Genomic DNA, 230686 nt, shown 5'->3' with positions numbered 1-230686 from the left:
TGTCGGACAGATTGTTCTCTCCTATTGATAAACCATTGAGCATAATATCTTCCTCTAAATTGGGCGCGTTCTGCGGGAGTATCTCCAGCTTTCCAAAAATCACCGTTTAACAGAAGACTCACTCTCCGGCTATCTCCCGGTTCGACAAATTCCCGCATTTCTTTGAATTCGTCAGGTTGAGCATCGTACCATTTTTTTGCCAGTTCAGAAGTGGTTTTTAATTCTTCCTCCTCAAATAAAATCTGCATCTCAATCTTTGGCGATCCCCACCTAAAATGGCGACCGGGAAGGAAACCGATCCAGTTAAAATCTGCTACATCTCGAATCCGACCAGTTGCTAAGGCTAAAGGAAGGGCGATCGCCTGTAAGAGGGTCGTTTTACCTGTTCCGTTATCGCCGAGGATCAGATAGCGATCGCTCACCTCGTCCAGAATATTATTCTTGAATGAAATTTCTAGGTCCTGAAATCGTTTGAAGTTTTCGATTTTAATCGATTCTACTTTCATATAATTAAATTTTTTCTGTGCGTGCATCCTAGATCGGTATCTCGGAGATGGCTACCCCCTTCTCCCGTCACCAATTTTAACCGGAACAGATCGCCTATGTGGATCTCCCAAATTTGAGGCGGCGATCGCTTATACTGGCGCGATCAATATCAAACCTGATTTTATCCCCGCTTTGACCGCTAAAGCCCAAGCCCTATTTCACCTGGGAGACTATGCAGAGGCGATCGCATATCTGCGACTCAACCGCGACCAAGAGGCTAAAGATGCAGCCCAAAGGGCATTAGAAATTAATCCTGGCGACCTAGAAATTCAACAATTTCTACAAACACTCCCCTAAAAATCAGTAGGGGCAGCTTTCCGCCGCCCCTAAGACCAAACTACATTGATGTACCTACACTTTCGCGATCGCCATCCTCATTCGTGCCTTCATAACCACTTTGAACAACTAGACCCTCGTGATTGTTGAAGCTCTTCCAGGCAGGTGAATTAGGCGAGGAGGTCGCAGCTACATCAGAAACCAAAGCAAAGCCTCCACCCGTCGAAGCCACTAGCCCGAGTAACACAATTATTCTCTTCATTTTTTGATGCACCCTGATTCTCTACTTACCCAGTGCGACTTGGCTGGGCAGCCCAAAGTGGGTTATAGCTATCTCCCACCCGACAGCAAAATTAATCAACTCATAACCCCGGACAGAGGCAGTCCTCTCACCAGAGATTTGTTAACTAATTACTGCTTCGATCCTAGGTTTATATTGTCTTACAAACCTATAGGTTTGGGTAGTGGGCAGTAACCCATCAGGGGGATAACCACTGATAATCTCAATTCTCAATTTCTGGAAACTTATACCTAGTTAGCACCGGGGTCGGGGAGAGTTACTCTCAAAATTGGCAGTTTTTCTGAAGAGGCAAAAAACTTGATGGGAGCCAATTCTACTGACTCCCCGGACCTGCTAAATGTTTCTGTTTAACTGTAAATATTAGAAACCGATTTTTCAAACTCCATGCGCTGTTTAGCTTTGTTGAGAAAATATCCATTCATCATCGCAGAAGCTAGAAGGCGACCAAGATTTTCACGGCTAGTAGTAATTGTGACATCAAAATGCTCAGAAGGCAATCCACCAAGCATTTGCAGTAGATTATGTTCCATCAATTGGGCTACATCGGGATCAGGTTGGGAGAGTTGGGCTATTGTTTCCGGGGGCATTGATTTCACATATTGCCACAATCCATTACTGCCGGAAAGGCGATCGCCACAAAACTCAGGAACTCCATTTGACTTGTTATTCATTTGCCAGATCCTGTAATAATCTATCTTTAACTATACTATAGCCATATCACTAGCACCATCGACAGTGATTAAAACCGAACCTCAGCAGACGGCTACCGTAACTAATTTCCCGCCTGATAACGTTCCACTAGGATAATTGCCACGATATCATCAATGGGTCTAGGGGGAACCCGCATCCCCTGGGGTAACAGACGAGAAAGACCCTGGGGGGGATACATTTCCCAATAGCGATCGCGTGCTTCCAAAGAACTATAACGCTCATCAACTTCGGCTATCTGAATAGACTGGGGAAGAACCGCACGCATTTGTTGTTTCCAGGTCCGGGAAGTGGTTTGATTTCCCATCACCACCAGTTGCACCGAAAACTGACTACAGAGTGATTTGACCCTAGCGATCGCATCATTCGCCGCCACTACCTGATGATAATAAACTTGTTGATTGTCCCCTACCACCGCCACCCCGCATTTATCCCGACCCGGATCAAAACCCAAAATCACCACCGCCAAACCTCCACCCAATCAATATCATCCAGTTTTCGGGTCGGTTGACGAGTGCTAATCAACACCTCCCCATTATGACGCGCCAACAAATCCAGGCGCAGGGGACCTATAGTATAAGTATCCTCCGCGGCCACCGCTTGTAGTTCCAGGTTTTGATCATACTCTTCCAGCCGCTGAATAAAAGAAATCAGAGTATCTATGCGATCGTCACTCATTTCTATAGAACCATTTACCACCCCCACAAAACGAGCCCTAAAACTCGAAGCATCTAAAAGCTGTTGTAATTGCTGTTGCAGTCTTTCCGAACTCATCGTAGCCGGATTTAAAGAAGTTCCCGCCACAATTTGACCACTGCTAAATAACAATCGATTCGGTTCCGCCCTAGTATAAACCGCTACCCGTTTTTCACCCACCAAATAATTAGCAGCCGCGATGATTTGCACCACATACTCTCCACCATTATTAATTTCCTCAATCAGTTCTTCCACCTCCGCTTTAGTAATCATCACCACCATATCTTGGTTAGCACTTTGATTCCCCATTTGCACAAATTTTAGGGCATTGCTGTTCGCTTCCTGTAGCAGTCTATTTACCGTGTCTATAGAACTATTTTTATCGCTCATTCTCACCAATCCACTCGCCAAAATCTCACCCCTTTTTAGAGCCACACTACCCTCTCGCAGCATTTGAAAACCCCGTTGAGCATTAGCTTTTTGTTCTTCCAATTGCTGTTGAGCTATTTCCAATTCCGCTAGGCGTTCTTCCCGTTCAGCAATCACCAGATCTTGGTCAGCAATTTGGCGATCGCGCTCTTCTATCTGAGCCGACACCGTCTCCCGCTGCTCGATTAAATCTTGACGTTCTACTTGCAGTTGATCTATTTCAGTTTCTAGATCTTGTTTTTGCTGAGATACTTGACTTAATTGATATTCTATGCTATCAAGTTCCTCCTCAATCTCTGTTTTAGCCACTTCCATTTGACTGAGTTGATTTTGAAGTTGATGCAATTCACTCTCAGTATTTTGCAGGCGACTTTGAGCCCTTTTCAATTCTTGCTCACGTTCCGAGACTTCTACCTTAGCATTATTGAGAGAAGAATTAATTGTGTTTAAGTAATCAACCGCTGCTTGTAGTTCATTTTGAGCCTCTATTAACTCCGATTCTACCCGATGTTTTTCCACCTGAGCCTGGGTCAAATCCTTCCGAGCTTGGTTAAGTCTATCCTGAATTTGGTCAATCGTAAACACACCCCGGCGCAGAGGTTTACTGCTGGCGAATAAAATCACTAGAGTCAAGGCGGAAAGCATAGTTCCCGTAGCCATAGTCACCACCGCCGCCGTTTTTTTGGGGCGCATTTTAAATAAACTCAGGCGAGCCTTACCAACCTTAGTCCCGAGGCGATCGCTCACCACCGCGATCACCCCTCCGAGAGTTAGAATAGCAATAACAAAAATAACAGCAGCGGTCATATCAGTTTCAAGGCGACTAGATCAATGATCGTTCACGAGTCCCCACTTGATGGCGGGAAGTGGTAGTATCTTAATTACAAGGATTTATCCTAGGCTGGTAGCCCCATAGTCGCGCCACAGCCAGAACCTTTGCTGGAGTTAGTCCCATGTCGTTTCCGCTATGGGGTCTGTTAACGAAGACAAGCTTTCACCTAGAGTCCGACGGATGTCAACCCACTGCGGAGGATTTTACAGGTTTTTATTTGAGGTTGAGAGGTTGTAGCCGAATGTAGGGAGGAATTTTTGTCCATCCCCTGCCATACCGATCAACCTAAGCGAATTTTAGCACAAAAATCAGGTTTCCCTACCGAATATTGGCTAAATTTGACCCCTACCTCCGGGAGCAAAAAACCAGGAAGCCTGGGGACTACCGAATCGAGATTATCCCCAAAACCTCCCGGTATGCGATTGTTTTTGAGTTCAAGGCGGGAGCAACTGCTGGTCACTCTGTGACCGCCAGACTCAGGCTCGGAATTTTTCAAGTAAATTGTTGGCTGAGGGTAACAGGATTATGAACAGTAATTTTCTTTTTATAAATCGAGATCATATTTTTCTGTCGTAAGTCTCCCAAAAGTCGAGTTACAGTCACTCGCGTGGAGCCAATAGCTTCAGCGATCGCCTGATGGGACAATTTGAGATCAATACGAATCCCATCTCGACCGGGAACCCCAAAATCTCGACACAAAATCAATAAAAAACTGACCAATCGCGATCCCATATCCCGATGCGCCAAAGTTTCGATCATCATCTCCGTTTGCAGAATGCGAGACGACAGACCTCGCAACATCACCATAGACAATTCGGGATCACTTTTCAGAGCCTTTTCCACCTGTTCAATGGGAACAGAAAGCAATTCCACCTGGGTAAAAGCCACCGCATGGTAAAACCGATCAGACTTATGACCCGTAATCAGCGAGAGGACACCAAAGACACTATTTTCCCTAAGTAGAGCCACAGTGATTTCCTCTCCCGCCTCATAAACCCGAGACAGCTTCACGGCTCCCTTAATTAAGACATAAACCCGCTCGGCTGGATCACCGGGGAAAAATATAGTTTTACCACGGTCAAAACTCTCCACCACAGGGGGAAACGCTCCGCCACCAATTTGACGGAACACTGATGCTAACGGTCTATCATACGTCACTGACCCGATTCCTTCCACTTAACCACTGCGCTAGTTTGACTCTGACTTTATCCGACTTTAAATGTTCACGTAAAACTCCTGGGAGGGTTGGAAGCTCCGTGATTGATCACGGAGAGGAAAACCGACTCAAGCGGCTTTAGCCGCCAGCACCCCCTTGCGGGGTGGAGGGGTATGGTTGCCCCTCCATGGAGCTATGGTTGGCTCCGACTCCCTTGCGGGGTAATGTTTGCGCTTGCGCTAACGCGCACGCTGCGCGAACGCCAATGTTCAGAGTCGGTACTATCCAAATCGCACGTCCTTAACCCCTTAGAGATGTTTAACGATTCGGTTCTAGGGCCTGGAACTAGCACGCATTCCAGGGTAGGAACTTTAACTCTTGCTCTGAACGGAGCCAGTTAAGGCTATAGCTGGTCAGCTACCTGAAAGGGGGGCACGAAGCCCCCGTGCTTCAGCCGGGGGTGCTGACCGACTCCATCCTCTCAAATCTGGCGACCAAAAGGCTCATGCAGATTCAACTCTATTGACATCCTCCCTCGTTAAGCGAAAGATTATAACGGGAGATCCCCTAACACTCACCTAGAGTGATTCCCTGGCACAAAGGTTTTTACCCTGACCTGGAATCAAAATTGTGAGTATCTCAGGAAGTCCATTTATACAGGTCATTGGTTTCATGTCTACCCAGAGTATATCTAAGCCAACGGAGTTTGTGTCGAAAAAACGACTAAATTGCCATATTTTGGCGATGGGAAAGATTTTGACCTGAAATTAGCAACCTGCGATCGTGAACTGGGTGCATACTATGCCCGCCTGCTCCTGAGTCATCTAGGCACGCCAAAGGGATTTTATCACCCAATGTCTTTTTTTCAACCCCCAATTGTGGGAGTTTGCTCGTCCCCTTTTCAAATACAATAATCTACTATGTTGGATTTAAACGGAAAAAACGCACTGGTCACTGGCATTGCTAACGAGCGATCCATCGCTTGGGGTATTGCCCAACAACTCCACTCCTGCGGTGCTAACCTAGGAGTCACCTATCTACCCGATGACAAGGGACGGTTTGAAAAAAAGGTTCGCAGTCTAGTTGAACCACTTAATCCCAGTATCATCATGCCCTGTAATGTTCAGGATGATGCACTGGTAACATCCCTATTTGATACCATCCGAGACCAATGGGGGAAACTCGATATCCTCATCCACTGTCTGGCTTTTGCTGGTAAGGAGGAACTATCGGGAGACTTTAGCACCGTTTCCCGTGAGGGTTTTACTCGCGCCTTGGATATTAGTTCCTACTCCCTGGTACAGTTGAGTGGGGCTGCTAAACCCTTGATGACCTCTGGTGGTAGTATTGTCACTCTCACCTATTTAGGGGGAGTCAGGGTGGTTCCCAATTATAATGTCATGGGAATTGCTAAAGCTGCCCTAGAAATGAATGTCCGTTATTTGGCTGCTGAATTGGGCCCCTTGGGGATTAGGGTTAATGGTATCTCCTCTGGACCGATTCGGACTTTGGCTTCCTCAGCGGTTGGTGGCATTTTAGATATGATTCATCATGTGGAGGAAATTGCCCCCCTCAAGCGGACTGTAACTCAGACTGAAGTGGGAAATACGGCTGCTTTCCTATGCAGTGATCTCTCTAGTGGGATTACTGGCCAGATAATTTATGTCGATTCTGGTTACTGCATCATGGGAATGTAACCACAAATATATCGACAGCCCACAATATCTATCATGGGACTCGGGGAGCGGTGAAATTAACTGTTCCCTGTTCCCTGTTCCCTGTTAAGAGCATGATTTAATCTCAAATCTAGGTTAACATTTTACGGCAATACGGTATAATACCAAGTATGGTGCGAGACCTTCGGGTATGAAATAGAGCTGAAATGGGCGAAATAACTACCCGGTGAGGACTTCAACCTCTTGGTTGATTGGGTCGCATCCCCGACCATCCCATAACACAGCCTGATTTTTTTGCCCCCCTTCGAGACTTCCAATATGGTTGCCAAGGTGAAGCGTCTAATCAGGTCTAAGACTGCCCGCGCCATGCTGACATGGGCGCATTATCGATTCAAACTAACCCTGAGACATAAGCGCGGAAATAACTGAACAGTTGTAGATGTGACCGAAGAATACACCAGCAAAACCTGTACTCACTGTGGTCATGTCCATTCCCAGCTAGGTGGCTCAAAAGTGTTCCGATGTCCTGAGTGCGGGTTCACTCTACCACGGGACTGGAACGGTGCTTTTGGAATCTTTCTAAAAGCTTTGCGGGATACCGCCTCTGTTACCTTAACGGGTAATAGTGCTATCGTCGCATTGTCCGGGAACAACCGGAAAAATGTCGCGTAAATGTATCAGTTCCCTAATTATTGACTATGCAAACTCGCGATCGCACTTCAACTTCCACCACCGCAACTAACCCTAATATCACCGATAACCGCATTGCTACTGTCAAGCGTACTACCGGGGAAACTGATGTTTCTGTGACGGTGAATTTGGACGGTACAGGTAGCTGTGATGTGGCTACCGGAGTGCCTTTTTTAGACCATATGTTGCACCAAATTGCCTCCCACGGTTTATTAGATTTGGAGATTAAAGCCGTCGGAGATACTCATATTGATGATCATCATACTAATGAGGATGTGGGGATTACTTTGGGTCAGGCTTTGGCTAAGGCTACAGGCGATCGCAAAGGAATTGTCCGGTTTGGTCATTTTGTCGCCCCCCTTGATGAAGCCTTAGTCCAAGTATCCCTAGATTTTTCCGGTCGTCCTCACCTCAGTTATGGCTTGGAAATCCCCACTCTCCGGGTAGGAAACTATGATACCCAGTTAGTGCGCGAATTTTTTGTGGCTGTGGCTAATAACAGTTTGATGACCCTTCATATTCGCCAGTTGGACGGGATTAATTCTCACCATATTATTGAAGCCGCATTTAAAGCCTTTGCGCGATCACTCAGAATGGCCCTAGAAATCGATCCACGTCGTGCGGGTACTATTCCCAGTTCCAAAGGCGTTTTATAACTCATCGAAAACTTGGGGTGGGAAGGCGACCCACCCTACACCGGGGAGAGACGGCTATCAAAAAAGAAGGTGCGTCCCCAGTCTACTTATCTCTTTTTCCGTTAGTTATGGGAAGGTGACGCACTCTACACCAGGGAGAGACAGAAGGTCTACATTTGATACCTCAATAAATCAACGGCTTCTTGATATTGGGGGTCGGCTTCTGTTGCTAATTGCGATCGCATTAAATTAGGGCTTTTTACAATGCGATCGGGCTTAATTCCCTGTTTGTTAATATCAGTATGGTTAGGGGTTTCATAATGGGCGACTGTCACCGCTAACCCCGAACCATCAGACAAATCAAATAGGGATTGAATTAAGCCTTTCCCGAACGTTTTTTCACCCACTAATAAAGCGCGGTGGTTGTCCTGAAGCGCACCCGCTAGAATTTCGCTGGCGCTGGCTGTACCACCATTAACTAATACCACCAACGGCGCATCAGTTAAAGCCGATTTCGTAGAATCAAAACCTCCTAAAGACCCTCGCCTATCTACAGTATACACGATCGCACCTTGATTTAACCACAACCGAGCAATTTCTACCCCCGACTGTAGCAGTCCGCCCGGGTTATTTCGCAAATCCAAAATAAAACCCTTCGCCCCAGCATTGATCAGGTTATTAATCCCATTAGTCACCTCACTGGTCGCATTCGCGCTAAACTGTCGCAGGCGCAGATAACCAAAAGCCAGATTATCCTCAGTTTTTCTCAGTTCGTAAAAAACCGGATTTAGTGTAATGTAATCTCTTAGTAAGGTGAAATCCTTAGTTAACTGATTTTCGGCGGATTTTACAGTTAAAATTACCTCGGTTCCGGGGTTGCCTCGCATCTTCGCCGCCGCCTCATCCAAGGTCATATTATCAGTAGATAAACCATCAATTTTCAGAATGCGATCGCGCGGCTTAATCCCCGCATCATCAGCCGGAGAACCATCAAGGGGAGTCACCACCACCAGCGCCCCCGTCTCAGCCTCCTTAGCAATTTGTAACCCCACTCCCGTCAATTCTCCAGAGGTACTAACTCGGAGACTGCGATATTGTTCCGGTCTCAATAATCGTGTAAACGGATCATCAAGACTCGCCAACATTTCCTCAATAGCCAGATAAGTTTCCTCCCGATTTCTGAGAGGTTTCTTAATTTGTTTTTCCCGCAATAACCACCAATTTTGATGATTAAAACTCTCATCAACATAGGCGCGGTTCACAATACCCCAACTCTCGCTCAGGAGCTTCTGTTCATCCGTCAGCGCCCAGGCGGGTCGCACAACTACTCCCCAAACTAGGATAATCGGTAGGAAGGCGGCGAGGACACAAGAAACCAGTCGTCTCGGCATAATAGCAAATTTTATGTTCTTTTCCAACATTGATGATGAGATGTTATCAATTTGATCAAATATAAATGATCCGAAACTCCGCCATATATGGCTATAATTGTTTCAGGCTGGGTAAGCTCACCCCCCCATGGAGGAACTGAAATTGACTGTAACTTCTCTTGAAAATCAAAACAAGTCCCCGTTCCAGTTTACCTTTCGATGGGCGGGGAGGAAGCCCTGGATATCATTATTGCTCCTGGGGGGATACTTAACCTTAATACCCCTACCCGTCCTAGCACAACAACAACGCTACGGGGTCTATGTGTCAGGGGATAACCCCTTACTCCTGGAAATAGTCCAACAGGTACAACCAGGAGCCATAATTAAAAGATATGGCGATCGCATTGTAATTGATGCTGGCATTTATTTCAATCAGACCCAAGCCCAACAACTGGTATCCAGTCTCAGACAATGGGGAATTCAAGCCCAAATTACCGATTTCCGAAATACTCCCGAATTTCAGAACTCCATAAATGTCAGCCCCCTGGTAGTCCCCCCCCACCGACGGTTAACCGCACCCATTCAAACCAATATTAGACCAAATCTTATTCGCCCCACCACTGACCTAGGACTTTATCAAGTTTACGTCAGACCTGGGGCAGCATCCCTAGACCAAGTGCGACAGGTATCCCCCAATGCACAAATTGTTCAATATCAGGGTGTCCCCGTAATTCAAGCAGGTAGTTTTGTCAACCTGTCCAACGCTGAACAACTGCTGAGTCAACTAATTCTCAGACGCATTCGAGGAGAAGTCATAGCCTCTCGCACACAATTGGAAATGTTACTCGGTTTACCTATTCAGACCCCTACTCCTCTTCCTGCAGCGTCAGGTATTAACCTGGGACTAAGTGATACTGATGGCTATTTTGTATTAATTCCCACACCCGCCGCCGAACTGTCTAGGACTGCTGAAAATGCCATAGCTTTAGGTGTACCTCAAAATAGCATTATCATTCGCGACCACTTCGCTGACCCCTTAGTAGCCGTTGGACCTTTTGCTGATTTGGGACTCGCCCAAGAATGGGAAAATTATCTCACAGATTCGGGAATTGGCTCGGCTCAAATATATTTTGGCAGATAGTCCCTAAACCCTTAGCATGATTAATAATGGCAGGCACTCCTAATCGTTTCCAACTTATTCAACAGTTTGCTGTGACCGCTGCCCAAATGCAAGCCATAGAAACTCGCATTTTTGACGCGGGAATGCCTGTGGCAGCTTTAATGGAAAAGGTCGCCCTCAATATTACTCGCCGCCTATTGTCGATTTTACACTCTGAGTATACCAGCACACCAGTAAACTTAATTGGGGTTTTGGTGGGACCGGGGCATAATGGGGGTGATGCGTTGGTGGTGGCGCGGGAATTATACTATCGCGGTTATCGCGTCCTGTTATATTCCCCCTTTAGCAAACACAAGCCACTCACCGCAGACCATTTTCGATATGCTGCTAGTTTGGGTATTGAAACTGTAGAGGCGATCGCACAATTAGCAGATTGTGATCTAATTATTGATGGGATGTTTGGCTTTGGCTTAGAACGTCCCATTCATGGAGACATAGCACAAATAGTCGAAACTGTCAATAGCTGGTGGAATAAGCCCGTTTTTAGCATTGATATCCCATCAGGTATCCATACTGACACAGGATTAGTCCTGGGAACAGCTATTAGAGCAACCAAAACTTTCTGTTTGGGGTTATGGAAATTAGCCTTTTTGCGGGAAGAAGCCTTACCATGGTTGGGAACTTCCGAGTTAATTGATTTTGATATCCCTGTAACTGATATTCATGCTGTCCTGGGGGTGTCTCCCGACCTAAGGCGACTAACTCCGGAATTGGCGATATCTCATTTACCTATCCCCCTCCCTCAGAATACCCATAAGTATAAACAGGGGCATTTATTAATTATTGCCGGATCGCGTCGTTATACCGGGGCGGCGCTATTATCAGGTCTGGGGGCGCGGGCTAGTGGAGTGGGAATGCTATCAATAGCTGTCCCAGAGTCGATCAAACCCTTATTGAGTTTTCCACTACCGGAAGCCTTGATTATTGGTTGTCCAGAAACAGATCACGGTGCGATCGCCTCTATTGCTGATCATATAAACTTGGATAGTTATGATGCGATCGCCTGTGGTCCCGGTTTAACCGCTGACAATGTATCCGTCATTCAGACAGTATTAAATAGCCATAGACCCCTAGTATTAGACGCTGATGGCCTGAACCTGTTAGCCAAACTAGACCCCGTGACTACCCTATCTAACCGTCAGGCTGCAACCATTCTCACCCCCCACCGTCGAGAGTTTAAACGCCTGTTTCCCCAGTTAAATGATGAATCACATACCTCTATCGAGGGGAGTAGGGAAGCAGCCCGTTTAACTGGCGCTGTCATCATTTTAAAGGGCGCGAGAACCTGTATTGCTACCGCTGAGTCAGTAATCATTAACCCAGAAAGTACCCCAGCCCTAGCTCGTGGGGGCAGTGGCGACGTTCTCACTGGTTTGTTAGGGGGGATACTCGCTATCCAGTCTCGACGGTCACAGCCCCCAGAATTAAGCGCTCAAGTCGCTGTTTGGTGGCACTCACTCGCTGGTATAGTGGCAGCAAGCGATCGCACAGAATTGGGAGTTGATGCTTTTACCTTAACTCAGTATCTCAATTTAAAGCAGTTGTTAAGCCATTTCCCCCAGTTTACTCCTAATACAAATAAACCCGTATAAAACCACTAACAGATGAACCGATAATCAGGAGTTTGGGGGAAATTGATAATCTGGGTAATTATAAATTGCGTAAATCATCCCTATTCTACCATTAATCGCGACGGCTATATAATGAATTAATTAATTGGCACAACCCACAAAATAAAAGACAGGATAACTAACTAATCATGAAAATTATCATCCAACAGAACACCGTCTTAAAACAGAAACCCGTGCAAGCCCATGAACTAACTTCCGCCGATAAAATCTCTATCTATTCGGGCAACCAATACGAAATTACCGACTATAAAGCAGCCGGATACGGACACTTAGAAATTAAATTTAGACCTCCCCATCCTGGACAACGGGAAACCTGGTATATATTCGCCCCTCACGTTCAAATTATAGATGATAAAATAGGCAGCATTAATCAGTCTGTAAACATTAATACTCCCGCAGATATTAACAGCCCAGCCAGCAGTCCCAAACCAGCATCTACTGTTTCCAGTAGTTGGAAATGGCCGATGCGCGGCACTAGCATGGGACCCAGAACTGAGTTTGGTTATGCGAGGGGAAGACTTCATGCTGGGGTTGATATTGGCGGATATACTCCTGATGAATGTTATGCTGCTAGTAATGGGGTGGTGGAGTATGTTAAAAATAATACCAGCGGCGCAGATGGTCGGTCTGTTCATATTCGCCGCCCTGATGGTTGGGAACACCGATATTTGCATTTGCGGTCAATTAGAGTCAGGGTAAATGATCACGTTTCCCAAGGACAATTAATCGGTATTAGAGGGGGTTCTGGTTTTGGCTACGAAGGACGAGAAATTGATGGCGGTGGCTATTCTATCCATCTCCATTTTGAAATTCGCCGACCTGACGGAACTCCGGTAGACCCCCGCCTATTTCTTCCTAATGATGGTAGTGTCCCTATTGTCGGATGATTGACAAGTGGCGGCGGGCGATCGCCATATTTCCTGTGGAAATTGGCCATTGACACCGTGCTTAGGCCTGAAGAAAATCTAGTAAAATTAGGCGGTGGGGTTCGCCGATCGCTTTCAACATTCCCGCTTGCTTAGAATAGGCTTGTCCGGCTATAATATCCGCACGGGTTACCAGTTCCATATCCCACCCCTCCCCTAAAATCAGTTGCTCAATACCTACTTCTAAGGGTCCGTGAAATACATGGCGCACTACCTCTTCTGTCGCATAAGTGCCAAACTCATATAGGGAGGTCGGGACATAGCCAATTTCTTCGAGTAATTCCCTTTTCATGGTTTCTAGGGGGGTTTCCATTGGTTCTATATGACCGCCAAACATCCCCCAAACCCCAGGATAAACTATGGTGGGGATATCGTCCCTTAGCTGTAGGAGAATTTTGTCGGACTGGTACAAAATGGCGATCGCTACTTCTCGAGTAGATTTGTTCATAATCCGGCCCCCATGGCTTCTATGGTGTTTGGAGATTTTAGCCACTAAGCGGTCAAAGTACCAGTTAAGTCCCGGTGATACCAAGCTGTGAAGGCGGTTCAGTAGCGTCATTTCCATTCCCGGAGTGATTGCAAACTCCCCCTTTTCCAGACCTCGCACAATAGCCTCAGCGACATCTTCTGGTTTCCAAATTCCAGCCGTCGCAGTTATCTGTTGCGTTTCTGGCGGTTTAGTCAAGTTTTCTGTCCTCAGTTGTGGCGTATCTGTGTCGGGTGGGTATACTACCGCTATCTTTATCCCCAATGGCTTTAATTCGCCCCGTAAAGCCTCGGCTAACCCCCGTAAGGCAAATTTACTAGGAGAGTAGGCGGCATAGCCATACAGCCCGATTAAACCCGCCCCGGAGGAGATCAGAACTACTGTCCCTTTCCCCCGTTTCACCATCAGCGGAACTATTGCCTTTACTGAGTATAGCGCCCCAAAATAGTTCACTGACATTGTTTGTTCAAAGACTGTTATCGGTATTTCTAGGAAATAACCAGGATAAGCTATGCCCGCTGATGTCACCAATATATCCGGTGTACCTAGCCGATCGCATGAGTTCATCATAGCAGCTTCTATCTCCAGGCGATCGCTCACGTCCGCCGCCAAGGTTAACACCTCTCGCTCAGGACACAACTTCTCTAGTTCCCTCGCCGCCTTTTCTAATTTTTCACCATCACGCGCAATTAGGGTAATATTCGCCCCTGTCTGAATCAGCAGTTTCGCTATCTCTAAGCCTATCCCACTAGAACCACCCGTGATTATCCCATGTTCTGCTTTCATCTTGAATCTATCCACAGAGGCGATCGCCAATTGACAACTCTCGGCAACTCATGGTAATATATAAGTATAAAGTTTATAATTGAAATTTATGCTGTTTTGAAATTATAGTCAATATCTCCATTATCATATAGACTATCACGGGCGCGACCGAAAAGCAACCCCTCCCCCCAAAAAAAGGGATTTTTTTGACAAAACTTAACAAAACTTAACACAATGAGATTGATGGAAGGTGCGTCAGTCAGTCAGTGGCTGGGTGTTGATGTGGTGGTGTCCGAATGACACACCCTACCCTCTGGTTGGGGAATTTTTGGGGTTATAGGCGATCGCCTGACACACCCTACCCTCTGAAGCATTGAAGGTGCGTCAGTCAGTCAGTGGCTGGGTGTTGATGTGGTGGTGTCCGAATGACACACCCTACCCTCTGGTTGGGGAATTTTTGGGGTTATAGGCGATCGCCTGACACACCCTACCCTCTGAAGCATTGAAGGTGCGTCAGTCAGTCAGTGGCTGGGTGTTGATGTGGTGGTGTCCGAATGACACACCCTACCCTCTGGTTGGGGAATTTTTGGGGTTATAGGCGATCGCCAATTGACAAGTCTCGGCAACTCATGGTAATATATAAGTATAAAGTTTATAATTGGAATTTATGCTTTTTTGAAATTATAGTCAATATCTCGATTATGATATAGACTATCACGGACGCGACCGAAAAGCAACCCCTCCCCCCAAAAAAAGGGATTTTTTTGACAAAACTTAACAAAACTTAACACAATGAGATTGATGGAAGGTGCGTCAGTCAGTGGCTGGGTGTTGATGTGGTGGTGTCCGAATGACACACCCTACCCTCTGGTTGGGGAATTTTTGGGGTTATAGGCGATCGCCTGACACACCCTACCCTCTGAAGCATTGAAGGTGCGTCAGTCAGTCAGTGGCTGGGTGTTGATGTGGTGGTGTCCGAATGACACACCCTACCCTCTGGTTGGGGAATTTTTGGGGTTATAGGCGATCGCCTGACACACCCTACCCTCTGAAGCATTGAAGGTGCGTCAGTCAGTCAGTGGCTGGGTGTTGATGTGGTGGTGTCCGAATGACACACCCTACCCTCTGGTTGGGGAATTTTTGGGGTTATAGGCGATCGCCTGACACACCCTACCCTCTGAAGCATTGAAGGTGCGTCAGTCAGTCAGTGGCTGGGTGTTGATGTGGTGGTGTCCGAATGACACACCCTACCCTCTGGTTGGGGAATTTTTGGGGTTATAGGCGATCGCCAATTGACAACTCTCGGCAACTCATGGTAATATATAAGTATAAAGTTTATAATTGAAATTCATGCTTTTTTGAAATTATAGTCAATATCTCCATTATGATATAGACTATCACGGACGCGACCGAAAAGCAACCCCTCCCCCCAAAAAAAGGGATTTTTTTGACAAAACTTAACAAAACTTAACATTTTGGCGAAATAAGTGGGAGTGTTGCGGGTGATAAAGGCTAGACCTGGCGGTAGGGTTAGCACCCAATGCGGGAGTTATGAGATAGAGTGTGGTGCGTGTCAAATTTTCTTGTTGAGTAACTTCAGCCATTTGATGTAGGGGAACTACCCTAATTTTCTCATCAGGCCATCCCAGACGATAACAAATAGCGACCTGTGTTTGGGGGGGATAATGTGCGATTAACTTATCTTGGGCGGTAGCGACATGACGCGCACTGAGATAGAGACATAAACTAGCTTGATGGGCTGCTAAACTCGCCAACTCTTCTGAGGGAGGAACACCCGTAGCACGTCCACTGACGCGGGTTAAAATGATAGTCTGGACTAACTCAGGAATAGTTAACTCCAGCTTGAGTTTAGCGGCGGCATCTTGAAAAGCACTAATACCGGGGACTATTTCCAAATCAATACCCATCTCTAAGAGTTGGCGTATCTGTTCATAAATAGCCCCATATAGGCTAGGGTCTCCCGAATGTAGACGGACAACCGATCGCCCTTTTTGGACTCTATCTATCATAACAGGTAGGATATCCTCAAGGGTCAGATTAGCCGTGGGGATAATTTCTGCATCCTGACGCACACCGACTAACATTTGCGGGGGTATCAAGGAATCAGCAAACAGAATCACATCAGCTTGAGTCAAAAGTTTTTGGGCTTTAACTGTGAGCAATTCTGGGTCGCCTGGTCCTGCCCCTACAATGTACACCATTGGTGGCAATGATTCTCGGGTTGTGCCATTCATAGCAAAAATTTTTGCCATCCCAGTAATTTCATTCCGGATTATATCAGAGTTAGATGGTAACTAGGTATGGTAGATGCACCCTGGTTGATGCCCTGGAGAAAAACAAACTCCGGGGTCTTTTTTTCTTTTATCATTCTGGGAGGCTGTTGTCAACCAATGGCAACCAATGGCAACCAATGGCAACCTAGGGGACTTTGGTTGGGGTGGGTTGATGGCTAGAAATCAGATTTGACGACATCAGGTAAATGGCGTTGGAAAACATATAGCCATAGTAGACCTGCCATTCCCAATAGGATACCGCCGAAGCTAATCAATTGGGCTATTCTAAAGGGTCCTAACATAAGGCTATCAGTTCGGAGTGCTTCAATCCAAATTCGTCCAGAACTGTAGGCGATCGCATAAACTAAAAAAATGCTGCCTAACTTGAGGGGAGGCTTTTGTTGGAGGTCTCGGAAAAACAGGGTTAGCAGTAAGCCAAAGACGAGGAAATTCCAGATTGACTCATAGAGGAAAGTGGGATGAAAATACTGATAGTCCTGATAACCGAGAGGTCGGTAGGGGGGAGATATGTATAACTTCCAGGGTAAGTCTGTCGGACCGCCAAAGGCTTCGGAGTTAAAGAAATTTCCCCAGCGTCCGATAGCTTGACCTAAAATCAAGGCAGGTGCGACCAAATCAGCTAACAGCCAAAAGGAGACCTGATTAATTTTGGCAAAAATGACCGCCGCGAGGATACCCCCGATAATTGCGCCATGAATAGCGATGCCACCTTTCCAAATGGCAATAATACTAGCGGGGTCGTTAGCATAATTCTGCCATTGAAAGGCAACATAGTAAAGTCGGGCGGCGGGAATTGCACCAATTATCAACCAAATCACCAAATCCCCCATTAACTCTGGGTTGACATGGCGGCGACTGGCGAGATATTGACAGAGGGTGACACCAATTAACACCGCCGAAGCAATTAGTAAACCATACCAGCGAATTGATATGGGACCGACTTCTAAGATGGTCGGTCCGGGAGAGGTAAATTGAAACCCGACAGGGAGATATTGAATGAGCATGGATTATTCGGGCAGTTCTGTAGCATCAGTTTCCACAGCCTCGGTTTCTGTGGTAGCTTCGGGGGAAGTTTCCATAGTTGGGGAAGTGGGTGTCATTCCTGCCTGTAGTTTAATTTGATCTCTAAAGCCGGCGGGGGCTAAGTCTATGGCTTCCGCAAATAGTAACTCGGCATCTTCAGGATTGCCCTGTTGTCTGAGTATGATAGCTTTAGCTAGGACGGGGCGGAAGTCTGACTCGCTATTTTTGATGGCTTCATCATAAACGGCGATCGCTTCTTGGTAACGTTGCTGTTCGGCGTAAACCTGCCCTAAGATTAGTTGGATGGAGATTTCGTCAATACTTCCGGCTTGGGCTTGATTAATCTGTGGTGCTGATTTGAGGGTGTCTTCCAATAAGCCAATGGCGGCTTCGGGGCGGTTTTGGGAAATCAGGAGGCTAACGAGTCCCTGTAGGGCTTGAACTTCTCCGGGTCGCTGTTCTAAAATTTTTCGATAACTTTGAGCCGCACCTTCCGGATTGCCTGTATACTCTTGAGCTTGAGCTAATAGAATCCCATATTCTGGAGTTTCCGGGTGTAATTGCGCGAGTCGCTGTAAAGGTTCAACAACATCTGCGACCTGTCCTTGACCTTGACTGATTAACTCAAATTTAGCTTGCAGAAATCCCCGTAAGGCTGTCTCGTTATCGGGTTCTCTTTGTAAGACCAATTGATAGCCCCTGGCTTGGTCTTGGAGGTCTTGGAGTTGAGTGCCGCTAATATTGGAAACGGCGGTTTGATTGGCTACAGACTCGGATGAATCGTTTCTGAACAGTCCTCCCAGCAAGGGGGCCATGGAAAATCCCACAAATGCGATTAGGGATAGCACTAAAATTACCCCAACCACGCCACGACGTTTATCTACCATAACTTCTAAATTCCTGCTTTCTCCCAGCTAATACCACTGCTAATCACATGGTAGCAGAATGGATCACCGGAATGGGTTACGGATTTCGCTTTTGTCCAATGGGATTTAGTACAATAAGGATATCGGCGTAATTGCTGTTAAATAGGCGATCGCCATAGTTCTACCTGATGAGCTGTAACCTACCCTAGCCACCGATAGGTCTAGTTTTGTGGATGTCGAGTCGGTTGATCGGGGTATTATCCACCCTAATATCTGACTTGATTAACGCGGACGAGGTTCTGATGGTAGTGTATCACCTAGAAAATCATGCCGTTTTCGGCATGGTATGTTTCTTCCACTCTGAGGTTTTATGAGTCCTTCTCCGAATAAATTTACCCAAGTCCCCGCTTCCCCCCCTATCCCACCTCAACCAGGTGTTGAGCAACCAGAGGTGGAAAGTTCTCAAGTTCAACAGATAGATGATGCCACAGCGCCTAAGTTGTCTGAAAATACGCCGTTACCTACCCCCGATAATGATGTTAAACAGCTATCAGATGATAGCGATCGCTTAGTTCACCCTATACCTCCCCCTAGTGAGCCTCGCCAATATAGGGCGATCGGTTTGGTGCGCGGGTGTTATCATGCTTCGGGTGAACAGTTTACCCAAGGTGTTCTTCGCACTGTCGAGGGGGCGGAAATTGATGCGGTTCTGTTGGGACGGGTCATGAGTTTAGTTAAAAAACATATTGACCTGGAGGCTGAACATCTTTGGGTGGTTTATCCTCGCACTCGCCAGAAGCAAGATGATCTGCACGTGCAAATTATGGGAGTTTGGGAGCCTCAAACTTTGACTCAATCTGATGATGACTCTACGGAGATAGATAACATATCCCTCGATATTTCCCCGCAGTCTCAGGCTTTACCGGATATCGAACATGGTTATTTCTCCATTCGAGGTGAGATTGTTTATCAGTCTCAGGATGAACCTCAATATGCGATCGTCAAAATCCGACAATCCTCTCGCCATGAAAACGAAAAACCCAAGTTCTTTAAATTAAAATTACTGGGGATGGTCGGTCTCCGACCTGTCGGACATTTTATAGACCTTCATGCCCGTCTGATGGGTAATGATTTAGTGGTTGAGGAAAGCCACGATATCGGGGCTTTACCTATTAAGGGTAAAAGACCTTTTAAACCCGGTAAACCCAGGGACAGTTTCCCGCGATCGCCTCGTCCTGATACTAAGCCCCGCCGCACTCCCACGCCAAAACCTATTCCCCGAAAACCTCCCAAAACTCAAGATTAGTTAGACCCCTTAACCCCTTAGCTCTCACAGCTAACAGTCCTCTCGGTCTGTCTAACATACTCAGGGACAATTCCTTGATTGTCCCTGATGCACATTTTGGTAATTTTGTCAACCCCCACTCAAAACGCCGAAAAAAAACTCGTGCATCGCCAGCAAATTCACGAATCAGAGTGAGGGTTATGGGTGGGGTAGGTGAAGCGAGAAAATGCAGGTTTGAGGCGATCGCTTTCTACCGGAAATCCGCTACAGAGTCCCTATAGATACAACAAAGGTATTTTCACATATAACCTCATGTTATCAGAAGCCCAAAACGGTGTCAAGTGCCGATTCTCTCGTCGCGAAAATGATGACTATTTACCCGGAAATTTGTGGTGACTGATTCAATGTTTAAAATTGTCTCCCGAAATAAATAAGTCACGGCTATGGCAACTGGCAGATATGCACATTTTGGCAATTTTGTCAATCCCCCCTCAAAACGCCGAAAAAAAACTCGTGCATCGCCAGCAAATTCACGAATCAGAGTGAGGGTTATGGGTGGGGTAGGTGAAGCGAGAAAATGCAGGTTTGAGGCGATCGCTTTCTACCGGAAATCCGCTACAGAGTCCCTATAGATACAACAAAGGTATTTTCACATATAACCTCATGTTATCAGAAGCCCAAAACGGTGTCAAGTGCCGATTCTCTCGTGACGCAAATGATGACTATTTACCCGGAAATTTGTGGTGACTGATTCAATGTTTAAAATTGTCTCCCGAAATAAATAAGTCACGGCTATGGCAACTGGCAGATATGCACATTTTGGCAATTTTGTCAATCCCCCCTCAAAACGCCGAAAAAAAACTCGTGCATCGCCAGCAAATTCACGAATCAGAGTGAGGGTTATGGGTGGGGTAGGTGAAGCGAGAAAATGCAGGTTTGAGGCGATCGCTTTCTACCGGAAATCCGCTACAGAGTCCCTATAGATACAACAAAGGTATTTTCACATATAACCTCATGTTATCAGAAGCCCAAAACGGTGTCAAGTGCCGATTCTCTCGTGACGCAAATGATGACTATTTACCCGGAAATTTGTGGTGACTGATTCAATGTTTAAAATTGTCTCCCGAAATAAATAAGTCACGGCTATGGCAACTGGCAGATATGCACATTTTGGCAATTTTGTCAATCCCCCCTCAAAACGCCGAAAAAAAACTCGTGCATCGCCAGCAAATTCACGAATCAGAGTGAGGGTTATGGGTGGGGTAGGTGAAGCGAGAAAATGCAGGTTTGAGGCGATCGCTTTCTACCGGAAATCGGCTACAGAGTCCCTATAGATACAACAAAGGTATTTTCACATATAACCTCATGTTATCAGAAGCCCAAAACGGTGTCAAGTGCCGATTCTCTCGTGACGCAAATGATGACTATTTCCCCGGCAATTTGTGGTGACTGATTCAATGTTTAAAATTGTCTGCCTAAATTGATAAGTCATGGCTATGGCAACTGGCGGTTATTCACATTTGAGCAATTTTGTCAATCCCCCCTCAAAACGCCCAAAAAAAACTCGTGCATCGCCAGCAAATTCACGAATCAGAGTGAGGGTTATGGGTGGGGTAGGTGAAGCGAGAAAATGCAGGTTTGAGGCGATCGCTTTCTACCGGAAATCCGCTACAGAGTCCCTATAGATACAACAAAGGTATTTTCACATATAACCTCATGTTATCAGAAGCCCAAAACGGTGTCAAGTGCCGATTCTCTCGTGACGCAAATGATGACTATTTACCCGGAAATTTGTGGTGACTGATTCAATGTTTAAAATTGTCTCCCGAAATAAATAAGTCACGGCTATGGCAACTGGCGGATATGCACATTTTGGTAATTTTGTCAACCCCCCCCTCAAAACGCCGAAAAAAAACTCGTGCATCGCCAGCAAATTCACGAATCAGAGTGAGGGTTATGGGTGGGGTAGGTGAAGCGAGAAAATGCAGGTTTGAGGCGATCGCTTTCTACCGTAAATCGGCTACAGAGTCCCTATAGATACAACAAAGGTATTTTCACATATAACCTCATGTTATCAGAAGCCCAAAACGGTGTCAAGTGCCGATTCTCTCGTGACGCAAATGATGACTATTTACCCGGAAATTTGTGGTGACTGATTCAATGTTTAAAATTGTCTCCCTAAATTGATAAGTCATGGCTATTGTCGGAGTAGGGGATAAAATCAATCTAAACGTATTTGAGAACCCCAAATATCTTGGGGGATAAAAGACCTGTCCATAGGGATAGGAGCGACAGGTTCAGTGAGGGTAAAATTGCCAGACTCTATCCATTCCTTGAGTTCCTCCGCGACCTGTCGAGAGCGGGAAATACTGGCGAGGGGGGCGGTGCGGACGGTTTTACCCTCAATTTGGATACGACCGCTTTTGAGTTGAGCGTATGTTACCAAACCGAAGGTCGGGCGAACCCGGCGGGGGATAGCAAAATCGACGACTGGCGCAACAATATCCTCATCAGCAATAGCAGCGCGCAAAACCACTTCTTCATTAAGCACAGGTAAAGGAATGCCAATGCCTAACATGAGAGAGGGTCCGTGTTGTTTAAAATAGCAGCCTCGCACCCAATAGGGGTTCATTTTTTTAGCATCACCGATAACGGCTAGGGTGGCGGCGGGTCCTATGGGGGTGCGGTTAGGTAATCTTTTTTGGATGGGGAAATGTTGGGTTCCTTCCCAGGTGATATAACCAATTCCTCCCCCTAAAAAAATGCGAGTTCCTATGCCGATTAATTGTAGGTCGGGGTCATTGAATAGGGGAGATATCGCGCCAGAGTTGGAGTAAACTGCATTACCTAAAAATGGTTGTAGGGGTCCGAGGTAGGTAAATAAAGGCCGATCGCCACCATTAACGCCAATGATAAAATTCTGGTATAAATTGCGGGGATTAAATAGATAAAACTGGTTAATTGTATCTTTGTTAATGGAGGTTTCTAGGGAACTACGGGGGTAGCAGTCGGAGGGAGTCCCAACAGCTTGAAGATGGACGGTTTTTCCAGCGATTAAATCTTCGATAACATGACCGCCACCGCGATCGCTTGGTTCATCTCCTTCTTTCACCATTTGGGTAGCGCCAATATATATATCTACTGCGCCAAAACCACTGTAGGCGGGTACACCGTTAAGCCAGCAGGTGCGAATATTGATGGGGGGGTCTGTATGTCCGAGGTTGATAATTGCCCCGGAAGATTCCATGGGTTCAAAGGTTCCGGTGGTGATGACATCGACTTCTTCGGCGACTTGGCTGATGCTGGTTTCTTTGACTCTGGCTTTGAGTTCTTCGATGGTGCAGACAATGGCTTGCTGCTGATTGATTTTGTGGTTGATTTCGGCTATGGTTTTCACTGGTGATTATTCCTGGGATTATGCTCTGGGAGGGTTTCACTGGTTAAAAGTGAGGGTTGGTCGGCCACGGGTTTAAGGGGAGGGGGATTATCCCAAATATCTAGGATATCTCGGATCAGGATTTCTTTGATCAAAACTTGACCGACTACCGCGAGGGGAAAGGCTAACACGAGTCCGCCAAATCCGAAGAAGGTTAGGAAAAATCCTTGGGCGAGAAGGGTGATGGCTGGTAGTAGGGAGACTTGGTAAGCCATTAAGGAGGGCATGATTACGGCGGTTTCGATTTGCTGGATGATGATATATAACATCACTACTAATGTGGCTTTCCAGGGAGAGTCTAAAAGGGCGATCGCCATTGGGGGAATGACGCTAACAGCAGGACCTATATTGGGAATTAGGTTCAGCAGTCCGGCGAGAATGGCATTGGCGAAAATTAAGGGGACTCTCAGTATCCACAAGCCGATTACTGTTAGCAGGGTGACACAAATCATGTTGAGTAGCGCACCGATTAGCCAACGACCTAGGGCTATTTCGCAAGTGTCTAGTATGTGGTTCATTCGCCTTCGGTAAAAGGCGGGAATTAGTTGTAAGCTACTGCGACGGTAGGCTTGGGGGTCGGCTAAAAGCATCATGGTCAGGACGAGGATTAATAATATGCTGACTAATCCTTCTACTGTGGTTCCCACCACGACACCAAAACCGCCGATTAGTTGATTACTCAGGGCTTGGGCTTGTTGGATAATTTGTTCGATGCGGATCTGTCTCAGGTCGCGACTGACTTCTGATAGATATTCCCGCAGGGGTCCGTTGAGGTCGGTGCGTAAATAGTCAATTAACAGGTTCAGCAGCTTTAGACCTTGTTCGAGACCAGCGGGGACCTGTTTGGCTAGTTGTTCTAATTGGTTGATTAGGGGGGGGACGACCAATAAAAAGCCGATGATAATCCCTAAGAAGAATAGACTAATCGACAGAAAAACGGCAAGCGATCGCGGTAGTTTCAGACGCTGGAATTGGCGGGTGAGACGGTTTAAGGCGGTGGCTAGGACGACGGCGGCGAAAATCATCAGCAGGGCTTGTTTAATCCGCCACAGGATATATATAGCGATTAAGAAAGCTGTGAAGCCTATCCATGTACCTAGGGTCATTGCGACTGTTCAGGGTGAGAGAATTTGCTTTTCTACAGGCGATCGCCTGTACGATTTCTCAGTTTACCTTTTATTTTCTGCTGATTGTAGCCACATTCGCCACGAAAACAGAACCGCCAGCAGGGAAGAGGGGAAGAGAACCGCGAAAAGAGCGATCGCATTGGTTTCGGGAATCGCTAAATTTGGCCCGACATATTTGATCAGTAAGGATAGCCCTAGGGATAGGATCAGGATTTTGGTCACAAATAACAGTTTGTTGTCCATTTATATATAGAATGCCATGGGATGCGATCGCCTATATTTTACCAATTGGTGGCCGCCTTACACCCGAAGGCCATAGAGTCTGACACCCAGCCACCCTAACCGCCTTAGTCGGTATTCCCCACTGGGAGGGCGATACACGATTTTCCGGAAGAAATTAAAAAAAATTTTGCGGCAGGTGATATGATTTGCGATCGAGGTGGGTAAGTTAGAACTACAGAAAACAAATAACCTCTTTCACCCCGAGGAGAACGAATTATGAAGACTGAACTTAAAGCCAAATTCCTGCAACATATCTCTCAGAAAAAAAGAGACGGTGGTTTCACCTTAATCGAACTGTTAGTTGTAATCATCATTATCGGTATTTTGTCGGCGATCGCTCTGCCTTCCTTCTTAAACCAAGCTAACAAAGCCAGGGAGTCCGAAGCCAGAACATACGTTGGTTCCATCAACCGGGCTCAACAAGCACGTTTGATGGAAGCTGGCGAGTTTACTACCGATTTAACTCAATTGGGTTTGGGTATCAGCAGCGCTACAGCAAACTACACTTATAATCTACTTGCTAATGCTACTGTTGGTGCGGTGGTTAATGCCAACGGTGCTGCTAATCTCAGGGACTTTGGTGGTCTGGTCTGGGTAGGTGACACAGTAGGAGGAGAAAGTACCACTTTGGCTCAACTGTGCGAAGCGCCCGATGCAGGCACCGCAGCAAGCTTTGCTGCGGGTGATGATGACTGTGGTGGTTTTAGAGCAGTTAAATAGATAGTCTAGCAGTTTAGGTTTAAGATGGAGTCAGCTAGGGTGTTTAACCCCATCGTCAACTATAGCATTTAGGGATGGCATACGGTCGGACTGTTGAAGCAATAACTGTATTGCCCTTGTTGATGATGAAACAAGACAACTGATACCAGTTGAAGTTATGGAAAATAGGTAGTACATTAGTGCTACCTATTTTGTTTTATAATAGTTCATTGAGTTTATGGCTAGGACTATGGTTGATAATCAGATATCGGAAAAGCATAAGAGTTTATCAGCAGAAGCTGATATTTGCTTGCATAAAAGGGATTATCAACAAGCAGCTACTTTATACGAACAAGCCATCAATCTCAATCCCGACTATAAACATAATTACTGGAAACTGGGGCTAACCCTACTGCTACAGGAGCGGGAGGAAGAAGCCCAGACCACCTGGCTGGTGGCGATGAGTGATGGAGACCCAGAACAGATTGACCAGTGGACGATGGATTTAGTAGAGGTTCTCTCATCAGAAGCAGACGCACGAACCGTCGCCGAAGACTATTCCGTGGCTTGGGGGATTCGCCAACACATTTTAGAAATAAATCCCCATGATATTGATAATATATTAAAGTTAATTGATTTGTCAATTACCCTGAAAACCTATACCGGAAATGAGATCGCAGAATATGGACTTGTTCCCTTACTGCAACAGGGGTCTATCAATGTCAATCCAGATTTACTCCTGCACCTGTGGAAAAAACTCTTAGTTGTAGATGCAATTAATCCCCTATCTCTGGAATTGGGAGAGGCGGTGATTAACCATATTGGTGAGCAACCGGAGTTTGTCACTAGCCTAATCCCCCTATTATATGATATTGCCTATTCCTTTGGTGAAACAGGTATAGCCAAGGGCTATGGAGAGTTATTGTTGAACCTGGCACCGAATCATCAAGAGTTGCTGAGGGCTTTGGCTCAGTTTTGTATTCAATTAACCGAGTATGACCATGGCATTGAATATGCCAGACGTTCCTATGATCTCACTGAATCCCCAGATCAGCAAGCCCTGGATAGCAATTTTATGATCAGTGGTCTGATGTCTCAGGGGGGATGCACAAAGCAAGTGCGAGAGGTGGTAAAACATCAGGAATCATTGCTGGATGCTATGCTGAAAGACCCGCCCCTAAACTTGGGGACTGGGGTTATGCAATTATATAATACCAACTTTTTCTTTCCTTATGTGAGAGACTGCCCTGATTTTAACTCACAGAGAAAAGCCCAAGTTGCTAAAATTTGCCAAGCCAACTTAGAAACTGCTCTGGCAAAAAATATCGCCACATATCAAGCCCGGAATTTACAGAAACGCCATCAAGGAGCCACCAATAAAACCCTAAAGATTGGTTATATATCTTATTGTTTCCGGCGGCATTCTGTGGGTTGGATATCTCGCTGGTTATTTAAACATCACGATCGCGATAAATTTGAAATTTATGCCTATATGATTGGGGCGGAAAATAGACAAGATGCTCTGCAAAACTGGTATATAGAACAAGCCACCAAGTCTTATCAATATGGAATGGTAAGCACAGAAGTTGCCGAGCAAATTTCTGAAGACCAGATTGATATTCTCATTGATTTAGATAGCCTGACATTGACGAATACCTGCGCCATTATGGCACTTAAACCCGCACCAGTACAAGTCACCTGGTTAGGATGGGATGCCTCTGCTATACCCACCGTTGACTATTTTATTGCCGACCCCTATGTTTTACCAGAAAATGCCCAGGATTATTACTCAGAAACCATCTGGCGACTACCTCAAACCTATGTAGCCGTGGATGGCTTCGAGGTCGGCATTCCCAGTTTGCGAAGACAGGATATCAATATTCCCGAAAATGCCATTGTTTATTTTACCGCCCAAAGGGGGCCGAAATACAACCCAGAACTAGCCCAACTGCAAATGCAAATTCTGAAACAAGTACCCAACAGCTATCTGATAATTAAGGGATTCGATAAAGAGCAATCCATCGCCGGTCTGTTTTTTGAGTTAGCAGAAGAACAGGGAGTTAGTCGAGAACAGTTGCGACTGACAGGTTCAGTATTGCTGGAGCAAACCCATCGCGCTGATTTAGCCATTGCAGATGTGGTGCTGGATAGCTACCCCTACAACGGTGCAACCACCACCATGGAAACCCTGTGGATGGGTATTCCTCTAGTGACTAGGGTGGGGGAACAGTTTGCAGCCCGCAATAGCTACACCATGATGATGAATGCTGGCATCACCGAGGGTATTGCTTGGACTGATGAGGAATATGTGGAGTGGGGGGTTCGTCTGGGAACCGATGAAAGCCTGCGCCAGGATATCTCCTGGAAACTACACAAGTCCAAGCGGACTGCTCCTTTGTGGAATGGCAAGCAGTTTACCCGCGATATGGAAAAAGCCTATCAGGAAATGTGGCAGCGGTATATTGACCGTGGCAGTTGTTAGCATATACGCTATTATAGCCCTCAGTTAAATTATATGGAGATTCAACCTCAATGTCAACCATAAATGAATCAGACCTACAACGAAAAATTCGCGAGCAGTTCGACTTTAACCAGTATCCTAAAGTCCCTGTAGAGGAATCCCCCAAGACTGATTATCAACACCTTTATATTCATAACTTGCTGACTCCCTATTATCTAAGAAACCAACAGGTTATTCAAACCGAAGGTAAAGTTATTTTAGATGCTGGCTGTGGTAGTGGATATAAGGCGTTGGCATTAGCATTAGCTAATCCCGGTGCGAAAATCGTGGGTATTGACATCTCCGAAAAGTCCGTAGAAGCCTCCCGCGATAGATTGAAATATCATGGCATAGAAAATGCCGAATTTCATGCCATGTATATTGAGGAACTACCCAGCTTAGGTTTAGAGTTTGACTATATCAATAACGATGAAGTTCTCTACTTACTACCGGATATCGTAGAAGGGTTGCAAGCCATGAAATCGGTGCTGAAACCCGATGGTATTATTAGAACCAATCTACACAGTGCTTTCCAACGCCAAAACTATTTTAAATCCCAGGAATTTTTTAAAATGATTGGGTTAATGGATGAACAACCCGGAGAAATGCAGATGGAAATGGCGCGAGAAACCATGAAATCTCTGAAAGACCAGGTATTGCTTAAACGGCAAACCTGGGATACAAAAAATGCTGAATCAGAACAGTATATTTTAAGTAATCATCTATTGCTGGGTGATAAAGGTTTCACTATCCCGGATGTTTTTGCGGCTTTGAAAGCTGCTGATTTAGAGTTTATCAGTATGTTAAATTGGCGACATTGGGAAATTATGGATTTGTTTAAGGATGAAGATGATTTACCTGTTTTTATCGGGTTGGGTTTAGCGGAAATGTCTACCGAAGACAGGTTACATTTATTTGAACTCCTGCAACCCATGCACCGTTTATTAGATTTTTGGTGTGGTCATCCTCACCAGGGTAAAGATTTTATCCCGGTGTCGGAATGGAGTGATTCGGACTGGGAAACCGCCAGAGTCAGCCTACATCCTCAGTTAGCTAACCCCCAGTCCCGGGAAGATTTAATTAATTGCATTACCAACCACAAACCCTTTGAAATTAGCAAGTATATCAGGTTACCTGTTTTTCTACCAATTCATCTGGATAGTGGCATAGCAGCTTGTTTATTGCCACTGTGGGAGAGGGTTTGCACTGTTGAGGAGTTAGTGCAGCGGTGGCAGCAAATTCGACCCATAGACCCCATTACCCTAGAACCTGTTAGCCAGGAAAAAGCCAGGGATGAAATTAAGGAGTTATTAGACACCCTAGACCCATTTTTATATGTGCTGTTAGAACGTTGTGGCTAAACTCTTACAAACCGTAGTTGTGGCTAAACTCTTACAAACCGTAGGTTGGGTGAAACGCAGTGAAACCCAACATCATATCAACTGGTGAAGAAACCGGGTTTCTCAGCCGAAACGGTGGGGCGGGTTTATGAATATAGTCGTGGGGAATTGATAATTGACAGCAGAACCCGCCCCTACAATTAATTATTAATTATTACACATATCGTAGACGCACCGCTGCCATATCCTGTTCAAGAAACCAGCTTTCTCCCCCAGAGGTCAAGAAACCCGGTTTCTCAAAGAAAGGGTAGGGCGGGTTTATTAATATGGTCGTGGGGAAGAAGTAATTAACAGCGGAACCCGCCCCTACAATTAATTATTAATTATTAATTATTAATTATTAATTATTAATTATTATCCGGTTCAACTACCGGAATAATATCAGCCTTTAGGTTATTAATTACTTCCTGATTTTCATGGTCTAATTTAATCCGACCCTGTAACTTAGACATTAAAGCCGACCACTGCATGGGACTCAACTCGCCAATTAACACAATTTCCGGCCCGCCATCAAATTCTATTTCCTCCTCCATTAACAAGTTCATAGCCACACTAGATAACACTAAATCAGCCTCTTCTGGGGTAATGTTGCTGTTATCTATCAATAGGGTCATCTCGGCTTTATCGGGATGATTAACCAGGGTTTTAATCACGGCTTGTAATTCCAATCCGACAGTTTCTTCTGGTTGTGACCAGTCGGGGAAAATGATAAAATTCAGATTACTAAGTTTGAAGAGTTCCCAAGTACCATTCTCTAGCTCAACTGCTTGACAATGTTTAATATAATCAATTTGGAACTCTTGGATACCTTCTAGTGAAACTTGTTGAGTTATTTCTTTATTCTCAGACTCCAGCGTGATTTTAGCATCCAAACAATTTATCAAAGATACCCACTGCGTTTTAGTTAACTTTCCTAACAATTGAATCTCTGGTCCCCCTTCAACCTGTAAATCTTCCTCCATAAGAAGACCCATAATTATGCTAGATAGGGCTATATCTGCCTGCTCATCGGAAATGTTGCTATTGTCTATCAAAAGACACATCTGACTTTTATCTGGATGAGTGGCGATCGCCTTAATGACTTGAGCCAAATCTTCCGCCACAGAATCTTCTGGTTGATTCCAATCTGGAAAGACAATTAAGTTAATATCTTTAAGATTGAGGTGATCAAGTGCCTGAGATTGCTCTGATATAGCAGCTTCTATGCCTTGCAGCATTTGTTGGGCAGGTGCAAAATCGGGTGCAAAATTTAAGACATCAAATAAAGCGCGTTGGGCTAAATCCAGAGCGTCTATTGTGGCTGCTACCTGTGCTAAATACCAAAACACACGCCAATGATTGCATCCGTTCTCAATAGCTGCCGCAAATTCTGAAATTGCCTGTTGATTGAGACTAAGAGCGTGCATAACTAATCCGCGCCATAATCTTAAATAACCATCTTCTGGGTAATGATCTGCATATTGATAAAAACTCCCCTCACCTCTGGAAAGCAATGTTGAAGATTGGGCAATATTTTTTTCTGCCTTAAATAGCCTTTGAATGTTTTGTGATGTCATACTGATGCTAAAATCAGTAACTATTTCATCAATAGATTCGACAAATAACTGGGATCCTAAAAACTTCTGGTCAACTCCCACTACATCTAAAATAGAAACAGGTTTATCCAGCAAACTATATTCTCTGGGAAACCCCCACTGCCTAGTTTGCTTAGGTAATTCCATTAGTTTTTCGTAAATGGGATTGAGTTGCTTGGCAGCATTTTCAGCACCAAAAATTTGCTTGGCATACTCTCTGGCGTTATCTCCCAATCTAGATCGTTCTTCTGGATGATGATATAAATATTCAAGTGCTTGGCTATATTCTAATTCGCTATCAACCACTAAACCTGTATAATTATTCATGACCAAACTTCTGATGCCACCATGAGGAAATACTACAGGTGGCACTCCCCCATACATGACTTCCTGCAAATTTAATTCAGCCGCTGCATAAGTATCTTCGCAAAGAGGATACCCATAAACATCAAACTTTTCTATTTCTGATTTGATATCTTCAACAAAGCCACGGAAATTAAATTTTTCCGAAGCACCGAGTTGCTCCGCTTCTTGTTTCAAGAAGTTGTGAATACCTCCGCCACATACTACAAACTTCACATGAGGAATGTTAGCAGCCGCACTCATTGAGACATAATTGCGGTGCATTTTGCTAAAACTGACACTACCTATGTAGCCAACATTAAAGGTATCGTGTGGTTTGGGCTGCACGTCAGCAACTCTAGCAAAATCGGCAGCATCATAAACCATACCCACTTTTTTTAATTTCACTTCGGGGGGTAAGTTCTCGAATACTGGCAGTTTGCGCGAGTAGGGATTGCAAGGTATGGCAAAATCTGCATAATCTACTAAATCCCTAGTAATAACTTGCGGTGGGTGTTCTCCGGCAATATGAAACCAAATTAATAAGCGCGTTGCGGGCAATTCCGAGCGCAGAAACTCGCACATTTGGGGATTATTCCAATAATGAATATGTACGATATCTGCTTTTTCCATTTCCGAACAAATTTCTTCTCGCTTGGTTGTATTGACCACACTCAGCCCTTCTTTTATAGCCATGTCAGCCATAAATGGATCGGCTTCAGTTAGAGAAGCTACACTGTGTTGAAAATTAGCTAGTTTCAAGGAATATTTAGCCGTTGCAATAGTGGCGCGAGAAGCACCACCATTGCATAGCCAGGGAATGATATGAAGGACTTTAATAGGTTCCATACTTTGAAAATTTAATTATAAGGTTTGCGATAGACTTTGACTGTCGAAAATACTCGTGGAATAATCGGCAAATAAGCTTGACTTTGGGTTGGGTCTGTCGGATATAATAATGGAATTTCAATCTTTTCGCAACCATATTCATCTTCCATTAATTCCTGACAGGCTTGCCTGATGCCCGGTTCCTTGCCGCCATGATGAAACAAGATAGCCTCACGATTTTCCTCATTAAGAGGGGGTAAATAGTCGTGAAAAACCATGATTCCACCTGGTGCTAGGATGGTAAAGTAATTGGCAATATCTTGTCGTACTCCTTCATAAGTATGATCGCCATCTACAAAGATAAAAGGCGGAAAATTACCATCTATCTCGCACAGTTGTCTCAGTTGATCTACAGCTTGGTGAGAAAACATCCGTAGGTGAGTAACTTCATTTTGCAACTGTTGGAGAACTTGTTGCAACTGTGGATGTAGTCCCGGCTCGATCGCAAAACCTTGTATTTCAGTATGAGACCGCTTCAATGCCCTGTAATTTAAAAATAAGGAACTGCCAGCAAAAGACCCAATTTCAATAAACCGTAAAGGAGATGACGTTTCTGGCAGCAGTTGGCGTAGGGAATAGTACAGTTGAAAGCGCTCGTTGCGCGACATTTGACTTTGAATTCCATATACCACCGGATCGTCTTCCTTAAACTCTTCCACCAACAAAGGTTGAAATACTGGATTGACCGGGTACTTGTTGGGACACTGGAACCAAACCCCTGTACCATCAATTGGGTTAATGTTAAACTTAAGTTGGCGATCGCTTTCAAATTCATGGAATGCCTGGCGGCAACCTTCCCAGTGACCGTAGTCATCTACTTGGATGAACCCATTATCAGAAACGCGATCGTATAAGTTGTGGAGAATTGCTTTTGTCGATTCGTACCAATCACCATCCATGTGCAAAAGAGCAAGCATACCGACTCTGTTTCGCATAATGGGCAGAGTATCTTGGAAATACCCTTTCACAGTTTGTACAAGATTTCCCACCCCCAGTTTAGAACAAATTTCTCGCGTACTAGCTTCTGGAGCCGCACAAGTTCCTGTTCCCCAACCCGTTAACTCAGCAGACACGCCACAAGACTTATCTTCTGCTGTGGGGCTAGGCATCCCTTCAAAAGAATCAAAAGCATATAACCAACGGGGTTGTTTGGTATATCGTTTGATAACTGCAGCCATTAATGCAGTGGAACCTCCAGCCGCCACGCCACATTCGGCAAAGTTACCCGGAATGTTTTCTAAGCATACACGCTTTGTTAAACAGAACAAAGAATATAAGCGTGCTTCGCTTAACATAGTGTAGGGACGGATTAATCCCAATAATTCCTGAAATTCTGTATCTCCTACCCGGCTTGAAAGGATTTGCGGGTATTGTTCCTGAATTTGGTTGCGAAGATTTTGAGCTTCAGTATTATTTGGGAAATATCGTAGTTCTTCATATAAAGATTGCCACGCTGCTGCTGGTTGATTCATTTTGATGAAGCAGGTAGCCCGTAAATAATCTAGTCCTACTGTTGGTTGCTTTAATGATTTTGCTTGGTTCAATAAATTAAAAGCTAGAACCACTTCATCATTATTGATCGCCTGAACCGCTTGTTGCATTAAATCTCCCACTTTTCCAGGTCTAATTTCTTGCAGTAACAATTTAGCTTTTCTGTGGTCAGGTATGACAGCTAACAAACGTTCCAGGATGCCGACGGCTTGATTGGGTTGTCCTAGTTTAGCTAGAGCAACTGCTTTCCCATAGTTAATATACAACCTGTCTGGAAAACTAACGATCGCTTCTTCAAACAACATCAAAGCCTGTTGATTGTTGTTAGCATTTAATTCTTTAACAGCTTCTTCTATTAAAATTTCTTTAGATTCTTGCGGTTTTTGCTGAGAAGCTTTACCACCGAAAATAGTTTTTTCGGTAAAATTATCTGCTTTAGTATTGCGGATTATAAATGGAGGATGTTTGAGAGGAAAATTCATGGCTTCTGTGGGCATATTCGCCAATTTACTTCCTACGTCTCTGGTATGGGAAGCATCAGAAGTAAAGCCAATATTAGAAACTAAGTTAGCATTTGGAATAATGCTTAGACCATTATTAACTAAGCAAGTAAATTGCCAAACATAAGCCCAAGAGTTACATTCTTCGTAAACCTGTTGAAAAATATTAGACCAAAATCTTTGGGCATCATTATCTTGTAAAATGTTAGAAAGCAAATCAGCATTTTTTACCTGTGGCCACAAGCTCATTTCACTATCATACTTCTGCCACGCCCGTCGCCAACTTGCCCAACCCCAACAATGGGCATAGTAAGAAAAATAGTAACTATATTCAGTTTGATTTTGTCCAAACTGAAAATTGTCACCCGAAATAAACATTACTCGCTCGTCGTCGCGATATCGTTCTAACAATTCCTGACAAAAGCGAAAGAATGTGGGGTGGGGTAAACAATCATCTTCTAAAACAATGGCTTCCTCTACATTGTTAAATAGCCATGTCAAACCGCTCGATATTCGTTTCCTTACCCCTAAATTCACCGTAGAATAGTTAGTGAAAACTTCGCAATCCCAGTCAACGCGATTAATGATAGCCCTCGCTGCCGCACATTTCTCAGCTTCCCCAGTTTTTTCTGGACGCGGGCCATCGGCAATAACAAATAACTTAGGAGGTTTAACCTCCCGTATTGCTTCAAAGACTTTCTCTGTGGTCTCCGGTCTATTGAATAGGATTAAGCACACTGGTCTATTTAACTGCCATTTCTTATCCATACTTGTATAATTATTTTTAGGTCTAGGATGAGTCACTTGAAAACAGGCAGGTCCCAAACAAGACTCCTTCTCGCTCGGTAATTCTCCTCTCTCTAATAACTGAGTATCTTTAAAAAATACTGAAGTACAGTTTTTGTCAGTGTAGCCCGCGATGGTGCCGTAGAAATCTATTCTTTTATATCCATTAAATGCCAAGAACTCGATTCCTCGATCGTAGCTGTAATCATCAGTATTGTCAAAAATAATAAACCCCGTATCTTTCAGCTTGCTTAAGCTTAATTCTACACATTTATTTCTATTCTTACCATCTATAATAATTACGTCAAAGTAGTTATTTGAATATCTACTGATTTCGGCTGCGTATTCTTCTTCTTGAGCGCTGAGACTTAATTCTACATTTTTAGGCATTTTTTCTTGAATATAAGAAAACCAATTGCGATCGCTTTCAACCGAAATTACCTTTAATACTCTTTCAGCCCACCACAATGTTGATTGCCCGCTGCCGTATTCAAAAACTTTAAAATCTGATGAAATCTTGTTTTCTATAAACTCTATCGCCGGATAGGTGTACCAAGGAATAGGTTGCGAATCAAAATTGATAGGAACGCCAGTCGCTAAAGACTTGAGCCAGCCTGATGATTCTAAATAATTTATACCTGAAGGTAAGTTTTTTGAAACTTCAGACCAATCTACAGACAAAATAATACTATGGGCTAGGTTAATACCCATTCCACTCTTGAGTAAATCAGAGTGATTAGTAATTAATTCTTTATATAATTGCGCTGCTTCTTTAAATTTGCCTTGCTTAAATAATTCTTGGGCTTTTTCTAATTCACCTAATACTCGATTATAATTATTTTTAGGTCTAGTATCAGTCACTTTAGAATAATTCATAATTTTTTGTTCCTGTTTACTTTGATGTTGCTGTTTAGTTTGATATGGTTTCAGGGGCTGATTTTCCAACTTAATCTTTGGTCTTTCAAGAATTAGCAATAATCCATTGTTGGTGAATTGACTATGTTTTGGGTATAAATTTTTTAAGGATAATTCAGTTTCTTTATCAATGGGTATTTTAAATATTAATTGTATTTGCTTACTTTGGAATTTACTGGCTTTAACAAATTCTAAATAATCTTCTGTAAAATAACGATTAATATGAGGTGAATTATAAACATAATAAACCATTAAGTCTGCTGTTTCTTTGTCCGTATGTTGATATAAGTAACGACATAATTCAGGAGGTCTCATCAATAAGTGTCCCCAAGGTGGGATAGGTGAATTACCAAAGTTAAAAACTTTACCTGCTTGGTCAGTTATTTTGGGCAAATGATGGCCGTCATAAGCTGACCAGATAGGTGAAAACATGGAAAATAACTGCCCACCTGGTTTCAAGGACAGAAACATTTTATCCAAAGCAGCAGGTAATTTATGAATATGCTCGAAAGTTGCAATAGAAAAAATTAGATCGTACTTTCCATAGTATTCCTGGGGAAGATTTTCTATATTTTCCAAGAAAAAGTTATATTTGTCTACTCTTCTATTCTGAAAGCCTAAATTAGAAGTATCTCTAAGATGAGGAATAATTGTTCCTTTATGAGATAGTCCTCCAGCTTCCTTTAGGGACTTTTCGTAATCTGGAGTTTCTATGGCTGACCAAGATTTAACACCTAGATAATTAAACACAAACTCTTCTGGTAAGCTCCCTCCCACTTCCAGAACATCTTTACCTTCAAAACCAACTAGATTTTGGCATATGTGAGCAAAAGAAACGTGATAACTAAGATTAAACTTAGCTTGACATTCAGCAATGTTAGATTCAGTTAATTTGTGGATCATTTGTTACATTTTATGATTCTACATAAACTGGTTATAGTCTTTCTTGATTATATAGCTAGTCAGAATAGCTGTTACAAATTATACCACGAAAATTATTCCTCCTTAACTATGACTGCTTTCACTACCTTGAGTAGCTAAAATCACATACCTGGCTATTCTACCACACCATGGCAAAAAAGCGATCGCCTTCCCGCCACTGAAACAACACTTAACATTCCTCCAACTCCTGTAACTCACTGGGACTAACCTGCCTCATAAACACATTCCCCTGTTTGCAATACTCGATCGCGAAAATGTGGTTCTAAATCCTCAAAAGGTTTCAAATCCACCCATCGCCGCGTTAAGTCATTCGCCTCCGCCACCGCCAAAAAATAATCTTTTTTTCTCAACCCTTCCACCGCCAAATCAATATCAGAAGTTTCCCTAAACCTCCCCCTAACTAACGACCCGAATAGGATAACCCGCCTCACTCCAAACTGACTCACCAGCATTTCTACAATTGTATCCACATCCGATCGCGCCTGGTTGACTAATTTTTGATTTTGCGCCGCCTGCTGCGTCATTCGTTGTTTCCAATAAGCTAGGCGATCGCTATTCACAAATTCCTGATTCATCATCTTTCCCCCACAATTCTACCCTAATATCCTTGATTTACGGAAACCAATTTTCATCTAATACCTGGTCTAAGTTGGCGATCGCCTTTTCCGGGAAAGTCTCTAGGGGAAGTTGCGATCGCATTGAGGCAATTTCCCGACCATCTTGATAACACTGCTCAAATATTTGTTGTAAATAAGGTTTCAGACTCGGACTATCTTCTAATTCATCTTTAATCTGCTTGCGAAAATTAGTAACTTCTCCCCGCCAATGTCCGTAATTATTAGACCTTTCCGCCTCCCAATATTTTAATTTTAGCAAATGTTCAATCAGGTTTCTTAGCAAGCTCTTTAATTTCTTTTTGTCCCGCCGTCCCAAGTCCGTTATCTCCTCAATTAAGTTGTCTAAATCAAGGCAATCAAACGCTTGGTTTTCTAGGTGTTTAACCGTTTCCAGAACCCAGAGATTATAATCCGTATCATATAGACTTTTCAGTGATTCGCTTAACTGTTGCATGGTTAAGTTATGCCTCCATTATATCAGCCTTTAATCACTACTTACTCACCCGAGGAAACCAATTTTCATCTAATACCTCGTCTAAGTTGGCGATCGCACTTTCGGGGAAGGTGTTAAGGGGGAGTTGAGAATGTCTACCCGCCAATTTACAACCATCTTGATAACATTGGCTGAGTTGATCATCTAGGTAATTTCTCAGGCTAGGACTATCTTCTAACAGTCTGAGGATCTGCAATCTAAAATTAGTTATTTCTCTTTCCCAATGTCCTCGATTTCTTTCCGTTTCCGCCTCCCCGTATTGCCACATTAGCAAATGCTCAAATGACAGCCTTAAAAGATTCCTTAACTCTCTTTTCTCCATCGCAGCCCAGCCTAGAATTTCCGCGATTAAGTTCTCCAAATCCAGAGCCTCGAAATCGCTTGTTTCTAGATGTTTAACCGTTTCCAGAACCCAGAGATGATAATCCCTATCATATAAGCTGGCTTCGTCGCTGAGTTGATTCATGAGTAGCCAGATATTAACTAATCTTCAACCGCTGTCTGTGTATCAGCTTTTAACTGTTTCAAGAGATTTTGATAATCCTCAATATCGGGATATAAACTCACCAACTTTTCCAAAGGTGCGATCGCCTCTTCCAGTTTATTTTGTTGTAAGCGAACCATCACCAACCCTTCCAAAGCTGTTTGATTTTCCGGTTCCCGTTGCAAAACCGACTGATAACCCTGTTCTTGGCGTTCTAACTGTGATACAATTGTGGCAACCTCCTCCGCTTGGTTTACCTCCGAGGATTGGGAATTACTGCGAAACATTGCACCCAAACCCGAAGACATCATCCCCAGAAAAGCTGCCGTCGAAATGAACATTATAACCTTCTGTAGTTTTTTGCGACGTTCCATGCGGCGAGCGATCGCCTCTCCGTAGTGTTTTCTCAGAGAATCGGAATTTTCGACAGTTCCCATTTGATCAATACCTCCCTAAACCAGGTCACATCAACCCATATAACTATTTTACCCAACTTGACCGCTATTGCGATCAGGTCGGTGTAATTTAGCGATCGCAATTGAACTCAATCTCTGCTAAGGTAGAATAGGACGCTTTACCTGGCGTTGAGGGAGTATCTCGTTCTACTAATACCCCCGCTATTCCCGCTGATTTTGCTCCCTCATAGTCCGCTGTAAAACTGTCCCCAATATGCAAAACTTCTCCTGGCTGAAAATCGTATTTTTCTAGTGCGACCGCAAAAATTTTCGGGTCAGGTTTAGCCGCACCCACTTCTGTGGAAATCGTCACCGTCGAGAAAAATCCCCCTAAATCCAAAACTTCTAACACTGGATATAACCGGGAATCAAAGTTAGATAAAACTCCTAATTCTATACCACAATTTCGCCACTTTGTCAACGTGGGAATTACATCAGGATAAACCACCCAAGGTTCAGCCGTCGCAAATTCTTGGTAAAGGTGATCAAAAAACTTGGGGAAGTCCGAAAACTCCTGAAAAACCCCGACAGCCTTAAAACTTTCGGCGGCAATATCGCGCCACCAGGCTAGTTCTAATTGGGGAATTTCCGCCATATCTGCGCCGGGAAAAGCCATGGGTGTAGCCGCGCTAAAACTATGATAAAATGCCTGATTTAGGGTTTTAGGACAGACATTAACTCCCCATTTTTGGGCGATTTTGCTGTAAATATCGCCCACACTTTCTCGGACACCAAAGAGGGTTCCCACCGCATCTAGTAAGATTAATTTAGGCGGCAGAATGTTATCATTTATCATCATGGGCATTTATTTATTGATCATCAACTCTTGAATGGGGCGACTTATCCAGTTAAATGCTACCCGCATTTGATGTTCTAAGGTGGGTAAACGATACAGATAAATGAGGCGGCGGGCGACATGGGCTAACTGTCCATCGAGTTTAATTCCTAAACCTGTGAGAGTCGCGTTATCTTTCCCTAAAGTCATCATTTCTCCTAGGGCTTGATAATGGAAAGATAGCAGGGGTCTCCCGGTTAAAGATGCCCACAGATTCCAGCCCGCATAATCGGCTTGTTGAAAGGCAGCTTGGGCGGTTTTGGGAACTTTTTTGCCTTCCGCATCATGACAGTCGGCGAGGTCTCCCAGGGCGAATATTTCCGGGTGTTCAATGACTTGTAATTGGGGATTAATGATGATTTGATGTTCGGTGTTTTGTTTCAGGGGAAGCGATCGCACTAAATCCGGGGTCTGGGTTCCCACCGTCCACATAACAATATCAACCGGTAAAGTATCTACCTGGTCGCGATATTCGAGGGTAATACTTTCGGCATCTAGGGATTGAACAGTAGTTTCTAAATCCAGCCAAACCTGTCGTTCTGATAGGGCTTTTTGGGCAGCTTCCCGGTTAAAGTCGGGGGCAGATTTGAGGATTTTTTCCCCTCTTTCCACTAGGCGCAAACGACCGCGTTTTCCGAGTCTTTCCGCTAATTTACAGGCTAATTCTACCCCACTATAACCGCCGCCAATGATGGCTACTCTAATTTTTTCCGCGTCCGAGGCTTCCAGGATACGCAAACGTTCTTGTAAACGATAAGCATCCTCCACCCGACGAAAAGGTATGGCGTATTGTTGGGAACCTGGTACTATATCAAGGGGGGTTTCTCCTCCCATGGCTAAAACTAGGCGATCGTAATCGAGAAATTGACCATCTTGTAATTGCACCTGTTGGGCGGTAATATCAATATCGGCAACAGTTCCCTGAATAAACCGGATGGGTGTTTCTTCCAGGAGTTGTTCAAACGGTGGCGCAATTTCCCAGGCTTGTAGTTCTCCGGTCACCAGTTCATAAAGTAGGGGCGCAAATACAAAGCGGTCTCTGGAGTCAACTATAGTAATTTCCGGGGTTTGTGTGGGTAGCCACGGTAACTGGGTTAAACGTAGGGCGGTATATAGCCCCCCGAAACCACCACCGAGAATACAAATGCGAGTTGGTTGTTCTGTCATAGGTTTGGGAGCATGATTTAATCTCAAATTAGGTTAACATTTTACGGCAATACGGTATAATACCAAGTATGGTGCGAGACCTTCGGGTATGAAATAGAGCTGAAATGGGCGAAATAACTACCCGGTGAGGAGTTCAACCCCTTGGTTGATTGGGTAGCATCCCTGGCCATCCCATCATAACACAGCCTGATTTTTTTGCCCACCTTCGAGACTTCCAATATGGCCAGTCAGGTGAAGCGTCTAATCAGGTCTAAGACTGCCCGCGTCACGCTGAAATGGGCGCATTATCGATATATTCAACCAAGGGGTTGAATTCCCCACCAGGCGGTTATTTCGGGCATTTCAGCCTTATTTCATGCCTGAACGTCTCGCACTATCAATTATTAAGATAGCAAGGCGATCGCTATTTCGGCAGTGGCTGGGACAATGGCTGCTGATAATCTCCTGATTTTCCCCCCGTTTTACTCAACAGACGAATTGACCCAATTTCCATGGATTTATCTAGGGCTTTAGCCATGTCATAGAGGGTTAAGGCGGCGATGGAAACAGCGGTTAGGGCTTCCATTTCTACCCCCGTTTCCGCGATGGTTATGGCTTCCGCGCGGATCTGATAACCTGGGAGTTGGGGGTCGGCGGTGAATGTAACATCTATTTTAGCCAGGGGGAGTGGATGACACAGGGGGATTAATTGGGCCGTTTGTTTGGCGGCCATAATTCCGGCAATTTTGGCGGTTCCCAGAACATCTCCTTTGGGTGCGTTTCCCAATGCGATCGCTTTTAGGGTTTCCGGAAGCATTTTCACCGATCCCATGGCGATCGCCACCCGCCGAGTTTTGGGCTTCTCTGACACATCCACCATCTGCGCTTCTCCCTTAGAATCAAGGTGGGTTAAAGATTGGGGAGAATTTTCTAAATAATTGCTTGTCATTTTCGGAAAGTGTGTTATTATCTTAAATGGCGGTGAAACAAGTCTAAGTTTAACGCCAACGGGGGCTTGTAGCTCAGTGGACTAGAGCACGTGGCTACGGACCACGGTGTCGGGGGTTCGAATCCCTCCTAGCCCGTTTTGTATAAACTCTGATTAGAACGGCGATTATCGGGAAACACTCAACCCGATAGTCGCACTGTCAATCCCTAGGACTATCTTAATAAACCCGCCCCACCCCCGATAATTAATGTGGTGCGTCAGAGCCATAAAATTGGCCGTTGACCCGATAGGTTATCCCTGTGACGCACCCTACTTCCTTAGAAACCCGGTTTCTTTGAGAAACCGGGTTTCTTGACCTCGGCGATAATTGTAGGGGCGGGTTCTGGTGTCAATTTTCCATCCCTACGACTATCTTAATAAACCCGCCCCCCGTCTGCGGCTGTCAATTTTCCATCCCTAGGACTATCTTAATAAACCCGCCCCCTCCCGATAATTAATGTGGTGCGTCAGAGCCATAAAATTAGCCGTTGACCCGATAGGTTATCCCTGTGACGCACCCTACTTCCTTAGAAACCCGGTTTCTTTGAGAAACCGGGTTTCTTGACCTCGGCGATAATTGTAGGGGCGGGTTCTGGTGTCAATTTTCCATCCCTACAACCATATTAATAAACCCGCCCCACCCCCGATAATTAATGTGGTGCGTCAGAGCCATAAAATTAGCCGTTGACCCGATAGGTTATCCCTGTGACGCACCCTACTTCCTTAGAAACCCGCCCCACCCCCGATAATTAATGTGGTGCGTCAGAACCATAAAATTGGCTGTTGACCCGATAGGTTATCCCTGTGACGCACCCTACGAGGGTGATAATTATTAATTATTAATTATTAATTATTAATTATTAATTGGAATTGTCCAAAATCTCGATCGTTCCCCGGTAGCCGTCTACCCGGACCCGTTGACCGGTCTTGAGGCGGGACATGGCTTGGGAGACATTCATCACCGCCGGAATGCCATATTCGCGGGCGACGATCGCCCCATGGGATAACTGACCCCCCACCTCAGAAATAATCGCCGCCGCCCCCATGAGTAAAGGAGCCCAACCCGCATCAGTATAGGGGACTACCACAATGGGCTTTTCGATGCCATTTTCCAAGCCTTCCGCCAAATTCCGACAAACCTGTACATAGCCTTCCACGGAGCCGACACTGGCGGGAATTCCCTGTAAAGCGCCTTCGAGGGGTTCTGGTTTAGGTTCGGGTAGCAAATTCCCATAAACTACGGGAGGGACGGTGCGATCGCGATCGCATTCATACTGTTGTCGCCGCCGTTTGACCACTTCCCGCCATTGCGGATCAATTCCCGACTCTATCCAACTGCGAATTTCGGATAATTTCAAAAAGAAAATATCCCCCGGTTGCGTGAGAATTTCCGACTCTAAGGCGACGGCTTCAATTGCCAAAAAAGTCCAGCGCAAATGAGCCAATAATTTACCATAAACCTCGGCAATTTCACCCTTAATTATAGCTCGTTGATAACACCGATTGAGCCGCCATTTTTGCCATAAACTAAATCCGCCCAAATTGCGATTTGTGCCACTGGCGGGATTTTCCGCCATAGTGAATAACATCTGCCGAAATGTCTGGGGTTGTTCCCACCAAGTCGCGACGGAAATATCGGTTCCCACTTCACTTAAATATCCATACTCGCGCAACCATTGTTTAAACTGTTGTTGCCACTCAGGATTTTGAGAAAACTGGTCTGCTAATACCTGTAAATTTTCCCCTTCCGGGAGGCGATCGGCAATTTTCTGTAACTCGCGCATGGAAGCGACTTCGGGGGAATTAGCCACGGGTAGCCATTCCTCTGGGACTTGAAAAAGCGATCGCCGAATTGCCAAGCCAATGGGTCCCAAAATATTGTAATAAGTGGCTAATTTCAGGATTTCTTGAATCCGGTCAACCCGTTGGATCAACTGTGGTAAAGATAGGGAACTTGGTAGGCGAGTTTCATAATAACTATCAGCTTCTAGTCGTTGTAAACCTGGCTCGAAAATCTTGTCGCGATCGCGTTCAAATTCATGGACTAGCGCCAACTCTCTCTGTACCAATAACCATAAACCTGGCACAGAAGCCAACATGGTTTTTAGGGGTGGTTTACCCATATTTTCCCCCCGCAACAGAAACTCTAAACCCTGTTCTGGTAATCCCATCATCCTAAAAATTTCCCCCAACAGGGTGGCATTAAAATAGGCGTGGGAACCTAAGAGAGTGGCGGTTTCTTTAAAGTCTAGTTTACTGGCTTTTTTCCCTAAAACCAGGCTAAAAATTTCCCCCCATACTCCACAGGTCAAAGGCCGATTAATTGACCAAGTGAGGGGAGGAATTACCCCCGGAATTACCTCGGCGGCAATTTTCCGAGTCCAAATAGGTCGCAGGTTGGTAATGGGTCGAGTTTGCAATATCCAAATCTGTTCGCCATCCCAAACCCATTCTATATCTTGGGGTAAACCATGATAAAATGCTTCGATCGCCTGTGCTTCCGCTACTAAATCCCCTAGTAGCGATCGCGATAATAAACCATCATCTCCCAGTTGATTTAAACTCTCATAGGTAGCCGTCTCTGTGGCGGTTTCTATTTCTAAATGTACGGGGGTATTTTGCCCAGAAACTACCACATCTCCTTCCCCGGCTAAGGCTTCTATGACCACCTGGGAACCTCCATCTAAGGGATTCCGGGTAAACATGACCCCAGATATCTGGGCGCTAATATAGGGTTGAATTAAAACGGCAATTCCGGTGTCAGATAAATTTCTTTGGTGGCGATAGGCTTTGGCTTCCGCACTCCAGTAAGAGTCTCGACAACGGGCGATCGCCGACCGCAATTCTGCCTCAGATGTAATCGGACCAACGGTGGTATATTGTCCGGCGGCGGAACTGCTATCTCCATCTTCTCCCAAGGCGGAAGAACGCACAATCAAAGGATAACTATAACTCGGTGTTGGCAGTTGAAAATAGTCGATTTCGTCTTGATGTTGGGATTTGGTATCTCGGGCAATTTCTTGATGGCCCATAGTGGGCAAAACCCAGCCGGAAGGCACTTTAAATCCGGCTTGTTTGAGTTGACTAAGCCGGGTGGCTTTTTCGCCACAGCTATCAATATCTAGGGGGTCATTTAAGGATAATAATTGCTGTTTCATAAACAAGCCAAAATCATCACCTTGGCGCAGGTTAATTATAATCAACACCAAAGCTAAAGCGATCGCTGCTAGGAGTTCTCCTAATGATAAATCACGATGGTCAGGGAGACTATGCCAAGCAGCCAACCAGAGGGGACTACTTAAACAGGCGAAACGCATAGCCCGGAGTCGGGCGCGGGTAGGTTGACTCGGCCAAATAGTCAGGGCTAACCGCCACAGTAATAGGCCGCTAATCCCTGCGGAGATAGCCACTGGGGGAGAATAAACTAAAACCCCCCAAGTGGCATTGGTGACACCGCCGCCTCTGGCAATCAGATATCGACCGACTACCAGGAAAACTAGGGAAATTAGGGCTAAGGGTTCCCATTCACTAGGAAATAGCGATCGGGCGACAATTACTGGGATAATACCTCGGAGCGCTTCAGCTACAGCCGCGAAAATACCCGCGACCCTCCCGGCTTGGGTAAAAGCTGCCGCAACCCCGACGTTACCGCTACCCTGCTTGGCTAAGTCAATGCGAGTTAACCCTTTGACAATCCAACTGGTTAGGGGAAGTCCCCCTAACACAAAGCTACCGACCATCATCAATAATCCAAAAACCCAAGGTGGCATTGGGAATTTTTCCTCTACAGCGCGCAATGTATGTATTGCAGTGTAACCCCAAATGGAAGTGAAAAACTCCTAGGCTGCTCTATCAGGTAGGATAATCGTTAATACATTGGTGAAGTGAAAGGAAATATCTATCATGGAAAATACCCTTTGGATTCCGGTAGCTGTCTTGGTTGTGGGTTTTATTGCTGCTGTGAGTATTGGCTCGATCGCTTGGTACAATTCTAAACGACCCCCCGGTTGGGAGGGTAAGGATCGCCCCGATTTTATCCCTAAAGTTGGTAAGGATGATCCTAAATCCTAACCCACCTATCCGGTGGTAGTTGACTGCCTAGGGCTTAGACAATAGGCCCTAGGCTTGGGTTGCTGACCATCAACCCACGATTAACCCCTTTTTCCCTTGGGAAATTGGTTGATTTGCGCTGAACCGTAGAAAATTAGGGACTCATTCTGAATCCGCATCCGATCAACCCGCAGTTGTGTACCTTCTAGGGCAAACTTATCGAGATCAAGTAAATTGTTGACGTGATCAATCATGGCTTTGCCTAGGTTGACAGCCTCTTGGTCTCCGTTATATTGGACGTTGACAAATTGGATATGCCGACGTTTTTGTACTTCGACCTGGGCGCAAAAATCTACACAGGTTAAACTCCGAGAGTCGCCAATCCTGATCTGAGACTGAAACCCTAGGGTATTATCTGGGTTGACCTGCATTTGGGTTTTCTGAAACTTTAGGGGTTCGCCCTGATACTGGAGACGTTGTAACTTCTCTACAATGAAGGGGGTATTAAAGGATTCTGTCAGATCCTCTTGGGTCAAAACTACTCGCATCACTGCCATTGTCGGTTGTCGCAGTTGGACTTGACCAGAAAAAATGGCGCTAAAGTCGATCGCCACTGCTTCTAGGTAGAGTTCCATCACTGCGATCCGCAGACCATTGTACATCAGCATTCCTTTGCCAATGAAGTCAAATCCATCTACGCTTCCCTGTAACAGCTTGGCCACGGGTTCGGCACGGACGTTAGCTTCTATGTGATCAGAACGTTTGAATAATGAGGCGATCGCCGCCCCGACAACTTTACTGACCAGGCGATCGCCACTTGGGGCCTGAATCGGACTGCTTCCAAACAAAGCCTGTACCATTCCCTTTGCTCGCTTGCTATCGCCCGCTATTATAACGGAATCTTAAGATATGTTAAATACTTTGTGGCGATCGTCTCCATATATAACCCTTATATCCCACATAAGACAGGGTTTTTCAGCTTTGCACTTGACAAAATCACACTGTACAGTCTATCCTAATACTCTAGTAGCACTCAAATAGCACTCAAACGGTAAAATCTAGCAAGTATCAGGGATTTATGGATATATTATCACTAGCGCTGCTACTGGGGGCTATTGTGGCTTCCGATGAAATTTTAAACCGCAACTGGCAACTATCGCGCCGTCTACTGGAATGGATCGATAACTTAGGGAAACAGTCCCGTCAGCCAGACAAAAACCCGCCTCGTTAAGGCGGCGATTTTCCCGGAGTCTGTAGAAACCATGAATAACCTGGCTAAATTGTCGATTTACTCGGGCGCTTTACTCAGCCTAGTCCTACCATTTTATGATTTTGACTGCCATTGTTTTTTTCCGGTTGAACCGTCTGATTTGGCTAGAAATAAACAAGGTCAGGAGTTTATTAATACCATTAGTTTAACCCAACGGTCTTATTTTGCCGAACATGAAAGATTTGCTAGGGAACTGGATGATTTAGGGTTAGGAATAGCCACAGAAACTGAAAGATACAGATATCGTATTTTACAGCCCATGATACCCGTTCAATCCCCTGGTTATCATACCACCAAACCTAAACTTACAAGCGATCCCGTTTTTATCATGGCTCAGTCCAATGTCCCTAATCTCCCAGATTATTTAGCGGCAGTTTTTGCCATTACTGATGATAATAATCAAATTAATACAAAACATCAAATTTGTCAAATTAATTTTGGCAACTATTCATTATCAGCATTACCTCGAATGGTCAACAATCAAATAATTTGTCCACAGGGAACAATTGCTGTGGTCCGGTAATCCCTAATCAACCGCAACTGTCAGATTTTGTGTAGCGGTAAGTTGACTATCTACAAACAGCTTAAATGTCCAAACTCCGTCTATAATTTCATCTTGGTTAGCCCGAAAATTGGCAAAACAAAATACTGTAGACTGAGAGGGAGATATAGACAAAACTGATTCTCCCATGGCTACTAATTGACCTTTACCATTCCAGATTTGACAATGGGTTATATATTGATTATTCGGTAGTTCCGACAAATCTGTGGCAAAATATACCCGCGCCCAACTTCTTTTAGACAGGGTTAGTTTATTGTTGTTAAAACTTAGATAATTTCCCTCGGCTTCTAGGTTAACAGAGTTGACAAGGGCTGGTGTAGTTTCTGGGGGTTTGGGGGTACTGTGTTGGAGGGTTTTAGCAGTCCAAAATCCCACCGCAGCGATTAATAAAATAGTGATTGATGAAAAAGCGATCGCATAATTATTTTTTACTATTTTTCGTGGGCTTAATACCGGAATAGATATCAACTCTTCTAGGGATGCTTGGGCGTTAGGATAGCGATTATTACAGTTGGGTTCCACCATTTTTTTTAGCCAACTGATGAAAGCTGGACTTAAATCAGATACCCGATTTTCAAAGTTAATCTTTCCCCCTTCATCAATTAATAATCCCACTTCCGTAGCCGGAACACCCGTTAATAAACAAATGAGAGTCACACCCAAACTGTAGAGGTCTGATGCTTGGTTTAATTGACGATTAAACATCTGTTCTGGTGGCATAAATCCGAGGGTTCCTTTGACCACACTACTGACGGCTACTTCTCCACCCCCTAACCGCGCAAAACCAAAATCAACTAAACTTACATCTAAGCGATCGCTAACTAATATATTATCAGGTTTTAAGTCTCGGTGAATAACTGGGGGGATGCAATTTTGTAAATATTTAAGAATCTCTAAAACTGATATAGCAATGTGTTTAACCTCCTGGGGAGTCCATGGTTTTGATTTGGTTAAAGAGGGCGCGTTTTTATATTCCTGAACCATACAGAAACCATCCACAGTGGGGAAGGAGTCCAGATAATTAGGAATCTGGGGATGGTCTAACTCCCGTAATATCTCAATTTCCTGTTGATAGGCTTTATAGTCTGACCAACTAGCATCAATTCTGGCAAACTGAAACTGTTTGATCACCACCGGAGTTTGGCTATTTATTTCTAAGGCTAAATAAGTCACACGACCCCCGGCGCGGTTATGTCCTAGTTCCTTGGTGATTTGATAGCCATAATTAGAAAAATCAGGATATTTATTCATGGTTTAATTAAAGTGGCTTCCAGGTTACGGTATTGTTTAATAGTCTGAAGTGGTTGGAAAACAATAGATTTTAGTAATGGGATTAGGGTAGCAAATATAGATATGGTTATTATAGTTAATAGTCCTATAATCTCCAGGGTTCCTATACTACTAAAATGCTGTAAAATCTGTTGGGAAAACCGTAAAATTGCCCCCAGGCTGATGCTAAACAATAGAGAATTTATAGCTATAAAAATAGGAGGATTTTTTGATGTTAAATTATTGGTATTTTTAGATATAAACATAAAAGCGATCGCCATATTGATCATCACCGAAAAAGTGCGAACCAAAGCCGAAAAAATCAACCAAATTATAGGAAGACCAATTATTAAAAATAATAAACTTAATGATGTTATTCCTGTGGGTGCTAGCATCGAAGAAAAGATATAAACCAATATTATTAAACCCAAACATCCAAAAGAAAATTCGACAGGTATTTGTAATGACAATATAATTCTGTTAGCAATTAATATTCCAAAAATCAAACCCAGCCTGGCATATATAGCTGATGAATCAAACCCTAATGTTTTCAAAAATAAATATAAAAAACCGTATCCAATTAACCCTCCTAAAAGTCCACTAAGTAGCAAATTGAGTTTTTCCGTTATTTGCGTATGTAAATAACTATCGCCGTCATTTTTGATTAACCTTTTTTCATTATAAAAGAAACCCCAAAACAACAGAAAAACAAATATAATAAATACAGCAAACAAACTAAAATTTTTGCCCACCATAGTTGACATAAATATATTTTTAACTATGGTAGAAATATGAAAACCAAAATATATAAATCCTAGTATCACTAAAACTCTGAACCCTGACAGAGATAATAAATAATGCTTAAATTGCTTGACTGGCGCAGTCTGTATTTGAACTTGGACTAGATAGGTTTCTGGGTTGGAATTAGTAGTTAGAACCACCTCACGATGATAATTTTGTTCTACTAACAGTTTACTGGTATCAATGGTAATACTACAGTTGACTTGATTAGAGTAAAATTTCTGAGGACTAAAGGCAATATAAGGATGTTCATAGGGGGTATGGGGTGGGTCAGAAGGGTGAGGATTCACCGACCACTGACCAGATAAAACCGTATCAGGGACAGGGTTAGTAATCTCAATGATGTGGCTAAGTTGTTCCCCCCATTGTTCAGCTTGAAGTTTAATTGTTTTCTTCCTTGGTAAGCGCACCCTAGGGAGGCGAGAGACATTTAAATTTTTGAGAACTTCCAAGGCTTCCGCTGCATTACTAAACCGATTTTGTACCTTCGGTTCTGTCATTTTTTCTAACCAGTTAATCCAGCCTCTTTCTTGAGGAGGTATTAAATGGCGAAAATGTATCTGATATTCTTCATCAATTAAGTTACCAATATCACCGGAATTGATACCTGTTAATAAACAAATTAGGGTCATCCCTAAAGCATATAAATATGAAGCATTAGTTAGGTGACGATTAAATAGTTGTTCTGGGGGCATAAATCCCATGGTTCCCTTAACCACACTGCTGGCGGCTATGTCACCGCCACCGAGTCTAGCAAAACCAAAGTCAACTAAATAAACTTTTAAGTTATCGTCAATGAGGATGTTTTCTGGTTTAATATCTCTATGAATAATCGAAGGGTATAAAGATTGTAAATAGACCAGAATTTCTAGGGCTGACAGGGCCACTGATTTAATTTGTTCAGGAGTCCAACGGCGACGAGTATCTGCAGAAGCAGCGTTAATATACTCCTGAACCATACAGAATCCGTTGGCGGTTTCAAAGGAATCTAAATAGCGGGGAATACCTGGATGATTGAGGCTTTTTAGGACTTTTATTTCCTGTTGGTAGCTATCATATTCAGACCAAGTTGAAGCGCCTGTTAAAAACTGAAATTGCTTAATTACGACTTTTTGTTGGGTCTGGGAATTTTGGGCGAGGTAAGTAACGCGACCACCGAGGTTATTGCGGTTGAGTGTTTGGATGATTTGATAGTCAAAGCCTAACGGATTATTCATTGGGGAGGATACTCCTAACCACCTTTACTATAAGTTTGGCTTAAATCTTAGGATTAGTCAAGTTTTGGATTTGTTGAATGACCAATTGGCGGTTAATTTTACCTCGGTCATTGCGGGGTAATGTATCAACTGCTATCCAGTTTTTGGGATGTTTATAACGACTGAGACGATCGCCTAAAGAATTGGCTAATATTTGAATAGATACCGGAGGGTCATGGGGAACATAAACCGCCGTGACCACTTCTCCCCAGTGGCGATCGCCAATTCCCACCACACAAACATCAGCCACCATTCCCGTGGCTAAAATAGCGGCTTCTACTTCCACCGGAAAAACATTTTCACCCCCAGTAATAATTTTATCTCCCTGTCTTCCCACCAGGGTTAAATATCCACATTCATCAAAATATCCCAAATCATCAGTAATCAACTGGGTGAGTCTGGGTTGATTTATCTGTGTGTCATGACCCCAACTGAGAGAATTAGCCTGAATTTTAATCAACCCAATTTCGGGAGATTTTACCGGTTGACCCTGTGGATCTACAATCATGACCTTAGCATGGGGAAGGACGCGACCGCTGCTATTGTTTCCGGCTAAAAAATCATCAGGTTTGAGGGTGACAACCCCGGAAGCTGTTTCGGTCATTCCATAGGTGGGAGAAAGTCTAATTTGGTGTCGTCTGGCTTGGTTGAGTAACTCTAACCAAGGGGGACTTCCCCCCAATAAAACGGTGGTAAATTTGGATAACCAATTAGCGGTTTGGGGATGGTGTAAAAGGCGGTGTAGTTGGGTGGGAACTAGGGAAATAAAAAAATCGGAAATATCTAGTTGAGGATAGTCACGGTTTTCTAAATTTTTGCCAGACCAAATTACCAACTGTCCCCCAGTAATTAGCGATCGCACAAATTGCATTAACCCACTCACATGAAATAGGGGTAAAATACAGAAACTATTTATCTGGGATTGGTCAAAATACTGTTGAAATCCTATGGCGGAAGCGGTGAGGGTTTCCCAGGTGTGAACGGCAAATTTTATGGTTCCTGATGTACCACCTGTGGGAATTAATATCGACCCATCTAGAAAAGGCGATCGCCTCATATTTACGGGATTATTGACATGATCAATATTGGCAATCTTGGGAATCTTCCCAAATTGTAAATCCGTTTGACCTATGCGATTAAACACCTGTTCCCATTCCCCAATACTCCAATTTGGATTAGCTAAAATCACGGAACAGTTAGCCATAATACCCGCCCAAAAGGTGGCTAAAAATATGACCGGATCAGGTTCCGCCATTAAAATAGTCGCTGTTTTCCCATATTCTTGATGATAATTAATCAATTCGCCCAGAGTTTGCTGCACAATATCTAGAAATAAATCGCCGTTTTCAGCAATTAAAAAATTGTGAGGCTTAGGGATATTAAAATTCTGTGATTTAGGAGATATTTGATAATCCATAGATTACAGCAAGCCAGACATTTCATAAAGTCTTCGGACTAAAGCCACAATGCGATCGCCATATTGAGGGTCATCAGACCATCTTCCTCCCAAAGAAAACACAGAGGGAGCGACCCCCCTAGTGATATAATCAAAACGAGGGTCTACAATTTCCTGAACAATAGGTTCATGGGTAGCGTAGGCTTTCAGATGTTGAATATGCGCCCTCACCCCTTCTTCAGTAGTAGCAAATGCAGCAATTTCCGAGGAACCCCCAACAGTTCCCAAACCCGCAAAATTATAGTCTGAAGGTTTGACAATTCCGCCAAATTTGAGGAAATCCGTCTCCAAACACATCTGACAAAAAGCCACATCATAATTAACCCCTTCGACCATAGCTTCACGGCGATATAATTTAGCAATTTCGGGAAACTGATTAGGCGCATCAGGATTTTCTGACTTCAGAAATACAATCATTTGTACTTCCGTGGTATATCCTCCCCCCATAATGCGATCAATTTGGTCGTTATAGAGTCGAGAAATCGACCTTAAAACCACCGTCCGATTAGGATTATCCCAACTGACAGCAATACCAAAATTCCGCAAGTCGATCGCCTTAATATAAACAATATTATTATATCGAATCCGAATCACCCTAGCCAATTGGGTTAAGTCAATTCCTAGGCGGTCTACCAAATCGATAGGTATATAAGAGTTACCATTAACCAAAAGTCCCCTTTCCCCATAAACCTGACCGTTAATTCTAATCCCAATTGAACCATAAACCCGATTTCCTGGGGGTAAAGGAGGGGTGGGATTAATATGTTCACTTTTCACCCAAGCCACCAGACCATCAGCCAGACCGGTAGCGATATCTGCGCGGCGGCTTTGTAAAATATTCCGGTCATTAGGATTAGTCAAATAACCGATTTCTATATATAAGGAAGGAATAGCAATCCAACGGCAAAAAATTAGATGTCCGAGTCCAGTTTCCGTGTCCGGTTTAGCGCCACGGCTGGGAAACTGAGGAACCCGCCGCAATAAGGACCAGAGAATCAACTCGGCATCTTTTTTGCGTTGAGAATTATATGCTATATGAAATACAGTAACCCCTCGATTAGAAGGATTAGGAGAGCCTCCCATGTGCAATTCAATAGCCACATCACCACGATGGGAATAAGTATTAATCCAGTCAATAGTTTGGACCTGAGATAGATCATCAGGGACCGCCAAAGCCTGAACCCCACGAGAACGCAATTCTGATAATAATATATCTCGAATTCGGATCATTTCTTGAGCTTCAGTAGTTCCCCCGGCTACAATACCTGGGTCTCTAACCCCATTCTCAAAACCTCCATGACCAGCAGATATAAAAATTCGCGCCATTGTTCAATTAATTTAAGTGATCTCGATAAAAGTAATCAATGATATTAAAACTAGATTATGCCGATCGCCTGATCCCAAAAGTAACTATGATGATCAAGTATAGTCAACCCCCCCATTTTTAAGTTCCCAAATATGGTTTTACACTGTCACGGGGCCGTTGTCACCATCTCGACCCCTAATCTGGCCCAACTCAGCCAATTTTATAGTGATTTATTGGGGATGCCACCCCAGATCTATATTGAGGGAGTGTATGCGGAATTTCAATTACCGGGTTTACGATTAGGGATATTTGAACCCAGAGGGGGCGATCGCCAAGAATTTAGTTCCCCTAAGGGCGCAATGAGTTTATGCTTGCAGGTAAGTGACCTAGAAAAAGCGATCGAGAATTTTCGCGAATTAGGCTACCCACCACCGGGCGAAATTATCACAGCCTCCCACGGTCGGGAAATTTACGCTTATGATTCTTGCGGAAACCGGATTATTGTATACGAATCCAAAACTTGACAGTTGACAATTAACAGTTATTAATTAACCCTGTCCCATATATTCCTACTTTCCTAAAACTCTGTGTCAGAATCACCACAAGTCACCCGGTCCCTGGTGGGAATTGCCACCATTGTTGCGATCGCCACTCTGATTAGTAAAATCTTTGGCTTAGTCAGACAACAGGCGATGGCCGCAGCCTTTGGAGTAGGACCAGCCATCGATGCTTACAACTACGCCTATGTAATTCCCGGCTTCCTGCTGATTTTATTAGGTGGCATTAACGGCCCCTTCCATAGTGCGATCGTCAGTGCGCTGGCCAAACGTAACCGGGAAGAAATCGAACCCCTAGTAGAAACGATCACCACCCTAGTGGGGACTGTCTTGCTATTTGTGACGGTGGGATTAATCATTTTTGCCACCCCTATGATTGATCTAGTCGCCCCAGGACTAAGCCAGACCCCGGAAGGCATAGAAATTAGGGCGATCGCCATTCAGCAACTCAAAATCATGGCTCCGATGGCCCTTTTATCTGGGTTAATAGGTATTGGCTTCGGTAGCCTCAACGCCGCCGATATGTATTGGCTACCCTCCATTAGTCCCCTATTTTCCAGCCTCGCCCTGATTGGCAGTTTAATCGCCCTCGCCCTATATTTGGGCGAAAGTATCACCCAACCGCAATACGCCCTGTTAGGAGGGCTAGTATTAGCCGGAGGAACCCTATCTGGGGCTATCCTACAGTGGATAGTACAACTTCCCGCCATGTGGCGATCGGGACTCGGTAAACTGCGCCTGCGCTTCAACTTCCAACAGCCCGGAGTCCGAGACGTAATGAAAGTAATGATTCCCGCCACCCTGTCATCAGGGACGCTACAAATTAACGTCTATACCGACCTATTTTTCGCCTCCTACATACCCCAAGCCGCCGCCGCCATGGCTTATTCCGGGTTAATGGTACAAACGCCCCTCGGCATCATTTCCAACATGATTTTAGTGCCATTCCTGCCCCTGTTTTCCCGCTTGCGAGACCCCAGCGACTGGCCAGAATTAAAAGACCGTATCCGTCAGGCTTTAACCCTAACGGCGATTACCATGTTACCCCTGAGTGCATTAATGGTAGCCTTAGCATTGCCTTCTGTGCGGGTGGTATATGAACGCTACGCCTTTGACCTAGCCGCCTCGAAATTTGTGGCTTTAGTGTTAATGGCCTATGGTAGCGGAATGTTTGTCTACCTGGGGCGAGATGTTTTAGTCAGAGTCTTCTACGGTCTCGGAGACGGACAGACTCCCTTTCGGGTTAGTCTCTTTAACATTTTCCTGAATGCACTATTAGACTACATTTTGGTTAATGCTTTCGGTGCGCCCGGTTTAGTTTTGGCTACCGTGGGAGTTAACTTAATCTCTATGGTGATGATGTTATGGTTATTACATATCCGCCTAGGTGGTTTACCCTGGAAAGATTGGAGTCGGCCATTTCTCGGCTTGGCTGCTGGTAGTATAGTCGTTGGCTTAGTGGCCTGGGTAATTCGTCTCGGTTTGGAGGAGTGGTTAGGTAGCCGAGGATTTTTTGCCATATTATTGGAACTGTCTATTCCAGGATTTATTGGTTTGGGGTTGTTTGCTTTCTGGGCGTTACAGATGAAATTACCGGAAGTGGATTTACTGATTTCCCGAGTTAAAAAACGCTTCCAAAAATAGGAGGTTTGAATGCTAGGGCTTTTTTTCAGGGTGATCAGATTTCCCGGTTGCCAAAATATCCGGTAGGGTTTATGGTGGTGACAGGTCATAAATTTTAACAACCAAAGCACCATGAGTCAAAAAGAACAACTGATTTTAATGGCAGAAGATGAATTAACGGAGTATAGTACAGAAGCCCGCAAAATGGAGAAACTGCGCCGTAAATTTAGCTTTGCAGTCCCCTATCCCCAACAGCATAAAATCCGCGAAGAAATTATGGCGGAAATACCTAATAATTTTTTGGTGAAATTAGTGGAAAAAAATCGGCAAATGGTAGCTTTGCCATTTTGGGGAATTGGTGGCTTGGGTCTATTGTTCGGAATTTCCTGGTCACAGCCTCTGGATTTTATCGCTACAGCGGTGGGGTTTTATGCGGCTTTTTCGATTCAGCAATTAGGATGGAAACTACAAGCGAAACGACTGGTAGTTAAAACTTTAGACCAAATTCAAGAAATTGTGACTTCCCCAGAAGAGAAAACCAGGGAGACTAATTCTTAGTTACCCCATAAATACCCGCCAACAGTAACCATCCTAACAGATTAACCCGAAAATCAAATATGGTGACATCGGCTAAGTTAAATAAAACACAGGCCCCAAATGCTACGATATAACTAAATAAAACTAGGCGATCGCCTTTAGTTAAATAGGGTCGCCCCATCAATTTTACCCCATCTACTAATACCCATCCCACCCCAGCCCAAAAAGCTATAGTTATCGGAATACCGACTTCCGCCATCATCATTAATGGTAGACTGTGGGGGTGTCCCATCCAAACATTCATTTGGGCTTCATAAACGGGGGTAAAATTTCGCAAACCCCAGCCAGTAATTGGTCGTTGTCGGGTCATTTCCCAAGTAAATCGCCACTGAGTTATCCTGAGAGTTTCTAGGGGGCGATCGAAGTTTTCATCGGTTAATCTTTGCCAAAAATAGCCCGGAATAATTACCCGTAAACTATCCCGAATAGGAGAAGGTGCAAAAGCCGCCCCTAACACTGCCGCCACGACTACCCCGACCAAACCTAACAACCAATTCCAACCCAAATATATGGCGTATGCTAAACTAATACAAACCGCCACAACCCAAGCATTACGGGAGTTAGTGACAATTAAACCCAACCCGGAAAGTAGAGTTGTAGTAGCAGCAGTTACCAGCAAAAATCGAGGATTAACATTAGTTAAAATCCCGTTTTTTTCATAATTTACATCAGTTATTAACCCTAATTCTGCGACTAGCAAACCCAAAGAAAAGGCGAAAACAATGACTAAATAAGCAGCCAAAATATTCGCATACATGAACACAGAAGCCATCCGCCCTTGTGGGTTTCCTCCTGGTGCTAATACCCAGCCTAAAACACTTTGTAATAGTTCGATACCGGACCAACCCAGAAATTGCTGTCCCAAACCCAAAATCACAATAGGAATTCCGGGTAAAATCAATAACCAAGACAGCCATCGAAGTTGTGCAAAATTCTCAAGGAGGATTGCTACAGCAGCAAAGACGATAAAATAGGGGATAAAATTAGCAGTGCCCAAAATTGCCTCAACTGGATTTTCGGCAAAAATAACGGTTAACAGTAACAGTCCAGCTAATCCTAATAAGCCTCGGATTTTAGGTAGATTAAGTATCTGTTGATATCTGTGTTTAAGGGTAGTAATGACGGCTACAAAGATGGCAATAGCCCCTAAATTAGGCAATAGGGGCAAGGCTAACACTCCCAACTGTATGCAATTCCAGGCAGTTTGTAAAGAGCGATCGCTGTGAGTTGGGAACCACTTCCAGGTCATATCAAACCATTACACCATTTGCCAACTATAGTCGCCACGAGTTAACCGAATTTGCGCCAATGCAAAAATAGTCGGAATAATCCTCGCATAATTAGTAGCAATGGCGCGCCAACCGAGGTCGGCTAAAAACCAAGTCCACAACACGGGACCCAAAAACCCCAAAATACTGCGGGTAGCGCCATAACGGGCGGCGGTCAAAGCCATACCCCGATTAGCAGCCTGGGCCGCGAGATGTCCCTGAATTTGGGTAGCAGCCACTGTCCCCCCTTGAATTAAGGTTTGGCGCGCGACTTGATATTTAGCAAAATGCAAAGCAAACTGATGGGCAATATGCCCTAGAATAACAGGTCTGACTACAGAACTAATAGCTACAGCGCTTCCGGCTTTAAACAGCAACCCTAAAGGGTCTTTCTGTACAGACATCGGCAAAGGCTGCATAGGTTTAGATTTAGCTAAGGCCTCTTGTACACGACGGGTCAGGTCTTGCTGTTCAGATACGGGGAGACGGTCCCAAGCGCGACCCAAGAGGGAAAGAAAAATTTCCGCCTCCAAATCAGTAGTAGACAGTTGTCTGGAATAGGGAATCTTGAGATACCGACAAACCTGGATCAAGGTTTGACGATAGGTGACTTGTTGGGTTTTTCCCCTCAAGACAGTCATTCCGTCGGCAGCCAAATAACGGAAACGTTGTTCCAAAGAATCCAACCACGCATCGCGATCGCGACTCTGTACGTCAATAGGTTGGGGTGTGTTAACATAATCCAACGGGTTAAACCGACGGCTAAATAGAAGTTCAGTTAACTGGTGTAACTCCTCTTCTGTTGCCAATTCTAATGCTGTTCTCAGTTCATCCAAAATCGATGCCCTCCTCAGCCCCAGATGATACCACAATTATATATTTTACTATCTGCCCGGCTATCAAAAGTTAAACAGGAGTTTAGGACACTCTTGACGGTAGCCATAGAGTCAATCAATATGATTGACATCAAAGTAATGGTGTTCCCTAGGCATGGAGTCCCCTGGCTAACCTCATTCACCAGATTTCGGAAAAGTATCTACTATTGCCATTTTGATTATGACCCAAGTTGATATAATTGTGATTGGTGCAGGGATTGCCGGGTTAATTTGCGCCCAACAGTTGCGGCGGGGTGGGTATTCGGTGGTAGTTGTGGAGAAGTCTCGGGGAGTTGGGGGACGCGCAGCTACTCGTCGGGTAGGCGGAGATCGGGTTGATCATGGTTTACGGTATCTCCAACCTACTGGGGAGACTGTGGGAAAGTTAATCACGGCTATGGGGTCGGATCTGCAACTGTGGACTGATACGATTTATCAGTTTCGGTCGGGAGAATTTCACCCCTCACCAATGCAGCGCCTTTATATTTGTCCCCAGGGAATGAATGGGGTGGGTAAATTCTTAGCGGCTGATTTGGATATTTGGTTTGGTCGCCGGGTAGAGTCAATTACTCCCCAGGATAATGGCTGCTGGTTTTTGGATTTAGCAATAACGGCTGATAATTACCCGGAAACTCCCCAAAATATCGCGGCTAAAGCGGTAGTTGTAGCTATTCCAGCCCCCCAAGCGTTAATTTTATTAGAATCTCCGGCAGCCCAAATTCCGGCGGCGCTGGTGGCACAAATACGATCGCTTAACTATAATCCCTCTCTGGCAGTTATGGCGGGTTATGGTGAGGATAAATGGGCAGCATTAGAGAACAGAAATCCCCTCTGGAAAGGGGTAGAATTTCCCGAAGGCGATCGCCTGGAGTGGGTCAGTTTGGACAGTAGCCGCCGCCAGAACCCCAAAACACCTATTTTGGTTTTCCATAGTACCCCGGAATTTGCCCGCCAATATCTTGATGTCACGGACTTAGAAACCCCCGGAAGGATTCTCCTACAAACTGCCAGCGATCGCTTATTTTCTTGGTTAAACTCCCCCGAATGGATGCAGGTTCACCGATGGCGTTATGCTTTTTGTCAAGAATCTTTATCGACTCCCTGTATAACTACTATAACCCCCCTGCCTTTGGTGGGGGCCGGAGATTGGTGCAGCCCCAAATCTATTAATGGTGTGTTAGAATCGGGAATGGCGGCGGCTGATTGGGTTAATTCCCAGTTACAAAAACGCCGATTGCCTGGTGAACAAATCTGGCAATTATTGGCTGCTGATTAGGGTGCTTATCTCGATTTAGTCCCGTTTGGTTACAGTATATAATGAGTTACCCCAAATTATTTGGCTTCAAACATTACTTATTGTGGGCTACTGCTTTAGTATTGGCTATGGGTGGATTAATTCGCGCCCAGGCTAACTCACCCCAAACCTATAGCTTCTCGACTGAGTTTCAAGGGGGGATTCTGCAAGGAAAATTTACCGGATATGATGCCAACAATAATGGAATGTTAGAACAGCAAGAGTTAACCAGTTTTGTGGCTACTTATAATGGCTTTAATACTGAACCTACAACCGCTAATTGGAATCAATCCCATATCCGCCGATTTCAAATGGATCTCAACTCTCAAAAGATTATCCTGTTAGCGATCGCTACTCAGGATATACCAGAATCAGGGGTTAATTGCAGCCTGGAATTTATTTTGCGTCTGGGGGGATATGTGGAAGGACGAGATTTAATTGAAATTGAAAGATCATCGGGCTTTTTTAATCAAGTCTGTCTCGATAAATTCCCGAATTTGAGAAACCATGAAACTCAGTCTTTACAGGTTAATTTGATGAACTGATCTGCCTCCTAAAAACCCCCACCTTGGGGGTAAAATTTAGGGATTTTGGCGGACACAACTATCAGGTAAGATAGGTGTATTTTCGGAGTTCAGTAACAAAGGGAAGAGTATTAATTCCATGCTTGACAGCTTCGGGATTGTTTTCCAAAACTTGAATAATACAATCAGCAAAATTGTAACGGCGATCGCTAAGACCATATCGCTTAGTTAAGTAGCCCAAAAGTTCCAAAGCATAATCATAAAAACTCAACATATCAGCCAAGCAGGCTAATTTAAGAATCCGGTCTGGGGTTTTGAGGTGATGATTTTGGTCAGGTCGAATTAAATCACGGAAATAATAGCCATCAGTCCAGACAAACTGTCCGCGATGTTGTCGGGACATGAGACTAATTCCTTGTCGCAAGCCATGCCATTTTTGACCGATATCAAACAAAGTAAATTCGGAGTTTCTCAGATATTGATCAACATCTGCAAACAGAGGTTGATGCTTGTATAATTCCAGAAAATTCACCTCCACCACGGCGGCGAGGACATCAGGTATAATGTGATTTTTACCTCCGAGTAAAACATTCAATTCTCCCCCTTGTACATCCAATTGTATAAAATCAATGGGATGTGCTAAATTGGCAAAAAAATTATCCAATGTAGTGGTAGCGACCTGAGTAGTGGAGATTAACTTATGGCGATCGCTATATTCTGATAATCGGTCAATCACGACATCATTAGGGGGATATAGGGAACAACAACCTGGATGTTGAGTAACATATAAACAAGCACCTTGACAGTGATTCCAGAGTGCGAGGGGGATATGTTTTTCAGTCCAATTAATATTTTGAGAAGCGAGTTCAGCATTACGGCGATCGCAGGCTTCTTGGTCAGCATCAAAGCCATAAATAGTCAAATTCGGGGCAAAAATTTCCCAACCTTGGCGGGAATAATCCAAATCAGCAAACTCATCTATTTTCCGCGACCCGACAATACAGAGGGTGAGATGAATAGAATCTAAATAACCCCATTGTTTTAAAGTAGGTACAAAAAAGGACATTTTGGTAATCTCAAATCCGGTGTTAATGACATCTGATAGTGCTAGGTAGGGTGTGTCAATAATGACGCACCCTACAGGATTATGGATTATCCAATAGTAGCAGCCCGCTTGTAGGCTTCATCAAGAACTTCTGATAAAGTCGGGTGAGTGTGGACTAAAAAGGTTAAGGTATTGACAGATTGACGGAGAGCGATCGCATTAGCAGCCTCTTGAATCAAATCGGAAGCATGGAGACCAAAGATATGAACTCCGAGGAGTTCCCCGGTATCTTGGCGGTAAATAACCTTAGCAACTCCCTCAGTATCGACCTCAGCGATCGCCTTAGAATTACCCTTAAAATAGCTTTTGACAGTAGCCACCTCAAAGCCTTGAGATTTACCCAACTCTTTAGCGGCGGGTTCAGTCATACCCACATAACTAATTTCTGGGTGAGTAAAAGCAGCAGCCGGAATACTGAGATAATCGACCTGGCGATCGCGTCCACAGATAGTTTCCACTACTGCGACTCCTTGGGCTGATGCAGCATGGGCTAACATCATTTTACCAGTAACATCACCAATCGCCCATAGATGTGGTACTCGTTCCGTCCCGGAGAGGACCCCCAAATAATTGTCAACGGGAATAAATCCCCTTTGAGTTTCCACCCCGACAGTTTCCAATCCCATATTTTTACTAACAGGAATGCGACCAGTAGCCACCAAACAAGCATCAACTTCCAAAACCTGTTCGACCTGTTTAGTTTTCGCGTCAGCCAGTTCAATTAACACGGGAGAACCGGGAGTCACTTTCAGGGCTAATTTACCAGAGAAAGTTTCGACATCGCGGGATGACAGAAGGACCCGTTCAGCCAATTTAGCAATATCGGGGTCAAAAGTAGGCATCAAATTATCGAGGGCTTCAATCATGGTAACTTCACAGCCCAAAGCCGTATAAATATCGGCAAATTCCAAACCAATATAGCCACTCCCCACAATAGCAATCCATTGTGGTAGTGATGACAATTTCAAAGCATCATCACTGGTAAAAACGGTTTGATGGTCAATTTCAATACCTGGGGGTACAAAGGGGACAGAACCGGGGGCGAGAATGATATCCTTAGCGGTGATAATTTGTTCACCGTCCCCAGTAGCGATCGCCACTTTTTGGGGTCCAGCCACCTTACCCCAGCCATGAAATGTATCGACTTTCAGGCGTTTAAGGCTATTAGTTAAATCCGATCGCAGTTTAGTAACAATATTTTCGGCGTGGTTAGCAATAGTTTGGCGATCGAAATTAACCGCCCCCACCTGAATTCCCAGGGACTGCAAATGGTGGGCGTTACGAAGTTCCCGCACCCTTCCAGAAGCCGCTAATAAGGCTTTAGAGGGGATACAGCCACGGTTAACACAGGTTCCCCCCATTAGGTCGGCTTCCACAATTGCGGTCTTTAAGCCGCAGTTGACGGCGTGGATAGCCGCCCCATGTCCTCCCACACCCGCGCCAATAATTACCAAATCATAATCAAAACCTTGGCTCACAATCACTCTCCTGGTGCGATTCTATTCACAATCATTTTCACAATCATTGTTAACCAGAAAGGGTACATCAGACAATACCATCTGAGGACAATTCTCGCAATTTGTCTATATTTCCACTCGCTAAAACCTCAAGATGGGCGGTAATTTTTGAGGCTTCCCAATCCCACCAGGACAATTTTTGTAGTTGTTGTATTACTTCATCTGGGAAGCGTTGACGAATGATTTTGGCGGGATTTCCACCGACAATAGTATAGGGTTCTACATCCTTAGTGACTACAGAATGAGCCGCTATGATTGCGCCATTTCCGACTTTAATGCCGGGCATAATAGTAGCTTTGTAGCCTATCCAAACATCATTTTCAATAATGGTATCTCCTCGGCTCGATTCGGAATCAGGCTGGACTTTTTGCCAACCATGACCGAAGATTTCAAAAGGATAGGTGGTAAAATTATCTAAACAATGGTTAGCGCCATTCATAATAAATTCTACATCACTGGCGATCGCACAAAATTTGCCAATAATTAATTTATCCCCGATAAAGTCAAAGTGATAGCGCACATTTTTCTCAAAGTTTTCGGGATGGTCCAAATCATCATAGTAGGTGTAATCTCCCACAATAATATTGGGATTTTTGATAATATTCTTGAGAAAGCACAACCGCCGATAACCAGGTAAAGGATAGGTTAGGTTAGGGTCAGGTCCCCATTCTGCGTTGGTGGTCATGATAGTTGAGGTGTTGATTTTTAGTGGAACATTCAAAATTCGTGGCACAATTATTTATATAGTACCGAGAGCCCCAAAAATCTCAAGTAAACCCAAAATATGCAATCAACCATTACAGCCAAATCAGTTGTGGACTTTTTAGGCTCAGAAATTGTCCCGAACCAGAAAACCGACAAAGTAGCCATTTTACCAATTCCCTTTGAAGCCACCACCACTTATCGCAAAGGGTGCGAAAACGGGCCGGGAGCCATCTTAGAAGCCTCCCAACAACTGGAATGCTATGATGATGAACTGGAAGCGGAAATCGGCTTAATCGTGGGAATTTACACCCATGAAGCCATTGCCGATACCCGCGAGAGCCAGTCGGTGTCACTGGAGGAAATGCTGCGCGTGACCACAGAGACGGTAAAATCTCTAGCTGATCAAGGTAAGTTTGTGATTGCGCTGGGGGGGGAACATGGCATCACGGCGGGAGTAGTGGAAGCCTACCGCCAAAGCTCAACGGAACCATTTACAGTAGTCCAAATCGATGCTCACGGTGACCTACGCCACGAATACGAAGGGTCTATCTACAATCATGCTTGTGTGATGCGTAGGGTGGTGGAGATGGGTTTACCGACCGTACAAATAGGGATTCGTAGTATCTGTAAAGCCGAAGCCGATCTAATTCGGGATCAGGAAATGAAGGTAATTTGGGGTCGCGAAATTGCCAGGGGGTCTGATTGGATACAAAAAGCGATCGCCAGTATACCTACAAAGCGAGTATTTCTGACCATAGACCTAGACGGTATCGACCCCAGCATCATACCCGGAGTAGGCACACCAGAACCCGGAGGACTTTCCTGGTATGATTTAATTGCCTTTCTGCGACAGTTATTTATATCCCAGGAAGTGATTGGCTGTGATGTAATGGAATTAGCACCTGTTGTGGATTCGGTAGTTTCTGAATTTACCGCCGCCAAACTGGTCTATAAACTGGTAGGGTATCAGGCATTAGCCAAAGGTTGGATTCAGTCAGCACCCCCGGCTGAAGCACGGGGGCTTCGTGCCCCCCGCTTTCAGGTAGCTGACCAGCTTAAGCCTTAACTGGCTACGTGAGCGAGCAAGAGTTAAAGTTCCTACCCTGGAATGCGTGCTAGTTCCAGGCTCATGAACCAAATCGTTAAACAGTCCTAAGGGGTTAAGACAGTGCGATTTGGAAAGTACCGACTCTGAACATTAGCGTTCGCGCAGCGTGCGCGTTAGCGCAAGCGCAAACATTACCCCGCAAGGGAGTCGGAGCCAACCATAGCTCCATGGAGGGGCAACCATACCCCTCCACCCCGCAAGGGGGTGCTGGCGGCTAAAGCCGCTTGAGTCGGTTTTCCTCTCCGCGATAAATCACGGAGCTTCCAACCCTCCCAGGAGTTTTACGTGACGCACGCGGAAGACAAGCAGTGGGAGCCAAAGCAAGTTCAATGGCACGGGATTCAAGTTCGTGCAAGGGTTTCAGACTGGTGATATGGTCAAGACAGTGGCGGGTGCAGGTAAAAAGATCCGAACCTATTTGGGTTCTGTGGGGATTCGCTCCAGTGGTAGCTTCAATGTGACCACTGCGAGGGGCTGGTGCAAGGCATCAGCCACAAATACTGTACAGCTATACAAAAAGGATGGCTACGCTTATGGCTATTGAATGGGCAATTTCGGGGGTATTTAACCTCGCTAAATTGCCACTCCTGTCCCGACCCACCCACGAGGGGATGGGGTTTCTCGGAGGAAGATTATGAAAGGTACTCTGATTAACAGCTATGCTCCTGACTTTGAATTACCTGGGGTGGATGACGAAGTTCACCACCTAGCCCGCTATCTGCAAAGGTTTCAGGCTGTCATCGTTATCTTTATGTCAAATTCCTGCCCCTACGTTCAATCTTATTTGGGGAGAATGAAGGCACTGCAAACCTATTTGCAAACGGTGGGAGCGACTATAGTGGGGATTAATGCTAATGACCCATTACAATCGCCGTCTGACAGCTTTGAGCAGATGAAAATCTTTGCCCAAGAACATGATCTGAATTTTCCATATATTCGGGATGTGACCCAGGACGTGGCTCACTGTTTTGGCACGGAAACTACCCCGGAAGCCTTTGTGCTGGATAACCAGGGAATTTTGCGCTACCGAGGGGGTCTCGACGATAACCCAGAATCCCCGGAAGCGGTAACTATCAACTATCTCAAAAATGCAGTATCTCAATTATTGGCTAGAGAAGCGATCGCCCCGGAAACTACCCCCCCTATTGGTAGTCCGATTCAATGGCGAAGATGATGGTTCCCTCTCACAAAAAACCTGAGATTAATAACAGCTTTCTGGTATCTTGAATTGGGACCGAACCTTATATCTGCGTAATCCGTAGATGGGATATAGCCATTGTCAATAGGGGATCTAAATGGGGACAAAATATAAACGGATCTTACTGAAACTCAGCGGTGAAGCCCTTATGGGTAGCCTGGGATATGGCATAGACCCGATTGTGGTTCAGGAAATCGCCCAGGAAGTTGCTGATGTGGTCAATAAAGGGGTGCAGGTAGCCATTGTGGTGGGCGGCGGTAATATCTTCCGAGGAATGAAAGCGGCTTCTGCGGGAATGGATAGGGCAACCGCAGACTATGTGGGTATGATTGCTACAGTGATGAATGCGATCACCTTACAAGATGCCCTAGAACAAATAGGTGTGCCGACTCGTGTACAAACGGCGATCGCTATGCAGGAAGTGGCTGAACCCTACATCCGCCGCAAAGCTATTCGCCATTTGGAACTAAACCGGGTGGTGATTTTTGGGGCGGGTTCGGGTAATCCGTTTTTTACCACGGACACCACAGCCGCACTGCGGGCGGCGGAAATTGACGCAGAGGTGATTTTTAAAGCCACTAAGGTAGATGGAATTTATGATTGTGACCCGGCAGTTAATCCTGATGCTCGTCGCTATAATACTCTTACCTATGGCTATGTGCTGACCCATGACCTACGGGTGATGGATAGTACGGCGATCGCCCTGTGCAAAGAAAATAATCTTCCTATTATTGTATTTAACCTGACTGAGCGTGGCAATATTGGCCGGGCTGTGGTCGGTGAAACTGTTGGAACTTATGTCGGAGGTTCTTGTGAAGTTAGCTGATGTTGAAAACCTGATGAAAAAAGCCTTAGAATCTACGGGGCGATCTTTTAATACGATTCGCACCGGACGGGCTAATGCTTCCCTATTAGACCGGATTACCGTAGAATACTACGGGAGTCCGACTCCTCTTAAATCTTTGGCAAGTATCAGCACTCCTGATGCTTCGACTATTACTATTCAACCTTTCGATCGCAATTCTCTTAACAACATTGAGAAAGCTATTTCTATGTCAGACGTGGGACTGACACCTAATAACGATGGCTCAGTTGTACGTCTGAATATTCCGCCGCTGACGGAAGCACGCCGCCAAGAATTTGTGAAACTTGCCGGAAAATATGCCGAAGAAGGCCGGGTCTCAGTTCGTAATATCCGCCGAGATGCGATCGACTCGGTTCGCAAACAAGAAAAAAACGGGGATATCTCTGAGGATGAATCCCGCGATATTCAAGACAAAATTCAAAAACTTACTGATAAATACACAGCCAAGGTCGATGAACTACTCGAAGTCAAAGAAAAGGATATTATGACCGTCTGAGGTATTCTCTTGGGGGTTCATCCCCCTCCAACCCCCCCTCCAACCCCCCCCTTGATGTAAACAAAGGTTAATCACGGAAATTTATGTTTGACTGTATCATTGTTGGAGCAGGTCCCGCTGGTGGGGCGGCCGCTTATCATCTCGCTAAACGCGGGCGCAATCCTCTGGTGGTCGAAAAAAACTCCTGGCCGCGAAATAAACCCTGTGGTGGTGGGGTTTCTCCAGCGATCGCCGCCTGGTTTGATTTTGATTTTACTCCCGCCATATCCACTACTGTTGATAAAATCCGTTACACTTTCAAACTGGCTGACCCCGCAGAAACTGCTATATCAAAACCTATGTGGATGGTCCGCCGAGATGTGTTTGATGCTTTCCTTATCCAGCAGGCTCAAGATCAAGGCGCGAGTTTCCAACCTAATACCGAAGTTACTGCTATTCAGTTTAAAGGCGACAGTTGGCAATTAACTACTGCTAATGGTGAAACCCTCACAGGTCGATATCTGATTGCAGCAGATGGCGCAAAAGGCCCTGTGGCTTCATGGTTACGCCTCAAACAGTCTAATCCCCGACTGGCTATGGTCACGGAAGCTACTCAATTATCAGATGTGCCAACTTTTGAATTTGGTATGGTGAAAAATGGCAGTCTGTGGGGGTTTCCCAAGGCTGATGGTTACACGGTTAGCGCTGCTACTTTCCGGGGAAAAGAACCTAAAAATTTGAGCCAAGATTTGAGCCAATACCTGAAAGCCTTGGGGCTAAATCCTAATTCCCCTATTGTTGAACATCCTTTGCGACTTTGGGATGGCGATCGCACCCTTCATAGTCAAAATGCTCTCATCGCCGGAGAGGCTGCTAGTATTGTTGACCCCCTCTCTGGGGAAGGTATCCGCCCCGCTATTTTTACCGGGATGAAAGCCGCAGAGGCGATCGATATGGCGATCGGTGGTGACCAAAGCGCACTCGAAAAATATACCCAAATTATCCGAACCGAATGGGGCGTAGATATGGTTTGGGCTTCACGGTTGGCTGGTGTCTTCTACAGTTTCCCTGGTATTGGTTACAAGGCGGCCGTTAAAGTTCCTGCTGCTACTGAGTTGATGACTAAAATCCTCTGTGGCGACCTTCGCTATGGTGATGTGGCTGGTCGCGCTATCAAGAAATTGAGTCCTTTCTGATTTTCACCCGGAATCAGTTTTGTTGATTTAGGGGTTGTGCTAAACCCCCACAAGTCTCTCCCAGGGGGCTTATTTTCAAAAAAAAAATTTTTCGCCGCCCCCCGCCCTAAGGGTTGACAAGCACCGGGAACTAATGGTAGTATGTTTATGTACAGCTAGATAATAGAAATCTATCCACAAATAATAAAATTGTCAATATTCCCATTATCTAAAAGTATACCAGAAGCCGACCGAAAAGACAAGCACCCCCCAGCAAAAAAATTTTTCGCAACACAACTTAACAATTTGTTACAATACTTAACATAACCCTAATCATAGAGTTATCGATTGTGGATGGTTGAGGTTAAGGTAAAATAATGAAGTTCCCTGGCCAGGTATTGAACGGGAATCTCTCATTGTTTTGTTAGAATAACTACAATCGACATATCGTAGCAGCCACCAATGTTCTGAAAAGAGCAGCAATTTTCAATCACCAAAGCAGACTAAATATCTGTGAAAAATAGTAAAACCTAATTTAGCATTGTAGTTAAATAGAGGGAATCTTAGCCCGATTCTCGACCCCCCAATCAGGAAACTTATGTATACCGTGGACACTGCACAAGACCTTAAATATCAACTTGATCATCAAGTTTTGCTACGTCGAATCATTAGTCGGATTCGGCAATCGCTAGAACTTCCAGAAATTCTGAAAGCCACAGCGGCGGAAGTCCGTTCATTTTTAGGAACAGACCGGATTATGATCTATAGATTTGATCAAGATGCGAGTGGTGAAGTAGTGGCGGAGTCGATTTATGACGATCGCCTTCCTTCTTTGCTAGGGTTGCATTTTCCGGCGGATGATATTCCCCAAGAAGCACGCGATCGCTATGTAAAACTTCGGCAGCGAACCATAGTTAATGTGAACTCTGGAACCATAAGTATAAGTCCCCTAGACTCTCCAGAAACGGGGGAACCGCTACCGACGACAGAAATCAAATCGAGATCTGTAGATCCTTGTCATATCAGTTATCTGACGGCGATGGGAGTGCAGTCTTCGGTAGTTGTACCGATTCTGTACTCGGGGCAAAACCATGATAAATCCCGATCTGGTCAGTTTTCAACCTCATCAAATCAATTGTGGGGGTTATTGGTTTCTCACCACTCTGAGCCCCGGGAAACTTCCCCATTAGAATTGCAGATTTTGCAATTAGTTGTCGATCAGATGACCATAGCCATTGGTCAAGCTGATATGCTGGCTAAAACCCGTAAACAGGCGATGTTAGAAGCTGCTATTAATAAGGTAGCTTCTCTCCTACATGAACAACCGACGATTGAGTTACAAGCGGCTTTAGAGGCGACTGTGGAGGACTTCCAAGGTTCAGGAGGGCGACTATATATCCAATCTCATCCTGAAAAGACCCCGGAGGTGTTTTATTGTGGTGAACAGCCGACGATGCCTTCATGGGAAACCAAATCAATCATGGAAGAACATCCCCTCTGGCAAAAGTGGCTCCGAGAGGGGTTTAAGTGTAACAGTGGTAGGCGATCGCTTGATAGTTGTAGGGGGAATATTTGGGCGATTACAGATTTATATAGAGAATCAGAACTGCGAATTTTTACCCCAGCTTTTCAAGCTACGGCCATTCGGGGTTTGTTAGTATTTCCGATTCAATACCGCCATAATAACCTGGGATGTCTAACTATTTTTCGTAATGAAATTGACACAGAAACCATCTGGGCGGGACGTTTTGATCCTAGTTTAAAACAAATGATGCCCAGACAATCATTTGAAGTGTGGCGGGAGTTCAAACAAGGTCAAGCCCAACCTTGGACAGCGGATGAAATCAGCTTAGGTCAAGCATTAGGGAAACATTTTTCCATGGCTATTCAACAATATCTGCTGTATCGAGAGGTTCAAGAATTAAACAGTACTCTAGAACAACAGGTACAGCAGCGGACTATTGAACTCAAAAGGTCTTTAGATAATGAACAAGCGAAAACGGAACAGCTAGAAAAGACTCTGGATGAACTGAAACGTACCCAAAGCCAACTTATTCAAACGGAAAAAATGTCAGGTCTGGGTCAGTTGGTGGCTGGAGTCGCTCACGAAATTAATAATCCGATTAACTTTATTTTTGGGAATTTAAGCTATGTGAACGAGTATAGCGATAGTTTACTTAAACTCATCCTCCTTTACCATCAATACTATCCCGAAAGACACCCGGAGATTGAAAGCTATGAAACGGAAATCGAATTAGATTTTCTTCAGGAAGACTTACCGAAAATTCTGGCATCAATGCAGATAGGATCCCAAAGAATTCGCCAACTGGTGTTATCACTGCGGAATTTTTCCCGTCTTGAGCAAGCCGATCGCAAATCAGTTGATATTCACGAGGGTATTGATAGCACTCTGTTAATTCTGCAACATCGTCTCAAGCCTAGACCTCATCATCCCACCATTGAAATCGTGAAAAATTATGGTGATATTCCGCCTGTAGAATGCTATGCGGGATTACTTAATCAGGTGTTTATGAATCTGCTAAGTAATGCGATAGATGCTATGGAATCTCATATTAAAGAACATCCAGAGGATAATTTTTCACCCCAAATCATGATTAGCACTGCTTTAATTCCTGATATCGATAATGGTAAAAATTGCTTGCAAATTTCCATAGCTGACAACGGTCCGGGAATCCCGTCAAATATTCAATCTCATATCTTTGACCCTTTCTTTACGACTAAACCGGTAGGATTAGGTACAGGTTTAGGTTTGTCTATCAGCTATCAAATTGTGGTAGAAAAACACCAAGGTAAAATCAACTGTTGTTCAGAACCTGGTCAAGGTACAGAGTTTAGGATTACCATTCCGGCTTATAATATACCTACAACCGAGTCTAAGTAAGTCTCAGGAATACGAGAAAGCGATTAACAAAAATTGATGATCATGAGAAATCTGTTAACTATTTTACTGCTGAGTGTTAGTTTATTGTGGGGTTGTTGGACACCAAAGGCGATCGCAGATAATCTGAATATTGAGAAGGGGGGGGAAATTTTTAGCGTCCACTGTGTGGGCTGTCATGCTGGTGGTGGTAACATTATTAGGCGGGGTAAAAATCTGAAACAGCGGGCTCTCGAACGGAATGGCTACGACTCAATAGAGGCGATCGCAGAAATTGTGGCTAATGGTAAAAGCAATATGTCGGCTTATTCTGACCGTCTGAGTGTCTCAGAAATTAAACAGGTCGCCGCCTATGTCTTAGACCAAGCCGAGAAAAATTGGCGTTAATCAAATGTTGATGATTAACTTCTGGCGGTAACAGATAACCCTTCGACAATCAGAGATGGAGTATAAATGGAACCATTCCAGTTACCATCTCCTCCCACACTAACCACTTGTTTTAAGGCGGTGTAGACATTTCCGGAAACCATGGTATTTTTAACCCGACCGACAACCTGACCATTTTCAATGCGATATCCCAGATCGACATTAACGGAAAATTCCCCAGTAATTCCGGCACCAGATCCTAACATCTGATCAATAATTAGACCGTGGTCTAGCTGTTTAATTAAGTCTTGCATAGAGTCGCGTCCCGGTTCAATTAACAAATTGAATAATCCGGGGGTGGGATAACTATTTAAATCAGCTCGAAACCCGTTCCCGGTAGTACCACTACCGAGGGTGCGCCCAGTGGTTAAATCAGTATAAAATAGCTTGAGTATGCCATCTTGAATAAAGACAATGGGGCGAGTGGGGATTCCCTCATCATCAAAGGGGCAGCTAAACGGCCCTAGGGCGGGTTTCTGAGAGAGGGTAAGGGAGGTAGACACAACTTGAGTTCCGAGGCGATCGCTCCACGGAGAAGACCGTTCTAGGACTTGTTTACCATTGAGGGCGGCGGAAACCGTACCCCATAACATATCTGCTGCTTTAGCGGTAAATAAAATGGGGACACGCCCGACCAAGGGGGGTGCATTGTCTCTAGCCCATTCCAGCCGTTGAAGAATGCGTTGGCTCAATAACTGTGGTTCAAGGCTACCCCGTTGAGTCTGACCGTCGGAAATGTAGAGAAAATCACTGTCGCGCACCCATTCGGTTTCTAAATAAGCGCTGAGGGTTGTATCAGTGTGGCTACAATCAAGACCTCTGGAATTAATCAGGCGGGTTGATTCTACTTCACAATCCCATTCTCCTGAACAGATAATATCTGGGTGGATATCTCGAATGCAGCTAATAGTCTCTTTTCCCCAAGCCATAAGCTGTTCTACTTCCATAGAATTTCCGATCGCCGGATAGTGATTTCGGGAAGTATCATCGGCTATGGTAATAGTTTCGGGGTCATTAAGGGCTGATAGGGCGATCGCTCGCTCTACTAACTTTTGAGGGGGTACTGCACCGTGGGCGACAGCCAATCCGGGGCGGCCATCGCGCCACAATCGCAGAACAATTCCCTCTGATTCAATGCGTTCGATTTGTTTGAGTCGGTTAGCTTCAAAAAAGAGGGGGCGAGCTTGGGACGTAGCTCGGAATACCTCTGCCACTTCTGCTCCGGCTTTTGCCGCCAACTCCAGAAGCTGTTCGGCTATCTGGTCATGGGTCATGGATGGTCGATTCTGCCATAGCTTTCACATCGTTACATCCTACCCTGTGGCGAGCCATAAAAAACGGCTATTTTCCAGAGAGATTAGCAAAGGGGGAATTAGTCGGTCTCCTGGGGTCCAAAGACCATTTGCAGGACCATGGGTTCACCTCCGATCTCATGATAGCGATCGGCCCACTGGCGAATAATCTCATCTAACTCTTCTAAAGCCGACTCAATGCGATCGCTGGGAATATCCAATTCTTCCAAAACCCGCATTACCTTGGGCTGACGTTCCGCCCAGTCCCTCATTAAACGGAAATACCTCGCCGTATCTTCCACCATAATATAGGTGCGTTCTTCCTGATCTTCGGGAGAATAGGAAGCGCGGGTCAGAGCATAGAAAGGCATCCCCCAAGGAGAGTCAATTTTCGTCACCGTACCAGAGTAGATCAAGCGCCGTTTAATATGTTCTGTTAAGGCTTCACTTAATGGCATCCGTCTATTAGGTTCGATGTCTTCTTGGGAACGTCTATGAAGAAACTCGATCAATTCCATAAACTGAAAAGAATTGATCAATTGAGCGTCGGGTAAATACTTGGGTAAACGACTTTCAATTACCCGTTTTTCTTCTTGAGTTAAACTCGTGCCTGGGACTCTGGCTTTTCCCGGTTGCCAGGGGTACTGCTCTAACCACACATAGGGAAACTGAATCAGATAACGAGGTTCCGTAGAACCCAACATTTTTAAGAGTTTCCCTTCCGTCAGAGCTTCCCGCACTTCCTCAACAATCACTTTCACCCGTTTGGGTTCAATATGATGTAGGTGTCCAGTCATGCGGAGGTTTTCACCCTGCTCTATATAAGTTGTATAGATGGCACATTTAGCTGCAGTTGCCGCCGCATCTAAAAAAGCCCCATGTCTATGGCCGCTGGTTCTCATGGCGCTAAAAGCCAAATAAAGCATGATCTGATCCATGGCACTGGGGCTAAGGCTTTTAATCAGATCTGTATCTTTTTTCATGACAATCCCTGGAATTTCATAAATAATATATGGGATGAATGGTATCATCCCCCATTAGTGAGAATGGATGATCTTACCCAGATCTATTGCTGAGTAAATAAATAAACGACTGGAGACCGCGCAGTTTCTATCCCTGATGCTAGTATGGGTCTGCCACGGGGACTTCTGACCGGGCGCAACCTATTTGATTAGACAACTGACCTGGCCTTTCCTCAATTGGTAATATAGTAGTTTGGATGCACCCTCGGCACTCAGGGCTTTCCAATTGAGATTAGTTTGGTTGAGATATCGTTATTATACACACAAAACCGCCCAACATCCATAAACTAATGGAAATGTTCGGCAGTTGTGGTCTTTATAGATTGGTTGTATTTGTTGACAAATACTCGGATTGATGCTTTAAGAATTGTTGGGGCTAAAACATGACACTAAAAGGAGATTTTTCTACCGGAATCATCCGTCATTGATTAGCGGCCACTGCCACGATGGGGAAACAACGATTCTGATTGAGATTGATTATTGAATGTCTCAGCAAATCCCCGTCGGGGTGTTCCTTCCCACGGACTGCGGGAGCCATGATGTCCCGTTTGCGCTGATAACATATATTGATTAGTCATGGATTCTAATTGCTGTGTGCTTGGGCCTAGTTCCATAGCTTGGGCGGCACTGCTCATGCCTAACAACAGCAACATAGAAAAGCCAAAAGTAGGGTTGAGTTTCATAGAAATGTCCGTATTAAAGCGTCCATTTCCTGATACCAACCCAATAGGCCTACATCAGGATAATCTCAAGGATAATCTGATAATTTTTCGGTTTAACACTTGTGGCGCTGCCATCTACGGCTAGGGGTTGACAGTTATGGGGCGGTTATGATACTATATTTATATTATAGGTTATAATTTAAATTTTCCTAAAATAAATAAAATTGTCAATACTACCATTATCATATAGACTAGCACGGGGCGATCGCTTTTGTCAACCCCCCCAGTCATAAAAGGCGATTTTTTGTTGTTACAAAACTTAACATAACTCTTTGATGACTTCGACGAGTAGCCAGCGACCGGAGGAGTTGTGTCGTCCGCCAACAGTGATGGGGGTAGCGGTAGGTATGGTTTGTAATTGTTGATTAATGTGTGGGTGGAGGGTAACGAGACTCCAGACCTGACCGAGGAGTGAGTGAGGTTGAGAGAGGGTGAGGGAATATTCGTGGTCTGGGTGGCGGTGAAATTGTCCGCTAAATTCTGATAATGAGGGTGATATTAATTGTGTCGGGTTGGGGTCGGGTGGGGGAACTTCACCAGTTATGGGATAGGCTTGTGGGTGGTCTAAATAGTATTGTTGCCATTTTAGCCAATCAGCGCGATCGCCTGTAAGGTTAAACAGGGGAATAATGGCGGCGGGGGCTATGGGGTCAGTTAATAGTGCTTGTTGAAGCTCGCGCACTGATAGCATTCGGGGAGATATGCGCTGTTGGACAGATAAAGCCGCAGCCATTCCCGCCGCCTGTCCGATACCCAAAACCACAGGTTGTAGACGGGTAGCACCATTAGCGATATGGGAAACGGAAATATTTTTCTCAGCCACAATTAAGCCCTCTGTAGTTTCTGGAATTAGGGTACTATAGGGGATGGTAAAGGGGGTTCCCGTCCAGCGACCTCCCCAGCGTAAGAGTTTAAGTTTAACGGGTAGTAACCCGGCGCTGTAGTGATGATCATTGGGATAGTTACCAATGGCGATCGCCTCACATTGTCCATTGTGGTCTATAGGTAAGGCGGCGACGCGACCTCCTGAGACAGGTAAAATATGATTTTCTGTAATCGTTTGGACTCCACACAGACGGCGACTTTCTCGGTAGTAGGGATGAATAGCAAAAGCGCCAAGTTGCTGAGGAGTTAAGCCTAGGTCAGTTTTCCCAGCTGACATGGTATGGGGAAATATGCTCTCAGCCAAGCCGTAGCGCCTTCCTAGGTGCTGTTGAATGAAGGCGGCGAAGTTCAGACTATGCTGTAGACTCTCCCGCCAGAATGCCTGTTTTTGTGGCGCTGAAGCAATCAAACGATCCAATCCTACCCCATAATCATTGCCTTTATGGGGCCAGTTTATCATAATTAACCCTCCAGGTAGGCGACCATAGTTGAGGAATTGTTGGGGGTCGTAGCCATCCCAAGCGCCCTGAAATTTGCTAAAATCAGCTTCTGGGGTAGGTTTAATGGCTGGGGCTTGTGTTTCGCCAAAATCCTGTAATAATACTACCCAGGTGGGGTCTTGTACTGGACAATTATGGGTAAATTGGCTAGATTGAATTGGGGCGCTAGGTTCTTGCCATTGCTGTTGCCATTCCCAACCCCAGCGATAGGGAATTTCACCTTGAGCTAAAATATCTCCTAATTCTGTGGCATCAATGGTAACCTGGGCATTAATGGTAAAATCTTTGAATCTCACCCCAGTAATGCGATCGCCTTTCCGCAATACTTCTAGGGGTGCATATCCAGAAATCCAATGTAGATTTTTTTGGGATTTTACCCAGTCTGACCAAATTTGCGCGCCTATGCGGGGGTCATAATTAAAAAAACTAACCCATCCCCAGTCTAAACCCGTGGGTTGTTTTTGTCTAAGTTCTCTTAAAAAAGCACCCCATAGACCCGTCTGAAAGGCTACTAATTCGTTACCGTCTGGTGCGGCTACTCCGGCGGCGGTTAACATTCCTCCTAACCAGGAAAATTCACTCACTAAAATAGTATCAGCCCCACAGCGGGAACTCTGGAGGGCGGCGGCAGTTCCCCCAGTACCTCCACCGACTACTAAAACATCTGTGTTCAATTGTTCCATCAATCCCGGCAATTGTCAATCACAGAATATAGTTATAACACAATTCGGCGATTCTGAAAATAGGCGGATAATTTTATTGAAATGGACAATATCATCAAAGATAATCCAATTCTCAAAAACGGGCTGATTTATACAACCCAAAAAATATGTTTTTTCCGATTCAAAGTCAACTGTTGTGTGGGTTTAACATGGCTGTTGATGTCTCTCCCGGCTGGGGGGGAGTTTTTACCACCGCCACCAATGCCGACAATTAATCATGGTAATAATGGGGCTAACAATTTGTCTCCCCTGGTGGTGGGGGAATATATTTTAGGGGTGGGTGATACGATAGAAATTGATATTTTCAATGTTCCCGAATATAGTGGCGAAAGAGGTCGTCATCATGTGTCAGTAGATGGAAATTTAAACCTCCCTTTAATTGGGAGAGTTACGGTTCAGGGAATGACAATTAATCAAGTTTCTGAACTGCTAAAAGAACGATATGGGGAATATTTACAACGACCACTGATTACGGTAAAATTATTAGAGAGGAGACCTGTTCAAGTAGCGATCGCTGGAGAAGTTAAGAGACCCGGTTCTTATATGGTATCGGGTAATTCCCAGAGTCAAAATATGGGAGGTGTTTCTAATGCTGCTACTGTGACCGGGGTTTTGCGAATGGCGGGGGGAATAACTACTAGCGCCGATATTCGCCAGGTAAAAATCCGTCGTCCTGGGGGGGGAGGTGAGGAGACTATTGTTAATCTTGATTTGTGGGAACTTCTCCAAAATGGTGATCTGAGTCAAGATATAGCCCTGAGAGATGGAGATAGGATATATATTCCAACTGTTACAAATATTAATCGCCACGAAGCGCGTCAGTTGTCTAGTGCTAATTTTGCTAGTAATGCTGACGGACCGATTAATGTGGCGGTGGTGGGGGAGGTGAACCGACCAGGAACCCATCTCCTTAGCATTGACACCATGGCTGGGACTGAGGGGGAAAATGTATCGGAGTGGCGAGGTATAGCTGGAGTTGATCTGGTTGGGGTGTATACAGTCACCAGGGCTATTAAAGCGGCGGGGGGAATTACACCGGAAGCAAATATTCGAGAAATTCAGGTGCGGCGCATTAGTCGTACAGGGACGGAACAAACTGTTATGGTTGACCTATGGAAACTTCTACAAGAGGGAGATCTTCAGGAGGATATTGCTTTACAAGGGGGGGATACAATTATTGTGCCTAAAGGGGGGACTGTAGATGCTACAGTTTCTGGTAATGTGGCAACAGCTAGTTTTTCTCCGGGTATAATGCGTGTTAGTGTGGTGGGGGAGGTTCTACAACCGGGGACGATTACTGTACCCCCCAACAGTTCCCTAAATCAGGTGATTCTGGCTGCGGGAGGTTTGAAACGGGGTCAGGCTGACTCCAATGGGGTAGAACTAATCCGTATATCTCCGGATGGGACTGTTTCTCGCCGGGTGATCTCGGTTAATCTATCGGATGATGTGAATGAGGCTAATAATCCGGTTCTGAGAAATAACGATGTAGTTATGGTGAACCGTTCAGGGGGTGCGGCTTTTCGGGAGGGGGTGGGTACGGTTTTTAATACTTTAAATCCGATTAGTAATTTTTTGGGTTTGCTGAGGTTTATAAGTATCTTTTAACCAAAAGTCATTTTCTGGTTATTTAGCGCACGAGAATAGAGGAGTAAGGTAATATGAAGAAGGCTAGACGTTCTCAGTTTTCGATGATTTATACCCGGAGTTCATCTAGGGAGGGTATGGGATTTTCTCCCTGGTATCACGGAGATTTGGAATCGAGAAATGTTGAGATTGTTGGGGCTCAACCGAGGGGAATATTGGCGAAAATTGCGGATCTGTTTTGTCGTCGCTGGTTGGTGGTTGTGGGGGTGGCGGCGACAACAGTGACGGGGGTTTATTGGTGGACGGTTGAACAATTACCTGAGTATAGAGGGACGTTTCAACTGTTAATAAGTTCCTCAGATGAATTGGGGGAGTTAGACGAAGCATCTCAGTTGACAATGCTACAGAGTCCCCAGGTTATGGCTGATATTTTGGAGAATATTCAAAGTCGCTATCCCCAGGTTGATTATCGGTTTCTGTTTAATGATAAATCTCCGGGTCGGTTGGAATTGCGAATGCTGGAAGGTGCTAAGATTTTGGAGGTGAGTTATCAAGATAGTGAACCGCAAAAGATCCAGTTTATTCTGGAAGCGATCGCTTCGGGATATCTGGAATATCATCAAGGGTTACAACGTCCGTCGGAAAACAGCCAAAAGCTGGAGATGATTAATCAAAAAATTAATCCCCTAGTTACCCAGGTGAATAACCTCAAACGAGAAATTGTGAATCTCCAGCAGGAACATTTGATGATTACGCCGGAAGTTACCAGCCACCAAATAAGCGATCGCTTAGGGATGATAGAAACCGAAAGACTACAAACTCAAACCCAACTCCAAGAGGAAAAGTCTCGGTATTTAACTCTACAACAACAACTAGGACTCGACCCCCAACAGGCGATGATGGCTTCGGCTTTAACAAATTCTCCTCGCTATCAAACCCTCCTACAAAAACTCTTAGCGGTGGAAACCGAGGTAGCTGTAGAGTCGGCTAGGTTTAAGGAAACATCCCCGCAAATTCAATCTTTATTAGACCAACGCAATCATTTATTACCATTACTCCAAGAAGAGGCGGTGCGGGTTTTGGGTCAAGACTTAACTACTGTAGACCCCAGTATTTTAAGCCACCAAGACTCCCTGCGAATGGGATTAATTCAGCAGATGATGGTAGCAGCACATCAGATAGAAATGCTACAGGTACGCGATCGCGTTTTACAAACAGCAGCGACCAGTTTACAAGAATACTCTCAAAGTTTACCGGAAGTCATCCGCCGCTACAGAGACTTAAATCAGCAGCTAGAAACCGCTACCACCCGACTAAATGACTTATCGGATCGCCAGGCGGACTTAGAATTAACTATAGAACCGCCTGTTAGATCCTGGCAATTAATTGCCCCCCCCATGATTCCTCGCCAAAGATCCGGACAACTGGAGACGGTTTCGCCGAATATTCCCCTAAATCTAGCTTTGGGAGGATTGGCGGGTTTAGGCTTGGGAATGATTATAGCTCAATTGGTCGATCGCCTTAATAATGTGTTCCACAACAGCGAAGAAATAGCGGAGAATACCCCCATTCCGCTGTTAGGGGTAATTCCAGCCAGCGATGATGCTTTGATGCTTCCGGCTAATTCTCGGTTGACTGGGGAGACCGATGTTCTACCAAATTTGTCGATGGTCCCCTGTGGGATATTTCACGAGGCTTTCCGATCGCTTACGGCTAATTTACGCCACTTGGCTACGGAATCACCCATCAACTCCTGTGTGATTAGTTCCGCACGACCTGCAGATGGTAAGTCTACTGTAGCCCTAAATTTAGCGATTGGGGCGGCGGCGATGGGTCAGCGGGTGTTATTGGTAGATGCTGATTTGCGTAACCCCCGTATTCATTCGATGTTGGGGGTGTCTAATTTACAGGGTCTCAGTGATGCGATCGCTGGTAATCTGGAGATCGAGACTTTGATTAGGCGATCGCCATCGGATGAAAATCTGTTTATTTTAACTTCCGGTCCTCTACCTGTTGACCCGACTCGAATGCTGGCTTCTGCGCGAATGCAGGAGGTTATGGCTCAACTGCGCCAACAGTTTGATTTAATTGTCTATGATACCGCTCCCCTGTTGGGTTTGGCTGATGCTAATTTACTCGCCTCCCACACTAATGGGTTGATGATGGTGGTCGGGTTGGGAAAAACTGACCGATCAGCTTTTAATCTGGCTCTGCGAGAGTTGGAAATGGCTGGAGTTCCCGTTTTGGGTATGGTTGCTAATGGCGATCGTCAGGAAACTAATTATTATAGTCAACGCTGAAGTTGAACTACCCGGAAAATGTCGTCTATGCACAAAATGTCGTTTTTGTCAATACCCCTAAAAATGGCCCCCTGATTTTACCCAAAAACTCGTGAATCGCAAATTTAATTTTTTCGGTAGAGAATAACTTTAAGGGCGATAGAATGCGGGTTGTAGCCTCTATTTTTGAATAAAGGCATAGTAACCCCTTGGGTGCGATTTATTTGAGGATACCACAACCCCTATAATCTCGTCAACTATTTGCGAGGGATTTTCAACAAAATTGTAACAATTCTTAACAATATTTTGCTATTTAAATCTATCTTGCCAGACAAATTAGGAAAACTTATGCTATGGACAGGATTTTGATAAGTATCTTCACGGTTGTAGACTATCATCAACCGAGTGTAAATTAACCGTAAAAGAAGCGCGATTTTTCGCTAGAATATGCGATCGCAGAGTTAAGCATCAATTGAGTAGCTTCTTCAGCAGGTAAAGGCTTAGAAAACAAATAACCCTGACCATAATCACAGCCAAGATTGTGCAAAAACTGCATCTGTTGTCGAGTCTCAATACCTTCGGCGGTAACTTCCAGCCCCAAGTTATGAGCGAGGGAAATAATCGCCTTGATAATTTGCTGAGGCTGATTGTATTTATCGATATAATTGCTGGGTTCTTCCTGCAATCGCTGTACAAATGATTTGTCGATTTTCAAACTTTTGAGGGGTAATTGATGCAGATAACTCAAGGAGGAGTATCCCGTCCCAAAATCATCAATAGCTAGGTGAATTTTGCGTGCTTTTAGTTGTGCTAAAGCAATCAAAGCGGTCTGAAAGTTCTCAACTAACATACTTTCGGTAATTTCCAGCTTGAGGCTTTTCGGGTCACAATTAGTTCTGGCTAAGATAGCATCAATTTGTTCTATCAAATTAAGCTGATTGAGTTGTTTACCAGACAGATTGACACTAATGGTTAAGTGAGAATAGACTGATTGCGGAGACCTATCCCAGCTTTTAAGTTGTTGTTTCCAACTACTAAGCTGACGACATGATTCTTCCAGGACCCAAGCGCCTAAAGGAACAATTAGCCCAGTCTCTTCAGCCACAGGGATAAATTCAGCAGGTGACACTAATCCTCGGCGGGGATGTATCCATCGCACCAAGGCTTCAAAACCGACTATCCTACCAGTAATTAAACAGACAATTGGCTGATAGTGAATGATAAAGTCATTTAAACTTGGGAGTTGATTAGGCATGACAGATACATCAGAGATGGCTGAGGCTAACGGGTTGGACTCTGAGTCAGAGATGTGATGGGGTGTAAGATTAAGTTGCTGATATCCAAATATGGCTTTACGCAGATCTGTTTCTAATTGTAGGAGGGTGAGGGTTTTGGTGTGCATTGATAAATCAAAAACTTCTGATCGCGCCTTTCCTTGTTCTTTAGCATGATACATGGCGATATCTGCATCTCGGAGAAAATCTTCGGGATTGTTGTATAATAAGCAGTGGTAGTTGTCGGTCTCTGCTCCTTTTTTAAAGGTGTATCCGCGACTGGGTACAATACCAATACTAGCAGTGGTAAAAATTTCGTGACCTTGGATATAGAAGGGCTGGCTGAGTTCCCGATGAATTTTTTCGGCTAATTCTAGTGCTTGTTTGGGGTCGGAAATGTGATCCATCAAAATGGTAAACTCATCCCCCCCTAATCTGGCGATGGTATCCCTAGGGTTGGTAACACAGACTTCTAGGCGATGAGCAATTTCTATGAGCAAGAAATCACCGATAACATGACCTAAACTGTCGTTAACAACCTTGAACCGATCTAGATCCAAAAAGAGAACCGCGAATTGATAATTAGAGTCCTCTTTAGAAAGCCGTAAGGCTTCGGAGAGTTTTTGGTTGAATAAACTGCGGTTAGGTAGTTCGGTTAAAGGATCATAAAAGGCGGCGTGCAGTAGTTGTGCTTGGGCTTGTTTGCGATCGCTAATATCGCGGATAATGATTTGAATGGCATCACGCCCATGATAATTGGTGGGAATTCCGGCAATTTCTACATCAATAATTTCCTGGTCTAAGCGAATCAATTGTTGTTCAAAAAGCGCCACAGATTGCTGTTTAGCTTCTCCGGTTAATTCTTGGTTAAGAATGACTGCAGTATGATCATAATCCAGAAAATCATAAATAGAACGACCGATGATATCTTCGGTGGTTTTAGCCCCCAACAATTGCAAGCCAGCACGGTTAATATAAACAATTTGGTCATCGCAGTAAATAGCAATGGTGTCGGGGGAGAGTTCTACTAACATTCGATAACGTTCTTCACTTTCTCGCAAGGCTTGTTCAGCCTCTCGTTGTCGCTGTTCAATTTCTTGGGCGGCGAGGAAGTCTCCTAAACCCTGTGCCATCAATTCAATAATTTCGCGATCTTCTGATTGAAAGGGTACAGATCTGGGTGGTTGGTGAACAAAACTAAGTACACCATAAATGCGATCGCCTACCCAAATGGGAGTACCGATATAAGATTCTAATTTAAGTGTCTGGTAGGCTTGGACTTTACTCCATTCGGGGTCAAGACCCGCTTGGGTTTGGGTAACGGTTTCCTGAGTGTGATATGGTTTAGCACAAAAGGTGTCGGCGATGTTCGCAGTTTGACCGATGGTAAATAAGTCGGAGTGGGGATAAACAAATTCTAAGCTATAGACTCCGGCGGAGATTTTACCAATTAAACCTATTGACATTTGCAGCAATTCACACCCGGTCTGTAGATAGTCTTGAAACCTAGCTTCCAGGCTGGGATAAAGACGGGTAGTAATGCGATGTAGTTGTTTAAGTTTGCTGCTAAACTGCGCCAGGGCTTCGGATTTGGATAAGAGGTTAGCTTCCGCCTGTTTGCGATCGCTAATATCGGTTTGAATACCGATAAAATGGGTGAGAAAGCCTTGGTTATTGTAGACGGGAGAAATGGATAATTCATTCCAAAAACTGCTACCGTCTGGGCGATAGTTTTTTAACTCAATATTACATTCTCTGCCTTCTTCAATGGCGCTTCGTAACTCCGCCAAGGCTTTGGGGTCGCTGTCTCGACCTTGCAGAAATCGACAATTGCGACCAATGACTTGATGGCGAGAATAGCCAGTAATTTTCTCAAAGCCTGAGTTAGCAAAAATCACCCGGTTGTCTGAGTCGGTAGCATCGGTGATAATAATACCATTGCGACTGCTATTTATGGCTCTTTCCATCAACTGTAGGCGTTCATCAGCCCGCTGTCTCTCGATCGCCGTAGCGAGAATGTGAGCGATCGCCTCCAAAAAATGTACATCATTTAAGGTAAATTGATGCACTCGCCGCGTATGTACACTCAACACCCCCCAAGGCTTGGAGTTAGCACCTTTAGGTCCGGGAATAATCACACTTAAACCGCTGACAATTTTGTGGTTGTGTAGCAGAGGAGTTCCTGGGAAACGAGTTTCTACTCGCAGATCTTCAACGATTACTGCTTCACCCTGTTGGAGGGTGTAACCTGCCTGGGAATTAGGAGAGGCAGTAATTTGAGCCGACCCCACTAGCCCGGGTTGCCAGCCGATACCCGAACGTAGTAAAAAAGCCTGATGATTGGGCAATAGTTCCCAAACCATGCAGCGACTAATTCTTAATGTTTCTTTGACCTGAGTAATCAACTTGCTCATCAGGGAGTCTAGGTCAGGGCTGGTGAGGGCAATTTGTCCAAATTTGGCGACGGCTGCTTGATAAGTAGCTTCATTTTTGCCCGGGTTGGACTTGGGAAGGTTTACATTGGTGTTGATGTCTGATAGAATTGTCAACACTACAGGTTCAGGGGTTAAGGGTAGCGATCGCATAGATAGGCATACCCAGGCTGTCCGTCTATCTGACCTATCTGACAGGCGGATTTGGATTTCTGCTGAGTCTATGACATTCCCTTGCTCAAACTCTTCCCGAATCTGCTGATAACGGTTAATGGATGTATAAATAAGGGATTCTTGATGTCCGATTAGACTCTCCCTTGAACCCTTCCAGATTTCTAGCCAAGCTGTGTTACAGTAGATAATATTACGATCCGGATCGCTCACTATCGCTGGTTGGGGCAGGGACTCGACCAACATTGACATTATTTCTTGAGGGGTTGGTGACACTTTCTCACTCTCCGAGGAAAATGGTCTTTCATGGCGATCGCTCTGTCCCTTGGGGTCTGTAAATTGATATTCACACGCTTTTTGATGTTGGCCAGCCACTTTGGGAGTCCTGAAAATTATTCAATCAACAACCGCAACAGCAACAGCAACACCTTATGATTACTGAGCCTATGCACAGGTCGTCTAATGGTTCCTATATTACAATTCTACTATTTTTCTGGCAAATAAACTTGGATAGTCCGCAAAATTTAAAAAACTTTAACAGACTGGGGATCAACAGCCCATCTACATAATAAAGGTTAATATAAAGTTGATCTGAGCGAGAATTGTAGTATAATAGTAGCAGACTTATGTTCATAATTGTTATGGTTTAGTAATTATCCTCAATTGTCCTCGGACAATTAGTAGGGTATTTTTCGGCTATCAAAAAGTTCTAAAAACCAGATAATTGGCATCGTAATCACCTAATTAATCAACCATGGGATTTACCCAGGCATCAACAAGTGCCAAAGCACCTAATTAATCAAGACATTTCCGGGATTTACCCAGTGACAAATAGGCTCCCAAAGCAGATAATGATAAGCGATCGCCGTAAGTTTACGGGGCTATTTTCCGGGTATTTACCCAGTCAAAAACAGTCAGAAAGAGGAGGTCATGAGAATTGGAGGGAGGACGAAGGCGAGAATGTTGTCTAAAATACAGTTTTATGTAACTAGATATTATCCTACTCATCTAGTTTCCGATAGAGTAAGGGGGGAAATCAAATGATAGATGTTGAAAGCCCACCAGTAGAAAGCATGAGATGGAATCAGAAGGACAACGGATAAATTGTCCTAGCCATTTTTGATGGATTCTAGGTAGCATAAAATAATCAAACGAAAAGGAGAACAGAAGAATGATAGAAGCCTATCGTCAACAGGCTGCTGAACGCGCCCAACAGGGAATTCCGCCATTGCCCCTAACTGCGGAGCAGACATCGGAACTGTGCGAACTGCTGAAAAACCCACCGGAAGGGGAAAAAGAGTTTCTGATGGAACTATTGCGCGATCGCATTCCCCCCGGAGTAGACGAAGCCGCCTATGTAAAAGCCGGATTTCTGACAGCGATCGCCAAACGGGAAATCAGCAGTCCCCTCATCTGTCCCCAAGGAGCGATCGACCTACTAGGTACAATGGTAGGGGGTTATAACGTGCAATCCCTGGTAAGTTTCCTGAAGTCTTCCGACTCCAACATTGCCAGCGAAGCAGCCAACGCCCTAAGCAAAATCACCCTAGTATTTGACGCATTCAACGACATTCTAGCCCTGTCAGATATCAACCCTTACGCCAAACAAGTCCTAGACGCTTGGGCTAACGCCGCCTGGTTCATTCGCAACCCGAAAGTCCCCAAAGCCATAACCGTCACCGTCTTCAAAGTCCCTGGGGAAACCAACACCGACGATCTTTCTCCCGCCCCCCACGCCACCACCCGACCAGACATACCTCTGCACGCCCTAGCCATGCTAGAGTCAAGGATGCCCGAAGGTATACAAACCATCGCCCAACTGAAACAAAAAGGCTACCCTGTAGCTTATGTTGGGGATGTAGTCGGGACTGGTTCATCCCGCAAATCTGCCATTAACTCAGTCCTGTGGCATATTGGGGAAGATATCCCCTTTGTACCCAACAAACGGCGGGGAGGCTATATCCTAGGTGGAAAAATCGCCCCCATTTTCTTCAACACCGCCGAAGACTCTGGCGCATTCCCCATAGAATGTGATGTCAGCAAAATCGAAACCGGGGATGTGATCACCATTCACCCCTACAAAGGCGAAATTACCAACCAAGCCGGGGAAGTGATTTCTACCTTCACCCTGAAACCGGAAACTATCCTAGACGAAGTACGCGCCGGGGGTCGGATTCCCTTGTTAATTGGTCGCAGCCTGACCGACAAAACCCGGGAAGCAATGGGACTAACCCCCAGTGAACTTTTCGCCCGTCCTGCTATCCCAGAAGATACCGGAAAAGGCTTTACCCTAGCCCAAAAAATGGTTGGGAAAGCCTGCGGACTACCGGGAGTCCGTCCAGGTACCTCCTGCGAACCGATAATGACCACCGTAGGTTCCCAAGACACTACCGGACCCATGACGCGGGATGAATTGAAGGAATTAGCTTGTTTAGGGTTTTCCGCTGACCTGACCATGCAGAGTTTCTGTCACACCGCAGCCTATCCGAAACCAGTGGATATCAAAACCCACAAGCAACTACCCGACTTCTTTGCTACCCGTGGCGGTGTCGCTTTGCGTCCGGGAGATGGTATCATCCACTCCTGGCTAAACCGGATGCTGTTACCCGATACGGTGGGGACTGGCGGCGATTCTCATACCCGTTTCCCCTTGGGTATTTCTTTCCCCGCTGGTTCGGGTTTGGTGGCTTTTGCAGCCGCTTTGGGGGCGATGCCTTTGGATATGCCAGAATCGGTTTTGGTGCGCTTTAAGGGGCAATTACAGCCGGGTGTGACGCTGCGCGATATTGTTAATGCTATTCCCTGGGTGGCGATGCAGCAAGGTAAGCTGACTGTTGGTAAGGAGAATAAGCAAAATGTCTTCAATGGCCGGATTATGGAGATGGAAGGTCTACCTGATTTGAAGGTGGAACAGGCTTTTGAGTTGACTGATGCTACTGCGGAACGTTCCTGTGCTGGCTGTACGATTAAGTTGGGGACTGAGACGATTTCTGAATATTTGCGATCGAATGTAGCCCTAATGCGGAATATGATTGCTCGTGGATATCAGGATGCTCGGACTTTAACCCGTCGCATTGCCAAGATGGAACAATGGTTAGCTAATCCTGAGTTGATGGAAGCTGACGCCGATGCTGAGTATGCGGATATTCTTGAGGTCAATTTGGATGAGATCGTTGAACCTATTGTGGCCGCACCTAATGACCCTGATAATGTGAAACTGATGTCTGAGTGTGCGGGTGACAAAATCGATGAGGTGTTTATCGGTTCTTGTATGACTAATATCGGACATTATCGCGCTGCTGCTAAGGTGTTAGAAGGGGCAGGTCCGGTGAAGGTGCGTCTGTGGATTTGTCCGCCTACCCGCATGGATGAACAACAACTTCGGGAAGAGGGGGTTTATGGTACTTTTGCGGCTGCTGGGGCGCGGACGGAAATGCCTGGATGTTCTCTTTGTATGGGAAATCAAGCACGGGTGGAAGATAATACAACGGTATTTTCTACTTCGACTCGCAACTTTAATAACCGTATGGGTAAGGGGGCTCAGGTGTATCTGGGTTCGGCTGAATTGGCGGCGGTTTGTGCTTTGTTGGGTCGCATTCCCACGGTTGAGGAATATATGGCGATTATCACCCAGAAAATCGACCCGTTTGCGGGGGATCTTTACCGCTATTTGAACTTTGATCAAATTGCAGGGTTTGAAGATGAGGGTCGGGTTATTCCTATTGAGCAAATGCCGAAAATTGAGGATGTTTTGGGTATCCCGGCTGGTGCGTTAAGCAACTAGGTTGTCTAATGGTGGGAGGGCGATCGCGCCTTCCCCTCTTTGGTGTAGGATTGTGGGGAGGCGATCGCGCCTTCCCTATTATCGCCCTAAATACACTTGACCTAGGGCGACTTTGAAGCCACTAAGTTGTTGAGGGAAGGTGTGCCGCCGGAAGATATCGTGTTTGCATTTCACGATCCGGAGACTCGCAAGTTGACTCAGTTTACTTTATTTGGCTATAATTAAGCGAGTCAATGAGCATGGGGGAAGCTAAAAATTGATTATTCTGTGTACCCATAATAAAGGTGGGGTAGGAAAAACTACGTTAGCCGTCCATGTAGCAGGTGTATTGCTCAATCGGGGAGACAGTGTACTTCTAGTTGATTGTGACGATCAAGCCGACCTTTGGCAATTTTTTGCGCGCGACGAGAGTTCGCCAAATCAATATGATTCATACTCTCTGGTTGATAGCGGAAGTAGTACGGTTATTTATAATGAAGAACGTAAATCAGTGAAAAAACAAGCTCAATCTTACAGTCATATTGTTTTAGATATCAAATCCCCTAAAAGCGATACGGTTAGGGCAATTGTTGGAAACGATCCGGATTTAATTTTAATCCCTGTCAACACATCTCAAAGGGAAAGAGCAATTAAACAACTTCCTAATATGCTAGATCTGATATCTCAGCTCAGATCTACAGCCGGTTATATGGCACAAGTATCAATCGTACCTTTGGGTATACCAAGGGAGTTAGTAGAGAGAGAATTATCTCAAATCAAGGCAGAGAAAAAAAACCAGTTTTGGCAGATAGCTCTTCCGATGGAAGAGCTACAAGATGAAATGCAAACGGCTATTTATCAAGAAAGACAGTATATTTGGGAATACGAAAATCACGAAAATTTATATGAATATTTTTCCGATTTATTAAACATTGACTCAATTGAGAGGGTATAAAAATGACGAAAAACCACCAAAAGCAAACTGTTCCAAATATCAAAAGTGCAATTAATAAAGGAATTCTAGAGTCAGAAAAGGAGGGACCAAACAAGCTACAAGATAAAATTTCCTATAAATTGACAAAATCAGAGGCAGAGAAAATGACTGAATTGGGTCAGTTTGTGAGAGGTAAGACTGAAAATTTTCCCAACTTTGCCATCAGTTACGTCCATTTTATGGATACAACAATTAAGAAACAAGAAAATCGGGATTTGATAGATAAATGGAAGAAGAGAAAATCAGAAGAGTGTCAAAATTTTCAAGAAGAGTTAAAAGCAACTTCAGCCGATATTGGCAATTCAAGAATCAAACAAGAAAAGTACAATAAGGATTTTCTTCCCACTCCTGATATAGATCAGAAGCTCCGAGAATTAGAAATGACTGAAAAAGTGAATGAATGTATTTTTTTGGGCATCAAATTAATGCATGAAAACTTTATTGAAAATGCTCTCAAATCTTTTCAAAAAGCGAGTTGATAGACAATATGAATCCTTTAGTACAGGGAATAATTGAATCTGAGCAAGCAGTCAAGCAAGATTTAGGGCGACGTTTTGCCGCTCACCTTGGTTTGAATCCAGGGCCACCCGGAAAAGATGGCGGAATTGATGGTTATGGGGTACTTGGTAACAAACAAATCTATTTTCAGTGCAAACTTTATCGTACTGCTTTAGATGCTTCGTTTACTGCTGATTTTTGCGGTAATTTGATGATCAACAATGCAGATATTGGCATTATGTTGTCAGGGGTTGGTTATACAGCAGGATACTTAAACCGTTTACAAGAATTTCACAGAAATTATCCCAATATAACTACCCATCTTCTAAAGCTGGAAGATATTTTTTCAAAAACAGATATTTTCAAGAAAGCTCAACTAGATTTGCCAGAACTTCGAGATTTGAGCAATGGAGCATGGTATAAACTCAATCAATAAGAAATGATCATCTCCAAATATGCGATCGCAATTCATAGGATAAAATTAAGGATATTTTCTGATATATTTGTTTCAGTGCAATGGAGTTGCGTAAAATAGAGAAAATTGTACAAGACAACCGGGAGATTTTATTGGGGGTTTTACATGAATAATTCGGCGGTGAAAGATGTCTCGTTTGATGAGGATTCGATAACAGTTTTTTTGATGGACAGCCGTGCGATTTCGGTTCCTTTGGTTTGGTATCCGAAGCTATACCATGCCACGCCAGAACAGCGAGAGGCTTGGGAGATTTGTGGCGGTGGATATGGTTTGCATTGGGAAGACATTGATGAGGATTTGAGTACGGAGGGGATGTTGCGGGGTGCTCCTGCACCAAGGGCTAGGAGTTAAAGGATAAAGGATATTTTTGCGGTTCCTGCGAATGTGTTGAGCAACTATGTTGTAGAATAGTAGAGTAGGCGATCTGACTGACTCTGCCTGTCAATCAGAGGCAAGTCCCTTAAATCCCCCTTGGCAAGGGAGACTTTGAAGACATCCATCAATATTTTACTGCTATATTATGGATAACAATCGGATACTCTAAGATAGAATGGAAAAGTCACCTCGCTTTTTTACTGTCGTTGATGGAGGGTGTACCGAAGGAGGATATCGTGTTGGCGTTTCACGATCCCGATACTCGCAAGTTGACCGAGTTTGCTGTAGCTTGAAATGGTAATTTTAAATTGATGCAATGAGTTTAGATAAGGATCATTAATATGGCACGAAAAAAGCAGAATCAAGATCCTGATTTCATTCAACTCTCAATAGAGTATTTTCTTCCAGAATATTCTGGCAATTCACTTGACTCAAAAAAACCAGAAATATCGAAGACTACTTCCGATCAATCTCAACACAGACCTGGAAAACAAGAAAGAGTCCAAATTGACCAAGATGATATTGTCAATTTAGAAACAGAATCTACCGAAATTTATACAACAAATAAAAAGCAAATAGATCAAGATTTATGGTTGCCGGAAACCTATGAAGATATCATTAATAAGATAGGGAAAGACAATGCCAGACTGTCGGAACTAATTCTGCCTTTGCCCAAGTTTGAAAAAATGATTGTTCAGGTGCTTGCTGACATAGGAAGCGCCGGATATTTACTTTTTTTGTATGGACTATCTGGAGTGGGAAAATCAACTTTTATTAGTTCGTTAGAGTGGTCTAAACATATTCCAATCAAACAGATAGTACAAATCGATGCATCTGAATTAACCTTTCAAGAAACTGAGAAATCTAAACTCAACTTATTAATTAAATGCATCAGGAATGAAGCTGAAAAATTTTTCTCGGAAAACGAAAGAGATGGCGATAGATTATGTATTGTGATCGATTATTTGGAGAATCTTAATGATGAACAAGAAAATGATATTTCAGGATTTTTCCGTGATTTAAATGGACTTCTCCGTAAAAATGGTATCCTGATTATATGGCCGATTACGGTTGAAAATGATCTCAAAGAAATGCAAAAATCTGCCGAAAGCTTTTCAAGCACAATGTTTAACGGCAGAATACCATTTGTTAATTTTACGGGGCCTTCACTCGATGAATATCCACAGATTGCAAAAAAAACAATAATGTTTTTTAATAATGGCAAAAATTGCTATGAATTTCAATTAACAGACGATGATTTTGAAGCATCAAAAAAAGATTACCAAGAAAAATCTGCAAATAAGCACTTAATTAGGGATTATCTAAAAGATGTCAAGAGAAAATGGGAAGAAAGAAGTAATTATATATCCCGAATCAACGAAAAAATACCCAAACCAACTGAAGTATGGTTTATTTTTTCTTATCCTGAAGCCGAAAGTGTAGTATCACAGTTTGCACGACGTACTCCAGATGCTCTTTATGAAATGTGGAATGCTGACTACAAATCTCTTTATGCATACATCTCTGATCATAATCAAAGAAAAGCAGATTGGACAGCAGGGCGTCTTACTCTTGCACTCAGTAGTCCAATGTTGACGACTAAAATCATGTATTTACCGACCAATGCTTTAATAAGCTGCATTGCTGCTTATGCTGAGAAAGCAAATGTTCCCATCACAAAGGAAGAATTCTTAAATTCATATAAAGTTAAAAATCACTATTGTCGACCGGCTGCTGCACAAACGGCACTATCAAGTACACCGTTATGGTTACAGTTGTCTGGAAACAAAGGACCCGGAGGAAAACGGAGAAGCGGATCTATACTAGCCGGTTTGAAAAATGCAACTCCAGCATTTGAAAAAATCAATGAAGATATCTCTGAAAAAAAAATCAGCGATCAGCGCTTTAATAAAGCAGTTTGTCTAGCTCTAAAAGATTTATACTCACAAAAACAAAAAGAAATGGTTTTGGATTTTAAAAAAGAAATGGTTTTGGATTTTAAATCGGAAGTATTTCATCCTAATTTAAAAAATATCAGACCGGATATTTTGATTTCCACCAACGAGAAAATTATTTGCTTGGAGTTATGTTACTCAAACAACAATACTCCTGGCAATATTGCCGATTATGTGTTGAGAAAGCTAAACACATATATGAAACAAATGGAAGAAAATTTTGGTTTATCTGTCTGATTAATTGTTTGACGACCATAAGAAAAATGAAATACACGATCGCACTTCAATGGTCAGAAGCGGACGGCTGCTTCGTCGTTTTCCTTCCCGACTTTGAAGATGTCATGCAACCCGTCACCCACGGCGATAGCTACGAAGATGCACTCAAAAACGCCCGGGAAGTCCTGGAAATGTTGATCGAGTCGAGTCGTTCGGAAGGGAAGCCGTTACCGCCAGTTAAACCTACTTTTCAAACTGTTTAGTTTTTGATGCGATCGCTCGTTTCCGATGCACCCTCGTACAAGCCAATCAGCGGATCGGCATCTGTCTGTGATACGGGAGGACGATGGGTTTGCAAGTATTGCTCGATCGCTTCTTCGAGTAACGATTCCAAGGTTTTGTGCTGTTCGAGGGAAACCTGCATCAGTCGCGTCAGGGTTTCCGGTCGGGGCTTCCAGTTCAGTACAATTTCGAGCATGACATGGGTTAATATCAATAGAATTATTGTAGAGCAGTTTTCCCCGATCCACCGAAAGCGATCGCACCCCCGAAACCCAACAGCCCAGAAGTGCGATCGCGGATTTTTTACACCATTTCGACCGGCGAGGAGTCGAACACCAAAATAAACGAAGTCTGGTAAATCGGGCGTTTCAAGCATTGCCGACATGATACGCGATCGCACTTCAACAGAAAGCCGTACTTCTCAGGAATTGAGCATACCATTTTGCATGGCAAGGATAACAGCCTGGGTGCGATCGCGCACATCCAACTTTTGCAAGATAGCGTGAACATGGACTCTGACGGTACCGGATGCGATATAAAGGGCATCGGCAATTTCCTGATTGCTTTTGCCCTTAGCCATCAGAGCCAGAATTTCTTGCTCACGCTTTGTCAGAGGTGGCAGGTCAGAGGCGGTATCGTTAGACTCAGGACTCGAATCGGAGATCTCGAAAGCCGCTTGAATTTCTTGAGAGGCGATCGCATCCCACCAGGTAGCCCCGGCGACGACCGAGCGAATTGCCAGGACCAAAACCTCGGCAGCGATGCCCTTGACGCAGTAACCCTGAGCCTTAGCTTCAATCAGACGAGCAATCAATGCCGGTTGATTGTGGGAGGTGAGGGCGAGTACCGGGAGAGTGGGATGCTGCTGCTTAATCTGGCGACAGGCTTCAATGCCGCCGATACCGGGCAGACCAATATCTAAAATCACAACGTCGAAGGTCTGCTGGTTAACTAAGGCAATAGCCGTTTCGCCGTCGGTGGCCTCAGCCACAACGTGCAGGGTGGGTTCTTCCTGAAGGCGAGTCGATAGCCCCAGACGAAACAGTTCGTCGTCTTCGACCAAGAGAATATTAATCGATTTACTGTTCATGAACGATTAAAGGCACGTAAGATCAAGCTATCATCCTGACCCCGCCACTGGGCGGGAAGGCGAAAGGCAAATATCACCCCCTTGGGCTGACGCAACTCAGCCCAGATCGTGCCACCATGGGCTTCAATAATTTGGCGACTCAGATAAAGTCCTAACCCAGTACCCTTGGTTTGCCGATCGCTGTGACCTTGGTAAAACCGATCAAACAAATGGGTGATTTCATCGGTGGGGATGCCCTGGCCCTGGTCAAGTACCTGAACTTGGCAATCATCCCCTTTCTTTTGAATAACCACTTCCACCATTGTTCCCCGTAGGGAATGGTTAATGGCATTGGCGATGAGGTTGCTCAGTACCCGCTGTAACTGGAGAACGTCGGCATTGACCCAGCAGGACTGACGAAAGTCTGACCCACCCTGATGCAGATGAATATGCACTTGCCGAGAGGCAGCCAACATGGTGAGTTCCATGATGGTGTCCTCTGCCAAAGCCACCAGATCGACAGCAGTTGGGTTGAGCTGAAGACCCTCAGCGTCGTTGCGGTAGACATCCATCAGGGTTTCGACCAGTTGCAAGGTGGTTTGATGGCTGCGGGTCATGATGGTGATGGCCCGACGCTGGGCGGAGGTGATCGGACCAAACTGCTCTGTGTCTAGGGCGTGGAGGGTTTCTATGGCTCCTAGGAGAGGGGTTTTCAGGTCGTGGGTTAGGGTTGAGACAAAATCTTCTCGCATACGCGCCAACTGGGTTTGAGCCATGATTTGAGCGTGCTGGTGGGTGATGGCTTTTTCGTAGCGCTGAAGGCGATCGCTCATCCACCCGGTCACCACCAGAGCCATGACCGTAATACTGCGATTGGCGATCGTGACTGAGGAAATCGGCTCCAGACCGGGAATAAACAGATTGAGCAGGGTGAGCAAAACTGCGATCGTCGTCACCGATCGCGTTGCCACCTGCCCCAGTCGCCCACTAGCCAGCAACACCGCCCCAATATACAGGTAGCCAAATACATAGGGCGGCGGTGTGCTGTACTCCAGCACAATCACCACTGCAAATAGCGTCGCGATCAGCCAGTGAGTCTTTTTCCAGTCAGGTTTGAGTTTAAGTGGGGAGGCAGACATTACCAAGAACCGAAGGTAATTGTACATCTACAATAGCAAAAAATCCGCTAATTGTCAATCTATATTTAGGCATATTTTTACAGAGATTGGCAAAATCTATACCAAATGATATAGACCATTAATTGAGTGCCTAAACAGTTTTATATTTGGAGTTTATATAAGTGCATATAAATTTTGGCTAAACAGCCTTCTATACCTTGATTTTTGAGGAAAAAGCATCAAAATAGAGATATTCAAATTGTCTGTCCTAAATGATGGAATCCCATGCTACAAGGTTTTTTTCAAATCGCCCTAATGTTGGGTATTTTGGTAGCTGTTTCGCCCTTCCTCGGGCGCTATATGGCTCAAGTCTTCCTCGGTGAGAAGACCTGGCTCGATCCGGTAATCTCCCCCATTGAACGAGTCATATTTGCCGGTTCTGGTATCCTTAATAGCCGCAGCATGACAGGCGGTCAATACATTCAGGCAGTGCTGGTCAGCAACCTAGTGATGATCGTAGTGGTCTACATGATTTTGATGCTCCAGGGTGTACTGCCCCTGAACCCCACCGAGCTGGGTGCGCCCAGTTGGGATTTAGGTCTACACACCGCAATTTCCTTTACCACTAACACTAACCAGCAGCATTACTCCGGGGAAACCACCTACAGCTACTTTAGCCAGGTGGGGGGGCTGGGGTTTCTGATGTTTACCTCTGCAGCCACAGGAATTGCCGTGGCGATCGCCTTTATTCGCGGTCTAACGGGACGGCATTTAGGCAACTTCTACGCAGATTTAATTGTGTCGATCACCCGTATTTTACTGCCGATTTCAGTAGTGGGGGCGATCGCGCTTTTAATTGCCGGAGTCCCAGAAACCTTCGCCGCCCCAGCCCAAGCCACCACCCTAGAAGGAGCGACCCAGTTCATCGCTCGCGGTCCCGTTGCCCACTTTGAAATCATCAAAGAACTAGGGGAGAACGGCGGCGGATTCTTTGGCATTAACTCCGCCCACCCCTTCGAGAACCCCAACAACTTCACCAACCTACTCGAAACCGTCATCATGCTGGTCATCCCGGCCAGTCTGATTCTCACCTATGGCTACATAGCTGGCAACCCCAAACAGGGCTGGCTGATTTTCTCAATGGTGTTCATCATCTACGCCGTATTTATCATCATCACCGCCATTGGGGAATATCAGGGCAACCCCTTAGTCAACCAAGTCTTAGGTAGCTCACAACCCAACCTAGAAGGCAAAGAAACCCGCTTTGGTCCTTTCCTCACTGCCCTCTGGGCGGTTTCCACCACCGGTACCATGTGTGGTGCCATCAACGGTCTGCACGACTCTCTCATGCCCGCCGGGGGCTTTGTCACCCTCTCCAATCTGTTTTTGCAGATTGTCTGGGGCGGTCAGGGTACCGGCACCGCTTACCTGTTCGTCTTTTTAATTTTGACCGTCTTTCTCACCGGGCTGATGGTGGGGCGCACCCCCGAATTTTTAGGCCGCAAAATCGAAAAGCGTGAAATTGTCCTGTCCAGCCTAATTCTGCTCATCCATCCCATTGCCATTCTGATTCCCGCCGCCATCACCCTGGCCTTTCCCGAAACCCTGGCGGGTATTAGCAACCCCGGTTTCCACGGCATTTCTCAAGTCGTCTACGAATACGCCTCTGCTGCAGCCAACAACGGTTCTGGCTTTGAGGGGCTAAACGATAACAGTCTCTGGTGGAATCTCAGCGCCAGTGTTTCCCTGTTGGCGGGTCGCTATGTACCTTTAATTGCCCTAGTGTTTTTGGCCGAGGGCATGGCTCGCAAGCAGCCCGTCCCAGAAACAGCAGGTACCCTGCGTACCGACACCCCTCTATTTACCGGAGTCACTGCCGGTGCCATCCTCATCCTCGGCGCGCTCACCTTTCTACCGGTTTTGGTGTTAGGACCCGTAGCCGCTGGCTTCAACTTGGGATAACCTTTGACGCGCTAACAGATTAACCACCTAGCTTTATTACCCATGACACAATCTTCTGTATCCTCTAAACAACCTCGCGGACCGCGCCCGCCCCGGAAGCACACCCCTAAGTCCACGATCGCCGACCTCTATCAGCGGGCTTTAGTGGAAGCGTTCCACAAGCTAGAACCCCGGGCGGTGATTAAAAACCCGGTGATGTTTGTAGTTTGGGTTGGTACCCTGATTACCGCCATGCTGACCGTAAACCCCAATCTATTTGGATCTGATCGGAGCGAGGGAGCGGCTCTGTATAACGGGCTGATTACCTTGATTTTGTTTCTAACAGTGCTGTTTGCTAACTTCGCCGAGGCGATCGCCGAAGGGCGGGGCAAGGCTCAGGCCGATGCTCTGCGGTCTACCCAATCAGATACCATAGCCCGACGTTTGCAGCCAGATGGCTCCATAGAAACGGTGAGTTCAACTAGCCTGCGGCGGGGCGATCGCATCAAGGTCATCGCCGGAGATGTCATTCCCGCCGATGGTGAGGTCATCGATGGGGTAGCCTCCGTTGACGAGTCCGCAATTACTGGTGAGTCAGCCCCAGTCCTGAAAGAGCCCGGTTCAGATGTGGCCAGTTCAGTGACCGGCGGAACTCATATCATCTCTGACGAGTTGATCCTCAAAGTTACATCTGACCCCGGCAAAGGCTTTATTGACCGTATGATTGCCCTGGTAGAAGGGGCGGAACGTTCTAAAACCCCTAACGAAATTGCCCTCACGGTGCTACTGGCCGTACTCACCCTGGTATTTTTGATGGTGGTGGCGACCCTGCCACCCCCGGCTAATTACGCCAATAGCCCTGTCGGCATCACCATTCTGGTGGCATTGCTGGTGGCGCTAATTCCCACTACTATTGGCGGGTTACTGAGTGCGATCGGTATCGCTGGCATGGATCGGGTCGCCCAGTTTAACGTCGTGGCTACCTCTGGGCGGGCGGTAGAAGCCTGTGGCGACATCAACACTCTCATTCTTGACAAAACCGGTACCATCACCCTGGGAAATCGCCTAGCCGAAGAGTTTATCCCAGTTAACGGCTACAGTGAGGCGGAAGTGGCAACAGCAGCACTAGCCGCCAGCGTCTTTGATACCACTCCTGAAGGGAGGTCCATCGTGCGTCTGGCAGAAAAGCTCGGAGCCACAGTTCCCTTCGATAAAAGTAAAGCTGAAGGGGTCGAGTTTTCCGCTCGCACCCGCATGAGTGGCACTGATCTTTATGACGGTGGCGAAGTCCGAAAAGGAGCAGTAGATGCTATTCGTGGCTTTGTGCGCTCTCGGGGTGGCGAAGCGGACCCCGAACTTGACCAAGCCTTTGAGCGAGTCTCGCGCCTCGGCGGCACCCCTCTGGCTGTCTGCCAGGACAGCGACATCTACGGGGTGATCTATCTCAAAGACATCATCAAACCCGGCATTCGAGAGCGGTTTGAGCAACTGCGCCGTATGGGAGTACGCACGGTTATGCTTACCGGCGACAACCGTATTACTGCTTCCGTCATTGCTGAGGAAGCTGGGGTGGATGACTTTGTTGCCGAAGCGACTCCTGAAGACAAAATTCAGGTCATCCAAACCGAGCAATCTGAGGGTAAGTTGGTGGCTATGACTGGGGACGGCACCAATGATGCTCCTGCCTTGGCTCAGGCTAATGTGGGCGTTGCTATGAACTCAGGCACTCAGGCGGCTAAAGAAGCTGCCAACATGGTGGATCTCGACTCTGACCCCACCAAACTGATTGACCTGGTAACCATCGGTAAGCAGCTTTTGATTACCAGGGGAGCCCTTACTACCTTCTCCCTGGCTAACGATATCGCTAAATACTTTGCCATTATCCCGGCTATGTTTGCCACTGCAGGCATTGGGGCTTTGAATGTCATGGGTCTGAGCAGCCCTCGCACGGCTGTACTGTCGGCCCTAATTTACAATGCGTTAATCATCCCAGCCCTGATTCCTCTAGCCCTGAAAGGAATTGAGTTTCGCCCCCTCACTGCCAACCAACTGCTGCAACGCAACATCCTCATCTACGGACTTGGCGGCATCATCGCGCCGTTTATTGCCATCAAGGTGATTGATGTGGGGGTATCGGCAGTAACGGGGTTTTAATTGCCAATTTTCTAATGGGCAAAATCTCTAAATTTACGCCAATCATCCACTCTTTACAAAGTACCTCCGATGAAACCGACTCTTCCTAAAATCTTGCTGCTGGGTTTGTTATTAAATCTGGCGATCGCCCCTGCCCTCTATGCCGCCACTGACCAAAACATCACCCGTGGCACCGCTTATGCCTTGGGCTTATTGGGCATCATCGTTGTGGGCATGGCTATCTATTTAGCCATAGTCATTGTTCAGCCCGAGAAGTTCTAAGTACAACCTTAATCCCTATAAGCCTTTACCTTCTTAAACCCCTAAACCTCTCATAAATTCACCATGAAAGACCTCATCATCAGTATTCGCAGTCTCGCTACCCTCTGGGTCCTCACCGCTTTCCTCTATCCCCTGCTGATTTTCCTCATTGGTCAGGGCTTTTTCCCCTACCAGGCTAACGGCAGTCTTCTCACTAACTCTCAGGGCGAGGTGGTTGGTTCCGCGCTTATTGGTCAAACCTTTACCACTGACGATTATTTCTGGAGCCGTCCTAGTGATGTCAATTATAGTTCTGACGCGGAAGCTAACCCCACCGGAGTATCGGGAGGTAGTAATCTGGCTCCAGACAACCCGGAACTGTTGGCACGCATTGAGAACGAAGCCCAGGGTCTTCGTAGCGCCGGGATTGAACCGACCGCTGACTTACTTTATTCCTCCGGTTCCGGTCTTGACCCTCACATTAGCCCCCCTGCTGCTGAGGCTCAAGTTGAGCGGGTCGCCCTTGCCCGTGGCCTGTCTACTGACCAAGTGCGATCGCTGATTGCTCAAAATACTGAAGGCCGCTTCCTCGGTATTTTTGGGGAGCCTGGTATCAATGTTCTCACCCTGAACTTAGCCTTGGATAACCTGTGAATTAAAACTTTCTAATATTCCAAAACTCCCTATGTATCACCCCACCCAATCCCCCCAAAACCATCGTCGAGGTAAGCACAAAGTCTTTATCGGCATGGCACCGGGAGTCGGTAAAACCTATCGAATGTTAGAGGAAGCCCAACAGCTAAAGCAGGAAGGGTTTGATGTCGTCATTGGAATACTGGAAACCCACGGACGCGCAGATACCGCTGAGAAGGCAGTTGGCTTAGAGCAGGTTCCCCTCAAGCAGATCAACTGGCAGGGGCGCACTCTCACGGAATTAGATACCTCTGCTGTACTCGCCCGCTGTCCTCAGCTAGTCCTGGTCGATGAATTGGCTCATACCAATATCCCCGGCTCTGAACGACAGAAGCGTTACCAAGATGTGCTCTGGATTTTGGAAGCGGGTATTGATGTCTATTCCACTATTAATATCCAGCACCTAGAGAGCCTTAATGACCTGGTACACAAAATTTCTGGGGTGGTCGTGCGCGAGCGGGTACCCGATCGCTTACTTGATGAAGCTGATGAAGTCATCGTCGTAGATGTTACTCCTGAAACTCTGCAAGAGCGCCTTCAAGAGGGCAAAATCTATGCCTCTGCCAAGATTGATCGGGCTCTGCACAACTTCTTCCAACGTCGCAATCTTGTCGCTCTCAGAGAATTGGCGCTGCGGGAAGTGGCTGACAATATTGAAGAGAATGGCCGACAGAGCCATTCTCAGGGCTATTGCAATATCCAAGAACGGGTTCTGGTCTGTGTTTCAACCTATCCCAGTTCGATTCGGTTATTGCGACGAGGGGCACGCATTGCTAACCAAATGAATGGCCGTTTGTCTGTGCTGTTTGTGGCTCATCCTCATCAATTTCTTTCTAAATCTGAGGCACTCCACATTGAAACCTGCAAACGGATGTGTCAGGAGTTTGAGGGGGAGTTTTTGCGGGTGGAGTCAGATGATGTGGTGATAGCGATTCTTAATACTGCCGTTGAACAACACATTACCCAAATCGTTTTGGGGGAAACTCGACGATCTCGCTGGCAACTACTGATTAAAGGCTCTATTGTTCAAAGGTTAATGCGAGGTCTACCCCAGGTTGATTTACACATTATTGGCACTGACCACTGACCCAACAGCTCGATCGCCTAAAATTTAGCTACCTGCAGACAAGCGCGGTGATAATCTCGTCCCCAGCCATAGCGAGAAATTTGGGCATATTGTGGCTCATGTTTATGTTGATGTGGTGTATAATAGTTAATCGCAACACAAATAAGCGATCGCACCATCTTTCCCGCTATAATTGGGATAATCTAGTCTGTGCATGAGCCGGGGATAAGCGGAAATTTGATTATTCTCTGTACCCATAACGATGGCGGGGTGGGAAAAACCACGTTAGCCGTCCATATAGCGGGTGTCTTACTCAGTCGGGGAGATAGCGTCCTTCTCGTTGATTGTGATGATCAAGCAGACCTTTGGCAATTCTTCACCAAAGGTAAAACACCCACACAGTCCAAAGATTCAGAAAACCTAGAAAATAGTAAACTGATTTGGGATAAAGATAAAGGGCCACTCAAAGGAAAAGCTAATCCTGCTTATTTCGATCATGTCGTTTTAGATATTGATACCCCTCTTAAAAATACAGTTCAGGTGATACTGGGAAACGATCCAGATTTAATTTTGGTTCCCATCAATAAGTCTCAAAAAAAGAAGGCTCTGCGTAATCTTCCGAGAACTCTAAAAGTGATCTCGAAACTCGAATCTAAAAGCGGGTTCAACCCCAAGGTTATCATTGTACCTTTAGGTATACCAGCAGAATCAGTTGAGGATGTTGTATCCCGAATACCATCTGACGAAAAACCTCGAAACTGTCGAACTGCCTCGGAGATGCCAGATTTGCAAGATGAAATTCAAGATGCCATTTATGAAGATTATCAATATATTTGGGATGCGGAAACTCATCAAAATTTATACTCTTATTTTGCTCAGTTTTTAGAGGATTAACTATAGAACATATAGGATTCAAAAAAATGGTTGAAAACAATTCACAAAGCATGACCATAGAAGATGATGCGATCGCCCAAGGTATTCACAACTTTGAACGGATAAAAGACCAGGAAAATCAAAGGATAAAATATCAGTTAACCGAATCAGAAATTCAAAAAATCGTCGCGCTCTCCAAAGCACTGAGGACTGGAACTCAACAGTTGCCAGATTGGGCGATCAGCTATATTCATTTTGTCGATCAGCAAATCCAAGCAGAACAAACACAATCCCAAAAAGACTTGGCAGAAAATTGGACAAAATGGAAACAAAAACAAATCGAAAACTATCGACATGATTTGAATACTCAACAAGACATGATGAGTAATCCAGCTCAACAGAGCAGATATCATCGATCGCTTGAACTAAATACAGAAATATCTGATAAACTGGAAGCATTGGGCATGAAAGAAAATATCGATGAATGTATTTTTCTGGGAATCAGTTTAATGTATGAAAATTTGCTGGTAGGTGCAACTTTGCCGATTGTCAAGCACAAACAAGTTTAGAGATATGGATTATTTGGAAATAGATGCTTTAGTTAATGGCTACATTGCTTCTGATGAAGCAGTCAAGCAAGACTTGGGGCGACGTTTTGCCGCTCACCTTGGTTTGCATCCCGGTTCCCCAGGAAAGGATGGCGGAATTGATGGTTATGGGGTACTTGGTAACAAACAAATATATTTTCAATGCAAACTTTATCGCATTCCTTTAGATGCTTCATTTACTGCGGATTTTTGTGGTAATTTGGTGATTCACAATGCAGATATTGGCATCATGTTATCGGGAGTTGGCTACACCCAAGGATATTCGGATCGTTTACAAGCATTTCACGATAATTGTCCGGTAACGATTGCAACTCACTTGTTGAAACTGGAAGATATTTTTGCCGAAACTCTGGCTTTTCAAAAGGCTAAATTAGATTTGCCAGAACTTCGAGATTTGAGCGATGGGGAATGGTCTAAAATTAGATGATATCTGCCAGGGTCAAACTCAACTCCGGAAACCAGAATAATGACACTCGCGCCATCAGATATGAAACAGCTTGACGACCCCGACTATTTACAATAGCTGGAGCGGAAACTCAGTTATCATTAAAAGTATTTCCGGCCCATTGTCCATATCCGATCGCGGCCATTTATGATCTCATGTTAGCCTGAGCATTACGCCGCCACATATAGGGCTTAATTCGGCGCAAAGCTGAGGCGGTGAACCTCTCACTCCAGGTCTCATCAGAAATAGTGGCTAATTCTTCTAAAGTCGGGGCTAGATTTTCCGGATAGGGATTAAAGGCGGCTTCTTTTGTGGGTTTAGCAAATCTTTGATTCCATGGACAAACATCCTGACAAATATCACAACCTGCCACCCAATTATTAAGATTGGTTTCTATTTCTGGGGGCAAGGTTTCGGCTCGGTTTTCTATGGTATGATAAGCAATACAGCGGTTGGCGTCTACGACAAAAGGTTGAGCGATCGCATTAGTCGGGCAGGCTGACAAACAGCGAGTACAAGTGCCACAATGTTCTGTATGGGGGCGATCGTACTCTAAGACCAAATTAGTTAACACCTCTCCCAGAAATACCCAAGAACCGTAATTTCTAGTAATGAGATTCCCATTTTTAGCAATCCAACCCAACCCCGCCCGTTGCGCCCATAACTTATCCTGAATCGGTCCGGTATCAGCATAATAGCGGGCTTCGATATGTTCACCCTGCTGTTTTAACCACTGACAAAACTGCTTTAATTTCTTATGCAAAATGCGGTGATAATCTCGTCCCCAGCCATAGCGAGAGATTTGGGCATATTGTGGCTCATGTTTATGTTGATGTGGTGTATAATAGTTAATGGCAACACAAATAAGCGATCGCACTTCCGGCATAACTAGGCGAATATCCTGACGTTTAGGATTATCCATCCAAGCCAGATCCGCCTGATATCCTGCCTTTAACCATAGACGCAACCCTTCCACCTCTTCAGGGGTTGATGTGGCTGGGGTAAAGCCGACCTGATCAAAACCTAAATCTAGGAGATATTGTTGAATTTGAGAACGGTCAACAGAAGCAGCCATCAGAGAGAAAAAGTGAACAGTTCCAAGTGATTAATCATCGAGCCAATGCCACCCTAGGGGGGGGTGGGGTTAGAGTGTCAAGACGAGGACTCCTTAGAACCCAAACTAGCCTGTAACTCCAAACAATTACGGCCATCAGTTTCAAGTTTATAATCAACCCGATCCATTAGGCGCTTCATAATCAACCACCCATAGCCATGTACTGGCTTATCTTCCGGTAACGGTGGTTCATAATCACTCATCTGATACCCCTTACCCTGATCCCAAATTTCCAGGCGAATGTCACCCTGATCAAGTTCTAGGCGAATAATCACCGGAAGTTCAGGCTGATCGCGGTGAGCATGGCGAATGACATTAGAATAGGCTTCAGCTAGGACTAGGCGAAACCGATTCGACTGACGGGGCCAATCCACCGAGTCCCCTAACTGGACTTCCAAACTGCTTAATAGCCAGTGTTCAACAACTTCTAAAAACCGAATATCGCTCGGCACCTGTAACTCAGTGATCATCTGTTGACACAACCTCCAGAGAGAGTATGGTTTGATCGTCCTCCTGAACCGGATTTTGTTCACGGATGGAAGCCAGTAAAGCCTCTAAATTTAATAGGCTAGTTTGTTGTTTTAGGAGTTGCCATAACCCCTCCTGTTGCAGCATGGCACGAGCGGAATTACCATCATTGCCTTGTTGTAGCACAGTAGCCTCTGTAATTCCATCACTGGTAAGTAAAAATACATCCCCAGGGGACAAGACACGACTACCTACTTTTCCGCGCCAGACCGGAAGAATCCCTAAAGGAATACCCCGTTCCTTGAGAAAAATCGGCTCAACTGTGACATTCCCATGACCATTAAGGTTTTGTTGTTGGAGGGTACGATGATCCCAAATCAGGGGGTAGATATGTCCAGCGTTAGCATAGGATATTTCTCCTGTTGCGGGTGTGTAGCGAGCCAAAACCATGGTAATAAAGTGGTTATTGCCAATCAAATCATCAGATAAGATGCTATTAAGATTGTGCATTACCTGTTCTGGTTCTGGGGAGGTATCTTGAGAGAGTTCTCGGCGCAAGACAGAAATGGCACTAGCCATAAACAAAGCGGCGGGAACTCCCTTCCCGGAAACATCCCCCAAAGCCACCCAAATATCCCCCATAGAGTGGATATAGACCTCAAAGAAATCGCCCCCAACTTCTCTAGCTGGATAGCAGCAGGCTTGTAGCTTCAGATTGTCAAATTCCGGCCAACTTTGGCGGAGTAAATTCATCTGAATTTGACGAGCCACCTTTAACTCACTCTGCATTTGCTCGGCGAGTTCTAGGGTACGTTGATATAGTCTAGCTTGAGACAGGGCGAGAGATGCTTGTTCGGAAACTACTTCTAGCAGTTGAATGTCCTCTTCGGACCAGGGTTGGTCTGCGGCATGGCGGTAAACGGCTAAAACCGCTAACAGGTCGTGTTGATAGGTAAGGGGAACAACAATTTGGCTGATGCTATCATCTCCCTGACCGCCTTGGGTCTGGGTTTGACGGGTTTCTACAGCGGCTTGCATCAAGGCTATGGTATTTTCGGGTTCCGGGTGCGACTCACCTTGATAAGAGAACTCCTGTTCTGACAAAGATCCCGATTCGATAGGTTTGACCTTACAAGCAAAGGCTTCAAAGGTTTCACCTACGGTATCTGCAATGGTTTGCAGCATACTTGCGTAGTCGAGAGACTCGCGCAAGGCAATTACCACATCATTGTATAGCCGCTCTCGTTTCAAAGACCGACGCAGGGCGTTAGTGCGCTGTTTAAAAAATTTATAGGTTTCGGAGGCCTGCTGAACAACGGTTCGCAGTTCCTCTGGATTCCAAGGTTTGGTGATATATTTGAAGACTTGACCGGAGTTGATAGCTTCGACCAAATCTTCGACATCAGTATATCCGGTCAGCAAAATACGGATAGTGTCGGGAAAGCGTTCAACGGTTTTACCGAGAAACTCTGTCCCATTCATTTCAGGCATCCGCTGATCGGAAATGATAATAGCCATTTCTCCCTCTTGATCAAGAATCTCGAGGGCTGTTAGGGCGCTATCGGCTTTGTGGACTTTGAAATCACGGCGAAACGTCCTGAACAGCAGGTCTAGGTTATCGGGTTCGTCATCGACGACCATTAGTTTCAGTTTGCGACCTTCTCCCCGACTCATGCTCTACGTTTCTCCTAGATCAATCAGGCATCTTAAACATCTTACCGAAAAACTGGGTTTAAAGTCTCATTAAATAATCTGCTCTATAAAACTTAAACAAAACCGGACATAGCCGGATATTGACGTTTATTTCTTGCTTCGTCCGGGACTGTCGGCAGCACCCCGTCCACAAGTGTAATCGTCTGAACCAGGCGATTTTTCTAAATTTCTACTGGCGTTCAAATCTCTATCAATCTTCAGGCCACAGTTTGGACATTCAAAAGTCCGACGGACTAGGGGCATTTTTTGACGATAACCGCAATTAGAACAAAGTTGACTGGATGGATAAAATCTATCGGCAATAATCAACTTTGAACCATAACGTTCTGCCTTGTAACCTAGTTGACGACGGAACTCATAAAATGAAGCATCAGCGATAGAACCCGCCAAACCATGATTTTTCAGCATACCTGACACATTCAAATCTTCAATGACTACTTGGCTGTGGTTTTTAGCCAAAAAAGTAGTGATTTTATGAATCGTGTCACGGCGAATATTAGCGACTCTTTGATGTAGCTTTTGAACTTTTAAGAGACATTTGGCCCGATTTTTTGAGCCTTTGACTTTGCGACTTAAATGGCGTTGTAATCTGGCTAGTTTTTTGGTTGCTGCTTTATAAGCCTTGGGATTAGAGAATTGGGTCCCATCGGAGCAAGTCGCCAAATTGTTAATTCCTAGGTCTACCCCGATTCTCTCTCGGAATTTCGGTGTGATTTCTGGTCTGATTTCTACGAAAAAGCTCATATACCAGTCACCTGCTTGGCGCGTTATAGTGACTTTCTTAACTAGACTGGGTGGTAGAGCCTCAAATGTAGAAACCCAGCCCACAAAAGGCAGCTTATGGCGAGTTCCTGACAGATTGAATGGCTTTCCGGAATTGTCCAGCGTAAAACTATCATGGTGGCCTTTCTTCTTAAATTTAGGATAACTGCTTATTCCCTTGAAGAAGCGCTTAAAGGCATCCCCTAGATTAATGAAGGCATATTGATAAACTTTAGAAGACAATTCGGACATCCAAGGATATTGAGGTTTCACATAATTCGTAAAAACCTTTTTGATGGAGTTGACGTTAGGCTTGAGTCCCTCTTCATAAGCTGACATCCATAAGTGTAATCCCCAATTGAACACAAATCGAGCATACCCCGCGTGTTTGGCCATCAAGGTAGCTTGACGGTCATTGAGTTTTAGTTTTGTCCGGAAAGCTTTGTAAGGGTTATGGTCGAAAGGGAAGTCGCCTTCCCCAACTCCAATTCAAAACCGTGCTTGATACTTTCACATCACACGGCTCCTGATGTGGATACCCCTTTTGACATCGGGAACAGGGTAACGACTCCCTGCTTTTGTGATTTCAACTTTTGGAGCTAAATACAACATCGTAGTGTTTAAACTCGCTTTCGTCGTAAACACTCCTAATTGTCGCAGTCTCTATATCCACACCGTGACTAGTGGGCATATCCTAACCATTACAGTTAGGCATTGGCTTTCAGTCACATCCTTTCCCCTTAAAGGTATACGCTTACACTTTCACTACTCCGCAGGTACATCCTGCCACTTGAGAGCCTAAAAGGGGTTTAAACGTTCCGTTTATACGGGCATTCCATCTTTAGATTTGTCCTCTCCACCGGGGTACTTTTAAAAGTCTGTGTAGGTGATGTCATGATTACCCTACTTTTCCCCTTGCTCTTTTGAACGCAGCGTATCAACCTGTTTCGCTGCTAAATCATTACGATGGTTCAAGCCGGACATTCGGTTTCCCTAATCATGGATGGTTGGCAGTGGTCGCATTTGGTAGTAGGTTCTACTTCACGCCTTCCGTTCCCCGCTTCAATCCTGGGGTTATGATTCCCAAAACTGGGGGTGGCTATCGCCGTTACTCTCAACGCAATTGTTAAGGAATCATTAATATTTCCAGTTGGGCGTTTTGACCTTGAGTTCCCTGCCTTGTTTTGTATATTTCTATACCAAACGTTGGGACATATAAACAGTTATGGGATGGTCAGGGTACGAGTCCCTTATATTTCACCAAGGGGTGAAAGTCCCACTAGGAGGTTATTTCAGGCATTGCAGCCTTATTTGACTCCTAAACGTCTCGCACCATGATTGGATTTTACCATGAAGAATCCGACTTGATGAGTATGTCGTCAAGGAAATTTGGCATGGTCTGGGGTTTGACCGTATACTCATTATTGAGTTGCGAATCTTTTTGGGTATTGTAGCTTATTGTCCTAAGATGTCAAGCAAATCTTGGATTAAATTCTTGCTCCGAGAAACGAATACCTTGGTACAGGTAGGGGAAGGGATAGGACGGCTGCTTGAGTGGGGTCGGACACTGGCGTGCTAAGGATGATCCAGTTCACGCCGGGTCCTCGGAAAAAGGGGGGGTTGTTTCACGTAAAACTCCTGGGAGGGTTTTCCTCTCCGTGATTGATCACGGAGAGGAAAACCGACTCAAGCAGCTTTAGCCGCCAGCACCCCCTTGCGGGGTGGAGGGGTATGGTTGCCCCTCCATGGAGCTATGGTTGGCTCCGACTCCCTTGCGGGGTAATGTTTGCGCTTGCGCTAACGCGCACGCTGCGCGAACGCCAATGTTCAGAGTCGGTACTATCCAAATCGCACGTCCTTAACCCCTTAGAGATGTTTAACGATTCGGTTCTAGGGCCTGGAACTAGCACGCATTCCAGGGTAGGAACTTTAACTCTTGCTCTGAACGGAGCCAGTTAAGGCTATAGCTGGTCAGCTACCTGAAAGGGGGGCACGAAGCCCCCGTGCTTCAGCCGGGGGTGCTGACTTGCACTTCTTTCGGCTAATCTAAGTTTAGCGGAACGGGCGCGAGGATTTTGGTTAATTTCATCTGGCTGGGGAGTTATGGGTTTTTTGGTTAAGACTTTCAGTAGGGGATTATGGCGAAATCCGTGTTTAACTGGTCTGTCCTCTAGGCTGTGGAAACTGATGATGCCGATACGTCCTCGGGGTTTGAGCCAGGTGGGGGCGGTTTCTAGGAAGGTTTCTAGGGCGGTTAGTTCTCCGTTAACGGCTATGCGTAGGGCTTGAAAAACTCTGGTAGCTGGGTGTATTCGCCCATAACGGTACTTGGAGGGTACACAATTGGCGATCGCATTAGCGAGGTGTTCGGTGGTCTGAAAGGGGCGTTTTTCGACAATCTGCCTTGCTATGCGCCGAGATAGCCTTTCTTCGCCGTAGGTATAAAAGATGTCAGCCAGTTGTTTTTCGTCCCAGGTGTTAATGATTTCGGCGGCGCTGAGGGGGTCTTGTGGGTTCATTCGCATATCTAATGGTCCACAATGACGGAAACTAAATCCTCGTCCTGGGGTATCGAGTTGATGGGAGTTCACCCCTAAATCGGCTATGATGCCGTCAAATTGTGAGGGACTCGATGGATATTGGCTAAAGTTTCCGTGCCAAAATTTCAGGCGATCGCCACAATTACCGATAGTATCCATTAACATGGACTTGGCAGCGGCGATCGCTTCTAAATCACGGTCAATGGCTGTCACTCGCACATTAGGGGCTGCTTGAAAAATCATCCTTGTATGTCCCCCGCCGCCAACCGTAGCATCGAGATAGTGACCACCCTCCTGGACTGCTAACCCCTCAATTAACTCCCGCCCCAGAACCGGAATATGGACAAATTTCCCACCGAATTCCACATTATCCAAATCTCTACCTTTCTCAGACACCCCAAAATACCTATAATCAGTTAAAGGAAACTCAAATTAATCGGCAAGTTACGCAGATTTGACGAGACTATAAGACCATCATAAACTCTAGCGCGATCAAAAACGATATGAGCAGAATCGAAACTCGCACCGAACCCATGGTCATCAACATGGGACCTCATCACCCCTCCATGCACGGAGTGTTGAGGCTAATTGTCACCCTTGATGGCGAGGATGTAGTAGACTGTGAGCCAGTCATCGGCTACCTACATCGGGGCATGGAAAAAATCGCCGAAAACCGGACTAATGTCATGTATGTTCCCTACGTTAGCCGTTGGGATTATGCCGCCGGGATGTTCAATGAAGCGGTAACAGTCAACGCCCCGGAAATGCTGGCTAATATTGAGGTTCCCAAACGTGCCCAGTACATCCGGGTAATCATGTTAGAATTAAACCGGATCGCCAATCATTTACTCTGGTTAGGACCATTTCTGGCAGATTTAGGGGCGCAAACTCCCTTCTTCTACATCTTCCGGGAAAGGGAAATGATTTATGACCTTTGGGAAGCTGCTACTGGCTATCGCATGGTTAATAACAACTACTTCCGCATTGGTGGAGTCGCCGCCGACCTTCCCTATGGTTGGGTTGATAAATGCCACGATTTCTGCGATTATTTTCTCCCCAAAGTTGATGAGTATGAAAAACTAATCACCAATAACCCGATTTTCCGCCGCCGTATCGAGGGTTTGGGAGTTATTACCCGTGAACAAGCGATTAACTGGGGACTATCTGGCCCTATGTTGCGCGCTTCTGGGGTTGATTGGGATCTTCGTAAGGTGGATCATTATGAGTGTTACGATGATTTTGATTGGGATGTTCACTGGGAAACTGCCGGGGACTGCCTCGCCCGTTATGTGGTGCGAATTCGGGAAATGCGGGAATCTGTTAAAATTCTTCGCCAAGCCTTAGATGGTCTTCCTGGGGGTCCCTACGAGAATTTAGAGGCACAACGGATGATGGGAGGGCCTAAGTCTGAGTGGAATAATTTTGATTACCAGTTTATTGGGAAAAAAATTGCTCCGACTTTTAAGATTCCTTCTGGAGAACATTATGTGCGGGTGGAAAGCGGTAAAGGAGAATTGGGCATTTATATTATCGGTGATGATAATGTTTTCCCCTGGCGGTTTAAAATTCGGGCAGCAGACTTTAATAATTTGCAAATTTTTCCCGATTTAGTTAAAGGTGAAAAAGTGGCTGATATTGTGGCGATTTTGGGAAGTGTAGATATTATTATGGGGTCAGTAGACCGCTAATCTCATTTCCCCTTGACATACAGGGGCAAGTCTTCGGGCTTGCCCTCAATAGTGGCTTTTTACGGTGTTTTTACTTATGGCTGATGTAATTGATTACAAAATCTATGGTAATGATTTGCAATTGGTGGAAATTGAACTAGACCCCGGTGAGGGAGTTCAAGCAGAAGTGGGAACCATGACCTATATGGAAGATGGTATTCAAATGCAAACGGGTATGGGAAAAGGGGGCTTATTCTCTGGTTTTAAAAGGATGATTACCGGAGAAAGTTTCTTTATTACTACGTTTTTAAATAATGGTAAACAACGTTCTAGGGTCGGTTTTGCGGCGACTTCACCAGGGCAAATTATTCCGGTTGATTTGGCTCAAATTGGCGGCGAATTTTTGTGCCAAAAAGATGCGTTTTTGTGTGCGGCTAATGGTACGGAAATTAATGTGGCATTTACTAAGAAATTAGGGGCTGGTTTCTTTGGGGGAGAGGGATTTATTCTGCAACGACTAAAAGGGGATGGTCTGGCTTTTATTCAAGCGGGAGGGGCGATGATTCAAAAAAATTTACAACCTGGGGAAACTTTGCGAGTTGATACGGGGTGTTTGGTGGCTTTTTCTCCCTCGGTGCGCTATGATATTCAATTTGTGGGTGGCTTTCGTAATGCGTTATTTGGTGGGGAAGGCTTATTTTTGGCGAAAATGACGGGACCGGGTATTGTGATTGTTCAAAGTTTACCATTCTCTCGACTTGCCGATCGCATTAATTCTATGATTACTCTCCCTCCTGTCAGTAATGGTGGATGATTGTTGATTATTTCCCAATACAAAATCGACTGAAAATCCGGTCTAATACTGATTCGGTAACTTCCTCTCCGGTGACTTCTCCTAGGGCGTGAATTGCGCCGCGTAGGTCGATAGTCCAAAAGTCAAAGGGTAGACGATCGCTTATGGTGTTTTCCACTTGTTCTAGGGCTATTTTCGCGCGGGTAAGGGCTGCTGCTTGACGCTGGTTAATGGCAAATTCCAGATTAGCTGATTGTAGGTTTTCGGTGTGAACAGCGTTAAGGATACTCTCTTCTAAATCGGTAATCCCTTGATTAAGAGTGGCGGCGGTCGCAATAATTAACGAGGGTTTAATGTCCAGTTGGTTAATAATAGATTGACGTAAATTTTCTAGCTGTGCTGAGGATAGGCGATCGCTTTTATTCATCACTATAATTATCGGTCTATTTTTGACCTGCTGATAAATCTCCTTTTCCGCTTCTGTCCAGCCGTTTTCACAGTCGAGGGTAAATAATACCAAATCCGCTGATTGAGCCGCTATCTGTGACCTTTCTACCCCAATTTGTTCGACTTTATCATCAGATTTACGAATCCCAGCCGTATCGAGAACTTGAACCGGAATACCACCGACCACTAGCTGAGACTCTACCACATCTCTAGTGGTTCCCGGTAGGTCTGTGACAATGGCGCGATCGCTACGACTCCAAGCATTTAATAAGCTAGATTTCCCCACATTAGGACGACCGACAATTGCCACTTTTAAACCTGTGCGTAAGAGTTCTCCCCTATCTGCTGTGTCTAATATATCCGTTAATTGCTGTAAGACTTCTTCCAATTGGTGGATAATTTCCGATTCATTTAAGGGGGGTAAATCTTCTTCAAAATCGACCCTGGCTTCAATTTCTGCTAAAATATCTAAACAGAGCGATCGCAGATGATGTATGGGAGCCGCTAATTTTCCCCGCAGTCCAGCCAAAGCCGCACTAGCAGCCTGGGGAGACTTAGCCCCAACCAGTTCAGCCACACTCTCAGCTTGAGTCAAGTCTAGTCGCCCATTGAGAAACGCCCGCAGGGTAAACTCTCCAGGGGTGGCTAGTCTGGCTCCGGCTTGTAAACAAAGCTGTAGGACCTGTTGAACGGGGATAATACCACCGTGACAGTGAAATTCTACCACATCTTCGCGGGTGTAGGAGCGGGGAGCGAGCATTAATAGCAATAAAGCCTCATCGACGAGTTGCTGTGTGTGGGGATGATGGATATAACCATAGAGAATGCGGTGACTTGACCAGGGCTGATTTCCTGGGGCTTTAAATAGGGTTTTAGCGATCGCGACAGCTTCCGAGCCAGACATTCTGACAATGCCAATACTGCCCTGTTGTGGTACAATGGCGGTGGCGATCGCTGCAATAGTTTCAGTTTTGGTGGAAATTGGAGACATTTTCGTAATAACCAATATTACCCATTATCAAGTAAGTTGTAGGGGCGACATCTAGCCATCATCTAGCCTCCCTCCCCAGAAGGGAGAGGAAGCCAAAATCATCCATGATCCCTTTACTGCACACCCTCATTAACCGGGAAGCGATCGATTAAATTTTTAGCCTCGATCGCATTATCTTTCAGCGTGCTACTGAGGTGAGGAACATGGGGAATTTGCGAGAGAAAATCTCGAGTGCGTCTGATAATCCTGACAATATCCCCTTCATCAAGAGTGCTATTTTTCACCAATTCCGCCCATTCTACCCCACCAGCCCACTGTTCAAGAATAGCACTGAGGCGCTGATGTTCTCGGCGTTCAGGAAGCACCAAAAACTCTACATGGTGGCGACCTTGAACCTTAATCAGAGATCTACGCAAAGACCAGAGGCGGTTCAAAGTTTCCTGTACCACCTCCGAAAGCTGATAATGAGTCCAACTATCAGACCGAGAAACCTCAGTGACCAAAGCAGAACAAGCACCAGCCAAATTATAAGGCTCTAGGTTATCAAATTCTCCCGACATTAGCACCAACCCCAACCACAACTCATTATCCCCTCGCAGGGCTGCTGTCGCCTGTCCCAACTTAGTTGGCTGCAAATCATCCAAAGCCTCAAACTCTTGTAAAATGTCAATCAGATTCAGAAATTCCCGCCAATTGCGTTCTAAATATTGACGCAACTCCTCCTGATAATCAACAATTTCCTTCTGAATAGCCTTCCGGCGGCGCAAGCGTTTGAGGATTTTTTGAGGTTTCCCGAACTTTTCGGCGGGGTGTGTAGCTAAAATTTCCTCCACCTGTTCAATGCGAGTTATTTGATTAGCTACCTCTGGGGCGGTATCTTCCACCAACAGTTCTGGAATTTGTACAGCCAGCGCTTCAGTTATTTCATCTCCCCGTCGTGATTGTCCTAATTTAAACTGCATTTCTGGCATTTCCAAATGATCTGCCCAGGTCAGCCTAGGAAGTTCAGCCTGTAAACTAACCACATCCATAGCACCCACTATATACCAACGGTTATCTCGCCCCAAACATAGGAAATAGGGCGCTTGTCCAGGGCTAGGAGTTTGGGCAACCAGTACGGCGGAAATTGGCTCTGAGTCTGACTTGCGGGCGGTGGGGACGTGCTTACCCCGGAGGCTGACCAAAGTACCAACTTCTGCCAAGTCGAGGGCGATCGCCATTTTTTGGGTGTGGGCTTCTCGTGCTTGTTTTTGCAGGGTTTTTAACAGTCGTTTTTCCTGCTTGAGGCGTTGCTGCTGCTTTTCATAGTCAGCGAGGGTTTCTTCTAGGGTATTGATGTCTAAGTCCTCTCCTAACCCTAATTCGGCTTCAACTTCCGCTAGTTTTGCTTCTAGGTTTTTAATATATTGTTCTGCGGGAACTAAAGATAGGGTGGACGTATACTGACCAAAACTCCGTTCAACTAGATTTTTTGCCTCTTCTAGGCTGTGAGTCTGCAACAGGTTCAGGACCATGCCATAACTGGGGCTAAATTGACTGACTAGGGGGTTGGGTTTGGATGTGGCTAAATAGGCTGCTTCCTCGGCTCCCTCAAAAGGGGTTTCTACGGTCACTACATGGCCGATGGTGTCGATGCCGCGCCGTCCCGCACGTCCTGACATTTGCAAAAATTCGGAGGCTCTCAGGAGGCGATGACCGTCGTCTGTGCGCTTGGATAGGCTAGAAATTACTGTGGTGCGGGCGGGCATATTTATGCCAGCGGCTAGGGTTTCGGTGGCGAAAACTACTTTAATGAGTCCTTCCTGAAATAGTTCTTCTACAAACATTTTCCAGGCGGGAAGTAGTCCGGCGTGGTGGGATGCAATGCCTTTGGCGAGGGGTTCGAGTTGTTTGGGACGGGCGGCACCGGGGGTGTCTTTGATGAAACGGTTAATGCGATCGCGTAAAATTTCCGCCTCTTTTCGGTTGACTAGGGATAGATGGCTAACATCACCCACGGCGCGATCGCACCCACGACGGCTAAATATATAATAAATTGCGGGTAACATATCCCGTTGTTGCAGTCGCGATACAATATCGGCTATTTCCGGTACACTGCTTTTGCGGTTATAACCGCCACGCTGACGGGCTCTACTGCTTTTGGCTAATGATGGGCTGATGCGGCGTTTGCTACCATCGAGAAGGGGAAACATCCCTTTGCTATTGCAAAAGTAGAACTCTACTGGGACTGGACGATAATCGGAATATATTAATTCTGTCGGACCGTGAACTCTTCTGATCCAATCGGTGAGTTCGTCTCGGTTGTCTACAGTAGCCGATAAGGCTAACAGTTTTATATTTCGAGGACAGTAGATGATTGATTCTTCCCAAACTGTGCCGCGCTGTCTATCATTCATGTAGTGGCACTCGTCAAGGACTACGGCTTCCACTCCTTCTAGGGAAGTGCCTACTTGACCTATGGGAGTACCATAGAGCATATTTCGGAAAACTTCCGTGGTCATTACTAAAACGGGGGCATCCCGATTAAAGGAGATATCCCCGGTGAGTAGTCCCACCATCTCATCACCGAATTGTTCCCGAAAATCTCTTAATTTCTGATTGGAGAGGGCTTTTAGGGGTGTGGTGTAGAAGACTCGGCGACCGTTGGCGAGAGCGCAATGGATGGCGTATTCTGCAACTACGGTTTTTCCGGCAGTGGTGGGAGTGCATACTACTACGGAGTTTCCCCCGTCTAAAGCAGCGATCGCCTCCTTCTGAAAAGGGTCGAGTTCAAAAGGGAATAGATCACTTAAATCGAGTTTGGGGCTGTTTTGGATAGGATTTGACACAGGGATAATCTTTAAATGAACAAATAAGTTAAATGATTTTGTTACCAAGCTGGTTAGTTACCAACCTAGCTGGACGCTTTTACCAAGCCAGCTAGATGCTGGCACTAACCTATCAGGCTATTGTAACCTTTCCCTGAAAATCAGGAGTTGCCCAGGCTCCCTGGGTCTTGATACAGGTTTGAGATTATACTATCGGGTGTGTGTCATAATGATACCGACAATTTCGACTATTCCGTTATTGCAGTTGGCTTCGGGCGATCGCCTGGGGTTACAGGTTTATCGGTTTCAGGGTGCAGACCCTGGCAAAAAAGCCTATATACAGTCTAATTTGCACGGCGCGGAAATTAGTGGCAATGAGGTAATTCACCATTTGATTGGGTTTTTGTCTCATTTAGACCCATCCCAATTGGTCGGGGAAATTTGGTTAGTCCCGGTTTGTAATCCCCTAGGAGTTAATCAGCGATCGCACCATTTTTCTGATGGTCGCTATCATGTTTATGATGGCAAAGATTGGAATCGGATTTTTTGGGATTATCAAAAAACCGGGGATGATATCGCCAGTTTTGCCCGGGCTAACCAGCATTTAACCCCCCCAGAAATTATCGCCAACTATCGGCAAACAATCCTGGCAAAATTCCACGATTTACATGATCATAAAATCCAGAGTAACAGTCGCCTGACCTACGGCGAATATTACCGCTATCAACTACAATCCCTGTGCCTTGATGCCGATTATGTCATGGATTTGCACAGTTCCACTAATCAAGCGATCGATTATTTGTATTGTTTCCATAGTCGAGAAGAAAGCGCCAGGGCCTTTTTGTTAGATTATGGTATTTGGATGAATGAATATGATGGAGATGCTTTTGACGAGGCTTTTTTAAAACCTTGGTTAGCCCTAGAACAGCAATTAAAACTTTTAGGAAAACCCCTAATTTTTGACATTGAATCTTGGACTCTCGAATTAGGGTCAGGTATGACCATGAACCCAGAGTCAGTCAATCGCGGATTAATCGGTATTAAAAATTATCTCGCCGCTAAAGGTATGTTAAAGATTGAAGGTTTACCCCAGCCGCAAACCGCTAATTATCCCATTAAACTGATTCCCAAAACTCAGATAAAAAAATACTATGCGCCCCAGGGCGGTATGTTTAAAAATTGTATTAACATTGGCGATGCCATTACCAAAGACAGTAAAATCTATGATATACTATCCTTCCACAAAGATAAACAAACATCCACAATTATCCCCGTCTACGCCGAAGCTGATGGTGTAGTCTTCGATATCGCCACCAACCACAGTGTTAATGAGTTTGATTATGTTTTATCAGTCATGGAAACTCCAGCAGATAAAACTAATCTTACTTAATCAATGAATATTCCCCATACCCTATTATATGAATCCTAAAAAATCAACCCCCAAGTTAACCTTAGATCAAGAATCAGTAGCCGCCTGGGTGTTCCTAACTCCCGCCTTATTTCTGATGGCGATATTTATTGTCTGGCCGATTATTTATTTAATTTACCTCAGTTTCACTCAGGGAAGTTTTACCCGGTCTGGGGTCGAGTTTGTAGGATTCACCAACTATCTGCGCTTAATTGTCAGTCCTGATTTTTGGCAGGTTATTGGTAATACAATTTACTTTACCATTGCTACAGTTATTCCGAGTTTAGTCATCCCCCTCGCCCTAGCTGTAATGCTAGACCAAACCTTGATGTTTAGGGGGTTTTTACGGACGGCTTATTTTATCCCTTCTATTACCTCCTTAGTCGCCGTAGGTTTGGGTTGGCGGTGGCTATTTCAAACTGATGGTCCCGTCAACGGGTTTTTATCACAAATTGGCTTCGATCCAATTCCCTGGTTAAGTAGTACCGTCTGGGCTATGCCAGTTTTAATTTTACTAAGTATTTGGAAACAATTAGGCTTTAACTTAGTGGTATTTTTAGCCGGACTGCAAACCATTCCCATTAACCGTTATGAAGCGGCGGAACTTGATGGCGCGGGACCCTGGCAAAAATTTTGGTATGTGACTTTACCGGGTCTCCAACCTACCTTAGTATTTGCTACAGTCACTACAGTTATTTTTACCCTGAGAAGTTTTGAACCAGTTTATGTAATTACTGGCGGCGGTCCCCTCAACTCTACTAATTTACTGGTTTACTATATTTACGAACAGGCTTTTTCCCAGTTTGATTTTGGCTACGCAGCAGCAGCGGCGACTTTATTGTTAGCGATCGCCCTAGTCTTAGTCTATTTCCAGCTTCAGATTTTTGGGGAAGACCAAGCCAGCAAATAATCAATAAGTGATCAATTACACTTGCGGAATTTGCCATAATCCTGTTGTTTATTAATCAGCAGGGGTGGGGATCACCCCACTTAGTCCCCTGGGTGCGTATCTCTAATTAACCGCCAGCCGCAAAAGTCCCTAAAATGATGATGGATAATGCCAAACCTGGTAATAGGAGAATACCTAGCATCAACATTTCGTGTTCAGTCATTGAGTCGATTACCTCATAACGTTAACGAATAGCCTAGCATTTTCGGACAAAAAAAGCACACTCACATCTAGTCGCTGGATTAAACCATGAAAAAACGAGTTAAACTTCTGTCTTTCACTGTAGCGATGACAGTTTCTCTCTTGGTAATAGGTGCGACATTAGCCGTGTTAGGCATTTTTGATGATATGTTAAACTGGGATATTTTTAGCCCTCAAGTTGAACAGGTTTTAAGGGCAATTATGGCCGGGTGTATTGTCTTGAGTGTTTTTGGTGTCGCCATTACTTTTGTGTTGGGTATTCAAGAAATTGTTAAGTCTATTGGCTTACTCAACAAAAGTCGAGGTTTAGAGGAGTTGGAGACCGTTAGAGAAGCGCCCAAAACTACCTATATGTTATATATGTCGGGAGTTGTGGCGGTTTTTGCTGTGTTAATTAGTGTTTTATCTGTCGCTAATTTGATGATTACTAATCATCGTAACCGGGTATTTAAACGCATTGCTACAGAACAAATGCAGCAACTAAGGGATGAGTTTTTGCAGCAGGTATCTTTATTAAATGAACCGCCGAGGACTGATGTTCCTGACACCTTGGATGATTTAATTAGGAGCGTGAAAAAGTTATCCTTTGTCAATGATATTACTCTGTATTTACCTGACCAACAGGATGATATTATTATCTGGAATTATGATTCTATGTGGGTTGATTATCCCCAAAAAGGATTTGAACGTCAAATTGTGGCTAAGGAATATGAACAGGCGATTCAAAGCGCCTTTCGGGGACAACCGGAACTTCTGCAAGCCTTGAATGGGAAAAGTAGCTTTCAATGGTATTATTTAATCCGTGATCAACAAAATCAACCCTTGGCTGTGTTACGGATTAATGGTAATGAAAGGGAGAATTTTCGGGAGTATAAATTAAAATAAATCTGCCTAAACAATTAACTCTTCTAGGGCGATTTGTAAATCTTGGGTTAAATCAGCGATCGCTTGACGACGGCTGCTTTGATAACTAGCCCAACGGGGGGATACAGCAATAGGTTCACCCACTCTAGTTTTAACCAACTGTTTACCTAAGTTGGGGGTTTTATTAGGGTTAACGCCTTTTAATCTAGCGATCGCTGTCCAAATAATGATTACCGTATCCGCAAAGCGATCGAACGAGGGATTTTGTTTAATATATTCCCCAGTCACCGCTACAAAACTTTCCACTAATCTCATGTGCCACATTCGCAAACTTGCCTCTTCCGCCAGGCGATTAGCTAGTCCTAAATCTACCGCTGATAAATCTTCTGGAGACTTGAGGTTTTCCCGATATATATACTCCCAACCCGCCTGTTCCAGACGGCGACAACGGCTAGTTAAATCCCCTATAGGTTGAATCCCAAAATAGCTTTCAGAAACCTTTAAGGCGATATCTAGCAGCGAATGGAGGCGCTGGGATAAATCTTGATTATCACTTGACTGGGGAATATTTTGATGATAAAATTTACCATAGAGATTCTCCATCAAATTTAGTAAATAGTTACCCAGGTTAATTAAACGGGGATATAAATGCTCAAAAACAGGCTGATGGTTAGATGTCGATAAGCCACAATCTGTTTCCATCTCGGTTAACAGGGACTCTAAGGCTTTCCAGTTATCTTGAACATAAGAGTATTGAACTCCCAGGGGAACAATCAAAACTGTTTCTGTGCGCTGGAGTTTGTGGAGGTCTTCCACACACCAAAAAGCCATTTGGGCGATACCGGGTTCTAGGGGGCTAATTAGTTGATTATGGCCGTTAGTTGCACCTTCTGGAGCCGCAGCTATGGGGAAACGACCGTTAACAAATAAATGGCGGGCAGATTTTAAGCCAGGGCGATCTATCGTGCCGCGTAAAATGGAACTGCCGCCCAATTGAGGAAATAACCAAGTCACGAAATTTCCCGCCCACAGAGGAATACCGCGATCATAAATAAAATGAAAATGCACGGGGTCCTGAAGGTTGACACCCTGAGATTTTGCCAAGGCTGGAATACGCCGCCAAAATACCTGGGAAAGGGCGATGGGGTCATTGGGGTTGGGATGACGAAAAGCGAGGAGGAAGCGAATTTTTGAGGCTTGGAATTGTTGGAATAATTCAATGATGCGATCGCCTTGTTCTATCTGAATATCAGCGATCGGTGTTTTCCCGGCCATCCACAGGGGCATAAATGTCTGGCACAGTCGCAAAACCAGAGGGTTAAACTTGGGGGGGAGAAATTCTAGGGGGGGTTGGGCGTAGGTTTTAGTTTTGGGCATATAATGTTAGGGGATTTGACTACAAGGTTCGGGAACGTGCCGATTATGCTATGAGTCTCTAAAATAAATTAGTGCTGTTTTTACCAACTTGAATTGAAAAGATTAAACTAGGGTCATCAGTTGAGTGCATCAGTTGTCTGTAAATTGGCTCAACGGATTATGGAGGTATATAGTTTTACATGAAAATCAAATTTTGGCGTGGGCGGACACTGTTAACGGCGATCGCATCTACTATATTAGCGATCGCAACTCCCCTTTCCATGACCACAGCCCTAGAATTTCCACAAGGTCCAAGTCGCCAGCCACCTCAGTCAACCGCTGGGGGAGGAACCCGAGGGAATGCCACCACCATGGTCGATGGCACTTGTGACAACAACAGTGATTTTCTCATCCCCCTATTACCCATAGGTTACGAGGTCTTAAAGACAGCTTCCCCCAATCCCACCTTTTTCCTGTACGTTCCCAAAACCAAAGCCGAAAAGGCTGAATTTTTGGTGCTAGATAGCCAAGGTCGCGATGTCTATGTTGGAAGTTTCGCCACACCTGCACAAGGGTCTATTATGAAAATTAGCCTACCAGAAACCGTTTCCTTGAGAGTGGGAGAAACCTACACCTGGCAATTTTCTCTATTTTGCGATCCTAATCAAAGGGATTTAGACGAATCCATCACCGGGGCTATTGAACGGATAGAATTAGATGACGAACACAAAGCTAGAATTGCCGCCGAAACTGACCCCATTGATCAAGCCACACTGTATGCAGAACAACAGATGTGGCCGGAGACTCTCCTGATTGCGTTGGGACTGCGAGAAACCCATCCCGAAATTTGGGAACAGTTGATGGAGTCCGTAGGATTAAAAGATATCGCCTCTGAGCCCATCGCCCCCTGTTGTCCCCCAGAAATTGACGAAACTGTGGGTTCAGAAATCGAAGCATCCTAACTAATGCCCAAAACCATTAGAGAACGATTCTGGAATTGGCGGGTTGTCCTGGTGACGACCCCCTCTGTCACCCTAGCCGTGATTTTATTACGGCTAACTGGTATTTTGCAAACCTTGGAATTAGCCGCCTATGACCAATATATGCGCTGGCGGCCCCCGGAAACCCGTGATAGTCGCATTGTCATCGTTGGTATTGATGAGAATGACCTTCAATTTATTGGTCAAGGTTATGTACCAGATGGGGTGTATTTTGAGTTAATCCAACGACTCAATGCCATGAATCCTAGGGTAATCGGATTAGATATTTATCGAGATTTACCCTTTGAACCTGGCCATTCCCAATTGGTGCGGCTTTTTGAAACTACAGATAATCTAATTGGTATTGAAAAAGTTATAGGTGATCACTTTTTTAGTCGGGTGGGACCCCCTCCCGCCTTGGCTGCTAGAGGACAAGTTGGGGCGAATGACCTGATTGTTGATCAGGATAATAGGGTGCGTCGCGCTTTGCTATATTTCCCTAGAGAAAATGGGGAAACTGTCCATAGTTTTGCCGTTCATTTAGCCCTCAGATATTTAAGTGCAGAACCTGACTTTTCCGTTGAGATTGTAGAAGGTACAGATAATTGGTGGAAATTTGGTGATGTGGTCTTTGTTCCTTTTGAGGGGAATGATGGCGGTTATGTGCGCGCCGATGATGGTGGCTATCAAGTTTTACTTAACTACCGAGGACCTAGCCAGCATTTTGAAATTGTCTCCATGCGAGATATTTTTGAAAACCGGGTAGCCTCAGACTGGGGAAGCGATCGCATTATTTTAATTGGTTCCGTCGGCGAAAGCATGAAAGATTTATTTTCTACCCCCTACACCCTAGCGCCTGATCAACGCATGACTGGCGTAGAAATTCATGCTAATATTGTTAGTAAAATCATCAGCGCCGCACTAGAAAATCGACCTCTGATTAGAACTTTACCAGAAGTTATCGAATGGCTATGGGTTCTGGTCTGGTCTGGTCTGGGGGCGACCCTGACTTGGCGACTACGCGACCCCACTAGAGTCGGACAATTCCTATTTAAAAGAGTTGTGATTTTGGTTCTGGCTGGGGGTATTTTATTAGGCTTGACCTTTGTGGCTTTTTTAGGCAGTTGGTGGTTGCCTGTTGTCCCTTCATCCATCGCTTTGGTGGGTTCTGTAGCCGTAATTACTGCTTATATTGCTCGTTCAGCATCAGATATCCGTAAAACTTTTGGTCGATATCTCAGTGATGAAATAGTTGCTAATTTGCTGGAACACCCAGAGGGATTAAAAATGGGTGGAGAACGTCGTAAAATCACTATTTTAACCTCCGATTTACGGGGTTTTACCGCGCTTTCTGAACGCTTACCACCGGAAGAAGTTGTGCAGGTGCTGAATTTCTATTTATCCTATATGGCTGATGTCATTACCCATTATCAAGGGACAATTGATGAATTTATGGGGGATGGTATTTTAGTGTTATTTGGTGCGCCTACCCTGCGCGAAGATGACCCGGAAAGGGCCGTGGCTTGTGCCGTAGCTATGCAATTGGCTATGGCTCAGGTAAATGAACAAATGGAGAAGTGGGAATTACCAGCTTTAGAAATGGGAATTGGCATTAATACCGGGGAAGTTGTCGTTGGTAATTTGGGTTCGGAAAAACGCACGAAATATGGAGTTGTAGGAAGTCATGTTAATCTCACCTACAGAATCGAGTCTTACACCACAGGCGGACAAATTATTATTTCCGAAGAAACCCTCAATTGTACTACTCCTAATTTAGTGAAAATTGATGACAAGAAATTGGTACAACCCAAGGGGGTTAAAAATCCCATAGCCATCTATGAAGTCTCTGGAATTGAGGGTAAATATAACCTATTTTTACCCAAAGAAACCGAAATATTTTATTCTTTGTCTCAGCCGATATCATTACAATATACCGTCCTAGAAGGTAAGCACGTTGGCGAAAACCTATTTTCTGGGAGGTTATTACAACTCTCCGATCGCAGTGCTTTAATAGGTGCAGAAGATGGTACAGACTCTTTACCGCTGGTGTTAACTAACATCAAACTGAATCTGAAATCATCTGACTCGGAACTGCGGGAAGATATCTATGCCAAGGTATTAGAAAAACCAGCAGAACCGGGTAAATTTTATATTCGTTTCACTTCTAAACCTCCTGTAATTGAAGCTAAACTTAATGATATTTACCAGATGATTAAAGACTAAATTAGATTAGGTATCGGGAAAATTAAGGAATTCCGCCAGTAATTTGGGCTACTTCCTGACGGCGATCGCTCCAAATTTCCATGGCTGTGGCTGCTTCCTCCAAGTCGGAAAATTCCGGCATTTGTCGTTCAATTTCCGGGGCCAAATTATCGAGAGATTCCAGACTTTGGCAGTGTTTCAGAATCACCCGCCAACCTTCCAGCCATTGTTGACAAGCCTGCTGGTGTTCGCGAAGGGGTGATAGATTTTCTTCTTCCTGAATTCTGATAAGTTCTTGTTGTTTGAGTTTCTGGGATTGTTCCGCCCAAGCCGATCGCCACGCTTCTATTTTGGGGGAATTATAGTGTTTCGAGTAGCGTGAGATTTCTGTGCTAAATATTTCCCCCAGAAGATCTAGGCGATCGCGATCGCGCGTTTCCCTAATAGCTGCAATTCCTTGTTCCACCCACAGAGGGAGAACCCGAAAACTAACTAATGTGGCCCTCATCCCTAGGAGTTTAACCCAAATTTGATGTGTCCAGAACTCTAGGCGATCGATTTGGCGAGGTGGGACTCCCAGATAAGTAGCCACCTCCAACCAAACACGGGCTAAAGGCCATTGGCGGGGATTGATGATGCCTGATGTGATTAGTGTTTGAGCCATACTTTCTTAGATAACCTAGATTCTGAAGCCATGCCAATCCTAACTCGATGTCCACATTTAGTAGCTCAACAGGAAGGCTCACCCATAATAACTCACTATGTGGCGTGTGATTGCATTTATCGAATCAAGGGATTAGGGGGAGCGATTTTAGCAAGTCCCTAGTAGGATACTCCCAGATCACGCCCCCCCTGAGTTCACTCAAACTAGGACTTTAGACCGTCGCTAATTCAGGAGTAGGGCGCTTACTATTACGAATACCGGCGATCGCCTCCGAATAATTATCAGCATTAAACACCGCCGAACCTGCCACAATAGCATTAGCTCCAGCTTCCAACACCTGCCAGGTATTATCAATCTTCAGGCCGCCATCAACTTCAATCCAAGGGTCAAGACCCCGCTCATCGCACATTTGGCGCAGTTGACGAATTTTAGGAACCACAGTCGGGATAAACTTCTGACCTCCGAAACCGGGGTTGACACTCATAATCAACACCAGATCGCACACATCCAAAACATACTCAATCAAATCCAGGGGAGTAGAAGGATTTAATACCACACCGGACTGTTTACCACATTCCCTAATCAGGTTGAGAGTCCGGTGGAGGTGGGGGGAAGCATTATGTTCAGCGTGAACCGAGATAATATCAGCCCCAGCCTTAGCAAAATCTTCAACATACTTCTCTGGTTCCACAATCATCAAGTGAACATCCAGAGGCTTTTTCGTAACCGGTCGAATAGCATCAACAATCAGGGGACCAATGGTAATATTAGGGACAAAGCGACCATCCATAACATCAACATGAATCCAATCTGCGCCAGCTTCATCAACAGCGCGAATTTCTTCTCCAAGACGACTGAAATCTGCTGATAATATAGATGGGGCGATAACAACTGATTTTTGGGATTGGCTCATAGCGATTGTGTTTCCTCCAACATCTGGTCTTTTTATGTAGTGTATCAGAATTTGCTGACCCCAATTCCGATAACAACCCCAGCCGTCCAACCTATCAGCCTGGAGATGAGGATATCTTATGCGACATGATCCTTACCAACCCACCGATAGAATATCTATCCAACAATTTGTGTATTTAATTCCCGTGTTGGGCTTTTTCCCCGCCATCTGGACTTTGTATCGCCATCAGGGTACACCCCAAGAACGCGCTACCTGTCGCTTAGTGGTGACTTTAGCATTTAGCTGGTTGATTGGCAATTTACTTTTGCGCGGTGGTGCTAGTCTTGCGGAAATCCCCGAACTACCTGTGTTGTTCACTAGCAGTGTCCTGACCACAACTTACTTTTTAGTTAACTTTGGCTTAATGGTGCGTCTATGGAAAGATAAACCCTTGTGGTTGCCAGCAATCAGTCCTTTTGCTGAAAAGGTTATGCGTCGTTATCTGCGGGATAATCCCCCTAACTCCTGAGTCTCTTAATATTACAGGACCGGTAGATTTTGGTGAGTTGTATATCCTGTTAGCGCTGGCTGATGCTGAAAGAATGGATTATTCTGGCGGATCTGATTACTCCCGATTAACCTACCCACTACCTGATAGCTAACCATTGCTAACCAGGGCGATCGAAGACTACAATTGATGAGTAGTCAATTGATCTCAAAATTTCTCGGAAGTGTCTGTCAACTCTTTGTATATTAAAATTGGTGTGTGAGGAAGCCTGTGTCAAATCATCGAATCAAACGGCAAAAACCACTTAGATCTCAACCTTCTCGACCTATTCTGAAAAAGTTCACCAGGTCTAGCCCCGCCAAATGGCTTGGTATTGGTATGGGTTTAACTGGAGTGGCTATGATTTCGGCAACGGCCGGAGCCTTGCTGGCTGTTTCCTTATCTTCAACTCCCCTCATGCAGGAAAAGTTAACACCTGAACAAGAGGCGGTTTTTTCTAAGGGTGAAATGGCGCGGGTGAATATGCGTTTACCGGAATTAACTCGTCCGGTAAATATTCTGGTTTTGGGTATTAAAGTTTTAACCTCCGATTTAGATGAACCGCCAGAAGAAGACCTGGGATATCATGCGGTGGTAGACTCCTTTAAGGGTCTTTCTGATACCATGCTTCTGTTGCGTTTTGACCCTAATACTAATAAGTTAAAAGTTCTTTCTATTCCTAGGGATACCCGTACTTTTGTCAAGGGACGGGGGATGACTAAAATTAATGATGCTAACTACTATGGTGGTCCGGCACTTAGCGCTAAGTCCGTCAGTGAATTGATGGGCGGTGTCGGTATCGATCGCTACGTTCGCGTTAATGTCTTGGGCGTTGAAAAGCTAATTGATGCCTTGGGAGGAGTCACCGTTTATGTTCCTAAAGATATGAGGTATCAAGATGATAGCCAACATCTTTATATTAATCTGAAAGAGGGTGAACAACATCTTGATGGTGATCGTGCTTTACAGTTTTTGCGGTTCCGATATGACAATTTAGGTGATATTGGTCGGGTACAGCGTCAGCAAATGCTGATCCGCTCTTTTATTAACCAAGTTTTAGATGTGGGTACCATCTCCCGTATACCTCGGTTAGTGTCCATTATTCAATCTCATATTGATACAAATTTGACCTTAGAAGAATTGGTGGCTTTGGTGAATTTTGCCGCCCAGGTGAGTCCCGATGATGTACAAATGCTGATGGTTCCTGGACAGTTTAGTGACCCGAAAGAGTATAGGGCTAGTTATTGGCTAGCAGATTATAGTCGCCTTGATGCCATGGTGACCAAACATTTTGATTTTGGTCATAACCGTTGGAGTTTTGATAATGTTGATCCGAGGGATTTGAGAATTGCTATCCAAGACAGCACTGATGATTCCTATGCCGTTGATGATTTCATGTCTTCTCTCAATAGTAAGGGATATTGGAATCTGAGACTGACAAGACCCTGGAATCAACCACTTGATGTCACCCGTATTATTGCTCAAGATGGCGATGTCAGAGGCGCACAAGCTATTCAGGAGGCTTTGGGATTTGGGGAAGTTGTGGTGGAAAGTACAGGTCATCTACAGTCGGATATTACCATTCAGGTAGGACTAGATTGGCTGGCGAAATCCGAAGCTAAATGGCAGCAAGAAACTGAGCCACAATTGGAGGAAATGGAGGATGATTTCCGAAACCCTCGGCGGCGACTCTCAGGACGCTAAAACCTGCTCAAACCTATGGTAACGCATTTTTGTCCGGGTTCCCTTGCTTCCTGGTCTGTTCAGGGGCTATCCTGGAAACTAGATGAATTTGACAGCGAGATAACCTGATGAGACTTTGGCAAGTTTGGTGGCAGAATCTGGTTTATCTAACCCAATATAATCCGCCTCAATTTATTGAGGTTCTCATGCTACTGTTGGGGATGCCACTATTGCTGCTGTGGGCTTTAACAGGACGGTGGCCATATTTGGTCTTGTGTCTTAGTTATGTGATGGGGTCCTCCACTGCCATGTTAGTTCGAGAGGCGATTTTTCCCTCTAACCGCTTACTGCTTACGCAATTGGTTGCTATCCTATTGTTGGCTCTAGGTTTCTACACTTTGATTGATTTAGTGCTACTGTGAACTGAGATCTGAGTTTTTTCGATTTCCCATGGGCTAGTTATGCTTGCAAAAAATAAACCGTCTCTGCTTATAACTATAGGTGCGATCGCTGTTTTGGTTGGTGGTGGGGTTGCTGCCTATTTCGCACTCACCGCTAGAAGAACTATTAGAGATGTGCCTTTGGGGGCTAATATTGTTCCCCAAGATGCGCTGTTAGCTGTTTCTGTTTCTACTGCGCCACAAAAATGGCAAACACTTCAACAGTATGGCACTTCACAGTCTCAGGCGGCTTTTGAACAATTGCTAATTCAGTGGCGCGATCGCATTTTTACTGATCAGGGCTATAATTTTGAGCAAGATATTCAGCCCTGGATTGGTAATGAGGTGATGATGGCTTGGTTGCCTGATCCGGCTTTGGTCTCTGGTCAGCCTTCCCCCTCCGGTGATACTCCCCGTCAGTCTCCCATGGCTTCCGCTAGGATCTTATTACTTCCTATCGCTAATCCTCTCCGCGCTCAAGAAATTTTGTCTGAACGAAAGTCTTTAAATCAAGGAGAAATTCTCGAACGTAACTACCGGGGAATTGATATCTTTGAAACTCAAGGACGATTGCAAAATTATTCTATTGCAGTCCTGGGTCGAGAGTTTCTTCTCGTTTCTGATGACCCTCGTGCTACTGATAGGGCGATCGATACTTATCACGGTGATAGTTCCCTCGCTGCTACTCCTGGATATTCCGCAGCCATTCAACAAATTAGAAATTCCCAGGCTTTTGCTCAGGTTTATCTGAATATTCCCGTCGCTGCTTCTTTGGCTTCTATGACGGCGGCGCAGCCTATTCCCCCAGAAAGTTTGGAACAATTGAAACGACACCAGGGCTTTGCTACTACTGCTATTTTAAGAGATAATGGCATTAATTTTCAGGGGGTTTCCTGGTTGCAGCCTAACACTGATAGAAAACTCACTGTTGGGAATTCTACTGATGGAATGCTCAGACGTATCCCAGATACGGCAATTATGACTCTCGGTGGCGGCAACCTTAAACAGTTCTGGAGTGATTATAATCAGGGTGCTAATGCTAATCCGATCGCTCCTTTTAATCCACAGGCTTTGGCTGCTATTTTACAAGAGTCTCTTGGTATGGAGTTGCAGCGAGATTTCCTTAGCTGGATGGATGGGGAGTTTTCTCTGTCTGTAATTCCGGGTATTTCTAATCCTAACACCCCTCAACGCTTTATGGCTGGTTTGGTGTTTATGGTTAGGGCGAGCGATCGCAATGCGGCGGACAACGCTTTACAACAATTAGATGAAATTCTCAGGGGTCGCGGTTTCCAAGTTGGCAATGCTCAACTTAATGGTCAGCCTGTGATTCAGTGGACTTCTCCCTATGGCGGCTTTACTGTGCTTCGCGGTTGGTTAGATGGAGATGTCGCTTTTGTCAATTTGGGCGCTCCTGTGGCTAACCAGATTATACCACAACCTCAAACCGCCATTAGTTCCAGTTCTTTATTTCAACAAACTTTCCCCTCTAGTCTTAGTCCTAAACATGGGAATTTTTATATTAATGTTGAACAGGTATTTAATCGCCAAAACCTTTCTTTACCCCCTTTACCCCCTCAACAAGAAGTCTGGATAAATGCTATTCAATCTATCGGTTTGACTACGGCTGTCACTGATGAACACACCAGCCGTTATGACCTATTTGTTAATCTAAAATCCGCCGCTGTATCTACTGATAATCAGGAGAATTAGATGGTTAGTTGATTAATTGGCGATCGCCTGCTTTTTCATCACTCGCTGCACAGATGCGATCGCTTTATTTAATTCATAACCCCGCCGCTGGGGGTGCTTTTGATAAGCCTGTTGTTCCTCCTCTATCATTTTCACATCCTCTGCCACTAAACCATCTAACATTTTTTTCGCACAACCAAATAACCTGTTTTTGATGAATTTACGAAATTTAATCGGGAGTTTATGCAGTCTCCAAAAGGCGTTAAGTGACGTGAAATGGATTAAGTAGGCGCGGGTTTCACTTACACTAATTGGACAGAGTAAACAGTAAATCTTGAAGTCTTCACCGAGAGTAGAATACCAATGGGGATATATATAACTAACCGTCAGCCTTTCCGGGTGGAGTTGTCGCAGCGACCGGAAAAATAGTTGTGATATAGACCAGATTTTGTCTATTTTATAATAGCTTTGTGCTTCATAATAAGCATCAACTTTATTGTCGGTTTCTGTGATATAATCTAATTGCGCCTCCGTCCATGCTTGCCAGTTTTGGTGTAGGTGTCCGTGGTACATATCCATCAGGTTTTCTATTAAAAAAGAATAGTGCGCCTGGGTGTAAATTGTCGCCACAGTGGCTATGTAGTTCAGGTGTTCCCATTCGGGAATTTCTAGGGGCTCATTATCTGGCTTTTCCTCTCCTATGAATATCCAAATAAATCCATATAATTCTCGCACTGGATAGGTCTTGATTCCGCATTTTGGTGGTTTTTGATTATCCTGTAAATACGGTACATAAACACAGTCTCCACCACCATTAAACCTCCAGCCGTGATATGTGCATTCTATCTCGTCCCCGATCGCTTTTCCGTGACTTAGTTTCACTTGGCGATGGGGACATCTGTCTTCTAAGGCGTTTATTTTCCCCTGAGTGTCTCTGAATAACACAATCGGCTGATTCCACAAAATTACCCCTATCGGGCTACTGGTGACTTCCTGGCTGCTGCTAACAACATACCAGCAATGGGGGTTAATCCCTAATTGTCTGATGTCCCTCCTATTTGCGTAACTTGGGGTCATGCGATCGCCTCTATTTCACCAGCTTCCAATTTTAGCCGAATAGGGATAATCCTAAAATACTCAAAGCACAGCGCAATTTTGACACTCACCGATTATTTTAGCATGATACTAACTTTATGTCAACTGTTTTTTGAGGAAAATCCGAAATTTTTAATCGTGGACTATTCCAGATCTTGAGGTCAACCAGGTTGACCATAAATGGAAAATCTCCCTATCAAAGCCTGTCGGAAAATCCCCGGTTTAATCACGACTTGATAATCCCTGCTATAAATAGCTGGTAGATTAGTCAGGAATTTGCCAAATTTCCAGGTTGCGATTATGGCTACCACTAACTAAGAGGGGACGTTTGGGAGAAAAGGCGATCGCTTCAATTTTAGAGGAAGGTCCTCGCAAGGTAGCGATCGCTTCTTGATTTTTGAGGTCCCAAAGTTGGACTGTATCATCATCACCACCACTGGCGATAATTCGACCATCAGGACTCACCGCGATAGATTTAATCCCTTGTGAATGTCCGTGTAAGGTAGCCATAACTTCCTTAGTGGTAACGTCCCATAATTTCAGAGTTTTATCACTACTTCCGCTGATGAGAGTTTGACCATCTCGACTAAAGGCGATCGCATTCACTGACTTATCATGGGATAATAAAGTCGAGATTTCCTCGCGGCGGTCAAGATCCCACAATTTCACCGTATTATCCTGGGAAGCACTAGCCAGCAGTCTACCATTAGGACTAAAAGCCACCGCGCGAATTTCCCGATTATGTCCTCTTAATGTACCAATGAGTTCATTAGTCCCTAAATCCCATAAAGTAATAGTATGGTCGCGACTACCGCTGACGAGAGTTTGACCGTCTCGACTAAAAGCGATCGTCGTAATATCCCTTTCATGTCCTTTCAGCGTGGCGATTTCTTGTTTGCTGTGAAGATCCCACAATTTCACCGTATTGTCGCGACTACCACTGGCGATAACTCGACCATCAGGACTGATAGCAATCGAGTTGATAGCGCCTCCATGTCCCGTTAAAGTAGAAAGATGTTCAAAGGTTTGTAAACTCCATAATCTCACCGTCTTATCATCACTACCACTGGCGAGAGTTTTACCATCAGGGGTAATAGCCACAGTTAATACCCTAGCAGTGTGTCCGGTTAAGGTTTGTCCTAACCTCGCTTGATTCCACGCCGACACCGGAGTTATCCAAGACATTAACGTTGGGGGGGTATTTTTTAACAGTATATTTCCACCCGTCCCCAATAACAATAATGCCGCACTAGCGATCGCTATCGTTTTCGCAGGTTTTCGGCGGCGGGATAATCCCATAAATAAAGGATGGGAAATCACTGGGAGAGGATGACTATTAGAGTTGAGGTCTCCTAAAACTTCGGCGGCGTTGGTATAGCGATCGCTTAGGTCTTTCTGAAGTAGGCGATCGATAATTTGTCCTAATTCTGGACTGATAGGAGTTGGTAGATAATTACGCCAGTTTTTTGTCCAGCCATAACCTTCTTCTGTCCATAATTCAAAGGGATGAATTCCCGTGAGTAAATGAAAGCAGGTGACACCCAAACTGTATAGGTCACTGGCGACGTAGGCTTCTCCCCCACGCATTTGTTCTAAAGCCGCATAACCATCTGAACCTACTCTTGTCCCTAGAGGGTTAACCATCACCGTTTCTGATAGTTGTTTGGATACCCCAAAATCAATTAATACTAAATCACCGATATCTGTGGTTTGGGTAACTACTTTATCTTGAATGATAGTGGGTGCGCTTTGGTTAGGGGTAGGGGTTAAATTATGGCGATCGCTTATCGGTTGAGGAACCCTGCTACGATGGATGATATTTTCCGGTTTAATATCTCGGTGAATTACCTGGCGACTATGGATAAATTCTAAAACCGGAAGCAATTTTAACAGCAGTTGGCGGACTTGTGCTTGATTCCATATTCCACCCTGTTCTAAAAGTTGCGCCAGGTTTTCTCCTTCTATATATTGTTGGATTAAATATAGACAATTATCTTCTTCAAAATAACCGTAAATTCCCGGAATTTGTGGGTTACCTTCTAGTTGCTGTAATTGTTGCGCCTCCAACTTGAACAAGTCGGCTGCCTTTTGTAGTCCCCAGTTACTTTTTACCTCCGCCACCAGTTGTTTGACTACACACCGACGGTTGAGGTTATCCGTATCCTCAGCTAGATAGGTGCGACTAAACCCTCCTTTTCCTAACGGTTTAAGAATGCGGTAGCGTCCCCGCAGTAGGGAAATTAGGGGGGTATTACAGCTTTGACAATATGTAAGGTTGTCGGGGTTTATCGGTTGCGGACAGTTGGGGTTGATGCAGCAGGTCATAGCGATCGCATTCTGAGTGACAGCATAATATTTATTGTGCCTCAATTTTTCCATTTTGGTGGCACAATATTTTCGCGATCACAGATGATTTCCATATCCACCAGAGTTTTTAAAAATTCTCCCCACCCAGACAACAGCCGACCCTTATCTCTATTTCCAACATCTTTCTACCACCACGGGAGTTGACCTTCATTGTGTCAATCAGGAAACTAGCACAGTTACAGTCACCTGGAATAACGGTCAATAACCAGCAATTCCACTATTTGACAACTGTTATAGGCAATTTCCCTATAGGTCGGTTAGGAAAGTTGCAGTATCGCTTGATTGGATAATTACACAGGCTTCTATCCTGGGTCTAGCAACCATAACAGTTACCACTAGGAGTCTCATGGTCATGGAAATCAACTTCGCTGGATATCTACCTTCCCTAATTGCGATCGCTATCTCTGTTGCTGCCATTTTCGTTTATACCCACACCCAAGAAGAATTAATCAAGCTAGTCTCAGGAGGCATTGCTTTAGTTGCGGTTGTCTCCAGTTTCCTCTTGGCTAATTGGGTGATTCTGACCGGGTTAGTCATTTTGGTCTTTAATGGATTAAAATTTTTTCCCAAAGAAATCATGACAGAATTTTAAAATCTACCATTTACCCCTTGACAATTGCGCCAAAATCTGCTAGTACACGCGCATGATTTCGCAACAACCCTAGTAGGTTGAGACGGTTTCGCTGTACTTTCGGATTAGAGTCCATCACCAAGACGCTATTTTCACCATCAAAGAATTGGGTAACTGTGGGAACAATTGCTGCTAAGGCTGTCACTAATTGTCGATAATTGCGAGTTTCTAATGCGGCTTGAGTGTTGGGTATCAAGTCTTCTAGGGCTTCCATAAATGCTTGTTCTGAAGACTTTTCAAACAGGGAAGGGTTAATCACCGTGTCCGGTTGAAGTTCCCTCGTGTCCAGGTCGCCTTGTTTAGCGAGACGGGTGGAACGGTTGATAGTTTCATAGATGATGTCTAAAGTACCGTCACCGCGAATTTCTTGTAAAAACAAAGCGCGATCACGTACATCTAATAAATCTTGTAACGCGCGTTCCTTATATTCTATGTCTTCATCTCCCAACACCGCATTGACTAAATCATAATCAATGGCTTTCTCGTCCTGCAACAAAGTCCGAATGCGCTGTAAAAAGAAATCTTCTAAATGATGAATCAGACCTAACATCGCGTTAGGATGACTATTAACGAAATCCGTCGTTAAATCCTTTAGCAGTTCATGCAAGTTTAAAGGTAGGTCAGCAGACCAGATAATATTCACAACTCCATTAGCCGCCCTTCTCAGAGCAAAGGGATCTGATGAACCTGTGGGAAGCATTCCCAAGCCAAAAATACTAACTAGCGTGTCGAGTTTATCAGCTAGGGCGACCACTTGACTAATGATATTTGTCGGGAGGCGATCGCTTGCTCCTTTGGGGAGATAATGTTCAACTATAGCCTTAGCGATCGCTTCAGGTTCGCCGCCAGCTAAAGCATATTTTTCCCCCATGATTCCCTCAAGTTCGGGAAATTCATAAACCATCTGAGAGACTAAATCCGCCTTACATAATAAGGCTGCCCTTTTTATCTGGGCGAGTTCCCCTTCCCTTACTTCTAGCTGTTTACCAATGCGATCGGCATTGGCAATAATTCTATTCACCTTGTCGCGAACTGAACCCAAATCTTCTTGAAACGTGACATTTTCCAAGTCGGGGAGATAGTTTTCTAGGGGTTTCTTTAAATCGGTTTTATAGAAAAATTCTCCATCTGCTAATCTGGCGCGGATTACCCGTTCATTACCCGATGCAATAATTGCAGCTTTGGCTGGATCACCATTAGAAATCGTAATAAAATATGGTTTCAGATTACCGTGGGTATCTAGGACTGGGAAATACCGCTGATGTGTCACCATTACCATTTTAATCACTTCTGGTGGCAGCACTAAAAAGTCCGCGTCAAAAGTTCCCACTACCGCTGTCGGCCATTCCACTAAGTTAACCACTTCATTCAGTAACTCTTCGGGAATTTCTGCCTCCCCGCCTACGCTGTTCGCTGCTACTTTTACCTGGTTGGCGATCGCTGTTTTTCGGGTCTGCGGATCTACTTCTACAAACGCTTTACCCAGGGTTTCCGCATAGTCCGTCGCTTCCGCAATACTCACTGAGTTCGAGTGTAAAACTCGATGACCTTGGCTATGGCGATCGCTGCTAATAGTTTCCGAACCGTTGGGGATACTTAGCGGTAATATCTCCTTATCTAATAGGGCTACTAACCAACGAATCGGACGGGGGAAGCGGATATCTCCATCTCCCCAGCGCATAAATCTTTTACCTTCTAACCGATTAATCCATTGGGGTATTAATTCCGTTAAAATTTCCGACGTTTTCCGTCCGGGAATGTGTTTGAGGACAAACACGAAATCCCCTTTGGGGGTCGGGCGAATTTCGATATCTTCTAAGTTGATATTCTGTTTTTTCGCGAAACCTTCCGCTGCTTTCGTCGGTTTCCCGTCTTTGAAGGCCGCACTGGCGGGGGGACCTTTGATTTCTTCTTCGCGATCAGGTTGCTGTTGGGGCAGTCCCGCTATGACTACAGCCAGTCTTCGCGGTGTGGCGTACACTTTCACCGACTCGCAGGTGAGGTATTGTTCTTTTAGGCTGGCGGGAATCATCGCCTCCCATTGGGCGATCGCCCCTTCGACAAAGGTTGCTGGTAATTCTTCTGTACCGACTTCGAGTAAAAAGCTAGGCATGGGAGACAGTGCAGGTGGTCATTGTTCGGACGATTTTACATCCTACCACAGTTTCGGTTGGTTTCGGTTCTAATCTTCACCCCCACCTTTCCCTAAACTCGTGTCGCCGCATTCCCTCGCAGACTCCTGTCAATTTCAGAAGTTCACGACACCATAGGGGTTTCGGGGAGGTTATCCGGTTATAGACACGAGATAGGCATTATCTTTAAAATATCACGCCGAATTTGGTTTTGTCAATTAATGTTAGGAAATAGACCGAAAAATCACTCAATTCCCCGTAGTATTTCCGATACATTTAAAGACTCTTCCTGGCGTGAGGGTTAACTCGTGAGTTAGGGGAGGTAAATTAGACGGGTGTGGCTGTAACCTTTTCCGGTAGGGGTATAGAGCGATCGCCTTTCCCCCCCCACCTTTCCCTAAATTGGTGTCGCCGCATTCCCTCGCAGACTCCTGTCAATTTCAGAAGTTCACGACAGAATCATGGTTTCCGGCAGGTTATCCAGTTATAGACACAAGATAGGCATTATCCTTAAAATATCACGCCGAATTTGGTTTTGTCAATTACTGTTAGGAAATAGACCACAAAATCACTCAATTCCCCGTAGTATTTCCGATACATTTAAAGACTCTTCCTGGCGTGAGGGTTAACTCGTGAGTTAGGGGAGGTAAATTAGACGGGTGTGGCTGTAACCTTTTCCGGTAGGGGTATAGAGCGATCGCCTTTTCCCCCCCACCTTTCCCTAAACTCGTGTCGCCGCATTCCCTCGCAGACTCCTGTCAATTCCAGAAGTTCACGACAGAATCATGGTTTCCGGCAGGTTATCCGGTTATAGACACAGGATAGGCATTATCTTTAAAATATCACGCCGAATTTGGTTTTGTCAATTACTGTTAGGAAATAGACCGAAAAATCACTCAATTCCCCGTAGTATTTCCGATACATTTAAAGACTCTTCCTGGCGTGAGGGTTAACTCGTGAGTTGGGGGAGGTAAATTAGGCTGGTGTGGCTGTAACCTTTTCCGGTAGGGGTATAGAGCGATCGCCTTTCCCCCCCACCTTTCCCTAAATTGGTGTCGCCGCATTCCCTCGCAGACTCCTGTCAATTTCAGAAGTTCACGACAGAATCATGGTTTCCGGCAGGTTATCCGGTTATAGACACAGGATAGGCATTATCTTTAAAATATCACGCCGAATTTGGTTTTGTCAATTACTGTTAGGAAATAGACCGAAAAATCACTCAATTCCCCGTAGTATTTCCGATACATTTAAAGACTCTTCCTGGCGTGAGGGTTAACTCGTGAGTTAGGGGAGGTAAATTAGACGGGTGTGGCTGTAACCTTTTCCGGTAGGGGTATAGAGCGATCGCCTTTTCCCCCCCACCTTTCCCTAAATTGGTGTCGCCGCATTCCCTCGCAGACTCCTGTCAATTTCAGAAGTTCACGACAGAATCATGGTTTCCGGCAGGTTATCCAGTTATAGACACGAGATAGGCATTATCCTTAAAATATCACGCCGAATTTGGTTTTGTCAATTACTGTTAGGAAATAGACCGAAAAATCACTCAATTCCCCGTAGTATTTCCGAGACATTTAAAGACTCTTCCTGGCGTGAGGGTTAACTCGTGAGTTGGGGGAGGTAAATTAGGCTGGTGTGGCTGTAACCTTTTCCGGTAGGGGTATAGAGCGATCGCCTTTCCCCCCCACCTTTCCCTAAATTGGTGTCGCCGCATTCCCTCGCAGACTCCTGTCAATTTCAGAAGTTCACGACAGAATCATGGTTTCCGGCAGGTTATCCGGTTATAGACACAGGATAGGCATTATCTTTAAAATATCACGCCGAATTTGGTTTTGTCAATTACTGTTAGGAAATAGACCGAAAAATCACTCAATTCCCCGTAGTATTTCCGATACATTTAAAGACTCTTCCTGGCGTGAGGGTTAACTCGTGAGTTGGGGGAGGTAAATTAGACGGGTGTGGCTGTAACCTTTTCCGGTAGGGGTATAGAGCGATCGCCTTTTCCCCCCCACCTTTCCCTAAACTCGTGTCGCCGCATTCCCTCTCCGACTCCTGTCAATTCCAGAAGTTCACGACACCATAGGGGTTTCGGGGAGGTTGTCTGGCTATAGACACGAGATAGGCATTATCTTTAAAATATCACGCCGAATTTGGTTTTGTCAATTAATGTTAGGAAATAGACCGAAAAATCACTCAATTCCCCGTAGTATTTCCGATACATTTAAAGACTCTTCCTGGCGTGAGGGTTAACTCGTGAGTTAGGGGAGGTAAATTAGACGGGTGTGGCTGTAACCTTTTCCGGTAGGGGTATAGAGCGATCGCCTTTTCCCCCCCACCTTTCCCTAAACTCGTGTCGCCGCATTCCCTCGCAGACTCCTGTCAATTCCAGAAGTTCACGACAGAATCATGGTTTCCGGCAGGTTATCCGGTTATAGACACAGGATAGGCATTATCTTTAAAATATCACGCCGAATTTGGTTTTGTCAATTACTGTTAGGAAATAGACCGAAAAATCACTCAATTCCCCGTAGTATTTCCGATACATTTAAAGACTCTTCCTGGCGTGAGGGTTAACTCGTGAGTTGGGGGAGGTAAATTAGGCTGGTGTGGCTGTAACCTTTTCCGGTAGGGGTATAGAGCGATCGCTTTCCCCCCCCACCTTTCCCTAAATTGGTGTCGCCGCATTCCCTCGCAGACTCCTGTCAATTTCAGAAGTTCACGACAGAATCATGGTTTCCGGCAGGTTATCCAGTTATAGACACAATATAGGCATTATCCTTAAAATATCACGCCGAATTTGGTTTTGTCAATTACTGTTAGGAAATAGACCGAAAAATGGCTGAATTGTTGAGAAGATTTAAACATGATTTTGACGATTAACGAACATATCAAGAGAGAGATTTAGTAATCATTAACTAAGTTTAGGGAAATGAACGACAATAGTCGCAACATCTGAATGAGCGCGAACAATTGTTTCTGGTTCTACTAAGCCGCTTCTGGAGAATCCGAAAGCCTGATTCTGATGACTGCCGGGAGTTAATAATAACAAATCATTAGTTTTGAGCATTCGGGAAACTTTCATAATAAAATTCCCTTGCATTTGTTGAACTGGGGTATCTTTACTTAGACCGAAGGATGAAAGATTTAAATCCACAGTCAGATAATCAGTCACCAATACCAATAAGTGTAATTTCGCTTTAATTTCTTCAGCGATCGCTTTAGTGATTTCCAGAGTTTGTTTAAATTCCCAAGAGGAAATTTCCCCTTGATTGAATACCATAAATACCCTCTCCGTATTTTCCAGAGGCTGAGGGAAGCGAGTAATCAAAACTGGCACGGGTGAACGCCTGATAATCTGATCAATTACGCTACCAAAGAAATTCTCTTGATAAGTTGAATACCCCTTCCAACCGCAAATAATCAGCGTCGCGTTGCGTTCGGTGGCACTACGAACAATTCCCCTGGATATAGCTGCATCAATTCTAGCAATAGACTCAACCTTAACCGTCGCGGCGTGAGCTATCTGTTCAGCCACAGACAATAAACGGTTTTGTTTGGTTTTAGCCGAGGAAGAAATATTACCGTTTTTGTCAGAAATCACATTAAGAGGTAATAGAGTGCCTTTAGATTTTTTGACCAGCAAAATCGCCAATTGTAATAGGTTATCTTCTGTGCTAGGGTTAGCGACTGGAACTAATACCCTTTCCGACCAATTGCGCTGATTGTCGCCGTCTAATTTTTCGGCTGGTTTGACTAATTTACCCCAACGATTGACTATCCAGGGAGAAGCGATACAACTAAATAAAATCATGGCAATAACACCATTAACAGTTAACTCATCTACTAATTCAATATTAAAAGCTACCGTAATCGCCGCCAGAGTCGAAGCAGCTTGAGCTACAGACAGACCAAAGCAAACCATTTTCTCTGGAAACGGCCAGCCAAAAACTTTACCGGAAGTCCAAGCGGCTGCATACTTGCTGATAAATTCTGCCACAATCATGACTACTGCGACTAAAAGAGAGCGAGGTTCTTTTATTAAAATTAGTGGGTCAATTAACATCCCTACAGAGATGAGAAAGAAGGGAATAAATAGGGTATTGCCAATAAACTGAATCCTGTTCATTAATGGACTCAAGTTAGGGATAATAGGAGTCAGAGCAATACCAGCCAAGAAAGCGCCAATAATGGGTTCAATTTCGATGAGTTGCGCTACATAGGAAGCTACTAATAATGTGGCGACAACAAAGGTAAATTCTGCGCCTTCGTCATGACCAAATTTTCGGAAAAACCAGCGACCAATTTTGGGAACTCCCCAGAGAGATGCGAGGGTATAAATGGTTAAAGCCGGAATTAAAAATAGCCAAAATTCTAGGGTTAAATCGCCCCCATGGGCTTTGACGACAACTGCTAAAACTAATAAGGCTAAAACATTGGTAATTAAGGTTCCTCCTAGGGTGGCGGTTACGGAGGAAGCACGCATAATTCCCAGACGGTTTAAGATGGGTAAAGCTAGGAGAGTATGGGAAGCAAAACAAGAGGCTACTAAGATGGCAGCTAATACACTGTAACCCAGAGCCATCATGGCTACAGTCCCCAGTATCATCGGTAATAAAAAGGTTAGTAAACCGAAGCAAAAGGCTGAATTGGCATTTAGTTTTAGGTCGTCTAAGCTGGTTTCTAAGCCTGCTAGAAACATCAAAAATAACAATCCCACAGTCCCCAATAAAACTATGGTATTATCTCTGGCAAGTAACCCTATACCATGGGGACCGATAATAACTCCGGCTAAGATTAATCCGACAATACCAGGTAATTTTATGCGTTCAAATACTAGGGGAGCAATGAGCATCATCCCCATAATAATTAAGAAAACGGCTACGGGGTCTTGAATGGGTTGTGATAAAATTTGTGCGAGGGGTGTGGTCAGATTAATCATGGAAAACCCATCTACGTCTGTATTGATTAAGTATCCCAAAGTATCCATGAGTTAGTTCCCGGTAGAATTGCTTAGACTTATATAAAGGGAGAAAGATGCCAAGCCTCAGCCTGTCTCGCCGATCGCCCTAAAAGATCGCTTATAAAAGGTCGGTTATAGAGACTATAGACTTATAGCATAATCTTCGGATTCTGACAATCCTATTTTTAGGGAAAGTAGTTAATCGAGAGGTGGTTAACTAAATGGGTTCGCCAAATGTGCTAATGTCTGCTACAAATTTAAGGGCGGACATTGATTACCCTAAAAATATGATTCGGCGTTTATTCCTACCTCTAGTGATTCTTTCCTGTTTCTTGTCTATCACCTTCGCCGCCTGTAGCCCCCAGGACGCGCCAACTACTCAAAATGACAAAAACCTTAAACTTCTGTATTGGCAGTCTCCTACCATCCTTAATCCTCACTTGGCGACAGGATTTAAAGACTTTGATGCGGCTAGGTTAGTGTATGAGCCTTTGGCGAGTTATGATCATAGCGATCGCCTGATTCCTCTTCTGGCGGCGGAAATTCCCAGTCGAGAAAATGGGAGTGTCGCAGCAGATGGAAAATCGGTAACTTGGAAATTGCGATCGGGTGTAACTTGGTCTGACGGCGAACCTTTCACCGCCAAAGATGTGGTTTTCACTTATAACTTTATTATGAACCCTGATGTAGGTTCATCTAGTGCTGAGGTTTACGCAGGTATTGAAAGCGTAGAAGCCCTAGATGATTACACCATCAAAATTAATTTTAAAAATATTACTCCTGGTTGGTCGGTTCCTTTTACTGGTCAAAGAGGCTTAATTCTCCCAGAGCATATTTTTGCTAGTTACAATAATTCTAATATTCGGTCCGCTAGGGCGAATAATCAACCCATTGGCACGGGACCCTATAAACTGGTAAGTTTTAAACCGGGAGACTTAGCCCTTTATGAAGCTAACCCCAATTATTGGGAGCCAGATAAACCCTTTTTTGAAAGAGTAGAAATTAAAGGGGGTGGTGATGCAACCTCAGCCGCTAGAGCCGTCTTACAAACGGGAGATTTTGATTATGCTTTTAACTTACAGGTAGAAGGTCATATTCTCCAACAGTTAGCAGCGGGAGGGAAAGGCAAAATTTTGGCGAATTTTGGGTCCTATGTGGAAAGGATTATGTTTAATTTTACCAACCCTAATCAAGCTACCGCAGATGGAGAACGTTCTAGTGTTCAATTCCCCCATCCCTTTTTTAGTGATAAACGAGTCCGACAAGCCTTTGATTTGGCTATAGACCGTGATACTATAGCTAATCAACTTTATGGGAAAACAGGTCGTCCGACCGCGCAATTAATAGTTATTCCAGCCGCTTATAGATCCAATCAAATTAACTATAGCCACGACCTAGAAAAAGCTAAAACTTTGTTAGATGAAGCTGGCTGGAAAGATACTAATAATAATGGTATCCGTGACCGAGATGGATTAGAAATGCGCGTGGTGTTTCAAACATCAGTTAATCCCGTGCGCCAGAAAACTCAAGAAATCGTTAAACAGTCTTTAGAGGCGATCGGGATAAGGGTGGAATTAAAAAGTGTTGACCCGGGTATATTCTTTTCTGGCGACCCCGCCAATACCGACACCATTAATCATTTTTATGCAGACCTACAAATGTTAACTACAGGAAATGAAAGTCCCGACCCAGGACCTCACATGAAGTGGTGGACTTGTGGGGAAATTTCCCAAAAAGAAAATAATTGGCAACGACCTAATTATGCTCGTTATTGCAACCCTAAATATGACGAAATGTGGCAAAAAGCAACCACGGAACTAGACCCAGAAAAACGAGCCTTATTATTCCGTCAAATGGATGAGTTTCTACGGGAAGATGTCGCAGTAATGCCGATTGTTGAACGTGCGACTACTACGGGAATTAGTAATACTTTAACTGGTATTGAACCCTCCCCTTGGGATGCTAATACTTGGGATATTAAAAAGTGGCAGCGCCAGTCAATTTAGTTAATCTAGCGCTTCTCATCTCTATGAAATACAGCCCTCACCCCAAACCCCTCTCCCAGAAAGGGAGAGGGGGCTTTGAAAAGTACCTCATCAGTCCGGGAACTGCTATATCGGATATTTCCTGCTGGTAAAAAGTGGCAAATATCCGGTTTAATTAGACTCAAAAATCCAGTCCGCAGATTGCAAACCCCCACAAATGCGCGGTTTATACTGGCTGAACCAGTTTTTAAAAACCCTCAAGTGTAATTAAATGGTGACATTGGCTAATTATTCCCCCTCCGGGGGATTGCCAATTTATCGCTGACGGAGATACTCTTAATGTTACCAGCCAAGACCTTCAACAGCTTTTGACTGAGGAGGAATATAATACCCTTGTATTTTCTGTGACTGAATTAGGTCATGTTGGCGAAGGTTATTGTCCCATTGAGCCACTTTAATTAACTAAAGGGACACACTAGACCAGGATATGATTAACCTGATTAATGGTGTTGTCCCTAGCTTCAGTTAATAACTAAAATGACTAATCTCTAGCCGTTGAATTTCTCAGAGGCTTTTTGAAAGGCACTTTCTACATCACTCCAAGCCTTTTCAAAGCCACTTCTGATTTCTTCCCAGGCTTCTCCACCAGCATCTTGTAACTCTTGTAGCTTCTGGTTGGCATCATCTCGCTTGGCTTGTAGTTCCTCAATTTTCTCGTGATACTGAATAGCAGCATCTGCTTTGGCTTGTTTGCCTTTAGCTTTCATTTCATCTAGTTGAGCATTGAGTTTCTCGATTTGTGCTTTAACTTTAGCTTCGTAGGCTTTTTTGTCTTCGGTGCTAATTGCCATAATTTAAAATGATTTTATTGCGAATAACACTTTAACTATAGCTGGTTATTGAGGTGATGACATCTATCCTAAGCTAGAGTTTCGACCTACCCCCCCAGAGTCAATCTTCCCGACAGCGCCAAACTAACAGTTGATGATTTTCTCCCCGACAAATTAAGGTATGACTATCTATGCCAAAAGTAATAGGACTGTATCCACAAATCTCTGAGAGTGGCTGCTGTGATAGTCCTTGCACCTCAATTTTCCAGAGTCTAATTTTGCCATCATTGCTACCACCTGCTATAAATTTACCGTCAGGACTAATTGCTATTGAAGATATTATGGCTGGGTCTACAGTCTGTGTACTTAGTATAATTCCTTGTTGAAAATCCCAGAGTTTAATCGTGCCATCTTCACTACTACTGGCGAGAATTGTCTGGTTAGGACTGAATGCTAAGGAAAGGACTCCCCCTGAATGTCCGGTCAAAGTTTGCAGGCTGTGGAGTTTCCCAAATTGCCAGATTTTGATTTGTCCGTCCGCGCCACCACTGGCGAATATACTGGACTGGGGATGATTAAATAAACCTTCGGAATTACGGTAATTATTGGTTGGGGAAAATGCGAAGCTGACACAAAAAACTTCCCCGGAATGTTCACGCAGACGATAGAGAAGTTCCCCGTTGCGTTGATTCCATAATTTGATGGTAGCATTACCGCTACAACTGGCAATTATGTGACCGTCAGGACTGTAGGCGACGGCGTGAATTGGTCCGCAACGGTGACTATAGGGGGAACCTGAATGACTGAAAAATCTATCGGTCATGGTCCCTGTATTCAGGTTCCAACCTAGTAGGGTGCGGTCAAAACTACCACTGACTAAACGACGACCATTGGGACTAATTGCGATCGCATTTATGGCGGCTACATGACCACAAAAACGCTGGATTAATTGACCTGTATTCAGGTTCCATAGTCGGATACTTTGGTCGGCGCTACCACTAATTAATATATATCGATTCGGACTAATGGCGATCGCATTTACTGGCGCTTTGTGACCTTTCATTATGGTTTGACATTCCCAATTTTTCCCCGATATCTCTGGGTTTATCTGTCCGCTAAAATTGGCGGGTGATGTCGATAATAGTGACGGAAACGCACAGGGGACAGGCGGTGGGATTCCCCAAATTGATTGATGAGTTGCTATGTGAACTGCTACCATAATCTGTAGGCTGGAAGTCGGGAGTTTTATACTCACTGGTGGCTGTATATCCGCTAACACGGCGGCGGCTGATTGATAACGATCTTGTACTTTATCCGCCAGCATTTGATTGATAATATGCTTCAGTTGATGACTAATATGGCGATCGCTTTTCTCTAGGTGCGATTCCCAAATAAATTCTCCCGTATATGGGTCAAATAAACTCTGGGGATTTTCTCCTGTTAATAGGTGAATACAAGTTACACCTAAACTATATAAATCACTGGCTGCATAGGCTTTCCCGCCGCGAATTTGCTCTAAGGGAGCATATCCTATGGTTCCGGTCATGGTTCCGGTTCTGGGATGTAAAATATCTATCTCGTGTTTGGCGACTCCAAAATCTACCAATACTAATTTACTGTCTAAATGTCTCCTGATAATGTTTTCTGGTTTGATATCTCTATGAATAACTTGATGGTCATGGATAAATTGGATTACGGGTAGTAAATCTAATAGCAGTTCCCGCAATTTCCCCTCCTCTAAAGGTTCCCCCAATTCTAGTTCGTATAGGAGGTTATCTCCTTCTATATACTCCTGTATTAAATAGAGTCTGCTGTTAGCCTCAAAACAGGCAAATAAATGGGGGATTTGCGGATGATTTTCTAACTCCTGTAGTCGCTTACCTTCTTGATAAAATAGTTCCGTGGCTTTCTGAATTTGGGCGACATTCTGCTGTTGTGGAGAAAATTGTTTAATAATACAGGGGGTTTGCAGGCGGTCTTCATCAACCCCTAAAAATGTCCGACTCATACCACCACCCCCCAGACTTTTTAAGCCTCTATAACGTTGTTTCAATAACAATAATGAGCCACAGCTTGAACAGACTTGGCTTCCCAGAGGATTTACTGGATTTAAACACAGGGGGTTCAGACAGTAACTCATTAGCTTAGGAGTTAGGGGGAGTTAATCTTAACTGCTAATGGATTTTACTACCCCCTAGAGGCAATTGACGAAATTCTTAATGATAATTTAGCTTTTTCATCCCCCAGATAGCCGCCAGCCATTGAAAGACCCCTGATTAATTATAATCATCTCATCCTATATGATCTATGTAATCCCATGATGAAATTGCGATCGCATCCCCCAAACTGGCTAGGATTAATGATTGGTAATTCCCGACTACACTGGGGGAAATTTCAGGCTGATACTTTAGTGGAAACCTGGGACACTCAACACCTTAATCAATCTCCCTTAGAAATGGGATGGTCTTGGCTTCATCAAATATCCCCTGTACCCCTATTTATAGCCTCTGTAGTGCCTGAACAAATGCAATTATGGCAAAACTACCCCCAAGCTGAAATTATCACCCTAGAGTTGTTACCATTAGGGGGATTATATCCAACTTTCGGAATAGATAGGGGTTTAGCTGTTTTAGGTGCGGGGAATCAGTTGGGTTTTCCCATATTAGTTATTGATGCAGGGACGGCATTAACTTTAACCGGAGTAAATCAAAACCGCCAATTAATAGGCGGCGCAATATTACCCGGTTTAGGATTACAGTTTTCTTCCTTATCTAATCGTACAGCCACCCTCCCACAAGTGGCTTTTCCTGAGAGTTTACCTCAAAGGTGGGGTGTGAATACATCAGAAGCGATCGCCAGTGGTATTATCCACAGCATGATAGCTGGTCTGCGGGAGTTTATAACTGCTTGGTGTCAGGAGTTCCCCCACAGTAAAATTAGCATTACAGGAGGCGATCGCATTCCTCTCATGACCTACCTTAACAGTCAATACCCAAAAATAGCTGCTTTGATTGTAGATACCCCTGAAGCTATTTTTTGGGGAATGTCAGCTATGGTCAGAGATAGAAATATTCCGAGTTGAAATCGGGTGAGTTTGTAGAAACTGACGGATATATTCACTGACTACGGCGGGAAACTCTTGGGGGAGGTTTTCGCCGCCAGCAACCATAGAATTTAGGCTAGAATTAGGTAGGATGGAGTTCAAGGTTTCCGCCATGGCTTGAGTCATCGGTTGATCACGATTTCCTTGTAAAATTAATACGGGTATGGTTAATGAGTTTAGCTGCTCATTAAGTAATTCCCCTCGGATTTCAGCCAGACGGCGATTAAACAAAAACTGGCAGGAAATAGGCGATCGCATCATCACTTCTCGCGCTTTTAACCAATCGGCGATCGCATCCCCTTTCCCCAATAAACGGGTAAATGGATGTACCAGTTTTAGCCAAGTTGCTAAAAGGGGAGGATTTCCACATAACCACCGCATCCACCACCATTGTTTTTCGATTCCATTCACTGCTACCCCCTCTGGGGAAATTAAGACTAGACCTTTGACTTTATGCTGATAGCGAATTGCGTAACTGGCTGCTATCCATCCCCCCAGAGAATGTCCGACTAAGTGAACCTGATCTAATTTCAGCCACTCAATATATTCCGCTAAGTTTTCCACCGCCATCGTGATAGAATAGTGGATATTGGGGGATTCCGACTCACCACAACCAAGGCGATCGGGAGTATAACAATGATAGTCTGAGGATAGTTCTTCTATAATCGGCAACCACTGACTACTATCTTGCCATGACCCATGTAGATAAACTACATCAGGACCCGCGCCAACTTCACGCCAGAATACTTGTCCCTGGGAAAGTCTCACGCGGGAATGGCGCAATGGTTGGGATAATAACGGTGTTTCCTGGGACTCAGCATAGGGAAAAGAACGTTCAAACATAGCCATATAATGAGATGCAGTATGATGAGTTGACTATTCTCGCGATGGTTAGTCATATCCCGGGATCGCAGATCATAGATGGGAATAGCCAGAAGCGAGATGATGTCATTATAGTATATATTATCAGCATTAGACCTAAAAAAATACGGTTGATAGCTTTTACCTGGCATATAATTGGCATAATTGGCAGGTATCCCAGAGGCTTAAATCCCCCAAATTTGAGGCTGTTAGGGGGGGTTAATGAGGATTATATATTGGTAAAATCTCCACCGATTATTAATAAGATATAGCCGTGTAATTAACAGTGTTCATGGTCGTAAAATTAAGCGATCGCTGTGCGACATTGCAAGTAGTCTTGGATTTGTTGTTGATAATCATGACTAAGGTTATCCATTGGTATTTGTGTCAAGTCAAAGCCACGAACTTCCGCAATTTCTAAGGTGTCTTGAATGTGAATATCTCCGGTAACTTCTGCCGACACAAGAATACAAATAGAATGGAGTCTAGGGTCACGATGAGCGCCCGAATAAACTCCTACCAAACGCCCAAGTTTAACCAGTTCTAAACCTGTTTCCTCAGCCAGTTCTCGCTTAACAGTGGTGAGGATATCTTCACCCCAATCTATCATACCTCCAGGTAAAGCCCATTTGCCATTATCCTGGCGGCGAACCAAGATAATTTTGCCATCTGGCAATAGAGGAACGATGCTAACTCCCGTAACAGGATGGCGAAAAATAACGCCCAAAACCGTATAAACAAAACGCATCCAGCCCTTAGCTAATTCTAACATATTTTCTAACCTTCTCCAGACAAATCTTGAAGAATAGTGATAGCATGACCTTCTGGCTTAACCTTGGGATAAATTTTGTGAATATAGCCATCTGGGTTAATGATGAAAGTTTGGCGATAAATACCCATAAACTCTCGACCCATGAATTTTTTTAAGCCATAACTATCATAGAGGGTGGCAACTGTACCATCAGGGTCACAGAGCAGAGGAAAAGGCAGATGGTATTTGTTGATAAACTTGGTATGAGATTTAGGGTCATCGGTGCTAATTCCGAGAACAATGATATTGTTACTTTGATAATCTGCATAGACATCGCGAAAACCGCAGGCTTCCTTAGTACAGCCAGGAGTGTGATCACGGGGGTAAAAATAGATAACCACAGTTTGACCGCGAAATTGACTGAGGGTAATCAAATTTCCGTCCTGGTCGGAGAGAGTAAAATCTGGAGCGAGATCACCAACATTTAGATTCATAGTATTAGGGGATTTCAGAGAATAATGGGGGAATGAGGGTCAAACCTTTCTGAATAGCGATCGCCACTGTCGTTAAATAATAATGGTTATGGCAATATTTAAACATCGACAATGATACCGTCACTATGGTTGACCCAAAACCTTTGTATGTTATCATGCTCTAGCCTGCTACCAGACATTGGGCTATTTTCAGGTTAAGCGTAACCTGATTAGCTAGAATGTCAGGTGTTCCATAAAAGCTCAACTACCTCCTCCACTTGTTTACCGTGTTAAGAATTGGATCCAATCTACTCCAACGCTGGTTACTCCCCAGTTTAGTAAGTGTCTTGCTGATGGCATCAGGTGCCGAAGCTGCCGAAGTTCGGTCTTGGGAATTTGAAAGTTCCCAAAATCGTCTGTCATTTACTACAGATGAAGGAGTACAGCCTACCGCGAAATTGCTCTCGAACCCGACCCGTCTGGTAATTGAACTACCAGGGACAAGTTTAGGTTCTGTGTCCGGTCAGCGTTCATCACCAGGGGGAAATATTCGTGAAATTCGTTGGGAACAAACCGATAACGAAAATGCCCGAATTATTGTAGAACTGGTAGAAGGTTATACCCTAAACCCGCAAATGGTGCAGTTTAGAGGGATTTCTGCCAGTGAGTGGATGGTACAACTACCACAACCCCAAGCTATTGGCTCATCATCACCCCCGGCTGCACTTCCGGCTCAAGCTACTGTGGTTAGCGCTACTGAAGCAGTCCAACAGCAATTTCAACAGCCAGTCCAACAACAATTTCAACAGACCGCTCAAGCTAACCCTAACCGTTCAATTCCTAACCAGCCACAAACATTTGTTGAACAAATCGAAATGCGCGATAACGGCATTGTTTTAAAGACCACAGGTCAAATGCCGCAGATTGAGTTTAAACGCTCTCAAGACCGCACTTGGATGACCTTAGATATTTTCGGCGCGAGTTTGAGGGGTGCGACCACAAGGGGGAGAGCAGTCAACCGGGAAGGCGTAGCCATTAGTCAAGTTACCCAACTTTCCACAACCCCCCCAGTGGTGCGGGTCACATTCAGTACCCCTAATACTAATCAAAATTGGGAAGCCAGACCAGTAGCGGGAGGGGTATCAATTTGGCCCCAAGGCGGAGTTCCCCCGGCTGTGCAGGCAAGTTCGAGTATAGTTACCATTGAGTCCATTAGCCTTCAAAATCAATCCTATTTCGCGGTGAGGGGTAATGGTCCTCTCAACTATACTCACGGTTGGGATGCAGAAACGGGAGCTTATGGTATTACGTTTTTCTCGGCTAGATTAGCTGACGGGGTGCAACTTCCCCAAAGAGAAGTGGGAGGACCGATTATTTGGTCTCGGTTGCGTCAGGAAGACCCAGACACTTTTACGGTGTTATTTCAACCGGCTACCAGGGTGCAGGTAGGACGGGTTAGCCAAAATAGTCCTCAAGAATTGGCTATTCCTATGGGTGTGAATTTAGCGTCTGGCGCTCCTCCCCCCAGAACTCCAGCCCCGGTAACACAGCCACCTAGAAATAATCCGAATCCTTTTCCGCCTCCGGCTCAAAATCGACCACCTTCGTCCCTCCCACTACCTTTTCCGCCGCCTAATCGTCCATCTCCTCAGCCTCCTGTGGGTAGAAATCCTAATGCTAGGGTATCTGTGGTTATTGACCCTGGACATGGCGGCAGTGACCCAGGAGCGGTGGGAGTTGGCGGTATTCGAGAAAAGGATGTTGTTATTTCTATTTCCCTGCAAGTTCAGCAGATTTTGGAGCAGAATGGGGTTAATGTGGTGATGACCCGCACTGACGATCGCACTATTGACCTGGAACCGCGAGTGTCATTAGCTAACCGTGTTGGGGCTGTGGCTTTTGTGAGTATCCATGCCAATGCGGCTTATCGCGCTGGTGCTACGGGTGTGGAAACTTTCTACCATCAAACTGGCTATAGCTTGGCTCAGTATATTCAAAACAGCATCCTGGCTAATTTCTCACTGCACAATCGGGGTGTGAAGCAGGCTCGGTTTTATGTCCTCAGAAATACGACTATGCCTTCGGCTTTGGTGGAGGTGGGGTTTCTCACTAATGCTAATGATGCTCGTTTGTTGGCTGACCCAGCACAAAGAACTCGCATGGCTCAGGCGATCGCTCAAGGTATTCTTCAATATCTCCGAGCCAGTGGATACTAGGCTTGACTTGCCTATTTAAGCAAAGCAGGCGGCTACTAAAAATAGGCTATCCACTAAAATGGTGCTTAAAACTGCGCCGCCAAATACCCACCAGTGGGGTTCTTGGGACTGGAGGGGAAATACTCCTACTCCGAATAGGGTCATGGCTAATACTACCGCCCAGCTAATTCCCCACGGGGTTCCTGCTAGGGCGATCGCTTTTTGGAATATGGGCATGGCCATTGATGGATCGACCTGCATTAATTGTCGCCAACTGGGGATTAAACCCGCTATATAAAAGTATCCGTCCGTAACGGCGGTTCCGAATAGAGACCCTAGGTAAAACCAATTGCCTACTTTACCCCATCCCCGCCACAGACACCACACCGCAAAGGGAACTCCTATCGATTCTACCGGTAAATGTAGCAGGGGTTCCCACCTCAGCCAACCCCAATATATCGACCCGGTTAACCAAGTCCAGCTAAATCCAAATAGTAAATCTCCCCATAATTCCGTTTCTTTGGTTCTTAGTAAATATAAACTTACCCCTAACCATCCCCCGGTCATGATTAGGCTCAACATTGGCCAGATTCTCACTAGGGGCGCTTGGAAAAATACTGGGACTGATACTAAAAATACGGCGATCGCAAATGGTAACCACCTTTGACTCTGTTGGGCTTTTTTGACAAATGTCGCCCAAGACCACTGCTGTACCCACAGCGGTTGAGTTGATGTCAGAATGTAGGCCAGAAGAATATTGCTAAACAAGGCTTCTTTAAGATTTGTTACTGAAGTTCATATTAATTGATGATATCACAAATATTTATCCCCCCCAGGGGGATAAATTCTACACAAAAATCAATAGTTGATTTTTTGGTCAATTCTAAAAAAAAGATAAAGGGGGGTTGACAGGGGGGACGATTTGGGGTATTATATTGACATACAATTAAATAATTGGATATTGGCAAAAATAAAAAAAAAGCATATATCCCATTATTAATATAGTAACACAAGTAGCCTCAAAAAGATATCCCTTTTCCCCAATCCGCAAATTTTTTAACATTTCTTAATATTTGTTACAAAACTTAACAAAACTCTGTTAATTGACGAGAGAATGTTAAATTGGTCCAGTGCGTAGAAGTGTAAATTTCAGATCTAGAGTTAATGAGACAATTCCCCACAATCATGGATTTCCAGAGTCTTCCGGTCTATATGGCAGATTTAGTCACGCCAGGAATGGGAGAAATTGAAGTAGAATCGCAGATGACGTTATTCCAGGCGATTGTTTTAGGGATAGTCCAGGGACTAACGGAATTTATCCCGATTAGTAGCAGCGCCCATTTAAAAATAGTTCCGATGGCACTAGGATGGGGAGATCCTGGGGTAGCATTTACGGCTATTATTCAATTGGGGAGCATGGTGGCGATTTTCTCGTTTTTCTGGTCTGATCTGAAAAAGGTAGTATTGGGGGCGATAGATGCGATCGCTAAATCGGATTACCAGTCGGTAGATTTTCGTATGGCTTTGGGAATTGGTTTGGGAACTCTACCGATTGTGTTTTTTGGGTTACTGATTAAATTATTTATACCCGATTACGATAGTTCACCTCTGCGGAGTACAGTGGCGATCGCGATCGCTTCCATTGTGATGGCCAGCCTATTGGCGATCGCGGAAAAACTAGGAAGCCGAAAGCGAGACTTTGACCATCTGAATGCTAAGGACGGGGTACTGATGGGTTTGGCGCAAACCTTAGCGCTGATACCGGGTGTATCCCGGTCAGGTTCCACCATAACCGCCGGGTTATTTATGGGACTAGAAAGGGGAACCGCCGCCCGATTTTCGTTTTTATTAGGAATTCCGGCGATTACCCTAGCAGGGTTGGTAGAATTAAAAGACTTCTTAGAGGCTGGAATAGACGACATTAGTACAGCGGCGTTAGTAGTGGGTTTAATTTCGTCAACCATATTTTCCTACCTATCTATCGCCTGGTTAATCCGTTATCTGCAAACCAGTAGTACATGGCTGTTTGTGTGGTATAGACTAGCTTTTGGTGTGGCGATTTTAACGGCAGTGGTAGGCGGCGCTTTGGAGAATATTTAATATAGAATAGGGAGAGGGCGATCGCGTGGGGGGAGTTCCGCTAGTTCCTCCCAGGCGGGCCAGAAGATTAAGAAACCAACCCGTCCTACCTCACCAGGGAATTAATGGATAATTGATTGTGGTAGGGTATTATCTGTGAGGTTGAGATGGCAGTATGAGTGTATCTTCTATCCGTCCGGCGCTAATTACTGAGGTGTTACCGGACTCCATTGGGGCTGATGTGGGTTTTGAACCCGGAGATGCGATCGTGTCCATTAATGGAACTCGTCCCCGCGATTTAATCGATTATCAATTCCTGTGTGCGGATGAGTTTCTGGAAATTGAAGTGATTGACAGTCAGGGAAAAACCCATCATATTGAGCTAGAAAAAGACTATGACGATAGCCTGGGTTTAGAGTTTGAAACCGCCCTATTTGATGGTTTAATTCAGTGCAATAACCGCTGTCCTTTTTGCTTTATAGACCAGCAACCGCCGGGAAAAAGAGGCTCTCTTTACTTAAAAGATGATGATTATCGCCTGAGTTTTCTCTATGGTTCTTATCTAACCTTAACTAATTTACCTCAATCTGAGTGGGATAGAATTGCTCAGATGAGAATTTCGCCTCTGTATGTTTCCGTCCATGCCACCGAGTCAGAAGTGAGAAGTTTGCTGCTGAAAAATCAGCGAGCAGGTCAGATTTTAGAGCAGTTAAAATGGTTTCAAAAGCACCGTTTACAAATTCATGCTCAAGTGGTGGTTTGTCCGGGGATAAATGATGGTGTTCACCTAGAAAAAACTTTACTAGATTTGGCGGAATTTCACCGGGGAGATATTCCGGCGGTGGCTTCGGTGGCGGTGGTTCCGGTGGGGTTAACTCGTTTTCGACCCCCGGAAGATGAACTGATTTCGGTAAGCCAGGAAAAGGCGAGGGAGGTGATTAAGCAAGTGCAAAACCTCCAGGATAAATTCAAGCAAGAATTGGGGTCAACTTGTGTGTGGTTGGCGGATGAATGGTTTTTAATCGCCCGTGAGGAGTTACCACCAGAGTCTGATTATGAGGACTATCCGCAAATTGGTAATGGGGTGGGGTCTATTCGTAAGTTTTTAAGGGAATTTGAGACGGCTTTTGAGAGGGTGAAATGGGAAACTGGGAATGGTGTGGCTAGTCCTCGGCGCTGGACTTGGGTGGTGGGGAATGCTGTAGAATTGGCGTTTAAGCCTATTGTCGCCCGGTTGAATGGGGTGGAAGGGTTAAGGGTGGAAATGGTGGCTTTGGCTAGTGATTATTGGGGACAGGAAATAACTGTAACGGGGTTGTTGACGGGTCAGGATTTAATCGCGGGACTCCAAGGACGAGATTTGGGTGATGGGGTTTTGCTTCCGTCTTTAATGTTGAAAACTGGGGATACTCGCTTTTTGGATGATTTGACTGTGGCGGAAGTAGAGGCGACTTTGCAGACTAAAATTGTAACTGTAAATGGGGTTGATGAATTGTTGGCGATCGCCTCAAATGTGACACACTGAAAGCCAGAAGCCTCAGCGTGTCGAGTTGGTCCACAAAAAAACCTAATTTCCCCAAATCCGCTTTAAGACTTCATCAGGGGAGATATCAGCCATTTTTCCGGTGGGAGATTTGACAGCGATCGCCCTTTCGCTGGGGGGGAGTAATTTATGAGGATCAGTAGGACCAAATAAAGCAATGGTATAAGTACCAACGGCGATCGCCAAGTGCATGGGGGCGCTATCGGTACAAACCATAAGATTAGCAGCAGCGATCATGGCCGCGAGTTTACCAATATCCTCTGGTTGTGTCAACTTAACTTGAGGACAACGCTGGGTTATTTGAGTAATCAGGGCTTGATCTTCAGGTCCTTCGACCAAAACCACAGGTAGGTTAGGCTGTCGCTGTTGGATATCCTCAATAATCTTCTGCCAGCTTTCAACCGGGTAAATTTTATCAATGCCCTTATTAATAGCCATCTGACTAGACCCGCCATGAATAAGGATATAGCCACTTTCCTTAACTCCGAGGCTTTCCTGTTCCCTATCAGCCCAAGCCAAGTCCGACTTAGGGACATTAATCTGTAATCCGCTAAAGGGGGTGATAATGTCTAGGCCCTGCAATAAATCATGGTACATCTGGGCTGCATACTGTTCAGTTTTGAGGGGGACAGCATCGGTGAGAAAGATTTCTCCGCTACTCCCTGCATAACCGACGCGGTTAGGTATTCCCGTCAGCCACAGCAACAGCCCTACAGTCCATCGTTGTCCGAGGGAGATCACTACATCATATTCTCGGTCACGGACAATGCCAATCAAATTACCCCAGTCGGCGAGACTATTGCGCCCTTTAAAATCATAGGGGATAACTTTGGATACTGACTTACAGACGCGGTAAGCAGTTTGGGCCCTAGGTTCGGTCACTACGGAAATTTGGGCATGGGGATAGGCTTGCTTTAAATCGTCTAGGGTAGGGAAAAACAGAATTTGGTCGCCAATCCCACCTGGGACAAGGGCTAGTATTTTCATTTTAATTAATAGAGTTAATCTACTTATCAGCTTAATTCTAAATGAAGACAGTTCGGAAAACCATAGAAAAATATCTCAGGTTTACTGGGCGGGGGTTAACCTGAGTGGGTGAAGTAGGGGGGAATAATTTTTGGGCAGCGCCATAGCCTGTATGCCATGACTGAAAGGGATGGAAATTGGTTTTAGAAGAATAATTAAAGAGGGCGCGAGATGAGCATCGAATGGTTTGCCTATTCTCAGTGACGCTCTATAATACTATCACCAAAAACAAAAGACTTAGCTAATCATGTATTTACTAATTCCCGCCGCCGGAAGTGGACGGCGTATGGGGGCAAGCTGTAACAAATTGCTACTGAAATTATTGGACAGATCCCTACTTGCTTGGACTCTAGCTAGTGCCGGGGCATCTAAATCGATTATTTGGATTGGTATTATCGGACAAACTGCTGATTTCCCGGATTTTAAGGCGATCGTAGACGAGGTTTCCCTGAATCTACCCATAAAGTTCATTATTGGGGGAGAAACCCGTCAGGAGTCGGTTTATAAAGGCTTACAAGCTCTTCCCCCTGAAGCCGACCGGGTTTTAATCCACGACGGCGCGAGATGTTTAGCGACCCCCGATTTATTCGATCGCTGTACGAAGGCTCTGGAGTCGGTATCTGGTTTGATTGCCGCTATTCCAGTCAAGGATACCATCAAAATAGTGGATGGTAATAATTTTATCCAGGATACTCCCGATCGCCGTCAATTATGGGCCGCCCAAACTCCCCAAGGTTTTGAAGTTCCACTACTGAGGGAATGTCACGAAAAAGGCCGTCATCTGGGTTGGGACGTTACTGATGATGCGGCGCTGTTTGAACGTTGTGGTCTTCCCGTTCAGGTGGTGGAGGGGGAGGAAACTAATCTGAAAGTTACTACTCCTGTAGATTTACAGATTGCTGAGTTTATCCTGCGGGAAAGGTTGGCAATTACATAATCACAGCGGGGACGATTACTGCCGATATCTCCGAGTTTTAATAAACCGAGTGGGTTAGGATTTTATCAATTAGGAAAGTGGTGATTGATTATGCTCTCTGATATCGCATTCCGGGAAGCTGGGTAACTAACTCCAATAATTCTAATTGTAATAATTGGCTGGAGACAGTTGCGGCATCCATTCCCGACTGTTCAACAATTAAATCAAATGGTGTGGGTTGGGAGGCGATCGCATTTAATATTTTAGCTAAATCTGGGTCTAAATTAGGAGATTCTGGTCGGGGTTTAGTCTGTTCCAGAATAGAAAGCTGGGTAGGTGTGTCTAATTGAGGGATAGCGCCAAGTTGTTCTAGGAGTTGTTCAATGTCCACGGGAATCACGCCAGCACCGCCATCAATTAACTTTAGACAACCGTGGGATTTCTCATCATCTAAACGACCTGGTAAAACATAAACATCTCGGACAAATTCATTGGCAATACGGGCAGTAATTAAGGCTCCTGAACGTTGAGGTGCTTCCATGACAAATACTGCCAGACTTAGCCCAGCAATAATGCGGTTACGTCGGGGAAAATTGGTAGCGTTGGGTTTAGTGCCACTGGGAAATTCACTAATTAATAATCCCTGTTGTAATACCTGCTCACAAAGGGGGCGATTTTCTTTGGGATAAGCAATATCAACTCCCGTGCCTAAAACGGCTAGGGTACGTCCTCCTGCTTCTAAACAACTGCGATGAGCTTCTGTGTCGATACCTGCTGCCATTCCTGATACAATAGTAAAGCCATGGTGTGCTAGGGTGCTGCTAATTTTGCGAGTCCAGCGTCGTCCATATTCTGTGGGGTAGCGGGTTCCTACAATGCCAATGGTGGGGACATGGCCTTGATTTTCTTCGGGGTTGATTATTCCTCGGTAATAAAGCACTGGTGGTGGGGAGGGTATTTCTGATAAAAGCCGAGGATAATTTGGGTCGGCGGGAGTCCAAAAGTTAGGGTTTTTAATCAGATGATTTTGCAATAGTTGCTGGGGGTTAATTTGCGATCGCTCAGTGATCACTTTTTCTAAACTCTGTCTTCCGAACCCTTCTACAGAACCTAATTCCATGGGGGATGCCTGCCAAGCGGTGGCTAGACTTCCGAACCTTTCCTGTAATCTTTGAAGGGTGATGGGGCCGATACCATGAATTTTTGACCATGCCAGCCAGTAAACCCGTTCCTCAGACATTGGGGATTTTAATGAAAATTACATTTAACCAGTATATGCTACAATATAGTATAGCACAATATCCGCAAATCAGCAATGAATAAAAACTTGGTTTTTGGGAGAGAGAGCTGGTAATTGGCGGGGATGTGCGGTGAATTGAAATTCAAGGTAAAAGCAAATGACACGAGCAAGTGACCAGCACAACTGGGATGATTTTTGTGCCATGTTAGGAGAGATTGAAACGATAAGCGATCGCTCTCAGGTAGCCAAACTATCCCAAGACTACTACCACTTTAGCCCCATTTTACAACCGCTTTTACAAGATAAAACGGGTGATATGGTAGTGCTTCCGCGTTCGGAATCGGAAGTTTTAAAAGTAGCTAAACTCTGCGTTGACTATCAGATACCCCTAACGGTTAGGGGAGCCGGAACCGGGAACTATGGGCAGTGTGTCCCCCTGAAAGGTGGGGTAATTTTAGATATGTCTAAAATGAATAATATAGTCTGGATTAAGCCAGGCTGTGCCTGTGTAGAACCGGGTGTTAAACTAGCAGCATTAGACAAAAAAACTCGCGAAATTGGTTGGGAATTGCGGATGTTTCCCTCTACCTATCGGACAGCGACTATTGGGGGTTTTATTGGTGGTGGTAGTGGTGGTATTGGTTCGATTACTTATGGACAATTACGGGATAATGGCAACCTTCACGCCGTCCGTGTTGTCACCTTAGAAGCGGAACCTCGGATAATTGAACTGAGGGGGGATGCCGTGCAAAATATTAATCACGCTTACGGTACTAATGGCATTATTACCCAATTAGAAATACCCCTAGCACCTGTATATCCATGGGTGGAGTTAATTGTCACCTTTACCGAGTTTATGAATGCTGCTAAATTCGGTCAGGCTTTAAGTCAGTCCGATGGCATTATCAAAAAATTAGTTTCTATTTGCGCCGCCCCAATTCCATCCTATTTTATTCCTTTTCGTGAGATGATCCCATCTGGTGAACAGGCGGCACTGTTAATGGTGGCGGAAACTAGCCTCGAACCTTTACAAGAATTGATTAAAAATTTTCAGGGTAAAATCTGCTATCAAAAATCCACCCAGGAAACCGTAAAGGGTACAACTATCATTGAGTTTACCTGGAATCATACGACTTTACACGCTCGCAGTATAGACCCATCTTTAACCTATTTACAAACCCTATTTCCAGCCGACCCAGAATTAAAATTGATTCAGGAATGTTATGATTATTTTGGGGATGAGGTGATTCAGCATTTGGAGTTTCTGCGTACTGGGGGAAATTTACACCCAGCCGGGTTACAAATTGTCCGATTTACGAATGAAGCTAGGTTAAATGAAATTATCCAATATCATGAAGACCGAGGGGCAATTATTTTTAATCCCCATACCTACATTTTGGAAGATGGGGGAATGAAGAAGGTTGATCTACAACAATTAAACTTTAAACGAAAATATGATCCTCTAGGTTTACTCAATCCTGGTAAAATGAGAGGATGGGTGGATAATGGATAATGTAACTATCTCTGAAAGAGGGTTGGGGAGAGGCAGGTATAATGGTGGAGAATCAATGACTAATATTAACAGGTTTTTGGAGATATTAATAATTGCTAAAAGGCTATCTATACGGAGTATATGGCTATTACTGTTAAGTTTATTAAGTATAAGTGTTTCTGGTGCTAGTAAATCTCCATGGGTGAGAGTTCCTATCTTTGGATTTCATGATATTATTGATAGCCGGGAAGACTTAGTTAAATTTCAGCGTCCCCTAGTTAGTACAGATTACGAAAAACGCCAGCTTTATAGTTTTTTGAATTACCTAGTAGTTAATGATTATTGGTTTCTGTCTAGCCAGGATTTATTTGTTTATTTTATCCAAAAGTCTCAACCTATACCGGCTGAGTATGAAAACCGCAAGCCAGTGATGATTACCTTTGATGATGGTTATGCTGGGGTTCATGATCATGTACTGCCAATCTTAAAAGACTTGGAATATATTTATCGTGAAAAAGTGAAGGTGGTTTTATTTGTTAATCCTGCTTATATGGGGGTTAATATGCCTCCCTATATTCCTCATCTAAGTTGTGAGGATTTACGATATGGTTTTGCCAAGGGATATTATGATATTCAGTCTCACGGCTATTCTCATCAAAATCTGACTAAACTAGATGCTAATAATTTACGGATTGAGTTGGAATGGGGGAAATCTCAATTACGGAAATGTACCGAAGATTTAGATCGTAATCAATTAGTGGCTGCTCATATTGCTTATCCTTTTGGTGCGTTATCTACTCAATTAGAAAGATATCTGAGAGGCTATCATTTAACTGGGTATCTTTATGATAATCGAGTCTCCCGACCAACTCAGTTAAAAAATCCGTTCCGAATTTCTCGTATTCCGGTTAATAAAGACACCCAAATTCATGAATTAATTAAGATGGCAGAAATGGCTAAACCTGTGAAATTGTCTATCAGTGATAACTGAATTTTGGTAGTTGTGCTAATGTAGGACAGGATCATAAGCATACATATAGAGGAACTATGACCAGCTTTCCATCTAAATTGAGGAATTTGGCGGAAAAAAGTCAACCGTTGGATCGAGCGGCGATCACTTTGATGTTAGTTTTGGGTGTGTTAATTTTGGGGGTGGTTTTGAGTGGCGATCGCACTATTCCTCGTGTGCGAGAGTTCAGTTGGGCGAATAGGCTGGTGGGGGCGGAAGATAGGGCGTTTCTGTTGACATTTAACCGTCCGATGGACCGGGAGGGGGTAGAGAGAAATCTCCGCATTGACCCGCCTTTACCGGGAAAAATCAGTTGGGCGGGAAAGCGCATGGCTTATACTTTGCTAGATCCGGTTCCCTATGGTACGCCGTTCAGTGTGCAGTTACAAGGGGTAACGGATCAATTATATGAGAATCAGGAAGGTCAGTTAATTGAACCGTTTACGGGCTATTTTCGTAGTCGCGATCGCGCTTTTGTATATATTGGGGTGGAAGGAGACCAAGAAGGGAGACTGATGCTGGTGAATTTGTCTCAGGACCCGACACCTGTGGCTTTAACTCCTGAAAATTTAACGGTGATACAGTTTGAACCTTATCCGAGGGGCGATCGCATTTTGTTTTTAGCTATAGAAAGGGGTGATCGTAGTAGTGGACAGTTTGACCCACAATTGTATACTGTGATGACTGGTATTAACCCTGAATCTGTAGGTCAAGGTTCTTCAGCGCCTCAACATCGTGGTCAATTAGAAACAATTTTAGATAACAAATATTACAGTAACCTCCGATTTGATTTGTCTCGTGATGGTAAGGTGATTGTTGTGCAGCGGGTCAACAAAAAAAATCCGGTTGATGCTAGTCCTTGGGTGATTCGGGAGGGACGTTCTCCGAGACCTTTAGAAACTCAGGGGGGAAATTTTATGATTGCACCTGATAGCAAATCTTTGCTGATTTCCCAAGGGCCGGATCTGACGACTATTTTACCCTTAGAACCCAATGCTGAGGTGCTGGAATATTTACCCAAGTTTGGTCAGGTTTTGGGGTTTGCTGCCGATGGGTCGGCGGCGGCGCTACTAAAGTTTAATTCCGATGGAACCCGATCGCTATTTGTGGTGGATACGGTAGGTAATGAACGGGAATTATATAGAACTGCTGAGTTTGGCAATATTCTGAGTATCGATTTTGACCCTAGCCAGACAATTATTTATGCTCTAATTACTGAGCTAATTGAGGATAACGAGGAATACACAGAACAGCCTTATATTGTGGCGATCGACTTAAAAACTGAGGAGATTTTCCCGCTGGTAATTTTGCCGAATCAGCAACAAATTAATCTGAGTTTATCTCCCGATGGTCTGGCTTTACTGTTTGATCAAACTATAACTAGAATTATGGATGAAGAGATAGAAAACCGACCTCGTACTGATGGGGGAGATACTATTACCACGAGTCGCCTGTGGTTATTGCCTTTAGTAACGGATAGTTCAACAGATGCTAATGCTTCTCAATGGAAACCGGAAGAATTGCCGTTTTTGGGATTTAACCCCCGATGGCTACCCTAGGTAAGTAGATGGTTAATTGATGCCAAAATTATGTTAATTATCACCTCTGAACAAGTTGCTAAAATTCGGAATCATGCAGAACAAAGTTATCCCCAGGAGTGTTGTGGTTTGCTCATGGGGCGGCAAGACTCAGGCGATCGCAAAATGATTATGGAAGTTTGGTCGATGGAAAATGTTTGGAGTCCAGCCACTGCTGAGGTATTCCAAGGGTTAGACAATAGCCCCAATATAACCACTCGCCAAGAACGTTTTACGATCGCCCCAGAAGCGTTAATGAAAGCGCAAAAGGAGGGACGCGATCGCCATCTTTCGATTATTGGTATATATCATTCGCACCCCGATCATACTGCGATTCCTTCAGAATTTGATCGGGTTTGCGCCTGGTCGGAATACTCCTATATTATTGTTTCTGTGATCGGGGGTCAGGCTACTGACTTACTCAACTGGTGTTTAGATACTAACCATCAGTTTCAAGCTGAAGAATTGATATATAGGGATTAGTGGTTGAGATGCTTCATGGTTTTATGCAGATGCTGTAAAATGGCGATCGCTATCAAGACACTTAGGGCTAATCCTAACCAAAATTGGCTAATAATTTCCTGGGTTTGATCAAGGGCTAATCCCCCAAGAGGGGGGCCGATTAAATAACCGATCGCCCAACATTGAGAATTAATAGCTAAATAAATTCCTCGCAGGGAGTCCGGGGCGAGATTGGCGGCTAAGGACGAGGCGGCGGGGCTATAAGTAACTGTAGCGATCGCTAAAATTCCTAATCCCAGAATAGCTAGGGTTAAAGTTCCGGTTTCTACTATTCCCATTAACCCGGTAATTAAAAATCCTATGCCCCATAGTATAGCTGATACAATTAGGGCATGGGGGCGACTGAGAGGATTAAGAATGCGGGACATGGGGAGTAAAAGTAAGATGGCGATCGCTGTGTGTCCGGCAAACAGGGCGCTAATGGTGATGCTGGAAAATTCGGCTTTCACAAAGTTGTTAAGATATAGGGGAATGGTGCTATGAATTTGCGACATATAGAAGGTAAATAAAATATTGACTGCTGCATAAATTAATAGGGTGCGATCGCTTAAAGCCACCATCCAACTATTAGAAGATGCAGCGGATTCGGTATCTGTTGATATAATGGGGGGTTGGTAGGTTTCCGCTATCGCTAGATAAATCACTATAAAAAAGATGAGGAAAGACAATCCATCTAGCACAAATAACAGTCGATAAGCCCCCGTTGTGGCAATCACTACCCCACCCATGATAATGCCGACCTGTAAGCCGATATTATCCCCCAAACGAGTGATAGCATAGGCTTCGTTGCGGGTCTTTCCCGTGGTTAAATCAGCTACTATGGTTTCTGTGGCTGGCCAGTAAAGTCCGATACCTAATCCTAACAATAAATTCCCTAGAATTAACATCATAAAATTGGTGGTAAATGCTAGGACAAAAGATGAGAGGGCAGAAATTATCGCCGATACCAATAATGTCCAGCGCCGACCGAAGCGAGGAGAGTCACAACAAGACCCCCCGAAGACTCTCCCAATTACCCCGGAAATTTGGGCGCTTCCTAGCGCTATTCCTACGGCGGTTGAGGATAAACCTACCTGATTAACAAAGAAAATTGGCGCGTAAAATAGGGTAAATCCTGTTCCCGTTTGGGACAGTAGACGACCAACTGCTAAAATCCACACTTGGCGTGACAGTTGAGGTAACCAAGACCAAAACCGATTTGTACTCAAAACTATTGCCTTAATGCTATTTTGTATGTTGGCGATCGTAGCAAATTACAGTCAAACCGTGAATAGCTATCTCAACCAGAGTGGGTTTATTAGTTAGCCGGGGTTAATTTTTGATAATTTGAGGAAAAATAGACTATGATTGGTTATTTAAATGGCACTGTAGCTGGTATTTATCAAAAAACGGGAAATCGAGTCTTTTTATGGCTTGATGTTAATGGGGTTGGTTATGAGTTACAAATTTTACCCAGGATGCAGAATTTAGATGCTAAAATCGGCGAAAATTTACAGGTATTTACTCATCTACATATCCGGGATGATCTGATGGTTTTGTATGGGTTTAGCAGTATGGCGGAACGAGATCTATTTCGTCAATTAGTGAGTGTTAGTGGTATTGGTATGCAATTGGCGATCGCCCTTTTAGATACCCTCGCATTACCGGATTTAGTCCAAGCAATTGTGGGCGGAAATACCGGGATTTTAACTAAAACTCCGGGAGTGGGAAAAAAAACAGCCGAACGGATTACCCTAGAGTTAAAAACCAAGTTATCCGAGTGGCGAAAACAAGCCGGGCTTCCTACAGTTTCCACATCTAATTTAAGTGCAGAAATCCAAGAGGAAGTAGAAATATCTCTGTTGGCTTTAGGTTATACCACTTCCGAAGTTATGCAAGCCTTAAAAGCTATTACATCTCATCCTAATTTATCAGAAAATCATAGTGCAGAAGATTGGATTAAATATGCGATATCGATTTTATAGAGACAAAGCCGACATGGAACCAATCAACAATATAGTCACAATTAGTGTTATTATAAATAGCAGTTCAGATATGATTTACGTTAGACCTGGCAACTTTAGCCAAACTATGCTAAAACAGTATCAAGTTCTTTAACACTGTGCGCCGTCGCAGTTTTCTTTATGGTAACACCTCGCTTGTTAGAAGACCTACCCCCGGAGTTTGAATCTCTGCGTTCTTTCCTGGTTAGTAATGTGCAACCCTATATTAATCTGGCTTTTAATAAACAGGGTTTTTTAGCCAAAGACCTCAGCAATGATCCCCTGAAGTTGTGGGAAACTAAGGTCGGAGGGTTGCCCTATTTACCCAAGGGAATGGAGTATCCTTGCGATCGTCAAACTGGGGAAATGATGATGTTTTTACTCCAGATTAACTGTGCGGAGGTTCCTTCTCTCCCCGGGTTTAAATTGCCATCTCAGGGTCTATTACAGTTCTATTCTAGTCTCAGTGTCCCCATGTGTGTACTGGGTCCAGAACCACACCGGATTATCTATTTCCCAGAAATTTCTCAAGATGAAAGCACCCTGGTCACAGATTTTAGCTTCACCCTAGATAAGCGTTACAGGGATGAATGGTATCACCATATTTATACAATCGATTTTTCTGTAGGAGAGGATATATTTTGGGATTATTGCTACAATAGTATTCCCGATGAATTGACAGACATTGGCGATGAATTTGACGAATGGTTTTTAGATTATCAGCCAGAAAATCAAGTTGGTATTAACGCTAAAATGGCAGGATTTCCAGAGTTTCATTCCTATGTACCAGAAGTTTTACATAATGCCAAAGGACAATTATTATTAGAATTTAATCATCCTTTTCATTGTTCTGATTATTTATATTTCTATATTGACGAAGAACAGCTTATTAAAGCCGATTTTGGCGGTGTTCAATCCTATTTTATGAGGGCTTGAAAGCTGTCAGAGATTTAAGTATTTCTAATGTCTGTAAATTATTTAACCCGCATTATTTACAACTGTTCAGGGTCAATCCCCAACTCTCGCAATTTAGCAGCTAGTTTGTCTTTCTGTTGTCGTTCAACTTCTAACTGCTGTTGAGCTTCCGTAGCTGATTCTTCCGGAGTCGGGACTAAAACACCATCAGGACTAAAAAAGCGGAGTTGACGATTTTCTATCCCTAAGAATAGTTGCAGTTGTTCACTCCATAAATGTCCCATATCATTGGGAGTTATCGGTTGATAGGTTCCCTGAATTAACGCAAATCCTTGAAACTCTAAACTCTCTGGGTCAAACCAGAAATATTCGGGAGTGCGAAAAATCTCTTGATAGATTTTCTTTTTCTCAGTCCGGTCAGTCTTAGCTGTGGAACTTGATAATAACTCGACAATGATATTAGGATATTTTCCCCCTTCTTCCCACACTACCCAACTTTTGCGCGATCGCCTTTCCGTGTCTAACACCACAAAGAAATCTGGTCCGCGAAAATCTGATGATTTTTTCTGATGAGGACTATAGTAAATCGTCAGGTTTCCCGCATCAAAATAATCATTTCGGTCTTGCCATAACCAGTCTAGGCATTTAATCAGTAACAAGATTTGTTGTAGGTGTAAATAACTTTCCAATGGCAACTCCTGACTTTCTAAATCTCCGGGGGGAAACTCAATATCTTGGTCTGGAGTGATTTGAGTGGGTTCTAATTCCTGAGCTATAGTCATAGCTGTCTCCAGTAATGTATTTATAGTATAGTCTATTTTTTGATAATTATACCATGGGGAGGCGGGAGTTGGGTGTGCCAAACATGATTATTAATGACTAAGTATTTATTCGGGATTTTATGAGTTATTGGTATTAGATTAAAAAGGAGTAATTGTATTGATAAATATATGGAGAGCGATCGCCAAAGTAGATTTATCAAATATTCATGACATAGTTAGGCGAATTTGACACATAAGTTTACATACTGGATGAGGAGCGCGGCAAAATGTTAATAATCTGTATAGTCGGCAATCTGTATAGTGTTGGGGAATTTATAATATAAATGTTAAGAAGTAGGATTTGGTGAGGAAATAATTTTACAATGTTCACCATTAGATGTTTCTTATGGTAGGAAGAGGCTATTATGCCTTATGTATGCGAGCTAGGCACCGGTCAAAGAGTTTATCTTGATAACCAAGGGTCGCAAACTGTTGTGACGATCGCCAGTGGATCACCCGGACAGCAACAGCAAGCCAGCAATGGGTTCCAGACCGGAACCTGGACTTCCCCCCCCTCCCTGTATCGGACGGAAAATGGGGTAGTGTTGAAAATTGAAACTGCTCAGGGTGAACACTTCGTGCAACTCCAGGGAAGTAGTATGAGTGTCATGGGTCAGACACCCTCCCTCGGAAGCGCCCAGCAGATATCAGTTCAGCAGGTTTCGAGCACTCCCGCATCTTCGATGAAGCCGATGGAACCGATGAAGCCGATGGAACCGATGAAGCCGATGGAACCGATGAAACCGATGCAAATGGGGAATATGCAAATGAGTATGAACCCCATGGAAATGCGGATGGGTAACATGGAGCTAAAAATGGGTTCTTCTCCCTCATCGGAATCGAAATCGGAATCGGAATCAGGAAGTCGTAAATTCTGTAGTAAGTGCGGTGCGACAGTACAACCGGACGATCGCTTCTGCGGAAGTTGTGGTCATCAACTCCATTAATAGCAATGGGCAAAAGGCAAGAGACAAAAGGCAAGAGAGGTAACTTTTTTGTATTGTCTTTTGCCGGCTTAAATTGCGAAATTCCGAACCATATATCCCTCTTGCCCAAATTGAGTTATGTCAGTAAAAGTTAGCCTCAACCATCAGCTTGTCTACCATTTTGAAAAACCAGTAATTCTAGGTCCTCATACATTAGGATTGCGACCTTCTCCCCACTGTCGCACGCCCATTAATAGCTATTCCCTCAAGATTGAACCTAGTGATTACACGATGACCTGGCAACAGGACCCCTATGGCAATTATTTGGGGAGGCTGAACTTTTTATCAAAAACCGATCGCCTAGGGGTCACAGTAGATATTATTGCGGATTTACACCCGATTAATCCGTTTAACTTCGTCATGGAAAGCTATGCCGAACGCTATCCGTTTATCTACGAAGAACAACTGGGGCGGGAATTAATCCCCTTTTTAGAAATAGATGAATCCAGCCCCATACTCAAAGACTGGGTAGAACAGCACCGGGTCAAAGATATATATACCCCAGAATTTATCATTACCATTAATCAGAAAATTTCTGATTATATTAAGTATACAGTCAGATTTGAACCAGGGATTCAAACCTGCGAAGAAACCCTAAAAACTCAAATAGGTTCCTGTCGAGATACAGCATGGTTAATGGTGCAGATTTTGCGGCACTATGGACTCGCTGCCCGTTTCGTATCGGGTTATCTGATTCAACTGAAACCCGATGTTCCCCCATTAGATGGACCCCCAGGACCAGAGGCTGATAATGCAGATTTACACGCTTGGGCGGAAGTATATATTCCCGGCGCTGGTTGGATTGGTTTAGACCCCACCTCTGGTTTTTTAGCAGCAGAAGGTCATATTCCCCTAGTGTGTACCGCCGACCCCCAGGCTGCCTCCCCAGTTCAGGGAACAGCGGAACCTTGCGGGTCAAATTTAGAGTTTGCGGTGACAGTTTCTCGCTACGAAAATCAACCCCGCACCAGTCAACCCTATAGCCCCACTCAATGGGAAACCATAGACCGCCTCGGGGAAGCAGTAGAGGATAAATTGCAAAGTTTGGGAGTAGGTTTAACCATGGGTGGGGAACCTACTTTTGTTTCTATTGATGATTTTGAGTCTCCCCAGTGGCAGGTACAAGCCTTGGGAGAGGAAAAGCGCAGGTTAGCCGGACAGTTATTACACCGCCTAGAAAATAAGTTTTCCAAGGGTGGCGGCTTGCTACATTATGGCATGGGAAAATGGTATCCGGGGGAAATTTTGCCGAGGTGGGCTTTAGGCTGTTATTGGCGAGAAGACGGTAAACCTATTTGGCATAATCGGGCTTTCATGGCGGTAGATGGTGACGATTATGGCTATGGGATTAAACAGGCGGAAATCGTTATTCAAGAATTAGTTAAACATTTAGGAATCGAAAGCGATCGCATTATTCCCACCTATGAATTAGAAACCGAAGAATTAGCCGGTTATGCCTTACCAATTTTACCAGTTGTCGAGTCCGAAGAATTACGCTGGGGTAGCTGTCCGTGGAAATTACCACAGGAGAAATTGATTTTATTAAAAGGTGATTCCCCCTTGGGATTTCGACTGCCATTAAGTAGCATAAGTTGGTCAGAAGAATTGCACCCAGAAGCGCGAGTATCTCTAGATCATAAACCTGCTGTGGTTGGTTCCGAACCCATCAATTTACCAGAAAATTCCGTGCGGGTAGCCATGGCGGTAGAGGCGCGGGATGGCTGTATATATGTTTTCGTTCCTCCCATAACTTCCGCCCGGTGTTTTTTAGATTTAATTACAGCCATTGAAAAAGCCGCCACTGCTGTTAATATTCCCGTGTTAGTTGAAGGATACACCCCCCCTGGAAATGATGGGATTATGGGATTTCAGATTACCCCAGATCCGGGAGTAATTGAAGTCAATATTCACCCCGCCAAAAATTGGTCAGAATTAACCGAAATTACCACCACCTTGTATGAGGAAGCGCGGCTATGTCGGTTGGGAACCGAAAAATATGCCCTAGATGGTCGGCGCATAAGTACCGGAGGCGGCGCACATATCACCATTGGCGGTCAAAGCGTTCAAGATAGCCCCCTATTACGTCGCCCAGATTTATTAAGAAGTTTGATTTCCTATTGGCAAAATCACCCGAGTTTATCCTACTTATTTGCGGGGTTATTTATCGGACCGACTAGCCAATCACCCCGGGTAGATGAAGCCAGACACGAAGGATTATATGAGTTAGAAATCGCCTTTCAAGAGCTAGAAAAGGGGCGAGAAATACCACCCGGATTGGTCGATCGCTTATTGCGAAACCTGCTAATTGATGTCACCGGAAATACTCACCGTTCAGCATTTTGTATTGATAAACTCTACCCATTGGAGAATTATCGCAACCAGTTAGGGCTATTAGAGTTTCGGGCTTTTGCGATGCCTCCCCATGCACAAATGGGGCTATTGCAAATGTTGTTAATTCGTTCCCTAGTAGCTTGGTTTTGGGAACATCCCTATACTCAACCCCTAATTCGTTGGGGAACTACCCTACACGATCGCTTTTTACTGCCCTATTTTATTGAAGAAGATTTAGGCACAGTTTTAAGGGATTTAAACGCGGCGGGTTATCCCTTTAATTTGGCGTGGTTTAAACCATTTGTAGATTTTCGCTTTCCCGTCTATGGAGAAATTACCCGTGATGGGGTGACATTAGAGTTAAGAAATGCCATAGAACCTTGGCACGTTTTAGGAGAAGAAACCGGAAATGGTGGTAACGCCAGATATGTTGATTCTTCCATGGAAAGGCTACAGGTGATGTTACGGGGGGCTATGGGAAATTCTCCCGGTTTAGATGGCTTTTCCCATCGTTATATTGTCACCTGTAATGGCTATGCAGTGCCGTTAAAATCCACCCTTAAACCAGGGGAATATGTGGGCGGGGTCAGGTTCCGGGCGCGACAATATGCGTCTTTATTGCATCCTTCTATTAACCCCCATACTCCCCTATTATTCGATATTGTTGATACTTGGGCTATGCGTTCTATTGGGGGATGTAGTTATTATATCAACCCTCCTAATGGGGTAGTTTATACAACATTTCCCATTAATGAAAGGGAGGCTGAGTCCCGGATGTTAGAAAGGTTTGTAGCCATGGGTCACACTCCCGGAACTTTGGAAATTTCCACCCCCAATTTAAGCCCTGAATACCCTTTAACGTTAGATTTGCGCCGGGTAAAAACCTCTTAAAGCCGCCTAAAACTGATAAACCGCCCCAACACCTTCTAAGCCCATATTCGTGTCTGGGGCGGCAATCATGAGCCCTGTATTAAAGCCGGCGATCGCGCTACCAAAGTTCAACACTCCATCACTGGGAGGAAGTTGGGGGTGTAAATAGGTTTCTAATAATTCCCCGGTGCGTAACTGGAATTTGAACGCCGCCCCAAAATCGAAAGGACCGAAACCGGGAGATCCTACCACAACATTATTGTTGCTGGTGGTGGTTATGAACTCACCAAAGCGATCGCCTGTCCGCAAGTTTTCCGGTGTGTAATTTGCCAAAACTGACCCAGTAATACCATCAATTAAAAACGCCGCCCCAGCATTTATTCCCCGCTGGTCATCACCCGGAGATCCGATGAGAATATCCCGTCCAATTCCCGTCCAGGCGACAGCATGACCAAAATTATCTAGTCCTGGGTTAGGGTTACGGAAAGACTGGATTAAATCTCCCGTTACACTATTAAATAAATAAGCCGAACCCGGACGGTTTGACTGACCAATTCCCAAGCTACCCGGTGCGCCAATTAATACCCAGTCTCCCACAGAGGCGATCGCCGCCCCAAAATAATCATCTGGTTGCGGGTTAGGATTATTAAAAATTTGCCGTAATTCTCCGGTTATACCATCAAATAAATAAGCAATTCCCCCTCGCAATTCCGATGTACTATCCCCTGGCGCACCAATTATTATATCATTACCAATAGTCGCCAAACTGTAGCCAAAATAATCAAAAGGTTCTGGGGTGGGATTGAATAATTGAGTTACGGGTAAACCAGTTATCGTATTATAAACATAAACCGCACCAGAAGCAAAGGCGATGCTACTATCTGTGGGCGCACCAATTACCGGGGCTAAACCTAAACTAGCAATAGCAGCGCCAAACTCTGAACTTCCAGCATTAGCAGAAGGGTTCTCAAAGGCTGGTAAAATTTCTCCCGTTGTGCCGTCTAAAACATAAACTAGACCTTGAGAATTATTCCATCCCGGACTACCAATTAAAATCTGATTGTTCACAGTTTCTAAAGCCGCGCCAAACCTAGCAAAAGATTCAGGTATGGGGTTATTAAAGGTTTGGATAGGGTCAGGGGGAGTCTGGTCAGAAATAATGCTTAATGTCGCCACAGTGGGATTAATTAAAGTAGCATTTCCGGTGGCATCTTGTAACGATAATTCTAAGACTTCAGGATAGGTAACAATGGGATTATTAGCGATGGGAATTGATACAGTTTTACCCCCCAATTCTCCATCGGGAAAATTAATCATAATTGGGCTGATATCAACACCCCTGGGAGGTAAAGGAGTTAATAAACTGGGAATCAAAGTTACACTAACTGCACCATCTTCACCACCGGAACGCACCACGGTAATGGGTTGGGTACTCATGCCATTATCCTGTACTTCAAATCTGGTTGATTCAAAGGATAAAACACCCGGAACAAAAAAGTCACTGCGGTTAATATCATTAGGACGGATACCTCGCAATAGGGCTATAATTTCTCCGGTGGGAGTTTCCAGAATGGTATTATTTATATTAGGGTTAGTGTCATCAAGAATAATATTTAGCTGGTCTATGGGAGCATCTCCTAGTAGCAAAATAGTATCTTGTCCGGGGGTAAAATCAAAAATCTGATCAGTGTCAGCAATGGTGGTCAAACCATTACCAGCCTCTAAGACAAAGGTATCATTTCCCGTCCCTCCTACTAGGGTATTACTCCCGGAATTTCCGAATAGTATATTATTACCCTCGTCTGCTAAAATTAGATCGTTTCCCAGTCCCCCATAGATGGTATCATCCCCCTCGCCACCGCTAATAATATCATCACCAGATCCGCCCAAAATCAGATCATTTCCCAGTCCGCCACCAATTTGATCATCATCAGTTCCCCCATATAAGGTATCATTTCCTGGTCCGCCAAAGATGGTATTTTCTCCAGCATCTCCAAAGATTAAATCATTACCTTCTCCACCCCTAAGAATATCAGAACCTTGTCCACCATAAATTAGATTATTTCCCGCATCTCCATCAATAACATCATTTCCCGGTCCCCCAAATATGGTATCATTTCCCGGTCCTCCTGATAGGATATCATTCCCAGCATTTCCAAAGATTAAATCATCACCTTCATTACCCTCGATATAATCATCTCCCTGACCGCCATATAAGGTGTCATTTCCTCCCCCTCCAAATATTTGATCATCCCCCTGGTTTCCATAAATTAGTGCTGGGTCTACTAAACTTCGGACTGTATCATTTCCAGACCCTAGAAATACTCCCAAGGGAAACACCCCTAATTGATTCTCAAAAAAGGTGATATCTACGGGGTTATCATCTCCGACAAGGCGCAGCAAACCAGTAATTGGATCAGTTTCAGGTCTTAATACCATAGTTAATTAGGCGATCGCATTTTATTACTAACAGGGAACATGGTATCATTTTTTCTTCCCATCCACAACTGATCAATAGTGACAAACTCATATCCTTGTTTTAATAATTTTGGAATCACCTTAGCGCTAGTTTCTGCTACATGACAGCCACCAAAATAGCCATCATGAAGGACAATTATCGAGCCATTTTTAGTCTGTCGCAAAATGCGATCGCTCACCACCTCTACCCCCGGTTCTACCCAATCTTCCGGAACCACAGACCACATCACTGTTCGATAGTTCCAATTATTCAGTAGTTGCAAAGTTTTCCCCGTAAACAATCCATTAGGAGGACGCACATAGATAACTTGATTTTCTGGCAATCCACAAATCTGACAAATCGCCGATTGAGTCCGGTCTAAACTTAACTTTAATTCCCGTTTATTTAACCTAGTAAAAGACTTATGCTGATAACCATGAATCCCAATCCAATGCCCACGCAGATGGACTTCTTGAGCAATTTTAGGATATTTTTCGACGAAAATTCCTAACCAAAAAAAACTAGCTTTAATCTGATAATAGTCTAAAACTTCCAATAATTCCAAGGTATATTGAGGATGGGGACCGTCATCTATAGTTAGGGCGATTTGTCGTTGAGATAAATTACCACTCCATAAACAATTGGGAAAACCGAATTTTAACAGAGGGTATAACAACGGATACAAAAAAGCTAGTTGCAGTTTGATTTGAGATTTAGCCATGTTACCAATTTCCTTACTCGTGACCTACCAACAGTTATTGAGTTGATGAACTTAGGCGAAACTCTCACCTTCAGCCAGACCAGTATACAACACCGACTCTATAGCGTGTAATAGTTTATCCTCCCCATTAACATAGGATTTGCGAAAAACCTTTGATCTCTAATCGTACTTAGACCAATTGTAGCCAAGTGATTATAAATGTATTCGGCTGGGAAGTTTTCGGGTACAATTATTAATAAAAATTTGAGAAACAAAACATGATCGAAGTCATTGTAATTGGTGGTGGGGCGGCGGGTTTTTTTGGGGCGATCGCCTGTAAAGAAACCTACCCTAAAACCCATGTTACCCTATTAGAAGCTGGAAAAACTCCCCTAGCCAAAGTTCGTATTTCTGGCGGCGGACGCTGTAACGTTACCCACGCCTGTTTTGACCCTGTGGAGTTTATTCGCAACTATCCCAGGGGTAACAAAGCCTTGCGCGGACCTTTTACTAGGTTTCAAGCTAAACATACCGTAGACTGGTTTACCCACCGAGGAGTTAAGTTAAAAACCGAGGCTGATGGTCGAATGTTCCCCATAACTGATGATTCGGCAACCATTGTTAATTGCTTATTAAATAGCGCCCAAAATGCGGGAGTCAAAGTCAAAACCGGGGCGGCGGTTGTGGGTATTACTCAACTTGAGCGAGGCTTTCAAGTCTGTTTAAAATCCCAGGAAGTTTGCCAATGCGATCGCCTATTACTAGCCACAGGAAGCAGTCCCGCCGGCTATAATTTTGCCCAAAAATTAGGACATACTATCATCCCCCCAGTTCCCTCCCTATTCACCTTTAATATAGCGGACAAACCCTTGCAGGAATTAGCCGGAATATCCGTAGATTCAGTGAATCTAAAACTAACCGGAACCCCCTTAACCCAAACCGGACCCCTGTTAATTACTCACTGGGGAATTAGTGGACCCGCCGTCTTAAAATTATCAGCTTGGGGGGCAAGATTTTTGCAGGAATGTCGTTATAAAACCCCCTTAATAATTGATTGGCTACCAGAATTAAATATAGACCAATTGCGAGAAATTATCCTCCAGACTAAATCTGAATTTGGCAAGCGATCGCCATCTTCCCACTGTCCGATTAATTTACCCCGTCGCCTCTGGCAATATCTAATTATCCGAGTAGGAATCAACCCCCAACAACCTTGGGCGGAACTATCTAAAAAACACTTAAATCAACTCATCGAAGAATTAAAACGCAGTCGCCATCAAATCACTGGTAAAGGAGTCTTTAAAGAAGAATTCGTCACCTGTGGCGGAGTCAACCTGAAAGAAATAGACTTTAAGACCATGGGAAGTCGGCGGTGTCCGGGGCTATATTTCGCCGGAGAAATTCTTGATATTGACGGCGTGACAGGAGGCTTCAATTTTCAAAACGCCTGGACAACCGGATGGTTAGCCGGACAGGGGATGGGCGGTTTTCCGAACCCCAATTAATCATGAAGCGATCGGGAATTGTTCCATCAGAAATTGAAGTGATCACTGTCAACCCAAACGATCGCCCATTAGAGGAAGACACCATGAAAAAATTATACCGCAGCCGTGAACATTGCCAAATCGCCGGAGTAGCCGGAGGAGTCGCCCAATACTTCAATGTTGACCCCTTGCTAGTGAGACTCACCTTTATTATTTTAGGCCTATCTGCCGCCCCCGGCATTATCATCTATGCCATACTGTGGGTGTTAGTCCCCAAGGAACCCACCCTTCTTGAGGAATTTGAGGATAGCAAAACCTCCAAATTGTAACCCCTAAATGGTAGAATCAAGGGTTGGACACCCTTTTCACAGCAGGCAGTTTCATGAGTGTGGCAGACGATAAAACCGTTGTTCGGCAGTATTTTAATTCAACAGGCTTCGATCGCTGGCAAAGAATTTATGGTAACGGCGAAGTCAACCGGGTACAGCGGGATATCCGCGACGGACACCAGCAAACCGTCGATCGCGTCCTAGAATGGCTGCAAGCTGATGGAAACCTAGGCGGCTTAATGGTATGTGATGCAGGCTGTGGAGTCGGAAGCCTCAGCATACCCTTGGGAGACGCAGGGGCGATCGTTTCCGCCAGCGACATTTCCGAAAAAATGGTCGCCGAAGCATCCCAACGGGCCAGAAACCAACTAATCACCCGCGCCAGCAATATCAACTTTATGGCGCAAGACCTAGAAAAATTAACAGGTCGCTATCACACCGTAATTTGCTTAGATGTGTTAATTCACTATCCCCAAAACCAAGCAGCAGAGATGATCTCTCATCTATGTTCCCTCGCCGAAACCCGGATCATTCTGAGTTTCGCCCCCAAAACCTTAGCCCTGAGTATACTTAAAAAAATTGGCGAATTTTTCCCAGGACCAAGCAAAACCACCCGCGCCTATCAACACCGGGAGGCAGATATCATCAAAATTCTCTCAGATAACGGCTTTACCGTTAGCCGAGAATCGATGATTTCTACCAGGTTTTATTTCTCACGGTTGTTAGAAGCCATACGCTGTTGATATTATTGATTTAGCCTCAATAGGGAAGTCAGGGGGATGAAACCATGCAGATATTTAAGCTGATAGTCGCCAGTTTCTTGATTCCCCTGGGGTTGATATTCTGGTTATCCGCTGCTACCGAATTAATTAGCCCCACCAACATATCAGATAATCCCTGGGGGAAAGTGGCGGGGGGGTTGATTTTGGGCAGCATTCCCCTGTTTATGGGGGGGTGGTTTATGTGGGAATGGTATCGCGAAAGACGCAGGGAACTCTACCGCCGCCAAAGATATAAGCGATCGGTATTTCTGCACCTAATTCGAGATCATAGAGGCTTAGTAACGGTTTCTAGCCTAGCCCAAGCCGCCAATATATCTCCCCAGGAAGCTAAAGAATTTTTAGACAGGGCGGTAGCTAAATATCACGGCGATTCCCCGCAATTAATAGACAGTGAATATTATTATTTTTTTCAGATTGATTAATCACTGCCAAATCTACCCATTTAAACCAACCTGAGAGACAAGTTAAACCTTGTCTCTTTTCGGTTCATTATGGCTATTTACGGGTTAGTTTTTTACCTCAGAAAACTCTAACACCCGTCCATCCAAATCCTTCACCAAAAAATTTAGAGGTCTTTCACTGCGGATTTTAAACTTGAGGGCTTGGGTTTGTACCCGCATCAAAATTTGGTCTAAACAATCGCGATCAAAACAAACATGGCGATGGCGATTTTTCGGACCATAACTAGCACCACTGATAATATGAAGTTGTGTATTTTTCATCAACTGATACCACAAGCCATCAGAAGCCCCTAAATCTTGGTTATTAGCAGTTGATATGTTAGTGGAAAGATACAAAGGATCGATGCCAGTAGCCCCCAAAGTTTGCTCATAATTATAGTAGTAGTGTAGGGGAACATCAGCCACAGGCAAATTTAGCAACCCCTCATAAAACTGTCTGGCCATATTTAAGTCAGTGACCATAATGGTATGAACCTTGGGGGCGCTAGTCAGGAACATCCACATAGCGACAGCATAAGCGGCCAGTAGCATCACCATTACCCCCTGAGTTGAGAAAATGCTGTCGAGGCCCAATTCTGGTAAAAAAGCACCTAGGGGCAGTGGATGCGGTAGGAAATTTTCTATAATGCTAGTGGCTAAAACCATGAACGATAATAGAACATAAAGAACTGAACTGGATAGCTGTAGCTATGAAAGGTTGCGGGTGCAACATAACTGATAACGCTTTCAGGCCTATTCCAGATTTAGTGATTATCTTAACAAAAATTTTTGCAGGCGATGAAACTCACAGTCACCGAAAACGATCGCATAAATGATCTCATCGATGTATTTGTCTACGGGAGTCTCAAACCCGGCGAGTTCAATTACAACCGTTACTGTCTCGGACGCACCATAGAGGAATTACCAGCGTGCGCCCTAGGTGAATTATATTCCCTCTCCCTAGGTTATCCAGCCATGACCACAGGGACGCGCTGGGTATCTGGAGTTATCCTATCCTTCACAGACCCCAGCCTTCTCGCCGACCTCGATCGCCTGGAAGACTACCAAAGCGATCGCCCACCGGAGCAAAACCAATATCAACGCCGCCGCATTCTCACCTACACCCCAGATCTAAAACCTCTGCGTGAGACCTGGGCTTATTTCATGTATCCCCAAGTAGTTAGCTCCTTTCAGGGAGTCTTGATTCCCTGTGGTGACTGGAAACCCAGCTAGAATTAACCTAGGGGTGAGCTATGGGACCTTTAGGAATCACAATCAGCGGTTGATCTATGGTCAAACTAACCGCCTCTGGGTTGACAATGGGTAGCAAAGGCTCATTCAGAGCAATTTGTAGTGGTTCCGACTCCACCCGGTTCAACTGAGCAAAGAGAGTACCACCCCCACCTGTGGGAGCCCAACTCGCTAAAACCGCCAAAAACAGAGCGGCGATCGCCCCCCCACCACTGACCACCATCAAATTATTCCGGCGTTCAACCTGGTTGAACACAGCACCAGCCAACTGTTGGGCGGATTCAGTATTTTTCGGCCCCGGCATTGAGTGCCAACGCGATCGCAGTTGCATCATTTGCAAATAAGCCGCCTTATATTGGCGATCAATATCCAACCGCTGCTGAACCTGGCGGCGTTCTGCTGGTGTCGCCTCACCATCAATATAGGCTGAAAGTAGCTCATAATACATTGGTTCATCCCAACTCCCTTCTCCCTGGGACTCAGGATGCCAATTCGGATTCAAATTACCTAAGCGATCGTCATGGTTAGACTTCATTGGGACACCCCCCTAAAACGCAAGCAGAAATCGAAACCAACGGTCCAACCTTTTTGAATTTAATCGGGGAGAAAATGTAGAGCCACAAAAATCAACAGACCGCCGGTTTCTGACCATTAACTTCCTATTATATTCCCTCCAAACGGAATTAGTCATCATCTCAACTAATCATTTAGATAAGGTTGTAGTTGAGATTGTAACCGCTGACGCGCCCTAGCAATGCGAGACTTAACAGTTCCTAAAGAAACTCCCGTAATTTCCGCAATTTCCTCATAAGCTAGGCCTTGAATTTCCCGCAGCACAATAGTAGTGCGGAACACCTCGGGCAAATCAGCGATCGCCTCTTGTAGATGATCATAAAACTCTCTAGTCGCTAAATCCTCATCAGGACCAGGACGATCTGCTGGCAATTCCCATTCCATCTCCCCATCATCAACAGTACGAGGAGCATCGAGAGACAAAGCCGGTCTCACCCGTTTCCGTTTCCGCAGTTCATCATAAAATAAATTAGTCGCAATCCGGCTCAACCACCCTTGAAACTTAGCAGGTTCCTGTAGTCGTTTAATATTGCGGTAAACTCGAATCCATATTTCTTGGGCCAAATCCGCCCGATCTTGCCAATCAGGCGCTAGGTGAAACAGAATCTTATCCACATGGGACTGATAGCGGCGTAATAGTTCTGTAAAGGCAATACGGTCTGGCTGCAAGCCTTCCTGACACCGTAGAACTAGATCATAGTTCGACAGCTTTTCAGGAGATAATTTAACTTCGGGAGCGGTTGCCGACCCGGAAGACCAGGATAGGGGTACAAATTGACTGATCATGGTTTCAAATTTGCGTATTGAGGCAGGCTGTTGATGTTTGACGCGACATGAACGGATTAAGTTCCTAATGTTCATCTGGTTAGCAGGTAGCTTCACATAAGCCAATACTAACCCAACTACTCGATCCGTCAACCCAATGTTCCTTTTTCCAAATCGGGGCATTATGCTTTAGGGTATCAATGGCATACTGGCAAGCCTCAAAAGCCTCTCGGCGGTGAGGACAACCCACGGCCACCAATACACTAATATCCCCAATCTGTAGATGTCCGATCCGGTGCTGTATAACCACCCGCGTTACATCAGGCCATTGAGTTTTAATCTGTTCAGAAATTTCCTGGAACACCCGCAGCGCCATGGGCTGATAGGCTTGATATTCCAAGGACTTAACCGGTTTGCCGTCCGTTTGATTGCGAACCATGCCACTCATTACCACGATCGCACCATTGGCCGGATCGTCCACCAGATTATAAACATCTTCCAGGGACAACTGCCCTAGGGAAATGGCAAAATCTGACTGAGTTGGTAAAGAATACAGGTTCATTGTTTAATTATTTCCATCTTCGGCAATGTTAATCAGGATCTTCTAATAAGGTAAAGGGGATTGATACATCGGCATTTCGTCACTCTCCGACATTTCTCGAGCCTTTTGTTCCTGGCTGGCGATATCTTCATCACTCATATACTCATCCGCAATTTCCAACAGTTCCGGTATTGTTACAAACTCATAACCCTGCCGTTTCAATTCCGCAATAATTCTGGGGAGAGCCGCTACTGTAGGCGCACGGTTCCCGCCTCCATCGTGCATCAGTACAATGCCACCGGGTTTGGCTTGAGTTAAAACATTACGAGCGATCGCATCTGTACCCGATCGCCAATCCGCTGAGTCCACAGACCACATAATATTAGCTTGATTTTGGCTATGAACATACTCAACCAAACCATTAGTCATTACCCCCCCCGGCGGTCGAAATAGAGCCGTTTTAGTTCCTGTCACCTCCTCAATTAAATCCCCTGTACTATTAATCTCCTTCGCTGCTTCCGCCTGACTTACTTTATGGTAACGGTGGTTCCAGGTATGATTAGCTAACGCATGACCTTCATCTGCTACTTTTTTGGCAATCTCCTTGTTATTATTCAAAGCCGCCCCAATTAAGAAAAAAGTCGCCTTAATATTATTTTTTCTGAGAATATCTAAAACCTGTTCCGTCGTTCGCGGCCAAGGACCATCATCAAAAGTCAGAGCAATAACTTTCCGTTCTGGTGGCAAATTAACCTCTTTTATAGTAGTTCCTTGGAATCGTTGAGGAACCGAAAAAGTAAAGCGTTCATTTTCTAACTCGTTCAAGGCGCTTTGTGTTGATTGTAACCTTTGAGTTAGAGCCAGTTTGACCCCAGGTATTCCTAAATTAGGGACAGGTAGCTGTCTTGAATTATTAGAGTTTTCTACCTCTCCTTGTGTCTGTCTCTCAGCCGCTACTTGCTGACTTATTGGCGGCTGATATGTAACTCTCGCTTCCCGGTCTATATGTAAAGTCCAAGGTAAAGCTACACCCATCACAAAACTACTTAATGCTGCCAATATTGCCAGAGTTAAAACTCTTTGTTGGCGACGATATACTCTGTAGTAAGGCTGAACCACGTCATATCTCCTTCACACCAATTAAATTTTCTGTTAATTTTCACTAGGTAGTTATTATTGGGGAAATTGATCTACAATTACCCTAGGTTACTACAGATTACGCTAATCCCAGCAGATTCACCGGAATTTTAGATAAGTTCAATCCCTGAGACAGTAGCTCTATCTCGGCTCTCCCTTAAACCCCATTACTGGAGTCAGCATCATCATCATTTTTCAGATGTTCTGTATATAACCTAACAATTTCATTAGTAACTTGCTCAATACTTAGTCCATCGGTACTAAGTTCGATCGCATCAACTGCCTTTCGCAGTGGAGCAATAGTTCGGTTACTATCTAATTCATCCCGTCGGATAATGTCCTGTTTAATCTCTTCTAAATTGGTATTGAAATCACCCTTTTGTTGTAATTCCAGATAGCGACGCTTGGCTCGTTCTTCCACAGATGCAGTCAGAAAAATTTTCAACTCAGCATCGGGGAAAACATGAGTGCCAATATCCCGTCCTTCCGCCACCAAACCGCCCCGACGACCTAACTGCTGTTGTTGTTTAACGAGACCATGACGGACTGCCACCTGAGCAGCGATCGCCGATACATTGCGGGTAACTTCCTGGGTACGGATCGCCTCAGTCACATCAGACCCATCTATCAAAACCCTAATTTGATCTTGATCAGGAATCAACTCAATCCGTGAACCACTAACCAACTCAGCGATCGCCGGTTCATCATCCACAGATATTTGAGACTCAAGCACCTTCCAGGTAATAGCGCGATACATCGCTCCCGTATCAAGGTACATCAAATTTAAAAGTTGTGCAATATGACGGGTAACAGTAGACTTACCCGCTCCGGCCGGGCCATCGATCGCCACAATAGGCTGGCGAGTATTGAGCATAATATTATCAATCAAACGAGTATTTCCCACAGAGGCGGCGATCGCCAAAAGTCCTATTTCCTCAACAGTTTCCAATTGAACTAAAGTATCTGGCGCAACCAGTTCCAAATATTCTAGCTTCACGCCCGGCACTCTCGCCAGAATTTCCTGCGCCGCCTGTAGCAGACCCGCACGCGATCGCACTCCCTCACCGCATCGCCGCCCCGCCGCCTGCAAAGCCTTATATAAAACTGTAGCTTGCTGTTTCTGTTCCCGTGTCAAATACTGATTACGGGAACTATAAGCCAGTCCCGAAGCCTCTCGAATAATCGGACAGGCCACAATCTCAATCGGCCAATTCAAATCCGCCACCATGCGCCTAATTACCGCCACTTGTTGAGCATCTTTCTGACCAAAATAGGCGCGGTTGGGTTGAATTAAATTAAACAATTTAGCCACAATAGTTGTCACCCCCTGAAAATGTCCCGGACGGGATGCACCACACAGCCGGGACGTGAGCGAGTCAGGGACAATCACACAAGTTTGTTGAGATAAGCCAGTTTCTGTGTTTCCCGTCTCCTCAGAGCCATAAATCTCCTCAACCGACGGAGCAAATACCACATCAACCCCATTTTCCCGACCAAGTGCTAAATCCGCCTCCAAATTACGGGGGTACTTTTGGAAATCTTCCCTAGGTCCAAATTGTAGGGGGTTAACAAAGATGCTAACCACCACTAGATCAGAGCCATTACGAGCCTGACGAATTAAGCTCAAATGTCCTGAATGTAAACCCCCCATAGTGGGGACTAAACCTATTTGCCGATTATGGCAGGCTTGGGAATACGATCGCCAAGCCGCAACAGTTGTAAACAGGCGCATAAAAGTAGTTGTGGGTGCAATAATTGCACCCTAATATCAATCATTCCCTTCATTGTATAGGGAACAGCACCATCCACCTTAATTAGCTGGCGTGATCACCTCCACCGTTACCGGAGCCACCCCACTGCTAATCATACCGATCGCCTGTGCTGCTCCAGCAGACAAGTCAATAATCCGGCCTCCGATAAATGGGCCTCGGTCATTAATTCTCACCACCACAGAACGACCGTTATGCTGATTGGTAACACGGACTTCTGTACCAAAAGGTAAATAACGGTGAGCCGCAGTCATAGCATATTGGTTGTAGCGTTCACCATTAGCCGTGCGGTTCCCATGAAAACCAGGACCATACCAAGAAGCCCAACCCTGGAGACGATTAGCCACAGAACGCACAGCTACTGTAGTCACTTCCGGCTCTGGTCTTCCTTCAATGTCGCTGAGGGGTGGCGCATTACCTACCTGTCTCCGCAGGCGGTTAGTAGCTTGTAGTGCATCTGTAGCCAGATCACGGGTATTGTCGGGGAGGATAGTATTACCATCAATGGCTACTAATTTTTCCTCACCTACTTGGATCACATAATTTTTTTCCTGATCATTCCATCGGACTCTGATGGTATCTGCATCAATATTGTCTCGACTGATCTGATTAATTTTGACCGCGACATTATTGGCTCTAGCGACTGGATCGCTGGCTTGTGTGGGGTAAGCCACTATTAAATTACCAGTTGAACTCTCAGCTACATTGACAGATTGATAGTTGATGGGGCGGGCTGTCGTTTCTGAGGGGTTTTGAACAAAGGTGAGAACGGGGATATTACGAACGAAGAGGGTTGCAGCTTGTTTGTCGTCTAATTCATGGGTTTCAATTTGGGTGATGTTCCCCTGTGATCTGGCTAATTGCTCAACATGGCTTCTCCCATCACTTTCTGGACATAAAAGGCGATCGCATTCAATTTCAGCATAAGCTGGCGCGCAAACTGATAGAACCAGTAAAGAAACTAGACCACTCCAAGGTTTTGCGTTCATAAATCTTCTATATGAAACAACCACGTTTGAACTGAAATTGACTTAGACCCTACATGGCAGGCTATGACACCCCCATAGTCATCGCTACTCAATTTCCTGTTCGCTTGGGTTGAAGGAACTGCAACACACTAGCACGAACTTTTCTATTTGGGGATCTAGTCTGGGGGCATAGTTTGCCGTCGGACTGACAAACTGGACAGTTTGGTTCCGGCCCAAATTCCCGGTCATCAAGACTTGGGGTAATTTCTACTGACGCAATACTAAGTGGTTCCAAAAAGTATTAAAGTTTCTTATAAGCCTTATAGGAGAGTTCGCGGGCCAAGCCTGAACACAAAAAAACAACAATCAATTATGGATTATCGAGAAGCTGGTGTTGATGTGGTAGCGGGTCGGGATTTTGTTAACCGTATCCGCGATCTGGTACAGGGAACTTATCGCCCAGAAGTATTGGGTGGTTTAGGGGGTTTTGGCGGCTGCTTGGAGTTACCCACAGGCTACCGTCAACCTGTCCTGGTATCTGGTACTGATGGTGTGGGTACTAAGCTAAAGATCGCTCATGCTGTTGACCGCCACGATACTATCGGTATTGATTTGGTGGCTATGTGTGTTAATGATGTGTTGACCTGTGGTGCGGAACCTCTGTTTTTTCTCGATTATCTGGCTACCGGAAAACTAGAACCAGAACAATTAACCCAGGTGGTCACCGGAATAGCTACCGGTTGTCAACAAGCTGGATGTGCTTTACTGGGGGGAGAAACGGCCGAGATGCCGGGATTCTATCACCCAGGTGAGTATGACGTGGCTGGGTTTTGTGTCGGTATTGTCGAAAAGCAACAGTTACTTGATGGTAGTCAGGTGAAAATCGCAGATGTGGCGATCGCTTTAGCTAGTAGTGGTCTCCATAGTAATGGCTTTAGTCTCGTTCGTAAGATTATCGCCGATCGCCAAATTGATTGGAATGACCGCCCTACTCAATTTGAGGGTCAAACTGTTGGCCAGGTCTGTTTGACTCCCACCCGCATTTATGTCAAACCTATTCTGAATGCTATTGCTAAGGGTTTACCTATTCATGGTATGGCTCATATTACTGGCGGAGGACTACCGGAAAATTTGCCCCGAGCTATTCCGGAAAATGCTGCTATTCGCATGATTCCCCACAGTTGGCCGATTCCTCCCATTTTTACCTGGTTGGCGGAATTGGGAGATGTTCCCCAAAGTGCTATGTGGGAAACTTTTAATATGGGTATTGGCTTTGTCGTTTTTGTCCCACCCGATCACGCCTCAGAGGCGATCGCATTCTTTCAATCACACCATATCCCTAGTTATACCGTCGGGGAGGTCGTCCCTGGAAATCGAGAATTAATTGGTTTGGAATAGCAACAGGAGAAGTTTTGGCTAAAAAAAAGCTCCTTTGAGATACAATGATATTTCGCCATCAAATACCAAAGCGACCTTAGCAAAGCAATGTCCATTCAATGGCAGACCGCTAAAACTTACCAAGATATTCTTTATTGTAAGGCGGACGGAATCGCCAAAATTACCATTAACCGCCCGGATAAGCGCAATGCTTTTCGCCCGAAAACGGTATTTGAACTGTATGATGCTTTTACAGATGCCAGGGAAGATCAGGCGATCGGTGTGGTTCTGTTTACCGGGGCTGGTCCCCATACAGATGGCAAATATGCCTTTTGTTCCGGCGGCGATCAGACTGTGCGCGGAGAAGCTGGTTATATTGATGATATCGGTGTCCCCCGTCTCAATGTTCTCGACCTCCAACGCCTAATTAGATCAATGCCTAAAGTCGTTATCGCCCTGGTAGCAGGTTATGCGATCGGCGGTGGTCATGTTCTCCATCTCATTTGTGATTTAACTATAGCCGCTGATAACGCCATTTTTGGTCAAACTGGGCCGAAAGTTGGCAGTTTTGACGGCGGCTTTGGGGCGAGTTATATGGCTCGTGTTGTCGGTCAGAAAAAAGCGCGGGAAATTTGGTTTCTCTGTCGGCAGTATAATGCCCAACAAGCCTTAGATATGGGTTTAGTTAACTGTGTCGTTCCCGTTGATCAGCTTGAGGCTGAAGGGGTCACATGGGCGTTGGAGATTTTGGAAAAAAGCCCGATCGCTATTCGCTGTTTGAAATCCGCTTTCAATGCTGACTGTGATGGTCAGGCGGGGTTACAGGAGTTGGCAGGGAATGCCACTTTGTTGTATTATATGACTGAGGAAGGAGCCGAGGGAAAACAGGCGTTTTTGGAAAAACGAAAACCAGATTTTCGTCAGTATCCATGGCTTCCTTGACCGCTTTCGCGCTAAACAGCGATCGCTTCTCTGGGTTGCTCCCTTGAAGACTCTAATTCTGGGTGAGTTGCAGTTATATTTGGGAAGTCTCCCACCATTGCTTCTCGTAGGGTCGGGAGGTTTTGGTTCAGATGGATTACTGTATCCACCGTTTCCCAAGAAGGTGCAAAGGCGGGAAGTGCTAGGGGACACGCTTTCCAACGACCCTGAACCGGAACGTGGAGTTGATGGCATAGCCCGCCACGTCTCCCCTCGGGAGTGTAGTGTTGACAACAACGACAAGCAGACGTTAACAGGTTTGAAGCTCCCATAGCAGGCTTCCTCGCTAAAGAATGATCCAATACCTATATTGTCGTATATCCTTGATCCCTGCCTAGAATCCGTCATCCCTTATCCAGTATGCCTTAGAATCCGTTTTTATCGTTCAGGAAACTTTATAATTGTTTTATATTCTCTTCATATATAGATACAAACTTAGCTAATTTGTTAAAGAAATGTAAAGTATCGGGGATCAAGTCTAAAGCCATCAAAACCAATTGGGGATCAACGCTAATTGATTGCATCCCCTATTCGTCTTGGCATTTATCAGCTGTCAGGAGTTCGGCAAAGCAAATATGACAAACAGACCAGCGTTGTAGTTCACCGGGAGGGGTGGGGGATTGACATCGAGGACATAGGGGCCAATGTTGCGATCGCCTTTGGATTTTACTAGCCCAAATTTCAAAAGCAGCGATCGGCGTTTTCGGTGCAGCCACATCCTCAGATCCCCTCTGCTCAATAGTCCCAAATTCCCCATTAACCGGGATAGTGCTGGGATGTTGTTGAATATCTGTCCTTTCCGTCAAAGCACCCGCGGCCAATAGATAAGACCCATCAGACCACTGAGCCGTGGAAAACTTGATATCATGCAAAGGATCACACAGCCACTGATTTAGGTGTCGGACAATTTGCTTACGCCTGAAGGTGAGCTCCTGAGTCCAAGCCGCGCTAGAAGTAGCTACCTGCAAAATATTTCGGTAAATCGTTATGGGTCGAGTATGAGCCTGTGCTGATTTTCCGACCACATCAGGCCAATGGCTAACTACTAGCTGAAACTGCTGTTGTTCCGGGGTTAAAATCCGGTCAGCAAAGGTACTTATAATCTGATCAATGGATTCAAAGTTCAATTAAAATCAACCCCATTTTCCAGGAATTTTGTTATGAGCCAATCTTCTCAAATTAAAACTACCTCCTCCCCCCCCCAACTACAACCAGTCCTCCAATCGGTTTTGGAAAGCCTAGACGTAAAACTAGAGCAGGAACTAACCCGCTATCGCCGATATAGACGGCAATCTCAATCCGATAATCAGCAGCCTAGGGAGTCATCTAATAACCAATCGCAATCATTTCCAGGTGCGATCGCTCCTCCTGTCAGAACTCCAGAATTACCCGCAAGTCAAGCAGAACCACAGCGCCCCCCCACAGGCTGGGAATCAGTCGTCTTACCAGAACCCGCTCCCATTGTTCCCCATAGCCAAAACCAAACAACAGCCAACGGCAATGGTTCCAGCGTCGAAACCTCAAGCGCCACCTCACCGTTAGGCTACCTGGAATCGACCGAAAAACTGATTAGCAGCATCGAAAAACGTGCCGAATATAGAAAACAGCAACGCAGTCAAAGTTGGACTAATAGATTATTTACCCCCTTGGGGATGGTCTCTATGCTGCTGCTGTTTATTTCTAGTGCCATTTTAGGCTATGTCGTCACAGGTGGTGCCGGCTTGCAAATACTAGGCTTCAATCGTCTGTTTAGGGATTCACAGACTCCTACTTCTGAGCCAATGGATACCAACAGAGTAGAACCAACATCTCCTAACCTGGCTACCCAGGAGTTTGTTGAATTAGATCTTAATACCCTCAGTACCATCAATCCTAATCCTAACCCCCCTACCACTGCACCCCAAACCACTCCACTAGATGGCGGCGCAACAGTTCCTCCCGCTCCATCTCCGTCCGTAGTGATTCCCACTGGTCCCGGACTTAATAACTTATCCCAGGAACTTTTACCTCAACCTGTCGCACCGACACCCGCACCCGCACCCGCACCCGCACCCGCACCCGCACCCGCACCCGCACCCGCACCCGCACCCGCACCCGCACCCGCACCCGCAGGCGGAACAACCCCCCAAGCTAATACTCCCCCCCAAGCTAATACTCCCACCCAGGTTAATGCTAATCCTGTTAGGGCTGAAGATGGATTCTATTATGTGGTAACAGATTACGACAATGATGCCAAGCTAGAAACAGTGCGCGGAGTGGTTCCTGATGCCTACATCCGCAGATTTAAAACAGGTGTCAAAATTCAAATGGGTGCTTTGGGTGATGCGGAATCGGCTAAACTCCTCGCTGAAGAATTACGATCCGCAGGAATTGCCGTTCAATTTGATACCCCATCACCAGGAGAGTAATCTTAACCATGGTTCACATGATAACCCCTCCTGGTAACTCCGAGGTATTAATACCAGTAGAACCCACTTAATTGCTGATCATTTTCGGGGAACGAAAGGCTACAATAAGGACAGGTTAACCTGCTAGGTATTGCTGCTATCTGTGGATAGTATCATGCTTCGCGCCTGTCCGTTGACCATCTCTGAATATTGGTCAAGTGTTCACCTTTTCAGGTCATAATAAATGCAACTCCTGAATCAAGTTTGGCAGATGGTTGGCTCCCATGTTAGCCGCCTATTTAACCAAACTAAAGATCCTGACCAACTGCTCAAGGAAGCTATAGACCAAATGCAGTCAGATCTAGTTCAACTACGACAGATCATAGCTGATACCCGTAGCACCCAAAAACAAATAGAACAGGATTATATTGATGCTGAAAAAAGTGCCCAGGAGTGGCACAAAAGGGCTCAGTTGGGTCTGAAAAAGGGTTCTGAATCGGTAGCACGGGAGGCTCTAATTAGAAGGAAATCTTACTTACATACAGCTAGTCAGATGCAAGAACAGTTGCAGATACAGCAACAAATTTTGGCACAACTTAAATCTAATTTACGAGAACTCTCGGAGCGTGCAGCTAATGCTAAAACTAAGCGGGATCTGTATCGGTCTAGATCCTATTCTCTGGAGGCTTACCAACGTTTGAATGAAATGGAGGAAAGCCTTGATTATACTAGGATTATAGACCGCCTTGAGGAGCGAGCTATTGAATTAGAAGTGCGATCGCCAGAATTAATCAGCCGGGGAGATGAATACAGCTATGATAACTATTCTGATGCCGAAATTGAAGCTGAGTTAAATGCTATGAAAGCTCAAATCCGATGGCGATCGCATTGACCATAAAATCCTATCAATATTTCACGGGTTCAGTTTAGACATCTTGGGAGGCACTACTAATCAATCATGCGCTTATTTATTATCCCCCCTATACCCAAGTTATCTTTACGTCTAGTCTTAATTGTCCCTTTTTTGCTACAAATTACCATAGCTTTCGGATTAACAGGATGGTTGTCTTATCGGAATAGAACCCGCGCGATTAATGACCTAGCTACCCAGTTACAAGTTGAGGTTAGTAACCGGATTAAACACGAAATGAATACCTATCTGGAAACTCCTCACCTGATTAATCAAATTAATGTTGATGCTATCAATCAAGGGTTAATTTCCATAAATAACATTCCTGCACTAGAACGCTATCTATGGACACAATTACAGCAGTTCCCCACCGCCAGCTATATTGGTATGGGTATGGAAACGGGGGATTATATTGGCGCGGGACGCTATGATGATGGTTCTATTGAATTTGATATTTTAGCTGATAGCACTAATCGTCAGTTAGAAAAATGGTTAACAGATGATCAGGGAAACCGAACTGAGTTGGTGAGTTCCCGCGATAATTATGATCCTAGATCTAGACCTTGGTATCTGGTCGCAGTGGAGGCGGGTAAGCCAGTTTGGAGTGAGATTTATGGGTATTTTGGCTCCCAAGCCTTAGTGGTTTCTGCTAATCGACCAATTAATGATCCGGAAGGAAATTTACTAGGTGTAGCCAGCAGTGACCTAACTTTAAAGCGAATTAGTGAGTTTCTCGGTACCTTGGAAATTGGCAAAACCGGACAAACATTTATTGTGGAACGTAATGGTTATTTAGTGGGAACTTCTACCCTAGAAAAAACCTTTATTACTGACGAAGAAAATCGCGATACTGAAAGAATTTTGGCAGTCGAGAGCAGTGACATAATGACCAGAGAAACTGCCCGATATTTAGCTAATAAATTGGATGATATTAGTCAAATAAATAATCACGAACGCCTCAGTTTTTATGTTAATAGTCGGCGAGAGTTTGTCCAGGTAACTCCCATGATTGACCCTAGGGGAATTGATTGGTTAATTGTGGTGGTGGTTCCCGAAGCGGATTTTATGGAACAGATCCATGAAAATACCCGCATCACAATTTTATTATTTATGATGGCGTTAGTGTTAGCGATAATTTTGGGTATTCTGACTGCTAGATGGATTAGTGAACCGATTTTACGCCTCAGTGAAGCCTCCAGTGCTATTGCTAGTGGCGCTCGTAATGCTACCGCTAGTGCTGAGTTAAATCAAAAGGTAAAAGTTGAGAAGATCCGAGAATTGGGGATGTTATCTGAATCCTTTAATATGATGATACAGAATTTGCGGGATTCATTTATTGCGCTAGAAAATACTAACCGAGAATTAGAACAACGGGTGTTAGAAAGGACGGCGGCGCTGCTTCAAGAAAAGGAGCGATCGGAAGAGTTATTACTTAATGTTTTACCTAAGCCTATTGCAGACCAGTTGAAAGCCAATAAAAAAGCTATAGCTTCTGCTATTGAAGAAGTGACTATTTTATTTGCTGATATTGTGGGATTTACTCCCCTATCGGCGCGGATGAACCCCATTGAGTTAGTCAGTTTACTTAATGAAATGTTTTCGATTTTTGATAACCTAGCCGAGAAACATAAATTAGAGAAGATTAAAACCATTGGCGATGCTTATATGGTGGTGGGAGGTTTACCACTACCGCAAGATAATCATGCGGAGGCGATCGCTGATATGGCTTTAGAAATGCAAGCAGCAATGAAGCAGTTTCAAGGTAGTTATTTAGTGGGTTCAGAATCCTTCCAAATTCGCATTGGTATCAATACCGGAGCCGTGGTAGCTGGGGTAATTGGGATTAAAAAATTTATTTATGATTTATGGGGAGATGCGGTTAATATTGCTTCCCGCATGGAATCATCAGGAACACCAGGTTCTATTCAAGTCACCGAGGAAACCTACAATCGCCTGAAGAAGAATTATATATTTAAAGAACGCGGTCCAATTCCGATCAAAGGAAAAGGACAGATGACTACTTATTGGTTATTGGGGAAAAAACCAGTAGTAGATATTTCCTCATGATTACCATCTATCTATCAGTTAATATCCTGATCCTCAATTATCGATTTAACCGCATTAGATTGACTAAGGACATAAACACCAGCCACAGTTATTTCAACGGGAATCGTACCCAGTAAACTAGGGCTTGGGGCGAGTAATTTACCATTATACTGATTCAGAATAGGCTTAATCTGATTAAGGGAACTTTCCGCCGCCTTTTGTGTAGCAACCATTTCAGCTTTTCGCTGTTCAGGAGATAGACGTGGCGATCGCTGATGATTTGATAGGGGAACCTGGAGGAAAACCAAAACCCGGATTTTTTCCTGAGACTTGAGACGCGCCAAACGAGCAGCAAATTCGGGGCTAATTTTCATATCGCGGTTCTCCCTAATACAAATGTTTAATGGGGTTAATGGGGGGAGCGCTGCTGGGTTAGCATCTCCTAGCACCACCCCCAGCAAAGTCAATCCAATTATGCCGTATGGGATCATCACAATTACCCCCCCTAACTAACCCCCCTAACTAATATGATAATTCAACCTATTTCAGAGCTTGTAGAGCTTCCCAAGGCTTAATTAACCCCCATCCCCAACGGTTATCCGGGCGCATTTGTTCTCCCCCAGGATGTTCGGCGGTTTCTCGCAACACTTCCACAATTTTGCTCACCGGAACATCAGGTTGTGCAGCTAACAATAGCGCCACCACTCCAGCCACGTGGGGAGTCGCCATAGATGTACCATCCATATAAGTATACTCAAAAGACCCATTAGCCTGTTTAGTGGGAGGAACAGCCGAATAAACCTGAGCCCCAGGGGCTGATACATCCGGCTTAGTCACTAAGCGGTTAGGAGCATCATCTGGAAATACTAAACTTGCGCCACTGCTAAAAAATGTAATTCCCAGTTCAGAATTAGGGAGCATTTCCACCGCGCCGATAGAGAAAGCATTATGAGCATTTCCTGGACAGCTAGTATTACCATGATTTTCGTTACCGACCGCCACCACAGGCAGAATATCATATTGATTGATCAGCATATCGAAAACCTGAGCAAACAGAGGCTCATAGTAACTCATACCCAAGGACATATTAATCACATCTGCCCCATTCTCAATTGACCAGGAAATACCCTCAATTAAGGTTCGCAGGGTGGCATTACCAATCAGAACCCCTCCCGCCAGTAAGTCAGCTTCTGGGGCGACACCAATTGAAACCCCACTTTCCGTTTTACCACCAGCCACAGTACCACAAACGTGGGTTCCATGATTGCCACCGTCAAAGGAAGGGGTAGCCGTAATTCGTCGCCCTAAAGGGTCGATGACTACAAACCCTTTCACCCGGTCTTTTAAGGCTGGATGATCTCCATGTACTCCCGTATCGAGAACGGATACTGTAACTCCTTTCCCTTTGGTTTTTTCCCACATTTTGGGAATTTCTAAGAGTTCTAATCCCCAGGTTAATTTGTTGTTTTCTTCCTGTCTCCGTAATTGTTGATAGTCAATGGCGCTAGGTTCAATTAATTTGATTTTTTGGTTGGGTAAAACCGCTACCACTCCTGGCTGTTCAACTAAAGCTGGTAAAGTTTCTGCGGTCACTTCTACTGTAGCAATGGGTAATGCACCTGAACCAATAGCAGATACATTGAAGTTTTGACCGACAGCACTTTTATAACTGGCTGCTAGTTTATTAACTTCGGCTTGGTGACTGGTGGCGGTTTGCTGGATAGTATTAAATCTTTGTTGAGAGTCACGCGGCGCGATATTTGTGGGGTATTGTCCCTGGAAAATTACGATCGCATCTTGTTTCCCTTGGGGGTCGGTGTTGGATAAAAACGGAGCAAAAGCTGGTGAAATTTTGGGGTTAATGGTCATTATTTTATGTCCTGTGAATTGATCTAAATTGCCTAGGTAGACAGGTTCACTAATCTGGTTTAGGATCACCTTGATTAGGTTGAACCATTCCCTACCCCTTTGACTATTTGACCCCAGTTTACTCAGAGAGTGACATCTGGGGTGAAGGGTTCCTCCCTCTTGTGGTTGTCAGTCCTCAAGTTCACTCACCCGTCAACCATTTCCGGCAAGGTTGAGATTTTAGCTATCAGATACTGTGGCAATGCAGTCTATTTCTACCAGTACATCTTTGGGTAATCTGGCTACTTCTACGCAGGCACGAGCGGGAGCATTTTCGGAATCGAAAAATTTGGCATAAATTTCATTTACGCTGCTAAAATGGCTCATATCCTTGAGGAAAATGGTGGTTTTGACTACTTCTGACCAACTGCTTTTGGCGGCGGTAAGGATGGCTTCTAGGTTCGCCATTACCTGTTTGGTCTGTTGTTCAATATCTCCTGAACCGATGAGTTGATTGGTTTCTGGATCGATCGCAATTTGGCCGGATACAAATACCATACCATTGACGATCACAGCTTGGCTATAAGGCCCCACAGGAGCCGGGGCGCGATTGGTGCAGATGATTTGACGCTTCATATTTGGGGTAGTTATCACTACTATTGTTGACACTTATTTTACACCCGATCGTCAATATGCGATCGCCCCTTTTTCTATTTTCATCTTCCCGAAATTGCCGGAATCATTGCCCGGATCAACAACACAGTATAAAATCACTGGATGAGGGAATTATTGCCGGGTAATATTCCCCAACCTACCACAGTGGCAGTAAACTGGAAAATAGCTATAATTTGACTATGATTGATGAAGGTGTTATCAAATATCAATGTAATTGGATAGAGGCTGAACCCTTAGCCTCACTCGTCTTAGGGGAGTTGATGTATTGGCGCGATCGCTTATATTCTTTAGGACTAATTGGAGTCTATGACAATGGCATTGGGTTTGGTAATGTCAGTGTGCGTGTGGGAGACTCTCGGGAATTTATCATTACCGGAACCCAAACCGGACACCTAGCCCATTTAACTCCCCAACATTATACCCTGGTTTCCGATTTTAGTTGGCAGGAAAATTGGATCACCTGTCGCGGTCCGATTAAAGCCTCATCAGAAGCCTTAACCCATGCTGCCATATATAGCCATCAACCTCAAATTACGGCGATCGCCCATGTTCATCATCCCCAAATTTGGCAGAAATTGATGTTTAAAGTTCCTACCACTAACCCTAATGTTCCCTATGGAACCCCGCAAATGGCAGAGGAAATGTTCCGTTTATTCGCGGTGGAAAATCTAGCCGATCAGCGAATTTTAGTCATGGGAGGACATGAAGACGGCTTTTTGAGTTTTGGTCAGAATTTGGCAGAAGCTGGGGAAGTTCTGCTACAATGGGTTAACATATATCCGACAAGATAACTATAGTTGGAGTCTTATGCAAAGACGTTCTATCGATTCTTTGGAAATTAATCGTCGCGCAGTACAACTGTTTGATGCTGCCTCTAACCGCTATAAAATTACTGTTCAGGTGGCTAAACGCGCCAAGCAGTGCCGCTACGAGGATTTTGATAATTTTGACGACAACCTGATGAAGCCAGTTATGCGGGCTATTGTGGAAATGTCCGATGAGTTAAGCCAACCGGAAATTATTGTCGATCGCTAAAGTTTCATGAGACCAAGTTCAACACGGCGCGCGCCATATCCTAGACTCGTTGCATTAGCAGTGGCGAGTCTGATCATATTCACAGCGATCGCTACTTTGACCAAATCTCCGACCCGCGCCCAAATTCCCCCCCAGGAGTCCTCGCAATTAGCCCAAGGGGGAATGTTGCGGGTGCGTGATGTCTGGCAACAGGTATATGAGCTTTTACCAGACCTACCCAAGGAAAATCACCACATTTCCACCGAAACCGGAGAACCTGCCGAAGATAACACCCTAATTGATCGGCTAATTCGCTATCACGTTTATATCCAAAATCGCCCTACCCAATTTCGCCTAGACTGGAAACTGACCCTGGCTGATTATTTAGGTGCTAATCAAATAATGCGGCCTGAGCAATACCCCCGCGCTCGTGTTTTGCAGGAAAATCCCCTAGAGGGAGACAAAAAGGCGATCGGCACTTTGAATAGACAACAACGGGATGCCTTAGTTGATGTTCTGGTGAGGATATTTAATCCTAGCGCTGCTAATGCTGTATCAGAAAGACAACCCCCAGCAGACACGCCGCCAATACCTCCCCCATCAAATGATGCTGGTGATAATGGCCGTTTTTCCCTCCCTCGCCTTCCCCAGCCGGGAGATTCAGAATTGTTGCTTCCTTAGTTGAGTTAACAAATGGACAAAATTTTGAGAAAAGGGGTCGGCTGGCGGTTAGGCTGGGACCCCAACGCCTCCGAGTTTAAGGGGTTAGTCGGGGGAGAAGGATGGGCGGTTGAGTTAACCGAACCGGAATTAGATGATTTGTGTCGTCTGTGTGGACAACTCGCCGACACCGTTAGTGAAATAGCTGCGGAAATTATGGACTCCGAACGCCTCGCCTGTGAAGCTGAAAGCGATCGCCTTTGGGTACAGCTAGAAGGCGTACCCCACGCCTACAGCCTAGAGTTTATCCTTAGTAACGGGCGGCGCTGTGAGGGCAGTTGGCCGCCGGAGGCAGTCCCGGAACTCCTGGCCGCCATGAAAATTTTAAAAATGTTCTAAAAAGTTGTTGGAAATTTCGATTATGTGTGTTATGATAGTGAAGCACATCGGGGCGTAGCGCAGCTTGGTAGCGCACCACTTTGGGGTAGTGGGGGTCGTGGGTTCAAATCCCGCCGCTCCGATTTTACTTAAACCCTTATCCTAAGGGCGATTACGGGAATTCAATTAACCCGGTAGTCGCACCTGATTACTCAGATATTACTCACAATCCATTCCTAGCACAGGAAAATAATTCTGTCAATAGGACGATTACTCAGTCAACAAGCACAACTTAATCAATCTGTCAAATAGCCACATCACTCCCCCAACCAAACAAGCGATAGGGTAGTTCCCTTGCGATACCCGTCAAGGGCAAGCCTATCGGTTCCTAACGTCACCCTTGACTGCTATCGCGTCGGTCACGTCCCTAAGAATGTTTGTTCCGGTTAGGGGGAGGGTATGTTTCTCAAAATCAACCACTACAGCACTAAAGGATCTAAGTACAGGACAAAAGTTGTAGAGCCTGGTGAAACCGCCCTGAAAACAAAGGCAGATTAGAGAAAATGCGGCGTAGAAAATCGAAGCCAGTGCGGAAAAGACTCTTCGAGCGTCGTCCGTGAGCCTTCAAAGGAATGGGTGAACCTTGGTGAATCCACAAACCCACCTTCATAGCCCAAGTCAAAGCCAGGCTGAGCAAAGCCAATAAACGGCTCAAGCGCTCAGGGTCGTTAAAGTGAGTCGATTCGAGACAGAAGCCCCGAGTCTTCAAGGCTCCGAAGAGGTTTTCAATACCCCAACGCCGAGCATAATCGCGAAGGGCGGTTTCGGGGCAAGCGTTAGTGATGAGAATCAACAACTCCCCCAAATCAGCCAGACGAGAGCCAATGACGTAAACCTGCCGTCCCCAAACCCAGCGGCGACCCGAAAGCTGGCGAAATTCTCCGGGTCGCAGAGAATCAAACATTCGTTCGCCGCTACGCCGAGTTCCTCCCAATTTAGGACTAATCAGTTCGCTGTGGCGGATGCGTAGGCGGAAAGGAACCTCGGGGTCCATCAGAAGATACGAGAGCCAATCTCGCCCCACAAATTCCCGGTCAGCGGTCAGACAAGCCACCTCCACGTCAGGAAATAGTGCCTCGAAGCGGTCGAATAAGTCCATGCGTTCGCCACTGTTGCTATTGCCCTTTTTGTCAAGCATCGTCCACAGCAGGGGAAAGGCAATCCCCTCGTGGACGACTGCCAACATCAAGATGTTGAAATGGGTTTGACCGAAAGACCAACAGGTGCGGTCGAGACTAAGAGTCCAAGGTTGGGGAATGTCAATGAGGCTAACGACGAAACGGGCCATCTCTGCCCGGTCAAATTTGAATTGCCGGAAAAAACGTTGTAATCGCTTGTAATTTGAGGAAATTTGCACAGGATTTGCGAATACAGTCGCTATTTCCATCAGATTAACCGTCTTTGTTTGGAATAGCGCCATCAGGAACAGGCAGACAAAGTTTAATCTCGCCCCGTGCCAGGGCAAGTGAGGGCGCAAAGTGTCTCGTAATCGGTTAAGCTCGTTCATGAGAGGGAAGTTTGGTTTGTGGTAATTCCGATCTAACCCTCTCACCCCAACTTGGCGCTACCCCCCCACCCCTCGACTTTCACCTCAGCCCGGAGCGCCCCCTTCAGAATTTTCGGCTAGATTCCCTTTTGGCTAAGACTTTCAGCTTTTTTGTCCTGTACTGAGCTTAAAACCTATGATCTAACTTAACTGTTAATTAAGCCCACGATTGACTAATGCTTAAAAATATCATCGAACTGCATTAAATCTAAGGTTACAATAGTCGGCAAACATTGGAAACAATCCAGGGCTAAATCCCAGCGTTCCTCACGCTTGAGCATCTGGGTTAACTTATCTTTAGCTGATAGTAAATATCGCACATCATTAGCTGCATAATTAAGCTGATTTTCCGATAAATTTGCAGCATTTCCCCAATCGGAACTTTGAGAAGATTTATCTAATTCCACCCCCTCCAATTCCATGATTAAATCTTTTAAGCCATGTTTCCCAGTATAAGTCCTGGCTAATTTACTGGCAATTTTAGTACAAAATACTGGGTTAACTTCAATCCCCAGATTATGGCGCAAAGTAGCGACATCAAACCGGGCGAAGTGAAAAACCTTGAGGATATTAGCAGTTTCTAAAAGGGTTTTTAAATTGGGTGCTTCCCTTTGTCCGCGTTCAATCCGAATCGCCACCACCTGTCCTTTCGGGTCACAAATTTGCACCAAACAGAGGCGATCGCGCCAAGGTAATAAACCCATAGTTTCCGTATCGATAGCCAAAGCCTCAGCTTCCATGAACTCCGAAAGACGAGAATCACTCAAATCGCGATCGCACACCTGAAAATCATTCATAATAACTCACCCCTCTGGTGTATTTAACCATCCATCCTATCACTGAGGGCGGACAAAAATCTGGGTAAAATAATACTCACCCTTAGCATTCCTCGCCACACCAATTCCGGTTAAAGAATAATCGCCGATCATATTTTTATGATGACCCGGACTATCAATCCAACCCTTAACCGCCGGTTTTACCGGATCAGCATAACCAGAATTATAGGCAAGATTTTCAGCAATTTGGCGGAAGCGGATCTGACTACCGATCGCATCAAACCTTTCTCTTGAACCATCATGGCTAAACCGAACCCGTCCCGCCGCCATATCCTCCGAATGACGACGAGACTCATTACTGATACGAGAGTCAAGTTGTAGAGGTGACAAACCTCGGCTTTGGCGGTACTCATTCACCTGTTGATGAACCTGTCGTTCCAAACTAGCAATATCTCTGGTAGAAGCAATCACAGAACTTGAGGGATTAACAACTGATAAAAAATCCACTTCCGGGAGGAGATGATAACCCAAGATTAACCCCATTCCCACAGAAGCCAAAGCCATTAAATTCCGTGTCATAGTCAAATATCTGAATCGAGAAACTTAGCTACAGTTTGCACATCCTTATCACCCCGTCCCGAACAATTGAGAACAATATTAGGGCTACCTTCTAGTTGAGGACAGAGAGTTTCTAAATAAGCGATCGCATGGGAAGTTTCCAAAGCCGGAATAATTCCCTCCAACTGGGATAAACGCTGAAAAGCATCCACCGCCTCTCGGTCAGTAACGCTGTAATATTCAGCCCGTTGGGTATCCTTCAAATAACTGTGTTCCGGTCCCACTCCCGGATAATCCAACCCCGCGCTAATAGAATGTGCTTCAATAATCTGACCATCATCATCCTGCAATAGATAACTCATAGCGCCATGTAGAACCCCCACACGCCCATGAGTTAGGGTGGCGGCGTGTTTTCCAGTCTCCACACCAGATCCGGCTGCTTCTACGCCAATTAGACGCACAGACGACTCATTGACAAACTCATGAAACAATCCCATAGCATTAGACCCACCACCAACACAGGCGAGCAGAATATCTGGTAAACCACCCCATTTCTCTAAACACTGAGCGCGGGTTTCCCGACCAATTACCCCATGAAAATCTCGCACCATCATTGGGTAAGGATGGGGACCTGCTACCGAACCCAGGATATAGTGGGTAGTTTCCACGTTTGTCACCCAGTCCCGAATCGCCTCAGAAGTGGCATCCTTCAGGGTTCCGGTTCCCGCTGCCACCGGTCTGACTTCTGCCCCTAATAGCCTCATTCTAAAGACATTCAGGGCTTGGCGTTCCATATCCTGTACGCCCATATAGATTACACAGTCTAAGCCGTAGCGGGCGCAAACCGTAGCGGTAGCGACTCCATGTTGACCCGCCCCAGTTTCCGCAATAATCCGTTTTTTGCCCATTTTGCAGGCTAGGAGAGCTTGGGCGAGGGCGTTGTTAATTTTATGAGCGCCAGTATGGTTGAGGTCTTCCCGTTTTAAGTAGATTTTCGGACCGCTACCGTCAGGTCTAGCATAGCGATCGCTTAAACGGGGGGCAAAATACAGAGGACTCGGTCGCCCTACATAGTCCCGCAGTAAATCTTCTAGTTCCCTTTGGAAGTCGCGATCGCTCACATAATGTTTAAAAGCCGCTTCCAGTTCCGCCAAAGCTGGCATTAAAGTTTCCGGGACATATTTACCACCAAATTGCCCAAACCGTCCCACCGATGGGTCAATTACTGGATTGGGGTTTGTCGAGGAGTTGGAATGTAGGGGAGTGGTTGTCATGAACAGGGGATTAATTTTCAGTACATCCAATGATTATAAGCCCTTCGACACAGGTTGCACAATCGCCCTAGCAGTTGATATTTGTCTGTACATCAAAGCTATTTCCGACATAAGTTTGTCGGACACAGCCCACAATACTTGTCTGAATCGCAGCTAAAATCTAAAAGCGAGATTTTTATATGCCCTACCATGCTCAAACATAGTGACTTTTCCCAAATAGACGAGACCATTCGCGTCCAAATTCTCAGCGAAGCACTCCCCTATATCCAAAAATTTGCTGGTCGTACCATTGTCGTTAAATATGGCGGTGCAGCCATGAAAGACAGTAACCTTAAAGATACTGTCATGCGAGATATTGTGCTGCTGTCCTGTGTTGGTATTCGGCCAGTGGTAGTACATGGTGGAGGCCCAGAAATCAATACCTGGTTAGGGAAACTGGGAATTGAACCCCAATTCAAAAACGGCTTACGGGTCACAGATGCCCCCACAATGGATGTAGTCGAAATGGTACTCGTGGGGCGAGTCAATAAAGAAATTGTCTCCCTCATCAATCAGGTAGGAGGTTTAGCAGTAGGATTATGTGGTAAAGATGCTAACCTGATCCGCGCTCGTCCCCAGGGTGAAGAGGGCATAGGATTTGTGGGAGAGGTAACCAGTATTGATACCAAGTTACTAGAATCCTTAGTTGATGGCGGTTATATTCCTGTAGTGTCCAGCGTAGCATCTGATGAAACAGGTCAAGCCTACAATATCAATGCTGACACTGTTGCTGGTGAAATCGCCGCCGCTTTAGGGGCCGAAAAATTGATTTTGCTCACCGACACAGCCGGAATTTTAGAGGACTACCATAAACCCGAAACCCTAATCGCCAAGTTAGATATTCAGGAAGCCAGGGGACTGATTGAACGAGGAATTGTCGCCGGCGGTATGATTCCTAAAGTTACCTGCTGTGTGCGGAGTCTCGCCCAGGGAGTACGCGCCGCCCATATTATCGATGGTCGCCTTCCCCATGCTTTGCTTCAGGAAATCTTTACCGACGCAGGAATTGGCTCTATGTTAGTAGCCTCTGACCTTAAATACTAATAGCCAATCCCGTCACTTAATCATATAGCGGGCTATCTAGCCCGCACCCCGGAGAAGGGGCAACCCTTGTCTGCACGGTATGCCTCATCTGCACCGTAGCCCCAATTCGTCAATTAGGGCTACTGCCATTAGTGGTGGGTTGTTGACTATGCTTTAGGCTCAATACGAGCGTAGAAAGCACCACGGATTTTCATCTCAAGAGCTTCTTTCGCACCTAAATCATTATCAGAAGGCTGTTCGCTTTCAAAAATGCCAGCAATTTCGCCAGTCTCGCCATCGACCTTAGCCACCTGTAGCGAAATATGACCAGCCTTAAACTTGGTATCAGCAAGTTTAACATTGGCATTAACATAATCTTCCTCGTCAGCAGTAGCAGGTAAAGCCACAGCATTATCATAACCAGAAGCCAAACCCCGTGCCTTCGGATCGAGGAAAGTTGAACCCCGATAGGAAGGGACATTAAAATCCCCGGAGAAGTCGGTAGAAGTATTAATGCTAGTCAGTCCAGGTTGACTGGTGGCTACTAACCCTTTAATAGTGAATAGGAATGGCACTTGCTCACCACCAGGAAGTAAAACGGTAATGGGCTGAAAATCAATCCCATCTTTTTCAGTAAATTTCAGGCTGCCATCTGGCTGAAAATTCAAGGGACCGCGAACCTGGTCTAAGCTATAAGTGAAGCGAGTTAACAATCTTCCTGGTACAAACTCAGCCTCTTGTCGCTTATTAGCCGGTTCTTCTTTCACAAAGTAGCTAGTAGGTTGCAGACACAAGCCTGTAATTTCATAGGAAGCATTTGGGTCAAGGGGAATTGAACCCCGGGCGGTTTCAGGAAGACTCGGACAGTTAACTGCTAAACCAGTGTTCCGAATATCATCATAAGTTAGTAATGATGGATCTTTTGCGGATGGACTTTCAGAGCAAGCTGTGAGTACCGAAAGGCAAAATGCCAAGAATGTCGCCACTAAAGCGCGATATTTCATTTTCAACCTCAATATCCAAAATCGATATGTGACATAATTTTCTAGTTGGCAGAATCGACGCTCCCCGCTCCCTAGATTGAGCGAGTCACCTGATCCCACCCCATTTATATGGGGGCTGTCCAATACAGCATTTTACCCTGATTACGACTTTTTTGTTACCAGAAGTACAAATTTATCGGCTTTAAGTGTTTTTACCTGGGTTTATTTACGGATTTGACTCGGAATTGGTAGCAGGTTAGATCTATGATGAAATCGTGAACAAGCATAATCATAATAGGAAATTATGGAGCAGGAGACTGATTTTGAGGCTCAATTGCAGTTGTTGACCCAGAATATCCAGGATTTGACCGTCCAAGCTAATGATGACACCCTCATGCTGTTATCCCTATTGCGAACCTTAGAACAGCTTCACCAACAAATCCGAGATGATGTGTTTCAGAAGACTTTACCGAAGAACAGACAGGAACTTTATCATTTACTGCGGGAAATAGAAGCCCAAGGGGGATGGCCATATATTCCCCGTAAATCCCTAAGATTCATTTTGAAAAATCTGGATTTATCAACCCCTCTGAGCCGGACAATAAGGGGGCGCAGTGAGTATAGATGCAATTTTGGGGTCTTTTGAACGTTTTGGTGTTCATCTGGGCTTAGAACGCATTACAGAGCTTATGGTGAGGTTAAATAATCCTCACCACCAAGTCCCAGTTTTGCATATTGCTGGAACTAACGGTAAAGGGTCGGTCTGTGCCTATTTATCCTCAGTGCTGACGGAGGCGGGATATCGTGTGGGGCGCTATATTTCTCCCCATTTGGTCGATTGGACTGAGAGAATTTGTATCAATGGGGTTCCCATAGATAATCGGGATTTGCAGATTGTACTCCAAGATGTGATCGGGGCTATTTCTTCTGATGAACTGTTACCTACTCAATTTGAGGTGATTACGGCTGCGGCTTGGCTTTATTTTGCCAGAGAGAAAGTCGATGTGGCGGTGATTGAGGTAGGCTTAGGGGGACGACTGGATGCTACTAATGTGATTGATCAGCCTTTGGTCAGTGTAATTACTAGCCTCAGTCGAGAACATTGGCAGCGCCTTGGTCCGACTTTGGCGGATATTGCTAGGGAAAAGGCGGGTATTCTTAAACGGGGATGTCCGGCGGTGGTGGGACCTCTTCCGCCGGAGGCGCAAAAAGTGGTGAACGATCGCCTTTTAACTCTTGGCTGTCCAACTACTTGGGTCGAACCAGCACAATTGCTCAAGTCTGACCCTTTTCACCCGGTAGCTAGTTATGGAAACTGCCAATATATTTTACCCATGCCCGGACAAGTTCAATTGCTCAACTCAGCTTTGGCGATCGCTGTTTTGGAGTCTCTCAAACAACAGGGTTGGACGATTTCTGATACAGCTATAGTCGAGGGTATCGCTAAAACTCGCTGGCCGGGTCGTCTACAATGGATAAGTTGCCATGACAATCGCTCATTTTTGCTTGATGGAGCGCATAACCCGGCGGCGGCGGCGGCTTTGCGTGAATATGTGGATGAGTTGCAACAGAGGGGAACTGTTGATGGTCCGATTACCTGGGTAATGGGGATGTTATCGACTAAAGACCATGATGATATTTTCAGGGCTTTATTACATTCTGGCGATCGCTTACATTTAGTCCCGGTACCTGATCATAGTTCAGCGATACCGGAACAACTCGCCCACCTCGCCCACCAAATCTGTCCGCAACTGGGATCTTGTCAAACCCATAGCGATCCTATTGTAGGCTTAGAAACAGCTTTAGCTAATTCAGATAATAGTCTAGTAGTCCTGTGTGGTTCCCTATACTTAGTAGGTTATATCCTGAAAGCTGTCTCATCAGGTGGGGGAAGATATTAATACTCAGTCCGAGAGAATTTGGAGGCGGATTTTGCCGTCGTCGCTATCTCCTAGATTAACCTCAATCACCTGACCCGCTAACTGTTCGAGACAATTAAGGAGCGATCGCAAGTGGGGGGTACTGGCTCCGGTATCTACATATAAGCGATCGGCGAGACTCCCCACTCGTCGCCAAGTGCTATGAAGTTTAACAATAGTTTGTTCCAACTGAGTAGCCTGCTTGACCAAATCGGAAGCGGTACTCAAACACCCCACCCGCAAAGCCTCTTCTAAAGCCATTTCCAGATCTACCGAAGACTGATTTAAAGCCTGAACCTGTGCAGCAGCATCGAGATATTTAGCTAAACTACGAGCATCAGAGGTTAACTGGCGCACGGTATCCACATCAGGGTTAGTGACCATTTCCCGTTGAATTTCGCCAACGTGGGTATCTGGCAACTTTTCCATTTCCCGCACCAGAGGCGCTAGATAACGGGGTGGAATTGCTCCGATAGCAGCTTTTTCCCGGACATCATCAGGAACCAAATCGGAACTCATAGCGGTCCATTCATCAGCGAGTTGGCGGACTTCCCGTCTAGTGATGCGATCGCCTGCACAGGCCACATCACTAACCATTTGCTGTACTTCTGGGGAAGATTTAGCGGTTTCGATAAAAGCTCGTTTACTGAAATTGTTAATAGCATCGGGGTTCAGGTGTCCCTGAGCCAGGAGAGTATCAGCGCTATTAGCCAGTTCAATTAAAGCATAAGCCTGACTTTTGCTGATTTCTCGCTGTTTGAGCCAGTGGAGAAAACCCATTCCGCGACCTTCGCCGCCTCGTTTTTCGCGATCGCGAACCGCCCGCAAAATCCGTCCCCGCCAAATTTCGGTTTGTAAATCAAAGCGATCGCAGACTTTCCAGGCTGTGTCTACCTGATCGGCAAATTCATGCTCGGAAACTTCCTCATCTTCCGGATCAGGGAGTTCAAAATTAAGGTCACTCAACTCGGTGAGAACCTCAGCCAGTTCAGTCGCAGATTGGGGAATTTCAGGCATCTACTAGCGTAATGGTTATGGACTTGCGGGAACATTATACATTAACAGGTCTTAGCCAAAGCTGTTTGTGGGTAAATCCGAATCTTCTTTGATCACAGACTTGTATTTCCTGAGTCCATAGAGCCGGCAACTGAAGACCTGGACAATGGCATGGTTGTTGTGTGAGACAATGAGTCAATATACCACCATAACTGGAAGAATATTTCCGGAAATATCCTTAAATTACTTGTTAATCCCCCTCTAATCAGAAACACCGAACTATCATGAAGCAAGCGATCGCCATTCCTTCCGTTTCCGTAACCTACGCCCAGGATGGCACTTCTACCCGCACCAACGCCCTGGGGATGCGCCATAATCAAGAGATCGCCTACCAGAAAAGGGGAGAACAATATCTGCTGATTAAATCTCCCCCCGCCTCTGGGAAAAGTCGGGCGCTGATGTTTATCGCCCTCGATAAGCTGCAAAACCAGAACCTGAAACAAGCGATCGTCGTTGTCCCGGAAAAGGCGATCGGTGCTAGTTTCCATGATGAACCCCTGACTAAGTTTGGCTTTTGGGCAGATTGGCACGTTGAACCCCGGTGGAACCTCTGCAACGCACCCGGCAACGATGGCGGTAAAGTAGAAGCGGTGAAAACCTTTCTCGACAGCGATGATAAAGTCTTAATTTGCACCCATGCCACCTTCCGCTTTGCGGTGGATAAATTTGGGGTGGAAATGTTGGACGATCGCCTGATTGCTGTTGATGAATTTCACCATGTTTCCTCTAATCCAGACAACAAGCTGGGGGACCATATCCGCCAACTGATGACTCGCGATAAAACCCACATCGTCGCCATGACGGGTTCTTATTTTCGGGGCGATGCGGAAGAGGTTTTACATCCGGAAGACCAAGCCAAATTTCAGACCGTTAAATACACCTATTATGAACAACTCAACGGCTACGAACACCTAAAACAACTCGACATCGGCTATTATTTTTACTCGGGTAACTACACCGATGAAATTATGCGGGTTCTCAATCCCCATGAGAAAACTATTCTGCATATTCCTAATGTCAATTCCCGGGAAAGTACCAAGGACAAAATTCGCGAAGTCGAACATATTATTGAGGCATTGGGAGAATGGCAGGGCATTGACCCGAACACCGGATTTCAACAGGTCAAAACTGCTGATGGCAAGATTTTGAAGATTGCCGACTTGGTAGATGATGACCCCAGCAAGCGGGATAAGGTGGCTGCTGCGTTGAAAGACCCCAGCCAGAAAAATAGCCGTGATTATGTGGATATTATTATCGCCTTGGGGATGGCAAAAGAAGGCTTTGATTGGATCTGGTGCGAACACGCTTTAACCATTGGTTACCGTTCCAGTTTGACCGAAATTGTCCAAATTATTGGGCGAGCGACCCGCGACGCACCGGGTAAAACCCGCGCCCGGTTTACCAACTTGATTGCGGAACCTGATGCCAGCGAGATGGCAGTGACAGAGGCGGTGAATGATACGATTAAGGCGATCGCAGCCAGTCTGCTAATGGAACAAGTCCTAGCCCCCCGCTTTCAGTTCAAACCCAAGCGCCCGGACAATCAACCCACCCCCGGCTTTGACTATGGAGAAAGTGGCTACGACCCGAGTCGATGCAATGTGGGAGTTAATCCAGAAAGCGGGGAAATTCAGCTAGAAATTAAGGGTTTAGCCCTACCAAAAAGCCCGGAAGCCTCCCGCATTTGTCGGGAAGATTTAACGGAATTGGTGACGGCTTTTGTCCAAGATAAGCCGAGTATCGAGCGCGGTCTATTTGATGAGGAATTGGTACCAGAGGAACTCACCCAACTACGGATGGGTAAAATTATTAAACAGAAATTCCCCAACCTGGATGAAGGCGATCGCGAAGCCGTCCGCCAACACGCGATCGCCGCTCTCAATTTGGTGCAACAAGCTAAGAAAACCCTGAACGACGGGGACGGGTTAGCCACGAAAAATACTGCCCTAATTGATGGGGTGCGGCAATTTGCCCTATCCGTAACCGATTTAGATATTGATTTGATTGACCGGATTAATCCGTTTGGGGAAGCTTATGCGATTCTGGCTAAATCCATGAGCGAAGAACGGCTAAAACTGGTAGCAGAGGCGATCGCAGCCAAGCGAGTCAATCTCTCCCTAGAAGAAGCGCGAGAGTTAGCAAAACGGGCGGTGCGGTTCCAAAAGGAAAAAGGCCGGTTGCCTTCCCTCACCGCCGCAGATCCTTGGGAAAAACGCATGGCAGAAGGGATTGCTGTCATAAAACGGAAAGTTATAGAGGAAAAAAATGCCTAAAATCAATTTGTAGTTCATCTGGAGGTGACAATCCGTGACCCTCTCCCTAGAAAAAACCACCCCCCCAAACTCCATCCTCCAACGCCACAACGCCACCTGGCAAGACTATGTGGCTATCCGGGATAACGGGGATATAGACTGGCAAAAAATCTCATTTCATCAAGGATGGTTGTGGGTAGATATGGACAGAGAAGGACCCAATCATGCCTCGTCCAGTGATTTGATGACGATGATTTTCTCTGTTTGGGTACTCCTACACCCTGAGTTTGTTTTGCAATCTTATGGACGCTGTGTCATTGAACGCCCGGATACCCACGCCTGTGCGCCAGATTTAGTGCTGTACAAGGGTGATAATATTCCCCGATGGCAACCCGGAGAACCGCGCCGGATTGACTTGCGTCGCCACCGTTTGCCGGACTTGGTGGGGGAAATTGCTGATACTACCCTCAGCCTTGACCTGGATGAACAAAAGCAACTCTACGCCAGCTTAGGGATTTCTGAATATTGGGTGGTTGATGTGAAAGGGCGGCGGATTTTTGCCTTTAGCTTGACTCCATTGGGGCATTATGAAGCGATCGCCCAGTCCCAAGTATTGACGGGGTTGCCGATCGCCCTTTTAGAACAAACCCTAGAACGGCTGAACACGGAAACCAACACCGCTGCTGCCAATTGGTTAATCCAACAGTTACAAAACCCGCCAGAACAAAAGGAGAGCATTGCTGAACCTGAACACCAGGAGGAAAACAATGGCTAAATCCCCACCCAAATCTACCACTGATGAAGATTTAGAACTGTTGGCACAGTTGGGGATAGATATCGCCCCGGAAGCGACTCCCGAATATTCCCCTAGAGAAGAACGGATTATCGCCGGGTTTGAGGAAATCGATCGCTTTGTTGCCGAAAAAGGTAGACTTCCTCAACTTATGGGCGATCGGGATATTTTCGAGCGCCTCTATGCAGTGCGCCTGGAACGTTTGCGGGAATCTGCGGAATGTCGCGCCCTCCTTGAAACTCTGGACTCCCGAGGACTTTTAAACCTCGAAAATGATGCCAGTTTTACCTTAGCAGAAAACCTGGAAGAAGACCAAATTGATGCGGCGCTTTTGGCTTCTTTGGGGGTTGATGCTGCTCCCGAAAATGATATCACCCAGTTAACTCATGTGCGATCGCGTCAAGAAATTAAGGCGGCGGAAGAAATTGCCCAGCGGTTTCCCTGCCAGAATTTTGATGAATTTAAACCCATCTTTGAGGAAGTTCAGCGTCAGTTAAAAACAGGCGATCGCCAAGCCGTGAAATATCAGGATTATGCCACCATTAATCAAGGGGATTTGTTTATTCTTGATGGTCAAAAAGTTCTGGTAGCAGAGACGGGGGAGATGTTTATCACTGACTATGGTCTGAGAAATTATAGGCTCCGGGTAATTTATGATAATGGCACGGAGAGCAATCCTCTGTTTAGATCACTTCAGCGAGCCTTAAATAAGGATAAAACCAGCCGCCGCATCACTAAGCTGGATCGGCGGGATTGGGGGCCTTTATTTTCCGGTCAGCCCGAACCAGAAGTTAAATCAGATGATGATCATTTAATCACGGGTTATATTTATGTATTGCGGAGCCTATCTGACGAGCCTTTTATAGCCAAAAATCGGTCGATTATTCATAAAATTGGCGTGACGGGTGGGGATGTTAAAAAGCGGATTGCTAACGCCAAGCATGACCCTACCTATCTGTTAGCAGATGTGGAAATTGTAGCCACTTTTCAACTGGCAAATATCCACCCTAAAAAGCTAGAGCTTCTCCTACATAAGTTTTTCGCCAGGGCGCGATTAGACCTGGAATTGATGGATCGTTTTCAGTTCCCAGTCCAGCCTAGAGAGTGGTTTCTAGTGCCATTAGATGCCATTGAAGAGGCGATCGCCAAAATCCAGGACGGCACCATTGAGCAATTCCAATATGAGCCGGAATCAGCGAGTATTATTAGAGTATCATAACACATTTTAGTAATAAAAAGCAATTGGGTTCCCACAATGGACATTTTCCCATGGGTTTTGGGAACCCGCAGAGTTTAATAGTTTAACTCACCAACGGAGTGAACGACGATGATTACAGAAATAGAGTTAAAAGATTTCAAAAGTTATAAATCGGCGACATTGCACTTAGGGCGGCTTACGGTATTAATTGGAGCCAATGCTTCCGGTAAAAGTAATGTTATTGAAGCCTTGCGGCTTTTATCTCGGCTTGCCACTGGGGAAAGACTTGGATTGCTCAGAAATCCGCAAAAAAAAGGAGATAATTTCTTTCGAGGTAATGTCGAACATTTGGGATATCGAGGAAAGCAGACATTTCAACTAGCTGGCTTGACAAACCATCCCGATTGGGAACGTTTTGAGATTCAACTCGGACTCAGTTCAGACAACCATTTGCAGGTTATGCAAGAACGGATTACCAGTTCAACTTCTAAAGTTCCGTTGTATGAAATCACCAGTGAACCGCAAGGGGCAGGAAGTGATATTTTTGTGACTTATAATAATTTTGCAAGAGGCGGCAAAAAACCGAGCCTGGTTTGTAGTAGTCATCTGGCGGTTTTTACCCAACTTTTAAGTTCCATTCGATTTCGACCCGAAAATCTCAAAAGTAGAGAAATTATCCCGAATGTTTGCGAAAAATATGTCCGTTGGTTAAGTGGAATTGTGTTTTTAGAACCAGAGCCTAGCTTGATGAGAAACTATGGTCACAAAACGGATTTAATTTTGCGGGAGAAAGGGCAAAATTTATCGGGAGTTCTTTATAATTTATGTCAATCTACAACCTCTAAGCAGGCGGTTTTAGACTTTGTTTGTAGTCTTCCAGAACAGAAGATTGAGGAGATTAGTTTTTTAGAAACCCCTCGGTATGAGGTGATGTTACAACTCACTGAAACCTTTGGAGGGGTGGCAACTCCTTATGATGCCGCCAGATTGTCTGATGGAACCCTGCGAGTTTTATCCATTGCAGCAGTATTACTTTCTGCACCGGAAGAAAGTTTAGTAGTCATTGAAGAAATCGATAATGGTGTACACCCGAGTCGTGCGAGTGCCTTACTGTCTCGGATGGCTGAAATTGCTCGAAAACGTAACCTCCGTATTCTCATTAGTAGCCATAATCCGGCTTTATTAGATGCTCTTCCTGATGAGGCAATTCCTGAGACTGAATTTTGTTATCGCAGTCCTGATGATGGGTCAAGTCAGTTAATTCGGTTGCAAGATATTCCCGATTACCCGGAACTGATTGCTCAGGGTTCCGTGGGTCATTTAATGACTCGGGGACTGTTAGAACGTTTTGTCAAGCAGCATCCAGGAAATGAGAACAAAAAACAGCAGGCTCTAGACTGGTTGACTTCGCTTAATTCCATGGTGGAGGCTCACTAATGGCCGATGTTTCGATTGTCGATACTTCGGTTTTTTGTAATGTTCTTAATATTCCTAAATTGAATGATGAGCGAGGCTTAGTCATGGAACAACTTAGGGATTTTTTGGAAAAAGGAACCCATTTGCTGTTACCAATGGCGGTTGTTTATGAAACCGGAAATCATATTGCTCATATCAGTGAGGGTCGTTTGCGCCGACAATGTGCTGAGTTGTTTGTTGAGCAAGTTAAAATGACGATCGCCGGAGAAACCCCTTGGACGGTGATGCAGGTTCCCACTTTGGATGAAGTGCAACTCTGGTTGACTGATTTTCCGGATTCAGCAACACAAGGTAAGGGTATGGGTGATCTGTCAATTATCCAAGAATGGGAAAAATCGAGGCGCTTGTTTCCCAATCGGCGGGTGTTTATCTGGTCTTTAGATACTCACCTTCAGGGGTATGATTCCCACCCTTAAGAGGCTGGATTTATCCAGGCGGTACTCCAAAATACACAAGTTATGCTATAATTAGTTCCCAAACATAAACCTGAGTTGGGTAGGCAGGCTATGAGATTTATTAACCCCAAAACCGATTACGCTTTTAAAAAAATCTTTGGTTCGCCACAAAGCAAGAACATCTTAATCAGTTTTCTCAATGGTTTGGTCTATGATGGCAATTCGACTATTCAAGACTTAGAAATTATCGATCCTAGTTTGCCCCCTCAACTCGAAGGCTTAAAAGATACCTATCTCGATGTTAAAGCGCGGTTGAATGATGGCACATTGGTAATTATTGAAATGCAGGTGTTGAATGTGCACTCGTTTGGGAAGCGGGTTGTATTTAATGCGGCGAAAACCTATGCGTTTCAACTGCAACGGGGACAAGGATATCGATATTTAAAACCCGTAATTGCTTTAACCTTAACTGACTTTGAAATGTTTCCCGGACAAAATCAATTGATTTCCCGCTTTGTCTATCGCGAGAAGTTTGAAGGCTGGCACTACCCAGATAATGAGATGGAGTTAGTCTTTGTGGAATTGCCGAAGTTTACCAAAGAACTGAACGAACTGGAAACCCTGACCGACAAATGGATTTATTTTATGAAATTTGCCCGATCGCTCTCTTCTATTCCTGAAAATATGGATGATATCCCCGAACTCAATCAAGCCTTTGAAATTGCTAATCAAGCTGGATTAACCCTAGAGGAATTGGAAGAGTTAGAGCGGCGGGAAATGTTTATTTATGACCAACAAGGCGCGATCGCATTGGGACTACAACAAGGGCGACAACAAGGCATTGAAGAAGGGCGACAACAAGGGCGAGAAGAAGCAAAACGTGAGACGGCTCGCAATTTATTGGGTCAACTGAATGACGAGACGATCGCCCAAGCCACTGGATTAAGTTTAGAGGAAATTGCAGCTTTACGGCAGGAGAGGTCTAGTGATTAACTAAAGTTGAGAAAGAACCCCAGTTTTGATCTGTAACCATGAACGCCGTTGAAATCGAAGAAGCCGTTTCCCAACTCGCCGAAGCACCTTTTGACCCCGAAGCGTTCCCCTTTGCTTTCCTGGAAGCCTTTGGGAATAAGGCGACCACCATCAAGCGCCTGAAAAGCGGGAACTCTAATCAATCCGACTTACCCGGTGGGGTACTTCAGCGTAACAATATTCATCTGAAAGTTTGCCCGGAAGGGGAAGTAATCGCCACCTTAACAGCCTTGCGCGAGAGTCCCGCCACCACTCGCTACAAAGTCAAGTTTATTCTCGCCACGGACGGCAAAAGTTTTGAGGCGGAAAGTTTGGTCGATGGGGAGACTGTCGCCTGTGATTACCCGGACTTTTCCGACCATTTCGGCTTTTTCCTGCCGTTGGCGGGGATTACCACCGTGCGGCAAATCCGCGAGAATGCGTTTGATATCAAAGCAACAGGTCGCCTCAATCGGCTGTATGTGGAGTTACTCAAGCTGAATCCAGACTGGGATAAAGCCGAAGGTCGCGAGAAGTTTAACCATTTCATGGCGCGGCTGATTTTCTGCTTTTTTGCGGAAGATACCAACATTTTCCACAGTGAGAAGTTATTTACAAATGCGATCGCCCAGATGAGTGCGGCCGATGCTGCCAATACCGATGAGGTGCTATCGGAGCTATTTCGGGCGATGGCGACCCCCACAACCAGCGAGAAGCGGCTGGGATTCGCAATTGGGCGAATGTGTTTCCTTATGTGAATGGGGGGCTATTTTCCGGCAGTGTCCAGGTGCCGCGTTTTAACAAAATTGCCCGGTCTTATTTGCTCCATGTCGGGAATTTGGACTGGAAAAAAATCAACCCCGATATTTTTGGCTCGATGATTCAGGCGGTGGCTGATGAGGAGGAGCGCGGCGCTTTGGGGATGCACTATACCAGTGTTCCCAATATCCTCAAGGTGCTTAATCCCTTGTTTTTGGATGATTTGCGATCGCAGTTGGATGCCGCTGGGGAGAATCGCCGCAAGTTGTTGAATTTGCGCCAACGCCTCGCCAAAATTCGCGTCTTTGACCCCGCTTGTGGGTCGGGGAATTTTCTGGTCATTGCTTATAAGGAAATGCGGAAAATTGAGGCGGAAATTAACCGTCGGCGGGGGGAACCGGAGCGCCGTTCTCAGATTCCCTTGACCAATTTTCGGGGCATAGAAATTCGCCATTTTGCGGCAGAAATTGCCCGGTTAGCCTTGATTATTGCCGAGTATCAGTGTGATGTGTTGCATCGCGGGCAGATGTTGGCGTTGGCGGATTTTTTGCCCCTGAAAAATGATAATTGGATTACCTGTGGGAATGCCTTGCGGTTGGATTGGTTGAGTTTATGTCCACCCACAGGAACCGGGGTGAAGGTGCAGCGTGAGGATTTGGATTTATGGGGGGAAACGCGAGACGAGGCAGAGATTGATTTTGAGAATGAGGGGGGAGAAACCTATATTTGTGGGAATCCGCCTTATTTGGGTTCCAAGTGGCAAACGACGGAACAGAAAGACGATTTAAAACAAATTTTTGATAATCGTACAAAACTCTGGAAGTCGCTGGATTATGTGTCGGGTTGGTTTATGAAGGCGGCAGATTATGGAACTCAGACTAATTCTGCGGCGGCGTTTGTATCGACAAATTCGATTTGTCAAGGCCAACAAGTGCCGATTTTATGGCCGCTAATTTTTGAAACTGGACATGAGATTGCTTTCGCACATACCTCATTCAAATGGGCGAATCTGGCGAGTCATAATGCTGGTGTAACGGTTTCTATTATTGGAATTGCGAGGGAGCCTGCCACTATGCGACGGTTATTTTCCCTCACTGACGAAGAAACACTTGTTGAGCGCAGTGTTGGATACATCAATGCGTATCTCGTCGCAGCTTCAAATTGTATGGTTGAACCCATACGGAATCCACTGTCAGAAGTATCGCCCATGTTGTTTGGCAATATGCCAAGAGATGGTGGAAATTTTATTTTAAATGGTGATGAACGAGCGAATATCTTGAAAACTTATTCTGCTGTTGAGCGCTTTATCCGTCCCTATTTGGGATCAGAAGAAATGATCCAGGGTAAGCGCAGGTGGTGCATTTGGATTGAGAATTCCGATTTAGCCATTGCCAGTGAACATCCCTATTTAAAAGAAGTACAAGAAAAGGTTAGGCAGTTTCGTTTAGCCAGCAAAGCAGGATCTACACGCGATTTTGCTTCGCGCCCTTATCGGTTCGTACAGATTGCTGGCACTGCAAGAGATCACTCCCTGGTAGTTGCAAAAGTATCATCGGAAAAAAGATATTATATCCCAGTTGATTTATTAAACGGTAATGCGATCGCCAGTGATCTTCTATTCGCTCTCTACGATGCACCCCTCTGGAACATGGCGCTAATTGCCTCACGTCTACACCTAGTCTGGATTGCCACCGTCTGCGGCAAGCTAAAAACCGATTTTCGCTACTCCAACACGCTTGGCTGGAATACCTTCCCCGTTCTCACTCTAACGGAACAAAACAAAATCGACCTGACCCGTTGCGCGGAAGAAATCCTGTTAACGCGGGAGCATTATTTCCCCGCCACCATTGCCGATATGTACGACCCCAAACGGATGGATATTGAATTCCCCCTAGTGCGGGAAGCGCACGATCGCAACGATGAAATTATCGAGCGAATTTACATCGGTCGTCGCTTCAAAAACGACACGGAACGCCTGGAAAAACTGTTTGATTTATATACAAAAATGACCAGCCAACCCACCCCAGCCCAAAAGTCTGCGAAACCGAAAACCAAGTCATAAAGCGATCGGGGATAATATAACAAATCCAACCCAATCCAACCAACTGACTGCCTAAAAACTATGACAGCCGCCGAAAAACTCAATCAACTGATTCAAACCCTTCCAGAAAACCAAATCCCAGAAGTCCAGGACTTCGCCGAATTTCTCCAGCAAAAACAACTCACCTCCATTCATCCTATTCCCTCTGGCACTCTGACTGGACTCCGAGGCATCGCCAAACGTCCCGAACCCGCCCCCAGTGATGATGAACTGCAAGTGCAACCCAACATCAACCGTAGGTTGGGTGCAACCCAACATCAACCGTAGGTTGGGTGCAACCCAACATCAACCGTAGGTTGGGTGCAACCCAACATCAACCGTAGCAACCCAACATCAACCGTAGTATGTAGGCGAGATTCCCCCGTAGTCGCCGTGAGCCGTCGCTTGTACCCCCGCGCCCCTACTGTTGCCTGGTTCATGGGAAACAGTATGATTAACAAACAGCAAAGACTTGACTTTGTGCGACAATGTGGAGATAATAATAGGGGTGAGTTTGAAGGCGATCGCGATGGAAATCCAACGGGTCATCCTCACAAATTTTGGGCTATTTAAAAATCTGGAAATTTCCTTAGCACCCACCCAGCAAAACCCCAGCAATATCACCGTATTCGTGGGCAAAAATGGCGCGGGTAAATCCTCCATTCTCACCGCTTTAGCCACCTCTCTTAGCTGGTTCACTGCTCGTTTACGCACGGAAAAAGGCAGTGGCAACCCTATCCCAGAAAATTCTATACTTAATTCCGCTAATTTTGCCAGCATTGAAATCGAGGTTTATGATAATAATCATCCCTCAGAAAATGCCGACATCAGCCATATTAATCATCAGTTTAAATGGACTTTAGCCAAAGCCCAAAAAGGGCGAAAATCCCCCTATAATAGTAACCTAAACGACTGCACTCGTTTGGCTAATATTTATCGTGATGACCTCAGCGATAATGACCAAACAAGCCTACCTCTAATTGCCTTTTATCCGGTGGAGCGCGTCGTGCTGGATATGCCCCTAAAAATTAGGACTAAGCACAGCTTTAAGCAATTAGATGGCTACGATAACGCCTTAAATCAGGGTGTAGACTTTCGCCGTTTTTTTGAATGGTTTAGAGAAAGAGAAGATACTGAGAATGAATCAGCAATTCCTCAAGACTTTTGGAACGAAATCAGACCTCTATTACAAACCGATTCAACGGTATGGGAGCAATTGCAGCAACTAAATGCCTCCGCTAAAGATAGGCAATTAACGGCAGTTCGCACCGCCATTAGCCGATTTATGCCGGATCTGGACAACCTGAGAGTCCGTCGCAAACCTCGTCTCTATATGGCGATCGACAAAAACGGTGAAACCCTAAATGTCGCCCAACTTTCACAAGGCGAAAAATCTCTGATGGCTCTAGTTGGTGATATTGCTCGCCGTCTAGCTATGCTGAACCCCGCCCTAGAAAATCCTTTAACAGGTGATGGTATCGTTTTGATTGATGAAGTCGATTTGCATTTACATCCCTCATGGCAGCGTAGTTTTTGCGATCGCCTCATCGACACTTTTCCTAACTGTCAATTTGTGCTAACAACCCATTCACCTCTTATCATCAGCGACTGTCAAAATATCTTGGTTTACACCTTAAACAATGGTGAATTGCAACAATTGCCTTCCCAGTATGGGCAAGATGCTAATACGGTTTTACTAGATGTCATGGATACCAGTATCCGTAATGAGACCATTGATACTGAACTGAACAATCTGCTAGATGCCATACAAAACGCCAACCTAACCGAGGCTGAACAATTGCTTTCACAATTAACTGAGAAATTGCACGCCAATCATTTAGAATTGATGAAAGCCAAACTCCTGATCAATAAACAAAAATCACGTCATGCGAAAGATTCATAAAGGCTCCGAGCCACCTAATTTGACAGCATGGAAAAAGAAAAATCCTCACATCAACCGTAGGTTGGGTGCAACCCAACATCAACCGTAGGTTAGGTGCAACCCAACATCAACCGTAGGTTGGGTGCAACCCAACATCAACCGTAGGTTGGGTGCAACCCAACATCAACCGTAGGTTGGGTGCAACCCAACATCAACCGAAACATTCACCCCACCACATAGGGACTGAGCCGATGTGATCACAATCACAACTAACCCAGAGTAACGATCGCATTTAGTTGTTACGGCTATCATGCGATCGCCTCTGCAAATTCACAGAGTACCCGGACTTTTATCACTGCCAACCTTAGTCAAATCTCCGATGATAGTAGCCATCAACCTATTCGAGCTATCAAATCTCAAATAGCTCACCTATCGTAGTATCTCTCAAAACCAGAACCCAGCAACCCATAAGCACCTATCGCCAAAGCATCAAAATGCTGCCGCCATTGGTAGGGGAGAACCCCTATAATGGATCGGCAGCATAGACTTTTAAGGGTAATCAGCAAAGGCTACTGAATGATATGGAAGTAGTAGCCAGCCACCAGCAGGTTAATTCCTAACAGGACGATCGCCCAGAAAGTACGGAAGGGATAGGGAAATCCACCAGATTTATTAGCCATATTTTCAAAGTTCCAATGATTTTTGTCTATTAAAGCACACAATGCGATCGCTGTTAATCTATCCCCTCACCTGAAAAAATCTCTATTTCTGTGACAGAGGCGATCGTCAGTGGTGCAGTATTTGCTATAATCGTCAAGTTGTCTCAACTCGCACATCCAAGAGTTCGGGTGTCTGTGGGGAATCTCTCCTACAGATCGGCGCTTGGGTGGAGGATTAACCCGAAAAGGAGAAAAATTAATCATGCCAGTTATCAGTCTCGCAGATATGCTAGAGTCTGGGGTTCACTTTGGGCATCAGACCCGACGCTGGAACCCTAGAATGGCTCCCTACATTTTCACAGAACGCAACGGTGTTCACATCATTGACCTCGTACAAACCGCTCAATTGATGGATGATGCCTATGATTATGTCAGAAGCGCTTCTGAACAAGGCAAAAAATTCCTGTTTGTGGGAACTAAACGACAGGCTGCTGGTATTATCGCCCAGGAAGCTGCTCGCTGTGGTGGTTATTATGTCAACCAACGATGGTTGGGGGGTATGCTGACCAACTGGGTGACAATTAAAACTCGCGTAGACCGTCTCAAAGACTTGGAAGCGCGAGAAAATAGCGGTCAGTTAGACTATCTCCCCAAAAAAGAGGCGGCGGTTTTGCGTCGCGAAATGGGTAAGCTACAGAAATATTTGGGCGGTCTGAAAGGAATGCGCCGAGTCCCCGATGCCGTGATTATGGTAGACCAACGCCGGGAATATAATGCCGTCATGGAATGCCGGAAATTGGGGATTCCCATTATTGCTCTGTTAGATACTAACTGTGATCCTGACCTGGCTGATATCCATATTCCCGCTAATGATGATGCTATTCGTGCCATTAAGCTGATTATTGGTAAATTGGCTGATGGTATTTATGAAGGCCGTCACGGGGTATCTGCTGTTGGCGCTGATGATGATTACGACGACGCGGATACCGATTACGATGACGAGGAATTCGGTGATGATTATGAGTCTGATGATGACTCTGATGATTCCTCTGATGATTAGGTCAATACAACTATAGTAGACGGTCTGGGGGGGCGCTATGGCTTCCCAGACTTCTACCGAGCCAGGTTTCGGTATTTGGTGAAACATTTGTTAAACTTTCCTAACAAGTGTTGGTTACTGGCAATTTAACTAAGCAATTAAAGGATTAAACATGGCTGAAATCTCTGCAAAGATGGTTAAGGAACTGCGCGATAAAACTGGCGCGGGTATGATGGACTGCAAAAAAGCCCTCAAGGAAAATGATGGCGATATGACTAAAGCCGCCGAATGGCTGCGACAAAAGGGTATCGCTTCCGCTGACAAAAAATCTGGGCGTGCGGCGACTGAAGGGATAGTCGGTAGCTACATTCACACCGGGGGTCGGGTTGGTGTTCTGGTGGAGGTTAACTGCGAAACCGATTTTGTCGCTCGTCGGGAAGAGTTCCAAGAGTTGGTGCGTAATATCGCCATGCAAATTGCGGCTTGTCCCAATATTGAATATGTCTCCGTGGATGATATCCCCGCTGCTCTGGTGGCTAAGGAAAAGGAAATCGAGATGAAACGTGATGATCTCGGTAACAAGCCTGACAACATTAAAGAGAAAATTGTCCAGGGTCGTATTGATAAACGACTCAAAGAGTTGTCTCTGGTAGACCAACCCTATATCCGTGACCAGAATATTTCCGTTGAGGAACTCATTAAGCAGACTATCTCTACTTTGGGCGAAAATATTAAGGTCCGTCGGTTTGCCAGATTTGTCTTGGGTGAAGGTCTGGAAAAAGAAGAGACTAATTTTGCTGATGAAGTGGCTGCCCAAACTGGTGGGAAGGCATAACCTATCGACTCTCAATTCCTAAGTTTTGGTGAAATTAACCCCGATCTGATGGCATAATCAGAATGGATCGGGGTTTTTTGTTTAGTGTTGCTCTAATGTTCCCCCTATTATAACTATGGCTGGATCTGTTAAACAAATTGAACAGGAGATCGCAGCGTTGGAAGATGCGATCGCTGATATTGCCCAAGAACTACATCAATGTTATAGTGATTATCTACAGGTTTTGGGTGAGGGCTTGCGACAGCAACTCATCCTGGCTACTTATCATTTATGCACTCAGGGTTATCCAGAAGCCTTTTTAAAGCTGTCTTTCTCGCGACGGCAAGAACTACAATCACAAATTCGCCATCAGGTTTCGCGATCGCAAAATCGGTTATTTAATCTAGTCCGTGCGCCGATTTCTCAGCAAAAACCAGATGAGAATGACCCCCAAAAATCCGAGGATTCAGAACCATCCCCAGAGACGGAAAGCCAAGAAAATCAAGGTGTTCGCCCCTCAATTTCTCCTCTTAAATCCGTTTCTCCATCTAGTCCCAAACCCCTACTAATTACGCCCTCCCATCTTCTGCGTTGGCAAGAAAACATTGACGAAGCCACTGCTAAAATTCTGCATCGCCTCTCCCATGAGATTAACTTGCTGTTGCAGGAATATGCTATAATGCCCCAGGAGTTGCCTGTAGCCCTCATCGAAGCCGCTTCTAAAACTGAACCTCCCCTGGAAGCTACGGCGGGTAATACCCCCAATTTGTTGACTCTCATGGTGGAGACGGAAGATGAAAATGAGGAACAGACCTCCCGCGTCACTCAACTGATTACCGTTCATCTGCGGATATCGGAAATCGAGTTTTCTGACCCTAGGGTGATGGCTGGACGACAAAAAATCCGCCAGGTGGCTAAACGCCTCAACCAGTTGGGACGCAACTATCAGAAGAAATTGCGGGAAAGGGCTGTCCTACAGGCTGAGGCGGCTTGGCGTTCTAGTTGGTTCGATGAGTAGGGAGCAGTAAATGCGATCGCCTTTGATTGCCTACCTTGACCTACCTAGCTAGGCTAGAGTCAAGATGGGCTATCATAACCCATCACCACCATAATATCTCAGATTTCTGGGTTTGTCAAGTATTTCGTGTAAAATTAATCGACTAATTCACCCTCAGAAAAACCCTAGTTAGTGAATAGCCAGGGAATGACATAGCCAATGACCACCGCCACCATAGTCAACAGAACATTAATACTTTCTGGAGGTAGCCAGGCGTGTAAAACACTGGAGCGAATTTGACTCACGGGTAGTTGGGGGTCAATTCCCGCTGAAATTTTCGAGGCTTTCCCGTGAATGCGAACCTGTAAGCCTTGGGGGTCGTCTGGGTGAATTTTTAGACGGCGAAAACTTTGGATATTGGGAGTATCTTTAAAAGTCAAAAACTGTCCCTTTTCCAAATGCAAATCTTGATTAACCATGGTAACTTTTCCCTCTAAGATAGTCGAAATGTCGATATCATCCTGAGTATTATCCGTCCAGAGAAGCTGGGTAAAATGCACTTCGTTGACGGTTAAATTTCCCCACAGCCACTGTTGATAATTGCTAGTTTCCAGGTCAGGCAAATCCAGATATAATTGGGTTTTACCGCTGGGAGAGAGATACAATTCTGACCTGTTGGGAGTCCCAACAAATTCGCGAGAGTTATGCTCATCGGCGGGTTGATTAAGTTGGGGTAAATCATACCCTTCCAGGCTGATATTTAACGGTTGGCTTCCGACGGAGAGTTTGATAATTTCCTGGGCGGTTTCGGAGTTTTCTGGGGAGGGTAGAATTAGGGTAACAAGCAGTTGATTTTCTGCTTTATCATAAGCCAACTTTTGCACTTTGGTGGGGGAAGGCAGTCGCAAATAACTGAGTTCAATTTGATTGACAGCATCGGGATTAGAGGGGGTGATGATTAACTTACTGTTGGGATATTTTAAGCGAATGTCTAAGTTGTCAATACCCGACAAATCCTCCGATTTAAACAATCCCGAAATTTGCAGATTTTGGACTCCTTCTAATTCGATGCCTTTCAGGTTTCGCATTGAATTAATCAATAATTTTTGGTCGGGTCCCGTGTAAGTAAAGCTGACCGATTCGGCGATGATATTGCCTTCAAATACATGAGGCGATGGCCATATCGCTAAAACCAAAACAAATAGGCACAATATCAGCAACCCGATCGCCGGAATCCGATGTTTTTGATCCTGGAGAAAAGACCGAACTCTCCCCAGTTTCAGATAAACAATATAAGCCTCTAAATTCTTGTCGTTGACTTGGTAGGGAGTGAAGGGATTAATATATAACAATAGCTGCACAAAAACCCCAAAACCGTGGCCGATTTTTTTCCCGCATTTAAGGCAGGTTTTCATCAAGTATAACAGGGCTTTGGGCAGATACTTGAAGAGGGAAAACATCCGGTTTGTGGCGCGATCGCATATATGGCAGGATATATGGCATATCTGGATAAACTGTTGATATCCATTTTGCCACCATCGAGAAAATCGGGATTTGAGCCGTTGGTAATTGCGGGAAAAGTTCATGATTTCGGGGAAGGTAGGTTAGGGGGTAAAATCATCGCAACCAAGCCGGGTCATGGTGGAATTGAAACACCCCATAAACAGCTTCTGGGCGTTGTCCCCGCTGTCGAGTTTCCCCTGATACCGACAGTTGATAGACTCCTCTCGGTTGGTTGCGTGCATCCCAAATAAAGACAATTTCCCCCTGTCTGGGGCGGGGTTGTTGTTGAGTATGAATAACTTGGTTATTGTGGCGAATTTCAAAGCTGTTAATTTGGGTGCGACCCGGACTGTGGAAAACGAATTTATAGGACGTGGAAGGTTGCCCAATAATCACCGGAACATAGATGCTTTGTGAACCGGGAAGGTGGGCGATCGCACGAAGACTGTTAGCCGGAACTTGGGCTTGGGTGATGATTTGGGTGTCTAAATCCAATTCATATTTATTGCCATTTAAATTGGGGGTAACATTATCGAGTTGATAACGCTTCTGAAACGAGCGGAGAATGATGTTGGGAGTCCCTCCCATATTCGGCACTTGCAGCATCAGCCTATTGCCTAAATTAGTCAGGCTGGAGGTAGCCAGGGAAACCAGACTAAAGGAGCCACTGATAGATTGGCTGGCGATGCCTTCGCAGCGACTGGGGCGGGAACGGCGTTGATAAACGAGGGGGTCAGGATGGTTGGTGGGACAAGCCGCCGCTGGTGGTGCATTGAGGGTGACAATTCCGGCGGTGAGTAGATACAGAGGGGTGAGAAGAACTGCTCGGAGCATGGTTTTTTTACCTCCAAAAGTTTGACAATCTCTCTGGGGCTATGGTAGCCTAATATTAAGGTGGAATACCAACCCCCTTTCTGAGTGGTTAAAATCGCAGACCCCACCGTTGCAGTTGTTGGCGGATGATGTCGATAGGATAAGCAAACCCAAAACCGCCGATGCTCACTCCTGAGTCGCCACCGCCTGCCCGAGCTGACGCTTGGGTTTCGTCGTTGATATTGGTGACTAGACCGACAACTTGGTTATTGTGGATGATCGCGCTGCCGGAGGCTCCCGAAGCTAGATTAGTGCCGCCAATTTGTAGGTTTAGCTGGTCGGGGCTGGGGGTGTTGGCTGCAATGAAACCTCGCAGGATAGTCCAGGGGTTGCCTGTCACCGGATGACCAATGATGCGGACATCGGCATCGAGGGGAACGGCAGAGTTGCCCAGGGGCAGGGGTTTGATATCGTCGGGGAGGTCGGTCACTTCCAGGATAGCCAGGTCTAGGATATCGTTGGGGCTGGTGATGTGGCGGATACGAGCGGGCAACCGCTGGCGGTGTTCGGGTTGGTTGCGGCTGTAGAGTTCGATTTCGATATCGCTGCTGGGGCGGTTTCCAAACTGTTCGTCAGATACCACATGGCGGTTGGTGATGATGTAGGCGGTACGGCCTTCCCGGTGAACTACCCACCCCGTACCCCTGTTAGAGCCCATGCTGATTTGGGCGAAAATCTGGACGGTGGAGCGTTGCAGACCAAATAGGGGTTCCTCCTCAAGGCTGGGGAGGATTTCCCTGGGGGTCGCCGGGAGAGGATTCACCCGCAGGGCGAGGAGTCTTTCGGCTTCCTGTAGGTTGTTTTGGGTTATGGCAAAGTTGGGGTCGAGTCGGATGGCTTTCTTGTATTCTGCGATCGCACCTTCCAGGTCTCCCTGTTCTTGGAGAGCCAGACCGAGATTGTTGTGTGCTAGAGTATGGGCGCTGGCGGGTGTAGTTGTTCTATCCTCTGGAAGTGCCAAAGCTCTTCGGTAAGCGTCAATGGCTTCTGGCAGTTTCCCTTGGTCAGCTAGGGCATTACCGAGACCGACGTGAGGCGAAGCATAATTGGGGTCTAGTGCGATCGCTCTTCGGTAAGCCTCCATGGCTTCTGGCAGTTTCCCTTGGGCAGCTAGGGCATTACCGAGATTATTGTAAGCAAAAGCATAATTGGGGTCTAGTGCGATCGCTCTTCGGTAAGCGTCAATGGCTTCTGGCAGTTTCCCTTGGTCATATAGGGCAATACCGAGATTGTTGTAAGCAAAAGCATAATTGGGGTCTAGTGCGATCGCTCTTCGGTAAGCGTCAATGGCTTCTGGCAGTTTCCCTTGGGCTCTTAGGGCATTACCGAGATTATTGTAAGCTATAGCATCATTGGGGTCTAGTGCCAAAGCTCTTCGGTGAGCGTCAATGGCTTCTGGCAGTTTCCCTTGGGCAGCTAGGGCAATACCGAGATTGTCATAAGCCATAGCATTATTGGGGTCTAGTGCGATCGCTCTTCGGTAAGCGTCAATGGCTTCTGGCAGTTTCCCTTGGTCTTTTAGGGCAATACCGAGATTGTTGTAAGCTATAGCATAATTGGGGTCTAGTGCTAAAGCTCTTCGGTAAGCGTCAATGGCTTCTGGCAGTTTCCCTTGCCTTCTTAGGGCAACACCGAGACCGACGTAAGCCCCAGCATTATTGGGTTCAATCTGCAAAAACTGCCGCCAAATCTGTTCTGCTTCCCTATACCTCCCCGCCGCCCATGCTGCATTCCCCCTTTCAAACCATTCATCCACCGTCTGAGCCGCCAAACCTGATGGCAGCAGGGTTAACGACAAACTCAGCAATATTGGTAGGGCAAATCGCCGATATATCATAGCAGCCACCTCTCAATATCCCCATGTTTCAGTTTAATCCTTTTTTCGTCAGATGGGCGGAAACAAACCCGGTTTTTGTGAGAGTTTCTCCGACTGGGGGGAAACAAACCCGGTTTCTGGCAGAGTTTATCCGACCTCACCAGAGATAGTCATAGAAACCCGGTTTCTGGGAGGTTGGGGGGGAAACAAACCCGGTTTCTGGGGGTTTCTGGGAGGGTTTATCAGACCTAGCGCAAATATGCTATATTGATTAAATAGTCATCTACTATGGTCATAACTAGCCACCATAGCCCATGGTTTCATGATATCTGCAATTTCTGAATTTGTCAAGTATTTGAGCTTGATTAATGCACCAATAAACCCTTATAATATCAACCAAGTTGGCAATCCAAATCCGTTAAAATTCATCACCTATGGCAATCTATGAACCCGATTGGTCTCGTCTCCAAAAAGCCCTATCTGTAGAAGCAGAACGTGGGTTTAATAACATTCAGGGCAAAGAGTATAGATTTCATGAATTTTTACAAATCAGCATTGATAAACTCATCGAAATTATCCCCATAGAAGCTCATGAATTGGGGCAAAGATTAGTCGGAGATTTTGCCAGATATTCCCAACTTATCACCGAAGATAGACAGCATTTGATAGCCGAAACTCGCAACTTTTTACTCCAAGCCGAGCGTCTGTTAGAAGCTCAGAAAAAACTCACCAAAAATCAGCCCCCAGAGCCATCCCCTCCCCCTCGCAGTCGCAGCATTACCCAGGAAGTTACCCCCCCCAAATCTCCCCAATTAGACCAGGGTTTAAAAGAACTGGTCGGGCCTAGAAATAGCGACCTTTTAGCCAGGCTGGGAATTTATACGATTTATGATTTACTCTATTATTATCCCCGCGACCATATTGATTACGCGCGCCAAGTCCCCATCAAAGAATTAGCACCTGGGGAAACTGTTACCATTGTGGCAGAGGTGAAGCGGTGTAATTGTTTTAGTAGCCCCAAAAATCGCCAACTCACTATTTTAGAATTAATCGTCAAAGACCGAACCGGACAACTAAAAATTAGTCGTTTTTTTGCCGGAAATCGCTATAGCAATAAAGGCTGGCAACATAAACAAAAATATAACTATCCTCCGGGAGCCATTATCGCGGCTTCTGGGTTGGTGAAAAAAAATAAATATGGCATTACCCTAGATAACCCGGAATTGGAAATCTTAGACAGGGTTGATAGTCGTGCGTCTTCGATGAAAATTGGGCGGGTTTTACCGGTTTATCCGTTGTCGGATGGCATTGGGGCGGATTTGGTCAGGAAGGCGGTTTTGGCGGCATTACCAGCAGCTAATAAACTCCCGGAATCATTACCTCCCAAATTGCGGGAAAAATATCAGTTAATTGAAATCTCGGATGCTATCACTAATATTCACTTCCCCCCCAACCGCGACTGGTTAGCCTCGGCTAGACGACGCTTAGTATTTGATGAATTTTTCTATTTGCAAATCGGCTTATTGCAGCGGCGACAAGTTTCTAAAACCAACGAAAAAAGCGCTGCTCTCCTCCCCCAAGGTGAACTCATCCAACAGTTTTATAAAATCTTGCCTTTTGAATTAACCAAGGCTCAAAAACGAGTGATTGGAGAAATCTTGACGGATCTCAATTCGGAAGAACCTATGAATCGCTTAATTCAAGGAGATGTTGGGGCGGGGAAAACTGTGGTGGCTGTGGTGGCAATGTTGGCGGCAATTCAAGCCGGATATCAGACGGCTTTGATGGCTCCGACGGAGGTTTTGGCGGAACAACATTATCAAAAATTGGTGGGTTGGTTGAATTTAATGCACCTTCCGGTTGAGTTGTTGACGGGTTCGACTAAGGCTGCTAAACGTCGCCAAATTCATGCTCAATTACAAACGGGAGAATTGCCGGTTTTGGTGGGAACTCATGCGTTAATTCAAGACCCGGTGAATTTTCATAAGTTGGGGTTGGTGGTGATTGATGAACAGCATCGCTTTGGGGTGCAGCAACGCGCTAGGTTACAACAAAAAGGTGAGTCTCCTCATGTTTTGACGATGACGGCAACTCCTATTCCCCGCACATTATCCCTCACTTTACACGGAGATCTCGATGTTAGTCAGTTAGATGAATTACCGCCGGGAAGACAGCCAATTCAAACGACTATGTTATCTGGTCGTAAACGTCAGGAAGCCTACGATTTGATTAGCCGAGAAGTGGCACAAGGACGACAGGTTTATGTGGTTTTACCTTTGGTGGAAGAGTCGGAAAAGTTGGATGTGCGATCGGCTGTTGAAGAACATCAAAAATTGCAAACTAAGATTTTCCCGGAATTGGCGATCGCTTTATTACATGGTCGCATGAGTAGCCAGGAAAAAGAAGCGGCGATCGCTAAATTTAGGGAGGGAGAAACTAATATCTTAGTATCGACAACTGTGGTGGAGGTTGGGGTTGATGTTCCTAATGCTACGGTGATGTTAATTGAAAATGCGGAAAGGTTTGGCTTGTCACAATTGCACCAACTACGGGGTCGGGTCGGTCGTGGCGCTCACAAGTCCTATTGTTTGTTAATGTCGGGGAGTTCCTCACCGGAAGCGAAGCAAAGATTACAGGTTTTGGAACAGTCCCAGGATGGCTTTTTTATTGCTGAAATGGATATGGAGTTACGGGGTCCCGGTCAGGTTTTGGGAACTCGTCAGTCGGGTTTACCTGACTTCGCTTTGGCTAGTTTGGTGGAAGATCGCGAGGTTTTGGAACTAGCCAGAGAAGCCGCACAAAAAGTCATCCAGAAAGACTATACCCTCGAACGTTGGCCGGCTATGGCGGCGGAGTGGAACCGACGCTATCAAAAAATGATGGGAGGATCGATTTTGACTTAGGTTGACACCTTGAATATTCACAATATAAGGCAGATTTTTCCATCAATTATCACAGGATGAAATTAGTCATGACTGAATATAATGTATATAGTGACACATATACTAAACACCTCCAAAAACTCAAGAATGTTTTGGCTAGTGACAAAGCATACGAGCAAGCCATTGGCGGAAACTTTCTAGCTGTAGGTCAACTGGAACTAGGTTTACTTAGACAACAGGGACTCAAACCAGGTCAAATGGTGATTGATGTAGGGTGTGGAAGTGGGCGTTTGGCTGGTCCTTTGGCGGGTATTCCTGACATTCGCTACTTAGGTATCGATTTAGTTCAGGATTTATTGGACTATGCACGTAAAATTTGCAATCGGAATGATTGGCAGTTTGTGAAGGTCAAGAGTCTGAGTATTCCAGCATCAGATCAAGTGGCTGACTTTGTGGTATTTTTTTCGGTGCTTACCCATTTAAGACATGAGGATAGCTATAAATATTTAGCTGAAGCTAATCGAGTGCTTAAACCCGGAGGATGTATTATCATCAGTTTTCTGGAGTTTAGAATTCCATCACACTGGTCTGTATTCGAGGAAATGCTTAAAAATCCAGACCCCCACAAACATATTGACCAATTCATAGATCGCGATGCAATTCGTGCCTGGACTCAACATCTGGGACTCAATATTGATGCTATCCATGATGGGGATAAACCCCATATCCCCTTGTTGTCAACAATTACTTGGGATGATGGCCGATCGCAAACAGGCCTAGGTAACTTGGGACAATCGGTAGCTATTCTCAGAAAACCCCTAAACCAAAACCTATAGGGCTTGTCTTCGCTCCCGGATTAGCTTAATATATAGATGGCGGAAAGTCGATTTCATTACCCTTGGTAAGCCAAAATCTATGGGGGTCATTTTGTCCGGGAGTCGCCAATCGTCAACCCGTAAATCATCCGGGTGCAACAACGGAAAGGCGATCGCCTCTAATTCCCCACACAACCCTAGACTTTTCGCGGCCACTAGGGTGGGGACTAAATCCCATTGTACTCCTAACACTTCTACCATTGCCCTATCGAGTGCAAAAACGTCCTCAGAGGCTCCTAGCAAGCCCAACAAGCGCGGTTCCCCGTTACTCGGACCATTTCCCTCATGGGCGATAATACCATCAATAACGGTCAATTCTGGGGCGATCGCTCTAGCGGTTTCTACCAACATTCTACCAAAGCGATCGGCATCTTTTCCGGCTTCCATGTGCCACCAGGCCTTCATTTTCCCCGGAACACAACCAAACAGGTTTTTCACCCCCAGAGTCATTGTTAGCTGGGTGTGAGATTTCACCTTGGGGAGGTTAATCACAACGTCGGCTTCCATAGCCTCCCGACTTAACCGCAACCGTTCAAACTCTTGGGTATCGGTTGAATACTGGCGACCGTGAAATTCCACCACGGGTAAGTCTAACTCCCTAATTAGGGGTAAATAACCGTTGGCTTTGGCTACCCCTAAAGCACTCCCAAAGGCTGGACTATCCCCTAAAAATGGCTGACCACCTACTTCTTTAACTAACCTAGCCACCTCGGCTACTAATTCGGGACGGGTTACACATTCTTTGGTCGGACGAGAACCTGTTAATAAGTTAGGCTTTAATAAAACGCGATCGCCTGATTTTACCCATCTTCTCACACCTCCCCAAGGTTCCAACAAGGCTTCTAAAGAATGGCGTAAGGCTGAGGGTTCATAGGAACTTGCTCGAATTAAACTTACTGAAGACATGGTTAGTTATGACAATTTTTAATATGAGATGCACCTGCGAATTAACTTAAACTACTACTGTATCCCAATTTTACCGGCTGCTCCCCTTTGTAAGGCTGTTACCCTCTGAGCATTGGCGAAAGTGGCTTGATCTCGAATTTGAGGAAGTGGCGGCTTCACTTCCACCTTAGTCACCTTAGCCATACACACCAAAACGGTTTGATCAATTAAATGCAAAGTTACCCACCGTTGTGATAACAGTTGGGGCAATTTTTGGGCTAATTCAGTGGCAGAAATTGGCAGACTGAAGGTTTCAACTGTACCACTTTCATAGTAAAATGAAATCTGTGGCTCCCCCGTCTCTACTTGCATTGTCGCAAAAGAACCTTTAGGCAT

At 45.1% G+C, this 230686-nt stretch carries 203 protein-coding genes, 2 tRNA genes and 5 pseudogenes (1 of these 210 only partly in view); 113 read left to right on the top strand and 97 right to left on the bottom strand.

Going from position 1 to position 230686, the window contains the following annotated elements:
• Positions 1-506: the 5' portion of an AAA family ATPase gene (locus NLZ44_RS12730; protein WP_008051302.1), read on the bottom strand. The gene continues 604 nt to the left of window position 1, outside the view; only the first 506 of its 1110 coding nucleotides appear in the window; it begins with the start codon at positions 504-506; the stop codon falls past the left edge of the window.
• Between the two features lie 172 nt (positions 507-678).
• Between NLZ44_RS12730 and NLZ44_RS12725 the strand changes: the two genes are divergently transcribed.
• Positions 679-843 (top strand): tetratricopeptide repeat protein, encoded by a 165-nt coding sequence (locus tag NLZ44_RS12725; protein WP_493750012.1) that lies wholly within the window; start codon positions 679-681, stop codon positions 841-843.
• A 40-nt stretch (positions 844-883) separates the two neighbouring features.
• Here NLZ44_RS12725 and NLZ44_RS12720 read toward each other — a convergent pair whose 3' ends face one another.
• From NLZ44_RS12720 to ntcA, 5 genes are all read right to left on the bottom strand, one after another.
• Positions 884-1069 (bottom strand): hypothetical protein, encoded by a 186-nt coding sequence (locus NLZ44_RS12720; RefSeq protein WP_493750011.1) that lies wholly within the window; start codon positions 1067-1069, stop codon positions 884-886.
• Between the two features lie 401 nt (positions 1070-1470).
• Entirely contained in the window at positions 1471-1794 is a 324-nt protein-coding gene (locus tag NLZ44_RS12715; protein WP_493750010.1) for a DUF760 domain-containing protein, read from the bottom strand.
• A gap of 101 nt (positions 1795-1895) precedes the next feature.
• Complete coding sequence (locus NLZ44_RS12710; protein ID WP_493752993.1) at positions 1896-2291, bottom strand: pre-16S rRNA-processing nuclease YqgF; 396 nt, start codon at positions 2289-2291, stop codon at positions 1896-1898.
• Positions 2288-3763: a DUF3084 family protein gene (locus NLZ44_RS12705; protein WP_493750009.1), complete on the bottom strand. Its 1476-nt coding sequence runs from the start codon at positions 3761-3763 to the stop codon at positions 2288-2290. Before NLZ44_RS12705 ends, NLZ44_RS12710 begins: the two co-directional genes overlap by 4 nt.
• 517 nt (positions 3764-4280) lie before the next feature.
• Complete coding sequence (gene ntcA, locus NLZ44_RS12700; RefSeq protein ID WP_014274678.1) at positions 4281-4946, bottom strand: global nitrogen regulator NtcA; 666 nt, start codon at positions 4944-4946, stop codon at positions 4281-4283.
• A gap of 35 nt (positions 4947-4981) precedes the next feature.
• Here ntcA and NLZ44_RS12695 point away from each other — a divergent pair.
• From NLZ44_RS12695 to hisB, 4 genes and pseudogenes are all read left to right on the top strand, one after another.
• Positions 4982-5169, top strand: a pseudogene (locus NLZ44_RS12695) (hypothetical protein).
• A gap of 695 nt (positions 5170-5864) precedes the next feature.
• A complete protein-coding gene (gene fabI / locus NLZ44_RS12690) occupies positions 5865-6641 on the top strand; it encodes an enoyl-ACP reductase FabI (RefSeq protein WP_006670396.1) in 777 nt (258 codons plus the stop codon).
• A 258-nt stretch (positions 6642-6899) separates the two neighbouring features.
• A pseudogene (locus tag NLZ44_RS12685) lies at positions 6900-7292 on the top strand (zinc ribbon domain-containing protein); the annotation flags it as partial.
• A gap of 26 nt (positions 7293-7318) precedes the next feature.
• A complete protein-coding gene (gene hisB, locus NLZ44_RS12680; protein WP_006625270.1) occupies positions 7319-7966 on the top strand; it encodes an imidazoleglycerol-phosphate dehydratase HisB in 648 nt (215 codons plus the stop codon).
• Positions 7967-8115: 149 nt separating this feature from the next.
• On the opposite strand, the gene ctpA is transcribed toward hisB, so the two are convergent.
• Positions 8116-9336, bottom strand: coding sequence for a carboxyl-terminal processing protease CtpA (ctpA, locus tag NLZ44_RS12675; protein WP_046319500.1), 1221 nt, complete (start codon positions 9334-9336; stop codon positions 8116-8118).
• Between the two features lie 142 nt (positions 9337-9478).
• On the opposite strand from ctpA, the gene NLZ44_RS12670 reads away from it, so the two are divergent.
• From NLZ44_RS12670 to NLZ44_RS12660, 3 genes are all read left to right on the top strand, one after another.
• Positions 9479-10456, top strand: a complete 978-nt coding sequence (locus NLZ44_RS12670; protein ID WP_493750008.1) for a hypothetical protein — start codon at positions 9479-9481, stop codon at positions 10454-10456.
• A gap of 26 nt (positions 10457-10482) precedes the next feature.
• Positions 10483-12087: an NAD(P)H-hydrate dehydratase gene (locus NLZ44_RS12665; protein ID WP_493750007.1), complete on the top strand. Its 1605-nt coding sequence runs from the start codon at positions 10483-10485 to the stop codon at positions 12085-12087.
• 167 nt (positions 12088-12254) lie between these two features.
• Positions 12255-13013, top strand: a complete 759-nt coding sequence (locus NLZ44_RS12660) for a M23 family metallopeptidase (protein ID WP_493750006.1) — start codon at positions 12255-12257, stop codon at positions 13011-13013.
• A 61-nt stretch (positions 13014-13074) separates the two neighbouring features.
• Here the strand turns inward: NLZ44_RS12660 and NLZ44_RS12655 are convergent, their stop codons facing one another.
• The 4 genes from NLZ44_RS12655 to NLZ44_RS12640 all read right to left on the bottom strand — a co-directional run bounded on the left by NLZ44_RS12655 (position 13075) and on the right by NLZ44_RS12640 (position 18529).
• Complete coding sequence (locus NLZ44_RS12655; protein WP_493750005.1) at positions 13075-14325, bottom strand: SDR family NAD(P)-dependent oxidoreductase; 1251 nt, start codon at positions 14323-14325, stop codon at positions 13075-13077.
• A gap of 1436 nt (positions 14326-15761) precedes the next feature.
• Complete coding sequence (cobM, locus tag NLZ44_RS12650; RefSeq protein ID WP_187758577.1) at positions 15762-16559, bottom strand: precorrin-4 C(11)-methyltransferase; 798 nt, start codon at positions 16557-16559, stop codon at positions 15762-15764.
• A 215-nt stretch (positions 16560-16774) separates the two neighbouring features.
• Positions 16775-17623, bottom strand: coding sequence for a prolipoprotein diacylglyceryl transferase (gene lgt, locus NLZ44_RS12645; RefSeq protein ID WP_493750004.1), 849 nt, complete (start codon positions 17621-17623; stop codon positions 16775-16777).
• A 3-nt stretch (positions 17624-17626) separates the two neighbouring features.
• Positions 17627-18529, bottom strand: coding sequence for a tetratricopeptide repeat protein (locus NLZ44_RS12640; protein ID WP_493750003.1), 903 nt, complete (start codon positions 18527-18529; stop codon positions 17627-17629).
• A 349-nt stretch (positions 18530-18878) separates the two neighbouring features.
• Between NLZ44_RS12640 and patR the strand changes: the two genes are divergently transcribed.
• The 7 genes from patR to NLZ44_RS12605 all read left to right on the top strand — a co-directional run bounded on the left by patR (position 18879) and on the right by NLZ44_RS12605 (position 21945).
• Positions 18879-19814: a heterocyst master regulator PatR gene (patR, locus tag NLZ44_RS12635; protein ID WP_493750002.1), complete on the top strand. Its 936-nt coding sequence runs from the start codon at positions 18879-18881 to the stop codon at positions 19812-19814.
• Positions 19815-20006: 192 nt separating this feature from the next.
• Positions 20007-20189 carry a hypothetical protein gene (locus tag NLZ44_RS12630; protein WP_493750001.1) on the top strand — a complete coding sequence of 61 codons (183 nt, stop codon included), beginning with the start codon at positions 20007-20009 and terminating at the stop codon, positions 20187-20189.
• A gap of 168 nt (positions 20190-20357) precedes the next feature.
• Positions 20358-20540 (top strand): hypothetical protein, encoded by a 183-nt coding sequence (locus tag NLZ44_RS12625; protein ID WP_008051329.1) that lies wholly within the window; start codon positions 20358-20360, stop codon positions 20538-20540.
• A 168-nt stretch (positions 20541-20708) separates the two neighbouring features.
• The gene (locus NLZ44_RS12620) at positions 20709-20891 is read left to right on the top strand and encodes a hypothetical protein (protein WP_008051329.1); all 183 of its coding nucleotides are present in this window, start codon (positions 20709-20711) and stop codon (positions 20889-20891) included.
• 168 nt (positions 20892-21059) lie between these two features.
• Positions 21060-21242 carry a hypothetical protein gene (locus NLZ44_RS12615; protein WP_493750000.1) on the top strand — a complete coding sequence of 61 codons (183 nt, stop codon included), beginning with the start codon at positions 21060-21062 and terminating at the stop codon, positions 21240-21242.
• A gap of 168 nt (positions 21243-21410) precedes the next feature.
• Positions 21411-21593 (top strand): hypothetical protein, encoded by a 183-nt coding sequence (locus tag NLZ44_RS12610; RefSeq protein WP_008051329.1) that lies wholly within the window; start codon positions 21411-21413, stop codon positions 21591-21593.
• 169 nt (positions 21594-21762) lie between these two features.
• The gene (locus NLZ44_RS12605) at positions 21763-21945 is read left to right on the top strand and encodes a hypothetical protein (RefSeq protein ID WP_493749999.1); all 183 of its coding nucleotides are present in this window, start codon (positions 21763-21765) and stop codon (positions 21943-21945) included.
• A gap of 69 nt (positions 21946-22014) precedes the next feature.
• On the opposite strand, the gene NLZ44_RS12600 is transcribed toward NLZ44_RS12605, so the two are convergent.
• Together NLZ44_RS12600 and NLZ44_RS12595 are read right to left on the bottom strand one after the other, a co-directional pair.
• Positions 22015-23190, bottom strand: a complete 1176-nt coding sequence (locus NLZ44_RS12600) for a homocysteine biosynthesis protein (protein ID WP_006625251.1) — start codon at positions 23188-23190, stop codon at positions 22015-22017.
• Complete coding sequence (locus NLZ44_RS12595) at positions 23187-24335, bottom strand: AI-2E family transporter (protein WP_006625250.1); 1149 nt, start codon at positions 24333-24335, stop codon at positions 23187-23189. Before NLZ44_RS12595 ends, NLZ44_RS12600 begins: the two co-directional genes overlap by 4 nt.
• A gap of 14 nt (positions 24336-24349) precedes the next feature.
• Here NLZ44_RS12595 and NLZ44_RS12590 point away from each other — a divergent pair, with 14 nt between their 5' ends.
• The 4 genes from NLZ44_RS12590 to NLZ44_RS12575 all read left to right on the top strand — a co-directional run bounded on the left by NLZ44_RS12590 (position 24350) and on the right by NLZ44_RS12575 (position 29198).
• The gene (locus NLZ44_RS12590; RefSeq protein ID WP_493749998.1) at positions 24350-24535 is read left to right on the top strand and encodes a hypothetical protein; all 186 of its coding nucleotides are present in this window, start codon (positions 24350-24352) and stop codon (positions 24533-24535) included.
• 319 nt (positions 24536-24854) lie between these two features.
• A complete protein-coding gene (locus tag NLZ44_RS12585) occupies positions 24855-25358 on the top strand; it encodes a type IV pilin-like G/H family protein (RefSeq protein ID WP_493749997.1) in 504 nt (167 codons plus the stop codon).
• Positions 25359-25587: 229 nt separating this feature from the next.
• Complete coding sequence (locus NLZ44_RS12580; protein WP_493752992.1) at positions 25588-27819, top strand: O-linked N-acetylglucosamine transferase, SPINDLY family protein; 2232 nt, start codon at positions 25588-25590, stop codon at positions 27817-27819.
• A 50-nt stretch (positions 27820-27869) separates the two neighbouring features.
• Positions 27870-29198: a class I SAM-dependent methyltransferase gene (locus NLZ44_RS12575; RefSeq protein ID WP_493749996.1), complete on the top strand. Its 1329-nt coding sequence runs from the start codon at positions 27870-27872 to the stop codon at positions 29196-29198.
• Positions 29199-29584: 386 nt separating this feature from the next.
• Here NLZ44_RS12575 and NLZ44_RS12570 read toward each other — a convergent pair whose 3' ends face one another.
• The 9 genes from NLZ44_RS12570 to moaC form a co-directional block, all read right to left on the bottom strand.
• Entirely contained in the window at positions 29585-32002 is a 2418-nt protein-coding gene (locus NLZ44_RS12570) for a glycosyltransferase (protein WP_493749995.1), read from the bottom strand.
• Positions 32003-32013: 11 nt separating this feature from the next.
• Positions 32014-36636 carry a TylF/MycF/NovP-related O-methyltransferase gene (locus NLZ44_RS12565; RefSeq protein ID WP_493749994.1) on the bottom strand — a complete coding sequence of 1541 codons (4623 nt, stop codon included), beginning with the start codon at positions 36634-36636 and terminating at the stop codon, positions 32014-32016.
• A 242-nt stretch (positions 36637-36878) separates the two neighbouring features.
• Entirely contained in the window at positions 36879-37253 is a 375-nt protein-coding gene (locus tag NLZ44_RS12560; protein ID WP_228116341.1) for a nucleotidyltransferase family protein, read from the bottom strand.
• 34 nt (positions 37254-37287) lie between these two features.
• Positions 37288-37746: a DUF29 domain-containing protein gene (locus tag NLZ44_RS12555; RefSeq protein ID WP_493749993.1), complete on the bottom strand. Its 459-nt coding sequence runs from the start codon at positions 37744-37746 to the stop codon at positions 37288-37290.
• A gap of 37 nt (positions 37747-37783) precedes the next feature.
• Positions 37784-38251 (bottom strand): DUF29 domain-containing protein, encoded by a 468-nt coding sequence (locus NLZ44_RS12550; RefSeq protein ID WP_493749992.1) that lies wholly within the window; start codon positions 38249-38251, stop codon positions 37784-37786.
• A 17-nt stretch (positions 38252-38268) separates the two neighbouring features.
• Positions 38269-38706, bottom strand: coding sequence for a tetratricopeptide repeat protein (locus NLZ44_RS12545; protein WP_006625234.1), 438 nt, complete (start codon positions 38704-38706; stop codon positions 38269-38271).
• A gap of 88 nt (positions 38707-38794) precedes the next feature.
• The gene (locus tag NLZ44_RS12540; protein ID WP_493749991.1) at positions 38795-39529 is read right to left on the bottom strand and encodes an HAD-IA family hydrolase; all 735 of its coding nucleotides are present in this window, start codon (positions 39527-39529) and stop codon (positions 38795-38797) included.
• Entirely contained in the window at positions 39530-40726 is a 1197-nt protein-coding gene (locus NLZ44_RS12535) for an NAD(P)/FAD-dependent oxidoreductase (RefSeq protein ID WP_008051357.1), read from the bottom strand.
• Between the two features lie 403 nt (positions 40727-41129).
• Positions 41130-41654: a cyclic pyranopterin monophosphate synthase MoaC gene (gene moaC, locus NLZ44_RS12530; RefSeq protein ID WP_006625231.1), complete on the bottom strand. Its 525-nt coding sequence runs from the start codon at positions 41652-41654 to the stop codon at positions 41130-41132.
• A 62-nt stretch (positions 41655-41716) separates the two neighbouring features.
• Between moaC and NLZ44_RS12525 the strand changes: the two genes are divergently transcribed.
• Positions 41717-41790: transfer RNA gene (locus tag NLZ44_RS12525), tRNA-Arg, on the top strand.
• 763 nt (positions 41791-42553) lie between these two features.
• Here the strand turns inward: NLZ44_RS12525 and NLZ44_RS12520 are convergent.
• A complete protein-coding gene (locus NLZ44_RS12520; RefSeq protein WP_493749990.1) occupies positions 42554-45463 on the bottom strand; it encodes a glycerol-3-phosphate acyltransferase in 2910 nt (969 codons plus the stop codon).
• A gap of 133 nt (positions 45464-45596) precedes the next feature.
• Here NLZ44_RS12520 and psb35 point away from each other — a divergent pair, with 133 nt between their 5' ends.
• On the top strand, positions 45597-45764 hold the full coding sequence (psb35, locus tag NLZ44_RS12515; protein ID WP_006625228.1) for a photosystem II assembly protein Psb35: 168 nt from the start codon (positions 45597-45599) through the stop codon (positions 45762-45764).
• 80 nt (positions 45765-45844) lie between these two features.
• Here the strand turns inward: psb35 and NLZ44_RS12510 are convergent, their stop codons facing one another.
• Positions 45845-46603, bottom strand: coding sequence for an LmeA family phospholipid-binding protein (locus NLZ44_RS12510; protein WP_315662920.1), 759 nt, complete (start codon positions 46601-46603; stop codon positions 45845-45847).
• 218 nt (positions 46604-46821) lie between these two features.
• Between NLZ44_RS12510 and NLZ44_RS12505 the strand changes: the two genes are divergently transcribed.
• Both NLZ44_RS12505 and NLZ44_RS12500 read left to right on the top strand, forming a co-directional pair.
• Positions 46822-46974 carry a hypothetical protein gene (locus tag NLZ44_RS12505; protein WP_317267535.1) on the top strand — a complete coding sequence of 51 codons (153 nt, stop codon included), beginning with the start codon at positions 46822-46824 and terminating at the stop codon, positions 46972-46974.
• 31 nt (positions 46975-47005) lie between these two features.
• Positions 47006-47536, top strand: coding sequence for a type IV pilin-like G/H family protein (locus NLZ44_RS12500; protein WP_493749989.1), 531 nt, complete (start codon positions 47006-47008; stop codon positions 47534-47536).
• A gap of 3 nt (positions 47537-47539) precedes the next feature.
• Here NLZ44_RS12500 and NLZ44_RS12495 read toward each other — a convergent pair whose 3' ends face one another.
• The 4 genes from NLZ44_RS12495 to tftA are packed head-to-tail and all read right to left on the bottom strand — an operon-like array spanning position 47540 to position 53683.
• Complete coding sequence (locus tag NLZ44_RS12495; RefSeq protein WP_493749988.1) at positions 47540-48826, bottom strand: serine/threonine protein kinase; 1287 nt, start codon at positions 48824-48826, stop codon at positions 47540-47542.
• On the bottom strand, positions 48823-50862 hold the full coding sequence (locus NLZ44_RS12490; protein ID WP_493749987.1) for a serine/threonine protein kinase: 2040 nt from the start codon (positions 50860-50862) through the stop codon (positions 48823-48825). The genes NLZ44_RS12495 and NLZ44_RS12490 overlap by 4 nt, the downstream gene beginning before the upstream one ends.
• Before the next feature lie 40 nt (positions 50863-50902).
• Positions 50903-52318: a 2-succinylbenzoate--CoA ligase gene (locus tag NLZ44_RS12485; protein ID WP_493749986.1), complete on the bottom strand. Its 1416-nt coding sequence runs from the start codon at positions 52316-52318 to the stop codon at positions 50903-50905.
• A gap of 3 nt (positions 52319-52321) precedes the next feature.
• The gene (gene tftA, locus NLZ44_RS12480) at positions 52322-53683 is read right to left on the bottom strand and encodes a hormogonium tapered terminus morphoprotein TftA (protein ID WP_006625224.1); all 1362 of its coding nucleotides are present in this window, start codon (positions 53681-53683) and stop codon (positions 52322-52324) included.
• A 132-nt stretch (positions 53684-53815) separates the two neighbouring features.
• Here tftA and NLZ44_RS12475 point away from each other — a divergent pair, with 132 nt between their 5' ends.
• The 3 genes from NLZ44_RS12475 (at position 53816) to NLZ44_RS12465 (ending at position 56401) form a co-directional block, all read left to right on the top strand.
• Entirely contained in the window at positions 53816-54187 is a 372-nt protein-coding gene (locus NLZ44_RS12475) for a VOC family protein (RefSeq protein ID WP_493749985.1), read from the top strand.
• Positions 54188-54250: 63 nt separating this feature from the next.
• Positions 54251-55864 carry a murein biosynthesis integral membrane protein MurJ gene (murJ, locus tag NLZ44_RS12470; protein ID WP_493749984.1) on the top strand — a complete coding sequence of 538 codons (1614 nt, stop codon included), beginning with the start codon at positions 54251-54253 and terminating at the stop codon, positions 55862-55864.
• A 111-nt stretch (positions 55865-55975) separates the two neighbouring features.
• The gene (locus NLZ44_RS12465; protein WP_008051369.1) at positions 55976-56401 is read left to right on the top strand and encodes a hypothetical protein; all 426 of its coding nucleotides are present in this window, start codon (positions 55976-55978) and stop codon (positions 56399-56401) included.
• Here the strand turns inward: NLZ44_RS12465 and NLZ44_RS12460 are convergent.
• Both NLZ44_RS12460 and NLZ44_RS12455 read right to left on the bottom strand, forming a co-directional pair.
• On the bottom strand, positions 56391-57689 hold the full coding sequence (locus NLZ44_RS12460; protein WP_493749983.1) for an O-antigen ligase family protein: 1299 nt from the start codon (positions 57687-57689) through the stop codon (positions 56391-56393). The genes NLZ44_RS12465 and NLZ44_RS12460 overlap by 11 nt on opposite strands.
• Positions 57690-57698: 9 nt before the next feature.
• Positions 57699-58544 (bottom strand): YaaW family protein, encoded by an 846-nt coding sequence (locus NLZ44_RS12455; RefSeq protein ID WP_111891082.1) that lies wholly within the window; start codon positions 58542-58544, stop codon positions 57699-57701.
• A gap of 220 nt (positions 58545-58764) precedes the next feature.
• On the opposite strand from NLZ44_RS12455, the gene NLZ44_RS12450 reads away from it, so the two are divergent.
• Together NLZ44_RS12450 and NLZ44_RS12445 are read left to right on the top strand one after the other, a co-directional pair.
• The gene (locus NLZ44_RS12450; RefSeq protein WP_008051370.1) at positions 58765-59859 is read left to right on the top strand and encodes an NAD(P)/FAD-dependent oxidoreductase; all 1095 of its coding nucleotides are present in this window, start codon (positions 58765-58767) and stop codon (positions 59857-59859) included.
• Between the two features lie 41 nt (positions 59860-59900).
• The gene (locus tag NLZ44_RS12445; RefSeq protein ID WP_006670122.1) at positions 59901-60422 is read left to right on the top strand and encodes a hypothetical protein; all 522 of its coding nucleotides are present in this window, start codon (positions 59901-59903) and stop codon (positions 60420-60422) included.
• Positions 60423-60483: 61 nt separating this feature from the next.
• Here the strand turns inward: NLZ44_RS12445 and NLZ44_RS12440 are convergent, their stop codons facing one another.
• From NLZ44_RS12440 to NLZ44_RS12430, 3 genes are all read right to left on the bottom strand, one after another.
• Positions 60484-61467 (bottom strand): FkbM family methyltransferase, encoded by a 984-nt coding sequence (locus NLZ44_RS12440; RefSeq protein ID WP_493749982.1) that lies wholly within the window; start codon positions 61465-61467, stop codon positions 60484-60486.
• Positions 61468-61553: 86 nt separating this feature from the next.
• Entirely contained in the window at positions 61554-62984 is a 1431-nt protein-coding gene (gene lpdA / locus NLZ44_RS12435) for a dihydrolipoyl dehydrogenase (RefSeq protein ID WP_493749981.1), read from the bottom strand.
• 67 nt (positions 62985-63051) lie between these two features.
• Positions 63052-63708 (bottom strand): CatB-related O-acetyltransferase, encoded by a 657-nt coding sequence (locus tag NLZ44_RS12430; protein ID WP_493749980.1) that lies wholly within the window; start codon positions 63706-63708, stop codon positions 63052-63054.
• Positions 63709-63807: 99 nt separating this feature from the next.
• Between NLZ44_RS12430 and speB the strand changes: the two genes are divergently transcribed.
• Positions 63808-64794 (top strand): agmatinase, encoded by a 987-nt coding sequence (gene speB, locus NLZ44_RS12425; protein ID WP_006625213.1) that lies wholly within the window; start codon positions 63808-63810, stop codon positions 64792-64794.
• A 173-nt stretch (positions 64795-64967) separates the two neighbouring features.
• On the opposite strand, the pseudogene NLZ44_RS12420 reads toward speB, so the two are convergent.
• Positions 64968-65155 (bottom strand): annotated as a pseudogene (locus NLZ44_RS12420) (hypothetical protein).
• A gap of 315 nt (positions 65156-65470) precedes the next feature.
• On the opposite strand from NLZ44_RS12420, the gene NLZ44_RS12415 reads away from it, so the two are divergent.
• The 6 genes from NLZ44_RS12415 to NLZ44_RS12390 all read left to right on the top strand — a co-directional run bounded on the left by NLZ44_RS12415 (position 65471) and on the right by NLZ44_RS12390 (position 71835).
• Positions 65471-66010, top strand: a complete 540-nt coding sequence (locus NLZ44_RS12415) for a thioredoxin family protein (protein WP_008051381.1) — start codon at positions 65471-65473, stop codon at positions 66008-66010.
• A gap of 121 nt (positions 66011-66131) precedes the next feature.
• Positions 66132-66860: a UMP kinase gene (gene pyrH / locus NLZ44_RS12410; RefSeq protein ID WP_006670118.1), complete on the top strand. Its 729-nt coding sequence runs from the start codon at positions 66132-66134 to the stop codon at positions 66858-66860.
• Positions 66847-67395 carry a ribosome recycling factor gene (gene frr / locus NLZ44_RS12405; protein WP_493752991.1) on the top strand — a complete coding sequence of 183 codons (549 nt, stop codon included), beginning with the start codon at positions 66847-66849 and terminating at the stop codon, positions 67393-67395. The genes pyrH and frr overlap by 14 nt, the downstream gene beginning before the upstream one ends.
• An 83-nt stretch (positions 67396-67478) precedes the next feature.
• Entirely contained in the window at positions 67479-68570 is a 1092-nt protein-coding gene (locus NLZ44_RS12400; RefSeq protein WP_493749979.1) for a geranylgeranyl reductase family protein, read from the top strand.
• A gap of 577 nt (positions 68571-69147) precedes the next feature.
• The gene (locus NLZ44_RS12395; protein ID WP_493749978.1) at positions 69148-71451 is read left to right on the top strand and encodes a GAF domain-containing sensor histidine kinase; all 2304 of its coding nucleotides are present in this window, start codon (positions 69148-69150) and stop codon (positions 71449-71451) included.
• A 36-nt stretch (positions 71452-71487) separates the two neighbouring features.
• A complete protein-coding gene (locus tag NLZ44_RS12390) occupies positions 71488-71835 on the top strand; it encodes a c-type cytochrome (protein WP_493749977.1) in 348 nt (115 codons plus the stop codon).
• Positions 71836-71849: 14 nt separating this feature from the next.
• Here NLZ44_RS12390 and NLZ44_RS12385 read toward each other — a convergent pair whose 3' ends face one another.
• From NLZ44_RS12385 to NLZ44_RS12370, 4 genes are all read right to left on the bottom strand, one after another.
• Complete coding sequence (locus NLZ44_RS12385) at positions 71850-73148, bottom strand: TldD/PmbA family protein (RefSeq protein ID WP_493749976.1); 1299 nt, start codon at positions 73146-73148, stop codon at positions 71850-71852.
• A gap of 98 nt (positions 73149-73246) precedes the next feature.
• Complete coding sequence (gene hetR / locus NLZ44_RS12380) at positions 73247-74149, bottom strand: heterocyst differentiation master regulator HetR (protein ID WP_493749975.1); 903 nt, start codon at positions 74147-74149, stop codon at positions 73247-73249.
• Positions 74150-74616: 467 nt separating this feature from the next.
• Positions 74617-74871, bottom strand: a complete 255-nt coding sequence (locus tag NLZ44_RS12375; RefSeq protein WP_493749974.1) for a hypothetical protein — start codon at positions 74869-74871, stop codon at positions 74617-74619.
• Between the two features lie 298 nt (positions 74872-75169).
• Positions 75170-76978: an FAD-dependent oxidoreductase gene (locus NLZ44_RS12370; RefSeq protein ID WP_493749973.1), complete on the bottom strand. Its 1809-nt coding sequence runs from the start codon at positions 76976-76978 to the stop codon at positions 75170-75172.
• A gap of 81 nt (positions 76979-77059) precedes the next feature.
• Between NLZ44_RS12370 and NLZ44_RS12365 the strand changes: the two genes are divergently transcribed.
• The gene (locus NLZ44_RS12365) at positions 77060-78625 is read left to right on the top strand and encodes an SLBB domain-containing protein (protein WP_493749972.1); all 1566 of its coding nucleotides are present in this window, start codon (positions 77060-77062) and stop codon (positions 78623-78625) included.
• Between the two features lie 53 nt (positions 78626-78678).
• A complete protein-coding gene (locus tag NLZ44_RS12360) occupies positions 78679-80904 on the top strand; it encodes a polysaccharide biosynthesis tyrosine autokinase (protein ID WP_493749971.1) in 2226 nt (741 codons plus the stop codon).
• 391 nt (positions 80905-81295) lie between these two features.
• Here NLZ44_RS12360 and NLZ44_RS12355 read toward each other — a convergent pair whose 3' ends face one another.
• Positions 81296-85135, bottom strand: coding sequence for a bifunctional diguanylate cyclase/phosphodiesterase (locus NLZ44_RS12355; protein ID WP_493749970.1), 3840 nt, complete (start codon positions 85133-85135; stop codon positions 81296-81298).
• A 796-nt stretch (positions 85136-85931) separates the two neighbouring features.
• On the opposite strand from NLZ44_RS12355, the gene acnB reads away from it, so the two are divergent.
• The 9 genes from acnB (at position 85932) to NLZ44_RS12310 (ending at position 93299) form a co-directional block, all read left to right on the top strand.
• Positions 85932-88544: a bifunctional aconitate hydratase 2/2-methylisocitrate dehydratase gene (acnB, locus tag NLZ44_RS12350; RefSeq protein ID WP_315662614.1), complete on the top strand. Its 2613-nt coding sequence runs from the start codon at positions 85932-85934 to the stop codon at positions 88542-88544.
• A 141-nt stretch (positions 88545-88685) separates the two neighbouring features.
• On the top strand, positions 88686-88769 hold the full coding sequence (locus tag NLZ44_RS12345) for a hypothetical protein (protein ID WP_348636214.1): 84 nt from the start codon (positions 88686-88688) through the stop codon (positions 88767-88769).
• 31 nt (positions 88770-88800) lie between these two features.
• Positions 88801-89478 carry a ParA family protein gene (locus NLZ44_RS12340; RefSeq protein WP_008051417.1) on the top strand — a complete coding sequence of 226 codons (678 nt, stop codon included), beginning with the start codon at positions 88801-88803 and terminating at the stop codon, positions 89476-89478.
• 2 nt (positions 89479-89480) lie between these two features.
• On the top strand, positions 89481-89996 hold the full coding sequence (locus NLZ44_RS12335) for a hypothetical protein (protein WP_493749969.1): 516 nt from the start codon (positions 89481-89483) through the stop codon (positions 89994-89996).
• An 8-nt stretch (positions 89997-90004) separates the two neighbouring features.
• On the top strand, positions 90005-90451 hold the full coding sequence (locus NLZ44_RS12330; protein WP_493749968.1) for a restriction endonuclease: 447 nt from the start codon (positions 90005-90007) through the stop codon (positions 90449-90451).
• 144 nt (positions 90452-90595) lie between these two features.
• Positions 90596-90841 carry a DUF2442 domain-containing protein gene (locus NLZ44_RS12325; RefSeq protein ID WP_493749967.1) on the top strand — a complete coding sequence of 82 codons (246 nt, stop codon included), beginning with the start codon at positions 90596-90598 and terminating at the stop codon, positions 90839-90841.
• Between the two features lie 233 nt (positions 90842-91074).
• Positions 91075-91158 carry an element excision factor XisI family protein gene (locus NLZ44_RS12320; protein WP_493752990.1) on the top strand — a complete coding sequence of 28 codons (84 nt, stop codon included), beginning with the start codon at positions 91075-91077 and terminating at the stop codon, positions 91156-91158.
• A gap of 48 nt (positions 91159-91206) precedes the next feature.
• Positions 91207-93057, top strand: coding sequence for a P-loop NTPase family protein (locus NLZ44_RS12315; protein ID WP_493749966.1), 1851 nt, complete (start codon positions 91207-91209; stop codon positions 93055-93057).
• Between the two features lie 26 nt (positions 93058-93083).
• Entirely contained in the window at positions 93084-93299 is a 216-nt protein-coding gene (locus NLZ44_RS12310; protein WP_493749965.1) for a type II toxin-antitoxin system HicB family antitoxin, read from the top strand.
• On the opposite strand, the gene NLZ44_RS12305 is transcribed toward NLZ44_RS12310, so the two are convergent.
• The 3 genes from NLZ44_RS12305 to NLZ44_RS12295 are packed head-to-tail and all read right to left on the bottom strand — an operon-like array spanning position 93296 to position 95526.
• Positions 93296-93703: a hypothetical protein gene (locus tag NLZ44_RS12305; protein ID WP_493749964.1), complete on the bottom strand. Its 408-nt coding sequence runs from the start codon at positions 93701-93703 to the stop codon at positions 93296-93298. The two genes, NLZ44_RS12310 and NLZ44_RS12305, sit on opposite strands and share 4 nt — an antisense overlap.
• Positions 93704-93739: 36 nt before the next feature.
• The gene (locus NLZ44_RS12300) at positions 93740-94408 is read right to left on the bottom strand and encodes a response regulator transcription factor (RefSeq protein WP_493749963.1); all 669 of its coding nucleotides are present in this window, start codon (positions 94406-94408) and stop codon (positions 93740-93742) included.
• On the bottom strand, positions 94405-95526 hold the full coding sequence (locus tag NLZ44_RS12295) for a sensor histidine kinase (RefSeq protein WP_493749962.1): 1122 nt from the start codon (positions 95524-95526) through the stop codon (positions 94405-94407). Before NLZ44_RS12295 ends, NLZ44_RS12300 begins: the two co-directional genes overlap by 4 nt.
• A gap of 264 nt (positions 95527-95790) precedes the next feature.
• Here NLZ44_RS12295 and kdpA point away from each other — a divergent pair, with 264 nt between their 5' ends.
• From kdpA to NLZ44_RS12270, 5 genes are all read left to right on the top strand, one after another.
• Positions 95791-97467: a potassium-transporting ATPase subunit KdpA gene (gene kdpA, locus NLZ44_RS12290; RefSeq protein ID WP_493749961.1), complete on the top strand. Its 1677-nt coding sequence runs from the start codon at positions 95791-95793 to the stop codon at positions 97465-97467.
• Between the two features lie 42 nt (positions 97468-97509).
• Entirely contained in the window at positions 97510-99600 is a 2091-nt protein-coding gene (gene kdpB / locus NLZ44_RS12285) for a potassium-transporting ATPase subunit KdpB (RefSeq protein ID WP_493749960.1), read from the top strand.
• Positions 99601-99669: 69 nt separating this feature from the next.
• Complete coding sequence (locus NLZ44_RS12280) at positions 99670-99861, top strand: potassium-transporting ATPase subunit F (RefSeq protein WP_493749959.1); 192 nt, start codon at positions 99670-99672, stop codon at positions 99859-99861.
• Between the two features lie 63 nt (positions 99862-99924).
• On the top strand, positions 99925-100494 hold the full coding sequence (kdpC, locus tag NLZ44_RS12275; protein ID WP_493749958.1) for a K(+)-transporting ATPase subunit C: 570 nt from the start codon (positions 99925-99927) through the stop codon (positions 100492-100494).
• Between the two features lie 31 nt (positions 100495-100525).
• Positions 100526-101620: a universal stress protein gene (locus NLZ44_RS12270; protein WP_493749957.1), complete on the top strand. Its 1095-nt coding sequence runs from the start codon at positions 100526-100528 to the stop codon at positions 101618-101620.
• 44 nt (positions 101621-101664) lie between these two features.
• Here NLZ44_RS12270 and NLZ44_RS12265 read toward each other — a convergent pair.
• Positions 101665-101775: pseudogene (locus tag NLZ44_RS12265) on the bottom strand (QueG-associated DUF1730 domain-containing protein); the annotation flags it as partial.
• A 94-nt stretch (positions 101776-101869) separates the two neighbouring features.
• Here NLZ44_RS12265 and NLZ44_RS12260 point away from each other — a divergent pair.
• The 3 genes from NLZ44_RS12260 to NLZ44_RS12250 are packed head-to-tail and all read left to right on the top strand — an operon-like array spanning position 101870 to position 103507.
• Positions 101870-102493, top strand: coding sequence for a nucleotide-binding protein (locus tag NLZ44_RS12260; RefSeq protein ID WP_493749956.1), 624 nt, complete (start codon positions 101870-101872; stop codon positions 102491-102493).
• Between the two features lie 26 nt (positions 102494-102519).
• A complete protein-coding gene (locus NLZ44_RS12255) occupies positions 102520-103041 on the top strand; it encodes a hypothetical protein (RefSeq protein ID WP_493749955.1) in 522 nt (173 codons plus the stop codon).
• A gap of 4 nt (positions 103042-103045) precedes the next feature.
• A complete protein-coding gene (locus NLZ44_RS12250; protein ID WP_493749954.1) occupies positions 103046-103507 on the top strand; it encodes a restriction endonuclease in 462 nt (153 codons plus the stop codon).
• Between the two features lie 163 nt (positions 103508-103670).
• Here NLZ44_RS12250 and queG read toward each other — a convergent pair whose 3' ends face one another.
• The 5 genes from queG to rsmH form a co-directional block, all read right to left on the bottom strand.
• Positions 103671-104600 carry a tRNA epoxyqueuosine(34) reductase QueG gene (queG, locus tag NLZ44_RS12245; protein WP_493749953.1) on the bottom strand — a complete coding sequence of 310 codons (930 nt, stop codon included), beginning with the start codon at positions 104598-104600 and terminating at the stop codon, positions 103671-103673.
• 77 nt (positions 104601-104677) lie between these two features.
• On the bottom strand, positions 104678-105109 hold the full coding sequence (locus NLZ44_RS12240) for an ATP-binding protein (RefSeq protein WP_006625179.1): 432 nt from the start codon (positions 105107-105109) through the stop codon (positions 104678-104680).
• Positions 105099-106781 (bottom strand): SpoIIE family protein phosphatase, encoded by a 1683-nt coding sequence (locus NLZ44_RS12235; protein ID WP_493749952.1) that lies wholly within the window; start codon positions 106779-106781, stop codon positions 105099-105101. Before NLZ44_RS12235 ends, NLZ44_RS12240 begins: the two co-directional genes overlap by 11 nt.
• A 126-nt stretch (positions 106782-106907) precedes the next feature.
• The gene (locus tag NLZ44_RS12230) at positions 106908-107978 is read right to left on the bottom strand and encodes an RNA-guided endonuclease InsQ/TnpB family protein (RefSeq protein WP_493749951.1); all 1071 of its coding nucleotides are present in this window, start codon (positions 107976-107978) and stop codon (positions 106908-106910) included.
• 1565 nt (positions 107979-109543) lie between these two features.
• A complete protein-coding gene (rsmH, locus tag NLZ44_RS12225) occupies positions 109544-110518 on the bottom strand; it encodes a 16S rRNA (cytosine(1402)-N(4))-methyltransferase RsmH (protein WP_493749950.1) in 975 nt (324 codons plus the stop codon).
• A gap of 107 nt (positions 110519-110625) precedes the next feature.
• Between rsmH and NLZ44_RS12220 the strand changes: the two genes are divergently transcribed.
• Entirely contained in the window at positions 110626-111810 is a 1185-nt protein-coding gene (locus NLZ44_RS12220) for an NAD(P)H-quinone oxidoreductase subunit H (protein ID WP_006625175.1), read from the top strand.
• Positions 111811-111886: 76 nt separating this feature from the next.
• Positions 111887-112603: a TIGR00266 family protein gene (locus tag NLZ44_RS12215; protein ID WP_493749949.1), complete on the top strand. Its 717-nt coding sequence runs from the start codon at positions 111887-111889 to the stop codon at positions 112601-112603.
• Between the two features lie 7 nt (positions 112604-112610).
• On the opposite strand, the gene mnmE is transcribed toward NLZ44_RS12215, so the two are convergent.
• Positions 112611-114020, bottom strand: coding sequence for a tRNA uridine-5-carboxymethylaminomethyl(34) synthesis GTPase MnmE (gene mnmE / locus NLZ44_RS12210; protein ID WP_493749948.1), 1410 nt, complete (start codon positions 114018-114020; stop codon positions 112611-112613).
• A gap of 113 nt (positions 114021-114133) precedes the next feature.
• Positions 114134-116848, bottom strand: coding sequence for a DEAD/DEAH box helicase (locus NLZ44_RS12205; protein WP_493749947.1), 2715 nt, complete (start codon positions 116846-116848; stop codon positions 114134-114136).
• Between the two features lie 208 nt (positions 116849-117056).
• Here NLZ44_RS12205 and NLZ44_RS12200 point away from each other — a divergent pair, with 208 nt between their 5' ends.
• From NLZ44_RS12200 to NLZ44_RS12190, 3 genes are all read left to right on the top strand, one after another.
• Positions 117057-118217, top strand: coding sequence for a M14 family metallopeptidase (locus NLZ44_RS12200; RefSeq protein ID WP_008051447.1), 1161 nt, complete (start codon positions 117057-117059; stop codon positions 118215-118217).
• A 28-nt stretch (positions 118218-118245) separates the two neighbouring features.
• Positions 118246-119145: a carbohydrate ABC transporter permease gene (locus NLZ44_RS12195; RefSeq protein ID WP_006625170.1), complete on the top strand. Its 900-nt coding sequence runs from the start codon at positions 118246-118248 to the stop codon at positions 119143-119145.
• A 288-nt stretch (positions 119146-119433) separates the two neighbouring features.
• Entirely contained in the window at positions 119434-120270 is an 837-nt protein-coding gene (locus NLZ44_RS12190; RefSeq protein WP_493749946.1) for a hypothetical protein, read from the top strand.
• A gap of 6 nt (positions 120271-120276) precedes the next feature.
• Here NLZ44_RS12190 and NLZ44_RS12185 read toward each other — a convergent pair whose 3' ends face one another.
• Entirely contained in the window at positions 120277-121626 is a 1350-nt protein-coding gene (locus NLZ44_RS12185) for a lysophospholipid acyltransferase family protein (RefSeq protein WP_493749945.1), read from the bottom strand.
• Between the two features lie 179 nt (positions 121627-121805).
• On the opposite strand from NLZ44_RS12185, the gene NLZ44_RS12180 reads away from it, so the two are divergent.
• Together NLZ44_RS12180 and NLZ44_RS12175 are read left to right on the top strand one after the other, a co-directional pair.
• Positions 121806-122567: a DUF928 domain-containing protein gene (locus NLZ44_RS12180; RefSeq protein WP_008051458.1), complete on the top strand. Its 762-nt coding sequence runs from the start codon at positions 121806-121808 to the stop codon at positions 122565-122567.
• Positions 122568-122570: 3 nt separating this feature from the next.
• Positions 122571-124808 (top strand): CHASE2 domain-containing protein, encoded by a 2238-nt coding sequence (locus tag NLZ44_RS12175; RefSeq protein WP_493752925.1) that lies wholly within the window; start codon positions 122571-122573, stop codon positions 124806-124808.
• A 22-nt stretch (positions 124809-124830) separates the two neighbouring features.
• Here NLZ44_RS12175 and NLZ44_RS12170 read toward each other — a convergent pair whose 3' ends face one another.
• Both NLZ44_RS12170 and rpe read right to left on the bottom strand, forming a co-directional pair.
• Positions 124831-125451 (bottom strand): hypothetical protein, encoded by a 621-nt coding sequence (locus NLZ44_RS12170; RefSeq protein WP_493752924.1) that lies wholly within the window; start codon positions 125449-125451, stop codon positions 124831-124833.
• Positions 125452-125662: 211 nt separating this feature from the next.
• The gene (gene rpe / locus NLZ44_RS12165) at positions 125663-126364 is read right to left on the bottom strand and encodes a ribulose-phosphate 3-epimerase (RefSeq protein WP_008051461.1); all 702 of its coding nucleotides are present in this window, start codon (positions 126362-126364) and stop codon (positions 125663-125665) included.
• A 118-nt stretch (positions 126365-126482) separates the two neighbouring features.
• Here rpe and NLZ44_RS12160 point away from each other — a divergent pair, with 118 nt between their 5' ends.
• From NLZ44_RS12160 to NLZ44_RS12145, 4 genes are all read left to right on the top strand, one after another.
• Positions 126483-126872 carry a hypothetical protein gene (locus NLZ44_RS12160; RefSeq protein WP_493752923.1) on the top strand — a complete coding sequence of 130 codons (390 nt, stop codon included), beginning with the start codon at positions 126483-126485 and terminating at the stop codon, positions 126870-126872.
• A 249-nt stretch (positions 126873-127121) separates the two neighbouring features.
• Positions 127122-128594, top strand: a complete 1473-nt coding sequence (locus tag NLZ44_RS12155) for an LCP family protein (RefSeq protein ID WP_493752922.1) — start codon at positions 127122-127124, stop codon at positions 128592-128594.
• Positions 128595-128701: 107 nt separating this feature from the next.
• Positions 128702-128995, top strand: coding sequence for a hypothetical protein (locus NLZ44_RS12150; RefSeq protein ID WP_111891687.1), 294 nt, complete (start codon positions 128702-128704; stop codon positions 128993-128995).
• A gap of 39 nt (positions 128996-129034) precedes the next feature.
• Positions 129035-130726: a DUF3352 domain-containing protein gene (locus NLZ44_RS12145; protein ID WP_493752921.1), complete on the top strand. Its 1692-nt coding sequence runs from the start codon at positions 129035-129037 to the stop codon at positions 130724-130726.
• 12 nt (positions 130727-130738) lie between these two features.
• Here the strand turns inward: NLZ44_RS12145 and NLZ44_RS12140 are convergent, their stop codons facing one another.
• Together NLZ44_RS12140 and NLZ44_RS12135 are read right to left on the bottom strand one after the other, a co-directional pair.
• A complete protein-coding gene (locus NLZ44_RS12140; RefSeq protein ID WP_493752920.1) occupies positions 130739-131782 on the bottom strand; it encodes an aromatic ring-hydroxylating dioxygenase subunit alpha in 1044 nt (347 codons plus the stop codon).
• A gap of 282 nt (positions 131783-132064) precedes the next feature.
• Positions 132065-134179, bottom strand: a complete 2115-nt coding sequence (locus NLZ44_RS12135) for a protein kinase domain-containing protein (protein WP_493752919.1) — start codon at positions 134177-134179, stop codon at positions 132065-132067.
• 340 nt (positions 134180-134519) lie between these two features.
• On the opposite strand from NLZ44_RS12135, the gene NLZ44_RS12130 reads away from it, so the two are divergent.
• The gene (locus NLZ44_RS12130; RefSeq protein WP_493752918.1) at positions 134520-134759 is read left to right on the top strand and encodes a hypothetical protein; all 240 of its coding nucleotides are present in this window, start codon (positions 134520-134522) and stop codon (positions 134757-134759) included.
• Between the two features lie 10 nt (positions 134760-134769).
• Here NLZ44_RS12130 and glyS read toward each other — a convergent pair whose 3' ends face one another.
• The 5 genes from glyS to NLZ44_RS12105 all read right to left on the bottom strand — a co-directional run bounded on the left by glyS (position 134770) and on the right by NLZ44_RS12105 (position 141914).
• Positions 134770-136911 (bottom strand): glycine--tRNA ligase subunit beta, encoded by a 2142-nt coding sequence (gene glyS, locus NLZ44_RS12125; protein WP_493752917.1) that lies wholly within the window; start codon positions 136909-136911, stop codon positions 134770-134772.
• A gap of 915 nt (positions 136912-137826) precedes the next feature.
• Positions 137827-138015: a hypothetical protein gene (locus NLZ44_RS12120; RefSeq protein WP_493752915.1), complete on the bottom strand. Its 189-nt coding sequence runs from the start codon at positions 138013-138015 to the stop codon at positions 137827-137829.
• 458 nt (positions 138016-138473) lie between these two features.
• Positions 138474-138662, bottom strand: a complete 189-nt coding sequence (locus NLZ44_RS12115; protein ID WP_493752916.1) for a hypothetical protein — start codon at positions 138660-138662, stop codon at positions 138474-138476.
• Positions 138663-139444: 782 nt separating this feature from the next.
• On the bottom strand, positions 139445-139633 hold the full coding sequence (locus NLZ44_RS12110) for a hypothetical protein (protein WP_493752915.1): 189 nt from the start codon (positions 139631-139633) through the stop codon (positions 139445-139447).
• A 205-nt stretch (positions 139634-139838) separates the two neighbouring features.
• Complete coding sequence (locus NLZ44_RS12105) at positions 139839-141914, bottom strand: cation:proton antiporter domain-containing protein (protein ID WP_493752914.1); 2076 nt, start codon at positions 141912-141914, stop codon at positions 139839-139841.
• Positions 141915-142129: 215 nt separating this feature from the next.
• On the opposite strand from NLZ44_RS12105, the gene NLZ44_RS12100 reads away from it, so the two are divergent.
• Entirely contained in the window at positions 142130-143893 is a 1764-nt protein-coding gene (locus NLZ44_RS12100) for a peptide ABC transporter substrate-binding protein (RefSeq protein WP_493752913.1), read from the top strand.
• A 527-nt stretch (positions 143894-144420) separates the two neighbouring features.
• Here the strand turns inward: NLZ44_RS12100 and NLZ44_RS12095 are convergent.
• Together NLZ44_RS12095 and NLZ44_RS12090 are read right to left on the bottom strand one after the other, a co-directional pair.
• Complete coding sequence (locus NLZ44_RS12095) at positions 144421-144723, bottom strand: sll1863 family stress response protein (protein WP_493752912.1); 303 nt, start codon at positions 144721-144723, stop codon at positions 144421-144423.
• A gap of 100 nt (positions 144724-144823) precedes the next feature.
• Positions 144824-146842, bottom strand: a complete 2019-nt coding sequence (locus NLZ44_RS12090; protein WP_493752911.1) for a protein kinase domain-containing protein — start codon at positions 146840-146842, stop codon at positions 144824-144826.
• 177 nt (positions 146843-147019) lie between these two features.
• On the opposite strand from NLZ44_RS12090, the gene NLZ44_RS12085 reads away from it, so the two are divergent.
• Positions 147020-147784, top strand: coding sequence for a pantothenate kinase (locus NLZ44_RS12085; protein WP_493752910.1), 765 nt, complete (start codon positions 147020-147022; stop codon positions 147782-147784).
• Here the strand turns inward: NLZ44_RS12085 and NLZ44_RS12080 are convergent.
• The 3 genes from NLZ44_RS12080 to bcp form a co-directional block, all read right to left on the bottom strand.
• Positions 147749-148648, bottom strand: coding sequence for an alpha/beta fold hydrolase (locus NLZ44_RS12080; protein WP_493752909.1), 900 nt, complete (start codon positions 148646-148648; stop codon positions 147749-147751). The genes NLZ44_RS12085 and NLZ44_RS12080 overlap by 36 nt on opposite strands.
• A 322-nt stretch (positions 148649-148970) precedes the next feature.
• A complete protein-coding gene (locus NLZ44_RS12075; RefSeq protein WP_493752908.1) occupies positions 148971-149438 on the bottom strand; it encodes an NUDIX hydrolase in 468 nt (155 codons plus the stop codon).
• Between the two features lie 5 nt (positions 149439-149443).
• The gene (bcp, locus tag NLZ44_RS12070) at positions 149444-149911 is read right to left on the bottom strand and encodes a thioredoxin-dependent thiol peroxidase (protein ID WP_493752907.1); all 468 of its coding nucleotides are present in this window, start codon (positions 149909-149911) and stop codon (positions 149444-149446) included.
• 266 nt (positions 149912-150177) lie between these two features.
• On the opposite strand from bcp, the gene NLZ44_RS12065 reads away from it, so the two are divergent.
• Positions 150178-152106 (top strand): N-acetylmuramoyl-L-alanine amidase, encoded by a 1929-nt coding sequence (locus NLZ44_RS12065; protein ID WP_493752906.1) that lies wholly within the window; start codon positions 150178-150180, stop codon positions 152104-152106.
• A gap of 15 nt (positions 152107-152121) precedes the next feature.
• Here the strand turns inward: NLZ44_RS12065 and NLZ44_RS12060 are convergent, their stop codons facing one another.
• The gene (locus tag NLZ44_RS12060) at positions 152122-152853 is read right to left on the bottom strand and encodes a DUF3120 domain-containing protein (RefSeq protein ID WP_493752905.1); all 732 of its coding nucleotides are present in this window, start codon (positions 152851-152853) and stop codon (positions 152122-152124) included.
• A gap of 417 nt (positions 152854-153270) precedes the next feature.
• On the opposite strand from NLZ44_RS12060, the gene NLZ44_RS12055 reads away from it, so the two are divergent.
• Together NLZ44_RS12055 and NLZ44_RS12050 are read left to right on the top strand one after the other, a co-directional pair.
• Positions 153271-154185 (top strand): undecaprenyl-diphosphate phosphatase, encoded by a 915-nt coding sequence (locus tag NLZ44_RS12055; RefSeq protein ID WP_493752904.1) that lies wholly within the window; start codon positions 153271-153273, stop codon positions 154183-154185.
• Positions 154186-154339: 154 nt separating this feature from the next.
• Positions 154340-155689 carry a TIGR03279 family radical SAM protein gene (locus NLZ44_RS12050; protein WP_493752903.1) on the top strand — a complete coding sequence of 450 codons (1350 nt, stop codon included), beginning with the start codon at positions 154340-154342 and terminating at the stop codon, positions 155687-155689.
• 42 nt (positions 155690-155731) lie between these two features.
• Here the strand turns inward: NLZ44_RS12050 and NLZ44_RS12045 are convergent, their stop codons facing one another.
• Positions 155732-156694 carry a glycosyltransferase family 9 protein gene (locus NLZ44_RS12045; protein ID WP_006625133.1) on the bottom strand — a complete coding sequence of 321 codons (963 nt, stop codon included), beginning with the start codon at positions 156692-156694 and terminating at the stop codon, positions 155732-155734.
• Between the two features lie 286 nt (positions 156695-156980).
• On the opposite strand from NLZ44_RS12045, the gene ispD reads away from it, so the two are divergent.
• Complete coding sequence (gene ispD, locus NLZ44_RS12040; protein ID WP_493752902.1) at positions 156981-157670, top strand: 2-C-methyl-D-erythritol 4-phosphate cytidylyltransferase; 690 nt, start codon at positions 156981-156983, stop codon at positions 157668-157670.
• A gap of 88 nt (positions 157671-157758) precedes the next feature.
• Here the strand turns inward: ispD and dprA are convergent, their stop codons facing one another.
• Entirely contained in the window at positions 157759-158889 is a 1131-nt protein-coding gene (gene dprA / locus NLZ44_RS12035; RefSeq protein ID WP_006668804.1) for a DNA-processing protein DprA, read from the bottom strand.
• 157 nt (positions 158890-159046) lie between these two features.
• Between dprA and NLZ44_RS12030 the strand changes: the two genes are divergently transcribed.
• The 4 genes from NLZ44_RS12030 to NLZ44_RS12015 are packed head-to-tail and all read left to right on the top strand — an operon-like array spanning position 159047 to position 163450.
• A complete protein-coding gene (locus NLZ44_RS12030) occupies positions 159047-160402 on the top strand; it encodes an FAD-binding oxidoreductase (RefSeq protein WP_493752901.1) in 1356 nt (451 codons plus the stop codon).
• A 55-nt stretch (positions 160403-160457) separates the two neighbouring features.
• Positions 160458-161372 (top strand): polysaccharide deacetylase family protein, encoded by a 915-nt coding sequence (locus tag NLZ44_RS12025; protein WP_046319471.1) that lies wholly within the window; start codon positions 160458-160460, stop codon positions 161370-161372.
• 56 nt (positions 161373-161428) lie between these two features.
• Complete coding sequence (locus NLZ44_RS12020) at positions 161429-162949, top strand: hypothetical protein (RefSeq protein WP_008051505.1); 1521 nt, start codon at positions 161429-161431, stop codon at positions 162947-162949.
• 30 nt (positions 162950-162979) lie between these two features.
• Entirely contained in the window at positions 162980-163450 is a 471-nt protein-coding gene (locus NLZ44_RS12015) for a M67 family metallopeptidase (protein WP_493752900.1), read from the top strand.
• Here the strand turns inward: NLZ44_RS12015 and NLZ44_RS12010 are convergent.
• Positions 163447-164697 carry an MFS transporter gene (locus NLZ44_RS12010; RefSeq protein ID WP_493752899.1) on the bottom strand — a complete coding sequence of 417 codons (1251 nt, stop codon included), beginning with the start codon at positions 164695-164697 and terminating at the stop codon, positions 163447-163449. The genes NLZ44_RS12015 and NLZ44_RS12010 overlap by 4 nt on opposite strands.
• Before the next feature lie 135 nt (positions 164698-164832).
• Between NLZ44_RS12010 and ruvA the strand changes: the two genes are divergently transcribed.
• Together ruvA and NLZ44_RS12000 are read left to right on the top strand one after the other, a co-directional pair.
• A complete protein-coding gene (gene ruvA, locus NLZ44_RS12005) occupies positions 164833-165453 on the top strand; it encodes a Holliday junction branch migration protein RuvA (protein ID WP_493752898.1) in 621 nt (206 codons plus the stop codon).
• Between the two features lie 159 nt (positions 165454-165612).
• A complete protein-coding gene (locus NLZ44_RS12000; protein ID WP_369299626.1) occupies positions 165613-166407 on the top strand; it encodes a DUF1963 domain-containing protein in 795 nt (264 codons plus the stop codon).
• A 56-nt stretch (positions 166408-166463) separates the two neighbouring features.
• On the opposite strand, the gene NLZ44_RS11995 is transcribed toward NLZ44_RS12000, so the two are convergent.
• Complete coding sequence (locus tag NLZ44_RS11995) at positions 166464-167168, bottom strand: Uma2 family endonuclease (protein ID WP_111893574.1); 705 nt, start codon at positions 167166-167168, stop codon at positions 166464-166466.
• A 404-nt stretch (positions 167169-167572) separates the two neighbouring features.
• Between NLZ44_RS11995 and NLZ44_RS11990 the strand changes: the two genes are divergently transcribed.
• Both NLZ44_RS11990 and NLZ44_RS11985 read left to right on the top strand, forming a co-directional pair.
• Entirely contained in the window at positions 167573-168154 is a 582-nt protein-coding gene (locus NLZ44_RS11990) for a zinc ribbon domain-containing protein (protein ID WP_493752897.1), read from the top strand.
• A gap of 117 nt (positions 168155-168271) precedes the next feature.
• Positions 168272-171415 carry a transglutaminase family protein gene (locus NLZ44_RS11985; RefSeq protein WP_493752896.1) on the top strand — a complete coding sequence of 1048 codons (3144 nt, stop codon included), beginning with the start codon at positions 168272-168274 and terminating at the stop codon, positions 171413-171415.
• Between the two features lie 6 nt (positions 171416-171421).
• Here the strand turns inward: NLZ44_RS11985 and NLZ44_RS11980 are convergent, their stop codons facing one another.
• Positions 171422-173833: a calcium-binding protein gene (locus NLZ44_RS11980; RefSeq protein ID WP_493752895.1), complete on the bottom strand. Its 2412-nt coding sequence runs from the start codon at positions 173831-173833 to the stop codon at positions 171422-171424.
• Between the two features lie 2 nt (positions 173834-173835).
• Positions 173836-174573, bottom strand: a complete 738-nt coding sequence (locus NLZ44_RS11975; RefSeq protein ID WP_493752894.1) for a polysaccharide deacetylase family protein — start codon at positions 174571-174573, stop codon at positions 173836-173838.
• A 257-nt stretch (positions 174574-174830) separates the two neighbouring features.
• Here NLZ44_RS11975 and NLZ44_RS11970 point away from each other — a divergent pair, with 257 nt between their 5' ends.
• From NLZ44_RS11970 to NLZ44_RS11955, 4 genes are read left to right on the top strand one after another with little or no spacing between them, the layout of a single operon-like run.
• Positions 174831-176057, top strand: coding sequence for a BaiN/RdsA family NAD(P)/FAD-dependent oxidoreductase (locus NLZ44_RS11970; protein WP_493752893.1), 1227 nt, complete (start codon positions 174831-174833; stop codon positions 176055-176057).
• A 2-nt stretch (positions 176058-176059) separates the two neighbouring features.
• Entirely contained in the window at positions 176060-176365 is a 306-nt protein-coding gene (locus NLZ44_RS11965) for a PspC domain-containing protein (protein WP_493752892.1), read from the top strand.
• 53 nt (positions 176366-176418) lie between these two features.
• Positions 176419-177108, top strand: coding sequence for a magnesium protoporphyrin IX methyltransferase (gene bchM, locus NLZ44_RS11960; RefSeq protein ID WP_493752891.1), 690 nt, complete (start codon positions 176419-176421; stop codon positions 177106-177108).
• Between the two features lie 44 nt (positions 177109-177152).
• Positions 177153-177569 carry a hypothetical protein gene (locus tag NLZ44_RS11955; RefSeq protein WP_008051526.1) on the top strand — a complete coding sequence of 139 codons (417 nt, stop codon included), beginning with the start codon at positions 177153-177155 and terminating at the stop codon, positions 177567-177569.
• Between the two features lie 84 nt (positions 177570-177653).
• Here the strand turns inward: NLZ44_RS11955 and NLZ44_RS11950 are convergent, their stop codons facing one another.
• A complete protein-coding gene (locus NLZ44_RS11950; RefSeq protein ID WP_493752890.1) occupies positions 177654-178253 on the bottom strand; it encodes a VOC family protein in 600 nt (199 codons plus the stop codon).
• Positions 178254-178385: 132 nt separating this feature from the next.
• On the opposite strand from NLZ44_RS11950, the gene NLZ44_RS11945 reads away from it, so the two are divergent.
• Positions 178386-178820 carry a gamma-glutamylcyclotransferase family protein gene (locus tag NLZ44_RS11945; protein ID WP_493752889.1) on the top strand — a complete coding sequence of 145 codons (435 nt, stop codon included), beginning with the start codon at positions 178386-178388 and terminating at the stop codon, positions 178818-178820.
• Between the two features lie 7 nt (positions 178821-178827).
• Here the strand turns inward: NLZ44_RS11945 and NLZ44_RS11940 are convergent, their stop codons facing one another.
• From NLZ44_RS11940 to NLZ44_RS11915, 6 genes are all read right to left on the bottom strand, one after another.
• Complete coding sequence (locus NLZ44_RS11940) at positions 178828-179373, bottom strand: anti-sigma factor family protein (protein ID WP_493752888.1); 546 nt, start codon at positions 179371-179373, stop codon at positions 178828-178830.
• A 164-nt stretch (positions 179374-179537) separates the two neighbouring features.
• Entirely contained in the window at positions 179538-180197 is a 660-nt protein-coding gene (locus tag NLZ44_RS11935) for a sigma-70 family RNA polymerase sigma factor (protein WP_493752887.1), read from the bottom strand.
• A gap of 79 nt (positions 180198-180276) precedes the next feature.
• Positions 180277-180738: a molybdenum cofactor biosynthesis protein MoaE gene (locus NLZ44_RS11930; protein WP_493752886.1), complete on the bottom strand. Its 462-nt coding sequence runs from the start codon at positions 180736-180738 to the stop codon at positions 180277-180279.
• 42 nt (positions 180739-180780) lie between these two features.
• Positions 180781-181836, bottom strand: coding sequence for a polysaccharide deacetylase family protein (locus NLZ44_RS11925; RefSeq protein WP_008051529.1), 1056 nt, complete (start codon positions 181834-181836; stop codon positions 180781-180783).
• A 175-nt stretch (positions 181837-182011) separates the two neighbouring features.
• Complete coding sequence (locus NLZ44_RS11920; RefSeq protein ID WP_493752885.1) at positions 182012-183586, bottom strand: bifunctional pantoate--beta-alanine ligase/(d)CMP kinase; 1575 nt, start codon at positions 183584-183586, stop codon at positions 182012-182014.
• 78 nt (positions 183587-183664) lie between these two features.
• On the bottom strand, positions 183665-184612 hold the full coding sequence (locus NLZ44_RS11915; protein ID WP_006625104.1) for a septal ring lytic transglycosylase RlpA family protein: 948 nt from the start codon (positions 184610-184612) through the stop codon (positions 183665-183667).
• Between the two features lie 351 nt (positions 184613-184963).
• Here NLZ44_RS11915 and purM point away from each other — a divergent pair, with 351 nt between their 5' ends.
• Positions 184964-185989, top strand: coding sequence for a phosphoribosylformylglycinamidine cyclo-ligase (gene purM, locus NLZ44_RS11910; RefSeq protein ID WP_315640223.1), 1026 nt, complete (start codon positions 184964-184966; stop codon positions 185987-185989).
• Positions 185990-186076: 87 nt separating this feature from the next.
• Entirely contained in the window at positions 186077-186910 is an 834-nt protein-coding gene (gene menB / locus NLZ44_RS11905) for a 1,4-dihydroxy-2-naphthoyl-CoA synthase (RefSeq protein WP_006625102.1), read from the top strand.
• Between the two features lie 11 nt (positions 186911-186921).
• Here the strand turns inward: menB and NLZ44_RS11900 are convergent, their stop codons facing one another.
• Positions 186922-187221, bottom strand: coding sequence for a hypothetical protein (locus tag NLZ44_RS11900; RefSeq protein WP_493752884.1), 300 nt, complete (start codon positions 187219-187221; stop codon positions 186922-186924).
• A 255-nt stretch (positions 187222-187476) separates the two neighbouring features.
• A complete protein-coding gene (locus NLZ44_RS11895; RefSeq protein ID WP_493752883.1) occupies positions 187477-188076 on the bottom strand; it encodes a DciA family protein in 600 nt (199 codons plus the stop codon).
• A gap of 33 nt (positions 188077-188109) precedes the next feature.
• On the opposite strand from NLZ44_RS11895, the gene NLZ44_RS11890 reads away from it, so the two are divergent.
• The 3 genes from NLZ44_RS11890 (at position 188110) to NLZ44_RS11880 (ending at position 192313) form a co-directional block, all read left to right on the top strand.
• On the top strand, positions 188110-189357 hold the full coding sequence (locus NLZ44_RS11890) for a hypothetical protein (RefSeq protein ID WP_493752882.1): 1248 nt from the start codon (positions 188110-188112) through the stop codon (positions 189355-189357).
• 223 nt (positions 189358-189580) lie between these two features.
• Positions 189581-190228: a PspA/IM30 family protein gene (locus NLZ44_RS11885; protein WP_493752881.1), complete on the top strand. Its 648-nt coding sequence runs from the start codon at positions 189581-189583 to the stop codon at positions 190226-190228.
• Positions 190229-190294: 66 nt separating this feature from the next.
• Positions 190295-192313 carry an adenylate/guanylate cyclase domain-containing protein gene (locus tag NLZ44_RS11880; protein ID WP_493752880.1) on the top strand — a complete coding sequence of 673 codons (2019 nt, stop codon included), beginning with the start codon at positions 190295-190297 and terminating at the stop codon, positions 192311-192313.
• A 14-nt stretch (positions 192314-192327) separates the two neighbouring features.
• Here NLZ44_RS11880 and NLZ44_RS11875 read toward each other — a convergent pair whose 3' ends face one another.
• The 3 genes from NLZ44_RS11875 to NLZ44_RS11865 form a co-directional block, all read right to left on the bottom strand.
• Positions 192328-192666, bottom strand: coding sequence for a DNA primase (locus tag NLZ44_RS11875; RefSeq protein WP_493752879.1), 339 nt, complete (start codon positions 192664-192666; stop codon positions 192328-192330).
• 166 nt (positions 192667-192832) lie between these two features.
• A complete protein-coding gene (locus NLZ44_RS11870; RefSeq protein ID WP_493752878.1) occupies positions 192833-194161 on the bottom strand; it encodes a S8 family serine peptidase in 1329 nt (442 codons plus the stop codon).
• 219 nt (positions 194162-194380) lie between these two features.
• Entirely contained in the window at positions 194381-194776 is a 396-nt protein-coding gene (locus NLZ44_RS11865; protein WP_493752877.1) for a RidA family protein, read from the bottom strand.
• A 212-nt stretch (positions 194777-194988) separates the two neighbouring features.
• Between NLZ44_RS11865 and NLZ44_RS11860 the strand changes: the two genes are divergently transcribed.
• The 5 genes from NLZ44_RS11860 (at position 194989) to NLZ44_RS11840 (ending at position 197010) form a co-directional block, all read left to right on the top strand.
• Positions 194989-195606: a class II aldolase/adducin family protein gene (locus NLZ44_RS11860; RefSeq protein WP_493752876.1), complete on the top strand. Its 618-nt coding sequence runs from the start codon at positions 194989-194991 to the stop codon at positions 195604-195606.
• Positions 195607-195622: 16 nt separating this feature from the next.
• Positions 195623-195850, top strand: coding sequence for a DNA-directed RNA polymerase subunit omega (locus NLZ44_RS11855; RefSeq protein ID WP_006625091.1), 228 nt, complete (start codon positions 195623-195625; stop codon positions 195848-195850).
• Positions 195851-195856: 6 nt separating this feature from the next.
• A complete protein-coding gene (locus NLZ44_RS11850) occupies positions 195857-196510 on the top strand; it encodes a hypothetical protein (RefSeq protein WP_493752875.1) in 654 nt (217 codons plus the stop codon).
• A gap of 12 nt (positions 196511-196522) precedes the next feature.
• Positions 196523-196888, top strand: a complete 366-nt coding sequence (locus tag NLZ44_RS11845) for a DUF1818 family protein (protein ID WP_006625089.1) — start codon at positions 196523-196525, stop codon at positions 196886-196888.
• Between the two features lie 48 nt (positions 196889-196936).
• Positions 196937-197010 (top strand) — tRNA-Pro (locus NLZ44_RS11840).
• A gap of 353 nt (positions 197011-197363) precedes the next feature.
• Here the strand turns inward: NLZ44_RS11840 and NLZ44_RS11835 are convergent.
• The 4 genes from NLZ44_RS11835 to trpB all read right to left on the bottom strand — a co-directional run bounded on the left by NLZ44_RS11835 (position 197364) and on the right by trpB (position 201081).
• Positions 197364-198434 (bottom strand): IS4 family transposase, encoded by a 1071-nt coding sequence (locus NLZ44_RS11835; RefSeq protein WP_493752874.1) that lies wholly within the window; start codon positions 198432-198434, stop codon positions 197364-197366.
• A gap of 212 nt (positions 198435-198646) precedes the next feature.
• Positions 198647-199270 carry a ribonuclease H-like domain-containing protein gene (locus NLZ44_RS11830; protein ID WP_493752873.1) on the bottom strand — a complete coding sequence of 208 codons (624 nt, stop codon included), beginning with the start codon at positions 199268-199270 and terminating at the stop codon, positions 198647-198649.
• 39 nt (positions 199271-199309) lie between these two features.
• Positions 199310-199828: a CAP domain-containing protein gene (locus NLZ44_RS11825; RefSeq protein ID WP_493752872.1), complete on the bottom strand. Its 519-nt coding sequence runs from the start codon at positions 199826-199828 to the stop codon at positions 199310-199312.
• Between the two features lie 2 nt (positions 199829-199830).
• A complete protein-coding gene (gene trpB / locus NLZ44_RS11820; protein ID WP_493752871.1) occupies positions 199831-201081 on the bottom strand; it encodes a tryptophan synthase subunit beta in 1251 nt (416 codons plus the stop codon).
• A gap of 189 nt (positions 201082-201270) precedes the next feature.
• Here trpB and argB point away from each other — a divergent pair, with 189 nt between their 5' ends.
• On the top strand, positions 201271-202164 hold the full coding sequence (gene argB / locus NLZ44_RS11815; RefSeq protein WP_493752870.1) for an acetylglutamate kinase: 894 nt from the start codon (positions 201271-201273) through the stop codon (positions 202162-202164).
• Positions 202165-202310: 146 nt separating this feature from the next.
• Here argB and NLZ44_RS11810 read toward each other — a convergent pair whose 3' ends face one another.
• A complete protein-coding gene (locus NLZ44_RS11810; protein ID WP_493752869.1) occupies positions 202311-203147 on the bottom strand; it encodes a photosystem II manganese-stabilizing polypeptide in 837 nt (278 codons plus the stop codon).
• 283 nt (positions 203148-203430) lie between these two features.
• Between NLZ44_RS11810 and NLZ44_RS11805 the strand changes: the two genes are divergently transcribed.
• On the top strand, positions 203431-203772 hold the full coding sequence (locus NLZ44_RS11805) for a hypothetical protein (protein ID WP_493752868.1): 342 nt from the start codon (positions 203431-203433) through the stop codon (positions 203770-203772).
• Positions 203741-205027 (top strand): bifunctional folylpolyglutamate synthase/dihydrofolate synthase, encoded by a 1287-nt coding sequence (locus NLZ44_RS11800; RefSeq protein ID WP_493752867.1) that lies wholly within the window; start codon positions 203741-203743, stop codon positions 205025-205027. Before NLZ44_RS11805 ends, NLZ44_RS11800 begins: the two co-directional genes overlap by 32 nt.
• 3 nt (positions 205028-205030) lie before the next feature.
• Here the strand turns inward: NLZ44_RS11800 and NLZ44_RS11795 are convergent, their stop codons facing one another.
• Complete coding sequence (locus NLZ44_RS11795; RefSeq protein WP_493752866.1) at positions 205031-206062, bottom strand: hypothetical protein; 1032 nt, start codon at positions 206060-206062, stop codon at positions 205031-205033.
• Between the two features lie 263 nt (positions 206063-206325).
• Between NLZ44_RS11795 and NLZ44_RS11790 the strand changes: the two genes are divergently transcribed.
• The 10 genes and pseudogenes from NLZ44_RS11790 to NLZ44_RS11745 all read left to right on the top strand — a co-directional run bounded on the left by NLZ44_RS11790 (position 206326) and on the right by NLZ44_RS11745 (position 217968).
• Entirely contained in the window at positions 206326-208374 is a 2049-nt protein-coding gene (locus NLZ44_RS11790) for a DEAD/DEAH box helicase (protein WP_493752865.1), read from the top strand.
• A gap of 34 nt (positions 208375-208408) precedes the next feature.
• Positions 208409-209128: a Uma2 family endonuclease gene (locus NLZ44_RS11785; protein WP_493752864.1), complete on the top strand. Its 720-nt coding sequence runs from the start codon at positions 208409-208411 to the stop codon at positions 209126-209128.
• Positions 209121-210365, top strand: coding sequence for a GIY-YIG nuclease family protein (locus tag NLZ44_RS11780; protein WP_493752863.1), 1245 nt, complete (start codon positions 209121-209123; stop codon positions 210363-210365). Before NLZ44_RS11785 ends, NLZ44_RS11780 begins: the two co-directional genes overlap by 8 nt.
• A gap of 108 nt (positions 210366-210473) precedes the next feature.
• Positions 210474-211781 carry an AAA family ATPase gene (locus tag NLZ44_RS11775; RefSeq protein ID WP_493752862.1) on the top strand — a complete coding sequence of 436 codons (1308 nt, stop codon included), beginning with the start codon at positions 210474-210476 and terminating at the stop codon, positions 211779-211781.
• Entirely contained in the window at positions 211781-212236 is a 456-nt protein-coding gene (locus tag NLZ44_RS11770; protein ID WP_493752861.1) for a hypothetical protein, read from the top strand. The genes NLZ44_RS11775 and NLZ44_RS11770 overlap by 1 nt, the downstream gene beginning before the upstream one ends.
• 90 nt (positions 212237-212326) lie before the next feature.
• Entirely contained in the window at positions 212327-213208 is an 882-nt protein-coding gene (locus NLZ44_RS11765; RefSeq protein ID WP_493752860.1) for an Rpn family recombination-promoting nuclease/putative transposase, read from the top strand.
• 38 nt (positions 213209-213246) lie between these two features.
• Positions 213247-216047 (top strand): annotated as a pseudogene (locus tag NLZ44_RS11760) (class I SAM-dependent DNA methyltransferase).
• A 60-nt stretch (positions 216048-216107) separates the two neighbouring features.
• A complete protein-coding gene (locus NLZ44_RS11755) occupies positions 216108-216353 on the top strand; it encodes a DUF2281 domain-containing protein (RefSeq protein ID WP_493752859.1) in 246 nt (81 codons plus the stop codon).
• A 33-nt stretch (positions 216354-216386) separates the two neighbouring features.
• Positions 216387-216638: a hypothetical protein gene (locus NLZ44_RS11750; protein WP_493752858.1), complete on the top strand. Its 252-nt coding sequence runs from the start codon at positions 216387-216389 to the stop codon at positions 216636-216638.
• A complete protein-coding gene (locus NLZ44_RS11745) occupies positions 216595-217968 on the top strand; it encodes an AAA family ATPase (protein WP_493752857.1) in 1374 nt (457 codons plus the stop codon). Before NLZ44_RS11750 ends, NLZ44_RS11745 begins: the two co-directional genes overlap by 44 nt.
• A 162-nt stretch (positions 217969-218130) precedes the next feature.
• Here the strand turns inward: NLZ44_RS11745 and NLZ44_RS11740 are convergent, their stop codons facing one another.
• Positions 218131-218259 carry a hypothetical protein gene (locus tag NLZ44_RS11740; protein ID WP_493752856.1) on the bottom strand — a complete coding sequence of 43 codons (129 nt, stop codon included), beginning with the start codon at positions 218257-218259 and terminating at the stop codon, positions 218131-218133.
• Positions 218260-218516: 257 nt separating this feature from the next.
• Complete coding sequence (psaX, locus tag NLZ44_RS11735; RefSeq protein WP_317266427.1) at positions 218517-218627, bottom strand: photosystem I protein PsaX; 111 nt, start codon at positions 218625-218627, stop codon at positions 218517-218519.
• Positions 218628-218868: 241 nt separating this feature from the next.
• On the opposite strand from psaX, the gene rpsB reads away from it, so the two are divergent.
• From rpsB to NLZ44_RS11720, 3 genes are all read left to right on the top strand, one after another.
• Entirely contained in the window at positions 218869-219666 is a 798-nt protein-coding gene (gene rpsB / locus NLZ44_RS11730) for a 30S ribosomal protein S2 (RefSeq protein ID WP_493752855.1), read from the top strand.
• Positions 219667-219817: 151 nt separating this feature from the next.
• Positions 219818-220480, top strand: coding sequence for a translation elongation factor Ts (gene tsf, locus NLZ44_RS11725; RefSeq protein WP_008051563.1), 663 nt, complete (start codon positions 219818-219820; stop codon positions 220478-220480).
• Positions 220481-220595: 115 nt separating this feature from the next.
• Positions 220596-221477: a hypothetical protein gene (locus tag NLZ44_RS11720; protein WP_493752854.1), complete on the top strand. Its 882-nt coding sequence runs from the start codon at positions 220596-220598 to the stop codon at positions 221475-221477.
• Positions 221478-221641: 164 nt separating this feature from the next.
• On the opposite strand, the gene NLZ44_RS11715 is transcribed toward NLZ44_RS11720, so the two are convergent.
• The 3 genes from NLZ44_RS11715 to NLZ44_RS11705 form a co-directional block, all read right to left on the bottom strand.
• Entirely contained in the window at positions 221642-223042 is a 1401-nt protein-coding gene (locus NLZ44_RS11715; RefSeq protein WP_493752853.1) for a hypothetical protein, read from the bottom strand.
• Between the two features lie 31 nt (positions 223043-223073).
• The gene (locus tag NLZ44_RS11710; RefSeq protein WP_493752852.1) at positions 223074-223793 is read right to left on the bottom strand and encodes a hypothetical protein; all 720 of its coding nucleotides are present in this window, start codon (positions 223791-223793) and stop codon (positions 223074-223076) included.
• Positions 223794-223881: 88 nt separating this feature from the next.
• Positions 223882-225669 carry a tetratricopeptide repeat protein gene (locus NLZ44_RS11705; RefSeq protein WP_493752851.1) on the bottom strand — a complete coding sequence of 596 codons (1788 nt, stop codon included), beginning with the start codon at positions 225667-225669 and terminating at the stop codon, positions 223882-223884.
• A gap of 413 nt (positions 225670-226082) precedes the next feature.
• On the opposite strand from NLZ44_RS11705, the gene recG reads away from it, so the two are divergent.
• Together recG and NLZ44_RS11695 are read left to right on the top strand one after the other, a co-directional pair.
• Positions 226083-228551, top strand: a complete 2469-nt coding sequence (gene recG / locus NLZ44_RS11700; RefSeq protein WP_493752850.1) for an ATP-dependent DNA helicase RecG — start codon at positions 226083-226085, stop codon at positions 228549-228551.
• A 68-nt stretch (positions 228552-228619) separates the two neighbouring features.
• Positions 228620-229366 carry a class I SAM-dependent methyltransferase gene (locus NLZ44_RS11695; protein ID WP_046319379.1) on the top strand — a complete coding sequence of 249 codons (747 nt, stop codon included), beginning with the start codon at positions 228620-228622 and terminating at the stop codon, positions 229364-229366.
• On the opposite strand, the gene NLZ44_RS11690 is transcribed toward NLZ44_RS11695, so the two are convergent.
• Both NLZ44_RS11690 and NLZ44_RS11685 read right to left on the bottom strand, forming a co-directional pair.
• Positions 229361-230311: an Npun_F2552 family protein gene (locus NLZ44_RS11690; protein WP_493752849.1), complete on the bottom strand. Its 951-nt coding sequence runs from the start codon at positions 230309-230311 to the stop codon at positions 229361-229363. The genes NLZ44_RS11695 and NLZ44_RS11690 overlap by 6 nt on opposite strands.
• A 54-nt stretch (positions 230312-230365) precedes the next feature.
• Positions 230366-230686 (bottom strand): hypothetical protein, encoded by a 321-nt coding sequence (locus NLZ44_RS11685; protein WP_493752848.1) that lies wholly within the window; start codon positions 230684-230686, stop codon positions 230366-230368.

Source organism: Arthrospira sp. PCC 9901 (assembly GCF_059013425.1).
This window is presented reverse-complemented; position numbering and strand designations above follow the sequence as displayed.

Bases quoted from the DNA above. Each gene is read 5' to 3' on its own strand.
- NLZ44_RS12715 (WP_493750010.1), bottom strand. From the start codon at position 1,794: ATGAATAACAAGTCAAATGGAGTTCCTGAGTTTTGTGGCGATCGCCTT.
- NLZ44_RS12705 (WP_493750009.1), bottom strand. From the start codon at position 3,763: ATGACCGCTGCTGTTATTTTTGTTATTGCTATTCTAACTCTCGGAGGG.
- fabI (WP_006670396.1), top strand. From the start codon at position 5,865: ATGTTGGATTTAAACGGAAAAAACGCACTGGTCACTGGCATTGCTAAC.
- hisB (WP_006625270.1), top strand. From the start codon at position 7,319: ATGCAAACTCGCGATCGCACTTCAACTTCCACCACCGCAACTAACCCT.
- ctpA (WP_046319500.1), bottom strand. From the start codon at position 9,336: ATGCCGAGACGACTGGTTTCTTGTGTCCTCGCCGCCTTCCTACCGATT.
- NLZ44_RS12665 (WP_493750007.1), top strand. From the start codon at position 10,483: ATGGCAGGCACTCCTAATCGTTTCCAACTTATTCAACAGTTTGCTGTG.
- NLZ44_RS12660 (WP_493750006.1), top strand. From the start codon at position 12,255: ATGAAAATTATCATCCAACAGAACACCGTCTTAAAACAGAAACCCGTG.
- NLZ44_RS12655 (WP_493750005.1), bottom strand. From the start codon at position 14,325: ATGAAAGCAGAACATGGGATAATCACGGGTGGTTCTAGTGGGATAGGC.
- cobM (WP_187758577.1), bottom strand. From the start codon at position 16,559: ATGAATGGCACAACCCGAGAATCATTGCCACCAATGGTGTACATTGTA.
- lgt (WP_493750004.1), bottom strand. From the start codon at position 17,623: ATGCTCATTCAATATCTCCCTGTCGGGTTTCAATTTACCTCTCCCGGA.
- NLZ44_RS12640 (WP_493750003.1), bottom strand. From the start codon at position 18,529: ATGGTAGATAAACGTCGTGGCGTGGTTGGGGTAATTTTAGTGCTATCC.
- patR (WP_493750002.1), top strand. From the start codon at position 18,879: ATGAGTCCTTCTCCGAATAAATTTACCCAAGTCCCCGCTTCCCCCCCT.
- NLZ44_RS12595 (WP_006625250.1), bottom strand. From the start codon at position 24,335: ATGACCCTAGGTACATGGATAGGCTTCACAGCTTTCTTAATCGCTATA.
- NLZ44_RS12585 (WP_493749997.1), top strand. From the start codon at position 24,855: ATGAAGACTGAACTTAAAGCCAAATTCCTGCAACATATCTCTCAGAAA.
- NLZ44_RS12580 (WP_493752992.1), top strand. From the start codon at position 25,588: ATGGTTGATAATCAGATATCGGAAAAGCATAAGAGTTTATCAGCAGAA.
- NLZ44_RS12575 (WP_493749996.1), top strand. From the start codon at position 27,870: ATGTCAACCATAAATGAATCAGACCTACAACGAAAAATTCGCGAGCAG.
- NLZ44_RS12570 (WP_493749995.1), bottom strand. From the start codon at position 32,002: ATGGAACCTATTAAAGTCCTTCATATCATTCCCTGGCTATGCAATGGT.
- NLZ44_RS12565 (WP_493749994.1), bottom strand. From the start codon at position 36,636: ATGATCCACAAATTAACTGAATCTAACATTGCTGAATGTCAAGCTAAG.
- NLZ44_RS12560 (WP_228116341.1), bottom strand. From the start codon at position 37,253: ATGATGAATCAGGAATTTGTGAATAGCGATCGCCTAGCTTATTGGAAA.
- NLZ44_RS12555 (WP_493749993.1), bottom strand. From the start codon at position 37,746: ATGCAACAGTTAAGCGAATCACTGAAAAGTCTATATGATACGGATTAT.
- NLZ44_RS12550 (WP_493749992.1), bottom strand. From the start codon at position 38,251: ATGAATCAACTCAGCGACGAAGCCAGCTTATATGATAGGGATTATCAT.
- NLZ44_RS12545 (WP_006625234.1), bottom strand. From the start codon at position 38,706: ATGGGAACTGTCGAAAATTCCGATTCTCTGAGAAAACACTACGGAGAG.
- NLZ44_RS12540 (WP_493749991.1), bottom strand. From the start codon at position 39,529: ATGCCCATGATGATAAATGATAACATTCTGCCGCCTAAATTAATCTTA.
- NLZ44_RS12535 (WP_008051357.1), bottom strand. From the start codon at position 40,726: ATGACAGAACAACCAACTCGCATTTGTATTCTCGGTGGTGGTTTCGGG.
- moaC (WP_006625231.1), bottom strand. From the start codon at position 41,654: ATGACAAGCAATTATTTAGAAAATTCTCCCCAATCTTTAACCCACCTT.
- NLZ44_RS12520 (WP_493749990.1), bottom strand. From the start codon at position 45,463: ATGCCACCTTGGGTTTTTGGATTATTGATGATGGTCGGTAGCTTTGTG.
- psb35 (WP_006625228.1), top strand. From the start codon at position 45,597: ATGGAAAATACCCTTTGGATTCCGGTAGCTGTCTTGGTTGTGGGTTTT.
- NLZ44_RS12510 (WP_315662920.1), bottom strand. From the start codon at position 46,603: ATGGTACAGGCTTTGTTTGGAAGCAGTCCGATTCAGGCCCCAAGTGGC.
- NLZ44_RS12505 (WP_317267535.1), top strand. From the start codon at position 46,822: ATGGATATATTATCACTAGCGCTGCTACTGGGGGCTATTGTGGCTTCC.
- NLZ44_RS12500 (WP_493749989.1), top strand. From the start codon at position 47,006: ATGAATAACCTGGCTAAATTGTCGATTTACTCGGGCGCTTTACTCAGC.
- NLZ44_RS12495 (WP_493749988.1), bottom strand. From the start codon at position 48,826: ATGAATAAATATCCTGATTTTTCTAATTATGGCTATCAAATCACCAAG.
- NLZ44_RS12490 (WP_493749987.1), bottom strand. From the start codon at position 50,862: ATGAATAATCCGTTAGGCTTTGACTATCAAATCATCCAAACACTCAAC.
- NLZ44_RS12485 (WP_493749986.1), bottom strand. From the start codon at position 52,318: ATGGATTATCAAATATCTCCTAAATCACAGAATTTTAATATCCCTAAG.
- tftA (WP_006625224.1), bottom strand. From the start codon at position 53,683: ATGGCGCGAATTTTTATATCTGCTGGTCATGGAGGTTTTGAGAATGGG.
- NLZ44_RS12475 (WP_493749985.1), top strand. From the start codon at position 53,816: ATGGTTTTACACTGTCACGGGGCCGTTGTCACCATCTCGACCCCTAAT.
- NLZ44_RS12465 (WP_008051369.1), top strand. From the start codon at position 55,976: ATGAGTCAAAAAGAACAACTGATTTTAATGGCAGAAGATGAATTAACG.
- NLZ44_RS12460 (WP_493749983.1), bottom strand. From the start codon at position 57,689: ATGACCTGGAAGTGGTTCCCAACTCACAGCGATCGCTCTTTACAAACT.
- NLZ44_RS12450 (WP_008051370.1), top strand. From the start codon at position 58,765: ATGACCCAAGTTGATATAATTGTGATTGGTGCAGGGATTGCCGGGTTA.
- NLZ44_RS12445 (WP_006670122.1), top strand. From the start codon at position 59,901: ATGAGTTACCCCAAATTATTTGGCTTCAAACATTACTTATTGTGGGCT.
- NLZ44_RS12440 (WP_493749982.1), bottom strand. From the start codon at position 61,467: ATGTCCTTTTTTGTACCTACTTTAAAACAATGGGGTTATTTAGATTCT.
- NLZ44_RS12430 (WP_493749980.1), bottom strand. From the start codon at position 63,708: ATGACCACCAACGCAGAATGGGGACCTGACCCTAACCTAACCTATCCT.
- speB (WP_006625213.1), top strand. From the start codon at position 63,808: ATGCAATCAACCATTACAGCCAAATCAGTTGTGGACTTTTTAGGCTCA.
- NLZ44_RS12415 (WP_008051381.1), top strand. From the start codon at position 65,471: ATGAAAGGTACTCTGATTAACAGCTATGCTCCTGACTTTGAATTACCT.
- pyrH (WP_006670118.1), top strand. From the start codon at position 66,132: ATGGGGACAAAATATAAACGGATCTTACTGAAACTCAGCGGTGAAGCC.
- NLZ44_RS12400 (WP_493749979.1), top strand. From the start codon at position 67,479: ATGTTTGACTGTATCATTGTTGGAGCAGGTCCCGCTGGTGGGGCGGCC.
- NLZ44_RS12395 (WP_493749978.1), top strand. From the start codon at position 69,148: ATGTATACCGTGGACACTGCACAAGACCTTAAATATCAACTTGATCAT.
- NLZ44_RS12390 (WP_493749977.1), top strand. From the start codon at position 71,488: ATGATCATGAGAAATCTGTTAACTATTTTACTGCTGAGTGTTAGTTTA.
- NLZ44_RS12385 (WP_493749976.1), bottom strand. From the start codon at position 73,148: ATGACCCATGACCAGATAGCCGAACAGCTTCTGGAGTTGGCGGCAAAA.
- hetR (WP_493749975.1), bottom strand. From the start codon at position 74,149: ATGAAAAAAGATACAGATCTGATTAAAAGCCTTAGCCCCAGTGCCATG.
- NLZ44_RS12375 (WP_493749974.1), bottom strand. From the start codon at position 74,871: ATGAAACTCAACCCTACTTTTGGCTTTTCTATGTTGCTGTTGTTAGGC.
- NLZ44_RS12370 (WP_493749973.1), bottom strand. From the start codon at position 76,978: ATGGAACAATTGAACACAGATGTTTTAGTAGTCGGTGGAGGTACTGGG.
- NLZ44_RS12365 (WP_493749972.1), top strand. From the start codon at position 77,060: ATGGACAATATCATCAAAGATAATCCAATTCTCAAAAACGGGCTGATT.
- NLZ44_RS12360 (WP_493749971.1), top strand. From the start codon at position 78,679: ATGAAGAAGGCTAGACGTTCTCAGTTTTCGATGATTTATACCCGGAGT.
- acnB (WP_315662614.1), top strand. From the start codon at position 85,932: ATGATAGAAGCCTATCGTCAACAGGCTGCTGAACGCGCCCAACAGGGA.
- NLZ44_RS12335 (WP_493749969.1), top strand. From the start codon at position 89,481: ATGACGAAAAACCACCAAAAGCAAACTGTTCCAAATATCAAAAGTGCA.
- NLZ44_RS12330 (WP_493749968.1), top strand. From the start codon at position 90,005: ATGAATCCTTTAGTACAGGGAATAATTGAATCTGAGCAAGCAGTCAAG.
- NLZ44_RS12325 (WP_493749967.1), top strand. From the start codon at position 90,596: ATGAATAATTCGGCGGTGAAAGATGTCTCGTTTGATGAGGATTCGATA.
- NLZ44_RS12320 (WP_493752990.1), top strand. From the start codon at position 91,075: ATGGAGGGTGTACCGAAGGAGGATATCGTGTTGGCGTTTCACGATCCC.
- NLZ44_RS12315 (WP_493749966.1), top strand. From the start codon at position 91,207: ATGGCACGAAAAAAGCAGAATCAAGATCCTGATTTCATTCAACTCTCA.
- NLZ44_RS12310 (WP_493749965.1), top strand. From the start codon at position 93,084: ATGAAATACACGATCGCACTTCAATGGTCAGAAGCGGACGGCTGCTTC.
- NLZ44_RS12305 (WP_493749964.1), bottom strand. From the start codon at position 93,703: ATGTCGGCAATGCTTGAAACGCCCGATTTACCAGACTTCGTTTATTTT.
- NLZ44_RS12300 (WP_493749963.1), bottom strand. From the start codon at position 94,408: ATGAACAGTAAATCGATTAATATTCTCTTGGTCGAAGACGACGAACTG.
- NLZ44_RS12295 (WP_493749962.1), bottom strand. From the start codon at position 95,526: ATGTCTGCCTCCCCACTTAAACTCAAACCTGACTGGAAAAAGACTCAC.
- kdpA (WP_493749961.1), top strand. From the start codon at position 95,791: ATGCTACAAGGTTTTTTTCAAATCGCCCTAATGTTGGGTATTTTGGTA.
- kdpB (WP_493749960.1), top strand. From the start codon at position 97,510: ATGACACAATCTTCTGTATCCTCTAAACAACCTCGCGGACCGCGCCCG.
- NLZ44_RS12280 (WP_493749959.1), top strand. From the start codon at position 99,670: ATGAAACCGACTCTTCCTAAAATCTTGCTGCTGGGTTTGTTATTAAAT.
- kdpC (WP_493749958.1), top strand. From the start codon at position 99,925: ATGAAAGACCTCATCATCAGTATTCGCAGTCTCGCTACCCTCTGGGTC.
- NLZ44_RS12270 (WP_493749957.1), top strand. From the start codon at position 100,526: ATGTATCACCCCACCCAATCCCCCCAAAACCATCGTCGAGGTAAGCAC.
- NLZ44_RS12255 (WP_493749955.1), top strand. From the start codon at position 102,520: ATGGTTGAAAACAATTCACAAAGCATGACCATAGAAGATGATGCGATC.
- NLZ44_RS12250 (WP_493749954.1), top strand. From the start codon at position 103,046: ATGGATTATTTGGAAATAGATGCTTTAGTTAATGGCTACATTGCTTCT.
- queG (WP_493749953.1), bottom strand. From the start codon at position 104,600: ATGGCTGCTTCTGTTGACCGTTCTCAAATTCAACAATATCTCCTAGAT.
- NLZ44_RS12240 (WP_006625179.1), bottom strand. From the start codon at position 105,109: ATGATCACTGAGTTACAGGTGCCGAGCGATATTCGGTTTTTAGAAGTT.
- NLZ44_RS12235 (WP_493749952.1), bottom strand. From the start codon at position 106,781: ATGAGTCGGGGAGAAGGTCGCAAACTGAAACTAATGGTCGTCGATGAC.
- NLZ44_RS12230 (WP_493749951.1), bottom strand. From the start codon at position 107,978: ATGGCCAAACACGCGGGGTATGCTCGATTTGTGTTCAATTGGGGATTA.
- NLZ44_RS12220 (WP_006625175.1), top strand. From the start codon at position 110,626: ATGAGCAGAATCGAAACTCGCACCGAACCCATGGTCATCAACATGGGA.
- NLZ44_RS12215 (WP_493749949.1), top strand. From the start codon at position 111,887: ATGGCTGATGTAATTGATTACAAAATCTATGGTAATGATTTGCAATTG.
- mnmE (WP_493749948.1), bottom strand. From the start codon at position 114,020: ATGTCTCCAATTTCCACCAAAACTGAAACTATTGCAGCGATCGCCACC.
- NLZ44_RS12200 (WP_008051447.1), top strand. From the start codon at position 117,057: ATGATACCGACAATTTCGACTATTCCGTTATTGCAGTTGGCTTCGGGC.
- NLZ44_RS12195 (WP_006625170.1), top strand. From the start codon at position 118,246: ATGAATCCTAAAAAATCAACCCCCAAGTTAACCTTAGATCAAGAATCA.
- NLZ44_RS12190 (WP_493749946.1), top strand. From the start codon at position 119,434: ATGAAAAAACGAGTTAAACTTCTGTCTTTCACTGTAGCGATGACAGTT.
- NLZ44_RS12185 (WP_493749945.1), bottom strand. From the start codon at position 121,626: ATGCCCAAAACTAAAACCTACGCCCAACCCCCCCTAGAATTTCTCCCC.
- NLZ44_RS12180 (WP_008051458.1), top strand. From the start codon at position 121,806: ATGAAAATCAAATTTTGGCGTGGGCGGACACTGTTAACGGCGATCGCA.
- NLZ44_RS12175 (WP_493752925.1), top strand. From the start codon at position 122,571: ATGCCCAAAACCATTAGAGAACGATTCTGGAATTGGCGGGTTGTCCTG.
- NLZ44_RS12170 (WP_493752924.1), bottom strand. From the start codon at position 125,451: ATGGCTCAAACACTAATCACATCAGGCATCATCAATCCCCGCCAATGG.
- rpe (WP_008051461.1), bottom strand. From the start codon at position 126,364: ATGAGCCAATCCCAAAAATCAGTTGTTATCGCCCCATCTATATTATCA.
- NLZ44_RS12160 (WP_493752923.1), top strand. From the start codon at position 126,483: ATGCGACATGATCCTTACCAACCCACCGATAGAATATCTATCCAACAA.
- NLZ44_RS12150 (WP_111891687.1), top strand. From the start codon at position 128,702: ATGAGACTTTGGCAAGTTTGGTGGCAGAATCTGGTTTATCTAACCCAA.
- NLZ44_RS12145 (WP_493752921.1), top strand. From the start codon at position 129,035: ATGCTTGCAAAAAATAAACCGTCTCTGCTTATAACTATAGGTGCGATC.
- NLZ44_RS12140 (WP_493752920.1), bottom strand. From the start codon at position 131,782: ATGACCCCAAGTTACGCAAATAGGAGGGACATCAGACAATTAGGGATT.
- NLZ44_RS12135 (WP_493752919.1), bottom strand. From the start codon at position 134,179: ATGGAAAAATTGAGGCACAATAAATATTATGCTGTCACTCAGAATGCG.
- NLZ44_RS12130 (WP_493752918.1), top strand. From the start codon at position 134,520: ATGGAAATCAACTTCGCTGGATATCTACCTTCCCTAATTGCGATCGCT.
- glyS (WP_493752917.1), bottom strand. From the start codon at position 136,911: ATGCCTAGCTTTTTACTCGAAGTCGGTACAGAAGAATTACCAGCAACC.
- NLZ44_RS12105 (WP_493752914.1), bottom strand. From the start codon at position 141,914: ATGGATACTTTGGGATACTTAATCAATACAGACGTAGATGGGTTTTCC.
- NLZ44_RS12100 (WP_493752913.1), top strand. From the start codon at position 142,130: ATGTCTGCTACAAATTTAAGGGCGGACATTGATTACCCTAAAAATATG.
- NLZ44_RS12095 (WP_493752912.1), bottom strand. From the start codon at position 144,723: ATGGCAATTAGCACCGAAGACAAAAAAGCCTACGAAGCTAAAGTTAAA.
- NLZ44_RS12090 (WP_493752911.1), bottom strand. From the start codon at position 146,842: ATGAGTTACTGTCTGAACCCCCTGTGTTTAAATCCAGTAAATCCTCTG.
- NLZ44_RS12085 (WP_493752910.1), top strand. From the start codon at position 147,020: ATGATGAAATTGCGATCGCATCCCCCAAACTGGCTAGGATTAATGATT.
- NLZ44_RS12080 (WP_493752909.1), bottom strand. From the start codon at position 148,648: ATGTTTGAACGTTCTTTTCCCTATGCTGAGTCCCAGGAAACACCGTTA.
- NLZ44_RS12075 (WP_493752908.1), bottom strand. From the start codon at position 149,438: ATGTTAGAATTAGCTAAGGGCTGGATGCGTTTTGTTTATACGGTTTTG.
- bcp (WP_493752907.1), bottom strand. From the start codon at position 149,911: ATGAATCTAAATGTTGGTGATCTCGCTCCAGATTTTACTCTCTCCGAC.
- NLZ44_RS12055 (WP_493752904.1), top strand. From the start codon at position 153,271: ATGGATTTCCAGAGTCTTCCGGTCTATATGGCAGATTTAGTCACGCCA.
- NLZ44_RS12050 (WP_493752903.1), top strand. From the start codon at position 154,340: ATGAGTGTATCTTCTATCCGTCCGGCGCTAATTACTGAGGTGTTACCG.
- NLZ44_RS12045 (WP_006625133.1), bottom strand. From the start codon at position 156,694: ATGAAAATACTAGCCCTTGTCCCAGGTGGGATTGGCGACCAAATTCTG.
- ispD (WP_493752902.1), top strand. From the start codon at position 156,981: ATGTATTTACTAATTCCCGCCGCCGGAAGTGGACGGCGTATGGGGGCA.
- dprA (WP_006668804.1), bottom strand. From the start codon at position 158,889: ATGTCTGAGGAACGGGTTTACTGGCTGGCATGGTCAAAAATTCATGGT.
- NLZ44_RS12030 (WP_493752901.1), top strand. From the start codon at position 159,047: ATGACACGAGCAAGTGACCAGCACAACTGGGATGATTTTTGTGCCATG.
- NLZ44_RS12025 (WP_046319471.1), top strand. From the start codon at position 160,458: ATGACTAATATTAACAGGTTTTTGGAGATATTAATAATTGCTAAAAGG.
- NLZ44_RS12020 (WP_008051505.1), top strand. From the start codon at position 161,429: ATGACCAGCTTTCCATCTAAATTGAGGAATTTGGCGGAAAAAAGTCAA.
- NLZ44_RS12015 (WP_493752900.1), top strand. From the start codon at position 162,980: ATGTTAATTATCACCTCTGAACAAGTTGCTAAAATTCGGAATCATGCA.
- ruvA (WP_493752898.1), top strand. From the start codon at position 164,833: ATGATTGGTTATTTAAATGGCACTGTAGCTGGTATTTATCAAAAAACG.
- NLZ44_RS12000 (WP_369299626.1), top strand. From the start codon at position 165,613: ATGGTAACACCTCGCTTGTTAGAAGACCTACCCCCGGAGTTTGAATCT.
- NLZ44_RS11995 (WP_111893574.1), bottom strand. From the start codon at position 167,168: ATGACTATAGCTCAGGAATTAGAACCCACTCAAATCACTCCAGACCAA.
- NLZ44_RS11990 (WP_493752897.1), top strand. From the start codon at position 167,573: ATGCCTTATGTATGCGAGCTAGGCACCGGTCAAAGAGTTTATCTTGAT.
- NLZ44_RS11985 (WP_493752896.1), top strand. From the start codon at position 168,272: ATGTCAGTAAAAGTTAGCCTCAACCATCAGCTTGTCTACCATTTTGAA.
- NLZ44_RS11980 (WP_493752895.1), bottom strand. From the start codon at position 173,833: ATGGTATTAAGACCTGAAACTGATCCAATTACTGGTTTGCTGCGCCTT.
- NLZ44_RS11975 (WP_493752894.1), bottom strand. From the start codon at position 174,573: ATGGCTAAATCTCAAATCAAACTGCAACTAGCTTTTTTGTATCCGTTG.
- NLZ44_RS11970 (WP_493752893.1), top strand. From the start codon at position 174,831: ATGATCGAAGTCATTGTAATTGGTGGTGGGGCGGCGGGTTTTTTTGGG.
- NLZ44_RS11965 (WP_493752892.1), top strand. From the start codon at position 176,060: ATGAAGCGATCGGGAATTGTTCCATCAGAAATTGAAGTGATCACTGTC.
- bchM (WP_493752891.1), top strand. From the start codon at position 176,419: ATGAGTGTGGCAGACGATAAAACCGTTGTTCGGCAGTATTTTAATTCA.
- NLZ44_RS11955 (WP_008051526.1), top strand. From the start codon at position 177,153: ATGCAGATATTTAAGCTGATAGTCGCCAGTTTCTTGATTCCCCTGGGG.
- NLZ44_RS11950 (WP_493752890.1), bottom strand. From the start codon at position 178,253: ATGGTTTTAGCCACTAGCATTATAGAAAATTTCCTACCGCATCCACTG.
- NLZ44_RS11945 (WP_493752889.1), top strand. From the start codon at position 178,386: ATGAAACTCACAGTCACCGAAAACGATCGCATAAATGATCTCATCGAT.
- NLZ44_RS11940 (WP_493752888.1), bottom strand. From the start codon at position 179,373: ATGAAGTCTAACCATGACGATCGCTTAGGTAATTTGAATCCGAATTGG.
- NLZ44_RS11935 (WP_493752887.1), bottom strand. From the start codon at position 180,197: ATGATCAGTCAATTTGTACCCCTATCCTGGTCTTCCGGGTCGGCAACC.
- NLZ44_RS11930 (WP_493752886.1), bottom strand. From the start codon at position 180,738: ATGAACCTGTATTCTTTACCAACTCAGTCAGATTTTGCCATTTCCCTA.
- NLZ44_RS11920 (WP_493752885.1), bottom strand. From the start codon at position 183,586: ATGCGCCTGTTTACAACTGTTGCGGCTTGGCGATCGTATTCCCAAGCC.
- NLZ44_RS11915 (WP_006625104.1), bottom strand. From the start codon at position 184,612: ATGAACGCAAAACCTTGGAGTGGTCTAGTTTCTTTACTGGTTCTATCA.
- purM (WP_315640223.1), top strand. From the start codon at position 184,964: ATGGATTATCGAGAAGCTGGTGTTGATGTGGTAGCGGGTCGGGATTTT.
- menB (WP_006625102.1), top strand. From the start codon at position 186,077: ATGTCCATTCAATGGCAGACCGCTAAAACTTACCAAGATATTCTTTAT.
- NLZ44_RS11900 (WP_493752884.1), bottom strand. From the start codon at position 187,221: ATGGGAGCTTCAAACCTGTTAACGTCTGCTTGTCGTTGTTGTCAACAC.
- NLZ44_RS11890 (WP_493752882.1), top strand. From the start codon at position 188,110: ATGAGCCAATCTTCTCAAATTAAAACTACCTCCTCCCCCCCCCAACTA.
- NLZ44_RS11885 (WP_493752881.1), top strand. From the start codon at position 189,581: ATGCAACTCCTGAATCAAGTTTGGCAGATGGTTGGCTCCCATGTTAGC.
- NLZ44_RS11880 (WP_493752880.1), top strand. From the start codon at position 190,295: ATGCGCTTATTTATTATCCCCCCTATACCCAAGTTATCTTTACGTCTA.
- NLZ44_RS11875 (WP_493752879.1), bottom strand. From the start codon at position 192,666: ATGAAAATTAGCCCCGAATTTGCTGCTCGTTTGGCGCGTCTCAAGTCT.
- NLZ44_RS11870 (WP_493752878.1), bottom strand. From the start codon at position 194,161: ATGACCATTAACCCCAAAATTTCACCAGCTTTTGCTCCGTTTTTATCC.
- NLZ44_RS11865 (WP_493752877.1), bottom strand. From the start codon at position 194,776: ATGAAGCGTCAAATCATCTGCACCAATCGCGCCCCGGCTCCTGTGGGG.
- NLZ44_RS11855 (WP_006625091.1), top strand. From the start codon at position 195,623: ATGCAAAGACGTTCTATCGATTCTTTGGAAATTAATCGTCGCGCAGTA.
- NLZ44_RS11850 (WP_493752875.1), top strand. From the start codon at position 195,857: ATGAGACCAAGTTCAACACGGCGCGCGCCATATCCTAGACTCGTTGCA.
- NLZ44_RS11845 (WP_006625089.1), top strand. From the start codon at position 196,523: ATGGACAAAATTTTGAGAAAAGGGGTCGGCTGGCGGTTAGGCTGGGAC.
- NLZ44_RS11835 (WP_493752874.1), bottom strand. From the start codon at position 198,434: ATGAACGAGCTTAACCGATTACGAGACACTTTGCGCCCTCACTTGCCC.
- NLZ44_RS11830 (WP_493752873.1), bottom strand. From the start codon at position 199,270: ATGAATGATTTTCAGGTGTGCGATCGCGATTTGAGTGATTCTCGTCTT.
- NLZ44_RS11825 (WP_493752872.1), bottom strand. From the start codon at position 199,828: ATGACACGGAATTTAATGGCTTTGGCTTCTGTGGGAATGGGGTTAATC.
- trpB (WP_493752871.1), bottom strand. From the start codon at position 201,081: ATGACAACCACTCCCCTACATTCCAACTCCTCGACAAACCCCAATCCA.
- argB (WP_493752870.1), top strand. From the start codon at position 201,271: ATGCTCAAACATAGTGACTTTTCCCAAATAGACGAGACCATTCGCGTC.
- NLZ44_RS11810 (WP_493752869.1), bottom strand. From the start codon at position 203,147: ATGAAATATCGCGCTTTAGTGGCGACATTCTTGGCATTTTGCCTTTCG.
- NLZ44_RS11805 (WP_493752868.1), top strand. From the start codon at position 203,431: ATGGAGCAGGAGACTGATTTTGAGGCTCAATTGCAGTTGTTGACCCAG.
- NLZ44_RS11795 (WP_493752866.1), bottom strand. From the start codon at position 206,062: ATGCCTGAAATTCCCCAATCTGCGACTGAACTGGCTGAGGTTCTCACC.
- NLZ44_RS11790 (WP_493752865.1), top strand. From the start codon at position 206,326: ATGAAGCAAGCGATCGCCATTCCTTCCGTTTCCGTAACCTACGCCCAG.
- NLZ44_RS11780 (WP_493752863.1), top strand. From the start codon at position 209,121: ATGGCTAAATCCCCACCCAAATCTACCACTGATGAAGATTTAGAACTG.
- NLZ44_RS11775 (WP_493752862.1), top strand. From the start codon at position 210,474: ATGATTACAGAAATAGAGTTAAAAGATTTCAAAAGTTATAAATCGGCG.
- NLZ44_RS11770 (WP_493752861.1), top strand. From the start codon at position 211,781: ATGGCCGATGTTTCGATTGTCGATACTTCGGTTTTTTGTAATGTTCTT.
- NLZ44_RS11765 (WP_493752860.1), top strand. From the start codon at position 212,327: ATGAGATTTATTAACCCCAAAACCGATTACGCTTTTAAAAAAATCTTT.
- NLZ44_RS11755 (WP_493752859.1), top strand. From the start codon at position 216,108: ATGACAGCCGCCGAAAAACTCAATCAACTGATTCAAACCCTTCCAGAA.
- NLZ44_RS11745 (WP_493752857.1), top strand. From the start codon at position 216,595: ATGGAAATCCAACGGGTCATCCTCACAAATTTTGGGCTATTTAAAAAT.
- NLZ44_RS11740 (WP_493752856.1), bottom strand. From the start codon at position 218,259: ATGATAGCCGTAACAACTAAATGCGATCGTTACTCTGGGTTAGTTGTG.
- psaX (WP_317266427.1), bottom strand. From the start codon at position 218,627: ATGGCTAATAAATCTGGTGGATTTCCCTATCCCTTCCGTACTTTCTGG.
- rpsB (WP_493752855.1), top strand. From the start codon at position 218,869: ATGCCAGTTATCAGTCTCGCAGATATGCTAGAGTCTGGGGTTCACTTT.
- tsf (WP_008051563.1), top strand. From the start codon at position 219,818: ATGGCTGAAATCTCTGCAAAGATGGTTAAGGAACTGCGCGATAAAACT.
- NLZ44_RS11720 (WP_493752854.1), top strand. From the start codon at position 220,596: ATGGCTGGATCTGTTAAACAAATTGAACAGGAGATCGCAGCGTTGGAA.
- NLZ44_RS11715 (WP_493752853.1), bottom strand. From the start codon at position 223,042: ATGAACTTTTCCCGCAATTACCAACGGCTCAAATCCCGATTTTCTCGA.
- NLZ44_RS11710 (WP_493752852.1), bottom strand. From the start codon at position 223,793: ATGCTCCGAGCAGTTCTTCTCACCCCTCTGTATCTACTCACCGCCGGA.
- NLZ44_RS11705 (WP_493752851.1), bottom strand. From the start codon at position 225,669: ATGATATATCGGCGATTTGCCCTACCAATATTGCTGAGTTTGTCGTTA.
- recG (WP_493752850.1), top strand. From the start codon at position 226,083: ATGGCAATCTATGAACCCGATTGGTCTCGTCTCCAAAAAGCCCTATCT.
- NLZ44_RS11695 (WP_046319379.1), top strand. From the start codon at position 228,620: ATGACTGAATATAATGTATATAGTGACACATATACTAAACACCTCCAA.
- NLZ44_RS11690 (WP_493752849.1), bottom strand. From the start codon at position 230,311: ATGTCTTCAGTAAGTTTAATTCGAGCAAGTTCCTATGAACCCTCAGCC.
- NLZ44_RS11685 (WP_493752848.1), bottom strand. From the start codon at position 230,686: ATGCCTAAAGGTTCTTTTGCGACAATGCAAGTAGAGACGGGGGAGCCA.